This is a genomic window from Desulfolithobacter dissulfuricans, from assembly GCF_025998535.1.
GTDB lineage: Bacteria > Desulfobacterota > Desulfobulbia > Desulfobulbales > Desulfobulbaceae > Desulfolithobacter > Desulfolithobacter dissulfuricans.
On the sequence record NZ_AP024233.1, the window covers coordinates 865073 to 1095758 of the forward strand.

Genomic DNA, 230686 nt, shown 5'->3' on the forward strand with positions numbered 1-230686 from the left:
GGGTTTGTCGATGTGACCGACACCTGGCAGGAAAAGGAGCTTGAGCCCTTTGCCCGCCTGATCGATCATGGGCTGGCCGACTGCGTCATGACCGCCCATGTGGTCAACCGGCAACTTGATCCCGACGGGTTGCCGGCCACCCTGTCGCCGCCGGTCCTTACCGGCCTGCTCCGGCAGCGGCTGGGCTTTGACGGGGTCATCATCTCCGATGATCTGCAGATGGGGGCCATCAGCGGGCAGTGGAGTTATCGGGAGGCGGTGCAGCGGGCCGTGCTGGCCGGGGTGGATCTGCTCATTGTCGGCAACAATCTCATCCGTCAGCCGGACGCGGTGGCGGAGGGGATCCTGGCGATAGAGGAACTGTTTGACCGGGGCAGGCTGGACGTTGCCCGCATCAGCCGCTCCCTCGAGCGGATTGAAAAGTTAAAAAAGAACATACAGGAGAGAGTCCATGGAGGCAAAACAGGAAACCCATAACCTGGTGGTGGGGTACATACTCTGGGCCTTTGGCTTTTTAGGGGCCCATCGTTTTTACTTCGGCCGGCCCATTTCCGGGACCATCTATTTCTTCACTCTGGGCCTGTTTCTCATCGGCTGGCTGGTGGATCTTTTTCTCATTCCTAAAATGGAACGGGAGGCGGAGATCCGCTACATTCCAGGGCCGATCGATTACAATGTTGCCTGGCTGCTCCTGGTGTTTCTCGGTTTTTTCGGGATCCACCGCATGTACATGGGTAAATGGCTGACCGGCATTCTCTATCTGCTGACCGCCGGCCTGTTCGGCATCGGCTATATCTATGACATGTGGACCTTGAACGATCAGATCACCCTGATAAACGGCCGGGCAGGGGGAGGAAGTTGAGTCAGGACTTCGGGCAGAGGTGGATCTGGTCGCCGCCAAGTTCCTTGGCCAGGTTCAGGCACTGTTCGGCAGCGCGCAGCAGGCTTGCCGGATCAGGGTGGTGCTCCTGCTGGCGGGGATCGAAACCGGTGACACCAATGGTGGCCCTGAGCCGGAAGGATGGTTCGCCCTCCGGAAGTTCGAATCCGTCGAACAGGTTGCGCAACCGGTCGGCGACGACCCGTGCACCCTGGATCGGTGTCTCGGGGAGTACGATCAGGAAACAGTCCCCGTCCCAGCGGCATATCCAGTCGAGCTCCTGTCTGGTCACCTCCCGGGCCGCCTGGGCAAAGCCGGTCAGGACCCTGTCCCCGGCGCGGTGACCATACTGTTCGTTGATCTGCTGGAGATGGTCGATATCGCAGAGCAACAGACCGATATGATGGTTGTATCGCCTGGCCCGGGCCAGCTCTGAGTCAAGCTTTGTTTCGGCCACGGTATGGATATAACAGCCGGTCAGGGCGTCGACACCGGTCAGCTCTCGAATTCGCTGCCGCATCTTTTGTTCCCTGTCGAGAAGCCTGGCCTGGGCCATGGCCCGTTCAAGGACCAGCTCCAGCATGTCGGGCTGGCAGGGCAGGGGCAGCAGGGAGAAGATATCCCAGCGGTTGACCGCTTCGATTCCCCGGGCAAGTTCGTCCTTTGTCACCAGGACGATGAAAACCGGTCGGCACAGGTTGCGGGCCTGGCGGAAAAACTCTTTTGCCTCCATGTCCGCCAGCTCCAGGTCGGCCAGGATCAGGTCGAACGGTTGCGGCAGTTCGAGCAGGGAAAGGCCATCCCTGCCGGTGCGGGTGAGGGTGACATCGCACTCCCCGAGATGGGCCTGGAGCTCTTTCTGGTGGCGGCTGACGATGAGAATGCGCGGTTTCATGGCTCTTTTCCGGGCTGGCCCCGCAAGGGGCAGATTTTTTTCTGGCAGATACCGTAGTATAGCATTTGCCATCATAAAAGAGTAAGGGAATCGTCCCGGCCGACTTTTGGTCCGGGCGGGAGCGATCGCGCTGCGATGTGGCGGCTGGCTGGACCGTACCGGATTTTCCGGTTGTCATCGCGTAATGCCTGCGTTATAAGCCGGTCATGGAAAAGATACCCATGCAGAACAATTCCTGCAAACCAAAGATCGATTATCCCTGTGTCTGGCAGTATACGGTCATCGGCATGGACCGGCAAGCGGTCCGGGCCGCTGTTCTTGAGCATGTGGGCGATGTGGAGATTTCCCTGAGCGACTCCATGGTCAGCAGTGGCGGTCGCTATATCAGCATGAAGCTGGAATTGACCGTGTACAGTGATTACCAGCGGCTGCGCCTCTACGAGGTGCTGGCCGGTCATCCCGATATCAAGGTGGTGCTGTGAGCGAGTTGAGTGAGGGTGTTCGGGAAGGGGACGGCGAGCGCATCGATAACCGGATGATACCGGTCATGCGCGAGGCCATTGCCACCGTGCAGATGATGCTCTTTGCCGAGCTGAAGGACGACGTGATGGCCCGCTACCAGGACTGGCCCGAGCAGGACCGCAAACGCCTGGTCGGGGCCATTGTCAACGATGTGTTCGGCACCCCGGCGGTGGACGGCGAGGCCTGGCAGTTTGCCCGCCGCCATCTGCTGGTGCTGGAAGAGGAGTTGAAAAAGGTGGCCGGCCGCATTCCCGACCTGCTCGATATCCTTACCGATGCCCTGCGGATGCAGACCATCTGCGATAACCAGGAAGGGATTCACTCCATTGCCACCCTGCTCCGGGCCCGGGAAGTGGGCATCCTCCAGCAGGACCGTCCCCTGCCCATGCCCTCCACCTTCATGATCAATGTCCGCAACCGGGCGGTCAGGTACGGTCTGGTGGCGCCGATGCAGGCCTCTGCTCCCCCTGCCGAAGATCCACCAGCGTAGCGCCCCAGGAACCGCCATCCTCACCGGCCAGGCGGAAGCCGGCGACCTGTTCGTGATGTTCAAGAACACTGTGGACAATGCGCCGCAGAACCCCCTTGCCCTTGCCGTGGATGATCCGGACCTGGTAGATGTCCCGTCGCCGGCACTCTTCCAGGTATTCGCACACCACCTCTTTGACATCCTCGGGCCGAAAGGCGTGCAGGTCCAGGGTCCCGTCAATGACCAGGGGAACCGGAGTGGTTTCATCGTCCCGCTTCAGATCCTGTTCCTGTCGTCTGTCTTCGACACACCGTCTGTCTGCGACACACCGTCTGTCTTCGACACACTGCTCAAGCAGTTGGAGGGCGATCTCCGCCGCCCGTTCCGAGGCCCCGGGGCTGCCAAGCCTGTCCCGCACTTCGGTCAGGCCGGCAAGCATGGTTCGGCGGCGGGGGGTGTCTTCCAGCAGCGGCTTGATTTCCCGGGCAATGTTTTCCGGGGTGACCTGGTCCTGGAGCAGCTCCGGGATGATCTCGCGGCCGCCGATGAGGTTGACCAGGGAAAAATGGTCCAGCTTGATGAGCAGCCGGCCCAGCTGATAGGTGCGCGGTGAAAGGCGGTAGCAGGTTACCGTGGGCACCCCGAGGATGGCCAGTTCCAGGGTTACCGTACCCGAGGCGGCGATGGCGGCGTCACAGGCGGCCATCAGGTCATACCGGTTCTCCTCGATGATCCGGATGTCCAGCTCTCCCTGGTAGCGGGACACTCCGCACTCTTCAAGCAGTTGCCTGCTGATGGTCGGGGCCCTGGGCAGGAGAAAGGTGATGTTCCGGTGGTCAAGCATCCGGGCGGCAGCGAGAAAATCCGGCAGCAGGGAATCGATTTCCCTGTAGCGGCTGCCCGGCAGCAGGCCGACAATCTTCCGCGACTCCTCGATGCCCTGATCGGCCAGGAAACCGCTCCGCTCCATGGATGGGTGCACATTGTCCACCAGCGGATGGCCGACAAAGTCCACCTCAACCCCGCGCCTGGCATAAAATTCCTTTTCAAAGGGGAGAATGACCCCGATCCGGTCGGCAAGTCGGCCTATTTTCCTGACCCGGCCACTGCGCCAGGCCCACACCTGGGGGCTGATGTAATAAAAGATGGGAATGCCGAGCTTTCTGGCCCTGGCGGCCAGCATGAGGTTGAAGTCAGGAAAGTCAATCAGTATGAGGAGCGCCGGGTGCCTGGTTTCCATGGCCCGGATCAGGGTCCGGCGCGCCCGCAGGATATCGCCCAGGTGGCTCATAATTTCGGTGAGCCCGACCACGGAGATCCTGGCGGCGTCGTAGAGCATCTCCACCCCGGCCCGTTCCAGGGCCTCGCCGCCCATGCCGCAAAAGGACAGTTCGGGCCTGCGCTGCCTCATGGCTTCGACCAGTCGGGCGCCGTGCATGTCGCCCGAGGCCTCGCCGGTGACGATCATGACCGGCCTGGAGGTATCTGCTGTCGAGCACCCGGCCAAGGAAATCAGCTCTCCAGGCCGGAAAAATCCGTTTCGCCGCCCAGCATCTCCTCGACCCTGGCCCGGTTTTCATTGACCTGGGCCACCACCTGCAGGGCCACGGCCAGAGCCCGCCGACCCTCATGGCCGGAAACCCGGGGCCGGGAGCGATCCCGGACGTTATGGATAAAATCCCTGAGTTCCATCTCCAGGATGTCCCGGTCCTTGAAACCATACTTGCTGATATCGGGCAGGGGCAGTCCGTTCCGGACCCCTTTTTTCAGGCGGATGGCCATGACTTCCTTTTCGCTGAAGTCCACCGACAGATAGGTGCCGGGCTGGAAGATGCGCATGCGGCGGATATTGTCCATGGAGATGCGGCTTACCGTCACGTTGGCCGTGCAGCCGTTTTCAAAGATGATCCGGGCATTGGCAATGTCAGTGAGCGGGGTGATGACCGGTGCCCCGACCGTGTGGATGGTCTTGATGGGCGCCTTGATGATGGAGAGAATGATATCGATGTCATGGATCATCAGGTCCAGGATCACATCCACGTCCGTGCCCCGGTTTTTGAAGACCGAGATCCGGTGGGCTTCGATGAAAAGCGGGTTGTGGAGCAGTGGCTGCATTGCCATTACCGCAGGGTTGAACCGCTCCAGGTGCCCCACCTGCAGGACCCGGTCTTTTTTTTCGGCCAGATCGATCAGCTCGTCCGCTTCCTCGACCGTGGTGGTGATCGGTTTTTCCACCAGCACATCGAGGTTGTGCTCCAGGCATGCCATGGCCACCGCATGGTGATGCACCGTGGGTACGACAATGGAGACCGCATCGATCCTGCCGAGCAGGTCAAGATAATCGGTAAACGCCTGAGTTCCACATTCCCTGGCCACCTTTTGGGCCTGGTCCGGATTGACGTCGACCACTCCGACAAGGTCAACATCCTCCATGGCCGCGTATTTCTGGGCATGGAACCGGCCAAGATAACCGACTCCGATTACGCCAACCCTGATCTTTTCCACGCTACGTCCTCGTACTGTCACAAATGTTCACGGTTACCGGTAAACCGTTGACGGTTGGTCTGGTTCCCGCGCACCAGCCGCGTTTGCACGTGCGGCTGAACACTCACGGATTCAGGTTAAATTCCGAGATAGGCTTTTTTGACATCCTCGTTGATCAGGAGAGCGCCGGCATCATCGTGCATGGTTATCCGGCCGGTTTCAAGCACATATCCCCGGTCCGCCACCTTCAATGCCAGGTTGGCGTTCTGTTCCACCAGGAAAATGGTCGTGTTCTGTTCCTCGTTGATTTTCTTGATGATATCAAAAATCTGCCGGGTAACAAGCGGAGCAAGCCCCATGGAAGGTTCATCGAGGAGCAGCAGTTGCGGCCTGGCCATCAGGGCCCGGGAAATGGCGAGCATCTGCTGCTCGCCACCGGAAAGGTTGCCGCCAGGCTGGTTTCTCCGCTTGGCCAGGATGGGGAAGAGGGCGTAGATATACTCAAGATCCTCTTTGATGCCCTGTTTATCCCGGCGCAGAAAAGCACCCATATCCAGGTTTTCCGCCACGGTCAGGTCGGGAAAGATATGGCGACCTTCCGGTACCTGGCAGATGCCAAGGGCCACAATTTTGTCCGGTGGCAGCTCGTGGATGGGCTTGCCCTGGAAAATGATCTCGCCGGTACGGGGCGGAACAATGCCGGAGATGGACATGAGAGTGGTGGACTTGCCGGCCCCGTTGGCCCCGATCAGGGTGATGATCTCGCCCTCCTCCACCGACAGGCTGATGTCGTGCAGGGCCTGGATGTTACCGTAATAGGTGTTGATTTTTTTTAATTCAAGCATCTGTCACGTCCTCTCCAAGATACGCCTTGATCACGTCGGGATTGGTCCGGATCTCTTCCGGGTTGCCTTCTGCGATTTTCTTCCCGTAATCCATAACAAAAATATGGTCCGACAGGCTCATGACCAGCTTCATGTCGTGCTCGATGAGGAGGATGGAGAGGCCATCGTCACGTATCTCCGATATCAGGTCGTCAAGTTCCTTGGTTTCCTGGGGATTCATTCCCGCTGCAGGTTCATCGAGCAGGAGGAGAATGGGCTCCGTGGCCAGGGCCCGGGCGATCTCCAGTCGCCGCTGGGCTCCGTAGGGCAGGTTCTTGGCAAATTCGTTGACCCACGATTCAAGGCCCATCTTTTCCAGGATGGAATAGCTCAGCTCGACGATCTGGCGCTCTTCCTCCCGGGTCCTGCGGTCGCGGAAGATGGCGCCGAGCACCTTGGCCCGGGTCCGGCAATGGCGGGCGATCATGACATTTTCCAGCACGGTCATGTTGGGAAAGAGCCGGATGTTCTGGAAGGTCCGGGCCAGACCCTGCTGGGTTACCTTATTTGGCTTGAGACCGTTGAGCCGCCTGGTTTTCTGGCCGGGCGGAGTCAGGAGCAGGTCGCCGCCGGTGGGTTTGTAGATCCCGGTCAGGCAGTTGAAGAAGGTGGTCTTGCCTGCGCCGTTGGGCCCGATCAGTGCCACGATTTCTCCCTCTCTGACCTGCAGGTCCAGGCTGTCCAGGGCCCGGATACCACCAAAATCCATGGTCAGTCCGGTTACTTCTAGAATCGGTTGTGATGTTGTCATGGTTGGTTTGGTCGACTTACTTGCTGTCATTTATGACAATCCATCCCGGCGTCCACGTCGTCCGGGGGATCTCCATGGGTTGATGCGGCTGGCCAGGGTCCATACCCGGGCAGCCGGGCCGGTTATTTGTCCACAGCCGGTTCGGGTTTGCGCTCCAGGGTGTAGGTGCGCCGGATATTGGCGATGATGCCCTGGGGCCTGAAGACCATCATGATCACCAGCGTCGCACCGAAAACCAGCATCCGGTAATCGGCAAAGGCCCGCAGATACTCGGGCAGCAGGATCAGGACCAGGGCGGCGATGATTACCCCGACAATGGAACCCATGCCGCCGAGCACTACGATGCAGAGGATGATGGCTGATTCAAGAAAGGTGAAGCTGGCCGGATTGACAAAGGTGGTCTTGGCCGCAAAGATCACCCCGACCATGCCGGCCCAGGTCGCTCCCAGGGCAAAGGCGGTCAGCTTGGTGCGGGTTTTGTCGATGCCCATGGCCTGGCAGGCTATCTCGTCTTCCCGCAGGGCGAACCAGGCCCGGCCAATGCGGGAGTTCTGCAGCCGGTTGACCACGAAAATGGTGAAGATCACCATGGCGATCATCAGGTAATAGAGATAGAGAATGGCCGTGTCCAGGGACATCTCGAGGCCGAAAAATCCGGGCCGGGGTATATTTGAGATGCCGCTTGGTCCCTGGGAGAATTCGGTCCAGTTCTCCAGAATGAGGCGGATGATCTCGCCAAAACCCAGGGTGACGATGGCCAGATAGTCACCGCGCAGCCGCAGGACCGGAAAACCAAGCAGGATGCCGAAGGTGGCTGCCAGCATGGCGCCGATGGGAAGCACGGTCCAGAAACCCAGACCAAAATGCATGTTCAGAAGGGCGTAGGAATAGGCGCCCACCGCGTAGAAGGCCACGTAGCCGAGATCCAGAAGCCCGGCCACCCCGACCACGATGTTCAGGCCCAGGCCAAGGACCACGTACATGAGGGCGGTGATCATGATGTTGGTCTGGTAGGTGGAAAAGACCAGGGGAAAGGCAAGGGCGAACAGGGCCGTGCCCACCAGGATCGGCATGTAGATCCTGCGTTCCTGCATGAGCCGCTGGCTCCAGTCTATCCGCTCGGTTTCCAGCCCCTGGCGAATCCGCTGCTGCCGGGCCTTTTTCCGCTGCAGGTAGATCCGGCTGATGAGATAGAGAACAAAACTGCCGATTCCCACCCAGACAAGATTGTGCCAGCGCCAGATGATGGTTCGTTCATAGGGGTTTATCTTGATCACCATGATGGGAAAGGTGAGAAAGACGAACCACAGAGCAACCAGGAGCGCGTTTCGGAAATCTTTGACCGTAAGCATGATGTTGTTTCTGTGTTCTGTGTTTGTTTTGGTTCTTGGTTCAGACTTTTTCAATGCTGGCCTTGCCCAGCAGGCCCGAGGGCCGGAAGATCAGGATCAGAACCAGCAGTGAAAAGGCGAAGACATCCTCATAGTCACTGGAGACATATCCGGTGGCAAAGGATTCGGTGAGCCCAAGAATGAAACTGCCGAGCACCGCTCCGGGAATGGAGCCGATACCGCCGAGCACCGCGGCGGTAAAGGCCTTGATGCCGGCTATAAAGCCTATGAAGAAGTTGATCTGGCCGATATGGGAGGCGATCAGCATGCCGCCCACCGCGGCCAGGGCCGAGCCGATGATAAAGGTCATGGAGATGACGTGATCTACGTTGACGCCCACCAGCAGGGCCATTTTCCGGTCCTGGGCCGTGGCCCGCATGGCCTTGCCGATCCGGGTGAACTTGATGAGAAAGGTGAGCAGAACCATGATCACCGCCGTGGTCAGCAGGATCACCAGGTCGGATGAGCCGATGATGTGGGCATAACGCTCCATGAAAGGAAAGTCCGGGATCAGGGCCGGGAAGGGCAGAAAGTCCGGCGTCTGGGCCAGGAGTACGTAATTCTGCAGGAACATGGACATGCCGATGGCCGAGATAAGGGGCGAGAGACGGGGCGCGTTGCGCAGCGGCTTGTAGGCCAGTTTCTCCACCGTGTAGCCATAGGCGCTGGCCCATATGGCTGCTGCCAGCATGGTCAGGATAACGATGGCCAGCAGCGGGAACCCGAAAACAGACAGAACCGTGGAGACAATGAGGGCCGTGAAGGCACCGATCATGTAGATCTCCCCATGGGCAAAGTTGATCAGGCCGATGATGCCATAGACCATGGTGTACCCGAGGGCAATGAGCGCGTAGATTGAACCGCGGGTCAGACCGCCGAAAAAGAGCTCAATAAAATAATCCATTTTTTGGTTCCGGATTCTGGTTGATGTGAGCCTGTCAGTTGCGCAAAAAAAATCTGGGGCAGCCAGGCTACCCCAGATCGCTGGTTCAGGCACAACAATTATTTAACGGCAACAAATTTGCCATTTTCCACCTTGTAGACAACATAACCGACACCGATGGCATCGCCATTTTCATCAAAACGGATGGAGCCAAAAGGTGTCTCCACGTTTTCGGTGTGCAGGGCCTTGGCAATGGCTTTGGGGTCGGTGGATCCGGCCTTTTCAATGGCATTGGTCAGGGCGAGAGCCGCGGCCACCGCGTTGTCAAAGAAGGCACCCGGCTCCTCGCCGTAGGCCTTGACATGTTTTTCGCGGTACTCCCTGGTGATGGGGTTGCTGGAAACATCGGCCGGACCGGTGGCGTAGACGCCCTCGGCATACTTGCCGGCAACCTTGATGAAGGTGTCGTCCTTGACGCCGTCATCGGAGACAAAGATGGTTTTCATCCGCTTTTTGCGCATCTGGGTAACGATTTTGGATGCCTCGGGATGGTAGCCACCAAAGATCACCACATCGGCACCGCTGCGTTTAACCTTCTGGACAACCGCAGAGTAATCTACTGCACCCGGGGTGATACCCTCGAACAGGACAACCTTGGCCTTGCCTTCCTTCTCAAGGAAGTTTTTCGCATCCTGGGCAAACCCCTTGCCGTAATCGCCCTTGTCGTGAATGATGGCAACTTTCTTGGCTCCCAGTACGTTAACAACAAAGTCTACCTCGGTGCGGGCCTGGGCATTGTTTGGGGCAATGGTCCGGTAGAAGTTGGGATAGTCACCGCTCTGGGTCAGGGACGAGTCGGTGGCTGACGGGGATATGACGATCACATCGGATGCCTTGTAGATGGGCAGGGCCGCCTTGGTGGCGCCGGAACAGATATGACCGATCACCACGTTCACACCCTTGGAGACCAGTTTGGTGGCAGTGTTGGTGGCCACTTCGGGCTTGCAGACATCATCTTCCACCAGCAGGACGACCTTGCGGCCATTGATGCCGCCCCGGGCGTTGACATCCTTGGCAACCAGTTCGGCTGCCTTGACCGTGGGCAGGCCATAGGACGCCAGGTCGCCGGAATGGGCGCCGGCAACACCGATTTTGATGGGGTCGGCCGCCATGGCAGCGCTGGTCAGGCCGGCTGCCATGGCCATCGCTGAGACCAGTGTGATCATTTTGCGAGCAAGCTTCATAGAGGTTCCTCCTTGCATTAGTAATAAAACAGGGGATCGAACAAATGGGTTGCAAACATTGCATTCCTACATACCCTATTAAAAAAAATTTGCACCCAAAAATGTGCATGGTCGATGGATTCCGGAAAAACCATGTTCCACCCGCCGTGCGGGTAGGCAGGCTCTGGGGGACCGTTTCGGTTGTGTTGTTGTTATCTTGTTGAATTTTCGTTGTTGGGGCAGGGGGTGTTTTTTTGTCAGTACTTTTGGCTTGGTACCCTCTCCAGGATGCGCTACACATAAGATGTTTTGCAGGAGCGATTTTCTTTCACGCATCCTGTTGCATAACACTCATGCAGGCTCCCACGGCCTGCACAACGAAACATGAAAGCTGTTGTCCCCCTGGAGGGTGGGACGAGACTTTCATATAAATCCTTTGCATGCCATGTCCAGGAAAGAATATCTGCTGGCAGCAGGGAAACGGTATCAGTTCCGGCGTGGTTAGCTGCCTCGATGCGACTTGTGGCTACCTCTAATGATGATTCCAGACATATTTCATCAGGTACATAATAGAAACAGCCGTTTCCTGCTTTTGTAAAGGTCGCCGGGCCTCATTTTTTTTCGGGAACCGGTCGTTCCATTCTGAAATGGTTGAAAAATGCGTAATAAAAACCTCTATTTTGCTCTGGGAAGGCCGTTTTCTCCCCTGTACTCCATGCTCATGCGGGCCCGGGAGAATCTGTATCGCCTGGGTGTGTTCAAGCAGGCCCGGCTGCCGGCGGTGGTGATCAGTGTCGGCAACCTGACCATGGGCGGAACCGGCAAGACCCCGGTGGTCCAGTATCTGGCCAGGTTTCTCGAGAAAGAGGGGCTGCGCCCGGCGGTGGTCAGTCGTGGCTATGGCGGTTCGACAAAAGAGCCGGTCAATATTGTTTCCGATGGCGAGCAGGTCCTGCTCGATGCCGCCTTTGTCGGTGATGAGCCGAGGTTTCTGGCCGAGACCCTCGAAGGGGTGCCGGTGCTGACCGGGGTGGTCCGGAAACTGCCGGCCGCCAGGGCCGTGGAGATGGGGGCCGATGTGCTGCTGCTCGATGACGGGTTCCAGCACCTGGGAGTGGCCAGGGATATTGATCTGGTTCTGTTCAATGCCGATACCCTGGCTGGAAATTCCCGGGTGTTCCCCGGTGGAGATCTGCGGGAGCCGGTCAGGGCCCTGTTCCGTTGCCACGCCTTTCTGCTTACCGGTGTGAACGATGGAAACCGGGAACGGGCCGGACGTTTTGCCGATCTGCTGCGGCAACGTTTTTCCGGACGGCCGGTGTTTTTCAGCACCTATCGTCCCTCTGGTCTGGTCTGGCGTGCCGGTGACGGAAACCGGACGCAAGAGAGCCTCGACCGGCTTGCCGGTAGAAAATGTTTTGCTTTCTGCGGCATCGCCCGGCCCGAGGGATTCAGGGATATGCTGCTCTCCATGGGCCTTGATCTGACCGGCTTCATGGGCTTGCCGGATCATCACAGGTATACCGGGGCAGATATCGACCGGTTGCGAAGAGAGGCCCTGCAAAAGGGAAGCGAGCTGCTGGTGACGACGGAAAAGGACCTGGTCAAGATGGAGGGGGTGGATCCGGGCCTGGACCTGGCGGCGGTGCGCATGGAGACCAGCCCGGAAGAATCCTTCGATGCATTCATCCGCGGGGCGGTGGCCCGTGTCCGGGCTGGAGAGCGTGTCTGAACCGTGGTCCGGAACCGCTATGGCGAAAAAAGGCTGTGGCAAAAAGTCCACACCAGGACCCGGGTTGGGAAGATGTGGACTTTTTGCCACAGGAGCAGGGATGTGCGTAGCTCGTTTTGGCGAAGAAGCATTGTTTTAACTAGCTGTTTTATTGCTGTTTGAGCTGTTATTTGTTTTTGTGCGGTCTCGCTGGTCTGTAAATTGCATAAAGATCGATGGCAACCAGTTATAAACCCTGAAAAATCATCGTACATATACTAATAATGGCACCTGTTATTGAGCCGCACCAATATACCTTGAAGAAAACAGTCAGCTGCTGCGGCGTCGGGCTGCATACCGGCAGGACTGTGAACCTGACCATTCACCCGGCACCGGCCAATGTCGGAATTCGGTTTTTCCGCTCAGATCTCAAGGAAAAACCCGTCATTCCGGCGCGGATGGACCGGGTGGTGGACACCCGGCTGGCAACCACCATCGGCAGCGGCGCCACCCGCATCTCCACCACCGAGCATCTGCTCGCTGCCCTGCGCGGATCCGGGATCGATAACGCCGACATCGAGATCGACTCTCACGAGGTGCCGATCATGGACGGCAGCGCGGATCCCTTTGTCCATCTCCTCCGCCAGGGAGGCCGCAGGAAGCAGCGTGCCCTGCGCAAGGTCCTGCGCATCACAAGTCCGATTACCTACTCGGAAGGGGATAAATCCATCCGGATCGAGCCCTATGACGGTTTCAAGATCACCGGCCGGATCGCCTTTGAGGGTGAGCTCCTCAGGGAACAGAAATACTCCGTCGAGGTGACCCGGGAGCGGTTCATGAAGGAAATAGCCCGGGCCCGGACGTTTGGCTATGTGGAACAGGTGGAGCATCTCTGGGCCAATGGTCTCGCTCTTGGCGGCACCCTGGAAAACGTCATTGCCATCCACTGGGATCGCCGGTCCATTCTCAACGAGGACGGGTTGCGCTATGATGATGAATTCGTCCGGCATAAGGTTCTCGACCTGATCGGTGACCTGGCCCTGCTCGGCACCCCGGTGTTTGGCCATGTGATTGCCGATCGCTCCGGTCACGGACTGCATCTGGGGCTGATGCAGACAATTGCTGAACGTCCTGAATGCTGGGAATACGTTAAGTTTCGGAAAAACGGCAACACCGTTCTCCGTCAGGTGGTCAAGGAGACCCGCCGGGCAGGAGACCGGATCAAACCGTTTTTCACCCCACAGCAACCTGGTTCGGCAGCTCAGCCGGTCTGTGCCGCCTGAACCGTCTACCACCTCAGTACCCACCGCTGACCGTTCCGGTCAGCGGTTTTTTTTTGCAGAAGTTTTATCCGGCAGATGGTACCTTTTACGGTCCTTTTCGTTTGAAGCCTCGTTTCCGGGAGAAGCTACGGGGTGGCAGGGTCCGTGGGATCCGGCCGCACAGAATCCAAATACCTACTGAAAACTGAGATATGAAAACAATTGGTCTTGTTGGTGGAGGACAGATGGGTGAGGCCCTGATCCGGGGGATGCTCAAGGCAGAGCTGGTGACAGCGGAAAAGATCATGGTTGCCGAGCCGGACAGTTCCCGGCAGCAGTACCTGACCAGCCAGTATGGTATCGGGGTTACCGCTCTGCCGGGCGAGCTGGCCTCTTTTGCCCAGGTGGTGATTCTGGCGGTCAAACCGCAGATCATGGAACCGGTCCTGCAGCAGTATGTTGCTCACCTGGATGAGAGCCACCTCATCATCTCCATCGCTGCCGGGGTAACCATCGCGGCCATGGAAGGGGTGCTCGGCGATTCGGCCCGGATCATCCGGGTGATGCCAAATACTCCGGCCCTGGTCCTGGCCGGTGCCTCGGCCCTGAGTGGTAACCGCCGGGCGAGTGAAGAGGACATGGAGACGGCGAAGGCTCTATTCTCGGCCGTGGGAATCTGTGTGGAGGTGGCGGAAAACCTGCTCGACGCGGTGACCGGGCTCAGCGGCTCGGGGCCGGGGTACGTGTTTACCTTTATCGAGGCCATGGTCGACGGCGGGGTACTGGCCGGTCTGCCGCGGCCGGTGGCTGAGCAGCTGGTCCTGCAGACTGTCTACGGTTCGGCCAGGCTGGCCCTGGAGACTGGCGAGCCGGCCGCGGTTCTCAAGGGTCGGGTTACCTCTCCCGGCGGGACCACCATCACCGGGATCCAGGTCCTGGAGGAAGCAGGGCTCCGCGGGACAGTGATGACCGCCATCGAAGCGGCCACCCAGCGGTCTCGGGATCTCGGCTCATGAAGAAGGATTTCGTCGGCATAATCACCAAGCGTGATGCGCCGGACGTCCACCAGGTGGGCACTGAACTGGCTACCTGGCTGGAACAGTGGGGTATCAGGGCGGCGCTGGACCGGATTGATCCGGCCATGGACATGCTGGTGATCCTGGGCGGTGACGGAACGCTGCTCCATGTGGCGGCTCAGGCCAGTCATCTTGATATTCCGGTGGTGGGAATCAACCTGGGCAATCTCGGCTTTCTCACCGAGGTGGCGGCCGGGGAGATGTACCAGGCTCTGGAGACCATCCTCGCCGGTAAGGCCCGGATCGAGAAACGGATGATGCTGCGGGCAAGCCTCTTCTCCGGCCGGGACGGACAGGAAAGCGAGCCACTCTTTGCCCTCAACGAGGTGGTCATTGTCAAGGAGTCCACCGACCGGATCATGCGGCTGTCGTCCTGGGCTGATGAAGAGTTCATCACCACATATAAGGGCGACGGGCTGATCATCTCGACGCCCACCGGTTCCACGGCCTACAACCTCTCGGCCGGCGGCCCCATCGTCCATGCCGAGCTGGGCACCATCCTGGTCACACCCATCTGTCCCTTCATGCTGGAAAGCCGGCCGGTCCTGCTCTCGCCGGACGTCCGGATCACCACCCGGCTGGCAGATCCGGAAAACGATGTCAAGGTGATTGTCGATGGTCGGCCGGGCTGGGACATGAAGGCCGAAGACTGCCTGGTGGTTCAGGCGGCGGCCAAGCCCCTGCGTCTTATCAGCTCTCCCCACAAGGGCTATTTCGCCATCCTGCGCAACAAGCTCAACTGGGGCGGTCGGGACGAGGGTTTCCCGCTGCCGGACATGGTACGGAAAAACAGACGGGATAGCGGGGAATAACCCATCCCGCCAGCGGGTAACTGCTCTACTGCTTTTTCTTGCGCTGCAGCTTGTACTTTTTCATCTTGTACTGGAGCAGGCTCTTGGTGATACCCAGCTTTTCAGCGGCCCGGGCCTGGACATTGCCCGCGTCCTCCAGGGCCTGGCGTACCAGTTTCTCCTCAATGCCGGAGAGGATTTCCGACAGGCTCAGGTCCTCGGGGATAAACTGGTTCAGGTCGAGACTCGAACTCCACTCCGAGACATTGGTCAGGTCCGATGAGTCGGGCTGGACGTCCTCGGCCTCGATGCGGTCGTTGCTGCACAGGATGGCGGCCCGCTCGATGGTGTTTTCCAACTCGCGCACATTGCCTTCCCAGGGCAGGCTGACCAGGAGCCGCAGGGCTTCCGGTGAGATATCGAGCCGTTCTTTACCCAGCCGGGCCGCATTTTTCTTGAGAAAATGGCTGACCAGCTCCGGAATGTCGTCCACCCGTTCGCGCAGGGGCGGCAGGTGAATATGGATCACGTTGAGCCGGTAATAGAGATCTTCTCTGAAGTTACCCTTTTCCACCTCGTCCTTCAGGTCCTTGTTGGTCGCAGCCAGGACCCGGACATCCACTTCCAGGGTGGTGCTGCCGCCCACCCGCTCGAAACTTCGTTCCTGCAGGACCCGCAACAGCTTGGCCTGCAGGCTGGGAGGCATTTCGCCTATCTCGTCCAGGAACAGGGTACCTCCGTCGGCCAGTTCAAAGCGTCCCTTACGCATGGTGATGGCGTCGGTGAAGGCTCCCTTTTCATGACCGAACAGTTCGCTTTCCAGCAGGTTGCTGGCCAGGGCCGCACAGTTGACCGAAACAAAAGGCATGTCTTTTCGCGGGCTCAGGTTGTGGATGGCCCGGGCCACCAGTTCCTTGCCCGTGCCTGACTCGCCGGTGATCAGTACCGACGAGGGAGTGGGCGCCACCTTTTCGATCAGCTGGTAGATGGCCCGCATGGAGGGGTTTTTGCCGATCATGCCGCCGAACCCCGACTTCGGGGTGACCTCGCTGCGCAGCCTTTTGATTTCCCGTACCAGGCCGTAATGTTCGATGGCCTTGTTGACCGCGGCCAGCAGCTGTTCGTTGGAAAAGGGCTTGGCCAGATAGGTAAAGGCGCCCAGCCGCATGGCCTCCACGGCCTTTTCCACCTCGGCATAGGCCGTGATCAGGATCACCGGCAGATCCTTGTTCAGTTCCTTGATTTTGGCCAGAAACTCGATGCCGTCCATACCCGGCATCTTCATGTCGGAGATGACCAGGTCCAGGTCGGTATCCCGGATAATGGGTAATCCCTCAATGCCGGAATCGGCGGTGAAAACCTCGTGGCCTTCGTCCCGCAACAGTTCGGAGAGAACGATCTGGTAGTTGGGTTCGTCGTCGACAATCAAAATGGTGTGCATGGTATCATCCGGGCCCCAGTCTCTGTTCCGGGGTAACGCTGTGGTTTTGTTTGTTCTTTAGGCCGCCTTGGAAACTTCTGATTTTTCAAGGTACCCTTTATGGAGTTGCGGCGGCAAAGAGTCGTCTTTCCAGTTCCGCCAGCAGGCTGTAGGGTGGGCAGAAGCCGTCTTTGCCGGCCAGGTTGCTGCCCGGCCGGTTGCCGCCATGGTAATCGCTGCCACCGGTTATCAGCAGGTCAAACCGGTGGGCCAGCCGGGTCAGCTCTTTCTGGATTTTTTTTCCATGGCCGGGATAGACCACTTCGAGTCCGTCCAGGCCCCGTTCCACCAGTTCGCGAATCAGCAGCGGCTGTATGCGTATCCGGGCGTCGATCTGACCCGGGTGGGCCAGGACCGCCACCCCGCCCGCCTCGTGGATCATGGAGATGGTCTCAGCGGCCGTGTAGGCAAAGCGGGCACACCAGGCGGGCCTGCCCCGGCGCAGATACTGGCTAAAGGCCTGGTCCATGGTTCTGACCACTCCCTTTTCCATCAGCAGCCTGGCGATATGGGGCCGGCCGGTCTGGCCGCAAAAGGAGAAATGGTCCAGTTCCCGGTCTTCTATTTTCAGTCCCAGCTCCCGCAGTTTGAGGAGAATTTTCCGGTTGCGTTCGATCCGTCCCTGTTGAACCCGGTCAAGCCAGCTGTGCAGGGAATCACAGCTTGTGTCCAGGCCATATCCCAGGATATGGAGGGAGAATCCGCGGTGCTGGGCACTGATTTCGATACCGGCTATGGTCTTGACATGGTGTCTTTTTCCCGCCTCCATAAACGGTTCGATCCCGTCCACCGTGTCATGATCGGTCAGGGCAATGCCACCGAGATTGCGCTCTGCGGCCATCTGGACAAGCTCTTCGGGGGTGGCGGTGCCATCGGAGAAAGTGGAGTGGAGGTGGAGGTCAATACACATGGTATCTCAAAAAGTTACGGTTGGCAGCTTGTGCCCATGGCAGCACTGCGTATCACTGCTAATCTAATCATGACGCCAGGTTAATGCAATCAACTAATGAAAAGGGCGGGGTGTGATGACAACCTGGGAAAAATGCTTATTGTGATGCTCAAAAGAGGATTTGCAATCCATAACCGGGCACTGTCTTTGCGGCTCGAAACAGTCAGGTACCTGTCGAGCCAACTGATTTAAAGAGGATTTCGACGTCATGGATTTATGACAGGAACAGGAGGTGAAATCATGCCAGATACCATAGTGGTCTGCCCTGCGTGCGGGGCGAAAAACAGGATTCCAGCCGCCAAGGCCCATCTCAGACCCAAATGCGGCCGATGCGGCCAGCCGCTGCCGGCGGGTGCGGCTGGCACCGTGGTCGAGCTTGGCGACCATAACTTCCAGCAGGTGACCGCGGGTTCATCGCTGCCGGTTCTGGTGGATTTTTATTCCCCGACCTGCGGGCCATGCCAGATGCTGGCGCCGGTCATCGACAACATTGCCCGGAACTACGCCGGCCGGGCCATTGTCGGCAAGCTCGACACCAGCCGCCATCAGATGACCGCGTCCCGGTTCCAGATCCGCGGGGTGCCCACCCTGCTGTTCTTCAAAAACGGCCAGGTGGTGGATCAACTGGTGGGCGCTGTGCCCCAGCAGGAGATCGAACAGCGGCTCAACGTTTTGCTCTGATCCCCGTGGTCCGGTTCGGAGTTTTCCGGACCGGGCTTTTTTTACTTCTGTCGGGTCATGGAGGGGAGCAGGAGGAAAAAGTTCTTCAGTTTCACGCAATTCCTGCCGAAAGAGATAACAGTCCAGCAATCTCCATCATTTTTTAAAGCCTCTACAGGTCAGGGCGCTATGTCTGTTATGCGAATCTTTCCCCTTGTTGTTCTGTTGTTTCTTTTCGGCTGCAGCCATACTCCTCAGCCGGTCGGGTATCCTGCTACCGAGCAGCGTAAAATGCAGGCGGTCCATCACTGGGATGTCCTGGCGTTGGATGTGGCCAACGAGATCAACAACGAGTTAATCCGGCAGGGATACCTTGAAACGCCGGTTTATGTCCGCTCCCCCGGCTCCGGCGAGCGGCAAGGTGATCTCTCCGGCGCCGCACCCTTTGACGAGGCATTTCACGATCTCCTGGTAACGAGACTGGTCCAGTTCGGAGTGCCGACACTGAACAGCCCGGGACAAAACGGCCTGGTGGTGGAATACAAGGTCCAGGTGATCAATCACCGGGACAGCGGCAATATAAGTCAGAAGGTCTGGCCCGGGATGCTGACATTGCTCGGCAGCGGTATCACTGTTCTCCGGTATGTTCCGTCCGACTATCTTGCTCTGCTGGGTTCGATGTTCGCCGACGTCGCCACCTCCACCTACGAGAATACCGGCAGGTACGAAGTGGTCATTTCCACGTCCATCGTCAGCGACGACCGGTATCTCATGCACCGCTCCGATATCTACTACATCGACGACCCGGATTTCTGGCAGTATCAGGCAGCTCCGCCGGCCACTGAAATCGAGTTGATCAGCGCCCAGAGGTAAGGTATCATGGTCCCCAAGATGATATGGTTGCGGCGGATGAAACGAAAGGGATGGCTGCTCGTCGGAGTGGGCCTGCTGATGCTTGCCGGTGGCTGCAGCAAGTTGAACTGTACGCCATTTGAACAGGTTCTGGGATCTGGAATTGATCTTGTCGGCCTGGGGCGGGAGATCAGCGATGCCCTGATATCGGGTGCCTCTCCTCCTCTGCATCCACGCCAGCCCATCCTGGTCACAACCATTGTTGACAACAATAACCTGGAACAGACCTCATCCTTTGGCCGCAGTCTGCAGAATCACCTGGCCTCCGGTTTCGTCCGCCGGGGTTTCACGGTCCGGGAGCTCAAGCTCCGCAACAACCTGCTGGTCCGTTCCGGGGCCGGGGAATTCATGCTGTCGCGTGACCTGGAAACGCTTTCCCGCAAACAGCAGGCCCAGGCCGTGGTGGTGGGAACCTACACTCTGAGCAACCGGCTTCTGTACCTGTCGGTCCACCTGGTCCGCCCCACCGACCGGACCATTCTCGCCACCTGGGACAGACGGCTGTGTCTGGATGAGAATACCCTGCGGATGCTGGGCTTTGAATTCCAGGACATGGAGGAGATCACTCCGCCGTCCCGCTCCCTGCTGGACAGGATTCTCTATTTCTGACGGATGTCTCGTGTCGCTTGTTAATATTGACTCCCTGCGGACCCATGTATTGCGCCTCCTTGGCAGGATGGCACCCCCGGGTGGCATCGAACTGATGTCTTACAAGCGGAACCGTACTGTTGCCCTGATCTGTCGTGAAAACGGCCGGGTTCTTGTCCGGGAACGGGGGTATGTGGAACAGGAAATGGAAGTCGCCCCCGATGATCTGCCACGGCTGCTCAAGACGCTTATCAAGCGGGAGTTCCCGCGGAGCCGCAAGGTCCGGGTCCATAAGTTTGCCGATCCCGTGGAACTGGAACGGATCCACCAGAAGATCTGATATGCTCATTATCCGCTGCGCTGCCTGTAAGCGAAAACTCTGGCGTTATGACAAGATCGGGCCCGGTGAGGTCCTTCGCTGTCACAAGGACCGGATAAAAAAAATCTTCGGAGCCCAAATCCGTGATGGCCGGGTGTACTGCAGCTGTGGTAAGGATATCGGCATCGACAAGGGCAGCTTCTACAAGATGATTGCCAAGGCCTTCACCTACAGGGGTACCAAACGCAACAGCTGAACTGTTGCCGGGCCCGGAGAATTACCATGGGTTTTTCCTTTCGGGAAAGTCTGCGCGCCGCCCTGCGCAGTGGCTTCCTCATCCTCAAACTGATCATTCCCCTCTATATTCTCGCCGACATTCTGCTCTACTTCGACCTTCTGCGGCACATCACCTTTCTCTTTGCGCCGGTGACCTCGGTCCTGCAGCTGCCCGCCGAGGCGGCCATGGCCATAGCCGGAGGCGTGTTCCTCAACCTGTACGCGGCCATTGCCTTTGCCGCTCCCCTGGGGCTGAGTCCCTACCAGTGGACCATCCTGGCGGTTTTTCTTGGCGTCTGCCATTCCCTCCCCGTGGAATCGGCGGTGATGAGGAAACTGGGCGTGGCCTACTGGTACTCGGCCCTGCTCAGGGTCATCATGGCCTTTGTCAGTGTCGGGCCGGTGATGCTGATGCCGGATTCCTTTTTCGGGGATCAGGCAACCTCCGGCCCGGTGACCCTGGCCCGGTACGACAGTTTCCTGCAGATGCTCAGGGGATCGCTTGGCGGATCGCTGCTCCTGTCCCTTAAGATCATCGGTCTTATTACCCTGATCATCTTTGTCATGGACTGGGTGAAATCCACCCGGTTCATGCAGGAGTATACCCGAAAGGTCAATACTTCCTTTTCCATCATTGTCGGCCAGCTGCTTGGTATCACCTATGGGGCCGGTATCCTGATCCGGGAGGTCAACGATGGTCACCTGAGCCGGGAGAATGTCTTCTATATCGCCACATTTCTCATGATCTGCCACTCTATCATCGAGGATGCCCTGCTCTTTGTCCTCTTTGGCGCCAGTTACTGGGTCATTGTCACGGTCCGCCTCATCGCTGCCTTTCTCTTCAGTTTTGTCCTTCTGCGGCTCTTTGACCGCCGGCTTGTACCCCACCAGACGGTCGAGTCCATTCCCCGCTGACTTTCAGGAACGATTGTCCGGCGCATGGCCCCTTGCTCCGCACTCTCCCTCAGGTCTTGCCGGTAACCTGCTATCCATTCCGGTCGGCGGCCTTTATCATCGGAGTTCTTCAGCCTCTTGAATCCGCTACGCGCAACCATGTTGTGGCGGGTATGGTGTATCTGGTCACAGGGTACGCACCAGATCGATATTTAAAGGGAAAAAATGTAACTCGCCTCAGGTGCCCCAGATTCGCGGTCTCCCTCCGGTCGCTTCGCTGTGCAGTCGTGGCTGTCCGCTATAACAGCGTAACAGCGAAGCGGTGTCTGGTGTCACCCTCTATGCGGACAGCCGCGACCGTGCAGATAAGCGACCGGAGGGAGACTTCGAAGATGGGGTGGCTGTGATGAGTTACGGTATGGTTGCGGCGGAACTGGCTTGAGGACAATGCTTGCAGGCCAAGGCTCGGCAGGGAGAGAAAAAGAACAATTGTTGTTGGATTGGTACTCCTGTTTTGTGCTATTATCAAAGGTATGACACTGAATTGTTTCTGTGATCTCTGTCTTGTGGGACGTGATATATCGCGGTCTGGATACAGGATCGTTTTTTTTCTTTTTCTGGCCCTCTGTTTCCTGCTTGTGGCACAGCAGCGGGAGGGGTGCGCCCATGAGGGCGAGGCCGCTCCCGGTTCGTCAGCCGGGGTTCCCGTCGAAACGTCATCTGACCCCGACGGCTCCGGTCTGCTGCTTACCCCCGAAGAAAAGGACTTTATCAGACAACATCCGGTCATCCGCATATCCAACCAGATTTCCCGCCCACCCTACGACTTCTACGAGGATGGCGAGGCCCAGGGTTTTTCCATCGATTACCTTCGTCTGCTGGCCAAGATTATCGGAGTTCAGGTTCAGGTCATCAGCGGCGACTGGGACCGGCTGGTGGAGCGTCTGCAGAAACGGGAGATCGATCTGCTCCACACGTGCCACATAACCGGTGACCTGCATCAGTTCTCCTACTTCACCACCGGCTACTACTCCATACGCTACATGATCGTCACCCAGTTCACCAACAACACCATCCGTTCCCTGGATGATCTGGAGGGCAAGATTCTGGCCATGCCGGCCTCGCTTCCTCTGACCACCTTTATTCGTGAGAGCTATCCCGGGATACGGATACTGGAGATGCGGTCCACCGGTGAGGCCATGGAAGCGGTGGCCTATGGCAGGGCCGATGCCCTCATCGAGGATTTTTTCACGGTGAACTATCTTTTTGAGAAACTTCTGCTCACCAATCTCAAGATCGCGGCCCGGGCCGAGGTCAGTGGCTGGGAGTCCAGTGACCTCTACATCGCAGTCCGTGACGACTGGTCCCTGTTCCATTCGCTCCTGCAAAAGGCAATGGATGCCGTCCCGGACGAGGCCATGCAGCAGCTCAGCCGCAAGTGGCTGTCCCGGTTCATGGGCGTCGACCACCAGGCAAGTGTCAAGCTGGCCCTGACCGACGAGGATCTGGTTTTCCTCAAGGAACATCCGACCGTCCGGGTCCTGACAAGGAAAAATTTTCCGCCCTTCAGTTTTGTCAGGGGCAGCGAGGTCAGCGGCTATGTCAACGATTATCTACGGCTCCTGGCCTCCAAGCTGGGGTTGGTGCTCGACTTTGTTCCCCAGGAGGAGCCGGTGGAGTCCGAGAGGATGGCTCCCCAGCTTTCGGAGCAGGGCATCGACATGGTCGGGTTGGTGGAGCCGCTTGACGGGAGCCCGCCTGATCTGCTGCTGACGGACCGTGGCATGGTTAACACGGTGAGTTCCCTGCTCAGCCGGGGCAGCAGGGACCGTTTTTCCGACCTGGAGAGTCTGCGGGGCAAGGTCCTGGCCGTGGTCCGGGGAACTCCTTTCGTGGCCCGTCTGCGCGAGCGTTTTTCCGATATCAACCTTCTGCTTACCGACAACACCATCATGAGCATGCAGAGCGTGCTCAGTGGGCGGGCCGATGCCGCCTTTGATAACTATGCGGTTTTCAATTACTACATGGAGGAGTATTTTTTCCAGGATCTGGTCATCACCCCCCTGGTGGGGGATGCGCTTTTCCCGGAAACCACCCTGCGTATAGGGGTCAGGGAAGATCTCTCCCAGCTGAAGACGATCTTTGACCAGGCCATGGCCCAGCTCTCCAGCGAAGAGATTCTTCGTCTCCAGGACCGCTGGTTTCGGGAGACCGCGGCCAGGGAAGGGGACGTCGGCAAACAGGTCAGCCTGACCACCATCGAGTCCAGCTGGCTGAAAAACAAGGGCAGTATCTCCATGTGTATCGACCCGGATCGTATGCCGCTGGAACGCATGGAAGAGGGGCATCATATCGGAATTGCCGCCGATTACGTGGAAATTTTCCAGAAGGAACTGGGAATCCCGATCCAGCTAGTCCCCACCACCAGCTGGAGTCAGAGCATTGAATTTGCCCGGAAGAGGAAGTGCGACATTCTCACTCTGGCCCTGGAGACCCCCGAGCGACGGGAATTTCTTGATTTCACCATTCCCTATCTCAACCTGCCCCTGGTTCTGGCCACCCGGACCGAGGAGCTGTTCGTGCCCGATATTACCGCCATTCACGACAGGAAGTTCGGTGTGGTCCGGGGCTATGCCTTTGGTAAATCCCTGCGCGACCGGTACCCGGAGATGCAGATCGTCGATGTGAAGTCGGTGGCCGACGGCCTGGATCAGGTTCAGCAGGGGCAGCTTTACGGCTTTATCGATACCCTGCCGACCATCGGCTATGCGATCCAGAACCAGTATGTGGGTACCCTGAAGATTGCCGGCAAGTTCGATGAAACCCTGGAGCTCAAGCTGGGAGTGCGAAACGACGAACCGCTTCTGCTCTCTGTCCTGAACAAGGCTGTGGCAACCATTGCCCCGGAACGACAGCAGCAGATACTGAACCGATGGATCTCTGTCAAGTATGAAAAAGGTATTGATTACAAGTTGTTGTGGAAGATTCTCTCGGGTATCGGGGTGGTGGGCCTGTTCCTGCTCTACCGCTACTGGGCGCTTAACAAGTACAACCACAAACTTGAGGTTCTGTCGGTGACCGACCGGCTGACCCAGGTGTACAACCGCCTCAAGCTTGATGATATTCTCAACGCCCAGCTGGCCTTCTTCAAACGAAGCCACCAGGTTTTTTCAGTGATCCTGGTCGATATCGACTACTTCAAGAAAGTTAACGATTCTTACGGCCATCTTGCCGGTGACGAGGTTCTGGTCGGGTTTGCCCGCATCATCGGTCGAACCATCCGCACGACGGATATTCTCGGCCGGTGGGGCGGGGAGGAGTTCCTGATTATCTGCCCTGATACCGATCTCAAGGGTGCCATGACCCTGGCAGAAGTGCTGCGCCGGGAGATCAGCGAGCATGAATTCCCGGAAGTCGGCCACATGACTGCCAGCTTCGGGGTGGCCGAGTACAATGACGAGGAATGTACCGGCAAGGATCTGATCCAGCAGGTGGACCAGGCTCTGTATGCGGCCAAGGAAGGCGGGCGCAACCAGGTGCGGCAATACCGCCACAAGCGGCTGGTCCGGGTTGTGTGAGAGCAGCCATGGAGCGGGACCGGAAGAGAAAAGGAGTGGTGCTCTCCTTTCATCCCACCCTTCCCGGTGATCGTTTTATCTGGGAGCGCGGCAGCCTGGGGCCCGGGGAACTCGAGTGGGTCCGGGAAGCCCGGGCGGTTCTTTTGCCGCAGACTGTGGCACGGGAGCTTTATTATCTGGTCCGCTACCACTGCCCGGCGGTTTTTCCCAACTATGACCTGCGGTTCCGGTGGGAGGGCAAGGTGGGGGATACCATGCTGTTCTGGAGCCTGGGTGTGCCCCATCCCGAGACCCGTATCTATCCCCGGGTCGAGGCCCTGGAGCATGATCATCCGGCCATGGACTACACCGCGATCCAGCCCCTCTATCCCTGCGTGGTGAAGGCCAGTTCCGGTGGGGAAGGATCCCACACCTGGCTTGTCCGCAGCCGGGACGAACTGGCTGAAGTGGTTCACCGTCTCAAGGAACTGGAAAATGAGGGATACCACGGGTTCGTGATTCAGGAGTATGTGGGCCGGGTGGAGCGGGACCTGCGGGTGGTGATCATCGGTGACCAGGTTCTGAGCTACTGGCGGATCAATCCGGGGTTTTACAAAAACGTGGCCCGGGGCGGCGAAATCGATCCGGAGAGTGATCCGGAGCTCCAGGCCATCGGCCGGGAGCAGGTGGCCCGGTTATGCGAGCGGACCGGAATCAATCTGGCCGGTTTTGATCTTATCTTTCCCCGGGAAGCGATCAGCCCCTTTTTCTGGAGATCAACTATACCTTTGGCCGCAAGGGACTGGACGGCAGCCGGGGCTACCAGGAATTGCTGGAGACGGCGGTGAACCGCTTCCTGGAATCTTCGGGCCGGGACACCACGCCGGCAGACTCTTTGCTCTGATAGAAAAAAACGTTACGATTTTCCGAGGGAAGAGGGACTTTTTGGCTCTTGGTGCTTTTTTTGTCTGGTTACAGCTCCTGCTCTGGCTGCCTTCCTGGGCGTCGGCCGGGGAGGTCGTGGTTCTGCAGCCGGAAAATCCGGGCCTGGTGCTTGCGCCCTGCCTTTCGGGACCAGGGAGGTGCAACACCGCAATTTTCTGTTCCGAATATCCATTCCTCCGGGGACCCATACCTGGTATGCGCGCATCGAGACCGAAAGCGCCATGTTTTTTCCCATGATCCTGGGAACGAACAACCGTTCTGGACGAGAGACCATGATGCCCAGTTTGGCCTGGGAATGTACCAAGGTATCATGCTGGTCATGGCGCTCTCTAACCTGTTCATCTTCATTTCACTCCCTTGGGGCCGCCGGGAATGGCCCGGAGATCAGTCGAGCTTGATCCGTAGTTCGATTTCGCCCATTTTGTCGGTGGCCTTCAGGGTGGAGACAAAACCGGCCACGGTGGCGGCAAGGGATTCCTGGACAAAATCCTTGAGCACCACCCGGGAGCCGTTGACCAGCAGGGTAACTTTCTCCTGGTTTTTATCCCGGTCCTGCAGAAAACGCTTTTCAATGAACTCCGCGATTTCCCTGCTTTCGTCGAGCCGGAAAATATAGTCGCCGGTCACCGGCCGGTCGGTGGCAATGGCGATCACGCCGTTGACCTGGTTGCGCAGTAGCTCGCCCTCCCCGCGGGCCACCTCGATCTTGGCCACCTGTCGCTCGTGTTTGAATCCTTCGCCGATCACCATATCCACATCGGGAAAGAAGCGAAAGGCCAGGGTGGTCAGATCCATGCCGGGATTTTCCGTCCGCATGACCATCTGGTCCGGGGCGATCAGAGTAATGGAATCGGCCCCGGCCTGGAGATATGTATAGGTGTCGGTTCCCGGCTGATCAAAGACAATACCGGTTTCCTTGGTATGCTTGATCACCGCGATCCGGTATCCGCGCTCCTTGAGATGGGCAACAACCTGGCTGGCAAGGGTTGTCTTGCCTGAATCGTGCCAGCCGATGAAGGTGACGATGGGCGGCATATCCATTCTCCGTAGGAAAAAAGGCGGGCCCCCTTGGGGGTCCGCCTGGTGTTTTTTTGAAGCTGGAGGAGAATGACCTGCCGTTTCAGATCTTGTAGCGGCTGTGCAGTATCTCCACTTCCTCCCGCGGTTTGTAGCCGGTTATCATACTCTGGATTGAGCCTTTGATGGCAAAAAGCGACATGTAGAGGTGGGTGAGAAAGAAGGCCACCAGCGCCATGCCGAGAAAGTTATGGATAATGACCATGAGCCGCAGTTGGTCCACCGGGCCCTGGAAGGTGTAGAGCAGATAACCGGTGTACATCATACCACCGCTGCCCAGAGTGCACAACCAGAACCAGATCTTTTGCCCGGCATTGAACTTGCCGGCCGGAACGGGTTTTTTCTTTTTACTCAGGTAGCCCCCGAGAATGAGGAACCAGGCCAGGTCATAGGGGCGGGGCAGCATGTCGACAAACCAGATGGCAAACATGATCGGCACATCCACTGCCAGAATGGCGGCCGAGGCAATATGGACCAGCCTGGCGGTATGGACCGGGGTGCCGCCGCCGAAAAACTTGCCGAAGATAATCATCAGGCCCGTGATCACCAGCAGGGAGAAGGAGACGGCTCCGATCAGGTGAATGATCCTGGTGAACAGGCTGAAGTAGTATACCTGGTCGCCATCGTGGGCAAAGACCTTGGGGCCGATGGTGAGGTAGTGGAGCAGGAAAACCGTGGGCACGATGGTGATAATGAGCAGGAAGGCACGGTTGAAGAGAAAGGCCTGCAGGTTGGTGAACTGCTGACCATAGACCTGCCAGTCACCGGTAATGAGCTGGTTGAACTGATGCAGGGAGGCGGTGGATGGCGCTGAACCGAATCCGCTCAGCAGCTGCACGCTCCCGGCATAGACAAAGCCGGTTACCAGAACCAGTAAACCGGCGCCAATGGAAAGAGAATATGTTTTCATCCTCATCTGGATATTCCAGTTGAATAAGGGTTGGTCTGAAACTCAGGCAAAGATCAAGCCCGGTGAACCAGGAACCGGAGAAATAATCGGCTCCTGGTCCATCGGTCCGTCGCTCCATCCGGGTACCGATTCCCCTGTCGCAGGGGCACAGCCCGGAAAGTGGAATCTGGTTCAGGCAAAGGCGGCACCCTTCCCATTGGAACGGTGCCGCTGGTCTTGATGGAACGGGTTATTTTTCCTTGTACGCCTTGTCCCAGCCCCAGGCTTTGGCCCCGGAGCCACGCTTGACCACCCGTTCCCGGAAGACATCGGCCACCACATCGGCGTCACCGGCCATCAGCGCCTTGGTGGCGCACATGGCAGCGCAGAGAGGGACCTTGCCCTCGGCAATCCGGTTCTGGCCATAGAGCTTGCGCTCCTCGCGGCTGAAGGTTTCCTCCGGGCCGCCGGCGCAGAACGTGCATTTGTCCATGGCGCCCCGGGCCCCGAAGACCTGGCCACTGGGAAACTGCGGCGCTCCAAAGGGGCAGGCCATGAAACAGTAGCCACAGCCGATGCAGGTCTTCTTGTTCACCAGGACGATACCATCGTCCCGCTGGTAGATGGCATCCACCGGACAGACGGCGATGCAGGGAGCATCGGCGCAGTGCATGCACGAGACCGAGATGGACCTTTCTCCGGGTTTGCCTTCATTGATCGAGACGACCCGGCGGCGGTTGACACCCACCGGGACCTGATTGCCTTCCTTGCAGGCAATCACGCAGCCGTTACAGTCGATGCAGCGTTCCACATCGCATAGAAATTTCATTCGTGCCATTTATTCATACCTCCGAAAGGGTTTATGCACGTTTGACCCGGCAGAGTCCATCTTTGGTCGCCTGAATCTGGGTGATGATATCATAGCCGTAGTTGGTGACCGTGTTGGCCGATTCGCCGATAACATAAGGCTCATGTCCCTTGGGATATTTATCCAGCAGGGAATCACCCATGAGCATGCCGCCAAAATGGAAGGGCATGAAGATCGTGGCCTCGTCCACCCGCTGGGTAACCTTGGCCATGACCTTTACCCTGCCACCTTCCGGCGATTCGATCCAGATCATCTCACCGTTGCGGATCCCCAGATCGTTGGCGGTTTTCGGATTGATCTCCGCATACATATCCGGGGCCAGCTCGGCCAGGTACTTGTTGCTGCGTGTTTCCGCTCCGGCTCCCATGTGCTCGACCATCCGCCCGGTGGTGAGTACCAGCGGGAAGTCCTTGGACATTCCGGGTTTCTGCTCGCTCTTGTACCTGGTGAAGACCCGGTAATGGTTTGGCTTGTCCTCGTAGGTCGGATACTTGGGAATCAGATCCGGCCGCGGCGAGTGCAGCGGTTCACGGTGGACGGGTACCTGGTCAGGGAAGGTCCAGACCACACAGCGGGCCCGGGCATTACCAAAGGGGGCCATGCCACGCCTGATCGCTTCCTTGATGGTTTTCTGGGACAGGTCGGTCTTCCAGTTGGTTCCTGGAACGATATCCTTGAACTCCGGATAGCCACCCATGACCTCACTGCCCGGGTTGGCCACACCCTTGGCGGCCAGCTGGTTTTCTGTCCGGCCACTCATGGAGTAGGTGTGTTCCAGGCCGAACCGGTTACGGAACGGCAGGCCACCCTTGGCAACCGGCTTGGAGATATCGTAGAGGATCGGGGTACCCGGATGTTCCTCGGTCCAGCAGGGCCAGGGCAGGCCGTAGTATTCCCCGTTGCACGGGCCACCGTTGGCCTGCAGGGTGTCGATATCAAAGGTATGCCAGTTTTCGGTATGCTTCTTGATCCGCTCGGGTGTGGGACCGTTGTACCCGATGGTCAGAGAGCCCCGGCCCAGCTCGCGGGTGATATCTTCGGGTACCTGTTTGATGTTCTTGTAGAACTTGTCGGCAAACCCGAGGCGCTTCACCAGCTCTTCCATGATCTGGTAATCATCCTTGGAATCGTAGATCGGGTCAACCACCTTGAAACGCCACTGGAATTGACGCGAGGTCGAGGTTACCGAGCCCGAAGTTTCGTACTGGCTGGAACTGGGCAAGAGATACATGTTGTCCTTGTCGCTCAGCGCCGAGGCCATGGTGGGGAAGGGATCCACCACCACGATGAGATCGAGCTGGTCATAGGCTTTCTTGACCTTGTGGAACATGGAGTTGGAACTCACACCGCAACCCCACTGGATGAGGGCCTTGATGGGCGTGTACTGTTCAATCTTCTCTTCCTGGATGACACCCTCGAACCAGCGCGACAGGGTGAATCCTTTTTTGTTCATCCATTTCTTTTCCTTGAACCGGGACACGATCCACTCATAGTCCACGTCCCAGACCCGACACCAGTGCTTCCATGAACCGTCCTTGAGGCCGTAATAGGCCGGCAGGGAATGGGAGAGAATGCACATGTCGGTGGCACCCTGGACATTGTCGTGGCCGCGGAAGATATTGGTTCCGCCGCCGGACTTGCCCATGTTGCCGAGAACCAGCTGCAGGATGCAGAAGGTCCTGGTTATGGAGGAGCCGATATGATGCTGGGTTCCACCCATACACCAGGTAAGGCTGGTGGGCCGGTTGGTTGCCAGCAGCTTGGCGATGCGCCTGGTCTCCGATGCGGGAATACCGGTGATTTCCTCAACGACCTCGGGTGTGTAATGGGCGGCTTCAGCGGCCATTTCCGGGAAGCCGGCTACCCGGGTCCTGATGAATTCCTTGTCGTGCCAGTTGTTCTCGATGATGGTGTTGATGAGCCCCATCATGAAGGCCGCGTCCGTACCCGGACGGATGCGGACAAAATCGGTTGCCTTGGCGGCAAGCTTGGTATAGCGCGGGTCGACGACGATCAGCGGCGCGTTGTTGACCTCCTTGGCATACAGGATGTGCTGCATGGCCACCGGATGGGCCTCGGCCGCGTTGGACCCGATAAAGATCATGGATTTGGCATGCCTGATATCGTTCAGGCTGTTGGTCATTGCCCCGTAACCCCAAGTGTTGGCGACACCTGCCACCGTTGTGGAGTGTCAGATACGGGCCTGGTGGTCAATGTTATTGGACCCCCAGAAGGCGGCGAATTTCCTGTGCAGGTAGGCCATCTCGTTGGAGACCTTGGCCGAACCGTTGAAGTGCAGCGCGTCGGGACCGTCCTTTTCCCGGATGGCGAGCAGCTTTTTGCTTATCTCGTCCATGGCCTGATCCCAGGAGATCTTCTGCCATTTGCCACCGACCTTTTTCATCGGGCTCTTGAGCCGTTTTTCACTGGTGACCATGTCGATGGCGCCGGCACCTTTGCAGCAGTGCCCGCCCAGGGAGATGGGATGATCCTGGGCCACTTCCTGGCGGACCCAGACCCCGTTCTGGACTTCGGCGATGATGCCGCAGCCAACCGAGCAGTAGGTACAGATGGTTTTGACCTTCTTGGAACCCGGGTAGGCTGCTTTTTTTGTTGTGGCCGCCGAGGCTGTCGCGGTCAGTTTTGTGGTCATTGCCGCGCCGGTGAGGGCCGCTGTGGCCGCCGAGAGCTTGAGAAACGAACGGCGGGCAAGTTTCGGGTTGAGCGTGATCCGGGAAGAACTGTTCCCCGGAACCGAGGTGGAACTGGTAAAGATTTTTTTTCTGGCCATGGTACCCCTCCCTTATGACCTGAGTGTTTTGTAATAATCCTTGAAGGCGGCTGTTTCCCGGTACAGAACTTCGTCCTGTACCTGCCGGCTCCCGGAGGTCCGGGTCGCCCGGGCCGGCCGGGATGCCGTCACCACGCCGGCGGCCACGGCCGAGCCGGCAAGCAGTGATTTGAGAAACGATCGTCTGGAATCATCCTGTCTCTGTTGCATACTTGATCCTCCTGTTTCAGGTTTGGACACGTCCACTGCGTCATCAACCCGTTGATATGGTTTGTCCGTTGTCCCGGTCACCTTACTCTGAATCGACAAGTGCCTGTGCCCTGTGTCGGCGTCTTGAGAAGAGGCGGAATTTCAGAGCCATGTCTTCGGACGACAGGTGGAATGAAGGACATCGGCCCCATCCAGCTGACATCAACTATCTCTCCTCCCGGTTTTCAGCCGGGGTTTCGCCCTTGTCCAGGAGCCCTTTCTCCAGGATCAGGTATCCCCTGAGAAAATCGCCGCAGGCCGTATAGAACGGAGCCTGGCCGGTTGCCTGCAGCGCCCCGGTAAAGCCCTGGCACAGGGGATCGAGGAAGCGGTGCAGCAGGGTGGCCTGGTACAAAGCGGTATCGCGTTCTTTTTTTGTCTGTTCCTCTATAAGGGTAGCCAGGGCATCGAGCATGAGGACCAGGGAATCTTCCGGCTCCTTGACCGACTCGTCCTTGACAATACCGGCGCGTTGAAGGAAATCACGGTAATCCACCAGGCTGGGACCAAAGCTGCGCCCGTCCACGTAGTAGGACATCACTGTATTGATCTGGTCTTCACTGGTTGGATCGATGAACAGATGATAGTACTCATCCTGGATCTCCTTGAGGGTCTTCTCTTCGAGCAGTTCCCCCAGCCTCCGGACCGCCTGGTCAAAAGCCGGATTGATCACATCGCCGGCCAGGGCCGAGACGATGCCCCGCCAGCGGCTCATACGTTCGGCATCCGGTTCATCAATGAAAAAAGATTTGATCAGATCCAGGAACCGCAGCCGGATCCGCCCCAGTTCCCTGTCGGTTACGTCTGTCATTGATTTCCCTGTTCGTAGAGTTTTATCACTCGGCAGTCTTCACAGTATTCCAGCAGGTTGTTGTCTTCCAGCAGGTCCCGGGATCGGAGCACAGCCATGACCTTCATAAAGCTTTTCCGGGTGCCGAAGACCTTGCCGCAAAGGCTGCAGGTGAGTGGTTCAGCCCTGGTCAGTTCTTCGGGCTGGAAAAAGTCAGGTTTCAGGCCCAGCCCGGGTGATGCGGAAAGCGCTTTTTCCGGACAGACCTGCACGCAAGCGTTGCACTGGACACAGAGGGCTGGAAGATGATTGAGGGTAAAGCTGCCGCTGTCAGCACTCAGGGCCTCGATATGGCACTCGCCCAGGCAGGCCAGGCAATGGGTGCACCGGTCCTGGTCGCAGGCAATCCGGCCGAAGCGGGCGAAGGGAGGTCCCTCAAGGATGGTGTCCAGCCCGTGTTCCGTAACCAGGAAGTACAGCAGGTCGGTCAGCTTATGTCGACGGTTGATGAAACCAGGGTTCCTGTACAGGCTGCAGCGGGCCGGAGCCGGCAGGTCCAGTCGGGCCGGCAGTTCAGCGGGCGAGGTGCATTGGATGAAAACAGGACTCTCCGGCAACTGGGCGGCTACATGGTTGGTGAGCTCGATCTGGTCCGCCAGGGACCTGACGGGACCTGTCCCGGGTCCAAGGAGCAGGATCCGGCCGGCACCGCGGGCCATGAGATAGAGAAAATGCATGGCGGTGAGCGCCTCAACCAGCGGGTATTCCAGGAAAAAAACTCCTTCCCATCGGCGGTTTCGGTTGTGCCACCAGAAGCTGTGCAGGTCCTGTTCGGGACCGATGACAACCGTGGTACCGGGCTGCAGTTCGATGGAGCCGAAGTACTCCACGAACTCCCGGTCGGGAAACCGCTGGTACTGCAGGGCGCCGGTGGGGCAGGCCGCCAGGCAATCGCCGCATTCCACGCAGAGGAGATGGTCGATATGAATGGTGTCTTCTTGCCTGGAGATGGCGCCGTGGCCGCAGGCCGCCATGCAGGCGTCACAGCCGCCGTCATGTTTCGCGCTGTACTGGCAGATCGACCGATCGAAACCAACCACTTCCTCCACCTGGGCGGCATAGATAGAGGCAAAGAGCCGGTCCAGCTCCTGTTCGGTGAAGATAGTGGCGGCCTTTTCAGGCCGGGAGATCCCGGTGCCTTCAAGGAGGAGAACCGCCGGTACCCTAAGTTCTCTCTGTTCTACCCCGTGGAGATCGATGGCCGCCTGGGGACAGACGGTGACGCATTGCCCGCAGAACGAGCAGCGATCAAGATCCAGAAAGAGACGTTCGGAGAGGCAATGCTCCGGGCAGACGGGACCGCATTCTCCGCAGTAGGTGCATTTCTGTGGATCGATCGGGTTTCTAACCCGGAAGGAGAGGTGATTCTCCCGGCCGATGCTACGCAGCTCCAGGTCGTCCACCGTGACAAAATCCGGATCGCTGCCCCGGGTCAGCAGGGGCTCGATCTCCAGGACCCCGCCGTATCGATCAACAAAGTCGCGCAGTTTCGAGGCTTCAGGTGCGAGAACCGCCACCCTGGGATCCGGGTCCAGGGTATAGGAGCGGAAGGACTGGCTGCTTTGGCGGGTCAGTTCGGCCCGGGCCCGGGTGGTCATCTCGGCCTGGCTGTATTTTCCCAGGTCACCGTTGACCTGCAGGGTCGGCGACAGGGGAAAGGGAGAATCGGGATGGATTGCGGGAAAGCCGCCGGCCAGGAGAATGTCGCGCTCTTTGTTGCCGGGACAGGTAAAGGGGGTGCCTGGATATTGCGGCGCGGGAACCGTGGAAAAAACCGGATCTGCTCCCTTGCCATACTTCAGCAGGTATGCTGAATACTGTTTCATGTACGGTTCATCCTCTGGAAGAGACAGAAAACTGTGGAGCCCGGCCGGAAGATATCTGGCCTGCTGCCATGTTTCACGGGTTTATTATATCCTGTTACCAACAGATATATTATTAGTTAATGGCGCAAGGAAATAAATCAGGAGGAAGCTTTTTTTGCTGTAGGTTCAAGACTGATTTATTTGTAGGGTTTTTACCTACAGGGTGGAATCGTTGGGGCCGAGCGATTCCTGCTCGGCCCATAGGACGGCACGGCGGGTCAGCTCGGTACCGTTTTTCAGGCCCAGTTTTTGCTTAATGCGATCTCGATAGGTACCGATGGTCTTGATGCCCAGGTTCATCTGCAGGGCGATCTCCCTGGTGGAGAGACCGCTGCCGATGAGGCGGAATACCTCCAGTTCCCGGTCGGTGAGCAGGTCCACCGTGGACGTTCCCTGGTCCCTGGAACCCTGGTGCATCCTGTCCAGCAGAACAGAGACCATACCGGGACTGACATGGATCTGGCCCTTGCGGATATTGCGCAGGGCGCAGATAACCGATTCGGAGGCCTCCTTTTTCATGATATAGCCGCGGGCGCCGGCCCGGAGGGCCCTCTCCGCCCAGACCGTTTCGTCGTGCATGGACAGGACCAGAATCGCTATGTCGCGGCCGGAGCTGCGGATCTCCCTGATCAGCTCCAGGCCGTTGTCATCGGCCAGGGTGATGTCGATGATGGCCATGTCCACTTCCTGCTCGGCCAGCGCCCTGCGGGCCTCTTCCATGTCCGCCGCCAGTCCGCAGACCACGAAATCGTCTTCCTGGTTGAGCAGCTCGCGCATGCCCATGCGGAAAATGGGATGGTCATCGACAATGAGAACCTTTGTTTTCACTTGAACACCTTTCCCTCAAGGGTTACCATCGTGCCCCCGGTCGGGCCGGGCTCGATGTTCAGGCTGGCTCCGATGGCCTTGGCCCGGTACTGCATGGTGTGCAACCCCATGCCTTTTTTGCTGTCCTTTTCCGCAAAACCTTTCCCGTTATCGATGATGCGCACCGACAGGTGGAGATGTTCGCGTCGGACGATGATCTCGATCTTCTCCGGACGGCCATGCCGGGCGGCGTTGAACATGGCCTCGCGGATGATGTAGTATACATGGGAAGCCTGGTTGGTGGCAACTTCTTCCACCTGCGGATCAATGGAGAGGCTGCACCGGACCGGGAAGAGCTGTTCCAGCTCCACCACCAGTTCTTCGATGGCCGCCTTGAGGCCATACTCTCTGATATGGACAGGGTAGAGCCCCCGGGAGAGACGACGGGTTTTTTCGATGGCCTCCCGGATCAGCTCCCGGATGGCGCCGAGTTGTTCGGCCTCGGCCGGGACCTCTTTTTCCAGCTTCTGCTGCAGGACCTTGCTCAGAAGTTCCACCCCGCTCAGGTGGGAGCCTAGATCATCGTGCAGGTCGCGGCCGATCCTGCTCCGTTCCTCCTCGCTGATGGCGATCACCTGTCTCTCCAGGATGGCTCGCTCCTTTTCCGAACAGATCTTCAGGACATGGAGCCACATGCCCTCCAGCAGCATGGTCATCTGCCGGATGTCGGAGTTGTCGTAGTCGCGACTGCTGTCGCAGACCCCGGCCACCAGGACCACTCTGGAGTCGTTGCTGATCGGCACGTCCAGACGACGACGCACCGGTCGGCTGTAGGGATAGGCCGGGAAACGGTTGGTCTGGGCCGTGGTATTGAGAATGAATGGCTTTTTCTTCAGCACGCAGGTGCCTATCAGGTCGCCTTCTTCAACGGACCTGGGAGCGGCGTTATCATCCGGTCCCAGGCCGAACTGCCCGGTATGGATGGTGACCCGGGAGCACAGGGTCGCATGGGTCTGGGTGTTGTTGACCAGGGCGATGTAGCCGGAGGCAGAGCCGGTGATCTGGACAATGCGGTGGAGAACAAAATCATACTTGTCCCGGATATCATGGCCCTCCATCATCCCGAGCTGGAGCAGGGTGTCGAGCCGCAGTTCGTCCCTCCGGAGGATGCGTTCCTTCTGGATCCGGTCGTCCACCATGGTGTTGGCCAGCCGGGCCAGGTCTTCGAACTCGGCAAAGGCCAGATCCTGGTCCCGGATCTTGACCTGGTTGTCGGCTGCCTTGCGGAAGAAGTCGGTGAACAGGCTGATACCGTGCTTGATTTTGCTTGAATGATAGTAGGCCAGGCCCAGAAGAAAGAGGACCGCCACGGCAAAAAGGCCGATGAAGATGAAGACGTTTTTAAAGGAAATCGTCACATAGGTGCGGGTTTCCTCGGTAATGGCCTTTTCCATGGATGCCATGGACATGTCGGTGGCCAGGATCCAGTTCCAGTCCGGATAGGCCTGGACATAACTGAGCCGCTGGCCGCTCTTTCTGGAACCTCCCTGGTTCATCTGGTAGTGGATATAATGTTCCCCCTCCGGTTTCAGGGCGGCCTCCAGCATGGCCCGGCCATAGGGTGTTCCCTGGCTGCCGACCAGATCGGTGATGGATCGGCCGATGAATTTTTTCTCCGGATGACTGATAATGGTCCCGTCGAAGCGGAAGCAGAGGATGAACCCGTCTTCGTCAAAGCGTATGTCCTGGATGGTGGAGAGGATATCCTCCTGGAGGAGGTGTTCCATGGCCTCGTTGGATACGGCGGCGCCGATGTACCAGTCGAACGGAGCGAAATACTTGACAAAGAGAATGCCGGGAAAACTTCTGTCCCCCACATCTTCTTTCATGAACCGGTAGCGGTAGATCCCGGCACCCTTGTCCCGGAGAATCCTGATGATTTCCGGAGGCAGCGAGCGGCCTTGCCCGTCTGGAAGCCGCCCGATCTTTAACCCTTCAAGAAAAGGGTTGTCGGCAAAGAGGTCAATGGTACCCTCCTCGAGGCGGCCGGCGAAATAGGAGCCCCGGCCGTTGTTCCAGCGGATGGGGCGGAGGATTTCGGCCACCATGGCCCGCAGCTCGGGAGTATTCTTTTCCTCCCGGTACATGCGGTAGATGTGCGAGGCGATGGTGTAGGCGGTACGGACCTTCTCCCGGAGCTCGTTTTCAACCCGCATGTCGGCCTGGGAGCGGCGGTGCACGATGAACCCCAGCATGTTGTCCATCTCTTCCCGTACCCGGGCCTGGTACAGCTCCCGGTAGGTGTGGCGGATATTGGCGATGCTTTCCCGGTAGGTCTGATACTCGTTGATTATCCAGAAGATGCCGATAAAAAAGGCCAGGGCCAGAATGACCAGGAGCGAGGCCCGGAAGGGGGCATAGGAGAGGGAGGGACGCCGTCTCGTTGCGGGCATATCTTTCCCCTTCATCGCCTCTCTCCGTCCTGTACCTTCTGGATCGCCGGATAGATGGTGGTCAGGTAAATGGACTCCATGCCCTGGTGGTCGGTCGGGCCAAAATCCAGCACCACGCCACCGAGATCGAAGCGGCCGATCTTTTCCATGGTGTCGATGAATTTTTCCCGGGTGAGTTCACCGGGTACGGCCCTGGCAATGGCGGCAAAAAGTTTGCCGGCAATGTAGCCTTCCAGGGTAATGAAGCCGATGGGGTAGTCCCGCTGGTACTTGTGCATGGCGTTGCGGTATTGGCGGATAAGGGGAATCCGGATGTCCCAGGGGTAGGGTACCACCTGGGAGACGATCACCTGGTCGCCATGGGGTCCCAGGACCTGTTTGAGGCTTTCGGTGCCGACAAAGGAGATGTTTGCAAATATCCGCGCGCTCTTGTTCCTGGCTTTGCTCAGCTTGATGAATTCAGCGCAGGCCGCGTACGTCCCCACCAGAATCACGGCCTCGGGCTCTGCCCGGTATATTTCCCGCAGCCCGCCCATGACCGCGATGGTGTTTCTCTCGTAACTGCCCCGGGACACCAGTTCCATCCCGCGGCGCCTGAGGGCCTGTTCGATACCCTTGAGGCCGTCAAAGCCGTAGGAGTCGTTCTGGTAGAAGCAGGCGATCCGGCTGATCTTTTTCTGGTCCGTGAGGTAGGAGACCAGTTTTTCCATCTCCTGGTAGTAGCTGGCCCGGACATTGATCACGTAGCGGCGAAACGGGGTCCGCAGAAGCTCCGCTCCGGTGAAGGGGGCGAAGAAGGGGATCCGGTACTGCTCGACGATGGGGATCACCGCCTTGGAAGTGGGGGTGCCCACTTCGCCGATGAGGAGGAAGACCTGATCGCTCTGGATCAGCTCCAGGGTGTTGCGGATGGCCCGGTCCGGTTCATACCCGTCGTCGCGGCTGAGGAGGACGATATTCCGGCCCCTGATACCGCCTTCGTCGTTGATCTCGGCCAGGGCGGCCTGGAGCCCGGCCCGCATCTCCAGGCCCAGGTTCTTGGCCGGTCCACTGAGCGCGCAGGACTGGCCAAGAACCAGCGGCGGAAGGGAGTCGCCGGTCCGGGCCATGGCCATGGTGGCAAGGCTTAGAAAAAGGAGGCCCGCTAGCAGCCAGGCGCGGTAGTGGCGCGCCCTTTTTCCCGGTGCCTTTTTCTGGTTCAAAACGGTATGCCACATGGTTTCAGGATGTCCTGTTCCGTTGCCCATTGTCAGCTGGCCGAGGATGGGGTGCTGTGCTTTCCAGACTGGAATGCAAAATTTCGCATGGCAAACTTGTACCAGATTTGTTTTCCTCCCACTACCCAAAATACCCGGACGGTGGACTGATTCATGATACTCCGGATGGGCCCGGCAAAAGCGTAGCCTTCCGGCTTGTTATTTGGCCCGATTTGTTGTTGATTGGAGCCGGGACCCATGGAGCCGCACAGGGACAGGGAGGATGTTTTGGTGTATGTGCAGTCAGATATCAGCTGTCGGGATGGAGATCGGTGTCTGATCGGTCTGGAGCAGGCCCGCAGCATGATTTTGGAGATCCCCTTTCTGGAGCAGGAGAAGGTGGCCCTTGACCGGGCCTGTGGCCGTATAGCGGCCCGGGACATCCGGGCGACGTCGGATTGCCCTTCTCTTGATGCCTCACTCAAGGACGGGTATGCTGTCTTTTCTCCGGACCTGGAAGGTGCGTCTAAGTCCAGCCCGGTGGCCCTTGAGATCTCCGGGACGGTCACGGCCGGCCAGGGAGATGGGGATGTTTTGCTGCATCCGGGGCATGCCGTGCGGATCATGACCGGTTCGGTCCTGCCCCGGGGAGCCACCGCGGTCCTGGCCGCGGAATTTGCCCGGGAAGAAGAAAATGGGCGCCGGGTGATCGCTCTGCGTGATGCCGGACCCGGGCGCAATATCCTGGCCCGGGGCAGCGATGTCCGGGCCGGCACAGTGCTTGCCCGGGCCGGTACCCGTCTTTCTCCGGCCGGGGTCGGCCTGCTGGCCGCCGGTGGGGTTGCCTGCCTTGATGTGGTCAGGAGACCGCGGGTGGTGATCGTGGCCACCGGCAGTGAGCTGGTTGCGCCCGGTCAGCCCATCGGTCCGGGCCAGGTGGCGGCCAGCAACATGGTAACACTGGCGGCGGAACTGGAGAGGATCGGGATCCAGGCCGAAACCGTCATCATCCGGGACAACCTGGAGCAGCTCGCCCGGGAACTCCATCCCTTGATGGAACGTTTTGACGTGGTTTTGACCTGCGGCGGGGTCCTGGACGGGGATAAGGATTTTACTCTGGAGGCCATGGACCGCCTGGGGGTAGAGATGCGGTTTCGCCGGGTCCGGGTGGGGCCCGGCAAGGGAGTGTGCATGGGTTGGCGCCGGGAGACCCTGGTCTTCAACCTGCCCGGCGGCCCGCCATCCAACCATGTGGCCTTTCTGCTCCTGGCCCTGCCGGGGATTCTGCGGCGGGGCGGTGTGCAGGATCCTTTTGCCAGTCGGATCCATGCCGCTGCCAGTGGTTGGTTGCGCGGCCAGGAGGGGTGGACCCAGGTCATTTACGGCCGGTTGCGGGAAAAAAATGGACAGCTTGTGGCCAGTCCCCTTTTGGGAATGAGCCGGTTGCAGGCCATGGCAGTGGCGAATTGCCTTATTGAAATACCTGAACAGAAAGCGGCCCTGGAGGCCGGAGAGATAACAACAGTATGGAAGATCGTGTAACGCTTGTTCAGAACACAACAGTGGTGACCCCGGATGGCCGGGAAGACCGTGAAGAATGCCTGGCCATTGAGGTGCCGTACAAGGTGGCGCTCAATGATCGGGAAATCGGGGCCTCCATGGTGCTGGAGACAGGGCTTGAGGAATTCGGAGCCGGATTTCTTTTCGGGCAGGGCTATATTACCGCGCCAGGCCAGGTGCGGGAGGTGCTGGTCTGTCCCGAGGGACGTATCTCCGTGTATGCGGACGTGGATGATGATGCTGAGCCAAAGGAGGTTATTGTGACATCCGGTTGTGGGGGTACCGGCAAGATTTCCCGGGAAATGCTGGAGGGCGCTTTTGATCCGCTTCAGGAGTACTCGATTACCTTTGACGAGATCCGCCGGTTTATCCGCCAGGTGCTTCACGCTTCACCACTGGGTCAGGCCACCCATTGTGTGCATGGGTGCGGGTTCTGGGCCGATGGGAAACTGCAGGGTTTTTACGAGGATGTGGGGCGCCATAATGCCGTAGACAAGGTGATTGGCGCCATTTTGCTGGGGAAATTCAGTGCCCGGGGTGCCATCTACACCACCGGTCGGCTGACCTCGGACATGGTGCTCAAATGCGCCCGGATAGGGATTCCCATCATCATGTCACGCACGGCCCCCTCTTCCCTGGGTCTTGCCATTGCCCGGCGGGCCGGGGTGACCCTTGCCGCCTATGCCCGTCCGGAACGGGTCAATATCTTCAACGAATCCTTCCGAATCATAACCGACTGACCCCCGCCTTTTCCGGTTTCGCCCGGTAGCTTTCAGCCCGCTTTTTTCCTCTTCGTTCCTTCGTGTCTTGGCCGGAGGACCTTCCTCGCGGCTCATGCTGTCATTTTAAGTTAATACTGGTTAATTAAAGATTGAAAAAGAGATAGTGCTCTTGTATATGGAGAAAATGTTATCCCTGGATGACCTGTGGTCCAGGGCCGTTGGTTTTGAAGCATCATACATTCGTTTACGGGGGAGAAGCATGGTAGCGGAAGGGGAAAAGGTCTTTCTCAGTACCAGAGAGGTGGCTGAGTTGCTCGATGTCAACGAAAAGGTCGTCTACACCCTGATCGCGGAAAAGGGGCTGCCGGCCACCAAGGTGACCGGTAAGTGGCTTTTTCCCCGGCATCTGGTCACCGCCTGGATAGAAACCAGTGTCCAGAACCGTCCCCTGGAGGGAGCCGGGGTCCTGGACGAGAACCTCCTGGTTATCGCCGGCAGTAACGACCCCCTGCTGGAGCGTCTTGTCAGCCAGTACAACGCTCAGTTCCAGGAAACTCTGGCTGTCTTTGGTTCGGTGGGCAGCCTTGGAGGGTTGCGGGCCCTGGATCAGGGACTGTGCCGGATCGGTTGCGCCCATCTCATGCACAGTGACGAGTCGGGCTACAACTTCGCCTACCTGGACCGGCAGATGACCGGTCCCCGGCCGGTGGTGGTTAACTTCTGCTACCGGGAACAGGGACTTCTGGTGGCCCCCGGAAATCCGAAAAAGATTACCGGGATCCCCTCCCTGGCCGGGGGAGAACTGGTCATGGTCAACCGCGGCCCGAGCACCGGAACCCGGGTGCTTTTCGATCATGAGCTTAAAAAACATGGTCTCAGGGGCGAGCAGATACCTGGTTACGGAGTCGAACTGGGGACCCACCTGGCCGTGGGCCTCGAGGTCCTGGCCGGGCGGGCGGATGTGGGCCCGGGTATCCGTACGGTGGCTACCCTGCTCGGGCTGGATTTCGTTTCCCTGCGCTGGGAACGGTTTGATCTGCTCATTTCCAAGAAGCGGTTTTTTGACCGGCCGGTGCAGCGGTTTCTCGGCTTGCTGCAGGAGGAATCTTTTCACGAGATTGCCCGCACCCTGGATGGCTATGACCTGAAATCCAGCGGCAAGATGGTCTATCCCGACTCAGACTGAGACGGTTCGAGCCCCTGTACCATCACCTGCCGGGGGCGCTGGAGACCCCGGGTTACTATCACATGTGAGGAGTGAAAAAATGTTTTGGCAGAAACTGTTGTTCCCTGTTGTGCTGGCTCTGGTTCTGATTTCTTCGCCCGTTCAGGCCGGAGAAATCCTGATGATGGCCACGACCACCAGTACCGACAATACCGGGCTGCTTGATTATCTTGCGCCGGTGTTTGAAAAGGACACGGGTATCACCCTTCGCTGGGTGGCCGTGGGAACCGGCAAGGCCCTGCAGCTTGGGCGGAACTGCGATGTGGATATTTTGTTTGTCCATGCACCGGCCGCGGAAAAAAAGTTTGTAAAAAACGGTTTTGGTACAAATCGCCAGCAGGTAATGTATAATGATTTCGTGATTATCGGGCCTGTCGAGGATCCGGCTGGAATCAAGGGGCTGACACCGAACGCTGCCTTGAAGAAAATAGAGAAAAAGCAGGCCCTGTTTCTGAGCCGGGGTGACAATTCAGGAACCAACAAGAAAGAACGTGCTCTCTGGAAGCAGGCCCTGGGATGGGTTCCGGAAAAGCAGCAGTGGTACCTCCAGACCGGTCAGGGAATGCTGTCCACGATCAATATGGCGGCTGAAAAGAAGGGGTACACACTGACCGACAGGGGAACCTGGATAAAATACATGGCCCAGAAGGGCGAAGCGAATCAGCTCATGATCGTGGTTGAGGGTGATTCCGGCCTGTTCAATCAGTACAGCGTGATTACGATCAACAAGGACTGTCCCAAGGTGCAGACTGCACTTGCAGACCGTTTCACCCGGTGGGTTACGAGTGAGAAAATACAGCAATTGATCAAGGACTTCAGGCTGTTGGGGCAACCTCTGTTTATTCCCAGCGCAAAATAATGCTGCTTCCCCGGCCTGGGTGACAGCACATGGATTCATGAGGAAAATCCCGTTTTCCGCCCTGGCGGGAAACGGGATTTTCATGAAAACCCATTATGCTGCCAACCGATAACCGATAACCGATAACCGATAACCGATAACCGATAACTGATAATCGTCAACTGATAACGTGACACTCTTTACAGAAGGTTTTGTTCGGGCACTCCAGCTCCTTGCATCCGGTGATCCGGGAGTGTACTCGGCCATCGGTGCCACGGTTACGGTTTCTACCTGGTCACTGGCGGCAAGCCTGGTCATTGGCGTGCCGGCTGGTTTCATGCTGGGGTACTGCCGGTTTCCGGGCAAGCGTATTGTCCGAACCATTGTGGATACCCTGCTTGCCCTGCCCACGGTGTTCATAGGCCTTGTGGTGTATACCCTGCTCTCCAGAAGCGGCCCCCTTGGGGAGCTGAACCTGCTTTTCAGTCTGAGCGGTATTGCCATTGGCCAGACCGTGCTCGGCCTTCCCATAATTATTGCCCTGACTGCTTCCCAGGTGGAAACACTGGATCAGCGGTTGTACAGTACGCTGATCGGCCTGGGAGCCCGGCCCGCTCAGGTGCTGCTGGCCACCGTGCTCGAGGCCCGGTTTGGACTGCTCGCAGCAGCAGTTACAGCCTATGGCCGTATTCTGACCGAGGTCGGCATCTCCATGATGGTGGGCGGTAATATCAAGTACCATACCCGCACCATTACCACTGCCATTGCCCTGGAGACCGGCAAGGGCGAATTTATAACCGGTATTGCCCTGGGGCTGGTTCTGCTGGCCATTGCCCTGGTGGTGAACGGTTCGCTTTCGGTGTTGAAAAAACGGTGGCCTGTATGAGCGCGCTGTATCGTTTACAGAATGTTCGCCAGTCCTATGATGGCCGCACAGTCCTGGCGATTGACGATCTTGAATTACCGGAAAATGGTATTATCGGCTTTTTCGGTCCCAACGGCAGCGGCAAGTCAACCCTGTTCAGCCTGCTGTCGCTTGTTTCCCGGCCATGTTCCGGAAAAATACTTTTCAGGGGACTGGATACGGAAAAGCTGCAACCGGAGCAGAGGCGCTGCATAACTATTCTGCCCCAGGAGCCGTACCTTCTTAAACGAACAGTGTTTGACAATGTGGCGTATGGTCTGAAGATACGCGATATTCGGGATGGGCTGGAAAAGAAGGTGCACGAAGCCCTTTCCTGGGTCGGTCTTCCCGCGTCATTTGCCGGTCGAAAATGGTACCAGCTTTCCGGAGGGGAGGTGCAGCGGGTGGCGCTTGCCGGCAGGTTGATCCTGCGTCCCGAAGTGCTGATTCTTGATGAACCCACTGCCAGCGTGGATATCGGTTCTGCGCAACGGATCCGGGAGGCTGTTTTTCTGGCCAGAAAACAGTGGCAGACCACCCTGCTGATCGCCAGTCATGATCAGGGGTGGCTTGATCAGGTCAGTAATTACCGGGTCGGCCTTTTCCAGGGAAGGGTGGTCAACCACGGTGCGGTAAATTTCCTGTTCGGGCCGTGGCAGGAAAACGGCGCGGATCAGATGGTAAAAAAATTTCCTGACGGCCAGATACTCGTGCTTCCCGGGCCGGCGGACAAAAACAGAAATGTTTCCGTTGCCATGCTGGATCCGGCAAAGATCAGCATCTGTTGCAGCGGTATGAATTCTCCAGCCGGAAAGCTCGGTCTTTCCGGCATGGTCAGTACGGTGCGCCGGCAGCGTCACCGGGAGGAACTGCTCGTGGATGTGATGGTGAGCGGATTCCTTTTTCAGGTATGTCTGCCGGCCCATGATGTGAAAACGCGGCAGCTGTGGCCGGGCACCGCAGTCATGCTCGATTTTTCCCCGGATGGAGTCCGCTGGCTCTAGAATCTGTCTCAGGAGAGGCCGGGCATTTTGCGGAATCTTTCCAGCAGGGCAAGAGCGTCTTTTTCCGTCGGAGGATCCGGGATCGGCTCCATCATGCCAAGACCCTCACTTTTTTCATGCCACTCCTCCGCGTCCATGGATGTGATCATGGTCGTGTTCATCATGGCACTTATGCCAAGGAGTTCCATGACCAGTTCAAGGGGTTTTTTGTTTTTGTCCCGGATTTCCTGGTCAATGATGACAAGATGCGGGGTATGCTCCCGGACCGTGTGCAACGCGTCGTCCCCGGAATCGATCTGTTTCAGTGTGATGTCCGGAGCCGATGCAAGGGCGGCGGTAAAGTCGCCGAGTTCTTCTTTTCGTGGTGAGACAAGTAAAAGAGTATACATACTGATTTCCTGTTGTGATTCCCGTAAATCAAGGTGATGAGGCACTGGGGCACGTTGAGAGGAGGAATTGCGCGCCTTTTGTGCCTCGAACCTTGAATTTCTTGATTACTCCAGCTCTGGCGCAACTTCAAACTAAGCTGCGTGATTGACGTTGTGCGAGCAGCAGCGGCCTATGCGGGGCTGTCCGGTGTCGATGACTGGCACAGTAATCAACCGGCAGAAAAAGGAATGGAGGAATGGTGGAGGTTGATTTTAAGATTACCATTCTGATCTTTAAAATAACCGAATGTATATTCGACCTTCACCTCATTTCCGCTGGTTTCGGTAAAGTAATAATTCTCCATGGCTACAGCATAGCCGTCATGAATGTAAATCCCTTTGTTATCAAACCGTACCTTGATCCATGGATGAAGAGCAAAGCCGTTGTCTTCCTGATACTTGTCATTGCCGCCAACAAAGTAGGAAAGAGCACCTTCTTTTGTCAGACGAAATTGCTCCACGCCAGCCTTGGTGGGCTTGAAGAGAACCGGGCCATCTTCAAAAGCATATAACGTGTCGAGATGGTTTTCTGCGGCTTCAATGTAGTCGCCGCCATCGGTAAATATCTTGCCAATGGCTACAATGCCTGCCCCCCATTTCTCTTGTGCCAATTGTATTTCATCAGTTGTAATTGTCATATTTTTTACCATGATTAACACTCCTGTGACACCTGTGAATCTTGTGCCATCTTTTTGCGCATGGCCTCGGCTATGGCCTCGCCCAGGGTGTTGACGGCAAGGCGGGCACAATGCATGTGGTCATCGGGCAGGGTCCAGAGGACATTTTTAATATCTTCAGGCTCAATCTGCAGAGCCTGGTCCAGGGTTTTGTGTTTTGCCAGTTCTCCAGCCACGCTGGCGCAGGCCCTGGTAAAGACACATCCTTCCGGGAGGACACGAATATCATCAATGGTGTTGTCGCTCACCTTCAGGTCGATGCGCATGGCATCGCCGCATGATCCGACCAGGCGGCTGGAACCGTCCGGATCGTCAAGAGTGCCAAGGTTTCGTGGTTTGTTGGCATGCGTTAAAAACGCCTGGCCAAGTTCTTCTATTGCTGTTTCATCGTGGTTTGACATGGTACGGCAGTTTATTTCCAAATGAATAGTATGCCGGAAACACACAGTGAACCTTGATTGAATGGTCTGGATGTTTCCGGCGCGCTGCAGATAGAGACCGGTAATTACCGACCGCCGCCACCGCAGGTGAACTCCTGGGTAAACTGCTGCAACTGGCCGGCAATAAATGCTTCAACCGCGGCGCCGACCGTAGGCGCGTTGCCGGCATAGTACACATCAATACCTACCTGGTTAAAACCCATGAGCGGGCGCATGCCCATGCCACTGGCAAGCAGTATCTTGACGCCGTTGTCGGCAAGATACTGAACCGGTGCCATGCAGCCGCCCTGCTGATGCGGTACGCTGGGCAGGGTGCGGACTTCCTTTACCTGCCCGTCGGCGACCTCCACGACAGTGTACAGGTCGCAGTGGCCAAAGTGGGCGCCAAAAGCGGCTTCCAGGCCGCCGGGATGGGTTGAGGGGATGCCAATAAGCATTGTCGTGTTCTCCTTGTCTGGTTGTAATGGGGTTTGTTTATCCGGCAAGCTCCTCTATTCTGGTCCATGCCTGTCGGATCTCTCTGCCGATTTCTGTTTCGCCAAGTTCGGTGACCGCGCGTTCCTGGACCATGGCCTCAGTGATCACCGGATCGTGCGGCAGCCTGGCCAGGAGGGGATAGTTTCTCTCTCGGCAATACTGTTCTATCATGGCCGCCTCATCCGGGTTGAGGTCTGCCTTGTTGATAATGACGCCTGACCGGATGCGGAAATGATCGCAGAGCGAGGCCACTCGCTCCAGATCGTGGCGGCCGGATGGCGTCGGTTCGGTAACAAGGACCGCAAAATTCGCTCCGGACAGGGAGCTGATGACCGGGCAGCCGATTCCCGGGGCTCCGTCACTGAGGATGAGGTCAATATTGTTTTCCCGGGCCAGTTTTTTGGCTTCATTTTTAAGAAGAGCCACCAGGCGGCCGGAATTTTCTTCACCGGGAAAAAGCTGTGCATGCACCATGGTGCCGAACCGTGTGGTGGAGACGTACCATGTGCCGCAATGTTTTTCCGGGAATTCAATGGTTTGTTCCGGGCAGAAGGAGACACAGACCTTGCAGCCTTCGCACCGGATCGGATCGACGGTAAACCTGTCGTTCTCCTGCCGGATCGCATTGTAACGACACATTTGCGCGCAGGTTCCGCACCCGGTGCATCCATCCTGATTTATCCGCGCCTCGTTACCGGCGTAAAAAGCGACCTCCTGTTCGTGACAAGGCTGCAGAAGAAGATGCAGGTCAGGCGCATCAACGTCCAGGTCGCAGATGATCTTGTTGTCTGCAAGGTGGGAAAACGCCGCAGTAAGAGAGGTTTTTCCTGTGCCCCCCTTGCCGCTGATGATCAGTATTTCACGCATGGGACACCTCCTTTCCGGAGTCAGCGGCCAGGTCGCGGATTTTTTCACGGAGCGAGACAAAAACAGTGCCAAGTTCGTCCGAAACTCCGGCTATTACCCGGCCACGCGAATACGCCTCGGCAATGGAGCGGTCAAAGGGAATTTCAGCCAGTATCGGAATGTTTTTTTTCTTGCAGAAATCATAGATGTCGCGGGTCCCGAGTCCGGCCCGGTTGATGACAACTCCCATGGGTTTTCCCAATGGTGAAAAGGATTCCCAGGCCAGCTTGAAATCGTGAAAGCCAAACGGTGTGGCATCGGTGACCAACACAATGACATCGCTGTCTATGACCGAGCAGATAGCAGGGCAGCTCACCCCTGGAGGCGCATCAATGATGACATCCTGATTTGTCTCCAGCAGGGTTTGCTGCATCTGTTTTTTAACCTGCTCCATAAAGGGCGGGCTCATTGCCTCACCTATGCGCAGGGTGCCCATGAGAAAATCAATTTTTCCAGCCCGGCCCTGACGGATTTCACCCAGTTCCCGTCTGCCTGCCTGCAATGCATTCTCCCTGCATACAGCAATACAGCCACCGCAACCGTGGCACATGTCCGGGTACAGGGTCAGCGTGGAAAGCATCATGGAGATGGCCTTGAACTGACACAACTCCACGCAGTTTCCGCACCCGGTGCATTTTTCCGCGTCCAGTTCCGGAACCTCCATCCAAGCCTTGGCCGGCGAACCCAGTTCGGGCCACAGAAAAAGATGCAGATTCGGCTCCTCGACATCAAGATCCACCACCTGCAGCGGAGCATCCCATACGGTGGCAAGGGAGGCGGTGACCGTGGTTTTGCCGGTGCCGCCCTTGCCGCTGGCAACAGTAATAATCATGATTTTACCCCCGCTGTAACACAGCGGTTACGTGTTTCACTCAATTGTGGGTTTCAGGTTTGTTGCTACCGGTTCGGTTTGTCTGCAAAGGGAATTTCCCCTTTTTGAAATTTCTCGATCGCCTCGCGTACGGTCATGTTGTCGCAATCCTGCCCCACCTTGATGCCCGCTGTCGCAAGGGCCTGGAAGGCCTTGGGGCCGACATAGCCGCTGAGCACAACTTCTGCACCAGCTTTGGCCACGTTTTCAGCGGTCTGGATGCCAGCACCCTGACTCATGGTCTGGCTTGCGCCGTTGTCAATGTACCGGGCCTCCATGGTTTCCAGGTCCATAACGAGAAATCCCCCGGCGCGGCCAAACCGGGGATCAACCTGGTCGTCAAGGGTAGGGTCTTCACTGGTTACGGCTATCTTTTTCACTGTATTTTCTCCCGTGTGTACAGATATAGGTTTGTTTTTCTGGTATCGGCCTGGATATCAGGCTCGCATTTCATCATGAAATTACCGCCCTCGATACGAATGGCCATGCCTTCGGTAATCGCCTGCGAAACAACCCGGCTGGCCTCTGCCAGGATCCGGCCAAAGGTGTGAGGGGACACATTCATCTGGCGGGCAGCGGTATTGAGATCCAGTCCTTCCGTGTCGGCCAGGCGCAGGGCTTCTACCCCTTCAATGGGCAGATAGACCTCGGTCAGCTCCCTGAGCGGGATACCGCGCGGTTTGAAATAACGGACCCTTGGCATCCGGGCCACCAGTCGGCATTTTTTAGGGCGTGGCATGTCAATTCCCCTATATTTTGCTCATGCGAGCAAAACAATATGGCGTGGGCCTGTTTCTGTCAACCGGAAAATGAACCAGGGCCGCAGGAAAAAATCCGCGGCCCTGGTGGAAGATCAGATTACCTTCTGCCCATCATGCGGCCCCTGTTACCACCACCGCTGCCTCTTCCCTTTTTCCGGCCGCCTCTTCCCATGCCGCAGCCACGGTTGTTGCCCTGGCCAATGCTGCCGGCTTCAGGCATGTCGTTCCTTCCGGTTCCGGCAGCGCATTGGCCGGCTCCTCTTCCAGTTCCGGGTCCCTGTCCCTGTGGGCCTGTTCCATTCATTCCAGGCATGATACACCTCCTGTGCTGTTGGTTGTGCCTCTGAGAGGCATGGTAAATTATCCGTGTCGTTTCTGTTTCCCGCATCTCTGCCTGCCATGGCCGCAGAAGTCGTCATTTTCAGAGCCAACAAGATGATAGTTGCCTCCTTCAATGCGGATCGCCCAGCCGTTTGCCAGCGCCCTTGCCACAATGCTTCTTGCTTCGGCGAGGATTCGGCACAGCGTTGGTGTGGAGACGTCCATCATCCGCGCTGCTTCCTCGCGGCTTACGCCTTCGGCGTCAACCAGCCGCAATGCCTCAAATCCTTCCAGCGGAAGCGTAACTCCCTTTAAACTGTGCAGGGCAACGCCCCTGGGTTTGTAGAATGTGGATACCGGCATGTGCCGGATACGGCGATGTTTTCTCGGTCGAATCATTCTGTCTCCTTGTTATGAAACATATTTCATAATTGACAATAGGTATCCAATCGGCACAAGTCAAGAAAAAGGGGTGGAGAGTATGATTTTATCGCCAGCTGAGAAAAAGAGGAGCCGGCCAGTACATCCCTCTGGCAGGCCGTAGGTATATTTACCTATGCCATTTCCGGTATTTTTTCCTATTTATTTCCATAACTCAGCGAGATAATATGAAATTGATTGACGAAAAGTTACTTGTCAAAAAAGTGTTTCAGCATTGGAGGTGGCATTATGGCATTAATAAAATGGAGAGATTCGTATTCTGTCGGTGTTGAGCAGTTTGACCGGCAGCATGTTAAGCTTGTCGAGTTAATCAATGAGATATTTATGATGGTGCTCCACAAAAAGAGTGTTGCCTCTCTTCATGATTCCATCGAAACACTCATTGAATATACCCAGGTCCATTTTGCAGATGAAGAGGCAGCCATGGAAAAAGCCGGTTACCCTTTATTAGGCGCACATAAACAGGAACATGCCCAGTTGGAACAGGAGGTTCTCATGTTTTATGACCGGGTAAAAAATGGGGAGGAGGTTGTCACCGAGTTCTATCAATTTTTAAGGGAATGGTTGCTCAACCACATCGTTGAGTCCGATATGAAGTATGCTGAATATCTTGCCCACTAATAAATGTTGGTATAAACAGTCAGAAAGAAGGTGGATCAAGAAAGCGGGATGATAGTGGGGCGACAGGCATATGCATGCCGTGTGCCATGAAATGGGTGTAATGAAATATCATGATGCACGGTTCTACCGGTTTCCGGGACAGAAATGAACCGGGCCTGTCGGCGCCCGATGCATGGAATTGATTGACATGGCAGTATGATTTCTGTTTTCATGTCTGGCTGTCATGCAAAACCGTTCCTTATCTTTAATCAAACCATTTTCAGAGTGATAATCCATGGGCGCAACCCCGTCTAAAAATTTCTTTGAACGTTTTCTCCACTCGCAGAGTGCAAGTTCTGTTGTCCTCATTTTTGCTACCCTGACCGCGGTCATCTGGGCCAATTCTCCCTGGGCCGATATCTACCAGAAGTTGAGCCATCTCGATATCGGCACCTATTTCAACGGCAAACAGTACCATCTTTCCCTGGATCACTGGGTCAAGGACGGGCTGATGGCCATCTTCTTCTTTGTAGTCGGTCTGGAAATCAAGCGGGAGATTCTGACCGGCGAACTTTCCTGCCTGAAAAAAGCCATGCTGCCGGTGATGGCAGCCTTTGGCGGCGCCGTGGTTCCGGCCCTGGTCTATTTTGCCTTTAATCCCGGCGGACCCGAGGCCAGCGGCTGGGGTGTGCCCATGGCCACCGATATCGCCTTTGCCCTGGGGCTGCTGGCCCTGTTTGGCAGACGGGTACCCATTACCCTGAAGGTCTTCCTCACAGCCTTGGCCATTGTCGACGATCTGATGGCGGTCCTGGTCATTGCCCTGTTTTACACCGAGCAGATCAACTTCCTGCCGCTGGTCATCGCCCTTTTTCTGCTGGCCATCCTGGCCCCCATTGTCCGAAACCGGATTCGCCGACCGGTCTGCACTTTCCTGATCATCGTCGGGGTCTGGCTCTGTGTCTTTCTCTCGGGAATCCATGCCACCATTGCCGGCGTTATCCTGGCCATGGTGGTGCCGGTGAAGGCGACCATCGAGCCGAAAAAGTTTTTCCAGACCCTGAAAAAGTACAACGGCCTGCTCAAAGAGAGCAAGATGACCAGGCACTCCATGATCACGGACCGGGAACAGCGTAAGGCCATTGAGCAGATCTATCTGGCTGCCGAGGGGATGATCCCGGTCGGGATCCGCCTGGAGGAAATGCTCCATCCCATCCAGGCCTTTCTCATTCTGCCGATCTTTGCCCTGTTTGCCGCCGGGGTCACCGTTGATGCCGGTATGCTGGCCGCCTTTCCCAGCAGCGTCAGCCTGGGGATCATGACCGGGCTGATTCTCGGTAAGCCGCTCGGCATCATGGGTTTCAGCTTCCTGGTCGTCAAGATGAACATGAGCTCTCTTCCTTCGCGGGTGACCTGGGGGCAGCTCTGGGGCGTTTCCCTGCTTGGCGGTATCGGTTTTACCATGGCCATTTTCATCAGCGAGCTTGCCTTTGCCGATGCGGCCATGGTCGCCGATGCAAAAATCGCCATCTTCCTGGCCTCGATTCTGGCCGCCATTCTTGGTTTTCTTGTCCTGAGCAGGACGCTGCCCAAAAAATAACCCCGCAAGGAACGTAAACCAGCATGACTGGACCAGGTAAGCGACCGAAGGGAGACTCCGGGTAAGCGACCGAAGGGAGACTCCGGGTTCCGGCACTGTCCACCCACAACAGACCATGAAAATCATCCTGTAATTACAAAATGTTGTGGTGACCTTCGGGCAAAGAGTCAACCGGCGAGCTCTTCTATTTTTTTCCATGCCAGCCTGATCTGGTCCCCGATTTCCGAGTCGCCGGGTTCGGTGATTGCCCGTGCCCTGACCATGGCCTCGGTAATCACCGGATCATGGGGCAATTTTGCCAGAAGCGGATAGCTTTTCTCCCGGTAATACAGTTCTATGCCTTTCGTCTCATCAGGATTGAGACCAGCCTTGTTGATGATGACTCAGGCCCGGATTCGGAAATGATCGCAGAGGGTAGCCACCCGTTCCAGGTCATGGCGCGCGGCCCGACGGAGTAGGTTCTATGACCAGGACAGCAAAATGCGCCCCGGAAAGGGAACTGATTACAGGGCAGCCGATTTCCGGTGCCGCCCTTGCCGCTGACGACAGTAATAAGCATAATTATTCTCCCGCCGTACATCAGGGTGTTCTGATTGTATGTATTTCCGCGGAATACGAAGACTCCCGTTCTCAGTTACCTGTTCGGCCTGTCGGCAATGGGGATTTCGCCTTTTTTAAATTTCTCGATCGCCTCGCGAACGGTCATGTTGTCGCAATCCTGTCCCACCTTGATACCCGCCGCGGTCAGTGCCTGGAAGGCCTTGGGGCCGATATAGCCACTGAGCACAACACCAGCCCCGGCCCGGGCCACGTTTTCGGCAGCCTGGATACCCGCACCCTGGCCCAGGGACTGGCTTGCGCCATTGTCAATGTAGTGGGTTTCCATGGTGTCCGGATCGACAAGGAGAAATCCCCCGGCGCGGCCAAATCGGGGATCAACCTGATCGTCAAGGGAAGGTCCTTCGCTGGATACGGCTATCTTTTGCATTGCTTTCTCTCCTTTCTGTGCAGATAATGTTTTTTTCCTGCTGTTGTCAGGCCGGCTGTCTGGCACGGTACTTTCGGTTTTCTGTTCATCTGCGGATTCGCCTTTTACTATGAAATCACCACCTTCGATACGAATGGCCATGCCTTCGGTAATCGCCTGGGAAACAACCCGGCGGGCCTGGGCCAGGATACGGCCAAGGGTGTGACGGGAGACATTCATCTGGCGGGCAGCGGTATTGAGATCCAGTCCTTCGGTGTCCACCAACCGCAGGGCCTCTGCCCCTTCAACGGGCAGATAGACCTCGGTCAGCTCCCTTAAGGGGATACCGCGCGGTTTGAAGTAGCGAACCCGGGGCATCCGGGCCACCTGTCTGCATTTTTTGGGGCGTGGCATTGTGTCTTCCTTTTATTTTGCTCAAATGCGCAAAAAAAAATATGGTGCGAAACTGGTCCTGTCAACCTGAAAAACAAAGGGGCCGCAGGAAGAAGTCATGCGGCCCCGGGGAGAGTTGCGCTGCTCTCCCTGTTTGGGTTGTTGAGGATGGTTATTTATCTGTTGCCTGAGCGGTTTCTGCTGCCACAGCCACAGTTCCTTCCTCTTTTCTGTCCGCGCCCTTTCATGCCGTGGCCGCATCTGTTATCCTGGCCTGTGCCGCCGGTTTCAGTCATGTTGTTTCTTCTGGCTCCGGCCGCGCACCGCCCGGCGCCTCTGCCGGTCTTTGGCCCTTGTCCTTCCGGGCCTGTCCCGTTCATTCCAGGCATGATACACCTCCTGTGTGTATATCTTTGCGGTTTTGCAGGTACCATTGTTTCCGGCAATGGAGCTGCTGTCTGTTATGTTTATGTGATGCTGTTTTTATCGTCTCTTTCTTCTGCGACAGTGAAATGGAGATTCGCAGGGTTCCTGGTGCTCCTGGTCAACTAACGTGTAGTCGCCGCCTTCGATGCGAAGGGCCCAGCCGTTGGCCAGTGCCCTTGCCACGATACTTCTGGCCTCGGCAAGGATCCTGCACAGGGTAGGAGTGGAGACATCCATCATCCGTGCTGCTTCCTCGCGGCTCACCCCTTCGGCGTCAACCAGCCGTAGCGCCTCAAATCCTTCCAGCGGCAGTGTAACCCCTTTCATGTCATGCAGGGCAATTCCCCGGGGTTTGTAAAATGTCGACGCCGGCATGCGCCGGATACATCGATTTTTTCTCGGGCGAGCCATCGTTGCCTCCTGTTATGAAATATATTTCATATTTAACAATAGGTAGTCTTCGGGCGGGAGTCAATGAAAAAAATGATAGGTTGTGGAAAAATAGTATCTGGTTACCACTGAACCTCAGCCTGAAGAGAAGATACCAACGCTTGGCGCCACGGAGCCGGGCAGCAATAAAAACCGCCCGAACTTCTCGTTCCTCCGCTCCTGCGGTGAACGTTCCATCACCCCTGGTATCGCTCCAGCGGTACCCTGATGTACCTGGCAGGGATGGCCCATGGTTCGCAAGGTCCGCAGACAACCCTTGCCAAGACCAGTAGCTCCGACACCTGTTTCCGGCATCACCCCGCAGAGCGGGGCATTGCCTGCTGGGGGAGCAGGTATTTCTCGCCGGAAGAGAAGAGAAAAACTCAGGGTTGATTGGAAGAGGGGGATGACTCTTCCTGTGCAACCTGGTTGTTACTGGTCGGCAGTCTCAGAACAATAAAAACAGGAATGGAAAGCATGCCGATGACCAGGAGCTTAAAACAGGTCGACGTGAGCAGGATGGTGGAGATGGCGCCACTGCAGATAATGGCACCAAGCGCCAGGTGTTTCGATTTTTTCGGGATGGACCGCGAGATGTGCCACTGGCGAATCATTGGTCCGAATATGCGGTTAGTACATAACCAGGCATGGGCACGATCAGAGGACTTGGCAAAGCAGGCGGCCGCCAGGAGAACAAACGGCACTGTGGGCAACAAGGGCAGTACGACCCCTAAGACCCCAGGCCCAGTGAAACAAAACCGGTGGTCAGAAACAGTGGCTTGATAATCTTTCTGTCCCCCTGGCAGATGTTTTTGGCTCAGTGCCAGTTAGCACCTGTCCAGAAATGGTCTTTCCGAGTCTCGCAGGCTCGCTTACCTCGCCCGATCTCTGCGTCATCCTCAAAAAATAATGCTCGGAATATTACGCATATGCCTGCGCCTATTTTTTTTGAATTCCTTGATCTCGAACGAAAATCCTCATTTCTGGACAGACACCAGTTAGGTACTTTTCAGGGTAACCCTGTTCCCGGTTTCCTTGGTCGAATATCCGCCCATGGCTTCCACGGCCTGTTTGAACTCGCTCGTCGTGATGATCTCCAGTACCCGCCGGATCATTTCCAGGTTCAAAAATTCCTCGGGAATGATCAGGTCGTAGCGCTCTTCGGTGACCGGGATGAAATCAAGCCCTAATGCCCGGGCTGCCGCCAGAATGCCGAGCCCGGCATCGGCCTTGCCGGACAGCACGGCCACGGCCACGGCCATGTGGGTGTATTCCTCGGCGTCGTAGCCGGATATCACGTCCGGATCCAGATCCGCCTTTTCCAGTTCATGGTCCAGGAGCACCCTGGTGCCGGAGCCGGCCTGGCGGTTGATGAAGGTGATGTCTTCCCTGGTCAGGTCGTGAACCGACTCGATACCTTTGGGATTGCCTGGTCGGACCATGAAACCCTGCTGCCGGTGCACCAGAGTGATGAGCGCAACCTCGCGGTTTTTCAGGTACCGCTTGATATAGCTTACGTTGTACTCGCCGGTTTCCGGATCGAGCAGGTGGGATCCGGCCATGTGGGTCATGTTGTCGCGGATTGCCATGATTCCGCCCAGGGAACCGACATGGGTAGATGCCAGGGGATAGGCCGGGGTGGATTTTTTCAGGAAATCATGGAGCAGGTCGAGGCAGAGGTCATGGCTGCCGGTGCAGAGGATGGTTTTTTCGATCTGTTCCAGTGGTCTCAGCAGCTCAATATTGACCACGCTGCCACGGGTTTCGCCTTCCGACGAGGCGGGAATACGCAACATGGCATTGGCCCGGGTCAGGGTGGTGATGGCTCCGGCCCCTTTCTTGAGCGGCAGGGCCACCAGCTGTGCGCCGATCTTGCCGGCAATCATCCGCCGAAACTCCTCGATACCGCCCCTGGATGGCAGGTCTCTTGCCAGCACTGCCCTGGCCGTGATCGGATCCGGCAGGCTCAGGCCCTGCATCATGGCCAGCAGGGGCACAACAAACTGTTCAAAGGAAATGATGGCCGAGACCGGATACCCGGGATTGCCCACCACCGGCTTGCCGTCAATGACGCCCAGGATCGTGGGTTTGCCGGGCATGATGGTGACTCCGTGCACCAGCACCTCACCAAGCTCGTCGATAACCTGAACCGTGTAGTCGGCGCTGCCGGCCGATGAGCCTGCATTGATGATCACCACGTCAGCGTCGGATTCCACAGCAGAGCGAAGATGGTTTTTTATATTCTCGTAATCATCGGCAATGATTTTTGTCACTGTCACTTCGCTGCCAGCCTGTCTGGCCAGCGCGGCCAGGACCGCTGAATTGGATTCAATGGTTTTCCCTGGCGGCGGGGTATCCGTACAGTACTCGAGATCAACCAGCTCGGTGCCGGTGGGGATAATGGTGAGCCTGGGCCGTTTTCTAACCGTTACCTGCGGACAGCCCGCGGTGAGCAGGGCGGCAACGTCCGGCGGGGTAATGAGGTGGTTGCTGGGAAAGAGCAGCTCAGTGGCGACAATGTCTTCACCGACCTTGCGTACGTTCTGCCAGGGATACACCGGGGCCCGGATAACCCCCTGCTTCTGGTCATCGGTGAGCAGGACATGTTCGATCATGACCACCGCGTCCTTACCCTCGGGCATGGGATGTCCGGTATTGATGAAAACCGCCTGGCCAGACTCGATGTCCAGAGTGATCGGGTTGTCGTCCGCGGCGCCAAAGGTGTCCTCGGCCTTGACGGCCAGCCCGTCCATGGCTGCGGAATGGAAGGAAGGTGAGGAGAGCCGGGCGCTTACCGCCGCCGCAGTCACCCGTCCGGCAGCCTCCCGGCTGGGTATGGTTTCCTCTCCGGTAGCATAGTCTTTGAATCGTGACCAAAAGAGACGCTGCGCCTCTTCAAGGGGCTGCATGTTGAGATATATTTTTCGTTTCATGGCGTTTTCTATGAAAGTCGCGTCCCGCCTTTCTGGGGGCGACACTTTTCATGTTTCGTTGTGCAGGCCGTGCGAGCCTGCATGGATGTTATTGTAAAAGTTCGTTTCACCGAGCGGTTCATTGGTGCAACTGATTCAAGACAGTCTCAGGTGTCGTGTCAGGGAAAAAGCAGCACCCTGGCTGACGCTCCCTGATCCAGCCCTTCGCTGTCCCTGTGGATCACAAGGAGTCCATCCGCCCTTACCAGCGGGGAGAGCAGGCCGGATTTACCGTAAATCGGGGTGGCCAGGGGTGGCTGACCCGGTTCCTGCCAGCTGAGCTGGACCCGGACATATTCTTCCCGGCCAATGGCAGAGGGAATCTGCTGGGTGGTTGTTGCCTGGATCTGCTGCAGGCCATGGTCGGCGGGCAGGCCGGAAAAAAGGCGCAGCAGAGGCCGGACAAAGAGATGAAAGACCACTATGGCCGATGCCACATGGCCGGGCAGGCCGAACAGGGCCTTGTTGTCGACCGACGCTAAAATGGTGGGTTTGCCTGGCCGGATGGCCACCCCGTGTGCCAGCAGTTCGGAGGAGGGCAGTTCTTCCAGGACCTGCAGGGTGAAGTCGCGGCGGCCAACGGAACTGCCGCCGGAGAGCAGCACCATATCAGCATCTGCAACTGCTTGTCTGCATGCTGCAAGCATGTCGTCAAAACTGTCTTCAATAATGCCAAGTTGTTTCGGGATTCCGCCAGCCTCCCGGACAAGGGCGGCAAGCGTGGTGGAGTTGATGTCCCGGATCTGGCCCGGGGCAGGGGTCTGGTCCGGAGGGACCAGTTCGTCTCCGGTGGAGAGGATGGCAACTTGAGGCTGGCGGTACACGGGCACGGTGGTGATACCAAGTCCGGCCAGGACTCCGAGATCCTGGGGCCGCAGTTTTCTGCCCCTTTCCAGGATAACTTGCCCCGTTTCAAAATCTTCACCTGCCCGGATCACGTTCTCGCCCGGTGCCACCGGACGGAAGATTTCCACGGTGTCGTCATCCAGCAGGTGGGTGTATTCCACCATCACCACCCCGTCGGCCTTGGCGGGCAGGGCGCCTCCAGTCCAGATCCTGGCGGTTTGTCCAGGTTTCAGAGTGATATCCTGGCCCGGGCTGCCCATGGCGATTTCGCCGACAATGGTGAGGAGCGCCGGTTCAGATTCGCTGCAGCCGAAGGTGTCCCTGGCCCGGACCGCAAAACCGTCCATGGTGGAACGGGAAAAGGGCGGGAGTTGTTCCGGGGCTGTGACGTTTTCTGCCAGTATCCTGCCGTCGGCTTCGGCAAGCGGAATCTGCACGCCGGCCAGCGGCTGGAATCTGGAGAAAAGCTGGAGGAACTCTGTGGAACTGATGAGCTGGAAAAAACCTTTCATACGGCAATGTTCCTTAATTTTTCAGGCTGTTGATCGGGGCCGGTATTTTGCCGCCAAAGCCGATGAACCGGCTTGATTTGCCACTGTTTCGTACCTCCAGGATGGCGGATTCTCCGAACAGGCCGCCAAAGGAGACAAAATCACCCGCTTCCTTGCCCGGTACCGGGATGATCCGTACCGCTGTGGTCTTGTGGTTGATCATGCCGATCGCCATCTCGTCGGCCATGATGGCGGAAATGGTGGCCGCATCCACCGAGCCGGGAATGGCGACCATGTCCAGGCCTACCGAGCAGACCGAGGTCATGGCTTCCAGTTTTTCCAGGGACAGGCTGCCATTTGCCACCGCCGCTGCCAGCTCGGCATCCTCGCACACCGGGATAAAGGCCCCGCTCAGGCCGCCGGCGCTCTGGCTGGCAAAGGTGCCACCCTTTTTCACCGCGTCGTTGAGCATGGCGACAATGGCTGTGGAGCCAGGGGCGCCGATGTCGTCCACCCCGAGAATTCTGAGAATCTCGCCCACCGAGTCGCCGATCCTCGGGGTGGGCGCCAGGGACACATCGACAATGCCGAAAGGTACGCCGAGTCGCTGGGCAACCCGACGGCCGATCAGCTCGCCGCACCTGGTGACCCGGAAAGCGGTCTGCTTGATTTCATCGGCCAGGTCGTGCAGCCCGGGGCTGTCGCCCTGCTCGAGTCGCCGCTCCAGGGCCCGGGCAATGACCCCGGGACCGGAGACCCCGACATTGATCACCACCTCATGCTGGCCAGTGCCGTGGATGGCCCCGGCCATGAACGGGTTGGCCTCGGGCTGGTTGGCAAAGATGACCAGCTTGGCGGCCCCGAAGCCACCGGTGTCAGCCGAACGCTCGGCCACATCTTTTATCGTGTGGCCCAGCATGGCCACCGCATCCATGTTGATCCCATATTTGCTCGATCCGGCATTGATCGAGGCGCAGACCTTGGAGGTGCAGCTCAGAGCCTCGGGAATGGCAAGAATCAGCTCGCGTGCTCCTCCACTCATGCCGTTTTCCACATTGGCCGAGAACCCGCCGAGAAAGTCAATGCCAACCTCGCTGGCCGCCTCGTCCAGTGCCTTGGCCAGCAGGACGAACTCCTCCCGGGTATAACCGGCGCCAATGGAACCGATGGGGGTGACGGCAATCCGCTTGTTCACCACAGGGATTCCGTATTTACGGGCAATTTTTTCACAGGTCGGTACCAGGTTGCCGGCATAACGGCATATCTTTTCCCGGATGCGCTGGCAGGTGGTGCCGGCATCGCGGCTGCGGCAGTCATGGAGGTCAATGCCCATGGTCACGGCGCGGACATCGAGGTTTTCCTTCTGGATCATGTCCACGGTGGAGAGTATCTGGTCGGATCGAATCATGGCATTCTGTCTGTGTTAATTTTTCAAGGTGCCCTTAGAATATCTTGATCTCATTGGTGGCCTTGAAGATATCGTAATGCTGCAGCACCATGTTGAGGTCGGTCTCCCGGGCAAAGTGGTCCAGTCTGCGGCGCAGCTCGTCCATGGACGCACAGCGGCTGAGATCGACAAAGAGGATCATGATATAGCGGTCCTCGGCCACGGTGGTGGAGAGGTCCAGGATGTTGATCTCGTTGTCGGCACAGAACTTTGACACCGTGGCCACGAAACCGATCCGGTCCTCGCCCTCGGCCGTGAGTACATAGCTGTTTTCAAGGCTGGGAGCGGTCTCGTCGACAAGGTCGGTCCTGATCTCCCGAACCTGGACCGCCAGTCTGCCAAGCTCCGGGTCAGGCAGGCGGCTGAGCTTGTCGAGGATGGTTGCCTCATCGGTGTCTGCGGGAAAGGAGGCGTGCAGAATCATGGTGAAGTAGCCGCGCAGCACCTGCTGGCGCATGTCGGCCAGATCACCGCCCATATAGGAGATGGCCCCGGAAACATCGGCGATGATGCCGACCCGGTCCCGGGCCATAATGGAGATTACGTATTCTTTTCGTGTCTGTTTCATGGAGGGGCTGTTTGCCGTTTTTTAAAGTATGGGTCTCTTGGCAGAGACCCTGGATGCTATCCGATCAGCTCAAAGCTGAGGCTGCGTAAATCCACGCTCATCCAGGTGTCGTGCAGGGGCGAATCCTGGTCCAGGATCAGCTTGCAGGTTTCCATGGCCTGCAGGGACGCGATCACCCCCACGGTACACGACAGCACCGAGGGCGGCCTGGCTTCAGGGTCTGCCGTTGTGTTCCGGTACAGATCAGCCACCAGCGTGGAGCCCGGCATCTGTACCCCGACCTGGCCATACCACCGCTCCACCGCGCCATGGACCAGGGGGATGTGCTTCCCTTGACAGAGAAGGGAGAGCGCTCTTCTCGCCGGGCCATTATCCAGGCAGTCCACCACCACGTCGGTGGCGGAAAAAAGCTCATTCACGGCCTCCTGGAAGGGTGCAACGACCGGGATAGCTTCGGTGAGGCCGTGCACTTCCCGGACCCGCCTGGCTGCCACCTCGGCCTTGGGATATCCCAGGGTATGCCTGGTTGCATAGAGCTGGCGGTTGCAGTTGGAGGGCTCGAACCGGTCCGGATCACAGAGCAGCAACCGGCCAACCCCCAGTCTGAGCAGCTCTTCGATGACCAGTCCCCCGAGCCCGCCGCAGCCGATGACGGTCACTGTTGCCTGGCCAAGTCGCTGCTGTTCCCCGGCATTCAGGGTTCCGAGGTTGCGACTGAACAGCTGGAGGGAATCGTCTGTAAGCACTGTCTGTACCAGTGGTTGAGATTCTTGTGGTATCCTGGCTCCACAGTCGGGCCCTACTCGGATATAATGGCGCCTATATTACAGATATTATGAAGGCCCATCCAGCTATTTTGTATCCCGGGGCAAGAAAGATGTTCCCGCAGGCCGGTGGCGGCAGGAGACGCTTGACAATGTGTGCGAAGCTAATTATCAAAAATATGTGATAATTTTTATTATGTTGGTGCGGATCGGTATATTTGCCAGGAGGCCGGTCCATCTGCAAACCGTGTACAACAAAGAGGAGGTGCGTATGTCAGATGAAGGAGCCATTGGCTGTGCCAGACCCACTGGAGGTCCGGTGGGAGAGGAAGGGCAACAGGAGAATGTCAGCGCAAAAGAAACGAACCAGGAGGAGCAGGTGATGATCAAGGTTGGTCAGAAGGCGCCGGATTTTACGGCGCCGGGATACCATAAGGGTGAGTTTGTTCAGGTAAAACTTTCTGATTATCTTGGCAAGTGGGTGTTACTCTGTTTTTATCCGGGTGATTTCACTTTTGTCTGAGCGACGGAGATCTCGGCAGTTGCCGAGAAATATCCCGAACTGCAGAAGCTGGGTGTCGAGGTTCTGTCCATGTCCATCGATTCCATGTTTGTCCACAAGGTCTGGAACGATGAGGAACTGGCAAAGATGGTCGACGGCGGAATACCTTTTCCCATGCTCTCCGACGCCGGCGGCCGGGTTGGCAAGGTGTACGGTGTCTATGACGAGGAGGCCGGGGTGGAAACCCGGGGTCGCTTTATCATCGATCCTGACGGGGTGATCCAGGGCTACGAGGTCCTGACCCCGCCGGTGGGACGCAATGTCAATGAAACCCTGCGTCAGATCCAGGCCTTCCAGCTTGTCCGCGAAACCGGTGGCGGCGAGGCGACCCCGTCCGGCTGGCGGCCGGGCAAGAAGACCCTGAAGCCGGGCATCAACCTGGTGGGCAGGGTCTGGGAGGAGTGGAAGACCGACCAGGCCTTTGATTGATATTGTCGCAATCTCTGTCTGAAAGTACGAATCGGCGGTCCAGTGATGGGCCGCCTTTTTTTGTTCCACGATACCTGGTGGTGTGGTGTCCTATCTGGCCACCAGCCGGGCCAGCCACATGGTCAGGGGCGGGTAGAGGGTGATCAGGAGCAGGTCCAGGATCAGGATGGCCAGGAACGGCAGGATCCGGCGACTCACCGCCCCGAGCCGATCCCCGGAGATGGCGCAGGAGACGATCAGGCAGATGCCCATGGGCGGAGTGAGCATACCGATGGCCAGGTTGGTGACCACGATCACGCCCAGGTGCACCAGGTCAATCTGCAGGGCCGGGAGCATGGTGACGATCATGGGCACCAGGAGGATCAGCGAGGCCGTGGTCTCGATAAAGGTACCGGCCAGCAGCAAAATCAGGTTGATCAGCAGCAGCAGGAGGACCGGGTTGTCGGTCAATCCCAGCAGAGAGCCGGCCATCTTTGCCGGGATATCTTCAATGGCCGCGATCCAGCTGAAGATCGAGGCCATGGCGATGATGAACATGACGATGGCCGAGGTGATGGCACCGTCCCGGAAAAGACCGGGCAGGTCCTTGATGTCTATCTTCCGGTAGACAAACATGCCGAGCACCAGGGCATAGACCACGGCCACGGCTGCGGACTCGGTGGCAGTGAAGATTCCAAACAGGATACCGCCCAGGATAATCGCCGGTGCACCCAGGGCCAGCAGGGCCCGTCTGCCCGTCCGCCAGACTTCGGTCAGGGAAAAGGACGTGGTGGCTGAATAATCATATTTCAGGGAAAGAATGGCGGAGACCGCGATCAGGGACAAGCCGATCAGGAGGCCCGGGAAGATGCCGGCGGCAAAGAGTTGACCGATGGAGGCCCCGGTGAGATAACCGAAGATGATCATGGGGATGGAGGGGGGAATGATCACCCCGATGGAGCCACCCGAGGCCTGGACCGCAGCGGCGAAATCCGAGTCATAACCACACCGTTTCATGGCCGGGATCAGGACCGCGCCCACGGCGGCGGCATCGGCGGCCGCAGAGCCGGAGATGCCGGCGAAAAACATGGCCGAAACAATGGCCACCGCCGCCATGCCACCGGGCAGCCAGCCCACCAGAGCGGCGGCAAAATCAATGATCCTTCGACTGATACCGCCGGCCTCCATCAGGACCCCGGCAAACATGAACAATGGCACGGCCATGAGATGGAACGAGTCGGTGCCGGCAAACATCCGCTGGGCCACCATCATGAGGGGGAAATCACCCTTGGCCACCAAGGCCAGTACCGAGGCGGTGCCGATGGCCAGGGCAATGGGCATGTTGATCAGAAACAGGACCAGGAGACCAAGAAGGAGAATGGTGCCGGTCATCTGCGCAGTTCCTCCAGTTCGCGTAACAGGAAGATCAGGCCGTAGAGGAAAAAGATCAGGCCGCTGGCCGGGATGATGGCCAGAATGAGCCACTTGGGTATGCCCAGTGCCGGAGAGATCTGCAAGCGGACAAACCAGGCAAAGCGGGTGCCGCTGATGATCAGGACCATGAAAAAAAACAGGGCCAGCAGGTGGCCCAGCAGCCGCAGCTTCCTGGCCATTGGCCCGGGAAGCCTGGCGGTAAGCAGGTCCACCCCGGGATGCAGGCCGCGGTGATAGGCAGCTGTGGCGCCCAGAAAGCTCAGGTAGACGAGCATGTAGCGGGCCAGCTCCTCGGACCAGAAAAGGGACTGGTTGAGGACATAGCGGCAGAAGACCTGCACACCGATGATGAGTGCCATGGACATCCCGAGGGTGGCCAGCAGGTATTCAACCAGACGGTTGAGGAGTGATCCGAGCCGGTCGAGCCGGGCAATGACGCCAGAGAGCATGCTCATAAAAAAAGGACAGGCTCCATGCCTGTCCCCCTCGAACAACGGATCCGCTGCTTCCTTACTGTGTCGCTTCCAGCATTTTGAGCAGCAGGGAGTGGACTTTGGGTTCCCGGTAGAGTTTCATCTCCTTGAGACCGGCGACCTTGGCCCGGAACGAGGCCAGGTCCGGATGTTCCTCGACGATCATGCCCTTTTCCTTGAGCAGGGCCAGGCGGGCGGCGTTCCTGGCCCGGTTATCCCTGCGGCCGAATCGGGCTGCTTCGCGCATGGCCTCCTGAATCATGGCCTGATCGTCGGGCGACAGCGTGTTCCACCACATCAGCGAGGCCACATCGATATGGGCCGAGTAGACATGGCGGGTCAGGGTCATGTACTTCTGGATCTCGTAGAACTTGTAGACCACCATGACCCAGAGGGGATTCTCCTGGCCATCGATCACGCCCTGCTCCAACTCGGTGTAGATGGGCCAGGGCATGGGGGTCGGGTTGGCGCCCAGGGCCTGCCAGATGGCCTTGTGCAGCGGCGAGGCCATAACCCGGATCTTGAGTCCTCGGACATCGTCGGCCGTGCGGACTGGACGCTTGTTGTTGGTCAGGTTGCGAAAACCGTTTTCAGAGAAACACAGACCCTTGAACCCCACGCTTTCCAGGTCATCGAGGATGATCCTGCCCAGCGGTCCGTCAAGGATCTCGTCGGCCTGGGCATTGTCCCTGAACAGAAAGGGATAGTTGATCACCCGGACAATGGGATCAAAGGTATCAAAGGGACCCACGGTGACCACACCCATCTGGATGGTGTTCATCTGGATCTGCTGCAGAATTTCGGTTTCATTGCCAATGGACTTGGAATGAAAGATCTGGACCGTGTATCTGCCGCCGGAACGTGACTCCAGCAGCTCCTTGAACTTCTCGGCCACAATGTTCTGGGCCGAACCAGGCTTGGTGACCACGCCCAGCTTGATGACCCGGGCCGCCAGGACCGGCGTGCCGGCCATACAGGAAAACAGCAGGACGAGTAGGGAAAAGATGATTTTTTTCATGGGAAGATCCGTGGAATCCATCAGCCGTGATCGGACATCGCTCTCCGGCCGCACAGGATGGCTTGGCAGCGGGTCAAGCGGTTCAGCCGCCGCCTATCAGCCGCCGCCTATTTTCGGAAAAATTGCAACCGTGTCGCCGTCGGCAAGCACCGTGTCCATGCCGGCCTGGCGGTTGTTGACCATAATAACGCCCACATCATCGGGATCAATGCCAAGCGCTGTGACAATGGCGCCGGGCGTGGTTCCCTCGTCATACCGGAAGGCCGCCTCCTTGAAGCGGCCTTCACGGAAATAGGCAAACAGTTTGACCTTGATGTCCACCACGTCTAGAAGTCCCAGAATTTGGCGATCTCTTCTTCGGTATAGTCCCAGACCACGTTATGGGGGGCAATGGGCTCTTCCATGAAGAATTCAGGCAGCTGGTCGTCCTTGGAGGTGAATCCTGCCGCCTGGTTGAAGGCTCGCTCGGTCTTGAGGATGGTGGCCCCGAGATTTGTGACATCGTCCCCGGTCAGGTTGATGCCGAACCGGGCGTTGATCATGTCGATGAGGGCCGGCAGGCAGCTTTCGTCGTCCAGGGCGGCAAAGGCGATGAACAGGCACATGCCGGTGGAGTCGATGGCAGCGGTGGCAATCTGCAGATTACGCGACAGCTCGATCTGTCCCTCCTTGGAGAGCGGATCCAGTGATCCGCCCACGCCCAGGATGTTGGTGGCAATGGTGTAGCCCATGGTGTGATCGGCACCCTGGGTGGAGGTGGCGTAGGTGATGCCGATACCCTTGACCGCCCGCGGATCATAGGCCGGAATGGCCTGGTTCTTGACCACCGGCACCCGGGTGACGCCAAAGGCCCGGCCCACCGAGGCAGCGCCGTTGCCGATGATCCGGCCAAGCGGGGTGCCCTTGGCGATCTCTTCTTTCAGGATCCGGCAGATACCCTCTCCGTCACCGAACTCGAGCACTCCGGCTTCCATGGCCACACCCATGGCCACCGAGGTTTCAATGGTGTCGATACCGATATCATCCATCAGGTGGTCTGCCTCGGCGATATGGTCGAGGTTGTCCACGCAGCAGTCGGCGCCCATGGCCCAGATGGACTCGTATTCGAAACCGGAAGTCTTGTAGTTGCCGTTCTTGTCGTTGAAGATCTGCGAACACTGGATGACACAGCCCTTGTGGCAGTTATGCCGCGGTTTGCCGCTCCGCTCGACGATCATGTCGTGCATGGTCTCACCGGAGATCGCTTCGTGGCCCTCGAACTGGCCGGAGGTGAAGTTCCGTGTGGGCAGGGCGCCGGCCTCGTTGATGATGTTGACCAGGACGTTGGTGCCGTACTGGGCCAGGGCCTGGCTGATGGGATTGTCCACCAGAGCCTTGGCAAAGGTCTTGTTGGCAGCGGCGAATTTTTCCGGATCCGCCAGCTCGATTTTGGCATCGGTCGGGTCAATGGCGATGAATTTGATCCGCTTGGAGCCCATGACCGCACCCAGGCCGCCACGGCCGTTGGAGCGCAGTTTGCCATCAGGATCCTTGACCGAGATATTGGCTGCCGAGAGACGCATCTCGCCGGCAGGACCGATGGTGATGACGCCGTTTGTCTCACCCATCCGCTGGTGTACCGCGTCCACCACGGCAAAGTTACCCTTGCCGATCAGCTCGCTCTCCTCGTTGATGGTGATGCCGTCCTTGGTAAAGTGCAGGCTGTACCAGATGTCATCCTTGGGCTGTCCTTCGATGATCAGGGCCTTGCAGCCAAGTTTTGCCAGCATCTGCGCGGCCGTGCCGCCGGCATTGGCTTCCTTGATGGTCCCGGTGAGCGGACTCTTGGCGCCGATGGACAGCCGGCCGGAATTGGCAGCCGGGGTACCCGAAAGCAGTCCCGGAGCAATGACCAGCTTGTTTTTCGGTCCCAGGGGGTGGCAGGTGGGTTCAACTTCGGCCGCGACGATGGTCGAAGTGAGACCCCGGCCGCCAAGGCCCATCCATTCCGAAGGAACGTCTTCTATGCTGGTGGTAAGGTCGGTCATGTTGACACGATAGATTCTGTCTGCCATTGTCAGTTCTCCTTGAGTAATACCTAAGGTTCCTGGATCAGGTTATTCAATGTCCTTGATTGGACAGTAAAGCTGTCATGTCGTCAAAACAGAGCAGCGTGTCTTTAATGGGTCGTGTTTTCCTGGACACCCAGAACTTTGGCCAGGATCATCTTCTTGCGCGCCTCATCGGGTTCCGGCTTGACCCAGCTGATGAACTGATGGGTAACCCGCATGAAGGCACCATCGTCTTTCTTGCACTGGTCGCAGATGGATTCGGCCTGGTCACGGTACATGATGATTTCGCTGGCCGGGTCTCCATCCCTGTTTACGGCGGCCATTTTCCGGCAGCCGCAGTCCAGGCGGATAACCGCGACCCCGACAGCATCCGGACTACCCTCGAGGATACCCTCCACCATGGCCCGTTCGCCCTTTTCCGGAGACCAGTTCCGGCGGCCCTTGTTTTTCTTTTTTTGTGTCATGGAATGAGAACTCACAGTAAGAGATTTATGATCTGGCAATCTATTCTGGATACCAGCCCATGGTCAACATAATTTTTCCCGGCCGGAGGTCTTCGGGGCGGTGGCCGGAATTTGTTTATCATATCGAATCAACATGTTGTTGCTTGGTCACTGTGGCACGGTGCTCTCCATCTTTTATCTTGACAAACCCGAGCGCGGTGGATTAGAGGAAGGGCAACTTGCCTCCCGCCTTTTAGTTGTGGAAGGAGGTCTGATAAAGGTTGTCAAAATACCCATAAGTTTAATTCATTGAAACGGAGGTAGAATCATGTGGGAAATCGTCGTTGATAAAGACAAGTGTGCTGGTTGTGAAGAGTGCGTAAACGCCTGCCCTGCACAGGTTTACGAGATGGTTGACGGCAAGTCCGAGCCTGTTGAGCCGGATGAGTGCCTGGGCTGCGAGACCTGTGTTGAGGTCTGCCCTGAAGGTGCAATCACCGTTACCGAAGTCTGATTTCACCAGCTCACACGGTGTATCGGTAAGCCCATTCCCCGGCCGGGGGATGGGCTTATCTCGTTTTCAGGGATATGAGAAAAAAAACGTTTAGACTGGCACGACTGAAACCGGGGGTGAACCGTTCGGTTCATCTTTTTGTTGCCTCTCTGCTCTGGACATCCATCGGAATCATGCTCATCGTACGGGGGTGGGGCTGGATGGGCCCGGGATCCGGTCGCTGGCTGGTGCTTCCTGCCGTGGCCCTGGGGATAGCGAAATCTTTCCTGGTTCTGGACAGGGCAACCCGGCGCAGCGTGGCGCGAATCATCGAACTCCGGGATGGAACCTGTCTGGGGGCCGTCTACTCCTGGAAAACCTGGGCCCTGGTGGGACTTATGATGGCCTCCGGGATTACCATGCGGGCCCTGACCGAGCCGGGGCGGGTCGTGGGCACGGTCTATGTGGCCATCGGATGCGGTCTGCTCTTCTCCAGTCGCCATGGCTGGCTTGCCTGGTTCAAATGGATGCACCATGATTGAATCGCTCAACAGGGTGGAAATATCGCGCCCTGCTCTGCGGCACAATATGCAGCTGCTTCGGCGGATGGCTCGAAAGGCCGGAGTCATGGCCATGGTCAAGGCCGATGGCTATGGTCATGGTATGCTGGAATGCGCCAGGGTCTTTGCCGGGGCCGGAGCGGCCGCCTTCGGGGTGGCCGAGGTGGTCGAGGGGGTTACCCTGCGGCAGGCCGGTATTTCCCAGCCCGTGTTTGTTCTCGCCGGTCTCCTGCCCGAGCTTGTTCCTCCCCTTTTTGACTTTGATCTGACCCCGGTCCTGGTGGACGATACTCTGCTGCCATCACTGTCCCGGGAGGCCACCAGGAAGGGCCGCAGCATAGACGTCCATCTCAAGGTGGATGCCGGGATGGGCCGCCAGGGGTGCACCCTGGACCAGGCTCCCCTGGTGATTCGCCGGATCATGGACACTCCGGGGGTGCAGCTCAAAGGCATTCTGGCCCATTTTCCCATGGCCGATGACCGTGACTCACCCAGCACCATGGAAGTGCTGACCGGGTTTACCGCCCTGGTGGAGTCGCTTGGCGACCAACTGCCCGATGGACTCTGTCTGCATATTGCCAACTCGGGCGGCCTGCTGTATTTTGCCGGTACCCGTTTTGACATGGTCCGTCCGGGCATTTCCCTCTACGGCTGTTATCCCGATGGGCTCACCGGCCGGGAACTGGCGGTCGGGGAAAGGCTGCAGCCGGCCATGCGGTTCGTGAGCCGGGTCATCCAGGTGAAAGATGTTCCCGCTGGAAGCGGACTCGGCTACGGTCATATCTACACCACCGGCCGGCAGACCCGACTTGCCCTGTTGCCGGTGGGCTATGAAGACGGTTATCTCCGGATCCTCTCCAACCGGGCCGAGGTCCTGGTTCATGGCTGCCGGGCCCCGGTGGTCGGACGCATATCCATGAATCTGACCATGGTGGATGTCACTGACCTCCAGGAGGTCAGGCCCGGCGACGAAGTGGTGCTGCTTGGCCGCCAGGGAGCAGAGGAGATCAGTTGTGACGAGATCGCCGCCTGGATGGGGACCATCAACTACGAGGTACTCTGTCTGTTTGGTAATCTGAACCGGCGGGTCTATATGGATGACTGACTTTTTACGAGTTTATCAATCTGGATATTTATTAAAAACTGATGATTAAATCACAGCTGAAACAACTTGTTGACGACTGCTTTGACCAGGGGGTCGCAAAAGGCCTCTGGACCGACGCTGCGGCGGGAAAGTATACCGTGGAGGTTCCCCGGCACGAGGGACAGGGGGATTTTTCCACCAACATGGCCCTGGTGGTGGCGGGCAGGGAAAAACGCAACCCGCGGGAAGTGGCGGGCCAGCTGGCCGACATGCTGGCCGCTCACAGCCATATCATAGACAAGGTGGAGATCGCCGGGCCGGGCTTTGTCAATCTCTTCCTCTGTGACTCCATCTGGAGTTCGGTTCTCACGCCCATCCATGAGCAGGGTGAGCGGTTCGGGCTCAGCAGCCTGGGTGAGGGGACCAGGGTCCTGGTGGAGTTTGTCTCCGCCAATCCCACCGGCCCGCTCTCCATCGGGCATGGCCGTAACGGGATCCTGGGCGACACCATAGCCCGGCTCCTGGAGGCGGTGGGCTATGACGTGAGCCGGGAGTATTATTTCAACGATGCCGGCCGGCAGATGCGGGTGCTGGGCGAATCGCTCAAGGCCCGTTACCTGGAGCTGCTGGGAGAGGAATATGAGTTTCCCGAGGACGGCTACCAGGGCGGTTACCTCTATGATATCGCCCGCTCCATCATCGATGAACAGGGGAGCGCCCTGAAAGACAGCGAGGTGACGGTCTTCAAGGAGATCGCCCAGAAGGCCATCTTTGCTGACATCGACCAGACACTCAAGCGGATCGGTATCCATTTTGATTCCTATTTCAACGAGCATACCCTGTATGAAAAGGGACTGATCGACGACGTGGTGGCCCGGCTGCGGGAAAAGGGCCTGGTATATGAAAAGGACGGGGCCACCTGGTTCAAGACCTCCGAGTTCGGTCAGGAGCAGGACCGGGTCATCATCAAGAAGAGTGGCGAGCCCACCTACCGGCTGCCCGATATTGCCTATCACCGGGAAAAGTTCCGCCGTGGTTTCGACTGGATGATCGATATCTTCGGTGCCGACCATATCGCCACCGTGCCCGATGTCCTGGCCGGGGTCCGGGCGCTGGGCTATGATGATTCAAAAATCCAGGTAGTGCTGCACCAGTTCGTTACCCTGACCCGGGAGGGGAAACAGGTCAAGATGTCCACCCGCAAGGCCACCTTTGTCACCGTCGACGAACTGGTGGACGAGGTCGGGGTGGATGCTCTGCGCTTTTTCTTTCTCATGCGCAAGCCCGATTCGCAGCTGGAATTCGACCTGGACCTGGCCACCAGGGAAAGCCAGGAAAATCCGGTCTACTATGTTCAGTATGCCCATGCCCGGCTCTGCAGTATCGAGCGCCAGGCAGCTGAGAAAGGGGTGATCATCCCCTCGCCGGACGAGGCGGACCTGGGCCGGCTGCAGGAGGTGGAAGAGTACAACCTGCTGAAAACCATGGCCGAGTATCCAACGCTTGTGGCCGGGGCGGCCCGCGATCTGGCCCCCCACCGGATTATTTTCTATCTCATGGATCTGGCCGGCCAGTTTCACAGCTTCTACAACAAGCACAAGGTCCTGGGCGAGGATCCTGAACTCACAGGGGCCCGGCTGGCCCTTTGCGCCGGTCTCAAGACCGTGATCGGTAACGGTCTGCGTCTGGTGGGTCTGAGTACCCCGGAAAAAATGTAACCAGTAACCAGTAACACCTCCATGGCCCGGAAGAAAACAACCCGATCCCGGAAAAAGAGCCGAACCGGAAAACGGTTCCGGTTCCAGCTCAGCCTGAGCGGTCTGCTGGGTATCGGGGTGGTCTGTTTCTGTCTCTTTCTCTGGATGTTTCTCCTGGGGATCTGGGCCGGGCAGACGATTCTGCTGCCGCCGGCGGAGAAAGAGCGGCGCAGCGCCACTGTTGAACAGAAACCTGGCCGGGAGACACAACTGCCCGTTATCCGGCCAGAGAGCAGAAAACGGGCCGTGACCCCTGGGAAAACCGGTTGAGCCAGGGTTCGGCCTGGGCCAGCGGTATCGGATCGCCGGGGAATGCACCCTGTTGATGGCTTGACCGGATCGACCGGGCTGAGTACTATACAATATTTTTATGGTTACCTGCAGAGATACACAGATGCCGGGCCGTATCCGGCCGGCCCGGATGGGTGATGTGCCGGATATTCACGGACTGCTGCGTCAGTTTGCCAGCCAGGGGCTGCTTCTTGGCCGTTCCATCAGTTCCCTTTACGACAGTCTGCGTGATTTCATCGTTTTTGAGGCCGATGGCGCGATTCAGGGTGTATGCGCCCTGCATATCTGCTGGGAAGATCTGGCGGAAATCCGTTCCCTGGCCGTTCCCGAGCAGCAGCAGGGGCGCGGCATCGGCACCAAGCTGGTGAATTCCTGCCTGGACGAAGCCAGAAGCCTGGAGATCGGCCAGGTCTTCACCCTGACCTACCAGCCCGGTTTTTTTCGGAAACTGGGTTTTACCGATATCGATAAGCGGGACCTGCCCCACAAGATCTGGAGCGATTGTCTCAACTGTCCACAGTTCCCCGATTGTGACGAGGAGGCGCTTATCTGGACGTCACCCGATTTTTCCGCCGCCGGTACCGGGTAACGTTTAGCTGGCGCCTGCAGCCACGTCCAGGCAGGGGCCAGAGTTCACCAAGAGAAGAGTTACGGAGCGACTCCGTACGGAGATACAGATGATTGGAAAAGCATTAACGAAAGTTTTCGGTTCAAAAAACGATCGAGAGATCAAGAAGCTGCGTCAGGTGGTGGCCAGGATCAATGATCTGGAACCGTCGGTTGAGCCCCTGTCCGACGAGGAGCTGGCCGCCAAGACCGTGGAATTCAAAGAACGGATCGCCAAGGGGGAATCCCTGGATGATCTCCTGCCCGAGGCCTTTGCCGTGGTCCGTGAGGCCGCCAAAAGGGTGCTGGGCGAGCGCCATTACGATGTCCAGCTCATCGGCGGTATCGTCCTCCACCAGGGCAAGATCGCCGAGATGAAGACCGGTGAGGGCAAGACCCTGACTTCAACGGCTCCGGTCTATCTCAATGCCCTGACCGGCAAGGGTGTGCACGTGGTGACGGTCAACGATTACCTGGCCAGCCGCGACGTGGAGTGGATGGGCCAGGTCTACCGGTTTCTCGGCCTGACCACCGGCTCCATTGTCCATGACATGGACGACGCCGCCCGTCGGGAAGCCTATGCGGCGGACGTGACCTACGGGACCAACAATGAGTTCGGTTTCGATTACCTGCGCGACAACATGAAGTTCGATATCAAGGACTTCTGCCAGCGCGGCTTCAACTACGCCATTGTCGACGAAGTGGACTCCATCCTCATCGACGAGGCCCGGACGCCGCTGATCATCTCCGGTCCGGCGGACATGAGCACGGATCTCTACCTCAAGGTGGACCGGATCATGCGCCATTTCAAGGAGGAGGAACATTACACCAAGGACGAGAAGGCACGTCAGGTCATGCTCACCGACGAGGGCGTGGCTCTGGCCGAAGAACTTCTCGGGGTGGACAACCTGTATGATCCCCGCAACATCAACTTCCTCCATCATGTCAACCAGGCCCTGAAGGCGCATGTGCTCTTCCAGCGGGACGTTGACTACATCGTCAAGAACGGTCAGGTGGTCATCGTCGATGAGTTCACCGGTCGGACCATGGAGGGACGGCGCTATTCCGACGGGCTGCACCAGGCCCTGGAGGCCAAGGAAGGGGTCAAGATCGAGCGCGAGAACCAGACCCTGGCCTCGATCACCTTTCAGAACTACTTCCGCATGTACGACAAGCTCGCCGGCATGACCGGTACCGCCGATACCGAGGCAGCGGAGTTCAAGAAGATCTACAACCTGGACGTGGTGGTCATCCCCACCCACCAGGAGATGATCCGCAAGGATTATCCCGACGTCATCTACAAGAACAAGAATGCCAAGTACCGGGCCATTGTCCGGGAGATCAAGGAACTGCACGCCAAGGGGCAGCCGGTCCTGGTGGGCACCATTTCCATCGACGTGTCGGAAAAGATATCCAACATGCTCAAAAAAGAGGGCATACCCCATGAGGTCCTCAATGCCAAGCACCATGAGCGCGAGGCCGAGATCGTGGCCCAGGCCGGACAGAAGGGCAGGGTGACCATTGCCACCAACATGGCTGGCCGGGGAACCGATATCAAGCTCGGCGAGGGAGTACGCGAGCTGGGCGGCCTGCATATTCTCGGTACCAGCCGCCATGAATCGCGCCGGATCGACAACCAGCTCCGTGGTCGTTCCGGCCGTCAGGGCGATCCCGGTTCATCCCGGTTCTTTCTCTCGCTCGAAGATGACCTGCTGCGGATTTTCGGCTCCGGCCGCCTGAGCTCGATCATGGACAAGCTGGGCATGGAAGAGGATGAGCCCATCGAGCACTCGATGATCTCCAAGGCCATTGAAAATGCCCAGCGCAAGGTGGAAGGTCACAACTTCGATATCCGGAAGCACCTGCTGGAATATGACGATGTCATGAACAAGCAGCGGGAGGTGATTTACCGTCAGCGCCGGGAAGTGCTTGAGAGTGACAATGTCAAGCAGATCATCGACGACATGATAGCTGACCTGGTCGACGGCCTGGTGGAGGAATACGCCATCGAACGGACCCCGTCCGAGGATTGGGACTGGCAGGGACTTGGGGAACGGATGGCCGAGCTCTTCAACCTGGAGCTCAATGTTCCTGAAGAGGAACGGGAGGGTCTCGATGCCCAGCGTCTGTCCGAACTGCTCCTTGACCAGGTCAATCAGGCTTATGCCCGGCAGGAAGAGCACAACGGTGAAGAGCAGATGCGCCATCTCGAGCGCATCATCCTGTTGCAGATGGTGGATACCCACTGGAAAGAGCATCTGCTCAATATGGACCACCTCAAGGAAGGTATCGGCCTGCGGGGTTATGGGCAGAAAAATCCCCTGGATGAGTACAAGAAGGAAGGGTTCAACCTGTTCATGTCCATGATCCAGACGGTCAAGGAACAGACCGTCGGGACCCTGCTGCGGGTGCAGATCGTCCAGGAGGACGAGGTCGCCCGGTTGGAAGAAGAGCGGCGCCAGGAGCGTGAACGGGAACTGGAGATGGCCCGCCTTGCCTCGGCGGCCAGCGAGCAGGAGAACAAGCCGGTCCAGCGCAAGGAGCAGAAGGTGGGCCGCAATGCCCCCTGTCCCTGTGGTTCGGGCAGGAAATACAAAAAATGCTGCGGCAAGATCGGCTGACAGGGAGCAGAGCCTGCCTGCATCCGATAGCCTGAAAATGAAACAAAAAAACCCGCCCGGGGATTCCCGGAGCGGGTTTTTTTAACCTGTCTGGATTGAGAGCAGGGTTAACCGATGGTTACGCTGGTATCTTCATCCTGTGCATCGGGATACCATTCCAGTTCGATTTCCAGGCTCCGCTTGGTACCCTTTCTCTTCTTGGTTTCATCCTCCACCTTGATCTCCAGGACCATGGAGCGGGGGAAATCGAGAACGATCTCGTTGCCCCCCTGGCTGAGGGTCATATGGCCCTGCTCGATCTTATCCGCCATCTGGCGCAGCATGGCGCATACTTCGGTTACGCTCTTTTTCTCTTCACTCTTGAACAGAACTTTTTCGCGTCCCATAAAGACCTCCTGTTTATTTGTTGTATGGGGCGTGGGGCATGATTGCCCATGAGTTCCATATATATTATGGGATCGAAAATAGGTGGTGTCAAGGTGTCCACGTGATAGCTTTTGTTTTTTATCTCGTTGTTTTTGTTTCGATTTTTTATGATCTATCTTTCGGAATAATCGACGGTTCGCGGGCCGGATCGACCGGATACCCCCTGGCTTGCAACACCGCTCTACCCACGCAGTTTGTCCGGGGCAAAGAGGTTCTTTTCCATGTGCTTGATCTCGTCGATGCCGGAGATGACGATTTCAGGATCGGTCTGCAGGAGTTCCGGGGCCAGCTTACCCTCGTACTCCACGTTGGAGAGAATATGTTTGATGCAGTTGAGCCGGGCCTTTTTCTTGACGTCCGAGCGGATGATGGTCCACGGGGTGAGGGTCCGGTTGGTTTCGTTGAGCATCTGGAATTTCTTCACCGAGTACTTGTCCCAGTATTTCTGGGCCAGGTTGTCCACCGGTGAGAGTTTATATTGCTTGAGCGGATCGGTCTTGCGGGCCTCGAACCGTTTGGCCTGCTCCTCCCTGGAGACGGAAAAATAGAACTTGAACAGTTTGATGCCATCCTTGACCAGCATCTCCTCAAAGAGGGGAACGTCTTTTAAAAACCGTTTGTGCTGCTGGTCGGTGCAGAACCCCATGACCGGCTCGACCATGGCCCGGTTGTACCAGGAGCGGTCAAAAAGTACCAGTTCCCCGGCAGCGGGCAGGTGCGGGACGTAACGCTGGAAATACCACTGGGTCAGTTCGGTGTCGCTGGGCTTGGAGAGCGCCACCACCCTGGTGTTTCTGGGATTGAGAAAGGCGGTGATCCGTTTGATGGTTCCGCCCTTTCCGGCCGCATCCCGGCCCTCGAAAATGGCCAGGATACGCATGCCGGTGGCCTTCATGTGGGTCTGGAGTTTCATCAGTTCGATCTGCAGCTGCTTGAGCTCGATCTCATACTCGAGCTGGGCCTTTTTGACCCAGATAGGGCAGTGGTTTGGGCTCTCTTTCCGGTCCTTGAACTTATAGGCTGTTCCTTCGAGCAGCCTGAAATCGGCCCGCATATCCTTTTTATTTTTTTTGTTTTTATGTTTCTTGTTCTTTCCGTGTTTGGCCTGGCCCATGGCTACCTCCGGGATATGTCCATTCCTTGGATGGCTACGAGAGAAATTTTCCGTGTTTTTTGCGCTGTTTTTCCATGATTTTCAGCTCTTTGTTCCCCGGGACGATGATCGCGGGATCCGGAAGAAAATCCAGCGTCCGGCTTCGGCCCGTGTACTTGGTGGAGCTGAGAATGAGCTTCATGGTGTTGAGCCGGGCCTGATGCTTGTCGTCGGAGCGGACAATGAACCAGGGGCATTTTTTGGTGTGGGTCTTTTTCAGCAGCCGGTACTTCATCTCGGTGAACTCGTCCCAGAGTTCCTGGGCCTGGAGGTCCACCTCGCTCAGCTTCCACTGACGCAGGGGATCGTTTTTGCGGCGCTCGAAACGGCGGGCCTGCTCTTCCTTGGAAACCGAAAAATAGAGTTTGAGCAGGGTGGTCTTGCCGTCATCGATGAAGTTTTCCTCGTAGATGGTGACTTTTTTCATGAACCGCCGATACTGTTCCTTTGTACAGAACCCCATGACCGGTTCCACCATGGCCCGGTTATACCAGGACCGGTCAAAAAGGACGATTTCTCCGGCCTGGGGAAACTGCTCGATGTAGCGCTTCATGTGCAGCTGGGTGCGCTGGATGGAGTTGGGCTTGCCCAGGGCCACAACCCGGTAGTGCTTCTCGTTCATGTAGCGGGTGACCCTCCGGATGGTGCCGCCTTTGCCCGAGGCGTCGCGGCCGTCAAAGAGAATGATCATCTTCTTGCCGGTTCGCTCAAGGTGGTGCTGGAGCTTGATCAGCTCGGCCTGGTAGGGCTTGAGTTCCTCGGCGTTGTAATATTTTTCAAGTGCTCGTTCGAGGATCTTGTCCTTGTCTCGCTTGCGCAGGATCTTGCGTATTTTTTTCCATTTTTCATCGGTTGACTCAAAGGCGTCGAGTTTTTCGTCGATCCGTTCCAGGGCCTCCCTGATGATTTCCGACATCCGGAAATTCTGGGTTCCCTCTGAGTCTGCGGTGATCGCGGCCTGCTCTTCTGGTGTTTTCCGCGGGGCTTTGCCTGCCATTGTTCTTTTCCTCCCGTTGTCATGGCAGCGTGCAGGCGTATTGCTCGCTGCAGCCACGGACAGAAATCGCATGGTGTCGTTTTTGACCGCTCAGGCGGCCGGTGAAACGCTTAACCTTTAAAAGTATCACATATTTCTCCACAGGGACAGTTTTTCCTGGATGGGGCACCACAGGGCCGGCTTCAGGAGGAAAGAAGCTCGGTCAGCCGGTGAAGCGGGGTGCGGATCTCACAGCGCACGTCATGGATGTGGATACTCTCGAAACTGAGCGAGGTGATGACAAGAAAGGCATCGCCGGGAAGCCTGTTACCCAGGATGGTTCCGGCCGCCCTGGCGGTCTCCCGTACGGTATCTTCGGCAAACTGCGGCTGACCATGCGACCGATAGACGATTTCTGCCTCATCCGGTCGTTTCAGGAGGTCCTGGGTGGTGTGCAGGGCCTTGGACAGACAGAGAAACAGATCATCGTAGGAGAGCGCATTGTCCCGGCTGGTGACCCGGATAGTGGTCAGGGAACGCTGGGAATGGGTGGGAAGCAGAGACGAGTCAGCGGGAAAGCCCGGTAGTTCCCGGTTATAGAGCTGGGTACAGGGACAGGCCGTGATATGGTGCAGCGACAGGCCCATGGTCACCAGGGGCGCGCTGTCCTTTTCCAGGATGATTTCCGCAGAGATTTCCGCACTGTCCACCGATACCTTGTCGCTGATCACGGTCCTGCTGAGATGGGGAATTTTGCCCCGGAGTTCTATCCGGACCCTGGTGCCGTGCTGGCGCTCAAGAACACGATCGGCGAGTGCGCAGCCATATTGCCTGAGATCGGAAAAATCTGTCTCGTAGAGCTCAGAGACCACCTCCTCCATGCGCGACATGTGGATGCCCTTGACCGCTGGAGGCAGGTTGACCGCAATATCTGCTGAAAAGGGTATTCTGCCCTGGGGTAACCGGACCCATACCGTTTTGTTGCTGATCCCCGCTTCGGTGACCGCAAGATCAAAGGCCGGCTGCTGTTCCGGCACGTCGGTGCAGTGCTGCAGGGCCCGTATGTGGGCGGTATCGTCAAAGCTGCTTTTCAGAGAAGAGCGTGCCTCTGCAGGCTTGTGAACCAGTCCTGGACCGTGTTCCATGTGTGATGCTCCTTGGAGACAATATGTAAATGGGTGGTGAGAAAATCAGCCAGGTCCCGGTCATCCGGGCAATGGCTGGCCGCGTAGAGCTGGACCCGCCGGACCAGGGCCGGTATCTCTTTCGATCTGGTGCCGTCCAGGCAGCATATGGAGTCCCGGTGCAGGTAGCGATCAGTGATGATCTGCGGGCAGAAACCAAAGGGGAGCCGGGTGGCAAGGCGGAGAAAGAAACACCAGTCCTCTCCCAGCGGTTCATCACCGAATCCACCGGCTGCCCCGTAGGCCTGCCTGGTGACAGCCACGGACGAGGGGACCAGGAAACACCAGCGGGCCAGGCGGGAAAAACAAAAACACTCCCCCGGAGCGATCGACCACTGATCCGGGATGAGGAAATTACAGCCACCGATCTCGTCCACGGTCCGGGTCCGGCCAAAGGCCACCTGGAAACCATCTTCAATCTTCCGGCGCAACAGCGCGGCATGATCCGGGTGCCAGCGATCATCGGAATCCAGAAAAAGAAAGAGATCCGCCCCGGAGGCCCGGACCCCGGCGTCCCTGGCCAGCCCCGCTCCCAGGCCATCGGTCCGCAGGACGATGATTGCGGGATAACGCTCCCTGATCAAGGCCCCGGTGCCATCGGTGGAGCCATCGTCCACCACGATGATTTCATCCACCGGCTCTGTCTGGCAAAGGACACTGTCGATGGCCCGGGTGATCATCGTTTTTCGGTTACGGGTGGGAATGACAGCTGCGGTCTGCATGTAAAATATCCCTGTGATACTGCCTGATCAGGATTGGTTACTGATCTCCATTGTAGCAGGGGAAAAGAAAAAGACAACCTCGTCAATCCGCTTCGATACCACATCGTGTACATGGTAACGGACTGGATTTCCAGGATATATGCTTGGGCCACAGAGATTGTCCGTTGCCTTTATCTTCGGGCTTTACAGGGAAAAATTCCGGGTGTCGTTTGCAATTTTTTGATCTTCCTGCCTATACTGGGTTGAAGAATAGAGGACCTGAAAAGGCAACAACGAATCAATATTGGAGGTAGTAATGACCGCAGGAAGAGTCAAACTGGCCGTCGTATTCTGGCTGCTTATGTGTGTCACGGCCTTTGCGGCCATGGATTATAACTTTGTCGAACCCGATCAGCTCACCAGCTGGCTGGACAGCAGGGAGCCGCTGCTCCTGGTCGATATCCAGAAACCAAACGATTTCAAGAAGCATCATTTCTTCGGCGCCGTGGAGACCGATGCCTATCCGGTGAAAACCGGTGGCGAGAGGCGCAGGCTCAAGAAAGCCGTTGATATGTTTGAGGAAAGTGGAGGCACGGTGGTCATTATCGGCCCCCGCGGAACCAGGGCGGAAAAGCGGGCCTTTGAATATCTGCGCAATCACGGCGTCCCGGCTGACAAGATCTATATCCTCAAGGGCGGGATAAAGAAATGGCCGGACAAGGAGATGCTTCTCGATACCGCCGGAGGCTGTGCCTGAGCGGCCCGGTCCTGCGATCCATCAATCTATAACTGCTGGTTGCCGGGCGGGAAGCAGAGAGCCGCTTCCCGGATACGCCCGGCCAGCGTGTGCTCCACGAAGGCAGCGGTCCGGGGAAACATCAGGTCAAGGTACTGGCCGATTTCTTTCTCCGTGGCCGTTGTTTTTGTTTGGCAGAACAAACATTTTCTTTCCCCGCCACCGGTGGATGGCAGACCGTGTTCCTCCAGCAGGTGCCTGGCGATGTGCTTGTCGGAAAAGGGCTCGTAGAGCGGGTAGGCGGTGGTGATACCGAACTGGCTGGAAAAATCGGCCAGTTTCTCCATGAACACCTGGGTCTGCTCCGGGTAATAGCCCTGTTTGGAGGTGTAGCCCACCAGAATCAGGGGCACATGGTTGCGGATGCAGTAGATAATACCCTTGGTATGCATGGCCAGCTTGCAGGCCACGCAGACCAGGTTTTTCCCGCCGCAGCGCGGCATCAGGTCTTCGTAGTGGTCCAGCCACAGTCCCTGGAACAGCCTGCCGCTGTCCAGCTCTATGTACTCTGTATCCGGTTCCGGTCTTCCTGTCGGACTCTGGGCCTTCAGTATCTCCCGGGCCACCTGGTAGCGTTGCTGCGGGAAGCTGTGAAAGCGGCTCATGCCGTTTTTCATGTGCAGCAGGTGGATGGCCTGCGGTCGGGGATTTCAGGATGACTTCCCTGCATGGCAAGGGCGTAGAGGGCCAGGGAGTCCTTGCCCCCGGAGAAGAGAATGGCCAGATCGTGTGGTTGTTCCATGGCTGCAGTACCTGGTTCTGGTTATGATCGGTTTTTTCGGGGTATCCGGTAGCGGAGAAACAGCTCTCCTGTGGGGGCGGCCCGCCACTGTGCAAGCATAAGCTCCAGCATGGGAGCACCGAGATGATCGGGTCCGTCTGCCAGGCAGGCGGTGTCAACCCTGCCCGATATCTTCGGAGCCAGGGTCAGCAGCAGTTCATCGACAATGCCCGCCCTGAGCGCCTCGTGGTTGAGGCGTCCCCCGCCTTCGATCAACAGCCGTTTAACGCCCCGCCCGGCCAGTTCCTCCAGGACCGCCTCCAGAGGGACCATGCCCCGGGAATCCACGTCCGTGCCGATGATTTCCGCGGTTTCGCCCATGGATTCCCGCAGGGCTGACATCCGTTGCCCGGGGCAGAAGACCAGCGGCCGACAGTCCGGATCGGAAAAAATCTTTCTGGTCCGGGGCAGGGCGGTGGAGGATGTGATCAGGCAGCGCAGCCGGGCCGGATCCAGGATCCCGTCCGGGCCGCGCATCTCAGGGTCCGACTCCCTGAGCGAGCCGGCCCCCAGCAGGCTGGCGTCGGTTTCCGCGCGCATCTGCTCGAGAAATCTCCGGTCCTCCCGGCTGCCGAATCCGGCCGGGGCAATCCTGCCATCCAGGGTGGCGATGCAGATGATACTGACTTGCATGGGGTTCTCAGTTGAGTTTGCGTCCCTGGCGGTACATGACACCATATATGGGCGGGAGCAGGTTTTCGGCCAGGGTGCGGACCACCCTGTCCACGTCGTAGGGGGTACGGAAATGACGGACCCGGACCTGGTCCCCATTCAGCTCGAGCACCGCCCATGAGGCCGCCGGATTACCGTCGAACATGCGGCCCACCGAGCCGGGGTTGATGAAATGGCGGCCCAGAACCTTCTTGTGATAGGGGGTATGCGAGTGGCCGGTGATGATGATGGAGCAGTCGGTCTTCCTGGCCAGCTCCTGAAAGCGAAGGGTCGGGGTATCGCTGAAGAGAAACTCATCCGGGCTCGCCGGGCTGCCGTGGAAAACGCCGATCCGCCATCCCTCCATCTCCAGTATCGCCTGCTGTTTCATCCCGCCTAGATAGGCAGCGTTTTCCGGGCTCAGGTGGTCCGCGGTCCAGGTGTACATGATGCGTTTTTCAGCCTTGCGCGGTTTTTTGAAATTTTTGCCCCGCAGCAGTCGCCGGACTTTGTGGTCGGTGTTGCCAAGGATGGAGATCACCTCGTGATCCCGCAGCCAGGCAAGGGTTTCGTTGGGAAAGGGGCATAGACCGTGGCGTCACCGGCGTGGATGATTGCGTCAAACTCGTCCGGGCTCCAGTGGGTGGCCACTGCCTCAAGTGCTGGAAAATTTCCATGAATATCGGCAAGCAGGAGGAATTTCATGTTCTGTCGGCACTGTCAGGCACTTTGAAAAATGGCGATTGTTGCGCAGTGGTGCAGCTTACCAGGTCAAGATACAGGGGAATGAAAAAATAAACATACCTGACCTGTGAAAAATTTTCAAAGTGGCCTTAAAAATCCAACGGACTCTTCGCCTCTTCCAGGGTAACGATTCTTACTCCCTGGCCGACATTCGGCATTGTTGTCGCGTAGTGGGTTCGTTCAACTACAGTTTGAACGTTGATGCAAGTTCACGCAATGCTTCCGACAGTTTTGACAGCTCCAACACACTTTCCATCATCTGTTTGCTTGCATTAGCCATTTCCAAGGTTGACTGATTGACCTCAGCGATTTCCTTTGAAATATCTGTAGAGACCATGGAACCCTGGGAGACATTTTCATTGACCTCCTGAAGCCCTTGGGCTGCCTGGGTCATGTTGTCTGCTATCTCCCTGGTCGTCGCTGTCTGCTGTTCCACCGCTGCGGCGATGGCTGCCACCGTATTGTTGACCTCGTCGATAACCGAGGATATCTGGGTGATGCTGGTGACCGTGTCCTTGGTCGAATTCTGAATACCTTCGATCTGTGCTTTAATCTCTCCTGTGGCTTCAGCCGTCTGCTTGGCGAGTTCCTTGATTTCATTGGCCACCACCGCAAATCCCTTGCCCGCCTCACCAGCCCTTGCCGCCTCGATGGTGGCGTTGAGCGCCAGCAGGTTGGTCTGGTCCGAGATATCGGTAATGGTCTCTGTAACCTTGCCGATTTCCACGGCAGCCCGTCCCAACTCATTGACCTTTTGCGAAGCTGTTTTTACGTCAGAGACGGCTTCACTGGAAATGGCACTTGCCCTTGAAGTATTTTCGGCGATTTCATTAATTGCTGAAGTCATGTCGTCGGTAGCCGAAACAACGAGGCTGATATTGGTCGTTGCCTCCTCGGCAGCAGACGCCACAGAATCCATATTCACGCTCATCTCCTCGGCGGCCGCCGCCACGGTGGAAGCTTTTGCACTGTTCAACTCGGAGATACCCGTCACCTGTTCAGAAATACTCGAAAGTTCAGTTGCCGCAGAAGACGTGGTGTGTACGTTGCCAACCAATTCCCCAATGAGTTTGCGTAAACTCAGGTTCATGGCATGCAGTGATGTCGTCAGGCTTCCTACCTCGTCTTTTCGCTTTCGCAACCTTTCCGGTACATCATTTGAGAGATCTCCACGGGAAATTTTTTCAAGAAGATCCACCGTTTCCTCTATGGGACGACTGATTCCGCGGGCGACCACAAGTCCGGAGCTGAAGCCGAGGAACAGGCCGAGTAATATAGTGATCAGAATCGCTCTTCTCGCCATAGCGACAACCTTGGCCGCTGCATCGTCCGACATGTCGCTCACCCTGTCGGCATCCTCAACGATGGAATCTATAACCGATGCTGCATTGTCTGCGTCCTGCTCCAGTTGCACTGTCAACTGCGCTGCCCTGTTCTTTGCCTGGATATAGTTACCGTGTTTGGCGAACAGACCATCGGGACCAATTGCCGTCTCCACCCATTGGTCAAAAGAATTTTTCAAATCCTCGACGGCCCGTTTCTCAGCTGTTGTTTCCGAAAACTGCAACAAGGTGTCAAAATGTGGCTTCATCAGTTCGACCAAGGCCGCAAATTCACGTTCGCTGGACGCTATTTCCTCCTCTGTTTCCCCAGCCAGGTATTCGCCGCTGGTATCTCGAAGGTCTGCCTGCAGGTACCGAAGGCGAAGAGCCGCCTCCACCATGGGATAATCGTGATCGAAAAGATTTCCGAGAATTCTGTTGAGTTCAGCCACAGAACCGTTTCCCCGGGCTTCCATGCTGTCACCCAACTCCTCGGCCACTGCCATTTCATCCCGATTTCTTTTTATGACTTTTTCAAGCTTTTCTGCCAGAGTTGTCCCCACGGTATCGAACTGTTCAAGTAACTGTTCTGCTTCCTTCTTGCTGACCAATTCGTCCCGGTGGGCGACATACATCTGCCCAACCCTTCTTACAAGAGATTGTTGCTTCTTCCTTGCCTCTTCAATTCTTTTGAGAATATCCGGGTCGGTGACCAGGTTTTTCAGCTCGTTATAGGCAACGTCATATTCGCCGGCAAGTTGGTCAAACTCGATCCGAAGTTGCTTGAGGGCTGCAACATCGTCTTCGGCCAATATTTCTTCGGCTACCTTGTTTGCTTCCCACAAATTGGCAATCAGATCGTCTGATGTTTCAACCATGGGAGCAGCAACGTCCACAACGCGGTTCAGAATTTTGTTGATCTTTCCGATGTAAATGAGACCGACTATGCCTCCAATACTGGCAACCACTGTCACCAGCGTGAACATCACGACCAGTTTTTTGCCTATACTCCACGAGTTCACTTTGCTCATACAGCTCTCCTATATAAAACTGTTTCTTGCTGCATGGGAGTCTATGTAGCAGCTTCCATCTATTAAGGCGCTTTATTCAGATTGTTTTTTCAAAAAAGACTGCGCAAAAATGATTATCAATAATAATTGGATACAAGACTGAAATGCACAAGTCAACTATTTTCAAATATTACTGGATATTATATCATGGTTATTACCGTTCAACGGAAGTGGATCATATTTCACTGGTGTCCGGTTATATCTAGCTGAAATCAAATAACATTTTTTGTGGATTGTCGATTTTGTGTTTAGCAGGCGGTCGTTCAAACAGCGCCCATAAACTCTGCCTTTTGAACAGGTTCAGCTGCAGTAACCGCTGGATTTGAGTAATTGACTGACCGAGATTTGTCAGGAACTTCATATAAGCGAGAACCAGCATGGTGATCAAGGCCACCCAGATCTGCGTCATGACAGCGTTGCGACTGGTGCCCAGAAAGGTCTTGATCTTCAGGTTCTGCTTGATCCACTTGAAAAACAGCTCGATCTTCCAACGAGCCTTGTAGATATCGGCAATGGTTTTGGCGGCAAGGTGAAAATTATTGGTCAGAAAAAAGTACTGCTTGCCAGTCTCTGGATCCCTGTAACCGATCCTACGTAACGGAATGGGGCAGTCACCGGCCCTGGGCCGGTCAGGATAATGGTCTGATCAGAGGTGAGTCCTTTGTTTTTGAGGACAGAGCGCCGTTCGACGACACGGTACTTGATGTTGCTTTTGAGACGGGTGACGAGGTAATTCTTTCTCTCATTGAGTTGGTAGAGCCAGGCAAAATCGATATAGGCTCTGTCTGCAGCCACAATGGAACCGGCAGACAGTGTCAGTGTTCTCGCAAAGGCAAGATCTGAAGTCTTGGCATCGGTGATACTGGCGAATTGCGGAATATGGCCATCCGCTGATAGGTTTTCTCGAAAAAGGCCTGGAAGAATTCAGCAGTCCGGTTGTTGTTTGCATCGGCAAGGGTGGATTTCTTCACCGGTTTTAATCCAAGGTGGTACAACCTGCCCGCCTGGGCCTGCAGGGACGCACTGATATCCCGAAGGCTTGCTCTACCGGTGATTTGCGCAAACATCATGGCTGTAAATTGTCCCCAGCGGCTCAACGCGCGGTATGTACGCTGGGGCCGAAACTGACCATTTTCCAGCGTTTGAAAATCATGTCTGTCAATAAGTTGGAGCAATTGAGCGAGTACCGTGTTGCCATGAGCCATGGCCTGAATCTCCTTTTATGTTAAGCTGTTAGCGGTAACAACAATATACACGAAAGGAGCTCTTCAGGCCGTATCTATTTCCTTAACCGGACAGCAGTGATTCATCGTAGATTTTGTGCAGTTTTCTGAGCATCAAATACTTTTCTCCGATCATGCGGAACCTGATGACCTTATTCAGTTTTCCCAGGGTATTGATAACTCGCGGATCCTTTTTGTCGGTTTTGTTGTTATCATTGGTCTCCACTACTCGGAATTTTGCTACGCACTCGGCATTGACATAGTTGGTGAAAAATCCAAGTCTCCTGGCAGTTCTCATGAGTTTATTCTGAAACTGTCCGGTCGGTTCGCAGATGATCCGCAACCCCTTTCTGCCATGCTCAAGGGCTATATCACGATAAGTGATCAGCCTTTTTTCAATAATTGTCGTACGGTTGCTGCAGGTGTCGGAAAATTCAGCCCCGTCGATTTCAAAGAAAAAGCACAGGGTATCTTTGTGAACATCCACCGAAATATCGACAATATTATCCAGGTTGATTTTCTGAGCAGTTCGCGTAACTTTCATTGTGGCTTCTCCTTTTGTGTTGATAGTATCCGTTGTGATCGAAACACTCACATTATACATCAGCTCTTGAAGGAGAAGCCTTTTTGCCTGGCTGCCAAATAGTATGTCCAGCGGACGGCAAAAAGCGCCGCCGCTGATGTGAGGCGTTATGCTTCAAGAAATTTTATCATAAAATAGAAATACCATGAAAGTATGCTACTGTGATGAAAGTGGAACAGGAGATGAGCCAATTGCTGTATTAGTAGGGGTTGTTGTCGATTCTCAAAGAATGCATGTTACAAAAGAGCATTGGGGAAGCTTGTTGGAAAGCTTATCAACAGCAATCGACAGAGAGTTAAGCGAGATACACACTCGTAACTTTTATGCTGGTAGTGGTATTTGGCATGGAATGGACGGAAATAAACGGTCTGAAGTGATTAGCCTTATATTTAATTGGATAAAGGAAAGGAAACATCATTTTGTATACTCAAGTGTTATAAAAGAAAAATATTATGCAAACCTAGAGGCAGGAAATATCCCCATTGAACTTAATACGTTATGGAGATTTCTTGGTTTTCATTTGGTTCTTTCTATGCAAAAAAAATTTCAGACCGAAAACAAAAATAAAGGGAATACTATCTTCGTTTTTGACAACGAGGAAAGAGAGCAAATGAGGTTTACAGACCTCATCAACAACCCGCCAGCCTGGAGTGAATCATATTACAGAAAAGAGAAGAAAAAGCCCCCTCTTAACCAAATAGTAGATGTCCCATATTTTGGTGACTCAAAACAAGTTCCCCTCATTCAAGTTGCTGATGTTATGGCTTTTTTTCTCAGTAAGCGCAAAAAGAACCGCATCTTCAATAACACGGTAAGTTCTGCCATACTGTCAAGCAACCATGATACCTAATCACAGGAGGTTGCGTATGAGCAGAAAGAACGAGCAGGTAAATGATGCACTTGGCCAGCACCACTGGCAGGCCCATGTAAAAGCTCTTGAACGGAGCGGTCTGAGTCGGGCCGAGTACTGTCGCCGGAGGGGATTATCCTACCATGCTCTGACCTACTGGTGCCGGAAGCTGGCCCGCTCCGATGGCAATCAGGAGAGAAGACTGGTTCCCGCCGGTGTTTTACATGGTGCCTGCCGGACTCGTGTCCAGAGAGGATCTGCTCCATTACGGATTACCTGCCTGCCCGGCAACCTGACCGTGGAAGTGGAGAACGACTTTTCGCCTTCTGCCCTTTCCAGGTTGCTGGCGGTCCTGGAGCAGCGATAATGTTTTTTCCCGCAAGTTCTGTCCGGGTCTATATCGCCCCGGGTCCAACAGACATGCGCAAGTCGATCAACGGGTTGTCCATTCTGGTTGCCGAGGAGCTGGAACTGGACCCTTTGTCCGGTCATCTGTTCGGATTCTGCAACCGGAAGCGGGATATGGTCAAGGTGCTCTACTGGGACAGCAACGGATTTTGCCTGTGGCACAAACGGCTGGAAAAGGATCGGTTCAGCTGGCCGCAGACTGAGGCAGAGGTCCTTGCCATCAGGGGTCGGGAGCTGGCCTGGCTGTTGGATGGCCTGTCCCTGGACCGATGCTGTGGGCACGAGGAACTGCGCTATGAATTGGTGGTGTAAAGCACACTTTTTTGCAGAAAAACCTTGAAAAAACAAGATGATATGTTACATATACGTCTATGAAAATAGACGTATCCACATTGCCCGAAGACAGCGAACAGCTCAAGCAGATCCTGCTTGAGATCCTTGAGCGCCATGACCGGGAAACCAGCATCCTGCACGAGCAGGTCCGCCATCTGAGGGCCTTGCTGTTCAGTCGCACGAGCGAAAAAACTCCTGTTGTTAACAACAAGGTCCAACTGCCCCTGTTCGATATGCCCGAGCCTTCGGATGTGGAGCCTGCCGACCCTGGGGTTGAGGTCACTGGTCATACCCGCAGGAAGCGCGGCCGGAAACCTCTGCCCGAGGACCTGCCCAGGATCGAGGTCGTTCATGATATCGACGACAAGGACAAGGTCTGCCGTTGCGGCTGCGAGCTGACCCGCATAGGGGAGGAGGTGTCCGAGCAGCTCGATATCGTTCCGGCCCGGGTGCAGGTGATTCGTCATATCCGTCCCAAGTATGCCTGCAGGAACTGTGAAGGCGTGCAGGACGAGGGGCCGACAGTAAAGGTTGCTCCGCCGCCGGCACAGATTATCCCGAAGTCCATTGCCACGGCTGGGTTGCTGTCTCATATCCTGGTGGCAAAGTTTGTTGACCACCTGCCGTTTTATCGGCAGGAAAAGCTGTTTGCCCGCATTGGGCTGGAACTGTCGCGTGCATCCATGTGCAACTGGGCCATGCAGGCGGCCAAAGCCTGCCAGCCCCTGCTCAACCTGCTCCAGGAGGAAGTTCTTGCCGGGTCTTATATCCATGCCGATGAGACCACGGTCCAGGTCCTGAAGGAGCCGGGCCGGAAGCCGACGTCAAAATCCTACATGTGGATCTTTCAAAGGGGAGATCCCGACAGGCAGGTGTTGATCTATCAGTACCATCCGACCCGGAGCGGAGATGTGGCCAGGAACTTCCTCGATGGTTTCAGGGGATACGTGCAGACAGACGGCTATTCCGGTTATGATTTTCTTGACCAGGTTGATGGGATCCGACATGTCGGCTGCTGGGCACACGCACGACGTAAGTTCAAGGATGTGGTCAGGGCCCAGGGCAAAAACAGAAAACGCGGCAGTGCGGACAAGGCACTGGGTTATATCTCCAGGCTCTACAGCCTGGAAAAGAAATGGAAGAAAACAGGGCTTGTCCGGGAGGAGATCCATCGGCTGCGCCAGGAACAGTCCAGGCCGATCCTGGATGACTTTTACAGATGGCTGGTGAAAAGATCCTCCCAGACACCGCCCAAGGGGTTACTCGGCCAGGCCATTTCCTACTCCCTGCGCCAGTGGGATCGTCTTGTGGGCTACCTGGAAGATGGGAGGCTGTCCATGGACAACAACAGAGCGGAAAACAGTATCCGTCCCTTTGTCGTCGGCCGCAAGAACTGGCTCTTTTCAGGCACTCCGGAAGGAGCTAAGGCCAGCGCCCTGATCTACAGCCTGGTCGAGACAGCCAGGGCCAATAGACAGGAGCCTTACAACTACCTGCGCTACATCTTCGAGAAGATACCCCTGGCTGCCACCCTGGAGGATTACGAGGCCATGCTGCCGTGGAATATTGATCCCAGGCAGTTGATCGGCCAGTTAGGTGGGGATTAATTTGCGGTTACTTTTCTCAGAAAATACGCAGAATTAAAAGAAGGTTATTCAGCGCCGAAGTACAAAGGGGAAATCGAGAAAGTCACTGACTGGGTAAGAACAATAGGTAATAGGTCTATAGGCCGGTCAATTATTTATCCTAGCAGAGGACGATGTGAGTGTTCAGATTTATTTTACCAACATGCCCCAGTGGCAATAACTTCCCTGTAACTAACTGTAATTAAAACAAAAACAGCATAACCCTTAGAAGGCCCCTGGTTGTCAAGAGACAAAAATAATTTTGAAGCGAAAATTAATCGCCCTTCAGCCGAAGGCTGACTGATCTTTGAAAACGCCCTATCTTGGGTTTCATATTCGGTGACAGCAATTCTGCACCAAACACCTATCGAGGATCAACCATCCCGCCAGCAGGAAAGGAGTTGGTTTTCACTCGAAGCGGATAACCTGTCCGGTCGAGAATGGGCCCAACAACTGCTCGTCGGAGACCGGACAGGTTATCCGCGAACTTGCAAGCAGTTCCTGCCGGGGACAGCTGCTGCAAGCAGGGCTTGCAGCGTCCTAGAAACGATCACGTACCCTCATGCCGTCCCAGTCAAAGAAGCGTGGTCATGCAAAAAAACAAAACATGCCGGAGTTAGTGTCGGGTTCGGGGAGGAGCAGAACCATATCAAAGAATCAGTATGTAAACGGAGCAGGACGGACGGCCAATCAAAGCAACTGGCTGCCGAGATGCGGCATAGCACCGATCAGTGTGATTTCCGCAGTTCCGGGGACAGTATATATAATACATATGGAGGTGTCATGAATGTATATACTGTCCCCGGAACTTCTGCCCGGTAATGAAACATCTCGAACCTCCTGTTGGCCATTGGTACACCTCCATGGAAACGTTTTCCTGGTTTCGCGAAGGTATACCAGATCATCTGGAAGTCCGAGAACCGATTATGATCTATGATCCGAGGAAGTGGCTCGATTACCATGATCCTCCAGTGGCTCCATTAGATGATCACAGGGTGGCTCGATTAGCCTGATCATCGGGTGGCTCCATTACGGCGATCATGAGGTGGCCCGATTAGGGTGATCATGAAATGGCTCTATATGGAGTGTCATTAACAGCTCCCTTTCGGGTCAGGACCATCCTGACGGATAATGGTAAGGAGTTCACGGACCGGTTCTGTGCCCACGGTGAAAGGAAACCCACAGGACAGCATCCTTTTGATCAGGTATGTACAGAGCACCAGATAGATCATCGTCTCATCAGGCCAAAACACCCCCAGACCAACGGCATGGTCGAGAGGTTCAATGCTAGAATAGCCGAGGTCGTCGGCCAGACAAAGTTCCGGTCTGCCCGACATCTCAAGGAAACCTTGACTGATTACTGTCGAATATATAATCATCACATTCCGCAGAAAAACCTTGGCCACATAACACCAATACAGGCCCTGAAACAATGGAAGGAAACAAACCCGGAACTCTTTAAAAAATCAGTTTACAATCTCTCGGGACCCGACAGGTGATGAGGCTGGCTTGGTTGTAGCCTTGGTCGGTCACTACGCAAAGAAGTTCCGGCGATTCATCTCCAAGAGTCTCAAGGTTATCTTTGACTGTTGCCAGAGTTTCGGTGATACAGGCAGTATCGCCCTGATCGGCCGGAAAAATGGCTCCTCGACGTTTCGTGTGGCTTTGAGTAAAAAGTGTCAAATCCACACGAAAACGAGAGTCAGTGATTCCCGAATGGCGCCGATAACATCCGCACAATTTATGCCTTACGCCAAGAGTTGGAGCGGCATGGAGGGAGGGAAAATTCGCTACCGTGTTAAATCTCCTGGTGAAAACATTAACAAGGCATGTTAATGTTTTTCTTGACCCAATGACATAATGGATATATATTTCAAGACAAGGAAGCTGCAAAAGCTGTGCTGTCTGAGTAGGGAGGCGCAAAAGCAGCTGGGAGCAAAAATGGCACGTAAGCTTCAGCAGCGATTGATGGAGCTGAAAGCCGCATCCACTCTTGATGACATCTCACGACTCCCACCAGCCCGTTGTCACGAACTGACAGGAAACCGTAAAGGGCAATTATCAGTGGATCTGGAACATCCTTACCGTTTGCTGTTTGTCCCCGCTCACAACCCGCTTCCCACGAAAGAGGACGGTGGTGTGGACTGGGCCAGTATAACAGAAATCGAGATCATCGGGATTGTCGACACCCATTGAAGGAGGATGTGATGGCTGGTGCTACCAAAAAATACGGCTTTGAACCGGACTACGCCATCCCTCCCGGAGAAACCCTGCGGGAAGTGATGGAGTCCCTCGGCATGAGCCAGAAAGAACTGGCCCGGCGTACTGATCTTACCGTGCAGTCCGTAAACCGCATTTTCAAAGGAACGCAGCCTATCACTTATGAAACCGCCAACCGGCTGGAACTTGCCACCGGAGTGCCTGCGGCCATGTGGAACAATCTCGAAGCTCAGTACCGCGAACAGCTCGCCAGAATTCACGAGCGGGAGAAGTTGCAGGCCGATCTGGACTGGCTGAAGGATATCCCTGTGGCGGAACTGGCGAAAAGAGGAGTTTTGCTCCGCGCCAAAGACAAGATTGAGCAATTGCGCGAAGTGCTGAAATTTTACGGTGTCAGCAGTGTGGAGGCATGGCGCCGGATATGGGAAACGCCGGCAGTGGCTGCCCGCCGCTCGCCGTGTTTCGAGAGCGAGGCCGGGCCCGCTTCAGCCTGGATACGACTTGGCGAACTGCAGGCCAGGGCGATAGACTGCCAGCCGTTTGATAAAACGAGTTTCAGGAACGCCTTGCGCCAGATACGAAACCTGACCCGAGAACCCGCTCATATCTTTGCTCCGGAAATGCAACGGCTCTGCGCTGAATCAGGAGTGGCCCTTGCCCTGGTTAAAGAAATGAAAAAGGTCCCATGGAATGGGGCCACCAAATGGTTGACGCCGCAAAAGGCCATGATCCTGCTTTGTCTGCGCGGCAGAGGAGAAGACAAGTTCTGGTTCTCTTTCTTTCACGAAGCCGGTCACATCTTGTACGACAGTAAGAAGGATCTGTTGATCAACGACGGCAGCCAGGACGACCCGCGGGAGAAACGCGCCAACGATTTTGCCGCAGAATTTCTGATTCCCTCAAAATATGACGATACCATTCGCCGGATTCGCTCAAAAGCCGAAATCGTGAGACTTGCGGACCAGTTAGACATCGCGCCGGGAATCGTTGCCGGCCGTTATCAGTTTCTTACAGGGAATTGGCATTATTTCAAAGAGTTGATCCGAAGTCTGGAATGGGCCGACTCATGAGCCATTCCAAATTTCTCCCTTCCTCCTCCCAAATGGAAAATGATGCATCTGGCTTCGTCATGGCTGTGAAGCTGTGAAGTAAAGAAGAAATGGACAGGAAAAAGCACAAATGGACCTTTCGCGCCCGTTTCAGGCGTCACGCCTTTGGCTGGCGTTCGCAGTCGGCCATAACGCGCATCAAGGAGGCGGTGGCGGAAATCAGGAAGACGGCCCGCAAGGACCCGGTGCTGGGTGCCGAGGGCGCAGTGTTGCTTCTGGAGAAACTGTCGCCCGCCCTGGAACATGTGGACAGTTCGTCGGGCGCCATCGGCACGGCGGTCAACAACGCCATCGAAACACTGGTGCCGATCATCGCCGGGGCACCGGCGGATGACAGTCTGCGCGATACATGGTTGGACCGTCTCTGGGCCGCGGTGGAGGAAGACGTAATGCCCTACATCGAGTTGCTTCCCGAGTATTGGGGCGAGCTTTGCGTGACCCGGCAGCGGGCATCATACTGGGCGGATGGGTTTATCGACACGGTAAGGCTGGTCTGGTCTCGGGAAAGAAAAGCGGGCGAGGGCTACTTCAAGGGCACTTCTGCCTGCCTGAGCGCTTTGTTCTCCGCCGGGCGGCATGAGGAAATCCTGGAGCTGCTCGACCTTGCGCCGCATACATTCTGGCATTACCGGCAGTGGGGCGTCAAAGCCCTGGCGGCCATGGGCAGAAAGGCCGATGCGATCCGCTACGCGGAGGACTCCCGTGACGACTATTCAAGCCCGGTCGCCATCTCCCGGGCCTGCGAAGAAATCCTGCTGTCAAGCGGCATGGTTGAAGAGGCCTACCGCCGTTACGCCATTGAAGCCAATCAGAAAACGACCTATCTGGCGACCTTTCGCGCCATCGCCAGAAAATACCCGGACAAGTCCGCAAGCGATATCCTCCATGATCTCGTGGCCAGTACTCCTGGCAATGAAGGCAAGTGGTTTGCGGCCGCCAAATCAGCAGGGCTTTACAAGGAGGCCATTGAACTGGCCAACCGGGCGCCCTGTGATCCCAGGACACTGACCCGGGCGGCGCGGGACATGGCCGCCGAAGAACCGCGTTTTGCCGTCGAGGCCGGCATGGCGGCGCTCCGGTGGCTTACCAGGGGATATGGCTACGAAATAACCGGTCTCGATGTGCTGGCGGCCTACGACCACACCATGAAGGCTGCCCAGAATGCGGGATGCGAAGCCGAAACCCTTGGCCGTATCCGCAAACTGGTCGCGGGCGAGGACCACGGTGAACGGTTCGTTGCCAAAATTCTCGGGCCGGAACGTGGCTTACGTTAACATGCAAGCACCGATTGCAGCTTATCCAAGCCGCAAATTTTGCCGTCCGCATGAATGGCAAGCTTTAGCCAAGTCTGAACCACCACCGTGCCCCGCGGCCAGTTTTTCAGGAGCCGGTTTGTAACTACGCCAATTTGACAAGCTCAAATTTACTTTCAGCCAGAACCGGCGTTTTCGGCCAATAATTGACACCTCGGCGCAATCCCGCATCTGGCGCGGGTTTCGGCTGGCACGATTTTTTCGTGTGTGCCTACGTCATTGCACCTGTTGAATCCCGAAAACCCGCTTGGGGCGCCAGTTCCCAGTTCCGGGGACAGTATATATAATACATATGGAGGTGTCATGAATGTATATACTGTCCTCGGAACTGGGCCACTCTGTCTCGATGCGCACAAAATAATACTCGCAAAATGGCACCATAATGGTGTACGATATGGCATCGTATAGGATTCATGCAGCCATCGCGAGGTGAAAATATGCCAATCAGTATTACCGAAGATATCCGGTCCATAACTGACCTGAAACGAAACACGAATTCCGTTCTGGATCAAATTCACAAAACAAAGCGTCCCGTTATTTTAACAGTTAATGGAAAGGCTGAGGCAGTCTTGGTCGACGCCAAAGAATATGAAAAAATATTAAATGCATTTAATCTGTTAAAGCTTCTCGCACCCGCAGAAGAAGATATCAAGGAAGGGAGGGTCGCCGAAGTGAAAGAATTTTTCCAGGAGTTCAAGTGTGGCAAAGAAATATAGAGTCTATATTACGTTCAAAGCCAAAACAGACCTGGAGCACATCTTCTACTACATTGCTGAAGACAGCATTAATAATGCAAAAAAATTCATTCTCGAATTAGAAGAAAAAATCTACAGCCTTGAGACTATGCCGGAAAGATTTGCGCTGATCCCGGAAAACATCTTTTTTGGCACAAATTATCGGCAAATTACACACAAGAAATATCGCGCCATATACAAGATAAGAGGTAATTCAGTTTTTATCATGAGGGTTATTCATGGTGCGAAACTGTTGGATCTATAAAGGAAACAAGTGGTAACGAATGAGGTTTGAGAGCGAGAAAAACGAGCGAATCACAATCTGAACCGTTCGCCGTTTCTATTTTTCACTGCTCCCTGCTGTTTCGCACCTGCCTGACTGATTTTATGACCAGGTGCGAAAGAGCAGGGGGCTTTTTTTGTTTTTGAGCGTCAGGAATATTTCACGTCTTTCCAGCTAATTACAGAAGCGGGCCCAGGATCAGGGCTGTGTTTTCCAGAAAACGTTGTCTGAGGGGGCGGGCCTGCAGGTGGTCCAGGGTAAGTTCCCGGGCCGCGTCGCAGTACTCCATCTGCAGCTTTCGCATCCGGGAGGTGAACTTTTTATTATAGACAAACAGCGTCAGTTCAAAGTTGAGCCAGAAGGAGCGCATGTCCATGTTGACTGAACCGATCAGGCAGAAATCATTGTCAACGCTGATGGTCTTGGAGTGCAGCAGGCCGCCGGTGAACGCCATGATTCGCACTCCGGCACGGATCAGCTCTCCGTACCGGGCCTGGCTGGCATAATGGACCAGGCGGGAATCATTTTTTTCCGGCACGATCAGGGTGACCTCCACCCCGCGCATGGCCGCTGATTTGAGAGCGATGAGCAGGGCATTGTCAGGTACGAAATAGGGCGTGGTGATAATCAGCTCCCGGCGGGCGGCATAGATGGTGGTCAGCAACAGGTTGTGGATGGCGCCCTCGGTGATGCCGGGCCCGGATGGCACCAGCTGGACCGGGGCATCCCCGGCCGGGGCCACGGCATGGTTGTCGGAAGAGGCGGCGATATCCTGGTAGCTCTCCCCGCTTTCCATCATCCAGTCGTGGAGAAAGGAGGATGACATTACCTCGACAACGGGGCCCCGGATACGGACCATGGTGTCGATCCACTGGCCAACCCCCTGTTCCTGCTTGAAGTAGCGTGGATCCACCAGGTTCTGGCTGCCGGTGTAGCCGATCTCGCCGTCGATGACCACGATCTTGCGGTGGTTGCGCAGGTCGATGCGGACAAAGAGTGCCCGCAGGAGCCCGGCCGGCAGGGCCTCGACCACCTGGATTCCGTGATGTCGCATTTTGCGCACCATGGAGGATTTGAGAAAGGGTTTGCTGCCGATGGAATCGAGCAGAACCCGGCAGGTCACACCCCGCCGGGCGGCCCGGATAAGGGCGTTTACGACCTCGTCGGCAAAGCCGCCCCGATGCCAGATGTAGAATTCGAGAAAACAGCTTGATCGGGCCTGGTTGATATCCCGGAGCAGACTGTGAAAAAAGTCTTCCGAGCTGTCCAGCAGAGTCAGGTCATTGCTTGGCAGGGCCGGGATGCCGAGGATGGCATCGGCCTGGCGGTGGATGGGGTCGCATTCCGGATTGATGGAGAGCCAGTCCACCTGGGGGCGCCGGCTCAGCTTCCGGGCCCACTTGGAGAGGCGCTGCAGGTCGGCGGCGGCTCTCCGGGCTCTTCGCTCTCCAAGCCTGTTTTCACCGAACAAAAGGTAGATGATCGCCCCGGCAAAAGGCAGCAGGAGAATGACCACCAGCCAGGCCATGGTCACGCTGGGCTCGCGTTTGCGCATGATAACCCGCAGGGACAGGCCGATGCGGATTCCCAGGTCAGCGAGAAAAATAATCGTGGTGACGATCCAGGAAAGTTGATTCATGGGACAGGCTGGTAGAGGTTGGGCGCTGGATTGGAGAAAATATCCTCCTGCGATACAAGATGTCCGTGAACAATTGCACATGAAATGCGCATCAGTCAAGTTTTACGTTTTAAGTTTTACCGTATAAGTGGTAAGTTTAGGTCTTAATGTCTGCCTGTGGAGACGGCAGAAAACCAACCTGGAACCATGCAGGAAGGAGTAGAAAAAGGTGATTAAGGGATTTTCCGCAGCCGCGGTCGCAGCGGGCATCCGCTATGAGGGACGGCTGGATCTGGGTTTGATATATTCAGACACTCCGGCGGTGGCGGCCGGCGTCTTTACCACCAATCGGGTCAAGGCGGCCCCGGTGCTGCTGGATATGGAACGGCTGCGCCACGGTCGGGCCCAGGCGATTCTGGTCAACTCCGGCAATGCCAATGCCTGTACCGGTGATGCCGGTATGCAGGCGGCCCTGGCCACCAGCGCCATGGTGGCCGATCGACTGGGTATCGATGCGGATCTGGTCCAGGTGGCCTCCACCGGCGTGATCGGCGAACCCATGTCCGAGGAACCCTTTGCCCGGGCCATGGATACCCTGGTGGGCAAGTTGTCGTCTGACGGATTCGACGATCTTGCCCGGGCGATCATGACCACCGATACAGTGCCCAAGACAGCCCGGACGACCATCGAGGTGGATGGCCACGAGGTCAATATCTTCGGGGTGGCCAAGGGGGCCGGCATGATCATGCCGGACATGGCCACCATGCTCTGCTTTGTCCTGACCGATGCCCAGATCGTCTTTCCGGAACTGCGGCGCATGCTGGTTGCCGGAGTGGAGCAGTCGTTCAACCGGATAACCGTTGACGGGGACACAAGCACCAACGACTCCGTCCTGATCCTGGCCAACGGCGCAGCCGGAAATCCCTGGATAGATGAAGAGAACCGGGCCGCCGGCGAGCTTTTTGCCGGCGCTCTTGACACCGTGCTCAAGGACCTGGCCCTGCAGATAGTGGCCGACGGCGAGGGTGCCACCAAGCTGGTGACCATCCGTATTGTCGGGGCCAGAGATTTTGAAGGGGCCATGAGCGCGGCCCAGACCATCGCCAACTCCGCCCTGGTGAAGACCGCTTTTTTCGGCGAGGACGCCAACTGGGGGCGGATAATCGCCGCGCTTGGCCGTTCCGACTGTCCTTTCAGTCCCGATCGGGTAGGTATCTGGTTTGATGAGGTGCAGATGGTGGAAAACGGCCAGGGATGCGGCCCTGAGGCCGAGGCCGCAGCCACCCGGGTACTGAAGAAAGATCGGTTCACAGTGACCGTGGATCTCTATGACGGCAGTGAGAGTGCAGAGGTTTATACCTGTGATTTTTCACTTGATTATGTGAAAATTAACGCTGATTACCGTACCTGAGGACCGTTATTGATGTCTAAGAACATTCCTGATACCTGGTATCTGCCCGAGGAACTCGAGATCGAGCCCTTTGTTGCGGATCTGGCCGAGGCCTTCGGGGTGGCGGTGGAACAGGCCGGGCAGCACCGGCGGATCTTTTACGACAGCTTCGACTGGCGGCTCTACCGGAAGAAATGGCTCCTGGAATGCACTGAGGAGGGTTGGCGGCTTTGCGAATACGGGTCTGGCCGAACCCGGGCCGCGCTGGCCGATATCTCCTGTCAGGGGCCTCGTTTTGCCTGGGATTTTCCTGACTCGTCCCTGCAGCGCCTTCTGCACACCGCTCTGGATGTCCGCTGCCTGCTGCCCCTGGTTACCCTGGATGAGAGGCGTACCCGGGTGCGGATTCTCAACCGGGACGAAAAAACCGTGGCCTTTCTCTACCTGGAAGAGCTGCATGTCCAGGAAGGGGAACGGGTGCTGCGCACGGTCCGACTGCAGGGTGTGCGGGGCTACGTCAAGAAATACAGAGCCGTGCGCCGTTTTCTTGAGCAGTACGGTATCAATGAGTCGGCCTCGCCCCATTTCGAGTTCGAGGAAGGGCTCAAGGCCGTGGGCCGGACGCCCGGTGATTACAGTTCAAAATTCACCATCAGGCTGGACCCCGCCATGACAGCCGGCCAGGCGGCAAGGACCATTTTCCTGCAGCTGCTTGGCGTAATGGAGCGTAACCTGCCGGGAATTTTCGACGATCTTGATTCCGAGTTTCTCCATGATTTCCGGGTGGCAATCCGCCGCACCCGCACCGGTCTTGCCCAGTTCAAAAAAGTCCTGCCCGCCGAGACCACGGCCCTTTTTAAAAACGAGTTCGCATGGCTGGGGCGGGTCACCGGGCCCACCCGGGATCTTGATGTTTACCTGCTTTACCGGGATGATTACCTGGCCAGGCTGCCCGAGGTACTCCAGCCCGGACTTGACGAATTTTTTCAGGATCTCGCCCGGCGCAGGCAGGAAGAGTTCAAGCGGCTGGTGCGGGCCCTGCAAGCACCGCGGTACCGGGAAATTGTCAGCAGCTGGCGGGAGTACCTGCAGTCGGACCGGGAAGAGGAACCTGCGGCGGCGGGTATGCCTGTGACGGATTTTGCCCGGCAGATCATCTACCGGCGCTATCGGCGGGTCATGAAGGACGGGCGCGCCATCACCGACCGTTCGCCGGACGAGAGTCTGCACAGGCTGCGCATTCAATGCAAGAAACTGCGCTATGCCCTGGAATTCTTCACCTCCCTCTTTCCCGAAGAAGATATGACCCGGGTTATCAAGCAGCTCAAGAAGCTGCAGAATAATCTTGGTGATTTCAATGATCTGTCCGTGCAGCAGGATATGCTGCGCCGCCATCTCGCCGAGCTCCGGACCGGAAGCAGGAAAAATCTCCAGCTGGCAGCGGCGCTGGGCGGCCTGCTCACCAACCTGTACCATGAACAGGAGCGGGTACGAAAGCGGTTCGCCACCACCTTTCAACGATTCGGTGACAGTGACAACACAGCGCTGTTCAAGCGGTTATTCGCTGACTCCAGGGCACGAGGTCGTCAGAAATGAGTGTTATAGCGGTATATAATATCAAGGGTGGAGTGGGTAAGACCGCAACCGCGGTCAATCTGTCCTACCTCTCGTCGAACCATGGGGTCAATACCCTGCTCTGTGACATGGATTCCCAGGGGTCAGCCACCTATTATTTTCGCATCCGGCCGGCCAGGAAGTTCAATACCAGAAAACTGCTCAAGGGCGGTAAACACGTGGATCGCAACATCCGGGGGACCGATTACCCCGGGCTTGACCTGCTGCCGGCCGATTTTTCCTATAGAAACATCGATATCGCCCTGGATGATCTGAAAAAATCGCGCCAGCGGATATCCAGGGTGCTCAAGCCGCTCAAAAAGGAATATGGCCACATATTCCTCGACTGCCCCCCCAATGTGACGCTCCTGTCCGAAAACATCTTCCATGCCGCCGACTGGATCCTGGTTCCCCTCATTCCCACAACCCTGTCCCACCTGGCCATGCAGCAGCTGCTGAACTTTCTGGAGGAAATCGGCCAGGATCGGTCCAAAGTACTGGTGTTCTTTTCCATGGTGGAAAAACGCAAGAACATGCACGGGGAGATGATGCGGCAGCTCGAGGGCCAGCCTGGAATCCTGCGCAGTCATATTCCCTTTCTTGCCGATGTGGAAAAGATGGGGCTCTACCGACAGCCGGTGACCGCGGCCCTGCCTTCATCCGCGGCGTCTGCAGCCTACCGGGAACTGTGGGATGAAATCTGTGCCCATATTGGAGCAGACCGGTAGACCGGTGACAGAGGTACCAGATGGTGGGGGATGGCTGTGTCCGGTTCTGGCAGGGGCTGCGCCGGCCGTATTCTTGCCTGGAAGATTCACTGTTCCGTTTTCCGACCGTCTGAATGTTGTCAACCATGCCAAAATGATGCGAGATCGATGAAACAGATACTGCTGTGCCGCCATGCCAAATCAAGCTGGAAAGATCCTGGTCTGGTCGACCGGGACCGGCCGCTTGCCAGACGCGGCAGGCGTGATGCGCCGCGCATGGGCCGCGAGCTCGCCCGTCGCTGTATACGTGTGGACAGAATTCTCTGCAGTCCGGCAAAAAGAACCCGCAAGACCGCCCGCAAGATAGCCCGGGAAATCGACTTTCCCCGCAGGGGTATAGTTCTGGTGGAAGAGATCTATGGTGCCGACTCCGGTATGCTGCTTAAGCTGATCCGGGCCCAGAAGAAAAAATACCATCACCTGATGCTGGTGGGGCACAACTCAGCCATAACGGAGCTGGCAAACACCCTGGGTGATCTGGATATCGCCAACGTACCTACCTGTGGGGTGGTTGGTTTTTCCTTTGCTGTGGAGCGGTGGGAAGATGTGCGGCAAGGCTGCGGGACTCCCCTGTTCTTCCTCTATCCCAAACTGCTTGCCCGGCAGTCTGACTGACCATGGCCGACAAGATAAGCAGATCCGGGCGTCTGCTCGACAGGACAACCCTGCCCGAGGGACTTCTGCCGCTGATTCTGGCCACGGTGATCGGGGCCCTGACCGGCCTGGCCGCCGTGTTTTTCATTCATCTCATCGCCTGGATCCAGCACGGCTCCTATACGGCGGCTTATTATCTGTTTCCCCGCCTGGGCATGTGGACCTATGTTCTGGTGCCGGTTGGTGGAGCCCTGCTTGGCGGCCCGCTGATCGCATGGTTTGCCAGCGAGGCCAAGGGACATGGAGTCCCTGAGGTTATGCAGGCCCTGGTCATGCGCGGTGGCCGGATCCGACCGCGGGTGGCCATTGTCAAGATCCTGGCCTCGGCGCTCTGTATCGGCACCGGTGGGTCGGCCGGCCGGGAAGGACCCATCGTCCAGGTCGGCTCGGCACTCGGTTCGGTGACAGGCCAGCTCCTTCACCTGTCTGACGAGCGAATCAAGAACCTTGTTTCCTGCGGGGCTGCTGCCGGTATCGCCGCCACTTTCAACGCTCCCATCGCCGGGGTGGCCTTTGCCATCGAGGTCCTGATGGGTGAGCTGCAGGTCCGGATGTTTGGCAACGTGGTGATCTCGGCGGTGGCGGCCTCCATTGTCAGCCAGAAGTTTCTCGGTGACCGGCCCGCCTTCACCGTCCCTACCTATACCTTTGATTCCCCGGTGGCCATCCTGCTCTACCTGGCTCTGGGTCTGGTGGCGGCCCTGGTGGGGGTGATGTTCATACGCATGCTGAGCTGGTTCGAGGATCTGTTCGATAACTGGCGCTTTCCCGATGTCCTCAAGCCGGCGGTCGGTGCCCTGCTCCTTGGCCTGCTCGGATTCGGCTACCTGCACCTGCCGGGGATCAGTTTCTCCGGACCGACCGAGTTCCAGCTCGGCATGCCGCTGATTGAGAACATCCCCCATGTCTACGGTTCCGGGTTCACTTTCATCGAGGAGGCTCTGCATGGGCAGGTGAGTTTCTGGCTCCTTTTCCTGCTCATCTTTTTGAAACCGCTGGCCACCTCGTTTACCCTGGGTTCGGGTAACTCGGGCGGTGTTTTTGCGCCATCTCTTTTTATCGGCGCCATGCTCGGCGGTGCTATGGGCATGCTCTTCCAGTATATTCTGCCCCAGTACGCCGGCTCTCCCGGGGCCTATGCCCTGGTCGGCATGAGTGCGGTTTTTGCCGCTGCGGCCCAAGCGCCGCTGACCGCCATGCTCATCGTCTTTGAAATGAGCAATGATTATTCCCTGATTCTGCCCCTGATGGTCACGGCGGTGACCGCGACCTTTTTTGCCCAGTGGCTTTATCCGGAATCCATTTACACCATCAAGCTCACCCGGCGGGGGATCCGATTTTCCCAGGGGCGCGACATGGATATCATGCAGGGGGTTCAGGTTCGTGAGGTCATGAATCCCGATCCGGTCACTGTTCATGCCTCGCAGCCCCTGGCCGAGCTCTACCAGAAGTTCCAGGAAACCAATTACCTGGGGTTCCCGGTCCTCGATGATCAGGACCGTCTCTGGGGGATAGTCACCCTGCAGGACATGCGGCGGGCTCTCTCCCAGGACAGCGTCAAACTCCGGGGGCTCACCGTCTCCGACGTGGCTGTTCCGGATCCGATCACGGTTTATCCCGATGAACCGATCTGGACCGCTATCCAGAAGATGGCGCCCCGCGACCTGGCGCGGTTGCCGGTGATCAGCCGCGAGGAAAAGAATAAACTCGTCGGTCTGATAAGCCGCTCGGACATCCTCCGGGCCTATGATGTGGGGCTGGTCCGCAAACAGCGGGGTCAGATGCTGGAGAAAAACACCTCCCTGCGCCGGCAGAATCAAAACGAGTTCATCGAATTCTGCCTCATGCCCGGACATCAGGCAGTGGGCAGGCAGCTTGGCGATCTCAACCTGCCAGGACAGGTCAACGTGGTCTCCATCGAGCGGGCAGGGGAGATTATCATACCCCAGCAGGACACCCGTTTTGAGGCCGGAGATATCGTGACCGTCTTTGGTCGCAAGGACGTGCTGGATCAGGTCCAGCGTATCTTTTCCTCGGCCGGGGAGGAGGATTCGTGACTTCCCGGGTACCCATGTCTCCGGACTGCCTGGGCTGCCGCCATTTTTTCATCACCTACCAGCCCCGTCAGCCGCGGGGATGCCGGGCCTATGGCTTCAAGAGCCAGCAGATGCCTTCCCGGGTGGTTCTGGCCAGTTCCGGCAAGCCGTGTCAGTTGTTTGCTCCGAAGTCGGCAGGGAAAGGGAAATAAAGGAAAAATTATTTTTAAAATGACCGGCCGCATGATAACATGGATCTGTGGACATGAAGAAATGTCGAACCTGTTGATTTTCCCACAGGATTAACCGGACTGGCAAGAGACAGATGGTGCAAGAGAGCGGTTCCCCCGGTACAGGGTCCATAGGCGGCGTATCCCTGGCTTCCTTTCTGCAGATGCTTGAGCAGGAACGGCGCAGCTGCACCCTGATTGTCCACTGTGGCGAGGGAGAAGGACAGTTCTTCTTCGACGAGGGAGATCTCGTAGATGCCCAGTGCGGGGACAAGGCAGGGGAAGAAGCGGTCTACGCCCTGCTGACGGCAAAAGATCCGGTCTTTCGGGTTGAAGAGGCCCAGGACCGGCTGCGGCGAATCAGCCTGCCCCTGGCACACCTGCTGCTCAACGCCGCAACCAGGCAGGATGAGGCTACGAGTGAACAGGCAGGGAAGGGTGATACCATGCATGCTTCAAAACGGGCCATGAGTGCGGCCGTGCAGGGGAATCCGGCTCTGCGACGGCTGGTGGAGGCCATTGTCTCCATTGCGGGGGTGAAACATTATTATCTCCTGAACCGCCAGGGAAAGGTTATTGTCCAGTCCTCGAAAAATCGCAAAGTCGGCGATTTTATCACCTACTGCATTGTCAGCGGCATCCAGATCCGTAAGGCGCTTGAGGCCCGGGGCCCCCATCAGATCCGCCTGGAGCTGCAGGGCGGAGACGTGCTGCTGATTCTTCCCGGGGCGGGAATGATTATCGGTCTGCTTCTTGATCAGGATGTCTCGACGGCTGAGGTTGCAGCCCGGCTGCGGCCGGCTCTTACGGCGAGATAACCGGCAGGGGATACAGTGAGGTTATGAGAAAACTGCTCAAGGAGATATCGGTTATTCCCGGAGTCACCGGATCCTGTATCTTTGATAAATCCGAGGGGCCGTTGTGCGAGGAGCTCCATCCAAGCCTGTCGGCGGATCTGTCGGAAACCGTTGGAACCTACCTGGTACGGCTCTTCCAGATGGGTGGCATGATCGGCCTGGATACCCGGTCGGTCTACTTTCGTTTTGACAAGTACACCGTGCTGGGCATGCCCCTTGATACCGGAGCGGTCCTCCTTACCATCTGCGAGTCCCAGGCCAACTGTTCCCTGGTTGCCACCACTGCTGCCATGCTGGTGGCCGATATGCGTGATGAACTCAACGCGCCTGTCTATCCCCCTGAAGAAGAGGTGCTCGAAGAGGTGGAGGCGGTGGCCATCGAGGAGGATGACGGCGATGATGCCGAGCTGGAGCCGCTCTTCAAGGAGATGGAGCAGGCCCTGGCCGCAGCTATCGGCCCGGTGGCCGGGGTGGTGATGCAGGATTACATCCAGAGATGGAAAGAGTCAGGACCGGCTGTGCCGGCCCGGATTTCCGAGCTGGCCAAAATGCTGGTCGAAGAGATCGGCGACGAGCATCTGGCCCGGGAGTTCACCTCCCATATTCACACCATCCTGTGACAACACCCGCTGGAAGCTGAAAAAGCCTGCTGACAAGCCATGGCTTGTCAGCAGGCTTTTTTGTCTTGAAGGAAAGTGCCCTCTCTGATCCCGCCCGGACCTGCAGGGCGGGATCAGAGAGTTTGTCCATGCCTGTTACCTGTTACTGACGGCTCACTTGAAACGTTTGAGCATTTTGTCCACACTGATCCGCAGCCGGTCCACGGCCCGGGCCAGGGTGCCTATCTCATCCCGGGATGGGGTGACGATGGGTTCGCTCAGGTTTTTGCCCAGGCTGATTTCCGTAGCCCGTTTTTCCAGCATGGTCACCGGTTTGACCACGTAGCGGCTGAAAAAGAACCAGATGATCAGCATGAGCAGCAGAACTCCGCTGCTGCCGATGAGAACCAGGTTGATGGCTGATTGTCTGGCCTTGGTCAGGGCTTTTGCCAGCGGCACGTAAACCACGTAGGCCGAGGCGATACTGCCGGCTTCCCAGTTGTAGCCATGCTCGGTCCCGTAGCGCTCGATCTGCTCTTTTGGGGCATCGGCCGGGTCGCCGTGACAGCGCAGGCATCCCCGGGAGATCCGGATGGGCTGGGCAAAGTAATAGAACTGACTGCCTTCCTTGGTGATGGTGCCTTCGGCCAGCTTCTTTTTGGGATCCTGCTGGAAGATTTCGATGATCTGCAGGTCATACTTGTCGGCCTTGTTGTCGGAATGGAGCGGGTCGATGGTGGCCTGCTTGAACTGATAGTCCTGGTTGCGCTTCTGGAACTCGTTCCAGACCCCGCGGGTCAGGGTAAAGCCGGAGATGAGTTCGGGGATGAACTGGTTCCTGTCCATCATCTCCATTATTCTTGGCCGCTGGTGGTCTTTGAAATAGAGCCGGGACGCCTGCAGGGCGTCAAAGACCAGGTGTCCCTTGGCCTTGGCTTCTTCAACGGCATTGCTGACACTGAAACGATAACTGGCCACTGCGATGCCAACAGTGGCGATCAGGCTGAGTATGCCGATAAGGATAATGAATCGTGTACGAATACTCATGCAGTTCTCCGGGTTAAGGGGTTAACGGAAGAGTGGCTTCGAATCTTGTTGTAGTGAATCACAACCTCACCGGCAAAATCAAGGAAAGTATTCTTTCCGACATGGACAGGGGTGGGGCCAGCGGGGTTGCACGATGGAGGGAAATGGTTTAATGGCTCTATTGAAAATCCCTTTTCCTCCGCAAAGAGAGGTCCTGTTCGGTTTTTGCTTTACCGGGCGGTTCGCACAGGGCCACAGAGTGGTTGGCGGTGGCCCGGATATTTTTTCACCAGGAGTGGTAACGAGATCATGAAACTGTCTTCATTTGGCAAACGCTTTTCCACCGGTTCGGGTATCTTGTCCCTGATGGATGATCTGGGCAATGCCCTGGCCGGCGGTGATATGATCATGATGGGCGGAGGAAATCCCGGCCATGTCCCGGAAGTGCAGGAAATGCTTCGCCGCCGGTTGCGGGAGCTCGCCGAGGATCCGGCCGAATTTCGTAAACTGATCGGCATCTATGATCCTCCCCGGGGTGAAAAGGATTTCCTCCAGGCTCTGGCAGCCCTTTTGCGAAGCGAGTATGGCTGGGACCTGGGGCCGGAAAACATCTGCCTGACCAACGGCAGTCAGGGCTCGTTTTTTCTGCTGTTCAACATGTTTGCCGGCCGGTTTGACGATGGCAGTCACAAGAAGGTCCTGCTGCCCCTGGCTCCGGAATATATCGGCTATGCCGACCTGGGGCTCAGCGATGATTTCTTCACCGCGGTCCGGCCGCGGATCGATTTTCTGGAAGACAACCTGTTCAAGTACCGGGTCGATTTTGACCATATCGAAGTGAACACGGACATCGGTGTCATCTGCGCCTCGCGGCCCACCAACCCCACCGGCAACGTGCTGACCGATGACGAGATCCAGGGACTGGCCCGGCTGGCGGCGGAAAATGATATCCCCTTTATCATCGACAACGCCTACGGGGTACCCTTTCCCGGGATCATCTATACCGAGGCCACCCCGGTCTGGAACGAGAATCTCATCGTCTGCATGAGCCTGTCCAAGTTCGGCCTGCCGGCGGCCCGGACCGGGATCGTCATTGCCCGTACCGAGATCATCGAGGTCCTCTCCGGCATCAACTCCATCCTGAATCTGGCTCCGGGCAGCTTCGGCGCCATGCTGACCACCGATATCGTCCGGTCCGGGGAGATCATCCGTCTCAGCCGTGAGGTGATCATGCCTTTTTATCGCCGCAAGATGGAAAAGGCCATGCACTGGATCAACACCTATTTCACCGGGTTTGATTACCGGGTCCATACCCCGGAGGGGGCGATGTTCCTCTGGCTCTGGTTTCCGGAGCTGCCCATCTCCAGCCGCACCCTTTATGAGCGGCTCAAGGAGCGCGGGGTGCTGGTGGTATCCGGTGACTATTTCTTCCCGGGCCTGGAGCCGGGCTGGAGCCATACCGGAGAGTGCATCCGCATAACCTATTCTCAGGATGAAGAGGATGTCCACCAGGGCCTGCGGATCATCGGCGAAGAGGTTCGCCGGGCCTGCGGCGACAGCGGTTGAGCTTTTTCACCTGAAGTTTTTGTCACTGGTGAGATGTTCTGAGAAAAAAACAGGAGAGAGAAATGAGACGCTTTGTTTATCGAACCATCCTGTTTGAATATCAGAAAGACAGGTTGCTGGGCGACAGGTACATCAATGACGAGGAAGTGGAAAAGACCCTCAACGAGCAGGGAGCTCTGGGCTGGGAACTGGTGGGCGTGACCACCACTCAGGAAGGGCTGCTGGCCATCTGCAAGCGTCCTGACGGGTCGGAAGCGTGTGTGGATCGTCCCCCGGTCACTGTTTCAGAAAGTGGTTGCGACTCCATGGAGGAGGAAGAGGTTGTCTCTGCCAGAGCTCTCCAGGAGCGGGAACGGGCCCACATCATGGAGCTTGAGGCCCGGCGCCGTCAGGCCATGCAGCAGCAGGAAGAGGAGCAGGACCAGGATCTGGTCGGCAAGATACGGATCTTCTGACCGGTTACGGTTAGACGGAGTTGCTGGCTGACCAGGGTCCCCGTGGTATCCATAAGCTGAACAAAGGGTCACCACAGCGGGTGTCGCCCGCAACCTGATTAATCGTAGCGACTTGGTAATTTTCTTGTTTTTACGACAGGAGCCAAGAAGTAAGGTACTAAAAGTGAAATCGCGGCTGGCTTGTACAGATAGGAAAAAAAAGAATCCGGCAGGGGCGATCGATCAGGAATTGTTTGCCTGGATGAGGGAGATCCGTCGCAGTCTGCACCGGTACCCGGAGCTTGCCTACCAGGAAGAACGTACCGGTCGTCGTATCGTTGAGGAACTGGACCGGCTGGGGGTCAAATGGCGGGGTGGTTTCGCCTCCACCGGCATCGTGGCCGAGATCGGCCAGGGAGGCGACACTCCATGCGTCGCCCTGCGGGCCGACATGGACGCGCTGCCTATCACTGAAGAGACCGGGGTTTCCTTTGCCTCGACCCGTCCCGGGGTCATGCATGCCTGCGGCCACGACGGTCATGTGGCCATGCTGCTCGGGACTGCGGCCCTGCTGCGGGACCAGGAACTGCCAGGTCGCGTCCGGCTGCTTTTTCAGCCGGCCGAGGAGTCCGGTAACGGGGCGGCCAGGATGATCGACGATGGGGCTCTGGACGGGGTGGATATGATATTTGGCGGCCATATCGACACCCATTATCCCGTGGGGCGGTTTACTGTGGACCAGGGGTTGGTCTGTTCCTATACCGATCCCTTTGTCATCCGGATCCACGGTCAGGGCGGTCATGCTGCCCGTCCCCATGAGGCCATCGATTCGGTGGTGGTGGCCTCGAACCTGGTCATGAGTCTGCAGACCCTTATTTCCCGGCAGATCGATCCGGCCCAGGCGGCCGTGATCACGGTGGGCCGATTCGTGGCCGGAACCGTTCACAATGTTATTGCCGAACACGCCCTGCTCGAGGGGACGATTCGCAGTGCCCATCCCGGAACCAGGGAGCGCATTTTAAGCGGTATCCGACGGGTGATACAGGGTTTTGGCGAGATGTGCAACGCCAGTATCGAGCTTGAATTCTTTGGTCACCTGCCGGCGGTGATCAATGATGAAACCGCCACCGCCATCGCCCGCCATGCCGCCGATCGGGTGGTGGGGACGGACAATGTTATCAGCCAGGGCCACCCCAGTCTCGGCGGCGAGGATTTCGCCTTTTACCAGCAGCGCATTCCCGGCTGTCTTGTTCGGTTCGGGGGTGCATGCACCACCAGGGAGACCGGCCCTGCCCATTCCAGCCGGTTTGACTTTGATGAAGCCGTTCTGGGCCTTGGTGCGGCCTGGCTGGCCGAGGTTGCCCGGGCCGGGCTCCATTCCCTGGGGTCGTAGCCGGGGAGCAGGGAGGAACTGGTGGATTCGATACCCTTTGCACAGAGCAGGCTCGCCACCCTGGGCGTGGAGCTGGAGTTTCAGATCCTTGATCGGGAAACCCTGGCCCTGGTACCGGGAGCGCGACAGATCCTCGCCGCCGCGCCAGCGGAATTTGCCTCCCGGCTGGCACCGGAATTCATCCAGTCCATGCTTGAGGTCCTCACCGGGGTCTGCAGCGATGTGGACGAGGTGGCCGAGGATCTGCGCCACACCATCCATATGCTCGCCGACGTGGCCGGAGACCAGGGCATGGTACTCCACGCGGCCAGTCTCCATCCCTTTGCCGAACCCCTGGATCAGGTCCTGACTCCGGATCCGCGTTACGAACGGATCATGGACGAACTGCAGTTCGTTGGCCGCCAGTTCATCACCCAGGGGCTCCATGTCCACGTGGGCATGGATGATCGGGAGATGGCGGTGCGGGTCTGCGATGTTCTCCAGGGCTATCTGCCCGTGTTCCTGGCCCTCACCGGTTCGTCCCCCTGGTTCCGCGGTCTCGATACCGGTCTGGCCTCCTACCGGACCAAGTTGTTCGAGGCCTTGCCGCTGGCCGGTCTTTCCGGTTATTTCGGTTCCTGGCAGGCCTACGAAGACGAGTTGCACATGCTCATGGAGCAGGGGATCATCCACCAGGTGCGGGATCTCTGGTCGGATGTGCGGATCAATCCCTTTTTCGGGACAGTGGAGGTCCGGTCCTGTGACCTGCCTGCCCGCTTTGCGGAAATTGTCGGCATGGCCGGTCTCATTCAGGCCTTTGCCGTCGCCATTGTCGAGGGTGTGGTGGCCCCGGCCCGGATCAATCAGCGGATTCTTGGTTATAACAAGTGGCAGGCGGCCCGGTATGGCCTGGAGGGCCGGTTTCTCGATCCGCTGGGACTTTTTGATTACCGGGTCCTGACCCTGCACCAGGCTGCCGAACAACTTTTTTCCCTGCTTGGCCCCTGGATGGACCGGTTTGGCTCCAGGCAGTGGTGCCACCAGCTGGAAGGGATCCTTGAACGTGGTACCAGTGCCCGGCAGCAGCGGGAGCTGATGCAACAGGAAAACAGCTTTGCAAAAATGATACAGAGCATGCGGGCTCAATTCTGGGAATAATGACTGATAAAGAAATTCGATACACCAGGTCCGTGGTCGCCACCGGGCACGAACTGGTGAGCCAGGCGGCGGCCGATATCCTCGGTGCCGGCGGCAATGCTTTTGACGCCGCCGTGGCTGCCGGTTTTGCCGGTGCGGTTGCCGAACAGACCCTGACCAGTCTGGGCGGCGGTGGATTTCTCCTGGCCCGGACCAGCGGCAAGGATGGGCCGGTGGAGGAAATCGTCTTTGATTTTTTTGTCGATACGCCGGGCAGGGGGCTGGCCGAGATGCCCCGGCCGCATTTTTTTCCGGTTACGGTACAGTTCGGCGGTTCGGATCAGGAATTCAACATCGGCCTTGGTTCGGTGGCCGTGCCCGGGACACTCAAGGGCCTTCTCCATGTCCATGAGCGGCTTGGCCGACTGCCCCTTGCAGATATCCTGTCTCCGGCCATTGACCTGGCCCGGGGGCACCGGCTCAACGATTTTCAGGCCGGTTTTCTCCGGTTGCTCCACCCCATCGTCACCCTGACCCCGGAAGGTCGGGCGCTTTATGAGCCTGGGGACCAGTTTCTCCGGCCGGGCGATGTTCTGCAGAATCCAGCCCTGGCGGCTTTTCTCCAGGACCTGGTCAAAGACCGGGGTGCGAGTTTTTATCGCGGGGACATAGCCCGGGTCATGGCCAGGGACATGCGTGAGGGTGGCGGCCTGCTGACCCTGGAAGACCTGGCCGGCTACCAGGTGGTGGAACGAAAACCCCTGCGTGCCCGATACAGGGACCATACCCTGCTCACCGTGGGGCCGCCGTCCCTTGGCGGCAGCCTTATTGCCCTGTCCCTGGCGATCCAGGAACAGCTGGAACCGGTGGATACCTGGGGCTCGGCCGAGTACCTGCTCCGGACCACCGGGCTGATGCAGACCGTGGAGCAGCTCCGGGAACAGGGCGTGACCTCGCCGGAGGCCCTGGAAAAATTGCGGACCGACGGGGCTCTTGAACAGGCTGCCGAAAAGGTCCGGCTTTTCAGCCGCGGTACCACCCATCTCTCCATTGCCGACCGGGAGGGTAATATCGCCTCCATGACCTGTTCCAATGGCGAGGGATCCGGCTACTTCGCTCCGGGCACCGGCATCATGCTCAACAACATGATGGGTGAGGATGATCTTCATCCGCAGGGTTTTCATTCCAGCCCTCCGGGGATCCGGGTGAGTTCGATGATGTCGCCTTCCGCCCTGCTGCGTGACGGAGAGGTGGAGCTGGTACTTGGCAGCGGCGGTTCCAAGAGGATCCGCACCGCCATCACCCAGGTCCTGGTCCAGGTCATCGATTATGGCCGCGATATTGAGACAGCGGTCCAGGCGCCCCGGCTGCACTGGGACGGCAGCGTGGTCCAGGTGGAGCCGGGATTTGCCGACCAGGATCTGCAGGTGCTGGAGCAGCGGGTGGCCATCAATGTGTGGCAGGAAAAAAACGTCTACTTCGGCGGGGTGCACACGGTGGTGCCTGGCAGCCATGGTGTGGGTGATCCCCGGCGGGGCGGGGCCGTACGGGTGGTGGAAGAATGAGCTGGTATATCCTCAAACGGTTGCTCCTGATGATCCCGACCATCTTCGGGGTCATGCTGATCACCTTTGTCATCACCCAGTTCGTCCCGGGTGGGCCGGTGGAGCGGATGATGGCCCAGATCGAGGGCCGTACCGGTGGCGGTGAGGCCACCTCCGGCAGTACCGGGCTCTACCAGGGCAATAAGGGGCTTGATCAGCAGCGTATCGAACAGCTGCGCAAACTCTATGGCTTTGACAAACCGCCCCTGGTCCGGTTTCTTTCCATGATGCGCGACTACCTGACCTTTGATTTCGGCGAATCCTATTACCACCACATGAAGGTGGTGGACCTGGTCATCTCCAAGCTGCCGGTTTCCATGTCGCTGGGGTTGTGGTCTTTTCTGATTGTCTATTCGGTCTGCATACCGCTGGGCATCGCCAAGGCGGTCCGGGACGGATCCCGGTTTGACGTCATTACCTCCACCATCATCCTGGTCGGATACGCGATTCCGGGTTTTGTGCTCGGTATCGTTTTGATTGTCCTCTTCGGCGGTGGCAGTTTTTTCAATATCTTTCCCCTGCGCGGCCTGGTCTCGGACAACTGGAGTGAGCTGAGCCTGATCGGCAAGATACTTGACTACCTCTGGCACATGGTCCTGCCGATCATTTCATCCACTGTGGGCAGTCTGGCGGTGATGACACTTCTGACCAAGAACTCCTTTCTGGAGGAGATCCGCAAGCAGTACGTGATGACCGCCCGGGCCAAGGGGCTCAATGAACGTCAGGTCCTCTACAAGCACGTGTTCCGCAACGCCATCATTCCTATCATCACCGGGTTTCCGGGCTCGTTCATCACCGCCTTCTTCACAGGCAGCCTGCTCATCGAGACCATCTTCTCCCTGGACGGCATGGGGCTGCTGGCCTATGAATCGGTGATGAACCGCGATTACCCGGTGGTCCTCGGCACCCTGTACTTTTTCACCATTATCGGCCTGGTGTCCCGGCTGCTGTCCGACCTGAGCTATGTGATGGTGGATCCGCGGATCAGCTTTGAGCGGGTTCGGTAGGAAATGAAAACAGGAAAAAGAAAAAACAGCCTGGCCGCCCGGCGCTGGCGCAACTTTAAAAACAATAAACGGGGCTATTACAGCCTGATCCTGTTCTCCATTCTTTTTTTTCTGAGCCTGTTTGCCGAGGTGCTCAGCAACGACAAGCCGTTCCTGGTCTACTACAACGGCCACTATTATTTTCCGCTTTTCCGGGAGTACCCGGAGACCACCTTTGGTGGTGATTTCGAAACCGAGACCGACTACCGCGATCCCTATATCCTCGAAAAGCTGCAGACGAACGGCAACAGGGTCTGGTTTCCCCCCAATCCCCACTCCTATAATTCCATCAACCTGGATCTGGACGTGCCGGTGCCTTCACCCCCGACCAGGGAGAACCTGCTCGGAACCGATGACCGGGGCCGTGATGTCCTGGCCCGGCTTATCTACGGCTTTCGTCTTTCGGTACTGTTCGGCTTTGCCCTGACAGCGGTGGGAACCCTGCTCGGCATTGTGGCCGGGGCGGTGCAGGGCTATTTCGGGGGCAAGGTGGATCTGTTCTTTCAGCGTTTTATCGAGATATGGAGTGCCATGCCCGAGCTCTACCTGCTCATTATCTTTGCCTCCATCTTCAAACCATCCATCCTGCTCTTGCTGATCCTGCTTTCCATGTTCGGCTGGATGGGGCTGTCCGACTATGTCCGGGCCGAGTTCCTGCGCGGCCGGAATATGGAATACGTCAAGGCGGCCAAGGCGCTGGGTGTCTCCCATTTCACCATCATGTACCGCCACCTGCTGCCAAACGGCATGACCCCGGTAATCACCTTCCTGCCCTTTCGCATGTCCGGGGCGATCCTGGCCCTGACCAGCCTGGATTTTCTCGGCCTGGGCGTGCCGCCCTCCACGCCAAGCCTCGGCGAACTGCTGGCCCAGGGTAAGGCCAATATCGATGCCTGGTGGCTCTCCCTCTCCACCTTTGTCGTCCTGGTGGGAACCCTGGTACTGCTGATTTTCATCGGCGAGGCGTTGCGCGAGGCCTTTGATCCCAGAAAACAGTGAAGTCTGCTCAACAGGCTCTGTTTTGGAGCGTCACAGTTGCTCAACAGGATGTTTAGAGATCTTTTTCCGGGGAATGATGGCCTGAATATCAGGACGTTCAAGGCCCACCATGCCCACCATGTCCACCCCCGCCGCCACCGCCGCTGGTCGCGGGATTCACCGCGATGGAGAGAGTGGACCGGGCGGTCCTGCCGATGCCATCGGTCACCCGGACCTCAAAGGCATAGGTGCCCGCACTGGTGGGCGTGCCCGATATAACGCCATCGGAGGACAGGCTGAGGCCGGGCGGCAGGGTGCCACCGGTCTGGTCCCAGACATAGTTGCCGCCACCGGTGGCCGCGAGTTGGGCCGTGGGATAGACTTCGCCGACCGTGCCGTAATGGAGGAAGGTGGTGGAAATCCACAGCTGGCCGCAGGCCGAGTTGACCAGGCTGACGATGTCAAGATAGCGAACCTCGTCATCATACTCCAGGCTGCCCTGGGGACAGCCTGTGGTCACGGTGCCAGCCTGGAGAACCTGGTAGGGTGAACTGGTTCCGGTCTGGTTGCAGAGGTTTTTGCCCTTGCTGAGAAGTATGAAGGCAATGTTGTTTTTCAGGGTGCCCCGGTCATTGACCTGGAGATAGGTGCCCGGCGTCGTGCACACATTGGCCCCGGCAGGGGCGTAGGTGGCGTAGTACAGATCCTGGGTATAGGCATCGGTGGTCTTGACCCCGAGTGTCGTCAGGGAGGTGGGCAGGGCCTTGTAACGGTCCACATAGGCGAGAATGGACTCGTAGGCCTGGTCAACGCTGTTCCTCGTTTCAGAGAGTTTCTGCCTCTCCACGGCAATTTTCATGATCCCGCCGCCCATTCCGGCCAGCAGGCCGATGATGACCAGGACAATGGCCATCTCCACCAGGCTGAATCCCCTGCTGTCACCGGTCCACTCGGCCGGTAGTCCTTTGGCTGCTGATTTTTTTTTCAGAGGAGATGCCAGATGATCATGTGTTGGCCGGGGGAAGGAAACCATGGTTATTTCTCCACTTGTCCGCTGACGAGCGTCCGGGCGGCTTCAAAATTATACTCCAGGTCCGCATCGCCGGGATGTCTTTCAAGGGCCTGCTGGAGAATGGCGAGGGCCTCCCGGTTCTTGCCAAGCATCATCAGGGAGGCAGCCAGATTGTTCGCCACCAGGGGATCGCCGGATTTCTCCCACACCTTGCGGTACAGTCTGGCCGCCTCGGCAAAGTCTCCCCGGTTCCTGCACTCCTCCGCCGTCTGGACCAGCTGCTTGTGGCGGCGATCCATCAACATACCTGATACAGCCAGGCTGGTGTCCGGGGGTGGGGCGATTTCCCTGGCGTTTTTGACCGTTTTTTCCGTAACAGGCCGGGGGGGCGGATTTTCTGCTGTCCTGGCGAGTTGCTCCTGACTGGTGGCAGCTGGCCCTGGCTCACGGATCTTTGTTCCCTCATCCGTTCGTGCAGCGTCGTGGGGTCCAGGCGCCGGCAATGATTCCGGCCTGGCCTGACTGTCCGGTGATGGCGCAGCGGCCATTCGGGCCGGACCAGCCGGCTTGCTGTCGTCCTGGGCGGTAATCCCCGGAAGGGCCGGGTTTGTCCGGGCTTTGGATGCCCGGGTGGCAGAGGTTGACTGACCGCCTGCCGGACTGGCGACAGAGGTGGCCATGGTTTTCGTGCTACTGGTCAGGAACCGGGGCAGGAAGACCACGGTCGCTGCCCCGCTGAGGATAAAGAAGAGCAGGATCGCGATGATCTTTTTTCTGCTTCCCGTCCTTTCCGGAGTGGAACTGCGGGCAGGGGGCGGCGCCTGCTCCGGAAGGGAGCCGCTCTCTTTCTGCCGCTGTTCGAGATGTTTGAGCGTCGTGAAGAGTTTGCTCATCTACAGTACCTGCAACCTCAGGATGATGACCAGTTCCACCCGCTGGCGGCGGTCGGCACTGTATTTGAACATGGAGCCGATAAGCGGGATATCCTGAAAACCAGGCAGGCCGGAGTCGTCGTCCTGTTTCTTGTCCTGGATAAGGCCGCCCAGAATGACCAGTTCACCGGATCTGGCCCGGACCACGGTGGAGGCCTCCCGCAGGTTCACCACCGGAAAGGCGTAGCGGTTGCCGCCCTGGTATTCTTTCTCGGCCAGGGAGATGATCTCGCTCTTGATGGGCACCAGGTGCAGGCTGACATTGCCCGACTCTTCGATTTCCGGGGTCACCCCCAGGAGCACGCCGTCAAACAGGGAGCCGATTTCCACGGTCGGTGACTGGGTGGTGCCCACGTCGGTGCCGGTGGTCTCGAGCTCGAAACTTCGCAGGTAGGAGACCGACTGGCCTACGCTGATCATGGCCGACTGGCCGTTGAGCACCTTGAGACGTGGATTGGACAGGGTGTTCACCGAGCCATATTCCTCCAGGGCATGGAGGATGGTGCTGACATTGTAATACTGATCCGATAACTGCAGGCCGTACCAGACCGAATTTTCATTGAGCGCTTCGCTGATCACATTCAGGGTGGTACCGGTGGTCCGCAGGGCGTTCTGGCTTATGGTTGCCTCGAATTTTTTCCAGTCAATGCCCAGCTCATGGGAGCTATTGAGGTTCACCTCGAGAATCTTGGCCTCGATCAGCACCTGGCGGCGGTATTTTTCCTTTATGGTCTCCATATAGGAGTTGATTTCCTGGACGATATGGGGCCGGGCGATGACCATGAGGGTGCCGGTAGCCCGGTTGAGGGAGTAGGTGCCACCGCTTCCTACATGCTCGGCGACAAAAGACTGGATTTCCCCGTAGATATCCCGACTTTCGCCGGCCTGTCCGCCCGAGAGCTCGAAGTTGCCCTTGAGCGGGGTCAGCATATCGGTATCGCTGCTCCCGGAAGAACCCCCTCCCAGAACGTCCCCACCGACATTGAACCGGGACTCCTGCACCGAGGAGAGAAAGTCGAGATCAAGGATCAGCCTCTGGAGCCCACGGACATATATGGTGCCGTTTTCTTCCGTCCAGGTCACGTCCAGGGCGCGGCACACATGGTCCAGCACGGTTCGGACCGGTCGTTCGCTGAAATCGGCGGTCAGGGCCCGGCCGCTGCCCAGGATCTGTTCGGCCTCGTCGTCGATGACCAGGTTGAAACCGGCCGCCCGGGCCAGGACCTGGAGAACGGCCCGGTAATCCTCCTGGTAAAAGGAAATCGAGACCTTCTGCAGATCAAGGGGGGAGAGATTTTTGAACCTGGGTTTGGGAGGTTCCTTGTCGGCCGGCGGGGTCGGAGGCCGGCTTACCTGGGTCTCGGGTGGAACCAGGGTGCTTTCGCCCCACTGCGGCATCTTATCCCTGGCCGGCGAGGTGGTGTGCGCACATCCACTGAGGAACAGGGAGGCCATCAACAGCCAGGTGAGGAGCGTCTTGTTACTGTACATCGGTGGTCATCCCCGGGGTATTGAGGTACAGGACAGCGGGCTGCTGGTCGGCATCGAAGATGATTTCCACATGGGTATCGTCAATCCTCGTTACCTGGAATCCGTCGCCCGGCTGGCCTTCTGAAAAAAGTTGTCCATTTATTCTGCATATTTTTTTTGCTCCGGCCACGGCAATGAGGGTCAGCTTCAGGGGTGGCAACTCTTTTTCCTCGCTGACCTCGGTGGCGGAATTGTTCTCGTAGGCAAAGGGGCTGACGCGAACAGTCTGGTTCGACGGGTCGGTCTTCCCGGTCCCCGGGCGGTTCCGTACACCGGGGACGGGTGGTTGGCTGAAATGCCACTGGGGCATGGAGATCACCGGATACCTGGTCGAATCTCCGGTGGCCGTGGTCATCATGACCAGAAAAACGCCCAGGGCCAGGCTCCACAGCGGCATGAGAACCAGGGTCCAGTCTTTCATGGCTCCTCACCTCCGCATACCGAGAGGAGATATCCTCTGATGAGGAACCGGACCGGCCCGGTGGTGGCACCGGCTCTGTCTTGCTGCGCCATCTGCATGGTCTCCATGACAAACATGCCATCCCTGCCATACTGGTTTTGGATATCCTGGTGGAGAAACCTGAGGTGATGGAGGAGGTCAAAAAATCCCAGCTCCTCCAGGTGGATTTCTATCTGTTCCCAGACAAGGGGGGTGCGGATGTCCCGGCAGGCCATGATCTTTTCCCGCAGCGAGATATAGCTCTCCACACTGCTTTTGATACGGTCATATTTCGTTTTTTCATATCGCAGGGTCTGGATGGCCCGGTTCAGTTCAAGTTTCTCTGTCCTGGTCTGCATGAAGAACCAGAGACTGAAGCAGAACAGGCAGACAACCGCTGTCTGAAACACGATCTGCCAGGCAGAGGGACGGGGTATACGGTTCATCGACGATCCTCCCCGTCCGGTTTTGTCAGGACAAGATCACATTCAAGTAATCCTGCCCCGGCTTCCTGGCCATAGTTCCACTCTACATTTTCCAGGGTGTACTTTTTCGCCAGTCCGGATATGGCCTCCTCAAAACTGCTCCTGGCCTCCAGCAGGTCACCTCGGGTGGTGAACACGATGTGAAGCCGGCCGGTGCCACCAAGAAGACCGTTCACCCGCATGGCCCTGTTTCCGCTGTCCGTTCCCTGACCGGGACTTTGCTGGCCGGGCGCAGGTGGGTAGCCGGGTCCGGGGGATGAGGTGCCCGGTGGCATTGTCCCTGCTGCGCCTGCACGGTAGGTAAAGGAGACTATCTTTACAGAATCGGGAATGGTTGCGGCAATGGTGGCCAGAATATTCTCGAGACGGGGCTGAACCCTGATTCTGGCCTGCAGGGAGGCCACCTGTTCCACCAGCTGTCTTTCTTCGTCCGATGGGAGCATAATACCAAGTTCCCGCTGCCTGGCAGAGGTCTCCTGGAATAACCGCTGATACTGTTGCCGCATTTCTCCGAGCCCGGCGCGACCAGTGTACCCCATGGCGCCCAGGCCGGCAGCTGCCAGGAGCAGGCCTGCCGTCACCCAGCCAGTGGCCTGTTGGAGGGCATAGGAGGCCCTCCAGGATCGGGGCAGGCAATCATAGTCCGGGTCGGCAAACCAGGTTCCGTACAGCTCCGGGTACCGGTATACATCTTCCAGAGACTCGGCCTCAAGGATCAGGTTCCAGTCCGGTTGCCACGAGTCCTCGCCACCGATCCTGTCCGGGCAGGTTTCATGACCCTGGCCAAGGCAGATGAACTTGTCGACCTCGAGGGAGAAGAGCCGGCGGATATTCTGTCGGACCGTCTCGAAGGTCTGGGCCAGCATCGCTTCTTCAAAAAGACCTGATATGTCCGGCGGAACCATCTGGGAGTACAGGGGCTGGCTGTCCCTGACCAGGAGAACCTGGAGTCCTTCCTCGGAGAAGATCGCGGCCAGGACCGGTTCGATGGTGAACTGTCCGAGGAGACCGGCTATGGCAACCGGTGCCGGGACGATGCGTCGGATCCTGAGACCATGGTCGGCCAGCTCGGGATCGAGCAGCGGGTTCAGGTCTGTGGAAGGGATGGAGACGACCGACAGCTTCTGGCTATCTCCCCGCCGGTCAAGCTTTTTTATTTTCTGGATAAAATGAATATCTTCGCCGTACAGTCCCTCCTGGCGGATCCGTTCATTGATCTGCAGGGTGAGAAGCTCTTTTTTCAGCTTGGGAAATTCGGCCAGAAGCAGGTGGGTTCTGGGCGTGGCGAGGCTGCAGTAGAGATCGGCGCCACTGTTTCCTGTCGGCTCCCAGTCGGCTACGGCGCCGGAAAAGACCGGTTTTCTGCCCGATCTTCTGACTTCAGCCATGGACCAGCGCATCCTCACGGGATCGAAACAGGCGAGGAATTTTTTCTTGTTGGAGCCCAGTGCCATATATCTCGCTTTGATCACGACGCTGTTTTCCTAAACAGCGTCTATTGGTCCTGGTGTCTGGCCGGTCCACGGGCCGACCACGGATTTTCTTATCTATCGCTTCTCTGTCCGGGTCACCAGCTCACCCTTGATCCAGCCAGTGGTCTGATGGCCGGCCGGATCAAAGACACGGATGGCAAACCAACCGTCTTTTTCACCGACGAGCTCGAATTCCTGGCCACGTACACCGGTGGTTATCCGGGGATGGCTTGTGCCCGGGGCCTGACGGATCAGGGCCTTGTCCACCGTGATCCGCACTCTTTCTATCGGTGCAGTGGCCGGTACGGTCGCTGTTTTCTGCTGTGGCACCATCTCTGTGGATGCTTTCTGGACGCCCTGGGACAGGGCTGAAATCACATCCTGGACCATGATACCAGAAAAATTGGAAAATTTATAGAGTCCGAGGATAAGAAGTATGAGGGCGGCGATGGTAAAGAGAGCCGGACCAGGGAGTGGCAGCCTGACCCTTGTGCGGTCCCTGGTGAAATCGGGCAGGGTCTTGTCCGCCCGGGTGATGTGCCTGCCTGTTATGGTGTGCGATCCTTCGGAGGCTGCGATGAGCAGGGCCCGGTCCATGATCCTGTTGATAAGCCGGGGGATGCCCGAGGTCCTGGCGTGGATTCGCCCCAGGGCGGATCGGCCAAGGGTGATATCGGTCCGGCCGGCCCGGCTGAGCCTGAACGTTATATACTGGCCGGTTTCTTTCCGGGTCAGGGGACGAAGTTCTTCTGTGATGGAGATTCGCTGGGAGAGTTGAAACAGCCTTGGAGAACCAAGCAGTTCCTTGAGTTCAGGCTGTCCGGCCAGCAGGATCTGCACGAGTTTCCTGGAGCTGGTTTCGATGTTTGAAAGCAGCCTGAGCTGTTCCAGGGTCTCCAGGGGCAGGTTCTGGGCTTCATCGATTATTATCAGGAGTTCACAACCCTGCTCTGCCAGCAGAAGCAGGGCCTTTTCAAATTCTTTGACCAGGACACCCAGGTCCTGCTTACCATCGGCCACCACCACCTCGAGTTCGTCGAGCACCATCCTGAGCAGGCTCTGTGGGTCAAGGGCCGGGGTGACGATAATCGCTGTCTTTTTACCGGGAGGCAGGTTCTGGATCAGGATGCGTAGCAGGAGGGATTTGCCGGTTCCGGCTGTCCCCATCAGGACCATGAACCCGTCCCCACGCCGGATGCCATATTCCAGTACTTCCTTGGCGGCCAGGTGCGGTCGGGTGTGAAAGAAAAAATCCGGATCGGGCGACAGCCTGAACGGCGGTTCGTCAAAACCGAAAAAGTCGAGATAATCCAGGGAGTGATGAGATGCCATCATGTTGGATACGAAAGAGAGTGCAGCTCCCGGGGCTGCTTTGTCAGGCCCGGGTACGCAGTACCGCTCCGAGAGATGACGGTGCTCTGTTTCTTGAATACAGGGTTCATTTGATCTGGGTCATCAGGTCGTATATGGGGCCAAGCAGGCCAACTGCTATGACCATGAAGATGAGGCCGGAAAAGGTGATGAGCAGCGGCTCCAGGGTCTTGGCCATGGTATCAACCAGCTTGTTGACCCTGGCAAGATAGAAATCAGCCAGGATTTTCAGCTGGCTCGGCATGGTGCCTGTCTGTTCTCCCACACTGATCATGCGGATGATGAAGGGCTCGAACATGTGGACCTGGGTGAAGGATTCAGCCAGTCCCCGACCCTCCATGACACTGGTCTCGATCTGCTTCACCCCTTTTTGGAGGACCTGGTGATTGATGGATTCTTCCATGATCTGCAGGCTGCGAACGATGTGGATGCCTGCCTCGGAGAGCAGGGAGAGGTATTCGAACAGAAAGGCAAGCTGGGAGGCTTTGAGGATCCTGCCCACCAGGGGCATGCTGGACCAGCAGAGATCCCAGGCATACTTGATCCTGGTATTTTTGCGGGCCAGGAAACCTGCCAGGCTGACAAACAGGACAATACCGGGAACAAGGGGCCACCAGGTCCTGCAGATGTCGACGCTGACGATCAGTACCCGGGTGGCCAGCGGCAGGTCGGTCATGCCCATGCTTTTAAAAAGGGTCAGTAGCTGGGGCAGGACATAGAGCATCCAGAAGGCCAGGGCCGCGGTCATGGCCACGGCGATGAAAGCAGGGTAGGTAACGGCCCGCCTGGTGTTGGAGATTATCTCTTCGGTCCGTTCCAGGTGACGGGCCGCGTCGTTGAGGGTGCGGTCAAGGGTGCCGGTTTCCTCGCCGATGGTCACCAGAACCACCAGGATCTTGCCAAAGACACGCGGCTGGGCCTTCATTGCTTCTGAAAGCAACTCGCCGCCCTCGATCTTGTGGCTTATCTCTTTCAGGGCCGCTTTCAGGGCTGGATCGCCGGGATTCAAGTAAAGGTCCTGAATGGCCTGGCGCAGCGGTACTCCTCCCTGGACCAGCAGGCTCAGGTTACGGAAGAACTCGGCCAGGACCAGTCGCCTGACTTTCCGCTGCCCGATGGAAAGATTGAGCTGCAGTTTTTTCCGGTAGTCAAGGAGAGTGAGGCCTTGGCCCCTGAGATCGGTATACAGGGCGGCGACAGACGGGTACTCCCCCTCGTCCCGTATTTTCTGACCGGAGGTATCGGCGGCTTCATAGATAAAGAACGGCATTATCCAATCACCCTCCTGAGTTCCTCTATGCTCGTCTCGCCCTGGACGACTTTCCTGATCGCTGCTTCCCTGATGTCATAAAAGCCTTCTTTTCTGGCCTGTTCCTCGATGGCGCCAAGCGGAGCTTCCTGGGAGATGAGCTTGAGCAATTCCCTGGACAGACCAAGAATCTCGCCCACCACCACCCGACCCAGGTAACCGGTGTTCTGGCATTCGGGACAGCTTCCCGCCTTGAAATACCTGCCGTCGGGGGCAGGCCGAGGGCTTCGAGCTCTTCCGGCTCCGGGGTGTATTCGATCCGGCATTTCCAGCACAGGCGGCGGACCAGCCGCTGGGAGATAATACCGATAAGCGAGGTCGAGAGCAGGTAGGGGGAGACCCCCAGGTCGATGAGCCGGGCCAGTGCGCCGATGGCGGTGTTGGTGTGGAGGGTTGAGAGGACCAGGTGACCGGTGAGCGCGGCTCGGGTGGCCAGCAGGGCGGTTTCCTCGTCCCGGATCTCGCCCACAAGGATGACGTCCGGATCCTGGCGCAGAAAGGTTCTGATGGCGGAAGAAAAGGTATATCCGGCCCGTTCATTGACCTGGGTCTGGCGGATCATGAGAAATTCATACTCGATGGGATCTTCGACGGTCATGATGTTCTTGCCGATGGCATCCTGTTCCCGCAGGGCAGAGTAGAGGGTCGTGGTCTTGCCGCTGCCGGTGGGTCCGGTGACCAGCACCATGCCGTAAGGCTTGGCAAAGAGCTGCCTGACCGTGCGCAGCTGGTCCTTTTCAAAACCGAGCTCAGCGATGGACAGGGTGGAGCCGCCCCGGGATGGCAGCAGGCGCAGGACCATGTTCTCGCCAAAATTGGACCGGATGGACGAAACCCGCACATCAAAGGTGTCACCGAGAAATTCGAAGCTCATCCGTCCGTCCTGGGGTTTGCGCTGTTCCGAGATGTCCATCCCCGAGCGGACCTTGATGTTGGTGACCAGCCGGTTGTGGATGGTGGAGGGGAAGACATGGGCCGGCCGCAGCACCCCGTCGATTCGGAACATGACCCGGGTGGAGAGATCGCTTGGCGAAAAATGGATATCTGTGGTCCTGTGGCTGACCGCCGAAGTCAGGATAAGGTCGACAAGCTGGGTGATGTCGACGCTGGCGCCCGGTGTTGCCCGCAGCCGCTCAGTGATGGCGGTAATGGCCTCATCGGCCGGATGTTCGAGCAGGTGGTAGAACCACTCGATGAGCTTTTCGAGCTGATTTTTGGCCCCCACGTGGAGCCTGGGGGCGAGACCGGTCAGCCGATAGACGGTCTCGGCTATGGTCTGATCAAAGGGATCAGCGACGGCCACGTGGATTTCGTTGTTCTCGAGCCAGAGAGGGAGAATCTTTTTCTGTCGGGCCGCCTGGACCGGCAATTTCTGCAGGGTTGTTTTTTCCGGGGTAAAGGCCCGTAGATCAATATAACTGTAACCGCTCTGCCGGGCCAGGGCCCGGGCCAGTTCCGTGTCTGTGACCAGGCCCAGGCGGGTCAGGCTTTCGCCGAGACGCTCTCCGGTTGCCTTCTGCTCGTGTAGGGCATAGCGGATCTGTTCCTCGGTTACAAGGCCATGCTCCTTGAGGAGCTGGCCTAAGGGAAGCTGGGTTGGCGGCATGGATGCGTGGCAGCGAAGAGGGGCCTGGGAGCCATTTCCCGTTCCCGAAGGTTTTTTTCTTTTTCGGGAACGGGAAATATCCGGAGCCAACAGGACTAAAATTTGATGTAGGTGTTGCCTATGTTGTTGCTCGCCGGGACATAGTCCTCATTGGCAACGACACTGCCGGTGTTGTAGACACCGTCATCGAGCTTGAGGTCGATCTCCAGGGCCACGTCCCAGGGCAGGTTGTCCAGCCGGAACCAGTGATTGGTGGTTCCACCAGAAGGGGTAACCCAGTAGAAAAGCAGGCTATCGCCATAGGCGTGCCGGGGAAGGTCCGTGGTGCCGTCGTAATTACCGGAGATGATACCGGCGAGCTGCAGGTCGCGGAAGAGGTTGTACATCTCGCCGGCGTATTCCACCTGGCCATCGCCGTCGCCAACGGTATCGTCGTCCCCGTTGGGAATGTTGCTCAGTGTCTCATCGCCGGGGTACTGGCCGTAGCGGTCATAAAATGTCAGGATAGCGGCTCGAAAGCTGTCGATCTGGTCGATGACGTTTTTGACCTTTGCCTGCTGGATCAGGGACTGTCCTTTCATCACCGCGCCAAGCAGCAGACCGATGATGACCAGCACAATGGCCATCTCAACCAGAGTAAAACCTTTGTTGTCAAGTTTTCGTTGCATCGTCGTATCTCCTCAGTTTGTGTTTTTAATGAACAGTCCATGTGGTCCTGCAATAATCTTTACCGGAGGTCCAGGTGGTCCCGGGCTCTGGTATATACACTGGTCTGCCTCTTCGTGGCAAGGCCAGAGACGGCAGGTGTCCAGGATTTATTTCTCCCTGAGTTCCCTGCGCAGGGCGTCGATTTCCTCTTTCATAATCCGGCGCAGCCCGGCCAGTTCCTCTCGCAGTTCGCCGACAACATCCTGCAGAACCTCGGGGTGCCTGGTGACACTCTCCGCGGTTTCTAGGACAGTGGTTGAGGTCATCAGTCTCACCAGGCTCTTCTGCCAGTCGGTGAACCGGTTGACCGCTTCCAGGAGAAAATCGGGCGTATCGTGCTGCTTCCTGGCACCCTGGAGAAGAAAAAGGCAGACGTCGGAGGTTTCTCCGGGGACCAGTCGGTCGTCTTCAGGCAGCATGGTCAGCAGGGACGAGAGAAGTTGCAGCAGAACCACATTGTTGCTTCCTGCCTGTTTCTCCTGTAACCTGCTTATCCGGGCGAGAAACTCGCCACGCTGAGGCTCAGCCATGGACTCCGGAAGGCTGGACAGCCACTCCTCAAGTTGCACCAGCTCATCGTCGCTGTCGGCAGAGGATTCAATTACCGGTAGTTTCCGGGCCAGCGGTTCCAACACCTCGTCCTGGTTCAACGGTTCACTGCTGCCGAAAAAGGCATCCTGTCTTTTTCCCAGATCTTCTGCAGTGGTGGTCTCGTCCTGATCTTCGGCAAGGGCTGGCAGCTCTTCCCCGTCATGCTCCGTGGAGGCCAGCGCCGGTTCCACGGGTTCCAGCTCTTCTGCCGGACCAACCGGGGCACCACTTGTGGCCCCGGTCGCCTCCGCCTGGGCGGGCGACTGTTCTTCGGCAAAAAAGAGATCCAGGTTCTTCTCCAGTTCCGTGTCTAGTGGTTCGTCCGTATCTTCCAGATCGAAGATATCCTCCCCTTCAGTTCCGGCAAGTGCTGGTTCAGGTTCTGAGCTCTCCTCTTCTTCTACAGTACCAGGGAATTCAGAGTCATGCTGAGCTTTGGATGATGTCTCGGTTTTGTCATGAACCTTTTCGCCGGCAACCATTTTTTCTCCCGGTACAGGGGCTGATACCTCCTCTTCCTCTGTGAAAAAGAAATCGAGTTTTTCCTCTATCTCCCTGGCAACGATTTCTTCGTCGCTGGCGATAACCTCGCCCTCGCCAGGCTTTTCTTCTACCACATCGGCCAGGGCCGGGGCCAGTTCGTTTTCCAACTCATCGTCAAACAGATCCCCCATGTCTGTACCGGTCTTCTGCCTGTCGCCTTCCAGGACGAGATCGTCGCCGTCTTCTCCAAAGAGGAGGTCGAGTTTTTTCTCAATGTCTGACTGGATATCCCGTTCATCATCCCCGGTGGTCGCTTCGGGTTCGGAAGACAGTGGAGCGGCAGCCAGAGCCGGCTCCACCGCGGGTTCTTCCTTCAGGCTGGCCGGTTCCTCGTCGCTGAAAAACAAATCAAACTGTTCTTCAATGCTTTCAGACAACTCCGAGTCCACGGGCAGGGGATGCTCTTCCCGCAAGGAGATGTCGGAATCGGCCAGGGCCGAGGTGAGCTCGGAGGATATTTTCAGCTCTTCTTCGATGAAGTCATCGGCCAGCCTGTCCTCCAGCGGTTGGATGGCCTCGGCATCCAGTTCGTCCTCGGGATACGGGGCAGGTTCCAAAGTGGGGCTGGCTGTGGACACCGGTTCTTCGCCACCAATCGGTCCGCCTGCCGTCTGATCCAGGTCGCCCGGTCCCGCCGCTTCCGAGGCTTTGGCGGTCGGAAGCGGCGCTCCGGCCACCATGGCTTTCAGAGTGTTGAGGCGACCGACCCGGTCTATGAGGATTTTCTCCTGCTCTACCTCGTCCAGGTCCGGGTGTTCAACCAGCCTGGTCAGTCCTTCGTGGAAGTTGTCCAGGAGCGAAAAGGCCTCTGGTCTGGCCCTGGCCCGTTTCTCGCCGATGTACCGGCCCAGGGCATGCAGTCCCTGGAGCAGGATTGTCGCCGGCTTGTTCTCCTGGTATTCGCCCAGGCATCTCTGGACCTGGGTTTCAAATCGTTCGAGATTTTCGTCGGTGACCTCCCAGTCCAGCCCGAGGATCGCGGCCTTAAGTCCATGGAGGGGCGGCGCCACTGGAACATCGGCGACAACTTCGTCATCGCTGCCTCCGGGAGGTGTGAGAACCTCCTCGATTACGTCTTCCCGGGAAACGGGCATCTTTGCCTGCTCCTGGGCCTGGGTGATCTGATACTGGAGAATTTTGAATTTCCGGACATCGGTCTTCAGCAGCGTGGTAATTTCATCGCCGGTGATGCTTTCCGACGAGATGATCTTTTCAAAGTCATAGTAAAAGGTCAAAAGCAGTTTGATGGCATTAGGATGGGCATAGGCCCCCTCCTCCCGGAGATAACGGCCCAGCTTGTCCAGTCCCTGGAGATACACCCGGGCAATCTTGTCACCCTGCCAGAGCTGTTGCAGGCTGGCGGTTTCATCGGAAAGCTCCTGGAGAATCTCGTCGTTGATTTCCCAGTCCAGCGAAAGGATGATCGATTTGAGACGGGTCAACGGGGAGTCGTCAATACCCGTGAACTCAAAGAGGTCAACTTCGTCGGTGTCGAACTCTTCATCGGCGAACAGGGTGAGATCTTCGACTTCATCCAGCGAATGGGTGGGGGTTTCTGAGCTTTTCATGTGCTGGTTAATCTCAAGGTACAGGTTACACAGGCCGTTGAAAAACTACTGCGCTTGATGATACTGCGTCAAAATTCGGCTCCAAAGGCTCATGTGCTCGATGTACACTGCGCTTTTCGCCTCATTTTTTCTTGTCTCATCTTCGCTCACTACGTTTTTCAACAGCCTGTTACAGGTGCAACTGCCAGGACTGCCGGAGTGTCATAATGGCTGCAGAGGTTGGGGTTCCGGCGGGATCAGGAAGATACCGTGAACCTTGCCCTGTGGTCCGGTGAAGCGAATTGCTCTTATACATGCAGGACACCAGATTTCCTAAAGCAGCTTCCTCTGGATGGACACAACCGTGGAAGATATTATCTTTTTTAGTGTTTCAGGTACGTTATATCCTGTCAGGGCGCTGGCCTCAAAGGAGGGGACCCTGAGTTTGCTGTTGAGATCCTTCTCCAGGACACTGATGGGGAGAATGGGGACACCCTGGTTGCGCAGGTCGACCTTGTTGTACTGCATGACAAGGGGAATTTTGAAAATGGACTCCTTGTAGGCCAGCAGGTTCTCGTGCAACTGGTTGAGGGACCTGATGTTTTTCTGCCGCATCTGTTCCTGGGCATCGGCAACAAAGACGATGCCGTCCACCCCTTTCAGGACAAGTTTTCTGGTGGCATTGTATTTGACCTGCCCGGGCACGGTATACAGCTGTATTTTCAGATCATAACCCTTGATCTGGCCCATGTTGAAGGGCAGGAAGTCGAAAAACAGGGTGCGGTCGCCGTGGGTTTTGAGGCTGACCATCTCGGACTGGATCTGCTTTCTGAATCTTCGGTTAATGTACTCGAGATTGGTGGTTTTTCCTCCCCGACCGGGCCCGTAATAAACGATCTTTACCTGAACAATTTTGTCTTTGAGGTTGATGAAGCTCAAGATGCTCTCCTGTTCTTCGAAGCCTGCTCTGGGGCTGAAAAGAGGATAAGGCTTCGGACGCAGCCTGGTTACTCGTTACGAGGCCAGAGTTTTTTGATCTGGTCGATGGCCTCAACCACGTTGAGACGTAGAAAGCCCAGGGAAATGTCTTTGCCGAACATGGAAATCAGCAGGAGCTCATCGTCGATTTTGGAGAAATGGATGTTGCTGTCATTTCCCTTGTGGAACAGGAGGGAGAATTCTTCTTCGCCAACCAGCTTGGCCATTGCATCCACAGTGGCAAAGTTTCCCGCTGCCAGGGCGGCAAAGGAATAGACATCATATTTTGATCTGCCATTGTCCCTGGCCGTGATGATGTTGCCGGCCATATCAATGATAATGACACAGTCTACACCGATCTTGATCAGTTTTTCAGTCAGTATCTCGTCGATTTGTTCCAGTTGCTCCTGACTGACTACCCCATAATTCATAGTGTTACCTCTCAAACAGTTCGATCCAAGCCCCACAGCGGGAAAAGTACGTAAGCAATCTTGTTTGTGATCCAGTATACGTCAGAAAGATTTTTATATGAAATTGTTTTTGCACGGAATCCTTATTTTTGCGGGTCTTTCTCTGCCTTGTATTTTTCATTGACCAGATAGACAAAGGCCAGGATATCGGCGATGCTGCGATAGAGTTCCTCGGGGATCTCCTCGCCCACCGGCACCTTGGCCAGCAGCTCGACGAGGTCCGGATCTTCCTGGATGAACACGCCTGCATCCCGGGCCGTCTGGAGGATCTTCTGCGCCACAAGGCCCGATCCGCTGGCAACGACCTGGGGCGCTGCTGATTTTTCCTGGTCGTACAGCAGGGCCACGGCCTTTTCCGATATTTTCCCTGTGGGTTTATCCATGGTGTCCTATGTCCTTATATCCTTGTGTCCAGTATTCCCGAGCCCCGGGGCGCGAGTCTCTCGAGGATGTTTCTAAGCGGCTCGTCTGCCCCGGTCAGGAACTGGACAGAGTGCAGCCTGGCAGGGGCGATGCAGCGGTGCAGCTCATCCCTGAAGCCGGAGAAGAACGCGGCCTGCTCAGGACCTTCGGTACGAAAGCAAAGGGTCAGCTCATCTTCCTGCTGGCGAATTTCTATGTTCAGGTTTCCCAGTCCCTGAAGCTTGAGATACAGGGAGAAGATTCTAGGGGCATCGGTGTTTTTTTCCTGCTTGTTCCGATGGTTCCGGTCCTTTTCAAGAAGCAGGTAACCCTGTTCGAGAAAGGGAAGGGGCAGGGGGATGAAGAACAGTCCCTCGGAAGAAAGTTTTGCCTGCAGCAGGCCAAAAAGGTCCAGGGTCTTGAGCAGTTGGCTGGTCTGGCCGGGTAGTTTTCCCCCTTCCTGCAGCTGTTGCAGCTCATGCAGGGCGCCCTTGAGGGTCCCGGCGGCCTCTTTACCCTGTCCCCGGGCCAACAGTTGTTCGAAATTCAGTCCCAGGCGGTTGAGGAACTCTCTGAGCGCCGGTGCCTCGAGTTCGACAGGGGGACGATCCCGGGAAAGCTGGTGCACCAGGCCGGCCAGCAGCTCGGTGAGCTGTTTTTTTTCCAGCCCATGGCCGGGCAGCAATTCCTGGTCCAGCATGGTATGCAGGGTTCCCGCAAGTTGCTCCGGTACCAGGGTGGAGCGGGAACCTGGAGTTTCTCGCGAGGCAAATTGGCCAAGAAAGTTTTGCAGGATCTGTCGTACAGCCTGGGTGGACTGCAGGGTCGGTTGGCCCCGGTCGGCGGAGGACTGAAAAAGGAGCTGGCTGAGTTTTTCTTCCAGGTGCGCGGTTTCAGCCTGGGAGAGGATGAGTAAAGGTTTGGGAGTCAGACGGTCGAGCAGTTGGGAAATCTGGCCAAGGGCCTCTCTGGTTGCTTTGGAAAGGGCCGGGTTCTCGCTGAATTGGCGTGCCAGGTCCGCGAGGGGAGCCAGAGTCCTGGCCTGCCTGTCAAAGAGGTGGAGATTCTGGCCTATCCTGCGGCTGAGTGGATCATGTATGATCTGCAGTTCCACCTGGGGGGTTGTGGAGACAACCTGGAGGTCAAGGCGGCTGCCAATGGTCAGGGGAGCTCTGGCCTCGGCGGTTACCTGTCTGCTGCCGATGTCGAGGATGAACTGGCCGTCACCGGTCTTGCCGCTGACTGTTGCCTGAAGCATCTGGCCCTGGGTGAAGGGGGTACGCTGATCCTGCCTGTTCCCCTGGAATCCCGTCAGTCTCTGTACTCGGAGTACCGGTGGCAGGGGAGTGGTCGGCTTCATGGAGGATCATTATTATTCGACGCGTATTTTTTCCCGGAGCTGGCGGCGCTGTTCCTGAAGACAGCAGGAGATGATCTGGTCCCTGGTCTTTTGCTCGATATCCGTGAAATGGAAGGCGGCCTGATACTTTTTTTTGCGCATTCTATAGGTCCGCACCACCTCGGCTATGCAGACCACCGGTTCGGACTGGGTCGGCAATTCTATTTCAAGGCGGATGTTCCGTCGGTTTTCCGGTTTGCCGGGAAAGAGGGCGAGTACGCCTCCCCCGCTGAGATCGATGGTCTCTCCGGTCATGGTCCAGGGTTTGCTGCGGGTTTCCCTTGGGCCGGGCTGGTAAGAGGCGACAATCTTGGAACGCAGGGAGACACGGAAGTATTCCCTGAGCAACTCGGGCCTGATGGGTTCCTGCCCGGTGAGATGGAGGATGCGGTCGTCTTCCAGGGCGTCGATCTTGGCGATCAGGGTGACAGGATCGTTGGACTGGTTGATCGACAGTCGGCAGGTGGAATCTGTGTCGATATCTTCCAGGGGCAGGGTGTTGGGCGGAAAAACAAGTTGGAATTCCGGGGATTCTTTCCGCTTGAAGACACAGGTCAACCGCTTCCGTTTTCCCCCGTTCAGGGGCAGATCAATGATCACGGTGGAGCTGTCTCTTATTTCGTCTATTATTTCAGATATCTCTGGCACGGTTGCGGTTCCGGGAAAAAATCCTGTTTTTTCGACTCAGTGTGCATGTATACATCTAACGCCTTTATACCATAAAAAAAATCTTTTACAACGCAGGATGTTGCAAATATTGCCGAATTTCAGGTCGGGAAATACCTGACAGGATGCTTTTTACTCGCTGTCGCGCACCCGGACTTTGAGACGCAGGTTCCGGCGCTGGATGCCGAAACAGGTGGCCACTATCTTGTCCTGGTCTTCGGTGGACAGCTCGTCAAAATGAAAGGCAATGTGGTAGGTATCGTCGTTGACCTTGGTGGTCCGGACGATGTGGGCAAGGGCGTGAACTATTTCCGGCTTGGCCTGGGGCAGCACGAGCTCTATCCGGACAGGGCCCTTGTCTTCGATGGGTTTGTTGAAGACGGCCAGCAGTCCGTTGCCACTGACATCGATGGTCTCGCCGGTTATACGCCAGGCCGAGTCGTCGTCGGCCAGCTCCTCGGGAATAATCGAGGCGGCGGCGACCGGAGTGGTGACATCGACTCGGAAATACTCTCGGGTCTGGTCCGGGACGACCACCTCCCGGCCGATGAGCCGCATGGTGCGTTTGTCCTTTATTTCCAGGATGTCTGCCAGGAGCAGGTAGGTCTGGCCCTCGACATTGACGTTGATGGCGCATTTCCTGTTCTTGTCAATGCGTTCCACCGGCAGGGTATCCAGGGGAAAGACGATGGTGAACCGCTCTTCCTCTTCGGGATGATAGACCCCGGTCAACCGCAGTTTTTCACCGCTGTCAACGACGGGCAGAGCCACCCGAACCGTGGTATCCGGAGCGAGTTTTTCAATGAGTTGCGGCAGGGTAAGCATGGTTGTCTGTCCTGGGATATCCGAAAGCCACTGAAGGCTACTAATAAGACTATCGGTGAGTATTCACAATTTCTTCAGTAATCTTGCCATATCTAAGGGGGGAAAAAAAGTTTTTTCTGATTACCATCAATCTTCAGCATTGAAACCGGTGTCGAGCTCCCGTGTTTCACGGGATGCCATAAACCCGTCCCTGGGGACTTGACTGTGGCCATCCAGGCCACAGACACCCGTGAAACGGGTGAGGTCGACACCTTCAGGTATCGGTGGCTGAATTTCAGTGGTAATCACAAAGTTTTTTCTCTTTTGCGGGATAAATGGGCTGTGCCGGGCAAACCACGGTTTGCTGATCTGCCCGAGTATGCCCGCCGATATCTGAGGAAGTTATGAGTGGGAGCATATTGTGTTTTCGCCCTGTTTCTGCTATTTCATCAAGGATGAAATGATGCTTCCTTCCGTCATCAGACAAGGACAGATTAAATGAATCAGTCAATGATAGACAGGCTCCGATGCCTTTCTCCAGAGGAGCGCCCGCTTCTTCTCCAGAAGACATATGAGAGCAATATGGAATTTTTCCGTCAACGGCATCCAGTCCTGTTGTCGCTTGTCCGGAAACAGAAATGTCCTTACCAGTTGAATATCACGCCGGAATTTCTGTCAATAACGCATGAAGAGAGCGGTCAGCTGGCCCACCCGGAAGCCGGGTTGGATATGTTTGCCGCCATGATGGGAGACTGGGTCCATGACACCTGGATCGATCTCTGCAATTTCAAGATACCTGCCATGGACAGGTACCCACTGCATGGGAAGCCGTTGCGAACAATTTACCAGCAGCTCCTGACAGAGTTCCCGGAATCCCTGTTCCGTTTTTCCCTCAAACAGATCAACCTCAAGGAGCTTTCTGATGGCCGCCGTTTTTCTCCTCCAGTTGTTTTTCTCGGTATTTTCCATGGGTTACATGTAGATTACTATCTTTCGCGTACCGAAGTGAGTCACATTCTTCTGGTGGAACCGGATCTGGAACGGTTTGAGGTCTCCTGTTATTTTCTTGATTACCGGAAGATAAGCGACCAGGCTGAGGTGGTGTTTTCCCTCGGGACCGATCCTCAGAGCGAGGCAATAAGGTATTTTTTCAGCAATTATTCGGTGAGCCGTCAGCTCTGGACCCGTGTCCTGCCGGGGTACGAATGCCCGGAAAATCCGCATCTGATCGAATCATTTCGCATGCACCAGGCCACCATGTCCAACGTGGTCTTTCCGCTTGATTACGAGTATGATGCCATTTGTCAGATTATGGCCAATCTCAGGCAACAGCGTCCTTTGCTGACAAGCCGTCCCCGTCTGTCCAAAAAATCCAGGATTGCTGTTGTGGCATCAGGGCCTTCCCTTGATCATGATCTTGAGTGGCTAAGAGCAAACCAGGATAATCTGATTATTTTCGCAGTGTTCAGTGCGGTTAAGCCTTTGTTGCGTCATGGAATCAGGCCTGATTTCCAAGTTACAATCGAGACGATGTTACATCAGGAAGGTTTGCGTGAACCTCTTGGTCTTGATCCGGACATACCTGTGATTGCGGGCTGTAATGCTCCGGTATCGATAGTGCGATATTTCAATGAAATCCTGCTCTGTGGCATGGGAGACAAGGTCGCGCCGGTTCATTTCACGATGCCCATGCACAGGGTTCTGCCCTCCAGTACCAACATGGCGTTTTCCTTTGCCTGTCTGTGTCAACCCGGTGAGATATATCTACTTGGCTGCGATTTCGGTTATTATTCTATCGATAAAAGTCATGCCGGAGCCACCATATATGAAAAGCCGGAGCATGGCTCGGATGAACAGTCGGTTGATGATTACCTGGACAAAATGCAGCAGATTATTGTTGAGGCAAATTTTTCATCTAAAGACCGGGAGGTTGTCACCAGTACGCCATTTTTGACCCATGTACGGATCGTTGTCGAGCAGGCCATCGAGGCGGCAGGTAAAAAGACGAAAGTGTACAACCTCTCCGACGGTGCCAGGGTCAGGGGCGCACGGGCCAGGCGGTCCCGGGCCATCAGCCTGCGGAATTACCCACGCAGGCAGGATGATATCGACCGGATAAGAAAGGCCTTTTTGCCGGCTCAAGAGGGAAAAAACTGGAAATCATATACCAAAGATTCGAGTCAGGTGGCAGAAGGATTGAAAAGAGATGTGATCCGCGGGCTGGAACTCGAAACTTTTACCTGGAAGAAATTTAACCAGGTTGTCGACCGGGCGGTTCTGGATGCGGTTATGGCGAACAGGGAGAATGAAAGGGACAGGCGACCAGAGGTCTTTGTCCTGTTTATTCTTCACCTGTTGACCGCCTGGTACAAGGTATTGCTGTTTGCCGATCAACAGGAGATGGCGGAGGAAATTTATCGCTCCGGCCTGGAAAAGATCAGGGCCGTGGTCGAAAAACTCGAATGGCCGGTGAAGGAGTTGAATTAGTTGGCTGTGTTGACATGGCGACCCCTGCCATCTGTATGCTGCTGGTAACCCTGCATTGTGACTATGCCGTTCTTGATCTTCAGGATCTCGGTGCGATAGCCGGTGAGTCTGGTCTTCAACTTGGGTAAAAGTTTTCTGTTCTGTTCGAGGATATCGGTTACCAGCTCTTTGCGCCTGGCAAAAGAGTCGGTCATGCGTTTCATGTTTTCAGCCGTATCGGATTGTACAGCCTCGAGGAGTTCCTCGTCCGCAGCCACAATCCGCTTGTGCAGCTGCTCGAGTCCGTCGGCGGACTGAAGGGTTGTTTCCAGGTCGAGAACCGGGAGTTTTTCCTCGATCTGGTCCATGGTCACCTTGAGCTCCCGATAGAGATCCATGGATTTTTCCATGCTTTTTTCTGTTGATGTCATGGCTACAGGGCGGCTGCTATTTTGGTGTGCCCCGGAGCAGGGTCACTGTCCAGGTTCTGGGAAGCCGGTTCCACCTGCTCGTTTTTGGCAAGAGCTATGGCCTCGGCCCAGGTTTCGCGCAACTCCTTGAGCATCTTGATGATAGCCTTGAGAGGTTCCGGATCATTGTCCTTGTTGGCATTCATGAACTCTTTGAGCATGTAATGATACAGGGCATCGAGGTTCTCGGCCAGGTTGGCATCCTGGTCGTGATCCAGGGTTGCATCGAGCTCGGATATGATAGCCGAGGCCTTGTTTATGTAATAGGCCCGCTTGGGGATATCATTGCTTTCAATGGCCTTGACTGCCAGGGTCGTGAAGCGGATGGCGCCGTCATAAAGCATGAGCAGGAGCTGTTCCGGAGTGGCACTGGCGATCTGGTTGGTGAGGTACTGGTTGGTGTATCCGTTCATGATCAATCCCTATTTCTTGGACAGGCTGGAAATGGAATCCAGCTGCTGCATCAGGTAATCCCCGGTTGAGTTCCACTGGCTGACCAGCTGTTCCATGGCCAGGTACTGGGCCCGCAGGGTCTCTTCCCGCTTGGCGAGACGGGCCTCGGTCCGCTCTATTTGTGCATCAATCTGTTCAATATTATTGTTGATCGCCTCCTTGCGTCCCGCCAGCATGCCGTTGCTGGAATCGGTCATGGATTCAAGATAATCCTGAAACTCACTGGCCAGGCCACTTTGGCCGTCGTCCCCTGCCAGAAGGCTGGTAACGGAATCCAGGTTGGTGTCGATGGCGTCGCTGAGCTTCTCGCTGTTGACCACAAGGGTACCGTCTTTCTGGGTTTCGAAGCCCAGTTCCGAAAGGGTTGAGAAGACACCACTGTTTGAATAGGGATCGGTGAGCATGTTCTGAAGATGCCGCTTGATGGAGTTGATACCCGCGTCGCCGGCCAGCACGCCCGCTTCGGTGTCGCCCATGGTGGACTGGCCGGTGATGAACTGGATAACCTCGTTGTACCCTTTGGCAAACTCCTCGATGGTGGACTGGATGCTTGTCTTGTTCAGTTCTACATCGACCCTGGTTGTGGTGCCTGTGGATGTCTGGGTGAGATCCAGGGTGACGCCGGGGATAGCCTCACTGATCGTATTGTTGTCACTGTATATATCTATCCCGTCCACCTGGATGTGGGCCTGGGTTGCGGTCTGGGTGTCCGTGAAGGTGCCCAGGGTGTCTGTGCCACCGGTGAGACCTGTGGTGTCCAGTGAAAAGGAGGTACCGACATCCTCGCCGGTGAGCATGAGCCGGTAGGGGCTGGCGGTACCGTCGTTGATGATGGAGGCGGTCACTCCGAGGCCGGCATCGTTGATGGCCTGCATGATTCCTTCCAGGGAGTTGTTCTCCGCCGTGATCTCGATACCTGTCGTGGTGGTTCCCACGGTCAGGTTCAGGGTGCCGGTGCCAAAGGTGTTGGAGGTCTTGTCAGCAAATCCCGCGTCCGAGACAGTTTTCTGAACCTGAGCGATGGAAAGGACTTCCACCTGGTAGCTGGTTCCAGCCAGCGCTTCGCTGGAAACAGTGGCAGAAAAATAATCGCTGCTGCTCAGGCTGACAGACCGTTTGGCCAGCACATCCGGGTCGCCGAGATTGGCGATGGAGTCCAGGAAGGTATTGAGCTTGGAGTCAAGCTCGGTGAAGGCGGAAAGACGGTTGTTGAGCCAGGTTTTGTCGGTTTCCAGACGGGCAAGTGGCTGGCGTTCGACGTTCATGATGGCGTCGATAATGCCATTGGTGTCGAGTCCTGTGGCCAGTCCGCCAAATGAGATAGTCATGACTGCTCCCCGGAGTTTTTTTTCAGCTAACGGTATCGACGATATTGCCGCGCAGTTCCTGGAGATGCTTGCTCAGGTTGACCATCTCCTCCGGTGGAATCTGCCGGATGATCTCGTTGGTTTCCTGATCGACAACCTTGACGATCAGTGCGTTGATGTCATTGTCTTTCTCGAAGCGAACGCTGTATGCACCACCTTCGGTGATGGACTTGATCTGATCCAGCAGTTCTTCGGGCTGGATCATGTTCTGTTTCTGATTGCCAGGTTCAGCGGGTTTGTTGACTTTTTCCTGTTGCCGCTGCCTGGTGATTTGCTCCGCGGGTTCCTGGGTGCGGGGCGGTGACGCGCTGGTCATGGTGATGGAATCAATATTCATTTCAGTTCCCTCCCTGTGGAATTCGCCGGTTATTTCCCCGGGCCGGCAAGGGCCCGGGGAAGCAGAGTTGAGGTTACTGTTCTTACTGGAGCAGGGACAGTGCCATCTGCGGGGCCTGGTTGGCCTGGGCCAGGATGGAGATACCGGCCTGCTGCAGGATGTTCTGCTTGGTCATCTCCGAGGTCTCCTGGGCGATGTCCGCGTCGAGAATTCGGGAGCGTGCCGCAGAGATATTTTCGGAAATATTCTGCAGATTGGCGATCGTGGACTCGAACCGGTTCTGAACCGCACCAAGGTTACCACGCTGGGAGTCGATCTTGCCAAGCGCCTTGTCGATGACGTCAATGGCCGACTGGGCACCGGTCTGGGTAGATATGTCGATTGCGCTGACATAGTCGGTGGACGAGTTGACAAAGGTATCTGCCGCCACGTCCAGGACACTGCCGGCCGTGTTGGCGATGCTGGAGCGGACCGAGAAGGACTCAGTGGAGCTGAACTCGATCCGGCCGGCGATGGTGGTGGAATCGGTATCGGCATCGGTCAGGGTTTCCGTGTTGCCGTCCAGGGACTCAACAGAGAGGGTGGCATTGGAAACCGAATGGGTGAAATCCCCAATATCGATGTCCTTGCCTTCCGACTGGATCAGTTTGACGTTCCCGCCGTCGAGCTCGGCCGAGATCCCGGTGGTGCCAGCGACCTTGTTGATGGCATCAACCAGGTTGCTGAGATCACTGGTGGTCACCGAAGCCGAGATGGTGGCCGTGCTGCCGCCGGAACCCAGGGTCATCTGCACCGTTCCGTCACTGCTGACCGCGGTGATCGACGCCTCGTTGTAGGCCGATGCTTCAACACCGGTGCTTGAGGTGACGTTGTTGATGTTGCTGGCAATGGTGTACGCCGAATCTCCGGCGGTGACAGATACGGTATCTGTTCCTTCGGAACCGGCGATGGTCAGGGTCTGGGCCGCGATGGAGTTGTTGGTGGGCAGAGAGGTGGCCGCCGTGGTGGCGGAACCGGTGCCCTGGTTAGCTGTGGTATTGGTGACGGTTTTCGCTGCCCGCCCCAGGTCGTCTGCTGCCATGGAGTCAATGGAGACACTGATGGTCTGGTTGGCATTGGCACCGATCTGGAATTTCTGGGAAGAGAAGGAGCCGTCAAGGATCTTCAGACCGTTGAACGTCGTCGTGTTGGCGATCCGGTTCATCTCGCTCTGCAGCTGGTTGACCTCGTCCTGAAGCGCGGCGCGGTCAGCGGCGGAGTTGGAGGCGTTGGCCGACTGAACAGCCAGCTCGCGCATCCGCTGCAGGATATTGGTGGACTCCTGCATGGCTCCTTCCGCGGTCTGGGCCAGGGAGATGCCGTCGTTGGCATTCCGGACGGCCTGGTTGAGACCACGGATCTGAGCGGTCATCCGGTCGGAGATGGCCAGCCCTGCCGCATCGTCCTTGGCAGAGTTGATCCGCAGACCTGAAGAGAGGCGCTGCATGGAGCGGGAGAGAGCACTCTGGGTTTTACCCAGGTTACGTTGAGCATTGAGAGACGCTACGTTTGTGTTGATTACAAGACCCATGATATTCCTCCTTGAATATGTGTTGGGTAGATTTCGGTTGGCATCCTTGCCGGTGAAACGTACAACTTAAAAAAATGTGTTGCGGATGTGTTTTTTGTTGGCCGTCACCTCCTTGGTTCACAGAATCACTTTTTTGGAGAATCCTCGTTTTCAGAAAGAAAATGAAGAATATTTACCCTTGCTATTCGTATCGAAACCTTGGTGGATAATCTTTAGAGAAAAAATCCAGTTGTTCGTTTTTTTTGTCAAGGGCGGCAGAAAGTCCGGGGGAAAACTTCACGGAGACCCGGATCCAGCGCCTGCGTTTTCGTTCGGATCACCGTGAAGTTTTGTTGTGAATTTATGGCCACAGGGTTGTTCGAACTGATTAGCCCTGGAGCAACTGGAGGGCCAGCTGCGGCGTCTGGTTAGCCTGGGTAAGAATGGATACACCTGCCTGCTGCAGAATATTGGCCTTGGTCATCTCCGAGGTCTCCTGGGCAATATCGGCATCCCGGATCCGCGACCGGGCAGCGGTGAGGTTTTCAGCCACGTTCTGCAGGTTGGCGATGGTGGATTCGAACCGGTTCTGCAGCGCACCCAGGTCACCCCGCTGGGCGTCTATCTTGTCGAGGGCCGCGTCAATGATCTTGATGGCGTCATTGGCGCTTGTCACAGTGCTGATATCCACCTGGGTAACTTCCTCCATGGGAGGTATTTCCGTTGTGTCGGCCGCCTGGTTGAGGATAGATCCGCTTGACGCTGCAATGTTTGAAGAAACCGTGTAAGCGTCCGGAGACGAAAATTCAATGGTACCTGAGACCCTGGTCGAGTCGTCTCCACCTGTCGTCAGGTCCGTGGTGTTCCCGGATGCACCCGTCACTGTGATGGTGGCACTGGAGGTGGTATGGGTGAAATCCTCCAGGACGATGTCTTTTCCTTCGGCCTGGACCAGAGTGATGGTGCCTCCGCTTACGGTTGCCGTGACACCGGTGGTGCCGCTCTGGGCATTGATGACCGTTGCCAGCTCGCTCAAATCTCCGGTGGTTACCGAAGCATTGACCGTGGCTGTGTTGCCTCCACTGCCAATGGTCAGACTCACCTGGCCGGCATCACTGAGGCCGGACAGTGTCGCCTCGGTCCGGGCTGTTGCCGTGACCCCGGTTTCCGCTGCCGCGTCGGTTATCTTGTTGGCAATTGTGTAGGCCGTGTCTCCATCCAGGATGCTTACCGTGCTGTTTCCTTTGCTCCCGTTGATGGTCAGTGTCTGAGCTGCGATGGTGTTGTTGGATGGTGCTGCAGTAGCTGCTGTTGAGGGTGTTCCCGTTCCTTCATTGGCTGTGGTATTGTTGGCATCGAAGGCGTACCTGCCAAGGTCGTCGGCGGCCATGCTCTGGATGGAAACCCCGATGGTTTCATTGGCGTTGGGGCCGACCTGGAACTGCTGGGAAACAAAGGTTCCGTCCAGGATATTCAACCCGTTAAAGGTGGTTGAATTGGCAATCCGGTTCATTTCGGTTTTGAGTTGGTTGACCTCAGCCTGGAGGGCAGCGCGGTCGGCGGCGGAGTTGGTGGCATTGGCAGCCTGGACTGCAAGCTCACGCATCCGCTGCAGGATGTTGGTGGATTCCTGCATGGCACCTTCCGCGGTCTGGGCCAGGGAAATACCATCGTTTGCGTTTCGTGCAGCCTGGTTGAGGCCGCGGATCTGGGCCGTCATCCGGTCGGAAATGGCAAGACCGGCGGCATCGTCCTTGGCGGAGTTTATGCGGAGTCCGGAAGAGAGTCTCTCCATGGACCTGGAGAGATCGAGTTGGGTTTTAGAGAGATTGCGCTGGGCATTCAGGGACGCTACGTTTGTATTGATCGTCAAAGCCATGGTTCATCCTCCATGAAACTGTGTTCTGCCTGGTCGTCAATGATCCGACCGCTGGCTCGCGATACAAACGTAACATCTCTCAAACTATACTTTTTTTGTCTCTCGGTTACCTTTTCGGAGCAGGAGGTGCTTTCCTTTAGCTCTTTTTGGCTCACCTGGTTGTGCTTTTGACGGTAAGAGGGGCGGGAGTTTTCATTTGACTAATGTTTTATTGCGCAATAACATTAATATTATTTATATTTTTTGCCGTCAAGGGGGCCGGGGTATGATGAATTTTTTCAGACGCATGGTTTGGAGCGGGCATGTTTGAGGACAAAGCGGTGTTGATTACCGGGGGGACCGGGTCGTTTGGCAAAAAATTTGCCCGGATTCTTCTGGAAGAGCACAAGCCAAGGAAAATCATCGTGTTTTCCCGTGACGAGCTGAAGCAGTTTGACATGCAGCAGGAAATGAATGCTCCCTGCATGCGGTATTTCATTGGCGATGTCCGGGATCGGGAGCGATTGATCCAGGCCATGCGCGGGGTGGATTATGTGGTGCATGCCGCTGCCCTGAAGCAGGTCCCTGCGGCGGAATACAACCCGACCGAGTGCATAAAGACCAACATCTACGGAGCTGAAAACGTGATTCATGCGGCCCTGCACAATGGAGTATCCCGGGTGATCGCCCTCTCGACGGACAAGGCGGTCAATCCCATCAACCTCTATGGGGCCACCAAGCTGGCCTCGGACAAGCTGTTCGTGGCGGCCAACAATTTTTCTGGAGGGCTGAAAACGGTTTTTTCCGTGGTCCGTTACGGCAACGTGGTCGGTTCTCGTGGCTCGGTGGTTCCCTTTTTCCAAAAGCTCATCGATAACGGCAGTGACCACCTGCCCATAACCGACGAGCGGATGACCCGTTTCTGGATAACCCTGCGTCAGGGAGTTGATTTTGTGATGAAAAGTTTTTCCCGCATGCATGGCGGGGAGATCTTTGTGCCCAAGATCCCCTCGATCCGGATTACGGACCTGGCCCGGGCCATGGCGCCGGAACTGCCAACGAAGATCGTTGGCATCCGTCCCGGAGAAAAACTCCATGAGATCATGTGTCCTGCCGATGATTCCCATCTCACCCTGGAGTTCAGCGACCACTACGTCATTCGTCCCACCATCACGTTTACCGGCAGGAGTAATAATTTTATCTGCAACAGGCTTGGTGAAAACGGAGAACCGGTGGACCAGGGATTTGAATACAACTCGGGCTCCAACGAGCGGTTCCTGTCCATCGACGAGATTCGTGAATTCAATACCCATACCGATTCGTGACGATTCCATACGGCAGGCAGGATGTCACCGCCGAGGATATCGCGGCGGTTGTGGAGGTGCTGGGCTCCGACTGGCTGACCCAGGGACCAAGGGTCCCGGAGTTTGAAAAGAGCGTGGCGCGATACTGCGGGTCCCGTCATGCCGTCGCCGTAAACAGTGCCACTTCAGCCCTCCATCTTGCCTGCCTGGCCCTGGGGGTCGGCCCTGGAGATGTGGTCTGGACAACGCCGATCACCTTTGTGGCTTCGGCGAACTGCGCCCTGTACTGTGGGGCCGGGATTGATTTTGTCGATATCGATCCACGGACGGGCAACCTCTGCCCTGAAGCCTTGGCCAGAAAGCTTGCACATGCTGAAAACGCCGGTACGCTTCCCAAGGTAGTCATACCCGTACACCTCTGCGGACAGTCCTGTGAGATGAAAGCCATTCATGCATTATCAAAACGTTATGGTTTCCATATCATCGAGGATGCGTCCCATGCCATCGGCGGGCGATACAGGGGAGGGCCGATTGGCTGTTGTCTCTACAGTGACATAACGGTGTTCAGTTTCCATCCGGTCAAAATCATCACAACCGGTGAGGGCGGCATGGCGGTCGCCAATGATACCGGGCTTGCCCGGAAAATGGCCAGGATGCGAAGTCATGGTATTACAAGGGACCCCGCGGAGATGAGAGGCCCATCCGATGGACCGTGGTACTATGAGCAGCTTGATCTCGGATTCAACTACCGCATGACGGACCTCCAGGCCGCACTGGGGATCAGCCAACTGGGCCGGTTGGACCGCTATGTTGCGCGCCGACAGGAGCTTGCCCGCCGGTACGACAGGCTGCTGGCGGACCTGCCCGTGCAACCCCTGTGGCAGCATCCGGACTGCCAATCAAGCTGGCACCTATATGTGATCCGGCTGCGGATTGATGATGTCGGGAGCAGCCATCGAGAGGTCTTTACATTCCTGAGAAACCATGGAATCGGGGTTCAACTTCATTATATCCCCCTCTATCGCCAGCCGTATTATCAGGGGATGGGGTTTGCCGGGGAGCAGTATCCAGGGGCCGAACGGTATTACGCCGAGGCCATAACCCTGCCTCTGTTCCCAACCTTGACAGAGGCGGAGCAGAATGAGATTGTGGACACATTGTACCGAATTATAATGTAATGCCCGGCTATTTTTCCTGCCGTGAGTGCCTTCCGCAGGTATCTTACGCCTTCAGAATTTTTTCCTGTGGTATGGCAATCAATATCTTTTCACCCAGGGACGGCGAGTAGGACTCCATGAAAAAGAGATATTCTTTACACATGGAAAAGATCCAGAGAGGGATCTGAAAGTAGTCTTCCGGGGAATGGTATATGGATACTGCCAGCTGGGGCCGGTGCCTCTTTATAGTTTGTGCTGCCCCCTGCAACACCGCCATTTCCGCACCTTCCACGTCCAGCTTTATATAGTCAACTTGTTGTCCCCTGAGATAGCTGTCCAGGTCCACGGCACGTACCGGTTCCGCGTTGTTGACCTGGAATCGGGAAACAGTGGAATCAGGTCCTTTGGCGACCAGATAAAGGGTGGTTGTTTCGTTCCACAGGGCCATGTTTTCCACCTGTACCTGTGGCGGCAAATCCGGGATGCGGGCAGGTAACGGGTCAAAGGCGATGATCTTGCCCTCCGGTCCCACAATTTCGGCGAATTGCCTGGTGTTGGTGCCGTCAAACATGCCACCTTCGATAACCGTGTACTTTTTTTTCAGTATCACGTGATCAAGATACTGTTGGCCCTGCCTTGTCAGGAACAGCTGCAGCAGGCAGGACAGGTCGCCCCTCATCCCCTGGATGACCGCCTGCCAGACCATTTTTGAACGGGTTCCGGTCAACTGTTTTTCTATGATTCGAATATTCTGCAGGTGTTTGTCCAGAACCTGGGAGTACTCCAAGGTTTCTTCCGGGATTATCGCAGAAATGATGATGTTGACAAGGCCATGATCCTGCAGCAGTGCCAGTACCTCCCTGAGCCAGAAATGGGTTGCAACGACCACGAGATGATCTTTTTCCGTACGTTTGAAAAATATCTCGGGATTCAGGACAGGGATGTTGTTCAGGCTACCGGTTTTGTTTTTGTCCACAAACGACCGGATGGTGATGTCTTTCCTGTCGCGCTGCAGGGCCTCGGCCAGGGATTCCCCCAGCCTGCCGGCCCCGAAAATTGAAAGTTCTATATTTCCGGGAAGATCGAAAACACTGGTGAGAAAGGGAACTTGCGCAGGCATGGCAGGAGGGCCTCAGGTCGGAATTGTTCAGTAGGTATCGCCATCATTCCGGGTCACTTTGTGGGTTGGCGTACCCTGGCTGTGGGCCGTTATTTTGAAGCTCAGGCTCATTTCACCTTTCCAGAATACATTGGCCACATCGTCGCGTTCACAGATCGAATGGTATACCCGCAGGTAATAATCAGGTGTTGTCGTGTTGGTGGCGACTTCTTCATAGTGGACCAGGGGAACCGAATAGAGCTCAACCGGATTCGAGACAATGGTCAACCATTTTGTCGCGTCGCCCACGACCAGGCGCCCATCGGTGTTGCCCAGGCAGTGCCTGCAGGTAACGATATGGTTTGCCGGTGAGCCCTGAACGACTTTCCTGCCCTTGAGGTAAAATCGTTCAGTTCTGTCGCCACCGTTTGCTGTTTCGTAAAACAGTGTTTCCCTGTGGAATGATCGGGGCGGGAAGGTGCAGATCCCAAGGCGCAGCGAGGTGGGCCTGAGATCTCTGGCATACATGTCGTAGCGGATTGTCAGACTGTTTTCGCCCAGGTACAGTGATTTGAAGACTGTGAGGCCCGGCAGTTCCATTGGTAGCTTGTTTCTCACCAGGACGAAATTTTCCTGGTCGGTTATCTCAAGTTTCGGGACCTTTACCGAGAGATCGGTGTACTGCCGCCCGTCCTGGGTAAGCAGCATGATGTGGCCAGTATAGAAATCTGATGCCAGCGATATATCGGGGAAGTACCCATGGGGGATGGTTCCAAGAAGTGGGTGGGGCCCGCATTGACGACAGGTGAACGTTTCTATGGCCATGCCCCGGTTTTTCAGGATGGTCAGCGACGTTCCGCCCTTTTCAAGAGAGATCTTGCGCCCGCTCTTTCCCGAGATACAGGTCAACAAGGGTGGGGAGGACGACCCCTCGATACGGCAATTTCTTCCTGAATCCTCCCTGGCACCGGCCAGAAAAAGCGCTGCTCCCATTCTGTTTCTGAAGTTCTCTATCTTTTCATCGGTCGTGTGGGTCCGGAAATCGCTGCCCCAGAGGCTGACCAGTTCTTTTTGCAGGAAATCAAGCCGCCCGGGCGGGCAGGTGGTGGCGGACTCATGCTTGCTGATGGCGGCAAAAAGTCTGTAACACTGAGTATTCATTCTCGCGGAAGCCCGTCCGGTTACCGCCCATCGGGTGACGTTGTATTTATCCTGTTTCTTGGTCCGGACAGGGTAGGAGGGGGTGCATACCCGTTCAATTTCAGGCAGGGAAGCGGTTCTGGCCCTGGCGAGGGCCTGGGACGGCAACAGGATGGATGCTTTCCCCTTTGTTGTCAGCCCGGCAAGCAGGTTGTGGAGTTTTTTGAAATGTCCCCTGTCGGCCGTCCATGTTTCCAGGGTCCCGGGATGGTAATCGAAAACCTCGGCATCGGATGCATAGAGAGAAAAGAGAGGGTTGGCCACGGATGAGCTGTTCGCTCTGCCCTGACAGGCATTGATGAAATCTTCCCATTCCTCTTCATCCAGCTCTCCCCAGACCGTTCTCTGCAGTTTTTGAAAGGAGATGCAGTCACTCCACAGGAAAATCAGCCCGGTCCCGGCGTGGATTACGGGCTGGTAACGCCAGCTTTCCGGCCAGGAGTGCTCTTTCCTGGCATTCATCCAGTCAAAGATGATGGCTTCGTAGCCGGCCTCCCGGTACAGGCCGGCCAGGCTGTCCGAATAACACTGTTCATTGACAAGGGCTGTTTTTGGTCTGGTCCCGAGTATTTTTTCGTATGTTTCGATGCCGTATTTCAGATTCCAGCGATTGACCCTGGCTGGGATCAACGGGAAGATGGCCTGTGAGTAACTCGAACCGATCAGCTCGGCCCGCCCGCTTGCAAGCAGCGTCCCAAGCCTGGTGATGTACGATGGCTGCAGGTCGGCGATGAGTTCAAGGGTCTCCCCGGTGTATTCCAGACCCAGCGGGATGCCGTTTTCCGCAATATCCAGCAGTCGACCGTACACATTATCTACCAAGTACCGGTAGTGTTTTGTGGGAATCGACGAAAAGGCGAGATTGTGATGGAAGATAAGGAAAAAGTTCATGGAGTGCTGGTGACTATTTTGATCGTCCGGTACACCCAGTCGGCATGGTCTTCCGCTTCTTCTCTTGTATTTGCGCATATAACAAAGACCCCGAACCTGTCGGCATGGCTCTGTACCGGTGGAACCCGGTCTCCGGGCTGATACCAGAATTCCAGTTTATGCAGCCATGGCTGTCGTCGGACATTCTCCGCTCCCTCTATGCGGATCAGAGTCCCGGGCTCGGGGAAAAAATACCTATTGACCACCCCTTTCTGGAACCGGGGCCTAAGTAAATCCAGGTCCGGTTCGCGTCCGATAGCGATATTGATGGCTGCCACAACGATATTGACGCCGCAGCCCAGCGGGATGAGGCTTTCGGAAAAATCACCGCCTGAGAGGCGGGTGGCCATTTCTATCATTCTGGGACCTTCCGGGGTGAGGACCACATCACCTTTGACCACGCCGTTTTCGACCCCGAGAGCTAAAGCCGCCTGCTCCACCAGCCGTTCAACAGCCTGTCGTTGTCCGGAGGTGACACGGCTGGGAACCCAGCCGCCGTTTTCAATGATATTGGGCGCATAACGGTGCAGCATTTCATAGTTACGGTCAGCAAAGCCAGGTGTATGGGCCCTGCCCTGCCACATAACTGTTTCCGTGCTGATCTGCAGGCCGGGCAGAAACTCCTCTACCATGACCTGTCCCGTGAAAGAGAGGGCCCGGGACTGCTCGTACAGTACCTTGAGATCGCAGCCCCGGTTCAGATAGAATACCCCCCGGGCTCCGGAACGATCCACCGGTTTGAGAACCAGCGGATATCCCTGCTGCTCGACCGTCTGGATCAACTCATCGAGGCTGTGGATGGCCCGAAACCAGGGAACGGGTACGCCGTGATCGGCGAAACAGCGCTTCATCAGGTACTTGTTGGTCGACAGCTTTGCCGACCTCATGGGGATGTGCGGGGTGCCGAGATACGATGCAAGTTCACAGACAACCTGCGGAATATCGCTTCCCATGACAAGCACTCCGGCGATGGGACCCTTATCCCGCTGATATCGATCGATCAGTCTTTTCAGTGCCGGAATGTCCGTGGTGCTGATCTGCGCATGGTCGTCAGCGAGCTTGAAACCGGGAGACGTTGCCTGTCTGTCCACCACCAGCACCCGTAACCCCATGCTTCGGGCCGTTCGGATAGCAAAGATCTGGTCCGCACTGGCTCCCAGCAGAAGAATGGTCTGCCGGGCCTGTTGTTCCTTCTCAGCCAAGGTAGGCCCCTCCGCTGACGCTGATCACCTGACCGGTGATATAGTTCTGTTCGTCAGAGGCCAGCAGGATGCAGGTGCTGGACACGTCCTGCAGCTGACCGGGCCTTTTCACCAGGGTCATGTCGATTATCTTCTGTCCGGCGGGGCTGGCCAGCTCGTCCGCTGTCTGATCGGTCCACATGATGCCCGGGGCCACTGCATTCACCAGAATATTATGTTCGGCACCATAACGGGCGATCACCTTGGTGAGGCTGTTGAGTCCGGCCTTGGAAACGGCATAATGAACGGTCTTGGGCCCGTGGTATTGGCCGGCAACAGAGGAAATGTTGATGATTCGGCCGCTTTGTTGCCTCTTCATGTAGGGAAAAACTTCCTGGCTGCAGATGAAAGGCCCCTTGAGGTTGACTTCCATGATCCGGTCCCAGTCTTCATCGGTCGCCTCTTCAAACCAGCCCCGCCTGTTGATCCCGGCATTGTTGACCAGTATATCTATCCGGCCAAACTCATCTATCGCCCTGCAAAACATCTCTCTGACTTCCGGCCGTCGGGATATGTCGGCCCGGATAGCCATGGCCCGGCTTCCGGCTGCCTCTATTGTCTTTACGGTCTCGTCGGCGAGATCGACCCGGGATATATAGTTGACGACTATGCGACATCCTTCCCTGGCAAAGGCCAGAGCGATCTCCCTGCCGATTCCGCGGGATCCACCTGTAATGACGGCGACCTTGTCTTTCAGGCGCATATTTTCCTCCACCTGGTTTATCCTTGAAAGAATTCGAATTCCTTTCTGAATGTCTCGAAATAATGTTTCAGGGTGGTCCGTGAAACATTTTCCTCGTTGAGATAAATGGCCTTCTCAAGATCAAAGGACTCCTTCTTCAGGTAATCGATATTGAGTCGGCTCCAGTCCATATCTTCGCTGACCAGTCCTTTCTGCATGGCCAGATCCCAGTAAGGCGTGCCGGGGATGGGCATGGTGAGATAAAACCCGTGGATCTTTAGCACCCCCTTGTTCCTTTTCAGGAACTGGTAGGTCAGCTCCAGGTCCTCTTCCGTCTCCCCCGGGCTGCCGAAAATAAAGGAAGCGCGTACGTCCAGACCCAGTTCCCGGCACAGATTTATACAGCGCTGATGATGGGCAACCGAGGCATGCGGGCCCTTGATCTCCTTGAGTAATCGGTCTGATCCTGTTTCTCCTCCGAATTTTATGGAAGTGAAACCCATCTCCCTGGCCATGAGGAGGATGTCTCTGGAGGCAAGGTTGGAGGAGATGAAGCTGTCGAACCGAAACTGATCGGAGAGTCCTTCGGTTCGCATCATCGTCACGATCTCGCGAACCCTTTTAGGATCGGCAAAAAACAGGTCATCGAGGAGATGGATGCTTGTGGCATCATAGGTTTTCTGCAGATATTTCAATTCCTGGACAAAGTAGGCTGCACTGTGTGGCCGGAATTTTCTCCAGTGTCGGGACGATGCACAGAACTTGCATCGATAGATACAGCCCCGGGAAGAGAACTGAAAGATATTTTTCGCTCCGGGCGAGATATTCCGCTTGGGATATGGCAACAGGTCTATGGAAGATAACGGTTCAACGGGCTCGGTGATTTTGACGGTTCCTGATTCGTCATGATAACAGATTCCCGGAATGTGGCGGAGACTGGATGGGGAAAATGCGCCCTCGTCTTGCAGGAGCCTCACAAGGTTGAGGAACGTCGTTTCTCCCTCGCCGATGACGCCTGCATCAAAGCAGCTTTGGAGTTGCTGCGGTAGCGAGGTCACATGGTATCCACCAAGCAGGACAGGGATTGCGAGGTGTTTTTTTATCTTTCTGGCATGTTCCAGAGCTGCGTTGAAGCATTGGGAAACAGAGCTGATCCCGACCAGATCCGGTTTCTGGAGGAAGATGTCATTGATGTCGGCCGTGATGTCTACCGTGACATCGGGTAGATGTTTTTCCACGTAGGAGGCAAGATAGCCGATCCCGAGCGGAAGTTGCCTTTTGTGTAGCTCGTCCTCTTTGAGCGATGTAACAAGGAGTGTGATCTTCATGTGGTGTGTCGGCCCCCGGTTTCCCATGTTGTTATAGCTTTCAGGTCTGAGGGAACAGTACAGTAAAATACATATGTTGTTTCTTCGACATGGTATAGGGCAATGTCGCGGGAGAGCCGGTCAAGGAATCCGGTGATTTCATACCGGGGATTTTTGTAGTCATGCCACACGATAAACCCTCTCTTGCCACCTCTGAGCATTTTGAAGGCTTGCTCTGTGTCCGAGGCAACCACATCGATATGGTGTCCGCCGTCGATGAGGATGAAGTCGATCTGTCCGGTGAACCGCGAAAGATCCATTGTGGTGGAATCCCCATGGAGTTCCTTGATACGTCCGGCCTCTGCCAGCCCGTGGAACATTTTCTCTCCTTGCCTGCCGGTGGCGAAGTTCTTTTTTTCAAAGTCATCAAGAGGTGTCTTGGCGGTTATTTCGTCGAGGTCGACAGTGAAAACTGTGGCCTTGCTGTTGAGCGCAAGAAGGGTGGTCGTTTCCCCGATATAGGTGCCGAACTCAAAAATGGTTTCCGGCCGACCAAGTTTCACGAGCGCCGTCAGAATAGCCCGCTCCAGCATGGAGGTGAGAGAGTGTTTGCCCGGCAGGGGAATGGTGGCCAATTTTTCGTTCTCGTCAAGAAGGTCGAAGATGGTGTGTGGTCGTAAGCAATGCATCGCTGTCCTGGGTGGTTGTCTGGTCGTCCATGAAGGTAGTCGATTCTGGTCCGGGGCGTTGGAAGACCCCTGGCTCCGGCAAGACGCTGTTACCGCATCAGGTCACAGGCCAGATCAGCATACCGGTTGATTTCTGTTCTGGCCCGGTCGATCTTGTTTCGGACCGCCGCGGATACGGAAATTTTGTTTCGCATCAGGTCCTCTGTTTTATGGATAATGGTTTCCGGAAGAAGGTGATCCAGAGAAATGCAGTAGTTGTCACAGCCGATGAAATCCATGAAGCTTGTTACCTTGGGATGGTAGCTAATGGCCACCGATGGTACCCCTTGGATCGCCGCATAGACATTGGCATGCAGCCGGGTACAAATGGCGAGGTTGCAGTTTCTGTAGAGCGCCAGGGATTCGTCAACAGACAGGTGGTCGTCGACTCTGAGTACAGAATCATGGTGCTGCATTCGCCCGGAAATGGCCCGGGCCACGGTCCGGTCGTCCTGTTCAGGGGCGCCATGCTCGTAGGTGCAATGCGGAATGAAGAGCATGTTGACGTTGAAATGTTCGATCAGTTGATCAAGGGATGAGGCCATCGTGTCAATATATCGTTGGTAATCCATCCCCATCTGTCTGGTTACCGCCCGAACAGAAACCGCGAAGACCTGTCTTTCGCCCCCGCTGCAGCCGGTTGGGAACGGGTGGCGAGGCCGGGAGCCGGGATCAAGGCCCAGAACAGGATCCGGCAGCAGGTGTATTTCACCCTTATGATCAAGTGATCGGAGGTATTGCAGGCTCCCTTGGTCCCGTACCGTGATGATATCTGCCAGTTTCGCGGCCAGCCGTGTCATTCTGCAACCGAGATCCGTTGTCAGGGGACCGATGGAGATGCCGAACCAGAGTACAGGGGTGTCTGTCATCTGGGCCATGAGGGTGAGAATAACAAAATAGGGTATGGGGCCTTTGAGCAGGTCTATCGTGTAGTCGACAAAGGCATTGCCTGCACCAAGAATCAGGAGATCGGCGCGTTCAATCTGCCGGAGCAGGGAGTGCAGGTGGCGCCGGTCGTCGTCGTGGTTAAAGCCCTGAAACCATTTTCCCAGACCAGCCGCTCTGCTCTCGTATTCAAAATTGGGCAGAACCTCGAGTCCATAGGGCGCATACAGTTTTTCCGAGGCGTGGCGGCAAAGCACCACCCCTTCCAGGTGCTGGTGGCGACGCTGAAGCTCCCGGTACAGGACCAGGAGGGCGGCATCGTCGCCCTGGCTGCGAATACCGTACGCTCCGGCAAACAGAACTCTTTTGGCCATTGGTCACTCCGCTTGATGTATGTCGGAATCCTGAGCAGGTTGTTGAAAAACCGCTGCGCTCGATGATACTGCGCCAAAATCCAAGGTCTAGTGCTTCACAACACGCTCATACGCAAGAACCTTTCGCTTGCGTCCGTAGAGGTTGATGAAATATTTTCTGTCCTGCTTCCGGTACTTGCCGGCCAGGGGTGAAGAAGTCCTGGTTCCATCTGATCCCGGGAAACGAAAATGTGAGCCTGTTTGTGATCTGTTGCATAAAACATTGCGTCGTCTCTTGGATTGCTGACATGGCATTGCCAAGTATTAGTAAGGTTGGTCCTGGTTTGCAATTTAAATATGCATATTTATTCTGTGAAATTAATAAGTTGCCACTTAGTTTCTTTTTGCGGGTCCAACATGCATGGCGTCTCCTTGAGCCGGAACAGACAGCGGAAAGGTACTCCGGGAAAGCGTACCGCTGCCGCGTCGCGGATGTCCTCAAGCAAGGTCCGGTTACCCACGCCCGCCAGAATCAGCCGGGGGGCGAGATTCTCAAGGGCGTGGTCGTCCAGGATGGAGGCCGCCAACAGCTTGTGGTTCTGCTTGGCGGGGTTGGCGTCATACACGCACAGCCGGGCCTGCAACTCCACAGGCAGGTACTGTAGAACGCCAAGCAGGTCAACTCCTGCACCCCAGACGAGCACGCCGTCAGCCGCGGGCGCATCGTTTTCCAACAGGGCGGCCAGTTCGGCAGCAGCCCGGCGAGAGGATCGTTCCTGGCGGTCAAGCTGGCGGGCGAACAGCTTTCCGGCATCCAGACCCCTGTGGCGACCAGGCATAGGCAGGGATAGCGGCCTACGTCCCGGTCCGACAGATGCACGACGGCCAGTCCTCGTTCGGTGATAGCCGAGGCCAGGCCCGGACCCGTAAAGTGGTGGAGGTGGGTGGTGTGGATGTTCTGGCCGATATGGTAGCCGCCGTCTGATGCCAGCAGCAGGGAGGAGGGCACCTCCAGTAGCAGCCATCCGCTGTCGGCGACGAATCCCGCCAACTGGTCCAGGAACAAGGCGGGGTCGTGCACGTGTTCCAGGACGTGGCGGCAGATCACCAGGTCGCAGGAGGCCGGTTCCAGCTCTCCTGATGCCACCAGGTCGGCAAGGGTGCCGTGGATAATGCGGTGGGACGAGTATCTGTCGTTGGCGCTCGGCGCCGGCTCCAGGCCAACGGTCTCCAGTCCCCAGCGAGCAGCAACCAGGTCCAGGAGTGCTCCGTCGGCGCAGCCGACTTCCAGGCAACGGCCGCTGGTGAGCCCCGTTGTCTTCTGCAGCAGATCCAGGCGATCCTCCAGTACCGGGGTTTTGTAAGCCGTAGTTTCGGCCACTGTCCGAGGCGGCGGGGTGTTCGCGTAATAGCGGTCCAGCGCAGATGCCGTCGGCAGGGGATGCTGAGATACAGTGCCACAGTGGTCGCAGACCAGATAGGTCGCGGTAAGATGTTGCAGGGCCCGGGCCAGCTGCCGGTCGTCCATGACCGGCAGAACCTGGGTCCCTGCTTCGGTGCGTCCGCGAGCTCCGCACAGGGGGCAGAGTGAGGATCCAGGCATCAGAAGCCCTCCTCCCGTGGTGTATGGCCGGTTCCGATTTTCAGCTCCAGTTCCCTGGTCACCGCCAACAGGAGATATATGGCGGAATCTGTCAGTGAAGATAAAACACTGTTTTTCATAACTTATGAATAGCCCTGATTGGCTCTGGTGGGCAACAGTTGAATTCACATCTGGAAAACCCTTTCACCCTTTGTGCCGATAAAATGTGGTCCTTGATACAGACATGGCTTGGCAAGCTGTTTTCGTGCCAGCTGTGCTGTTCAGGGAGGTGAAGCGTCCACCATCTCATTTCTCCGTTGTTTCCTTGACTCGTACTCTTGCAGGGTTCGCAAGTTATAGGCGCCTGTAAAGCGCTTTCTGGGCTTTTTCCATCATCTCTGGATCGGGGATGGGACGACGGATTTTGCTGATGGTTGACCATCGTCCACAGAAGGAATTCTAGTCGCCCTACGGGCTCCTTTCGCTCTTCCCATGGGTGACGTTGTTTGATTTTGCATGGACTCGGGGTGTAATGGTACAGTTTTCATGGTGATTACTCCTGCCCGCCCTCCACTAATTTCTCAAGGGGCAGGTGACACTTTCTCATTGGCACAGAGGGTTCTGATCCATCGTAGAGGGTGGTTTCACAGATGGTCGCGGGTGGAGGCAAGGGGACGCAGTCCGTCATCGGGATCCCGGCGCCAGGCGCGATCAGGCTCTTCCGAGGGCATAACCTTTTTTCCGGGGGCACCATCAGCCTCCATGCCGAGCCGGATCGTTTCGATCACCTCTGTGGCTTTTTGCGGAAGCCAGCAATGGCCCAGGGGTATTCGGCACCCTGACCATCGATATCGAGATGGAATTCTATCATGGATGCCTTCCATCTGTGCACGGCCCGGTACATCACGGCTGGCGATACACTGTGATCAGACCATCCGACCCGGCAACCGAAATGTTGCCGGAGTGTTTCGATGACCGCCAGGTTGCACTGGTCCACGGGCGTCGGGTAGGCGGAGACGCAGTGAAGGAGTGTGAGGTCCCGACAGTCCGCCGCCTGCAATGTCGTGACCGCCTCGTCTATTTCCTCCATGGTCGCCATGCCGGTGGAGAGAACAACGGGTTTGCCGGTCTTGGCGCAGGCGATCAGGAGATCTTTCCAGAGCAGCTCGTAGGAGGCGATCTTGTAGAAGCTGACAAACGGGGCGAGTTCGTTCACCGCTTCCAGGTAGAAGGGCGTACATGAAAATGCAATATCATGTTCCGCGCATTTTTCATGGAGAAGGGGAAGAAATTCGGTGGGTAATTCCCACTGTTTTCTTTTTCTGTGTTCCGCGCTTAGCTGCAGCACAGAGGGGGCAAAGAGCTTGTCGATCCGGAACAGCTGAAATTTAACCGCCGCACATCCTATTTGGGCAGCTGTCTCGATAAAGCGATAACAGCGCCCGAGATTCTGATTGTGGTTGCTGGATACCTCGGCGATAAATGTGACAGTCATGCGCAGGGTTGCTTCAGGAGAGAGTTTATCTTACGGACAATGTTGGAGGTGCCGTCCTCAATGACCTGTCCTGTTTTCTCGACCAGGGCCTGATTGATGACCCTGGAAAGTTCGTCCTGCTTTGCATCGGTGGGTACCACGATCTCCCTGAGACCGGTCTGCCTGTAAAAGCATCGGGCATCGCGGCAATGGGCAGCGGAAAACGCCCAGGTTACCGGGTAGGTGCCCAGGGCAAGGGCCTCGTAAAAAGAAACGCCAAATCCGCTTAAAAACACACGGCTTCTCGCCATAAGATAATGGAAATCAGGACGTTGCCCCTCAATGATGTGAACAGTAAGATCAGTTGCTGCAGAAAATTTCTTGATGATATCTCTTTGCCACTCGTGATGCAGGTACGTCAGGAGATCAATGTTTTTGGGAATCTTCCGGTCCGTCAGTCTGCTGATTTCCCTGCGAAGAATCACATAGTCGCGTCCTGCAAGAATTTCAGGTTTCCCATCAGCGGACTGACTGTCGGGAACTTGTCCTGTAACACCAGGAATAATGACAAGGTCCGCTTCCCTGGTCCAGTCATCAAGCCGGTCGATGATTACGACCCTTGAACTTTCGGGAAGCCTCTGCCTCCACCCCGGTGGCAGGTTGTTCTGGCAGTTCAGATCCAGAATAACCAGGTCATAGGAGGCAAGCCAGGCGGTATTCCCGGGGGCGGAGAGACCAAGGAGTTCGACGGGATTTTTTCCATTGTACATTGGCAGGGATGCGGAGCGGTCTGTCGCGTCTTTATCCTTTGGCAGTACCCGGAGTCCGACCGCCTCCAGGGAGTTTGTCGCCTCCAGGTCGGTTACCAGGAAGGTGACCGACCATCCAAGCCGTTCCGTGATCTGCAACGCCAATTCACGGCTCCGCATGAGATGCCCGTATCCGTATTTTTCACCGGCATCTACCACCATGAGGACCTTCCTGTCGATTTCTCCCACACCTTTCTGGTGGACATGGCTGTTGATGCTTACAAGGGATTGATCCTGCCGCAGGAGGTTGACGACCGCAGGGAGGCTGTAGGTGGAGCCGCTGGCTGCAAGGGTGTTGTGCACTACATTATGAAATTCAAGATCTGCCCAGGTATCTATGGAATAACGATGATGAAACGGGGCATAGAGGTCCTTTTGAAGCGCGATTCTGTGACAGGTAAAAAGGTCAGGACGTTGGTGGAGGATCGGAAAATGGTGTTCCTTCAGAGCCGGCCGGTCCGACAGGTCATCGGCACGCTGCCAGGTCTTGATCCGGGCAACCGAGATACCCTGCAAGGCCGGCGGGTGCCCCTGGCTGTCTGGTTTGGCTGCGACAAAGTCTGCCTCCGGGTGGCATTTGAGTGACGAGACCAGTTGATCGATGGCAGGGGCATGGATCAATGGGCAGTCGCCACTGACAAGCACGCATATCTCCGCGGAGAATTTTTCAGCTGCCCGCCGCAACCGGGTAGTTACATGGTTGACGCCTCCAGGATAACTGTAGGTGGATATGCCCTGCTTGTCGCTCCAGGAGAGAAGGGGGCCGTTTTCTGGCTCCGCAGAGGTGGCCAGGACTATTTTGTCGACTTGCCGACATCTCCTGAGTTCCTCCAAAAGCCACTCGAGGAGCATTTTGCGCCCGATTTTTCTAAACTGCTTTCCAGGAAGCCTGGACGATCCGAGACGGGCCACAATAAAGGCCACTGTTCGTTCCTGCTTAAACGTGTCCCTGCTGCTCTCCTGCATCCCTGCTCAGCTCAAGTTTTGATGTTGGATTGTTAGTGGAAAGTTGAAGCCGGGACTACATCACGCACCGTCAATTGTCTTCCGCGAATTTTTGCCTGACCCGCTGCCCGGTACTTCATTCCATCGCGTTCTTTTTTTATTTCCTGGATGCCTCCACCTTGGGCAGCGGAGTCCGGACATCATAGGGTGAATTTTCCAGTATCACCTGCACTGCCCGGTTGCTTTCAGGGGCAAAGAAGAGAGGGGCTGCCAGGTTCAGAGTGATCTCCTGGTTCGGATGCACGGTGACGATGGCCAGGATAAAGAGCTTGTCGTCCTTGCCCGCTTTCAGCCTTTTCAGGATCTCTTCTCCAGGTTCGGGTACCCCATAGTCGAGGAAGAAATTGGTCGGGTCGGTCACCACAAAGGCGAACTCCGGATTGTCCACGCACTGGATCCAGAACAGGGGACCTTCCTTCTTGTTGGGCATGACTATGAAGTGGTGGAGGTCTTCGAGTCCCACCAGGCCTTCTGGGAAATAAATAGTGTTTTCCGGGTCGTATTCCACCTCGCCAAAGCGGGTCATTATTTTCTTGAGCGTCATTTTTTTACCGTCCTGGTTGCAAGAGAATCACTGAGGATGTTGAGGTCCGTAATATCCCAGCGGGCAGCTTCAATGTTTTCCTGGCAGATACGGTCATAGACTTCCTGCCGGTAAATCTTGGTTTCCCGGGGCGCTTCTATGCCGATCCGGATGCCGCCTCCCTTGGCTTCTATGATCTTAACAACGATATTGTCGCCGATGACGATACCTTCACCGGGTTTTCTGGTCAGAACCAGCATAATTAGGTTACTCCTGTGTCACCTCAGTTCCAGGTGTTGGTCTTGTATTTCTGGTACGAGCAGCAGCGGGGTTGTGTATGGTCGGCAGGGTCGTTGATGATTCCCGAAACCAGAACGATGGAGTCTGAAAGTCTGCCTGCTCCACGAAATCGTTGTTCCCAGGTGGTAACATACCGGTGGAGAGGTTCTGCCGGGGCCTGCGTGTCTGTGGCCGGTTGCGCGATGCGGCCGTTTACCGTCTGCTTTGATATTGTCCGTTTTTTCATGTCCTTGCAGTATGGGATAGATTAATCATAATTACAACCGTAATTGTACCAGAAAATCAGAAGCCGGAAACCGGAATCAGACCCTCGCCGGCCGGGGGATACCATGCGATAACCCTGTAATTACCTGTTGTTGGGTAGTTTACATGTAATCCAGGATAGAGAGCTTGGAAACCTTGGACGTGATACTGAGTGCGGCCTCGTAGGCGGTTTCCTGCTCCATGATGGCGTTGAAGGCCTCGATGGCATCGGCATCCTCGTAGCGGGAGAGGATCTGCTTGAGATCGATCTTTACCTGCTGCTGGTGGTAGATGGCTTCTTCTATCCGGGCTGCCCGGTTGCCCATCTGGCTGCGGAGCCTTCTGTTCTGGTCGGCGGCCACATCGAGCTGGACAAGTTGCGTATCCAGGGCCGCCGTGTCACCGGTGCGGATGGCATCCTCGGTCAGGGCCAGGACCGCGAAGAGATCAACTTTGCCATCATCGACAACACCGTCCATGTCGGCATCGCCGAGGAAAAGTTCGGTCCCGGTCAGGTTGGTCTGCAGCTTCTCGCCCGGCGATATTTCCAGGTATACATGGTTTTCGTCGCCCTGATAGGTATAGGGCCAGGTGGTGGGATCGGCCGGGTCGTAGGTGGCAGCGTCAAAGGAGTCGTTCTTGACAAAGGGAATGGTCTTGTCTTCAAAACCGGCAAAGATGTAGCGGTCGTTGATCATCCCGTTGGCCGTGTCGGCAAGTTCGGCCTGGAGATTGGCCAGTTCGTCGGCCAGGACCGCCCGGTCTTCGGCGTTCAGGGTCGCGTTGCCGGCGTTGATAGCGATCTCCTTGGCCCGCTGCATGATTCTTTCAACGTGCTCGAGAAATCCGTCAGTGGCCTGCATGGTATCGGACGAAATCCCCATGGTTTCCAGGTAGCGGTCCACGTTACTGATCTGTTTGCGCATGGACAGAACCGGGCGGATGGCGGCCGGATCGTCGGACGGTTTAATGAGCCGTTTGCCGGTGGCGCCGATGTTACGCAGCTCCTCGAGCCGGGTTGTTATATCATCCAGCCGCGAGCCAAGCATCCTGTAGGTGGTTCCCTGGGTTGCCTTCATGGTTTACCTCTTGAGCTGGAGTAGGGAGTCCATCATCTCATCGATAGTACTTAAGAATTTTGCCGATGATTCAAAACCGCGCTGGTACTGCACCAAGTCGATCATTTCTTCATCCAGGGACACGCCTGAGTAACCGTCCCGCAGGTTCTGCAGCTGAACGAGCGCATCTTCGGCGCCTCCCAGAGCCAGATCGTTGCGGCTGGCCTCGATACCGACGCTGGACACCATCTTGCTGAAATAGGCATCATAGGTGTCACCGTTCAGACCGGCAAGTCCTTCGCGCTCGAGGGCGGCCATGGCCAGAGCATTGGTGTTGTCGCCGGGTGCTGCCGGTGTGCCTGGCGGATCTGTCGGGCCGCCGGCGGCGAGTTGGTTGGCATCGGTGAGGACCACGGTCAGGTTCCGGCTTGGGTGCTCGATACTGGACAGGGTTGCCGGATCAAGAAAAAAGTTCAGTCCTGTAGATCCGTCCAGGCCGGTACCTGACTGGTGGACCTGGTTGACCGAATTGGCAATCTCGGTGGCCAGCGTGTCAAGATCGTCACGTAAGCCGGCGATGAACTCGTCGCGCATATAAAAAAGACCTTTCATCTCTCCGCCAAGCTGATCAAGGCCAATGTCCTGGGTCGAGCCGGCAATGTTGACCTGCAGGTTGACATCGCTTCCGTTCATCACCGCCTCAAGCTGCATTGCCTGGCCTCCCTGGACCAGCGGCAGACCGCCGGGCAGCTGGACGGCGAGCATGCCCTGGCTGTCGGTGTAGGTCTGGACCCCAAGCGTCTGGGACAGGTCCTGGATCAGCAGGTCCCGCTGGTCCCGGGCCGCATTGGCGGTCTGGCCCGAGGTTTCGACCTGGCGGATACGGTCGTTGAGCTCGGCGATCTGCTGCAGTTGTTCGTTAATGGTATCAACCTTGGAGAGGACCGATGTGTTGATGTTCTGGCGGACGTTTTCCAGTTCGTCGTAGGTGTTCTTGAAGGCATCTCCCAGCAGCTGGCCCCGCTGGATAACCGTGTCCCGTTCCACCAGCCCGCTCGGGTTGGCTGCGAGCTGCTGCCAGGCATCGAAGAACCGGTCTATTTCCGAGGCCAGGTTGTCTTCCGAAATGCTGAATATACGCTCCAACTCGGCCAGGGAATTGGATTTTCCCAGTTCCTCGCCATAGTCAATGTTTTTTTCCTGCAATTGCCGGTTGATGAACACGTCGTAGTCTCGCTGCACATCGGTGACCGTCACTCCCTGGCCGATGAAGAAATCCCCCCAGTTGACCGCCGGGATCTGCGTCAGCTCGGCCCGTTGCCGGGAATAGCCCGGCGTGTTGACGTTGGCAATGTTGTTGCCGACAATCTCGATGGATTTCTGGTTGGCCGACAGGCTTGTCTTGCCGGCATTCAATGCTGTGAGGAGTCCGCCCATGGTTCTCTGTCCGTGTTAAGGAAATCGAGGCTTTTTGTGTATCCGTGCGTCAGGCACGGGCCAGGTTCTGCCTGTCTATCGTATCGGCAGAAAGGGCGCAGATGTTTAGCCCGCATATTTCACAAGCGATCTACTGCAAGGCCTGAAAACACCCCGCCTGCTACGTCACAGCTTCAAAAAGAGTCCTCGAAATATTTCAATATGTCTGCGGCTCTTTTTGAAGCTGTTCCTTACATCCACGGCGTTTTCAGGCCTTTCGCAACGATCATTGTGAAATATGCGGGCTAGGGCCGCTTTGATCTGCAGCGGGATTGGAAAAATGAAAGGGGACGGACGGAGAAGGAGATTGCTGCGGTCGAGACAGCACAGCAGGAGCCGGAGATTGCAAATGTCGAAGTCTCCTGGGTGCTGCGGTTGGCAGCGATGGCTCATGGGAACGGAGCAGTGTCTGTCCCATGGCCCGGTCAAGGGAGATAAGGGGAGCCGACTTGTTTCTCGGCCCGTGTCGGCAAGGAGTGGCCGAGGCCGGCAGGGAGGATGGGCCCGGGTCGCTTCAGATCCTGCCGGAGAGCAGGCGTCCGTTCACCGGTGCGGCAAGGGTGTGGCCCGTCTGGCCGTAGGTGGTCGGTGCGGTTCTACGGCCAAAAAATTCCATGGTCTCCTGGATCCAGTTCAGGGTCGATTTGAAGAGATAGGCATTGCGACGGTTTTCCTGCCGTATCTGGCGGGCATACTCGTAGTCACTGGGATGCAGTTCTTTGACACTGTCCAATATCTGGATGAGGGCCTCTTTTTCTTCCCTGATCCTGGCCATGGCCTCCAGGTCCATCTGCTTGGCATATTCGCGTTCCTCACGGATGAGGTCCCGCAGCCTTATGAGTTGCTGACGAACGGTTTCCCTGGTCATGGACTCAACCCTCTTCTACCAGGAACTTGAGCAGGCTCGATGCTACCCGGTCAAGGTCCGGCTGGTAGGAGCCGTTGGCAACCTGCTCTTTGAGAGCCTGTACCCGGGCGGCCCGTTCGGTATCCTGTGTGCTGGTTGTTGCCTGCATTTCAGTTGCACCCTGCAGTGCGGAAGCAAAGGAGGTGGATTTCCCGGCTTCACTTTTCTCTGTCTTTTGCGGGCCACCGGTCTGGTCAGTTTTGCGGACGCCGCCGACCTGGCCAAATCCCTGTACACCGAAGAAGTTAACTGTCATGATACTCACCTATATGTAAATAAAATCAGGCTGTTTTCTGTGCCTGGTCTACCCAGGTGCCTGGTAGCCTCCCTGCATACGATCCAGTCATATGGATCCGGGTATTCAAGCTGTTTTTCTACTTTCTGTTATATCTTTATCGGCAGGGAGAAAAAATAACTTTATACGAAAAGAGATTTTTTTTGTGCAATTCGCTCTGTTGGATCGGCCACGGTCCAGGATAGGGCAACGGTTGACGTCCAGGGGGAGCCTTTCCGGATCAGGGTGTCTCCGGATTGTCGCCCAGAAGTTTTTGCATCTGGCGGTACATGGTGTCTGCCATGCCTGTACTCTGGGTCCGGGCCATGTCAGAGGCCAGTTGGGCATCGAGCATGTCCTGGTAGATATCGTGACCGTTGTCCTTCTCGAACAGGCCGCCATCGGGCACGGTTTTTCGCATGGATTTCAGCATGTACTGGATAAAGACCGCTTCGAAGTCCTGGCAGAGCTTCTTCATGGTCTCCGGATCATCCTTTGTGCCCTTTGCGGATGGATTGGTGGTAGGGCTGATAACTGTACGGGGGTCGATCTGCAGGTTCATGGTCTTTGCCCTTAGAGGATAACCAGTTCGCCCTGGAGGGCGCCGGCGGCCTTGATGGCCTGGAAAATAGCGATCAGATCGCGGGGCGTGGCGCCGATGGCATTGAGGGCCTTGGCGATGTCACCGATGGAGACACCCATTTCCAGAACAACCATGTTGCCCTGGTCTTCGTTCATGTTGATCGTGGTCCGGGGTGCGGCCACGGTCTCCCCGGTACCCAGGGGGTTGGGTTGAGTGACTTCGATGGGCTCGGTGATCACCAGGTTCAGGTTGCCATGGGATACGGCCACCGTGGAGATGCGCACGTCCTTGCCCATGACGATGGTGCCGGTGCGTTCGTTGACCACGATCCGGGCCGGAGCATCTGTCTGGACCTCTATCTTTTCCAGGTCGGCGACAAAGGCCACCACGTCACCCTGGTATGTGGGAGGCATTTGTACCCTGACCGAGCTGGAATCCATGGAATGGGCTGTATCCTGACCGAAACGGGAATTAATCGCCTCGGTCATCCGGGCGGCAGTAGTAAAGTCCGGTTGGCGCAGCTGGTAAAGCAGGTTACCAGTGGCAGGAAGTTGGTAGTCGATCGGCCGTTCGATGACCGCGCCGCCGGGGATACGGCCCACGGTGGGATGGTTCTTCTGGACCTTGGCGGTCTTGCCGCCGTACGAGATGGCGCCCACGTTGAGCGGCCCCTGGGCCACGGCATAGACCTTGCCATCCGGTCCTTTGAGAGTGGTCATTAACAGCGAGCCGCCGGCCAGGCTGGTGGCATCGCCCATGGAGGAAACGGTGACGTCGATGGCTGTGCCCGGGCGGGCAAACGGGGGCAGGGAAGCGGTGACCATGACCGAGGCCACGTTCTTGGTCTTCATCTGGTCAAAGGTGGCCGGGGTCAGGGCCATGCCCAGTCGTTTGACCATGTTGATCATGGCCTGCTTGGTGAACACGGATTTCTTGATGTCATCGCCGGTACCGTTGAGACCGATGACCAGACCGTAGCCGATCAGCTGGTTTTCGCGTACCCCCTGGATGTCGGCGATATCCTTGATCCGTGCCGCCTGACTCCAGGAGCCGGCAAGCAGCGAAAAGATGATCGCCATGACTGCCACATGCAATCGGAATGTTGTCTGTTTCTGTTTCATTGCCATGTCTGTCTCGCGTCTGCCCGGAAAAAGGCCCGCTTAAAAGGGCCAGACGTTGTCCACGATCCGCATCAGCCAGCCCGGTTTCTGTTTGTCGGACAACGCCCCTTTACCGGTATAGGCGATCTGGGCATTGAGAATATGGCTGGAGTCGATGGTGTTGTCGGCGGTGATATCCTCGGGCCGGACAATGCCGGTCAGGTAGATGATCTGTTCCTCGTTGTTGACAATGATGGATTTGCCGCCCCGGATTTTCATGGTGCCGTTGGGATAGACCTTGATCACCTGGGTGGTCAGGGTGGCGACCAGGTCCTCCTTGCGCATGGTCTTGCCGGAACCCTTGAACTGGTTGCTGAAGCTGGCATCGAGCAGGGAGGTCATATCCACTTTCTGGTTTTTGGCCATGATGGATTTCTCCAGGCCAAAGAGTGCGGGGATCCCGGCTGTCATCGTGGTGTCGCGGCCGCTTTCGGTGGAGGCCTCCTTGCTGGCACTGGCCTCTTCCTTGATGGTGATGGTGACGATGTCGCCAACCCGGCGCGCTTTCATATCCGCGTACAGGCCCTCCCGTTCACCGGCCCACAGCGAGCCCGGCGACTGGGGTCTGGGCGCCTCGGTCATGACCGGTTCCAGGGGTTCCGGGATGCGGACAATCTGAGGTTCCCGGCCTGCACAGCCACTGAGCAGCAGGGCAGAGAAAATGAGAATTTTTAAAGGTCTCATGATTAAAACTCCACGGAAACAAGGCCCGGGGCATCCACCCGGCAGTAGATAAGTTTACCTGAATTCATGTTCTGTACCCGGATCACATCACCGGGACGGCCATCCATCCTGGACATGCCGGTGGCCGTGAGCTGGAGGCCGCCGCGACTGGCCAGGATCTTGACCAGGTCGCCCTTACGGATGACCGGGGGTGGTTCCACGTACCGCCGCTCGATGGCCTTGCCCGCATGCAGGGTTCGTTTGACCTGCATGCCGATCACGCTCCGGGGGCTGAAAAAAGGATCCTGCAGGGCGGCGATATTCTGCCTGGTCATGCGGATTCGGTCCGGGGTGATGATCTGTCCCCGGCGCAGGGTGGTGGCGGCGGTCGCGACCTCGGCCAGGGCCTCTATCCTGCAGCGTACAGTACAGTTGCGCACCGTGGTTCCATCGATCCTGAAGATGATGGAAAAACTCGAGCTGCCGAGGATCTCTGGTCGCGACGGAACCACCTCGTATTGCAGCTCTCCCCGGGGCAGGGTAAAGGTCTCGGGTACGCGCAGGGAAGACAGCCTGATCTGGGCCCTGGGCAGCTTGTCCAGGTTCTGCTGCAGATAGCTGACAAGGATCTGTTCTATCCGCTGCCTGTCGATGACGATACCGTCCCGCGCTACGGTGATCTTGTCTGAGCCCTGCCAGTAAACGTCCTGGAAGCGTTCGTCGTGTACCAAACGGCGGATTACATCCGTGGCCCGCAGCTCTTTGCTCTGTCCGGGCAGGGGGGCGCGGCCGACCGTGAGAGCGGCCAGAGTACGGGCCAGGTCATTTTCCGGGCTCAGGCTGGCGATGTCCCCCAGTGTGATCTGCTCCGCGCTCACTTGGGCGTTTGCCCGGAAGGTCACCTCCAGGGTGGTCGCCCACGGTGTGGCCGGCAGCAGAAACAGCAGCGCCAGCAATATCAGCTTAACCCGAAACATGACCATTTACACCATGTTGACCGTGGTCCGCATCATTTCGTCCGAGGTGGTCACGGATTTGGAGTTGATCTCAAAGGCCCGCTGAACCGTGATCATGTTGGCCATCTCCTCCACCATGTTGACATTGGAGCTCTCAAGGTAGGTCTGCAGCAGGATACCGACCCCGTCGGAACCCGGGGTGCCGACGGTGGCGGTACCGGAGGCATCGGTCTCGCGAAAGAGATTCTGGCCGATGGCCAGCAGGCCGGAGTTGTTGGTGAAGGTGGCCAGGTCGATGTTGCCAAGCTGGGTGGCGGTGGTGTCGTCGCCCAGCAGGGCACTGACGATACCGGTTTCGCTGATGGTGATCTGCCGGGCATTATCCGGGATGACGATTTCCGGATCCAGGGGATAGCCATCCGAGGTGGTCAGCCGGCCGTCACCGTCGCGCTTGAGCGCCCCGGCCCTGGTGTAGCCGGTGTTGCCGTTGGGCAGGACGACCTGGAAAAAGCCCTCCCCCTCGATGGCCACATCCAGATCATTGCCGGTCTGGATAAGTTCGCCCTGGCTGAAGATTTTCTGAACCGCAGCGGTACGCACCCCGAGACCGACCTGGATCCCGGTGGGCGATTTGGTGTCCTCGGAGGTCGGGCTGCCCGGCACCTTGATAGCCTGGTAGAGCAGGTCCTGGAAGTCGGCCCGGCTTTTTTTGAAACCCGTGGTGCCGACGTTGGCCAGGTTGTTGGCAATAACGTCCATATTGAGGTTCTGGGCGCCCATGCCCGTGGTTGCTGTCCACAGCGATCGTATCATGTCTGTCTCCTGAATGGTTCGAGCAGTCGGGTGTTCCCTTTTCTCTTTTCTGTATTTCTATCAGGCCACGGTGCCCAGCTCGCTCTGCTTTTCGCCGATGGTCGAGTAGCTTTTCATGGCCTTGTGGTAGGCCTCGTACTTGCGCAGGGTGTTCATCATCAGGACCATCTCCTCCATCATGTTGACATTGGAGAGCTCAAGATGTCCCTGGACAACCCGGCTTTCGGTGGCCGGAACCGGGGTGGTCCCATCGAAAGTGAACAGGGAATGCCCCGCCTTTTTCAGCTGGTCGGGATCGTCCACCATGTAGACCTGGGCCCGGCTTTCAACCACCCCATCCACCGAGATATTGCCTTCGTTGTCGATGATGACGCTCTTGCCTGAATAATCACTTATCTGCACCGGTCCGCCACCACCATCGAGCAGGTTGTGACCGGCCGGGGTCTTGATGAAACCTTGCTGGTCGACAATGAAATGCCCCTGGCGGGTGAGGTAGGTGGTATTCCGGTCGCGGACCATGAAAAATCCCTCTCCGTCAATGGCCAGGTCCAGGGAGTTGCCGGTCTGGCGCATGGCACCGGGACTGAAATCCGTGCCGATCCGACGAATCCTGCTGAAGTTGACGCCCCTGGCGTCCCCGACCTGCTGGCGTCCCCGGAGGATGGCCTCGAATGAGACCCGGTCTTTCTTGAACCCGGAGGTGGAGATGTTGGCCAGGTTGTTGCTGATGGTGGCCATGGCCTGTTCCCGGGCAACCGCCCCGGAAAGGGCACTGTATTTTCCTGAAACCATATGTTTTCGGTTCTCTTTCTGGTTGTTTTGTTCGGTGGCCTGAACCGGGCGACCGTCCTGTAACTCTTTCGTCAGAATCAGTGATAATCTTTAGCTGCGTGCGGCCATACGGGCCAGGGTGACCAGTTGCCGGGCCTCGGCCGGGGCAATGGCCAGAATGGAGGCTATCTCCTCCATGGTCATGCCGTTTTCCACCATGCTGACCACGTAGCGGTATTTTTCCGGGGGCTCCACGCTGCCGCTCTGGTACAGCTCAAGGCGCGGCTTCTGCAGCCTGGTGGTGATCTCGGCGCTGGCCAGGGTGTCAAGGAACTCTTCCTGCTCCCGCCGGCTGGTCTCGAGCTGGCGGATTTTCTCCCGGGCCTCTTTGAGTGTGGCTTCCAGGCTGGTGATCTTTTTCTGCTGTCTGCGCGTGGTCTGCCGAAGAGAGAAAATCACCCCGGCCAGGAGCAGAAAAAGAACCAGGGCCCAGCCCATGGTCCACAGGCCGGGATCAGTTGCGATGAATCTGGTCATGGCATCCTGCTGACATCAGTTATTCATCATAGAGCTCGGCATTGAGCAGCTTGACCCGCAATTTCAGCAGGGCCTGGCTGTGGAGCTGGGATACCCGTCCCTCGGAGACCTGGATGACCTCGGCGATCTCTTTCTGGGTCAGTTCCTCGTAATAGTAGAGGGCGATCACCAACCGCTCCTTTTCGGTCAGTTCTTCGAGCAGGTCAGCGATCAGCTGGGTCAGTTCCTGGTTTTCGATGAGTTCCAGCGGGGTGGGGCCGCCGTGGTCCTCCAGGTTGTCGAGAAAGTTGCGTCCCTCTTCGGTGTGATCCAGGGTCTGGTGCAGGCTGACGCAGCCGAGATGACTGACCTGGCCGAGCAGGTCATGGTATTCGTCCAGGGTCATGTCCATGGCTTCGGCCATCTCGTCCTCTTCCGGCGAGCGTCCCAGCTGCCGCTCCAGGCGGAGCATGGTCTGAGTGAGTCGGTTCTGTTTTTCGCGCAGTGAGCGGGAGAACCAGTCCAGCTTGCGCATCTCGTCGAGAATGGCCCCGCGGATCCGGTACTCGGCAAAGGTTCTGAACTTTACTCCCTTGGCTTCGTCAAACCGGTTGGCCGCGTCGATGAGTCCCACCATGGCCGCACTGGTCATGTCATCGCGGGACATAAACGAGGGAACCTGCGGCACCATGCGTTCCACCAGCAACTCCACCAGGGGCATATGCTCGCGGATCAGCTGTGAACGGTCATCCAGTGGCGGGACTTGAGGGATCATCTGTGTCAAAGTTTCTTTTGTAAATCAAATTGGTTATGTGGGTGTTTACTTGCCGAAATCGAGCAGCCTCTTCCAGAAGAACTGGATGGAGCCCTTGGGCTCCAGGTGCTGCGGCTCCTCTATCATGGTCCGGGCCAGCTTTTCAAAGGCCGCGCTGGTCTTGCCGGCCGGGTGGAGCTCGACAATCACCTTCTGCTTGCGGATGGCGTCGATCATCTGCCGGTCCTGGGGTATCGAGCCCAGGTAGTCGATGGATATATCCAGGTAGCGGTTGGCGACCATGGTCAGCTTGCGGAACACGTCCAGGGCCTCGTCCTCGCTGCGGATACAGTTGACGATCAGGTTGAAGTGCTTTTCATGGTACTGGGTGGAGAGCAGCTTCATCAGCGCGTAGGCGTCGGTGATGGCGGTGGGTTCCGGGGTGGTGACCACCAGGATCTCCTGGGCCGCAGTGTTGAAATAGGTGACATTTTCCGAGATCCCGGCCTCGGTGTCGATGAGAACGATATCGAACTGGCTGTGCATGGCGTCCAGGGCTTCCAGCAACCGCATCTTCTGCCGGGTGTCCAGTCTGGTAAAGCGCTGGACTCCGGAACCGGCCGGGAGAATCATAATGCCCTCGGGTCCACGGACCAGGATCGATTCCAGGTCGATGTTGCCGGAAAAGAAATGGTTGAGGTTGTAGCGCGGGGCCAGACCGAAGACCACGTCGATGTTGGCCAGGCCCAGGTCCGCGTCCAGGATAAGGACCCGCTTGCCCATGCGGGCCAGCAGCACGGCCGTGTTGGCCACCACCGCTGTCTTGCCGACCCCGCCCTTGCCGCTGGTCACGGAAAAGACCCGGGTTGTGTGGCCGGCCTGGTCGGAGATGCCGGGATCGTCAAAGTTGCGGGCCCGAAGCGTCCGGGCCTGGTCATTGTATTCTACTGCGTTGTCAGCCATGATGCAGAGTCCTGTTGGTATCCATGATCAGCCCGGCAATGGTCTGTGGATCCGGGGTGATGATGTCTTCTGGTACACGCTGTCCGTTGGTAAGAAAGGAAATCGGAGTGCCTTTCTTGATGTGCATGTTGAGGAGCACGCCCAGCAGGGCGCACTCGTCTATCTTGGTGAAGATCAGGTTATCGATGGCCAGGCAGCCAAAGCGGAGGATGATCTCGTCGAGCTCCTCCTCCCGGGTGGTCGCAGAAAGAACCAGGTGGTTCTCGATCTCCAGGTGCGGTCGGAGAAACCCGGTCATCTCCTCGATATCCAGGTTGTTGCGGGGACTGCGGCCGGCGGTGTCGATTAGGATGAGTTCCTTGTCCCTGTGCCTCTCAAGGGCTCTGTCCATGTCTTCGGGCCGAATGACCACCTCCACCGGCAGTTTCATTATTTCGCCGTATACCTTGAGCTGTTCCACGGCCGCGATACGGTAGGTATCGATGGTGATGAGGGCGATGCTCGCCGAGTGACGGCTCAGGTAGTTGGCCGCGATCTTGGCAATGGTGGTGGTCTTGCCCACTCCGGTGGGCCCTATGAGAGCGATACGCTTCTGCCCGGGATCCTTGGTGGAGAGGGGCTGGCTGGTACGGAACAGTCCGGTGATGGTGGTGGTCAGAAAGTCGTCCAGAGTAGCGGTATCGGGCAGCTTGTCGCCAAAATTCTGGCGGGTGAACTGGGCAATGGTGCTGGCGGCTTCGCTGTTGATCCCGAGCCGGGCCAGTCGGTTCATGATAGGGTGGTCCGCCACGGACTGGTCGCCGGGAGGCTGGAGGTATTCCGGTTCCACGTAGGGCCTGGCAACATTTTGGTTGTTTATCCCGGCCAGCCGTTCGCTCAGGCCGTGTATCAGGTTGCGCAGTTCACTTAGTTCCTCTCGTATGGCCGGGTCCGGCCTGTCCGCAGTCGAGGCTGCCTCGTTTCCGGGCGCGGACGATGTGGATTCGGTCTTTTTCCACAGGGCTTCATAGGTGAGTTCGTTGTCCTCGGGCCCGACCACTGCCTGGCCAAGCAGGGACTGGCGTTCCGGATCCGGCAGCCCGGTCTCGCTTGCAGGCCAGGGTTTGTCAATGGCCGCGGTTATCTCGAGGATAGGTTTGCCAAGCATGCCCATCTTGCCGCGGCGCACGGTCCGGGTCGAGAGGATGAGGGCGTCCGGCCCCAGGGCCTCCTTGACCTTTTTCAGGCCGCTTGCCATGTCCTGGGCTTCAAAAACTTTAACCTGCATCGATGGTCACCGTACCGAGGGATTGGATTTTCATGTTGCTGGCTATCTCGTTGTGGGAGAGCACTGCCAGGTTTGGATAATAGCGTTCGGTGAGGCGCCGGACATGGGGCCGGATCTGTGGAATGACCAACAGGACAGGCTGCTGTCCGGGCGGAAAATTGTTGAGCATGTTGCCCAGGGAATCGAGGATCTTCTGGGCGATCTGCGGATCCAGGGCCAGGAAGCTGCCATGTTCCCGGTGCTGGATGGATTTCTGGATGGTTTCTTCCACGCCGCGGTCCATGGTGATCACCGGCAGGGTGCCGTCGGGCTGGACATACTGCGAGGAGATGGAACGGGCAAGAGCATGGCGAACATACTCGGTCAGAACGTCGGTGTCCTGGGTCATGGGTGCGTAATCGGCCATGGTCTCCAGGATGGTGCGCAGGTCACGGATGGAAACACCTTCACGGAGCAGGTTCTGCAGGACCCGCATGATGGTGCCCAGGCTGAGCACACCCGGGATCAGGTCCTCGACCAGCTTGGGATAGGTCTTGGCCAGGTTGTCGATCAGGTCCTGGGTCTCCTGGCGGCCGAGCAGCTCATGGGCATGCTGCTTGATGATCTCGCTTATATGGGTGGCCATGACCGTGGTGCAGTCCACCACCGTATATCCGGCGATCTGGGCCTGCTCCCGCTTGTCCTCGGTGATCCAGATGGCCGGCAGGCCAAAAGCCGGCTCCTGGGTCGGGATACCCTTTATGGTCTCTGTCACCGTGCCCGGATCCATGGCCATATAATAGCCGGGCATCATCTCGGCGGTGGCGATCTGGACGCCCTTGAGGCTGATCACGTACTGGTTGGGGCTGAGCTGCAGGTTATCCTTGATATGGACCGGTGGGACGATGAAGCCCGAGGTCATGGCAAACTGTTTGCGGATGGCCTGGATTCGCTGGAGCAGCTCACCGTCCTGGGAGGCATCGACAAAGGGGATCAGCCCGTAGCCCACTTCCAGTTCGATGAGATCCACGGTGAGCATGGCCTCGTAGTTTTCTTCCTTGGCAACCACCGGTTCGGGACGTTCGACCATGGCCTCTTCCAGTTTCTTCTTTTCCGCCTGGTCGATCCGCCAGGCCAGAAAGGCCATGGTGGAGGCGATGATCAGGAAGGGGAAAAAGGGCAGGCCCGGGATCAGGGCAAAGAGGAGCAGAATACAGGAGACCACCCACAGCGCTTTGGAGTAGCGGGTGAACTGTTCCTTGAGCTCGGTACCGAAATCATCCTGGCCCGCGGCCCGGGTGACCAGCATACCGGCGGCGGTGGAGATGATCAGGGCCGGAACCTGACCCACCAGGCCATCACCGATGGTGAGGATGGTGTAGTTCTGGGCCGCTTCGGCCATAGGCATGCCCTTCTGCATCACGCCGATGATAAAGCCGGCCCCGATATTGATGATGGTGATAATGATGCCGGCAATGGCATCGCCCCGGACAAACTTGGAGGCACCGTCCATGGCCCCGTGGAAGTTGGCCTCGTTGGAGATCTCCTCGCGGCGGCGGCGGGCCTCGGTCTCGTCGATGAGCCCGGCGTTCAGGTCGGCGTCGATGGCCATCTGTTTGCCGGGCATGGCATCGAGCGTGAATCGTGCCGCGACCTCGGCAATCCGGCCGGCACCCTTGGTGATGACGATGAAGTTGATGATCACCAGGATGACAAAGATAACCAGACCGACCACGTACGATCCACCGACCACGAACTGGCCAAAGGCCTTGATCACCGATCCGGCCGCTCCCAACCCTTCATTCCCGTGGAGAAGGATCAATCGGGTGGAGGCGACGTTGAGGGAGAGACGGAACAGGGTGGTGGCCAGCAGGATGGAGGGAAAGATGGAAAACTCCACCGCTTTTTTCGTGTAGAGACTGATGATCAGAATCAGGATGGCCAGGGTGATGTTCAGCGACAGGCACAGGTCCAGTACCAGGGGCGGCAGCGGAATGATCATCAGCATCAGGATGCCGATCAGGGCCAGGGAGGCCCAGATGTCACTGCGTCCCATCAGCTCGCCAAACCGCTCCTGGCTGAAAAATGTCTGTTGTCCGACCGATTCCATTACTTGGTTTTATGTCCTTTCAGGGAGTATACATGGGCCAGTATCTCGGCCACTGCCCGGAAAAGTTCCTCGGGTATGGCCTGGCCTATCTCCACCTTGGAATGCAATAATCTTGCCACTGGCGGATTTTCTACGATGGGAATATCGTGTTCCCGGGCCAGTTCGCGGATTTTTCCGGCCACCAGTTCCTGCCCTTTTGCCAGTACTACCGGCGCTTCCATCTCACCCATGCGGTACTGGACGGCCACGGCTATCCGGGTCGGATTAGTGATAACCACGTCGGCATCCGGGACTGATGCCATCATCCGGCTGCGGGCCATCTGCTGCTGGATGGAACGGATTTTTGACTTGATGTGCGGATCACCCTCGGTATCCTTCATCTCCTCTTTCTGTTCCTGCTTGGTCATCTTCATCTTTTCTTCCATCTCCCAGCGGACAAAGCCGTAGTCGAGGATGGCCAGCACAATCATGATGCCGCTGGTCTTGAGCAGGACCTTCCAGGCCACCATGCCAAGATAGCGCACCGATTCAAACATGGCTGTATCTCCCAGGACAAGGGCCTTGCCAAATTCGCCCTCGATGGTCTTGAAGGCAACGTAGCCGATCAGCAGGACCTTGAGGGTTGATTTGATGATCTCCACCATGGATCGCTTGGAGAAAAAGCGGCCCATGCCCTTGATGGGGTCGAGTTTGCTGAAATCGGGCACTAGAGGCTTGGTGGTGAACAGCCAGCCGATCTGGAGAAAGGTGGCGAAAAAACCGATGATCATGGCCACCAGGAACAGGGGTGCCATGAGCAGGGCCAGCTGCTTGAAGAGAAAGCCGGTGAACCGGTACATGGAGGACGGGGTGATGGTGAATTCGCCGGCATTGCCCCAGATGGCGGCAATCAGCCGGGAAAGGTGATCCCAGAATACAGGGGCATAGATCCACCAGAAGAGCAGCATGGCTGTGAAGAGCGCCGCCGTGGCCACTTCGCGACTTTGGGCCACCTGTCCTTTCTCGCGAAAATCCTGCCGTCGTTTCGCGGATGGGGATTCTGTACGTTCACCTGAAGGGGTATCTTCCGCCATGGGTCACTGGACAAAAAAACTGGAGAAAACAGCGGAACCTTTCCGCCGGCATCGACATCATCTACAATTTATGCAAACCTCGCACCGGAAGGGAGATGGTGGCCAGGTTCTGCTGCTACGGTGAAGAGAATGGGAGGAACAGGGGGAAAACCGGTCCACCGGGCCGTCCGCGACCGGAGCGCGGGAACGTTGCCTCTGCTGGATTATCTGAGGAGTTCAAAGATACGGAGAAAGTTTTCACCCATCGTGTCAAATTCCCGACGCAGGATCAGAATGACCGAGTTCAGTGTCAAACCTATGACAATGAAGGCGATGCCGATGTTGATCGGAAAGGAGAGCATGAAGACGTTGAGCTGGGGAAAGACCCGGGCCAGGATGCCCAGCACCATGTTGGACAGCAGGAGGATGACGAGAATCGGGGCCGAGAACTTTACCCCGAGGAGAAACATTTTGGATCCCAGGTCCATGAGCAGTTCCACCGCCCCACCGGAAAAATCGAGATATCCCGGCGGCAGTAGCTGGTATGATTCTACAATGACCCGGAAAAACATGTGGTGGACATTGAGGGCCAGGAAGATGAGGATGGCCAGGACGTTCTGGAACTGGCTCATCAGGGAAAGCTGCTGGGTGGTCTGAGGATCGAAAATATTGGCGGCGGCAAAACCCATCTGGTAGCCGATGATGGTGCCGCCGAAGTTCACAGCCGTGAAGATGAGGTTGGCCGTAAGTCCGATCATGAGACCGATGAGGATCTCGTTGGCCATGAGCAGGCCCAGTTCCATGGGCCGATAGGCGATATCCGGGGTGTAGGGGGCCATGAGGGGAAAGAGCAGCAGGGCGGTGCCGAAGATGAGTCCCAGCTTGACCTGGGGCGGGATCTGCCGGCTGCTGAAGACCGGGATGGCCCCGATCAGGGCCCCGACACGGGAGGCGCAGATCAGGAAATTTTCGAACTGCTGGAGGGGAACGAGCTGAATATCCATCCCGTCTACTGGCCAACAGTGGCAATACCGCTTATCAGGCCGGTGGTGAAGGTAATGACCAGGTTCATGATCCAGGGGCCGAAGATGAGCAGGGTGATGAACACGGCGACGATTTTCGGAATAAAGGTCATGGTCTGCTCGTTGATCTGGGTCGCCGCCTGAAAAACACTGATGAGGAGCCCCACCAGCAGGGCTGCGATCAGCATGGGGCCGGAGGCAAGCAGGACGGTCTCAACGGCTTTTCTGCCTATGGATACAACAGTTTCAGGGCTCATGGGATCACCGGCTCAGATATTTTTTCATGCCTTGTTCGTTCCACAGGACAAGCTTTTTACCCCTGTAGAGCTGCTGGAAAAAGATCTCGTCCTGGTTGATGGCTCTGTCCACGGGTTCATAGGTGATGAGAAGGGATTTCTCATGGTTTTCAACATAGTTACGGAGGTCATTTATCCGGTGGGCAACGAGTACCGGTCTGGTCAGGCGACCGGTGAACTGAAACTGGCCGTAGTACTTGCCCTTGTTTATCAGGGTGTACCCCTGCTCTTCCCTGGCCTTGAGGATCCTGGCAACGTCCCGGATATCATAGCGCTGAAAAAAACGGTCCCCGCTTACCAGGAGCAGGCAGATGAGCGCAGCCGATGAAAGCCCGGTCCAGGTGACCAGGGGTTCGATTTCCCTGTTCCTGAGAACAAGAAAGACAAGACCCGTGGTGATCAGGCCCAGGGCCAGGAGGCCGGTCCGGAAGAGGAGGATATCAGCGGAGCTGCCCTCCAATGGAAGGTAACGCAATAAATATACCAGAATGCCAAGCAGGATGTACAGGGTCGCCGGCGGATAGTACCAGCGGCTCGAACTGGTGTCGGCAGGGAAGGTGGTGATGTTGCGGGCCAGTAGCAGGCTGAAGGCGGGAATGAGCGGTACCAGGTAATAGATCTGCTTGCCGCTGATCAGCGAGAGAACAGCCAGGGAGGACAGGGCCCAGACAGTGGGAAAACACCGGCCTGGATCTTTTCTGACCATGGCAAAGCCGCTCCACACCGGCCTGAGAAGAATCCAGGGCAGGAGCAGGACCGGGACCAGGGGCAGGTACCACCACCAGGGGTGTCGATGGGCAAAGGAGGAGACCACCCGGTTCACTGTCTGGCCCCAGAGGATGTCCTGACGGTAGCCCTCTCCACCCGTCATGACCGCAGGAATGAGCCAGAGGGAAACCAACCCCAGGCCGATGCCAAGGGCCAGCAGGAGCCCACCGTACCATCTTTTGATCTGCACGGATCGCGGCAGCCATAGAAAGCCCAGCAGGGCGACGGGCAGCACATGGACCAGGATAACCGGTCCCTTGGTCAACAGGCCGCCGCCCAGTCCCAGACCGACAAGGAGCCATGGTTTCATGTTCTTCGCCTGTCCGGCCTTCAGCAGGCCGTAGATCCCCAGCAGGACCCAGAAGGTCAGGACGATATCGAACATGATCAGCGAGGACCAGATCAGGTAGAGCAGGCAGGACGCGGTGATGATGGCCGCGTACCTGGCTGTACGGCTGTCCCGCCACAGTTGCAGGCCGATGCGGTAGATCAGGAGGATATTGAGCAGACTAAAGAGCAGCGGGATAGCCCGAAGAGTCCGTTCGTTTACCCCGAAAAGCCACCAGTCCAGGTTAATGAGCCAGAACAGCAGTGGTGGCTTGTGGGAATAGGGAAGACCGTTCAGGTGGGGAACGATGTAGGAGTTGTTCAGGTGCATCTCCCAGGCCACCGCCAGGTATCGTGTCTCATCGATGGGCATGGGCGGCATGCAGAGGATGAACAGCAGCCCTGGCAGGAGGAGGATAAGGCAAGGAAGCCATAGTTCCCTACATGGTTTCACGGTGTTTTTCCTTGTAGATGAAATAGAGGTTTCTCAGGTAGATGAACGAGCCCATGGACTGCCCGAGTATGAACACCGGATCCCGACGATGGATCGCGTAGGAGAGCAGAACCAGGGAACCGGCTATGCTGAAGTACCAGAACAGTTCCGGAACCACGCTCTTTTTACTTTTTTCGGTGGCGATCCACTGGATGATGAATCGCATGGTGAAGAAAAACTGGCCGGTGAGCCCGATACCGATCCAGACGGTTTCATTTGCTGTCATTAATCTTCTATCCTGAGTTCCATAACTTTGGATCTCCTCTGGAGCCAGGAGACGCCCATTATGTCGATGATACCGGCAAACAGCCTGTTCATGGTGCCGTAGTGCGAGGTGCCGTGTTTCCTTTCCCGGTGGGAGACTTCCACCGAGACCACCTGCCCACCCCGCATCTGCACCAGGGCCGGGAGAAAACGGTGCATGTGATCGAAAAAAGGAAGACGCTCAAAGGTGGCCTTGTAAAACACCTTCAGGCCACAGCCCGTATCCGGGGTCCCGTCCTTGAGCAGATACCCCCGCACCGCATTGGCCAGTCTGGACGAGACGATACGCCACCAGGAATCGTTTCTCTTTCTGCGAAATCCTGCCACCATCTGGAGTCCTGGGGGGCTCTGCTCCAGGAGCCGGTCCAGAAGTCGGGGGATATCGGCAGGGTTGTTCTGTCCGTCCCCGTCCATGGTGACGATGATATCGCCCCGGGCACGGTAGACACCGGTGGCCAGGGCGGCACTCTGGCCATAATTCTCCTTGTGCTGCAGGATTCTGAGTTCGGGTGTGTCCTGCTTGAGACGCTGGAGAATGGCTAGGGTGTTGTCACTGCTGGCGTCGTCAACGGTTATTATTTCATAAGGATACTCCAGGCGGGCCGCCTGGATCTCCCTGATGAGTCCTTCAATATTTTCCGCCTCGTTATGGACGGGTAGTACCACAGATATAAATGTCATGTTCAGTCGTTGTCCTGTCGGGATTCGAAAAAAAAACGAGAGGATAAGAAATCCGTGATCTTTTCCGGGCACAGAAATGACCACGGATGCTGGTGCGATCTGTGCCCGGAAAAAAGCTGTTGGTCCCATCCCGGGAGAAGCATAGTACCAGAAAATATTTGTTCCAGAAAGAGTTGAGCCAGAACCAGGCCAAAACAGACAGCGATGTCCGGAACGGTCTGAGGGATGAAACGCCAGGACAAAGCAGGAGCCATGTTCTCTCCAGGCCTCCTGGCCGGACTTTGCCAGGGATCGTTGTCGTTGGCCAGGTTAAGAATGATTGATAAAAAAGAATGGCTATCCGAAAAAATGTGGTACCATGGGCTGGGTAGGGGTCGGAAATCTGAAATCCGTGACAGGAGGAGTGCTATGTCAGTTGTGAAGTGGCTACTATACGGTCTCGTCGGCGCCATTGTCCTGATGGTTCTTGCCATTATCGTTCTACCCCTGGTGATGGACAACGAAGCCTTGAAAAAACAGCTTGCCAGTCGGATCGAGCAGAAAACCGGGCACAGTTTCCAGATCGAAGGACCTCTCCAGTGGTCGGTCTTTCCCTGGATAGGCCTGGAGATCGGCCGGGTCACGGTGGGGAACGCGCCGGGCTTTGGCGACGAGCCCCTGGCCACAGTGGAAGAACTTGATGTGAAGGTGGCGCTCAAGCCTCTTTTTCTCAAACAGGTGGTGGCCGATACCGTTTTTCTACGGGGAGTACGCCTCAATCTGGTCCGAAACAGCGCTGGCCGGGGAAACTGGGAAATTTTCGTTTCGGATGAGAAGGAGCAGGGAAAGAAGGTTCAGAAAAAGAAAACTCCTGAAAAAAGCGGCGAGCCGGCAGGTGGTGGCCTGGTCCTGGAACTCAACGGCCTGGCCATGGAGGATGTCACCCTTCGCTTTGAGGATCAGCAGAAAGATTCCACCATTGAGATACGTGATCTTGCCCTCGATATCGGCAAGCTGGTCCCGGATAGTCCTGTACCGGTTCAGCTCTGGTTCGGGCTGGCCAGCACCGAGCCGGACCTGAATCTCAAGGTGGGGTTGACCTCCAGCTTTTCAATGTCCCGGGACTGGCAACGTCTTGATCTCCTGGACCTGGGGGTGGATCTGAAGGTTTTTGGAGCCGGATTGCCGGACCAGGGGCTGCATTTTGAACTGACCGGTGACCTGGGGTTGGACCGGGCACAGGAGGAATTGAGAGTCTCCGAACTGTTCCTCTCCGGTCCGGGCACGGAGATCTCCACCAGCCTGAAGGTGACCGGGCTGGATGGGCAACCCCGGGTGAGCGGGAAGCTGGATCTGAAACAGGTCAATCCAAGAGAGCTTATGCAGCAGCTTGGCCTGGCCCTGAAGACCAGGGATCGCGAGGCCCTGACCAGGCTTTCAGGAACCGTGGCCGTCATCCAGGAGGGTGATACTCTGGCACTGAAGCCGGTTTCCCTGCAACTCGATGACACTGCCGTGGCAGGAGATATACGGGTGCTCTCGTTTGCCGGCCCTGTGGTCCGGGCCAGGATTACGATGGATGATATCGACCTGGACCGCTATCTTCCGCCTGGATCGGAAAAGGAAAAAATATCTCCGCCCGGATCTGCTTCAGACAGGGAGCCGACGATTGCCGCCACGAGTCAGGACCAGGAGAAGGGAGAGCCCCCTTCTTTTGACGCCCTTCGCCGCCTTGACATGGAAGCGGAACTCCGGGTGGGAGGTCTCAAGGTGCGCAACCTGCGGCTGCAAAAGATTGTCGTGGATATGTCGGCCAGGGACGGCATGATCAGGCTGCAGCCTGTACAGGCTGAACTCTATGATGGACATTTTTCTGGAGACTTCCTGGTAGATCTGCGGCAGGATACCCCGAAATTTCAGGTCAGCAAGAATCTTGTCGGAATCAGCATCGGGTCGCTTCTTAAGGATCTTTCCGGCAAGGAGCAGCTGATCGGTACCGGTGACGTCCATGTCGATGTGGCCACAGAGGGTCTGGCCGAGTCCATGATGACCAGGCATATGAACGGAACCATGTCGTTTGTCCTCAAAGACGGGTCCTACAAAGGGTTCAACCTGGCCCAGGCCATCCGTCGGGCCCAGGCCGCGCTTGCCGGCCAGGAGGTGGCGGCTGACCAGGCCCAGAAGACCGACTTCACCGAACTGCGGGGCAGCGCGGTTATCCGTCAGGGCGTGGTTGAGAACAGGGATCTCTACATGGCCTCACCGGTCCTCCGGGTCACTGGCAAGGGGAAGATAGATCTGGTGCGGAAAATGCTCGACTACCAGGTCACGGCCAAGGTGGTTGGCTCCCTGGCCGGCCAGGGCGGCAAGAGTGGGGACGAACTCAGAGGTCTTGCTGTACCGGTGCGGATAAAGGGGCCGCTGGACAAACCATCGTACGGGGTGGATATGGAGGCAGCCCTGAAGGCCGGTGCTGAGCAGCAACTGGAGAAAAAGAAACAGGAGCTCCTGGACAAGGCAACCGAGAAGATACAGGACCGGATGGGTGGCCAGCTGCTGAAGGGGCTCCTGGGGCAGTAGGCCGGCCGGCCCGCTTAACCGAAGCTCTGCATGAGCGAGCCCACCACCAGGGCCCAGCCGTCCACGAGGACAAAGAGCAGCAGTTTGAAGGGCAGGGAGATAATGATCGGCGGCAGCATCATCATGCCCATGGACATCAGGACCGAGGCAACGATCATGTCGATGACCAGAAACGGTACATAGATCATGAATCCCATCTGGAAGGCCAGCTTGAGTTCGGACAGCATGAAGGCCGGGATCAGGATCATGGTGGAGAGCTCGTTTCTGTCCGCCGGTTGTTCCTTCTTCGTGATGTCGATAAGCAGCTGCAGTTCCTCTTCCTGAACCTGGGAGAACATGAAGTCCCGCATGGCCTCCACGGTCAGGTTCAGGGCCTGTTCCTGGGGGATTTTTTCCTGGAGATAGGGTTGCAGAGCCTGGTCGTTGATGCGGCTGATCACCGGCGACATGATAAATAAGGTCAGGAACAGGGCCAGGCCGATGATGATCTGGTTGGGCGGCATGTTCTGGGTACCCATGGCCTGGCGGACAAAGCCAAGGACGATGACAATGCGGGTAAAGGCCGTGGTCATCAGGAGGATGGCTGGAGCAATGGAGAGTACCGTGAGAACAAAGAGAACCTGGAGGGCGGTGGAGACCTCCTGCGGTCCGGTGGCTTCCTTGAGCCCCAGAGAAATGGTGGGCAGGCTGAGCGCCAGGGCCGATGCCGGGATCCCGAGTGCCAGGATGATGAGAAAGGGCAGAAGTCGTCGTTTCACGGCTGGCTGTCCATAATTTTGTCGAAATCCGTCTGGTTCTGTCGTCCCAGGTCGGCAAGAAGCTCGATCCGGCCACCGCCGATGCCGAGCAGCAGTTCCCGTCCCCGCACTTCCACCAGGGCCAGGCTGGTCTTAGGTTGCAGGTGTTTGATCTCCTTGACCCTGATGGTTCCCTGGCTGGTCGTGCCAAAGCCCATCCTTTTCCGGGCAATGGCGTAGATGACCAGGATAAGACCGATAACTACGAGCAGGGCCCAGGTCATCTGCAGGGCGGCCGAACCCATGGATCTGGCCTGGGCGGCCAGCAGTGTCGAGGGGGTCACCAGCAGGGTTGTCAGGGACAGGAGGAGGCAGCGCATGGCCTATCCGAGTTTCTCGATCCGGTCCGACTGGCTGACCACTTCGGTCAGTTTTATGCCGAACTTGTCGCCCACCTTGACCGCCTCGCCCCTGGCGATGAGACGGGAATTGACATAGAGGTCCAGGGGCTCGCCGGCCAGTTTGTCCAGTTCCACCACGTAGCCCTCACCCATCTGCAGAAGATCCTTGATCAGGATTCTGGCCCGTCCCACCTCCACGGAAACCTGGAGCGGAACATCGAAGAGAAATTCAAGATCTCGGGGCAGATCCGCCTGCTCGCCAGGGACCTGGCCGGCGGCCTCTGCAGCAGTCTCTTCAAGGAGTTCTGCCGTTTCTTCGGGATTCAAGGTCTTGCCTGTGTCGTCTGGTTCCATATGATCAGTTGTTTCCATGGAATTCTCCTAATCGGTTACTGTAGAGCCCTGTGATATGAAAGGCCTTTTTACCGTTCCGCTCTCCGGGGATGGCGAAAAATTTTGCCTTGTCTTCCACCAGGATGGTCAGAGGTATGTCCGGATCATAGCCAAGATCAATGATATCCCCCTCCTGAAGCTGAAGGATCTGGCGGATGGTCATGTTCAGCCGTCCGGAGCGGGCGATGACCGTCGAGCTCATCTCCTTGACCTCATCTTCAAAGACATTGGCCCAGGTGGAGACCGAATGGGTGACCGTGACGATCTCCTTTATCTTCTCGCGGATGGGTTCCAGGGTCAGGTAAGGGATGATAAGCCGCATTTCGCCCTTCTGCTTCCCTACCTTGAGCTGGAAACGGGTGACCAGGACCTCGGTTTCCGAGTCCACGATGTTGACCAGCCGGAAGTTGTTCTCCACCTTGATTATCTGCGGCTCGATGACCACTACCTGCCTGAAGGCCCGCTGCAGGTCCGAGCCGATACTGGCCATGATGCTTTTAAGGACATTGATCTCGATGGTTGTCAGGTTACGGTTGAGAGCAATGGAGTCCACGCTGCTGGAGGAACCGAGCATGATTTCAAGCAGGGTAAAGGAGAGCATGGTGTCGAAGTGGAACAGGCACCCGTACTTGAGCGGATCAATTGAGTAGATACCGATGGCGCCCTGATCCTTCAGTTCCAGCAGACTGTCCTGGAAGGTGGAACTGGTGATTTCCAGTCGGTTGATCGTGAAGGTCCGCTGCAGCTGGTTGGTCAGGGCGATGCTGAAGTTCTTGGCAAAGACATCCAGGAGGATGTCCAGGTTGGGGATCCGCAGCTCATCCTTCTCGTCCCGGACATAGATCTGGAGCAGATCCAGTTCCCTGGCCGGTTTGGGCACCGGGGTATAGCGGCCCTCTCCGTCGATGGAGTCCGGTGAGATCCGCCCCTCCCTGACCGCGGCCAGCAGATCGGCGATTTCCTCTTTGCTTAGAATCGGTTCCACGGGCTATTGCACCACAAAATCGGTGAGATATATGTTTTTCACCTTGCCTGATTTAAGAAAGGAGTTGATCTTGCTCTTGAGTTCGGCCTTGAGCTGCTTTTTGCCCTGCAGATCCTGCAATTCCTCAAAGGTCTTGTTGCTGATCAACAGGATGATCGCATCCCTGATCTGGGGGAGCCGCTTGTTGGCCTCTTCCAGGGCCACTTCGTTGTTGAGTTCCAGGGTCAGGGCCGCCTTGACATAATGGGTTCCCTCTTCGCTGATGATGTTGACGATAAACTCCTTGATGTCAAGCATCGGGCCGATATCGGCCTCCTCGGTAGCTGCCGGCACGGCAAGTTCCACCTTCTGCTCCGGAGTTTTCTCTTCCGGCGGTGGTTTTTTGAGGACAAGAAAGTAGAAAGCCGCCCCCCCGCCGAGCAGCAGGACAACCAGGGCGGCGGCGATGATAATGATCAGCTTTTTTTTGGAGCCGGATTCTTCCTGACCTTCAGAATTTTCTTTTTTTTCTTTATCTGCCATGGATGGTCTCCATCAACCAGTCTTAAGTTACAGGGGAATCGGTGGTGCTGCCTTGGCATTGGCGGACATGATGTCAGGATGGAGGACAAAGTCCACACGCCGGTTTTTCTCCTTGTTTTCCGGGGAGTCGTTGGGGGCGATCGGTCGGGTATCCCCATAGCCGACCGCCGACATGCGATCCAGGGAAAAGAGTTTTCCGCGGTTGTAAAAACGCATGACCGAGATGGCCCGGGCCACGGAGAGATCCCAGTTGGTGATTTTTTTGCCGGCAATGGGCGTATTGTCCGTGTGGCCCTCGATGCGCATGGTCATGGGCAGAGGTCGGACAATGTCGGCTATCTTGCGGAGCAGGGGATAGGAAGCCGGATTCAGGGTAGCCTTGCCCGGTTCGAACAGGACCGCGTCATTGATGCGCAGAACGATGGTGTTATCGTCCCGTTTGATGACCTCGACCTTGTCGCTGATCTTGGTCATCTCGATGTCGGTTTTGATCCGTTTGTAATACTTGGCCGCCGACGGCTGGGGTATGGGGGCGAACTTCGATTTGGGGGCCGAGGGCATCACCGGTACGGTGTAGCGGCTGGTGGTGGAAAAGGAGTGAAACCCGAACGCCTGTTCCAGCGACTGCTTGGCCTCGTCGAACTTGACCTTGTCCATGGTGGCCATTGAGAGGAGAAGGACGAAGAAGGTAAGCAGCAGGGTTACCAGGTCACTGAAGGTGACCATCCACAAGGGGGCGCCCGCAGGACATTCTTCCTGTTTCTTAGCCATGATCTACCGCCTCAGTTAAAGGAGGATTCCCGTTCGCTGGGGGCAACGAATGCGTGCAGTTTCTGCTCCATGATCCGCGGGTTTTCTCCGGAGAGGATGGAGCCCATGCCTTCAACGATGATGGTCTTCTGCAGTAATTCGGACTTGGACCGGGTTTTGAGCTTGCCGGCCATGGGGTTGCAGAGAATGTTGGCGATAACTGCGCCGTAGAAGGTGGTCAGGAGGGCGACCGCCATGGCAGGACCGATGGAGGATGGATCGCTCATGTTCTGGAGCATCTGTACCAGGCCGATCAGGGTACCGACCATGCCCATGGCCGGGGAGATGGTTCCCAGGGAGAGAAAGATTTCCGCGCCCTTGCTGTGCCGATCCTGAATGTATTCGATCTCGGTGTTGAGCATGGTCTTGAGGTCTTCGGGCTCCTGGCCATCCACCGCCATCTGCAGGGCCTTGACCAGAAACTGGTCATCCACGGAATCGATAAGGGCCTGGAGGGAAAGTATGCCTTCTTTGCGGGCCTTGTTGGCAAATTCGATGAGCTGGGTGATCAGGTCGTTGGTGCTCGTTTCCTGGTAGAGGAATGTCTTCTTGGCAACTTTGACCGCACCCAGGATGTCGGCCAGTGGATAGTTGATCAGGGCAACCCCGATAGTACCGCCAAAGACGATGAGCATGGAGGGCACGTCGATGAACATGCCAAGCCCGCCACCCTGGAGGATGGCCATCAGCATGAGGCCAAAGGCGGCAACGATTCCTATTATAGTCGCTATGTCCACGTTGTCATCCTTTTGACAGGAAGGAAAAGTCGTTCAAGGCCTCTGGTCTTCAGGGAACAGGCCAAGAATATCAATACGGTGATTGTATCTGAATCGGATATCGATGACAAGGATGCAAGTAAAATGCCAGCATATTTTCCTCTCCCGCTAGTCTGGGTTCGGTGAAACTGGAGAGTGGTGCCGGGAATCCGGACCGGAGGACCGGGAGACCCGGGCTCCGCCTGCCGGTCGGGCAGGCGACCAGGGATGTTGGCAATCATCATGGAGGGTTTTGACGCGTTCTGGAGCATCCTCCGGGACCGGGCAGTGTCCCGCGGCAACGAAAAAAGCCATCCAGCGCTTTTGGCTCTGGATGGCTTTCGGGTCATTTTTTTGACACTACAGGTTACCGTTTGAGATTGACCAGCTCGCCAAGCAGCTCGTCTACAGTGGAGATGATTTTTGAGTTGGCCTGAAAGCCGCGCTGGATGGTGATCATCTTGACAAATTCCTGCCCCATGTCCACGTTGGACTGCTCCAGGGAGTTGGTGAAGATATTGCCAAGCTCGGGACCGGGCAAGCCTACCCTGGGGGTGCCCGAATCTGTATTGGCGACATAGAGGTTGGCCCCGGCCAGTTCCAGTCCATTGGGATTTTTGAACTTTCCCAGCACCAGCTGGGCGACATTGACCTGCTTGCCGTTGGAATAGCTGGCGACGATGATTCCCTCGCCGTTAATGGCCACATTGGTCAGGTTGCCGGTTGCGTAGCCGTCCTGTTCCTGACCGATAACCACGGATTCGGAGTCATACTGAGTGCAGTCGAACACGATGTCGATGGTCTGGCTGGGGTTCGAACCGTTGCCGAAGTCCAGGGCCGCGGTGGTGACGGCAAAGGTATCGTTGGTCCCGTCTCCGTTCCGGTCGTAGGTCAGGTAGGTGGCGTCGAGATTGCCGTTCTCGTCAAAGGCAAAGGTTCCCAGGTCCTCGGAATAACCTGCATCCGGTATTTCCGCATAAGCGTGCCAGGTATTTGTGGAGGGGTCATCCACCCGCCAGTAGACGGTTAGCAGGTGGGTCTCGCCCAGGGAATCATAGACCTGACCCGTGCTTGTGTAATTATAGGAGGTGGTATCGGCCGGGTCGAATGTGGTGGACGGTGTCTGCGAGGCGGCGTCCAGGTTGGTGTTGTAAACCATGTAAGTGGTGGGATTGGCCTCCACCAGACCCGAGTTGATGACCTGGATATCGGTCGGGTCACCGGGGACGAGTTCGTTGTTTTCGTCGAATTGCCGACCCTGGACCCGGAACCCTTCCGGATTCACCAGGTAACCGTCGGCGTCGAAGCGAAAAGCACCGGCCCGGGAGTAATAGATCGTATCTTCGGCCGGGTTTCTGAGCAGGAAAAACCCTTCCCCCTCGATGGCGACGTCCGTGTCCGATGAGGTGGCCTCAAAGGTTCCCTGGCTGAAGATGTTGTCCACACTGGAAACGCCGACCCCCGGCCAACCTGGGAAAAACCGCCGGAACCGGCGATGGTGCTGGAAAGCAGGTCGGAGAAGACAGTTCGGGAGCCTTTGAAGCCGATGGTGTTTGTGTTGGCGAGGTTGTTGCCGATCACACTCATGGCCTGGGAGTTGGTGTTGAGCCCGCTTATCCCGCTGTACATAGCACTCTGAATGCCCATTATTACCTCCTGCTGGTTATTTCGTACATAAAATGAGTCATTGAAAAAAAACAAAACAGGCATCCTTGCCAGGTACTGTCCTTGTCCGTCACTGATTCAGGGTTTATTGTTCGGGTTCGTAGACCCCGTGGATCGATGAGAGATTGAATTCGCCCACGGTGGTGATCAGCGTGGCCTCATCGTTGACCAGATCAACCCCGGTCACTTCGGTGCGAACCAGGGGGTATACCCCCACGGTTTCGTCTTCGCCGGCGGCCCGGGCCTGGAGCACTATCTGGTAACTTCCCCGGGCAGCCGCTCTCCATTTTCATCCAGGCCATCCCAGGTTATGAAGTGATTTCCCGATGAAAGTTCGACTGGCTGGATGGTTTTCACCGTTGCCCCTCCACTGTTGAGGATCGACAGGGTGATATCGGATGCCTGACCGTCAACCATATAACCTATCTCCACTTCACCCGTCGATGGCAGGTAGAAATCACCGCTTTCAACCATGGCCTCTTTACCGATGAGTGACAGGGCCGCCAGACGGTCCGAATTTTTCTGGGCATCGAGAAGCTCTTCCATGGTGTCGTTGAGGTTCATGGATTGCTCCAGCTGGCTGTACTGAGCCAGCTGCGCGGTCCACTCGGTGGAGTCGGTGGGATTGAGCGGGTCCTGGTTCTGGAGCTGGGCCACCAGCAGGGTCAGGAACTCATCCTTGCCGAGGGTGTCGTTGCTTTCCGTGGTGCTGGGGAGTTGGGACGAGCCTACCGGTCCCTGGTATATACCGGAAACATAGGTCATGATCTTTTTCCTCCTGAACTACGCATGAACGCTCAGGCTCCGGGCATCGGACGCATAGACAACGTCCGCCTCATCATCCAGCAGGGTGGCGAAGTCGGTGGTGGAGCCACGGGAACGGGCCAGGTTGCCGGAATGGTCGTGATCGGCGGGATTTTCCTGGAATGGCATGGAATCGTTCTGGTCACTGGCCGCAACACTGACCTCCATCTGCTCCAGGTTCATACCCTGCTGTTCCAGGGCCTCGCGCAGCCTGGGCATGTTTTTTTCCAGAATTTCCTGCACCTGTGGATTCTGGGTGGTGATATGGGCCTTTATGTTGTCCTGTTCCACCTTGATCTCCATATGCAGTTCGCCAAGCTCCTGGGGGTGGAGACGCAGGGTGACGGTCCCTGTTTCCAGTCGCTGGTTCATGGAAAAGCGTTCCACCACCTGGCCGACAATATGATTTTCCGGGACCATGATCCCGGAGGGCAGCTTCACTCCACTGGCCGGTGCCGGGTCTGTTGTCTGGGAGCTGGAGACGGGCTCGCCGTTGCTCTGACTCAGGGTGAAGATCAGCCCGGGATCCTTTTCCTGGCCATTGATGCGGTTATGGAGCTGGTCCGCAGCCAATGCATCCCGCCCTCCGGGCTGGCCGTTGTTGTTCTGGAGACTCTGCTCGCCGGTCGCCAGCTGTCTGGCAGACTGTTCCATGCCGGTGGGCAGGTTGGACTGCAGATAATGGCCGGTGATATCCTGACGGCGGCTCATGCCATGGCCGGCGCCGGAGTTGTCTCCGGACAGGGGAATCCGGCTCTGGGCTTTGCCAGAGAGAAGCGCGCCCTCTTGCAGGAAAGCTTCCTCCCCGGGCAGAACCTGATCAGTCGGCAGCTGGCTGGCAGCGGCTTGGCCGGTCTTGTTATGCTGGCCGATGCGGCTGCTGAAGGTCGCCGACCAGTGTTCCACGGTCACGTCCTGAGAAAGACGGTTTCCCGGCCTGTCTGCGGAGCCGGCCTCTTTCTGTTCAGGCAAAGTGAGATCGAGACCAGGAGAGGCCGGCTTCTCTTCACCGGTAATGGCGGCTAGAAGCGTGGTGACGCTTGAACCAGTGGCGGGGACCAGGGTGTTTCCGGTCTGGGCAGCCGTCGGCTGAGCGCTGTCCTGCGGGAGGAGGATGGCGCTGCCTGGTCCGGCTGCCAGTGCCAGCTGGCCGTTGTCAATTTCCACTGTCGCCCCGTTTTGTTCGCTCCCGGATCCGTTTTTTCCCGCCATTTTGTCCGGGGCTCCTTTGGGCGTTTTTGCCGTGGCGGCAGGCTGTTGCTCGCCAGCCTGGGCATGGGCGGCGCTGAGATGGGTCTGGAAGTTTTTTCCCGATGATCCGGGTTCAGATGTTGACACACCGGTGGCCTGGACAGGAGCAGGTGTCATCTCTGCTGGCAGGGTCGGGATCGCTTGCATACAACCTCCTACATGGCTCCCAGGTTTGGAAAGGCGGACGTGAGGCTGGCGGCCTTGTCCCGGTCCATGTTGCTCAGGATCTTGGCCGCGGATTTGGGTTTCATGCGAAAAAGAATAGCGATGGCCAGGTCCTGATCAACTGTCGCGAGAATGGTTGCCGCTTTTCTCGGGTCCATTTTTTCGTACATCTTGCTCAGGTTCGGCGACACCCTCTCGTACATCTTGTTCAGGTTGTCTATCCGGCGCTGTTCTTCAGCCTTTTTTTCCGCCAGAAGTTTCTCGATGTTCTCTTTCAGCTTCTGGAGCTGGTCTAACTTCTTATCGACCTCTGCTTCCAGAGTCTTTAGTTCCTTTTTGCGCTCCTCAAGCGCTTCCTGTTCCCTGGCAAGTTTTTTCCGCTCCTTTTCCAGGGAAAGCAGCAGCCGCCGCTCCTCCACCGAACTGTATTTCGGTTCGTCATCGGTTGCAGTCACCGGCTCAGGCTCTGTCGCGGCCACCGCGACGGAGTGCAACAGGAGGACGAGTATAAAAAACAAAGGGATCCGCCAGCGCAACCGTTCCCTCGTGTCCAGTGCCTCCACCCCGAACCGGTTGGAGGCTTTATCTTTTTTCAAAACAGCTTTATTATTCATCCCTGCTCCCTGTCATGAAACAACACTGCGATTTCGTCCAGCATGGCGGATTCCTTTTTTTCCAGATAGGCACGATAGGCCCGGTTCCGGTGCTCCTTGAGCTTTTCCAGCACCTTTCGCTCCTGCCTGGCCTTGACCAGTCGTTTCCGCTCCTTGTTCACTCTCTCTGTCGCTGCCCTGACCTTCTGCTCCAGTTTCTTTATCTCTTCCTGGACCAGGTGAATACGGTTCTCGAAAAGGGTCAGCATATCCGGGGTGGTGCCTCGCTGGCGCTCCTTTTCCAGGCCGTCAAACAGGGACTGCAGCATCTCCTCGACCCGGTCCAGTTCACGGCGCAGGGCGGCTTCCTCCTTCTGGACGGCCATGAACCGCTGTCTGGCCCTGTCTTCCCGCTGCTGCCGGTACTTGAGGACCGGTTCCAAGGAAAAAGGTTTCATGCGCTGCTACCGGGTGTGGAGTCAGTCGGCCTTCTTCTGTCCTTACCCCGTCTTCCAGGCCGTCTGCGGTCGCTGCCCCGCCGGTCACTGACCAGCTCCCCCATGTAGGCGATGGTCTCTTCCAGGGTCACGGACTCGTCGAACCCCTGGACAAGAAACTGATTGATGGCTTCGATGCGGGAGATGGCATAGTCTATTTTCGGATTGGAACCGGCGGTATAGGCCCCTATGTTGATGAGATCTTCGGATTCCCGGTAGATCGCCAGCACGGAGCGGATTTTGCCGGCCAACTCCAGGTGCCGCCGGGACACGATGTCCCGCATCACCCGGCTGGTGGACATCATGACGTCGATGGCCGGGTAGTGATTTTTCGCCGCCAGGTCCCGTGACAGGACGATGTGGCCATCGAGGATGGAGCGAACTGCGTCGGCCACCGGCTCGGTCAGATCGTCGCCGTCCACCAGTACAGTGTAGAGGCCGGTGATGGATCCTCTGTTCTGAAAACTTCCGGCCCGTTCCAGCAGTTTGGGCAGGGTGGCAAACACCGATGGGGTGTAGCCCTTGGTCGTCGGCGGTTCACCGATGGCCAATCCGATTTCCCGCATGGCCATGGCAAAGCGGGTCACCGAATCCATCATCAAGAGGACATTTTTTCCCTGGTTGCAGAAGAATTCGGCAATGGCGGTTGCCACAAAGGCGCCGCGCATCCGCAGTAGGGGGGACTGGTCCGAAGTGACCACCACGATGACGGAACGCTTCAGCCCCTCTACGCCCAGGTCCCGTTCGATGAATTCGCGTACCTCGCGGCCCCGTTCGCCGATAAGCGCGATCACGTTGACATCCGCGGTGGCGTACTTGGCCATCATGCCGAGCAGTACGCTCTTGCCCACCCCGGAACCGGCCATGATGCCCATACGCTGACCCAGGCCGCAGGTGATGAGACCGTTGATCGCCCGGATGCCAAGGTCCATGGGCGCATTGATGTTCTTGCGCTGCATGGGCCCGGGAGGCAGGCTGTAGAGTTGTTTTTCGCCGTCAAGAAGCAGGGGCGGGCCGTCATCAAGAGGTTGTTCCATGGCATCGATGACCCGGCCCAGGAGCTTTTCGCCCACCCTGATGGTGGCGCTTTCCTTGATGACCCGGATTCTGCTTCCCGGGCCCAGGCCACGCAGTTCTCCAAGGGGCATGAGCAGGGCCTGGTTGTTGTTGTAACCGACGATTTCCGCCGGGACCGGTGGGCCGTCCTCCAGGGGGTGAATTTCGCACAGCGATCCCACCGAGGAGCGGGGACAGTGTCCTTCGACCACCAAGCCGACGATCCGGCGTACCTTGCCGTACACCCGGATAGGTGAGAATCGCTTTATGAGTTCTGGTCTGAATTGCATGATAGGCCCTGTTCTCTCCCGGAGCCGGGGCTCAGGAGTGTTCGTCTGTCTCGTCTGGCCCTGCTTCTTCGTCGTCGGTTGCGGCCTGTTCTTCGAGGAATTCACGGGCCGCTTCCAGCTGGCTTTCGATGGTGGCGTCCACTGAGCAGAGATTGGATTCTACCAGGCAGCCGCCACGGGTGATATCAGGGTCGGTCTTGAAGACAATATGGTTGAGCCCGCGAATGGAGGCGACCAGGGAGGGCTGCATTTCCTCGGCAAGGGCCAGGTCATCGGGGTGGAGGGTGACAAGATACTCGTCACTGGCAATGGCCGCCTCCAGGGCCGCTTCCAGGGTGGAGGCAATGACGTCACGACGGGTGGAAAGTTCCCGGCCGAGAATCTTGCGGGTCAGGGCGATGACCACGTTGATCACCTCGCCACGGCTGCCGTTGAGCAGGTTGCCGTGGAGGTCGTCCAGTTGCCGGCAGGTCTCGGCCAGAGCCTTGAGGCTGCTTTCAAGGCGGAGTTGCATTTCCTGCCTGGCATCGTCTTGCCCCTGCTGATAGGCTTCCTGGCGGATTTTTTCCACATCAACGGGCTCCGGCGGCGCAGCAGGGGCTGAAGGGGGCGGTTCCGGAGCGTCTTCCCTGTCGCCAGCCAGGTCTTCCCGGGCCTGGGATTCCTCTTCCGGTGCGTCTGGTTCCGTTGCCTGGTGAACCACGGTGGCGTTGTCCGGGATAATCTCTTCCGAGATCAGGGTGATGGGTGTGAAGGCTGGGTCGTCCTTGAAAATTTTAGACGAGCTCATCACCGCCTCCCTTGCCCAGCACCAGCTTGCCTTCCTCTTCGAGCTTCATGGCGATCTTGACGATGGCCTGCTGCATAGCCTCAACCTCGGAGAGACGGACCGGGCCCATGGCCTCCAGGTCATCGCGGATCATGTCAGCCGCCCGGGCCGACATGTTGGCAAAGATCTTCTCCTTGAGTTCCTCGGAGGCAGTCTTGAGCGCCATGGTCAGGGTGTCGTTGTTGACCTCGCGCAGGATCATCTGCAGCGAGCGGCCATCCAGGTTGGAGAGATCCTCGAAGGTGAACATCTGTTTGCGGATCTCCTCCACCATTTCCGGATCCATCTCCTCGATATTTTCCAGGATGTCGGCATCCAGGTTGTTCTCCATGTGGTCCAGAATCTCCACAACCTTGTCAATGCCGCCCACCTGGCGCTGCTCGTGCTCGGCCACGATGCCCAGCTCCTTGTTGAGGGCGTCCTCGATCCGGTTGATCACGTCAGGTGAAACCATCTCCAGGGTGGCGATCCGGTAGATGACATCGGCCTGTTTGTCTTCGGGCAGATTAGCTATGATTGCAGAAGCATGTTCCGAAGTCTGGGTGGAAAGCACCAGGGCCACGGTCTGGGGGTGCTCCCGTTCCAGCAGACCGGCGACCATGGCCGGCTGCATCTTGGATATGGTTTCCAGGGGTTTGCCCTCCGTACCCGAGGCAAAGCGTTTGAGCAGGGTTTCCACCCGTTCCTTGTCCCCGGCTCTGGAGATGGCCTTCTTGGCAAATTCGTTACCGCGTACCACCATGCCGGCATAGGATTCCCTGGAGAGTTCGAAATCCTCCAGGACCCGCTGGCGTATATCCTCCGGAATGTGCTCGATCTTGGCCATTGCCCTGGTAATCTTGAAGATTTCCTCGTCGGTCATCTCCTTGAGCACCTCGGCGGCAATATCTTCGCCAAGACAGATGAGCAGGATGGCAGCGCGTTCAACGCCGCTTAGTTTATCTAGAGACATTATCAGGTTGTCTGGTCACTGGTTTACGGCTTACGGGCCATGGGGGCTATTTACCCAGCCACAGGCCTCTGCTTTACGATTGTTTCTGGTGGATCCAGTGTTTGAGGATATGAGCGGCAAAGACCGGGTTGTTCATGATCTCCTCGCGAATGCGCAGCACGGGATCGCGCTGGATCTCGGCCAGTTCCTGCTCTTCCTGCTCCCGAGCCGCCTTTTCGGCTTCCTTCTCCCGGGCGAGCTGTTCCGCTTCCAGCTCCTCCACGGTCTTGAAGTGGGCGGTCACGTCCTGGCGCAGGGTTTTTATCAGCGGGCGGACCATGAGCAGGTACACCAGCAGGGCGCCGAGGAGAACCAGGCCGTAACGGATAAGGGGCATGTACTGGTAGATCATGTTGGCAGCAACGGACGGCGGCTCGGCTTCCTCCTTTTTCTCGGTAAACGGCATGGAAACGATCTCGATCTTGTCGCCCCGTTTCGGGTCCAGGCCCAGGGCCGAAGAGATCATGTTCTCGATCCGGAGCAGCTCCTGCTCGGAGCGCGGTTCGAAGCGGGCCGGCTCCTTGTCGGTGGCCGGAATCACCTTGTCGGCCACCAGAACCCCCACGGAGATCTTTTTGATGGTCCCGGTGGGCTGGACAGTCTTGGAGACTGTTTTGGAGATTTCGTAGTTGGTGGTCCGCTGGGAACGGCTGGACGACGGGGCCGCCCCGGCTGCCCGGTTGATGTTACCCTGCAGGTTCGATTCCACCCCCGGGATCCCGCCGGCGATCTGGGTGGTTGATTTTTCTTCGGACACCTGTTCGCTGCGGATGACCGGCTCCTCGGGATCAAAAATCTCCTCTGTTTTCTCGGTGCGGGAAAAATCGAGAACCGCGGTGACCCGGGCCATGGACTTACCAGGACCAAGCGCCTTGTCGAGCAGGGCCTGGGCCCGCTGTTCAAAGCTCTGCTCCACACTGAGCTGATACTCTATCATGTCCGGCGACATGGCGCCAAACAATCCGCTCTCTTCCTTGCGGGTCAGGACTCTGCCGGTCTGGTCAATGATGGTCACGTTATCAGGAGATAACCCCTCAACTGAGCTGGACACCAGGTGAACAATACCCTGGACCTGGACCTCGGCCAGGCTCCGGCCCGGACGAATTTTGAGAATGACCGAGGCCGTGGCCGGTTTCTGCTGGTTCTTGAACAGCCGTTTCTGGGGCAGGGCCAGGTGCACCCGGGCGCTTTCCACCGGCCCCAGTGAGGCGATGGTTCGGGCAAGCTCTCCCTGCAGCGCCCTGGTATAGTTGACTTTCTGAACAAAATCTGTCAGGGCAAAAGATTGTTTGTCAAAGATTTCAAATCCCACGCCCGTTCCCTGGGGCAGTCCTGCGGCGGCAAGGCTGAGTCGTGCCTCGTGTACCTTATCCATGGGCACCCAGATACTCTTGCCGCCATTTTTGAGCTTATAGGGCACGTTGTTGCTCTTGAGCCATTCCACCACCGAGGCGGCATCGGTTTCGTTGAGATTGGCAAAGAGTAGCTGGTAGTCTGCGGTCCGGGCCTGGATGATGATGACCGTGAAAAGGGCAATGGAGATAAGCGCCACCGCGACAAGGGCGAGCTTGCGCGGCATGGGCCACTGTTTGATGCGCTGGGCCAGAACCTGCCAGCCGGTCTGTGGTGCGGTACCGTTTTGAGCCTGGGGAGGAGTGCCGGTGTCTTCTGCCATGGGTTTCTCTTTGCGGGTTCAGGGTTAAACAGATGGGGCGCCTGTGGTGAGATAACCGGTCTCCCGGCGGGAGAGCGGTTACCTGGGGCCCGGATCTTTTTCCTTTGTTTTCAGGTGGACCGGTGGGGGATCAGACCTGCATCCGCATGATCTCCTGGTAGGCCTCGAGCATCTTGTTGCGGACCTGGACCAGGTACCGGACCGAGATATCGGCCTGTTCGAGGGCGATCATGGCTTCATGGAGGTTTTTTTCGCCACCGGCGTGGACCTCCTGTACCGCCTGGTCCGCGGCTATCTGCTGGGCATTGACCTGCTCGACCGTGTCCTTGAGCATGTCCATGAAGGACTGCTCCACCCTGGTGACCGCAGAGGGGCTTTCTTCCGTCGTGGATGGCGGGTTACTGAGTCCGGTAATGGATTGTATCATTTATTTTACCTCCCTATTTCAAGGGCTTTCAGGGCCATGCGCTTGGCCGATTTGACCACCGTTGTGTTGGCCTCGTAGGAACGGGTGGCGGACATCATGTCGGTCATCTCCTTGAGGACCGATATGTTTGGCATCTCCACGTATCCGTCCTCGCCGGCATCGGGATGGGTTGGATTGTATATCCGCTGGGGTGGATCCTGATCCTCAAGTATCCTGGCCACCCGGACGCCCTGGACCGCCTTGTCCGCCTCAGAGCCCATGTTCGATTTCAGGTGTTCGCTGAAAGGTATATTCTGGGTTTCAAAATAGACCGACTTCTTCTTGTAGGGCCCTCCTTCCGGGGTGGAGGTGGTCTCCACGTTGGCCAGGTTGGAGCTGATGGTGTTGAGGCGGATGCGCTGGGCCTTGAGCGCCGATCCCGCAATTTTGAATGTGGTGAAAATATCCATGTCAGGTTTCTCCTTCTTGTCGTAACCCCTCTGTTGGCGATGGTATGGGCTGAGTGCGATATGGGCCTGGCCAGTGGTGGCCGCGGACCGTCACCGCATGGGATTATGCAAGTTATTTGCCATCGTTCGCAGTATACTTGAGGAGGGCCAGTTTCTTGTTGAGCATGGTAACGGCCGCTTCATAAAGCAGCTGGTTTTCCGACAGTTTCATCATCTCCTCTTCCACGCTGACCCCGTTTTCATCGCCAATGCCTGTCCGGTCCGGATGCCGGGTTATACTGCCCTGGATCTCGTCCAGGCTGGCCGGAGAAACTGTGAGATGGCCGGGCCTGGTCGTCACCGGGCGGAGGGTAGGTCCATGCATGACATCGCGGAGCTGGGACTCAAAGGACATGCTGGCCGGCGCGTATCCAGGGGTCTCGGCGTTGGCGATGTTGGAGCTGATCACCCGCTGATTTTTCGAGCGCAGATCGAGTACCTTCTGCAGCAGTTTCATGGTCGTATCGAAGTGTGTCAGTTCCATATCTTTTCGGTCCTGTGTAGATTGGAGGGTGGCGTTACTTTATGGCCGGCATCTGCAGGAGATCCATTCCTTCCCGGGCTGCTTTGCGCCACAGGGGGTCTTTAGTCTCTTCGGCCAGTCTCCGGTACTCGTTTAGGGCCTTGTCCCTGTGGCCATTTCTTTCATAGATCTGCGCCAGTCGGAAGAGGGCCTGTTCCCGGTGACGGTCGCCTTCGGCCAGGATGGTGAACATCTCCCTGGCCTGGTCGAAACGGTCCAGCTGGTAGAGCGATTCCGCCAGCTGGTACATCAGCTCCGGCTCCTGCCGGTCTTTTTCCAGGAGAGGATCCTCCAGCAGTTCGACAACTTTGTTCCAGCGCTTGAGGTCAAAGTAGATCGAGGCTGCGGTCCGAAGTGTCCGGCTGCTTCTCGGCCAGTTGTTGCGATCCAGGATCTCAGTCGCTTTTTCCAGCTTGTCCCGCTGCCTGAGGGCCTTGAGGCGGAGGAGGAACACCTCTTCAAGTTTCGGGCTCTCGGGGTAACGCAGGATGTACTGGTCAGCGTAGTCTTCAAGCAGATCATAGCGGCCGCTGGCATACAGGGATTGCAGTAGCGGCAGATATACCTCTTCGCGCCGGGATTCCGGCGACACGTCGAGAATGTAGAGATAGACCCGGGCGGCCCGTTCAAAAATGCCAAGCTCCTTGTAGGCGCGGCCAAGTTTGAACAGAATCTCCGTGCCCAGCCAGCCGCGGGTGAACAGCTCCCGGTTTTCCCGGGCCCGTACCAGGGCTTTGATATATTCTCCCCGCTTGAGAAGGTCGTCGATGACCAGGGGGATCCGCTGGATCAGTAGCGCGCGGGCCTCCAGGTTCAGGTCGCCGCTGCGGAATTCCCGCAGTTTTTGCATGGCAAGCTCCACCGCTTTTTCGTTGTCGCCTGCCAGGGCATGCACCAGGGCCTCTTTAAACAGGGCCTCTTCCCGGAGCTTCTTGACAGGAGCCTCTTTTGCAAGGATGCCATAGGTCTGGGCGGCCAGGGCGCTGTCTTTTCTGTGGTTCAGGTACTCCAGATCCGTCTGCTTGAGCCAGGCCCGGTACTTTCCTTCGGCGTTCGGAAAGGCCTCCCGAATCTCCTGGAGGGCGGGCAGGATCCGCCGGGGTGGCTCACCGCTGTGCAGCCGGCTCATGGCCAGGCGGAACATGGCCAGGTCCTGACCTTTCTTGTCGCTGAGCAGTGCGGTCAGCTGCCGGTACCACCTGGCCGCGTCCCGGTAGCGGTAGTGGGCATAGAGAGTGTCACAGAACTGGGCCAGGGACAGGGGTTTGGTGGCGATAAGCTCTGAACGGTCCAGGAGCTGCAGGTAGGAGACCAGGGCGCTGATTTTTTTTCCGAGCAGATAGCGGGTGTCGGCCTGGCGAAGCAGGCGGAGGAGCTCCGCCTCACCGGTGAAGGCCATGTCATCCCGGGCCAGAATCTTGCCCGCCTGGTCGGCCCGGCCGGTGACCAGGGCGAGCTCAGCCTGGAAAATGATAAAAAAGGGGCGCAGGCCTGGTTCTTCCAGCAGTTTTTCCTCCAGTTTTTTCAGTTCAAACCAGGCCAGGTGCGGATCTTCCTGCCTCGCCTGGAGGTAGACAAAGAGATACCTGGCCAGTAGGGCGGTTTGCGTATCGGGCCAGGTGTACATGATCTGCTGCAGGAGCTGGTGGGGCTCGGTATAGTCGTTGCTGCGCACCAGGAGTTCGGCGTAGGTCAGGAGCAGGCGTTCACGGATTGCCGAATCTGTCAATTGGTCCAGGGCCTCGCGGACCACGCCCACGGCCTGGTCCCATTTCCTCTCGGCGGCGTACGTCCCTGCCTCCGCCGGAAGCCAGTGTTCGGGGCTCATGGCAGGGAGGAGAAACCTGGCCAGAGGGAAGGAGGGCAGGGTGTAGTCCGGGTCTGGGCTGATGGTCACCGGGCTTTCGTATTCCTCGAAAAACAGCCGCCAGTCGGTGGCATACTGGGACAGGTTGAGGGGGTTGGTGTAATCGGTGGTCCGGGACATAACCATGGTAAGCCCTGGAATTCTGGCGGCCAGATTCCGGTAGCGGGTGGTCAAGGGGCTGCCCAGCAGGATGTCCAGCATCAGGGATGAAGAGTCCTCCAGGGTGTTGATCTTCGCATTCTGTGGTGGGTAGCGGAAATAGAAGGAAAGGGCGGTGCCTTTTTCCTGTCTCCTGATCAGCATTTTGATGAGCCGGTCATCCTCACTGAGTGGCTGGACATTTTTGGCCGCAATGGTGTCCAGCAGCAGGAGTTCGATCCGTTTGCCCGTGGTCGTCAGGCGGTATTTTGGTATGGCATTGAGGCGGAGAAAAATATGCAGCCTCCCCTGCTCATCGGTTCTGCTGATTTTCTGCAGAATCGACGTTGCCAGGGCCGGGACAGCCCAGAGCAGGAAGAAGAGGACAAACAGTGATGTTTTTCTGACAGATATCATGGGCTCTATAGGGTATCGGTTGTGTATGGGAAAAGGTAAGCAATAAATATTCCACCTGGCTCTTTCGCTCATATGTCTTTGATTTTCAATTGGTTGCGTGTATAATGGCAAGGGAAGAGGAAAGGTTTTCTGGTTGTTCTCGCGTGCCATTTTTTTGACACGGGACAGGGTGCTGCTGCCTGAAAAAAGGGGGGGAAGATTCAATTGCCCCGCAGCATGGTTTTGTCGTATAGTTGAAATCAGTGCAGGATCTTGTCTTGATTTTGGTGATCCTGGTCCGCTGATTCGGCAGAACCAGGGAAAACAGATGCGGGGGATAGAGTGGCGGTTCTACCTGAACACATGGATATTCTACAGGAGTTCGTCCAGGAGTCATCCAGGATGCTGGCTGAGCTGGACATCTCCTGCCAGCAAACCGGGGACAGGGATCCCCAGGCAGAGAGTTATGCTTTTTTCCGGTTCTTTCACTCCATGCGGGGAACAGCTTCCTTTCTGGAGCTTGAGCAGCTTTCCGAACTGGCTGCAAGCGCTGAGAATCTTGCCAGGGCCATGTACGAGAGCCGGAACCGATCTCTTGAGTACTATTTTGATCTCCTCTGTACAGCGTGCCGGGTAATCCAGGAAACCCTGCCCCTGGTCCTGGAGCGCCGCAGTGATGAGTTCCTGGAAACAGCAGTCCTGGTGCTCAGTCTGAACCAGACCCTTGATGATTTTCATGCCATAGGTCCGGGAGGGGATGGCTTCCGGCAGACAACTATCCGGGCCAGGGAAATCCTGACCTTTCTGAAACAGGAGTTTCGATTCTGGGGCGAAGTCGCCGATAACCGTTCCCAGGTCCCGGAGCTTGTGCGCCGGTTCGACAAGTTGCAGCAGTTGGCCGGGGCGGCGGAGCTTGCCGACATCGCCGAGATCAGTGGCGTCTTCATTACCATTTTGCAGCGCTACCTGGAAGGAGATCCTCTTCAGGGAGAGTGCCCTGAAGCTGTTTTCCTTCGAGCCACCGATGCCATGCTGAAGGCCCTTGGCCCCACTGGAGCCTCCAGTGGCGGCCGGGTGGAGGATCTGGAAGAGCTGATCGGTGATCTGGAGGCGATGATCCGGCAGCCCATTGGCGCGCTGCTGATCAAGGCGGGACTGGTTGCGCCGGACAGTGTCGAGGATGCTCTGAGGATCCAGGAAAAGGCACGGCAGCAGAACGCACCGGTGCGCCGCCTTGGCGAAGTGCTGGTGGAAATGGGTGAGGTTACCGAGGAAGAGGTGGATCAGGTCCTGGCCCGTCAACAGGTACTGGGACGGCCTGTTTCTCCTGCCGGTTCGGTGCTGACGTCCGGAAACCGTACAGGTACCGGTCGCCGCGACATCACCGTGGACAGCCGACAGCTGCAGCAGCTGCTGCAGCTTGTCGACGAACTGGAGGAAACACGGGACAGGCTCGTGGAGGTGGTTTTCCGTGAGGGGCGCCATCAGCTGCCCGGCGAGATTAACCGGTTGGACGGACAGGTGCGTTCCATCCGCAATCTCAGCAACACTATCTACCGCGAACCTGTGACCCTGCTGCAAAAACGTCTTGAGCGGCTTGTCCGTGACCTGGAAGAAAGGACCGGCAGGCCGCTGCGTCTGAATGTTTCGCGGGACACCATTTCCCTGGAAAAAGATTTTCTCGACGCCCTTTCCGATCCACTGGTGCATTTGGTACAAAATGTTGTCGACCATGGAGTGGAGGCACCGGAGGTCCGCAGAGCCGCTGGAAAACCAGAGGTCGCTGCCATTGAGGTCCGGTTCAGGCAACGGGACTCGGGTGTGGAGATCGTGGTGGAGGATGACGGCCAGGGAATTGATCCGGAACAGATTGGGCGCTGTGGTCTGCGCTGTGGACTGTTGCCGGCAGATAGTGGTCCGCTGACCCCGGAAAAGGCGGCCGAACTGGTCGTAAGGCTCGGTTTTTCCACGGCCGAGACCGTCACCGATTCTACTGGCCGCGGGGTCGGACTCGAGGTGGCCCACCGTTTTGCCCGCCAGTGGAAGGGTGAGTTGAAGGTCCATTCCACCCCCGGTCAGGGCACCCGCGTGACCCTCTTTTTTCCGCAGGGACCCATGCTTGCCGGAGTGTAGAATCGTGGAGGGAACGAGGTGGAAAATTTCCCGGGGATCGGGAAGAGTGCTTGCTTTTAGCCCTTGGGAATTGATACTATGCACTCATGAATAAGAACATCTACCTGTTGATTACATAGGAGGATTACACGATGGGGAAAAACGTACTGCTCGTTGACGATTCAAGTACCATGCGCAAGATTGTCGGACGTTCTTTGCGCCAGGCCGGGCTTGATTTCGGCACTATTTTTGAGGCCGGTGATGGTCTCGAGGCCCTGGAGGTGCTTGAAAAGGAATCGATTGATATTGTCTTAAGCGACATCAACATGCCCAATATGAACGGCATTGAGTTTCTGCGCGAGAAGGCAAACCGGGACGGGATCAAGGATATTCCCGTGGTCATGATCTCCACCGAGACCGGTGAGGATATCATCGGCGAGGCCAAAAGTCTCGGTGCGGTGGACGCCCTGAAAAAACCATTTACTCCGGACAAGGTTAACGAGGTGCTTGGCCCGTTGATGTAGGTTCAAGACAGAGGAGCAGGAAGGGCTTGCCCCTTGAGTTTGCCTGATCCAGGACGCCGGGGCGGGCCACAGGCCTGCCTGCATCGCAACGCCGGAGGAGAGTGTGGAAAATTTTGCCGAAATAGCGGACAAAATGATCGAGGCCACGGTTGAAATTTTTACGACCATGGTCATGATGGATGTATCGGTTGCCGGAGAGCCGAAACAAGAACTCGGCCAGCTCAAGAACACCATCACCGGAATGGTGGGCCTTGCCGGCACCTACAAGGGGGTGCTGGCGGTCCATATACCAAGCCACGTCGCCCTTGCCATTACCTCCAGTTTTCTGGGCATGGATGTGGATGAAATGAACGAGGATGTGCAGGACGCCATCGGTGAAATTGCCAACATGCTTGGCGGCAATGTCAAGACGACACTCTCCGATAGCGGCAAGGACATCCAGCTGTCTCTGCCCTCCACTATTTCCGGAGAGGAGTACTCCTTCATCTCCCAGAATCAGGGAGAGAAGGTGATCATTCCCTTTCAGGCCCCGGATGGGGTCTTTCACGTGGAGTTGGAACTGGAACAATAGAAGCGTTCTGCCGGGGTCGGCAGAGGTCAGGGGCCGTAGGTTGCGGGATGGCGAATCATCCCCCTTTGGGTCGGCCGAGGATATATCCCCTCTTTCCCCCTGGTCGGGCGAGAGGGGATTTTGTTATTTTCTGTTATCCAGCCTCCCTCCCGGCTCGCACGGCCTGCATAACGAAACATGAAGGATGCTGTCCCCCTGGAGGGTGGGACGAGATTTTCATATAAACTGGAGAAGAGGCGTGAAACTGGCAAAATATATACAGGAGGCAACCAGTGATGTGTTTGCCAGTATGATTTTTCTGGATATCGAACCGGGTGAGGTCCTGGAGAACGAGGATACGGTCCTTGAGTCCAATATAACCAGTATGATAGGCCTCGCCGGGGATCTCAAGGGATTGCTGGCTGTGCACTGTCCGGGCGAGGTAGCCATGGAAATCACCGGTTCCATGCTGGGAATGGAGGTGAAGGAGCTTGACGAGGATGTCAAGGATGCCATCGGTGAGATCGCCAACATGGTGGCCGGAGGCCTCAAGACCGCCCTGGCCGGTGAGGGCAGGGATATTCAGCTGGCCATTCCCACCGCCATTGTCGGCTCCTCGGTCCGGACATCCGGTCTGTCCGGCGCCCAGCGCATTGTGGTGCCGTTTCGTACCCCATCGGGGGATTTTTCCATTGAACTGAAATATATTTTTGCCTGAAATTGTGGTAAAGTTTTCGTGCTGATCTGCCGAAAAATATGAGAGGTTGGTCGGTGAATTTCCCCGGTGCCGTCCGGGATATACCCCTTCCGCTGACCCAACCGGGCACAGTCCGCTCAAAGCAGCCTGCCGCGAATCATTTCGCTGTGCCAGAAGCACAGGTCTTAAGTAGAGAGTATCGCACATGAAAGCCAGGGACCGGTTGGACCGCATAATAGAAGCCTGTCGGGAACGAATCCAGACAGAAGTGTCTGTCCTGCTCGGCAAGCAGCTGACCCTGGCCAAGGCTGAAACCGATATCCTCACAAAAGAGGATTTCTTCTCCATGCCGGCGGGGAAGATGGTCCTGGCCCACATTCAGATGGAGGGGGATATCGAAGGCCAGGGAGCCCTCCTGGTCCTGCTCAAGGACGCCATCCGGATCGGTGGCACTCTTATCATGCTTCCTGAGTCGGAGCTTGAAACCGTTATTGCGGAAGAAAGTTATACCGAGGAACTCGAAGATTCCTATGGCGAAATCGCCAACATCATCGCCGGAGCCCTGACCTCTACCTTCGAGGAGCTCTATCCCAAGAATTTCCGCCTTGTCCGGACCGAGCAGGAGATTATCATCCCGGTAAAGGTGGATGTGGAATCGGACAAGCCCATCCCCGACGACACCTACTATCTGATGACCAGTGCCCTGCGTCTTGACGAGGTGGAGATGGGGGACATGCACCTCCTGCTGCCGGCAGCTCCCTTTGGCCTGGTTGAGTCTGAGACAGAGGCCGAACCGGCTGAGCAGCAGGCAGCCCCGGCAGCCCAGGCTGGTTCCGCTACCGCCACTGAGACTGAAGCTGGCGAGGACATCGAAGTCATCAGAAACCAGGATGCGTCCACCGAAGAAGAGTCGGTGGAGGTGATCCGGCAGGAATCCTCAGACGATGGGGAGGCTGGAACATCTCCGGCTGCGCCACCGCCCAAAAAGACGGATCCCCGAAAGCAGAAAAAGTTGATTGACCGGCTTCTCGACGGATGCAGGCAGCAGATGGAAGTCGAGGTTGGAGCCCTGCTCGACGGGAAGCTCAAGCTCACCCCGGAAGGCAATGCCCTGGTGACCAAGGAAGATTTCCTCGATCAGCTCGGCAGTAATCAGGTCATGGCCCGGCTGGCTGTTCGGGGTGAGAAAGAGGGGGAGGCCTATATTTTTGCCTCACTCAAGGACGCTGTCTTTCTGGGCGGCACCCTGATCATGCTGCCGGAGGGTGAGCTTGGCGAAGCGGTTCTGCGGGAAGAATTCGGTCCGGACGTCGAAGATGCCTACGGTGAAATAGCCAACATCATAGCCGGAGTCTATACCTCGGTCTTTGAGGAGCAATACCGGAAAAAAATCGGTTTCGTCAAAACCAGCCTGGACAAGATAGTACCGGTCAAGATTGATCCTGATTCCGACGACACCTTCCCCAATACCCTGTACTATCTTTCGGTTTTGTCCTTGAGTTTCGATGATCGGGAGCTGGGCCAGCTGCAGGTGCTGTTTCCCGCCGACCTTCTTGACCTGCAGGACCTGGGGCAAACTGAAAAGGAACAGCAGGCTACAGGGACGACCTCTCAAGGTTCCCGGGCTGTCTCAGCGGACGGTGGTGATGCCGGCGCTCCGTTCTCGGCCGCGGCCTCTCGAACCGCGGAGACCGACGGTGGTGCCGGTGGACCGGCCCGGGGCCAGGCCGTCGATCAGGCCGCGGATGTTCCGGATATCCTTATATGTACCGACCATGAAGAGGAGGGCGAGCGGATAGCCGGGGTCCTCAGGAATATGGGCCATCAACCCCGTATTCTTCACTTCAAGGATCCGGTGGCCAACTATCTGCCCGGGGCCATAGGCTGTGTCTTTCTGGTGATGCGCAGTGTGAGTGAGCAGGGATTCGGAGTGGCTATCAAGATCCACACCACGGCTCCGTCCATCCCGCTGATTGCCGCGGGTCCGGCCTGGACACGAACCACGGTGCTCAAGGCGGTCAAGTACGGAGCAGTCGATATCCTGATAACCCCGGCCTCGGAAGAGGATATTCGGGAAAAGATCGAGGCCAATCTCGGCCAGAAGGCCGCCTGAAATTGCCGCACCCAGGCCGCGTCGGCCCCGCCCTCCCCGCAGGGGCAGGCCCCTGTACCTGGCCTATGCCTCCTGCCAGCAGTCCTGAATTCCCTTCTTCTTTATCTTTTCCAGCAGGGTCGTCCGTTTCAGGTTGAGAATGCGGGCGGCTTCCTTTTTGTTTCCCTGGGTCATTTTCAGGGCCTGGATGATGAGCTGGGTCTCGTAATCATTGACCAGGGCGTTGAAATCCACGCCTTGGTCGCTCCAGGACACCTCTTCCGCGGGTGACGTTCCGGAAAAAAGCAGCAGCTGTTCAGGTGCTGATACGTCAGGGTTTTCCGGTTCCATGCCGGCCGGCATGGATTCCAGCTGGCCGGCCTGCGGCCTGCGGTACTTGTCGGGCAGGTCAGCGAGGCTGACGACCTCTCCGGCGTGGAGGATGGTCATGTGCTGGACCAGATTCTCCAGTTCCCGGACATTACCGCGCCAGTGGTAGGCCATCAACGCCTCCAGGGCGGACCGGTCAAAGCCCTTGAGAGGTTGTTTTCTGTTCTTGCCGATGGTCCTGATGAAGTGTTCCAGCAGCACAGGAATATCCTCACGCCGTTCACGCAGCGGCGGGATGGAGACGGGAATGACACAGAGGCGGTAGTAAAGATCCTCCCGGAACTGTCCTTCATTGACAAGCTGCTCAAGGTTTCGGTGGGTGGCGGCAACGATCCGCACATCCACCGGGATCGGTTTCAGGCCACCAACCGGTTCGAATTCCCTTTCCTGGAGCACCCGGAGCAGTTTGGCCTGGAGCACCGGTTTCATGTCGCCGATTTCGTCAAGGAAGAGGGTGCCACCGTCGGCATATTCGATGCGACCGGTCTTGGCGGTGTTGGCGCCGGTAAAGGCACCCTTGGTGTAGCCAAAGAGTTCACTCTCCAGGAGATCGTCGGGAATGGCGGCGCAGTTTACCGGTACAAAATTCTTTTTGCTTCGCGGGCTGTGGGCATGAATGGCCTTGGCCACCAGTTCCTTGCCTGTCCCGGATTCACCCTGGATAAGGACAGTGCTCTGGTCGTCTTCGGCCAGTTTGCCGATCAGGTCAAAGAGACGCTGCATTTTTTCGCAGCGGCCTATGATGCCGTGGAATGAATGATTCACGTGAGTTCTCAGGAGGGCAGCTTGTCAGCCAGCCGGCTGGAGGTGCGGCGCATGTTAAGGCTGAGCAGGCGCATTATTTTCTTGAGCAGGGTGATACCGATGGATGGGTAGCGCTGGGTGAGGATCTCAAAGCCTTTCTTGGTGAGAATGAGCACCACCGAAGGTTGCCGGGCAATGACGGATGCCGAGCGGGGAGCCTTGTCGATGATGGACATCTCCCCGATGGTGTTGCCCTTGCCCAGCCTGGCAATAACACGGTAATCACCATCGATTGATTTCTTCAGAACGTCCAGCAGTCCACGGACGACAAAACACATATAGTCTCCCTTTTCACCCTCAGTGAAGAGGTACTCGCCCCGTTTTATCTCAGCGTAATTCATGTGGCGGGCCAGGATATCGAGCTCGTCTATTTTGAAGGCGTCAAAGAGCGGCAGCGAGAGAATGAAATCCCTGGTCCGCTCTTCGGTTTCGGTGAGCTCGGCATGGTAGCCGCGCAGGTCTTCTGCTTCCATGGGCGTCTCTTGTACCTGCCTGGGAGAATATTCACTATGATTTTTTCCGGCCTTTGCTACACTTAGGAGAAGAATATCACACCTGCCATGGAAATGACAAGAATCTTCGGGTTCGCATGTCATGTTTTTGACAACCCGAGCTGGCAGAATTTGGAGGAAAGGATGGCCTGGACACCCTGGAACAGTTTTACAAGCAGACATCCACTCCTGATGAGGGTGGGCGCCGGCGGGCTCGTTTTGCTGTATCTGCTGGCAGCTCCGCTGTCTCCGGCGCTGGCCTGGCACGCCTACGTGGTCAAGGTCCTGGACGGCGATTCTCTCCGGGTGAAAAAAGGTAACAGGATTCTGGAAATCCGTCTCTACGGTATTGATGCGCCGGAATATGGACAGTCCTATGGCGAGCAGGCCAAACGATTCACCAGGCGGCTTACCTATAAAAAGACTGTTTCTCTTACATCTAAGGATATGGATCGCTACGGTCGTATTGTGGCTCTGGTCAAGAGTGACGGCCGGCTGGTGAGCCGGGAACTGGTCCGTGAGGGGCTTGCCTGGGTCTATCCCAAGTACTGTCTGGAGCAGCCCCTGTGTTCCAGTCTGAAGCGGCTGGAGTACAAGGCGCGCAGGGCCCGCCGAGGCCTGTGGAAGGCAAAGAATCCCGTGTCACCCTGGAAATGGAAACAGCGGGAGAGATCCAGGGGGCAAAATGGCCGACGATGAGTATCCTGTGGGGCTGATGTCTGCGGAGCAAAAGGAAATCTGGTCCCGGAGCCAGAGCATCGAAAATCGGCTCCGCTGACATGATGGTATATGTCTCTGTTCATTTTTGTCGCGGGCCCTGGAAGGGACACGGGCCCGGCCATAAGAGAACATGCTCGTCCACGTGTCCGTTCACGGGCATGGGAGGCATGCCCAGGTTTATCACGCCCGGGGCTTGAACCCATAGCGGACCCTTTCGGATGCCGGATAGTTGTTTTCCGATCGGCCTACCGGTCACCGAGTTCTTCGTTCGGTGGTTCCTGCTCCACGGTGTCGCTCCAGGGATCCTGATCATATCCCAGTCGCTGCCAGTCCATGCGGCCGCGCTGGCCGTGGCAGTCCAGGCAGTCCAGGGCCTGCTCAATGGCGCTGACTCCGTGGTTGACGGTCCGGTAGGTGACGGTCGTGGTGAAGCCAAAGGCGCCGGAGTAGGGCAAACGGATGGAGTTCATCCCCTCGCGGGCCGTGTCATTCCACGGCTTTTCCGAAAAAAGACGCGTCGAGGTGTCGGCCAGTTGCGGAGAAATAAGATAACGATACCTGGCATCGTAGAGCTGGGTGGCATAGACCGCGGAAAAAGGTGTTATCTTTGCCTGCGGGCTGCGCGGGGCAGGCTGCTGGATAGCGGTCAGCTGATCGGGTCTGATCCGGGTGCCACGGCGGTAGAGAAGCTCTGAACCATCACTCCAGAGATACTGCGGCTCGATATTCCGGGCCAGCGTAAAACCGTTGCGGTCCAGAATGATATCCCTCCGGCCATCGGCCAGCAGTCGCGAGATGGTGCCGGTCTGGTTGCCCATGACCCAGTTCCAGGTGACCGGGGCCGGGGCCGTGCGGCCAAATCGGGGAATATGACAGGTCTGGCAGCTGATTTTGCGGCCATGCTCGTTGAGTCGGGCCAGCTGATGGGGGCCTGGCCATGGCAAGCCTGACAGCCCCTGGCCGTGGCACTCCCGTCGTCGGTCGGGACCCGCTGGATCCGGTGATGTTCCCCGGCCTGGTGGCAGCTCTGACAGGTGAAACCGATCCGTCCGGAGGCAAGGTGAATGTCATCGTTTATCCGGGAGGGTCCCTGGCTGGTACTGCCGGTCAGTCCGCAGTCCCTTCCATGGCAGGTGGTACAGTTGCGTGGCTCTGGCCGGCCGGCGTTACGGGCCAGAAAGAGATAATCGTTGTCCTGTCCGCGCCGGTAGCGGCCCGTGGTGTCATGGCAGACCAGGCAGTCGATGCTTTCCATGTCATTTTCCCTGACACCGGCAGGGTCCTGGCTGATATGGCAACCGAGACAGTGGGTCGGGTTACCGGATGCGGAAATGGCGAACGTGGTCAGGCCTTCAAGCTTGGAGTACGCTTCTTTCTGTCCATCGACAACCCGTGGCCGGCTCCAGGTCCAGTGGCTGGAGTGGAGCAGATCCTGGCCGGCCGAAGGATGACATGCCAGGCAGGTCCTGGTCACCTCGCGGCCACTGTTCAGGGTCTGGGTCAGGTTCCGGTGCGCCTCGGCAGCCGTGGCCGGGCGGCCAGTCAGCCACAGGCCAAGCGCTGCCAGCAGCAGAAGCCGCCTTGCTCCGTGATGTGTTCCCATCATGCTGTCTCTTTTTTTCCGTGTCGGTTGACGATGTTCTCGATGTCTTCTCTGGTGATGGTCTCTCTCTCCAGCAGTGTCTGGGTCATCTCTTCGAGGATGGCTCTGTGGTCGGTGAGGATCTGCCGGGCCCGGTCATAGGCCGACTGGATGATTTTCTTGACCTCCTTGTCTATGAGCACGGCGGTCTCTTCGCTCATGATCTGGTTTTTCCCGCTCAGCGGGTCCGAGGCCCGGAAGGTGATGGGGCCGATGGCCTCACTCATTCCCCATTCACAGACCATGCGGCGGGCAATATCAGAGACCCGCTCGATATCGTTGCCGGCCCCGGTGGTGATCTCGTTGAAGATCATTTCTTCGGCCACCCGCCCACCGAGCAGGGTGCACAGGGTGTTTAGCAGGTAGGTGCGGTCATGGGAGTGTTTTTCCTCTTCCGGCAGCTGCATGGTCAGGCCCAGGGCCTTGCCCCGGGGAATGATGGTGACCTTGTGGACGGGATCAGCTCCGGGCAGCATCCAGGCGACCAGGGCGTGACCGGCCTCGTGGTAGGCCGTGACGGTCTTTTCCTTTTCCGTGATGATCAGCGAGCGCCGTTCCGCACCCATCATGACCTTGTCCTTGGCCTCTTCAAGCATGGCCATGGTCACTGCGTTTTTCCTGGTCCGGGCCATGAGCAGGGCGGCCTCGTTGATCATGTTGGCCAGCTGCGCCCCGGAGAAACCCGGCGTTCCCTTGGCAATGGTTTTCCAGTCCACATCCTCGGCGACCTTGATCTTTCTGGCGTGTACACGGAGGATCTGTTCCCGGCCACGGACATCGGGCAGCGGGACAAGGACCTGGCGGTCAAAACGTCCGGGCCGCAGCAGGGCGGGGTCCAGGATGTCCTGACGATTGGTGGCGGCGATGACAATGACATGATCATTGGCCTCAAAGCCGTCCATCTCCACCAGCAGCTGGTTCAGTGTCTGTTCCCGTTCATCGTTGCCGCCGGCGGCTCCGGAGCTTCGGTGCCGGCCCACGGCATCGATTTCATCGATAAAGATAATACAGGGAGCCTTCTTCTTGCCTTCCTGGAACAGGTCCCGGACCCGCGAAGCGCCAACCCCCACATACATCTCGACAAAGTTGGAGCCGGAGATGGAATAGAAAGGAACCCCGGCCTCGCCGGCAATGGCCTTGGCCAGAAGCGTCTTGCCCGTACCCGGTTCACCGTAGAGAAGAACGCCGGTGGGTATCCTGGCGCCGGCCTCGGTGAATTTGTCTGGACTTTTCAGAAATTCGACGATCTCGATGACCTCTTCCTTGGCCTCCTCGATGCCGGCCACGTCCTTGAAGGTGACCTGGGGGTGCTGGGTGTCAATGAGCTGGGCCCGGCTCTTGCCAAAGGCCATGGCCTTTGGCCCGCCACCCTGACCTTTGCCCCGCTGCATGAAGACAAGCCAGATGATGATGATCAAGAGGAAGGGAACCCAGGAGAGAAACATCTGGAGGAACCAGTGCGGTTTTTTCTCCTTGCGTACTTCGATGTTGATCCCCTTTTTCAGCAGATGGGGCAGGGCGTCGTTGGTGGGCGGGACAATGGTTTTGTACAGGGTGCCGTCGGATGTCCGCCAGGTGATACTGTCTTCCTTGATTGTCACCGTGGAGAGCATGCCCTTGTCCACCTTTTCGAGAAACTCATTGTAGCGGACCAGGTGATAGGGTTCCGGTGCCCCTTTGAGCATGTTGAAAAGGAGCATGCCTCCCAGGGCGACGATGAGCCAGATGGCCAGATTTTTGTAAAAATATTTCAATGAAATCTCCTGAGTATGTTTTGAGCTTGACCGCAGGTTCACTGCGCGGGCTGAGCCAGGTCTGGCAGGAGGGCGCAGAGTGCGTCCTGGTCAGCGGTTTCTTCAAGGGAAAAGAAGAGGCATTTCCCGGTGATGCCCGGGACTTGATGATCAGGTACCACAATTCCCGATAAAGGTAAAGTGTCTATACGGAGATTCGCAGGATTGGCTGGGACGCACCGGGGAGGGAAAGAAAAAGAACCCTGGAGCCGCCACTCCAGGGTCTGTATCAGGGCTGTCTCGTCTTTTGGCTTTTTCTCTTGAGCAGCTGCCTTATTAGGAGCATTTTCAATGCCAGAAAATTTCACAATAGGTGTTCTTTTCAGGGGATATCGCCAACCTGCTGAAGATAAAAGTTTTGTTTATTGATTGGCTACCACAGGGTGTCTTCCGGGCCTGAAAAAACACTTGACCCTTAAGACGCAAAATACGTCTATCTTCATTTTATTTTGGCTTTTTTTGCTTCTTTGTGGAAATAATGAATCGCCATTCATTGGGCAGAAATTGCCCGTCTGTTCATTTGTGGAAACTGCCAGATTCGGTAGATGTAACCAGTCGTATTCACAAAATATACCTTGGGAAATAGTAATTTCCGCTTTTCGCAATATAGTTATAAGGGATTAGTATGAGTCCTGCGGTTACAAATTATCTTAAAAAAAAATGTCAATAAATGTTGACAACCGGCTGGCGCTTTCGCTATAAGGGAATCATAAAGGGTTCAGGTTCGCTCCGGTCTATGTCCCGGAGTGTAGGATATTATACAGAGACTTTAGCAAAGGAGGTGGTACGGAAGAAAAAATGAAATGACTGTTTTTTCATCCGCCAGTGAAAACCAGTCAAACATGTTGTTCTTTCCAGTTGAACTGGAAGCAAGGAGGAACCAATGGAAGCTGTTATTTTTCTCGTTTTTTGGCTAGGTGGTGCTGCACTCCATACCCTGTTTGACGTCAAGATCAAACCGGTCCTTCAGGCCGTCAGGGAAGAAGGAGATTTTTCCTAGCCGTCCGGCATGGGTATTGTCGCCATGCCTGCTGTACCGGTCGGCTGACGGCCGGATGTACCTGGATGCCCGGCGTCCAGTTTAAAACCAGACAAGCACTCCCGAGGGTAGAGGACCCGCCGGTCTCTGCCTGTCTGGCTGCCAAGAAGGAATTATGGAGGAATGCTATCATGAATAATGTACTGACCAGGGTACTGCCCCAGGAGGGTGGCCTTGAAGCAAGCTCATCAGGTGCTTACAACGCAGCGATTGGAATTTTCGGTCTGCTGACGCTTGTTGGTGTAGCTTTTGGTGTTCATGCCTTTTTTGCCGGCCACGAGCATGTCTACGGCATCTCCAGGGAGATTCCCTGGGGCCTCATGCTTGCTGCCTATGTATTTTTTGTTGTCACCTCAACCGGTCTGTGTCTCGTGTCCTCCATTGGACATGTCTTTGGCGTCGAAGCCTTCAAGCCGATTGCCAAGCGGTCGGTTTTTCTGGCCATCGCCACCATCATTTCCGGTTTTGTCGTCATCGCCTTTGAAATCGAAAATCCCTGGCGTATGGCCCTTTATAACGTCATCTCCCCCAATCTCACCTCCAACATCTGGTGGATGGGTACACTGTATGGTGCCTATCTCTTTTTCATGCTCATTGAGTTCGCCCTGCTCCAGGCCGGTCAGCACAAGACCGCCGGTATGTTCGGGCTTGCCGGTGTAATCGCCGGTGTGGCTGCGCACTCCAATCTGGGTGCGGTTTTCGGCCTTCTCAACGGCCGTGAGTTCTGGCATGGTCCCTACATGCCCATCTACTTCATTACCTCGGCCATGATGTCCGGTTGTGCCGCGGTTATCTTCTTTCACTGGGCAGGCTACAAGATCAACGGCTGGCAGATGAGCGACAAGCTGCAGAAATCTCTGAGCTCGGTTGCCAAACTCGGTGCCCTGCTCTATGTCACCATCATGTTCTTCACCACCTGGAAGATTCTCTCCGGGATCGCCGGTCATCCGCCGGGAAAATATGAAGCCATCATGGCCCTGCTGACCGGTCCCTATGCCAAGAATTTCTGGATCGCTGAAATCGGCATGGGTATGGTACTGCCGTTCGTCATCATCCTGGCTGTGCGGGCCAAGAACATCAGCGCCATGGCGCTCGGTTCGCTGGCTTCCATCATCGGTATCTTCTTCATGCGCTATGATCTGGTGGTCGTCGGCCAGATCGTCCCGGGGCTGCACGAGTACAACATCGTGAGCCTGCCGCATCTGTTCTCGTACTCTCCTACTCTCCACGAGTACATGATCACCATGGCCGGGTTCACGTTCTGCGCCATGCTTTTCATGATTGGTGAGCGTATGTTCCGCGGGCATCTGTCCGAGGATCACTGAGGTGAACTGATCCGGAACGGGAGGCGGTCCTCCGCCATCCCGTTCCGATTTCCCAGGAACGAAGGAGAACTACAGCATGGCCAGAAAGAGGTCTGAAATCAAGTCGATGCGCCCCGATGTGCCAGTCTACCCGATTGGCGTGGCGGCCAGGCTGCTCAATGTGCATCCGCGAACCCTGAGGATTTACGAGGCCGAAGGGCTGATTTCTCCGGCCCACGTGGGGTCCAGGAGGATGTTTTCGGATCATGATATCCAGTGGATAACCTGTCTGCGCACCTTGATCCACAAGGAGGGAATCAGCATACCCGGTCTGAAGAAACTGCTTGGATTTGCTCCCTGCTGGGAAATTGCCGGGTGTCCGCCCGATGTTTTCGAACAGTGCGGCGCCCGGGTGGACCGGGCTGTTCCCCGGACACTCCATCCGGTGGGCGATGAGGTCGCAGCGCAGGAAGCCAAGAAAGCGGACCAGGAAAAGCGCAAGACCGTGGTGCAAAAAAAAAAGCGCAGCTCATCCGGTTAGACACGGTGCGTGCCTGTCGGGCCCGTGCCGCCGGGGCGGCCAGGGGGCAGCGATTTTTTGCCTGAATCTGTTTCGCGAAAAGGCATCGGTCACCCCTTGTCTTGCCGATACCGGCAGTTGAGAGCCTGCCGGGCCGGGTTCAGGACTGTTTGATCCTGGCAGGGGAACCAGGCATAATGAAAAAAAAGCCACTCCGAAGCCCCTGGACTTCGGAGTGGCTTTTTTTTATGTGATTATCACTGAAATTCAGCCACCGACACCGGTTTCAATGCTGAAGATTGACGGTAATCAGATTTTTTTATCAGCACTGCGGCATGCCCGGGGTTGCAATGGCCGGAGGGACAGGGCCGACATGCAGATGGCTGTCTGTTGGGCGGAACTCCGGCTGGAATGTGATTTTTTCTGTGCAGATGCGGGGTCAACACGGCTGATCACGGACCAGATCAGACTGGCCACTCTGTGGTGCTGTTTTTTGCAGGGGCGGGAAAGCCCGCTGGATACAGGATAGGTGCGCGGGAAAAGTTTTGTCAAGGTCCAGGGTGAAAAGAGCACGGTCGCGGTAACTCAGGACGCCTTGCGCAGCTCTCTGTCCAGGGGCCGCTCCAGGCCATATTTTTTGATTTTGCGCCGCAGGGTGTCCTTGGAGACCCCCAGTTCCCGACAAGTGGCCATCTTGCGCCAATTATTGCGCTCCAGCGCCAGGTAGATGGCCTGCTTCTCCACCTCCTCCAGTGTCTGGGGGCCGGCCCCGGTGGAGCCGGGCAGGGACGAGTCCGGTCCACTGGTGCCGGTGAAGGTGTCGGGCAGGTGTTCGGGCTGGATGTAGCCGCCTTCGCAGAGGATAAACGAGTATTCTATTATGTTCTCCAGTTCCCTGATATTGCCGGGGTAATCATAGTGCATGAGAATGTTCAGGGCACTGCTGGAAATACCGACAATATCCTTTCCCTGCTGGGCACTGTATTTTTTGATGAAATGCTCGATGAGCAGGGGGATATCTTCCTTCCTTTCGCGCAGGGGAGGGAGCTGGATCTTGACCACGTTGAGCCGGTAGAAGAGGTCCTCGCGGAAGAGTCCCTGTTGGACCAGTTCCTCCAGGTTGCGGTTGGTGGCGGTGATGATCCGCACATCTGCCTTGACCGGCGTATTGGAGCCCAGGGGCTCATAAACTTTTTCCTGGAGTACCCGCAGCAGCTTGACCTGGATCGAGTGGGGGATGTCACCTATCTCGTCCAGGAAAAGGGTTCCCCCCTCGGCGGCGGCGAATCGGCCTTTTTTGTCCTTGCGGGCGTCGGTGAACGCCCCGGCCTTGTAGCCGAAAAGTTCGGATTCCAGCAGGGTTTCGGGCAGGGCGCCGCAGTTCACCGTGATAAAGGGTTTGTCCCGCCGTTCACTGGCGTTGTAGAGGGCCCGGGCGATCAGTTCCTTGCCCGTGCCGCTTTCGCCCAGGACCAGAACGGTGCTTGGACTTCTGGCGATTTCCGGCATGATCTTGAACAACCGCTGCATGGCCACCGATTTGGAAATGATTTCGTCAAAGGTGTACCTGCGGGAGAGTTCCCGGCGCAGCTGGGTAATGGTTGAGAGGTCGCGAAAGGTTTCGACCCCGCCGATGATGTTGCCCTCGTGATCGACCAGAGGAGCGGCCGAGATGGAAATGGGCACCTTTTCACCACTTTTGTTGCGGATGGTGATGGAGCGGTTGGCAACCGGAGTGCCGCTGTACAGGCTTTCGGCAATGGCGCAGTTCTTTCCGCAGATGGAAGAGTGAAAGACCTCGCTGCAGGATTTTCCCAGGGCATCCTCGGCACTCCAGCCGGTAATGGCTTCCGCTGCCGGGTTAAATGAGGTGATGCGCCAGTTCTTGTCCACGGTGAAGACCCCGTCGGCAATGGATTCCAGGATCATGCTCTTCCGGATGGAGAGGGTGTTGTCACGGAAGGTCTCGATACCGCCGATGATATTGCCCTGATCATCCACCAGGGGCGAGGCGCTGATGGAGACCGGAATGGAGGTGCCTTCCCTGGTCTTGATGAAAATCGGTCGGTTGATGGTGGTCTTGCCATTTTTTATGGCCTGGCGTAGCAGGCAGCCATCGCCGCAGATATTGGACTGGAAGATGGTGCTGCACGGCTTGCCCAGGACCTCCTCGCTGGACCAGCCGGTCAGCTTTTCCGCCGCCCGGTTGAACGAAGTGATATTCCAGTTTGCATCCACGGTGAAGACCCCGTCGGCCACCGAGTAAAGGATGAGATCGTTGCGGACGTTGACCGTGTTGTCGCGAAAGGTCTGCACCCCGCCGATAATCCTGCCGTCCGGGGTGGTGATCGGGCGGCGCTGATGGAGACCGGAATGGAGTTGCCGTGCCGGTTCCGCATGAAGATAGCCTTGTCGATGATGGGGTGGCCATCCTTGAGGGAATCCTTGAGCAGGCACATCTTCTTTTGCGCCTTGCTGTGAAAGATGTCGCCGCAGGCGGAACCGATGACCTCTTTCCTGGTCCAGCCGGTGATTTTTTCCGCCGCCTTGTTGAAGGAGGTGATCTTCCAGTTCTCGTCCACCGTGAAGACCCCATCAGCGATGAAGTCCAGGGTAATCTGGTGAAGCAGGGTATGCTCGGTGGCGTCCTGCATGCTGATGATGGCCCCGCCGGAGCCTTTTGCTTCAGGCAGCGGAATGATGGAGACGAGCATCGCCTTTCCCGTGTCGTTACTACTGGTGCACACTAGGACAGGATGGTTGACAATCACATGGCCCTTGGCTATCGGCTCGCACAGCTCCGCCAGGGAGGAGAACTGAACCTTGGAGCAGAAGATCTCCTCGATGGTGAGCCCGACGAGTTCTTCGGCTGGGACGCCGATCATCTGCCCGGCCTTGTCGTTGACCGATGTTATGCGCCAGTCGCGGTCTACCTGAAATATCGCCGCCTTTACCGAGGGTTTTGGTGTGTTTTCCGGGGAGCTCATGATGTCTGTATACGTGGTTGCTGCCGAATTTTTTTGATATGGTTGCCTGACGATTCAGATATAACCGGCAATATCGATCAGGGCAAGGTATCTATGGGCGCACGGGATCGCGAACATGGCTTATTTATTCCGAATTTTGCCGGGCCCATTTCAAACGAGACAGGATAATGTTTAGAAACATCGGAAATTATACTTTACAGGAAGCAATGTCTCAAAGAGAATCTACCCGGAGCGGGTGAAAATGATCCGGAGATTTCATGGAAAATTGATCAATATTATGCGCTACATTGATGAGTAAAGCTTGCAATTTGACAATGCGGAAGTTATAAAATAACCTATTTTCTGAATGAATTGTCATTCAGGGAAAGGGGCAACGGCATGTGGTATACAGGTACAAAGGTTTATACCTTATTCACCATATTAAGGGAGAAGTAGAATGAACATCAAAGAACTGGAAAAGCTTCGGAATGAGGGTGTGGACAGCCTCCCCTCTGAAGAGCGGCGAACGTTCCTCAAGGCCGGACTGGCAATTACCGGCGTATTTCTTGGCGGAAAGGTTCTGTCGCTGACAGCAGCAAAGGATGCGCACGCAGCCATCGGTCTTCCGCCAAAGACCAGCGGCTTTCCGTACAAGCCGCATTATTCCATGGTCATCCGCCAGAATCGGTGTGTTGACTGTGAACGCTGCAAGGAAGCCTGCGCCAAGACCAACGACGTACCCTCCTACGGGTACCGGACCACGATTCTGGAACAGCTGCGTATTGTCGGCCCGGCAGAAACAGAGACCATTTTCATGCCTGTGCTCTGTAATCACTGCAACCGGCCACCCTGTGTCCGGGTCTGTCCCACCAGGGCTACCTACAAGGACAAGAAAACCGGCATTGTCATGATGGACTACAAAAAATGTATCGGCTGTAAGACCTGTATGGCCGCCTGTCCCTACAATGCCAGGTATTTCAAGGAAGAAAACCGCGCCATCGATAAATGTAACTTCTGTTATGATACCCGCCTCTCCAAGGGCATGAAGGATACCGCCTGTGTGGCTGCCTGTCCGGCAGATGTCCGCGTGTTTGGCGATCTCAGTGATCCGGAAAGTGAAGTGTACAAACTGGTTCACAAGCCGGACCGGCTGGTATGGGTTCTGCGCCCCGAAACAGGCGCCCTGCCCAATGTCTATTACATGAATGACTGATATCTGTCCGGGATGGTTGATTCTGTACAATGAATTTTGAAGTCCGGTTCTCTGTCAAGGGCAGAACCGGACCTTCATGAAAAATCTGGGAGAGGATAACAATGAAGTTGCAAAAAAAGATTCTATATACCTTTGCGGTGGCTGCCTGTACCGGCCTGATCTACGCTGCCGGCAGTCAGGCCAGCTCCGAAGCCGAGAGTCAGACTGCGGACAGCTACGGTCCCACTGTCATCGTGTCGAAAAAGCCTGTGAAGATGATGTTCAGTCACAAGTACCATGCGATCAGCCTGGGACTGGACTGCAACACCTGTCACCCTGACATCTTCGAGAAAAAGAAGGGCTGGGCCGAAAGCCAGGAAGATTATAACATGGAAGGCCTCGACGAAGGTAAGTACTGCGGGACCTGCCATAACGGTGACGATGCGTTTGCCACCAACGACGAGGCATCCTGCACCCAGTGTCATGGTGAAATGAATCCGCCCAAGACCATTATCTTCGACAAGCCTGTGAAGGCAGTGGTTTTTGACCATCAGATGCATGTCGACATGGACCTGGGCTGTTCATCCTGCCATAACAAGGTGTTCAAGATGCAGCTCGGTGCGGCCGAGGAACATCCTGAAAAGTTCGTTATGCAGGCCCTCTATGAAGGCAAGTACTGTGGAGCCTGCCACAACGGCGATGATGCCTTTGCCTCGGATACCAAGTGCACCACCTGCCATATCGGCGTCATCGGTTTTGAACGCCTGATGAGCGGTGGCAAGGGAGAGAAGAAGGAACATGGAGGCGGACACTGAGCCATCCTGTTCCCTGGTCGCTTTGAAAGGCCGGTGGATCTGCTTTAAAGCATAGCACACAGTACCTGCCACTCGCCTCATCTTTCGGGGCAGGACCGTTCCGGTCCTGCCCCGATTTGTAGTTTGCCCGGCATGGCGGGCAAACCCAGCCTGCGGAACGCAGGCGTCACCCTGACCAGGGGGAAGACAATCCGAGTCGTAAGGGCGTTGCTGGTAACGGCAGGGTCTGAAGGAAGCGATAGGAGGTGAGCGGCACATAGCGCAAGCGAACCTGATTCGGCGTATCAGGAGGGTAAGCGTCCTAAATAGCGCGAAGCCCGATACCTGGTCAGTCCTGATACGTGATTGAGGATGCGGTCGCTCACAGGGAGTTCGCCTTAACCGGGGAAGCCTTGCACTGTTTCCGCATTAAGCGGAAAAAGAGAAGCACAAGGAGAAATCCAAGGCGGATCGAAGCGGTGTGAGGTGGCAGATGATTCCGTAGTAGTGATGAAATTCCGGCCTGTGAAGCCTGGTAACAGTGTGGAGGATAAAACCGGGATGACCCAACGGCCTGGTTCGTTGGGGGCAGTTATGAGCCAAAAGCCATATCTGTTGCGAAGGGATGAAGTTTATTTGAAGGTTTTCCGGAATCTATGGACACCTGGCAGTCTGAACACAAGCCGTCCGACGGGACGGGGCACGCTATCGGCGGTATGCCGTGACAGGTCCTCTGCCGATTTTGGCCGTTCACCGGAGTAGATGGGAGTGTTGATCGTATATTGCCCATGAGGATAGAAAGCGGTCGCGCCCATTGAAGAACCGAAGTCTCCAGGTGGAAATAGAGGAAGGGAAACGCAGGACAGGAGCATGGTTGACGTCTGGTACAGCCTATATGATCGAATGCTGAGCCGGGAGAACCTGGTCAAAGCATTCTACAAGGTGAAATCCTCGAAAGGAGCTGCCGGAATAGACGGCCAGTCCATCGATGATTTTGCCGGATCACTTGCGACCAATATCGATCATCTCCTGACGGAACTGCAGGACAAGAGCTACCAGCCGCTGGCCGCGCGACGGGTGGAGATCCCGAAGCCGAACGGCGGGAAACGGCTACTCGGCATACCTGCAGTCCGTGACCGTGTGGTACAGCAGGCCCTGCTGGATATACTTCAACCAATATTTGACCGCGATTTCCATCCGTCGAGCTACGGCTACCGTCCTGGTCGGAGTTGTCACCAGGCAATCAGCAAAGCCACGATGTTCATCCGGACGTACGAGCGGAAATGGGTAGTGGACATGGATCTGTCGAAATGCTTCGACACGTTGAACCATGACCTGATCCTTGCCTCGTTCCGTCGCCGGGTCAGCGATGGAAGTATTCTTGGTCTGCTGGAGAAGTTTTTGAAAAGCGGTGTTCTGACAGGAGATGGTTGGCAGGCCAGCGAGGTCGGCAGTCCGCAGGGCGGAGTTATCAGCCCGTTGATTGCCAACGTATACCTTGATTCCTTCGATCAGTTTATGAAGAATCGTGGCCACCGCATCGTCCGCTATGCGGACGACATCCTGATCCTGTGCCAGTCAAAGAGCGCAGCCGAAAATGCACTGAACCAGGCCAGTCGTTATCTTGAAGAAGAACTGCTGTTGACCGTCAACCAGGAAAAGACCCATATAAGCCACAGCCTCAAAGGGATTAAATTTCTTGGAGTTTGTATCCACTCCGTGATGACCCGAATACAGCGAGGCAAGGTGAGGGCCTTCAAGGCGAAGGTCAAGGCGATGACCCGGCGTAACTCCCCGGTGAATCTTGAGAAGGTGATAGCCGACCTCAACCGGTTGCTGAGGGGTTTTGCCAACTACTTTCGGATAGCGAACTGCAAGGGTGAGTTTTCTCGGCTGATGGGGTGGATCAGAAGGCGGCTGCGTGCTGTTCAGTTGAAGCTGTGGAAAAAGCCGCGCAGGCTACACCGCAGACTGAGACAGCTGGGCTATAGAGGAGAGTTCAAAAGTATCAAGATGAACTCCTGGGCCAATGCAGCAAGTCCACTGAGCCATTATGCCCTTCCCAACAGCTGCCTGCATGGGGAAATGGGGCTCTTTGACCTCGCATCTGTACAGACCGGAATTTCTGTTTCAGTATGAAGGAAAATAAACAGGAGCCGTATACGAGGCCCGTACGTACGGTTCTGTGAGAGGGATGAGGCAAGCTTAATTACCTTGCCTCACCCTACTCGATTTGTACCTGTCACCCCCTCTTGTACCTTTTCTTCCCCTCCCAACCTTCAGCTTATTGCCATTTTCCCTTGACCTCCATCGCACTGCCACCACCTCCCGACTCCAGGGCTCATTGTGCGTCCCCAGTAATCACTGGCTGCAATATTTAATTGGAAAAGGAATTTTTTCCTCACCATTATCATGGGTTAGGGCATCGGTGATTCCAGGATTCACTATGCTTGAAGTTGCTGTAAACAGCTCTCTTCACCCGTTCAGTGATTTGTTCCGGATTAATTTTTTTCCAATGGGCGCATTTTGCGCCACCAGTTCGGTGTGGTTTTTTAACTGTATGAAATAACGATATTATTAATCCTGGTTGCAGGGTGGGGCCTGGCGGCTTCCTGGAACTGCCTCGTTCAGAGACTTGGACCTGGATCACGGACGGACAGGATGGTATCTCTCTGAAAACATAGTTATTACAGGATGTTGCCGGTTTGCGTCCCGGTTGAAGCCTGATTGGGCTATGGGCGCATTTTGCGCCATGCTTCTGTGGGCGGCAGGGCGTAAAACGCGCCATGAGAGAAGGTTATTTGTATGGTTTTGCTTCCTCTGATCCCGGGAAGTTTCTTTTTGTATGTCATTTTACTCCTTTTATATTCGATAGTTATCCTTGGTGTCCCCTGTTTGTCAACCACTTTGTCCCGGGGTGGCACATCCCTTGCGATAGAAGGGGCAAACGAGAAAAGTACCACCTGGCTGAAAGACGAGAAAGGAGATCATCATGAGTATCCTGAGCAACTTCCTGACAGAGCATAAGACACACCGGGCAAACCTGTTCATCGGTAAGCGGATGTCCAGGGTGGTTTCCAGAGTGAGCGAGATATTCTGGTTCAGCCTGTCCTTCTTCCTGTTCCTTATCCTGGGACCGTTTTCGGCCATAGCCGTTATCGCCGGTCTCTGGAACCTGGCGGGGGAACATCGGGACAAGATGGTTGAGCCGGCAAGTGTTTAGAGGGTTTTAGGGATTCGAAGGAAATCTTCGGGGTAACAAACAAATCAAGGAGGAAAAAATGGCAAACAACTTTTCAATCACTGCGACAATGGAGCCGGAGGTAGCGCGGCCTGGTATCAACGTGCTTGCTGCCCTGTTCGGACTGATGCTGTTCACCGGCATAGGCGTTGGCGTGTACGGGTTCTTTGTCGGCCACGAGCATGTGTACAACAACACCCGTGAAGTCCCATGGGGGTTGCTGATCTCCACCTACGCGTTCTTCGCCATCACCTCAACCGGCCTGTGCCTGCTGGCGGCGATCAGCCACATCTTTGGCGGCAACCGGATCGCACCGCTGGCCAACAGGATGGTCTGGCTGTCGCTGGTGACCATCATCAGCGGCTTCACGGTCATCGGCATGGAGATCGAGAATCCCTGGCGGATGGCGATCTGGAACGTTATCTCGCCCAACCCGACATCGAATATCTGGTGGATGGGAACCCTGTACGGCATGGCGGTGGGCTTTGTCCTGATCGAGTTCTGGCTGATTCTGACCAGGAATTTCAAGACTGCCATTGCCGTTGGTATCCTGGGGGCCTTTGCTGAGATGGCTGCAAACAGCTGCCTGGGCGGTGTCTTCGCCACTTTGCCCAACCATCCGTTCTGGTACGGTGCCCAGCTGCCCGTCTACTTCCTGAGCTGCGCTTTCCTCTCCGGTGCTGCAGCAACGGTTATCTTCACCCATTACGCCTATGTCATCCGCCGCAAAGAAATCGACGAGACGGCCTTTTTCGGGATCCAGGCTGCGGCCAAGGTCCTGCTGCTCATGCTTGTCCTGGTCAGCGTCGCCACCTTCTGGAAGATGGTTTCCTTCTATGTCGGTGGCCAGGAACTGGGTCGGGCCTCGGCCGATGCCCTGATGTCTGGTCCGCTGTCCACCAACTTCTGGCTCTTTGAGCTCGGCATTGGCCTGGTTGCTCCGGCCCTGCTGCTGGCCCTGACCCGGCTTCGGAGCGTGGCTGCCATGTCCACCGCCGCGCTGATGGCCCTGGTCGGCATGTTCGTCTCCCGTATGGACATGGTCATCGCCGGACAGATCGTGCCCCAGTTTGCCGGTATCGATGCCAACCTGCCGCAGTACATGAATTACTCACCTTCCGGCTACGAGTGGCTGGTGGCCTTCGCCGGCATCGGACTCACCGGCATGGCCTTCCTGATGGGCGAGCGCTACTTCGGCAAGATCTTTGCGGCAGCCAAGCATTAAGCAAACGGGAATCAACGCGAACTCGCAGGGAAGGAGGCAGGACTCCTTCCCTGTAACTCCTGCCAGAAGAGGATTGAGATGGTTGACGAAAAGAAAGCAATTTTCACCATAGGCGTGGCTGCTCAGATGCTCGATGTCCATCCCAGGACACTTCGAATCTACGAGCAGGAAGGACTGGTTAAGCCCATGCGCAAGGGAAAATGGCGCTACTATACCTTAAACGACATCAAGTGGATCGAATGCCTGCGGGAAATGATTCACGAACATGGCATATCCATCGCGGCTATCAAAAAACTGCTCCAGTATACACCCTGCTGGAACATAGCCGAGTGTTCCTTTGAAAAACGCAAGCAGTGCACCGCGTTCATGGCCAACGGCCTGGTGCCGCGCAAGATCGAGCATGCCAAACCGCGCAAGGTGGAGCGGCTCGACCGCAACGTCGCCTGACCGGGCAATCCTCTTTTACTTCCCTTCCTTCCTGCCAGGACAGCTTTCCTGGGCCCCGGCCCCGGAAAGCTGTCTTTTTTTGTTGTCCCGTTTCCAACAGCCGATTGAATGATTCGCCGGACTGCAGTATATAAGATCATCTGGTGCCTGCTGCATTACCAGGGAATCAGCCAGGCCGGCCGTGATTGCCGGGCTGGCTGCATGGTGGTTGTCGTCGTGGCCTGAGTATCCGTTTGTCGCAGGCTGATTTTTTTTAACATCACATGCCGCTCTTTCGGCCTGGAAATAAAAAATATCCCATGAAAGTACCAGTTCGCCCGTTGCTGTTCTGTGTGGCCCTCTCTCTGCTGTCCGCCGGCAGTGGTCTATCCGCCGACCCATCCCCTGCACCCGCTGTGGAACACAATGTCAAGCAGCTCATGGAAACTGACAGTTGCCCGGGCTGTGACCTGCAGGGTGCCAGGCTCAACCGGCTGGACCTGTCCGGAGCCAACCTGGAGGGTGCCAATCTCCAGGGGGCGCAGCTCTATCTCGCCAATCTCTCGGGGGCTAACCTGCGGGGCGCCAATCTCCGTGATGCCGGCCTTGGCGGTGCCGATCTTGCCGGTGCCGACCTGACCGATGCCGATCTGACCGGGGCGGTTCTTGAAGGCGCATATCTCAAGGGCGCCCGGCTGGACGAGGCGGTTGTCGATCGTCCGGCAACCGATATGCCGAAGGTGGCGAAGACAGGTGGGGATGCCGGTGGTACCAGCGTTGTCAGCAGCCAGCCGGCCAGGGAGGCATCCTTCCGGAAACCGGCTCAGCAGGCGCCCGTGCACAGGTCCGCCAGGGTGACCGAGTCTGCCCCGACGTCGGCATCTGCCGAGTCGCCACAGGCGCAGATGACCGGCAGCGGCCCGGATTCAGGGGAAATGGTGTACACTGTGGAAACTCCTGACGAGGCGGCGGTCAAGCGCCAGGAGATGGTGCGCAAACTGCTCGATACCAATCGTTGCCTGGAATGCGACCTGGCCGGGGCTGATCTTGAGGGTAAGGACCTGGAAGGCGCCGATCTGGAGCGGGCCAACCTGGCCGGGGCCAATCTTTCCGGCGCCGATCTGAGCGAGGCCATCCTCCGCGGTGCCGATTTGAGCGGGGCCAATCTCAGAAACGCCGATCTGCGTGAGGCTGATCTGTATATGGCCGATCTTCGCGGGGCTGATCTGACCGGGGCCAGACTCAAAAAGGCACTGGTGGATTCGGCCGAGTTTTCCGGTGCCATCGGCGTGAACCTGGATGGGGCGATCCAGGCGGACTGAGGGTAACTCGTCACAACCACCCCATCTTTACGCGGTCGCGTCTGCCCGCATAGAGGGTGACACCGCTACGCTGTTATAGCGGTCAGCCACGACTGCACAGCGAAGCGACCGGAGGGAGACCGCGAATCTGGGGCGCCTGAGACGAGTTACATTTTTTTCCTTGAAATGTCGGCCTAGTGCGTACCCTGTGACCAGATACGACTGAGGGTGGTGTTTCAGGCCTGTTGTTGAAATATCCTTGACAAAAAGGCGTATATTCGATATACGATAGAATTCCTTGCATAAAAATAGATATTCCGTTTGATATACGAAGGAGCTTTCCATGGCTAATCACAAGTCTGCAGAAAAAAGAAACAGACAGTCCCAGGTCCGCCGGATGCGGAACCGCATGAACAAATCCAAGATGAAGACCGTGGTCCGCAGGGTTGAAGAGGCGCTGATGGCCGGTTCTGAAGAGCAGGCCCGCGAGGCCCTGCAGAAGGCCATTCCCGTGATTCAGAAGACCGCCGTAAAGGGCTCTATCCACAAGAAGACGGCTTCCCGCAAAATTTCCCGTCTGACCCGGCGGGTCAATCGGATGCAGCCGCTTGCCTGAACCAGGCTGCGTTATCGCCTTGATTGATCATTAGGGAAAAAGCCATGGAAGACTCCTCTTCCATGGCTTTTTCTGTTTCCAGGGTTCTCTTGAGCCGCAATGTACCTGAGAATGTCCATGTATTTTCCTGACCAGGAAACCTTTGCAGGGATGATCGGTTCGTCCGGTCTCATTCCCATCTACCGCACCATAATCACCGATCTGGATACGCCTCTGACCATCTTTGCCAAGGTGGCCGGCCAGCGGCGCCATGCCTTTCTCTTCGAGTCCATGGAAGGCGGTGAGAAGTGGGGGCGGTATTCCTTTATCGGTCTGGATCCGTTGGTTGTTTTCGAAAGCACAGGGGATACGGTCACCCTGACCCGTCCGGACCGGGGCCAGGAGTGTGAAGTCCGCACAGGGTGCAATCCCCTGGCCGAACTGCGGAACCTGCTGACATCCTTTCGGCCCAGCAACGCCCCGGGATTGCCGCGTTTTTACGGTGGCGCGGTGGGCTTCCTCGGCTACGACATGGTCCGCTTCATCGAGGAGCTGCCCGATTCCCACCCCCGTCTCGATCTGCCCGATTCCTCGTTCATGGTCCCGCGGCTGGTGCTGATTCACGACAGTGTGGAACAAACTCTGACCGTGGTCTGCAACGTGGAAGCGGACGAAGCGTCCTCCCCGGAAGAACTCCATGCCCGGGGCTGTGCCCGCATCGACGAGATCATCTCGCTCATCCGTCAGCCCCTGCCCGAGTCGATCTGTGACTTCAGCCCGGCCACCACCAGACACGAGTTCACTTCCAATATGGAGCAGGCGGATTTCGAGGCCATGGTGGAGCGGGCCCGGGAGTACATCCTGGCCGGGGATATCATCCAGGTGGTACTGTCCCAGCGTTTCCACACCACCACCAGCCTGGACCCCTTTCTTCTCTATCGCTCCCTGCGGCACATCAACCCGAGCCCCTATCTCTTTTTTGTCCGCCAGGGCGACGTGGTTCTGATCGGCTCCTCTCCGGAGATCCTGGTTCGGCTGGAGGATGGCGACATCGAACTGCGGCCCATCGCCGGGACCAGGAAACGGGGCCGGACCGAGGAGGAAGACCGGGCCCTGGAAAAGGAACTGCTGGCCGATCCGAAGGAACGGGCCGAGCACCTGATGCTTGTGGATCTCGGCCGCAACGACGTGGGCCGGGTGGCCAGGTCCGGCTCGGTGACCGTGCGGGATCTCCTGGTCATCGAGCGGTACAGCCACGTGATGCATATCGTCTCCGGGGTCCACGGCGAGTTGGCCGAGGACAAAGATCAGTTCGATGTCCTGGAAGCCTGCTTCCCGGCCGGCACGGTGAGCGGCGCTCCCAAGATCCGGGCCATGGAAATCATCGACGAGCTGGAGGTGGAACGGCGCGGACCCTATGCCGGTGCGGTCGGCTATTTCGGTTTTTCGGGCAACATGGATTTCTGCATCACCATCCGCACCTTTGTCATGCACGGCCAGGACCTCTGGATCCAGGCCGGGGCCGGTATCGTGGCCGACTCCGATCCTACCAGTGAATACGAAGAGACCATCAACAAGGCCAAGGGCCTTCGCCGGGCCGTGGAACTGGCTGAAAAGGGCTGGTAGGATAGTGGGGGATCGTCCGGGCATCCCGCCGTCTGGCGCCGGTCCGGTCGGTCATGCCGGGTATCCACAGACCAAGCGCCCTGTCTCCACATCCGGTTTCCGGTCCGTGGGCAGGGAAACCATTGCGCACACAGGTAGATCACATGTCCTGTAAGATCGTTATCATCGATAACTACGATTCATTCACCTTCAATATCGTCCAGACCCTGGCTACCAGACCTCCCCACGGGGACGGCTCCTGGCAGCCACCCGAGATCCAGGTTTTTCGCAACGACAAGATCGACCTGGCGGGCATCGAGGCCCTGGGGCCCGACCGGCTGCTGATCTCCCCGGGCCCCTGTACGCCGGCCGAAGCGGGTATCTCCATCGAGGCCATCAAACATTTTGCCGGCCGGATACCGATTCTCGGCGTCTGCCTGGGACACCAGTCCATCGGCGAGGCCTTCGGTGGCCGCGTGATCCGGGCCGGCCGGGTCATGCACGGGAAAACCAGTCCGATCAGCCATGACGGGCGTGGAGTCTTCACCGGGCTGGACAACCCCTTTGACGGCATGCGCTACCACTCCCTGGTGGTGGAGGAGGAATCGCTGCCCGACTGCCTGGAGGCCACCGCTCACACCGACCAGGGCGAGCTCATGGGGATTCGTCACCGGGATTTGCCCATCGAGGGGGTGCAGTTCCATCCCGAGTCGATCATGACCGGGGTCGGTATTATCTTGCTGCACAATTTCCTCCGTCCCGATTACGAGTCTTTGCTGCGGAGCTGATCCGCAGGGAGAGGAGTGGCTCGTACCGCATCTGTCCGGCACCGGATGGAACGAAGATAAGGAACTGACAGAACAGGATACAGAGAAAGATGATCAGAGAAGCCATAGCACAGGTTGTCACCGGAAAGGATCTCGACGAACAGCAGATGGTCGAGGTCATGAACGAGATTATGGGCGGCGAGGCCACCGAGGCCCAGATCGGTGCCTTTATCACCGCTCTGCGGATGAAGGGTGAGACCATCGATGAGATCGTCGGTGCGGTCAGGGTCATGCGGGAAAAGGCCACCTTTGTTGATACCGGGATCGATACCACCACCCAGACCCTGATGGATATTGTCGGTACCGGCGGTGATGGGTCCGGCACCTTCAATGTCTCCACCACCACGGCTTTTGTGGTCGCGGCCGCCGGTATTCCGGTGGCCAAGCACGGCAACCGCGCCATTTCATCCAGCTGCGGCAGCGCGGACGTGCTCGAGGCCCTGGGGGTGGACCTGAGCATGCCGGCCGAGCGGGTGGGACAGTGCGTCCGCGAGGTGGGGATCGGTTTCCTGTTCGCTCCCATGCTGCACGGGGCCATGAAATATGCCATCGGCCCGCGGCGGGAGATCGGTATCCGGACGATTTTCAATATCCTCGGACCGATGACCAACCCGGCCGGGGCCAACGTTCAGCTCACCGGGGTCTTTGACCGCGAACTTACCGAGGTCCTGGCCCGGGTCTTGGCCCGGCTGGGCATGAAACGGACCCTGGTGGTCTGGGGCGAGGGCAACATGGACGAGATGACGGTCACCGGCACCTCTTACGTGGCCGATGCCCGTGACGGCGAGGTGACCACCTATACGGTGGAGCCCGAGGATGTGGGGCTTGACCGCCACTCCGTGGACGATATCCGCGGCGGGGCGACCGTGGAGGAATCCGCCGACCAGGTGCGCCTGGTCCTGGACGGAACCCCCGGGGCCCGGCTGGACATGGTCCTGCTGAACTCCGGGGCCGCGCTCATGGCCGCCGGGCGGGCGGATGACCTGGAGGCCGGGGTCCGGCTGGCAAGAGAGGTCATCTCCTCGGGAGCTGCCCGGGAAAAACTGGACCGACTGGTCGCCTTCTGTCAGGATCAGGTGAAACGATGATTCTTGATACCATTACCGAGAGAAAGCGGGAGGAAGTGGCCAAGCTTCGCCGCACCGGTATCCGGGGGCCGGAGAGCGAGATCGATCCGCCCCGTGGCTTCATGCGGGCCCTGGTGGAATTTGACGGGGTGGCGGTGATTGCCGAGGCCAAGAAGGCCTCGCCCTCCAAGGGGGTGATCCAGCCTGATTTTGATCCGGTACGCATTGCCCGCAACTACCAGGCCGGCGGGGCCCAGGCCATGTCGGTGCTCACCGACCGGGATTTTTTCCAGGGCGATATCAGCTATATCCCCCTGGTCCGGGAAACCGTGGACCTGCCTGTTCTGCGCAAGGAATTCATCATCGATCCCCTGCAGATCGAGGAGGCTGTCGCCTATGGCGCCGATGCGATCCTCCTCATCGCCGCCATTCTCGATGTTACCCAGCTGCGGGATTTCCGGCAGATGGCCGAAGAATACGGTATGGACGTCCTGGTGGAGGTCCATGACGAGAAGGAACTGGAGGCGGCCCTGCAAGCAGGGAGTCGGCTTGTCGGTATCAACAACCGCAATCTCAACGATTTTTCCGTGGACCTGCAGACCACCTTCCGTCTCCAGCGGTTGATCCCCGACCATATTCCCGTGGTCAGCGAGTCGGGGATTTCCACCCTCGAGGACATGATGCTCCTGCGCGAGGCAGGTATAACCGCCGCCCTGATCGGCGAGAGCCTCATGCGCAGTGCGGACCAGACCCTCCTGCGACAGTTTCTGGAGTCATCAGTCTCATGAATGCGCGAATCAGAGTGAAGATGTGCGGTATCACCCGGATTGAAGATGCCACCGCCGCGGTGGAGGCCGGGGTGGATGCCCTGGGCTTTATCTTTTTTGAGAAAAGTCCCCGGTTCATCGATCCGGAGGAGGCCCGGCTCATCATCGAAGCCCTGCCACCCTTTGTCGATGTGGTCGGCGTTTTTGTGGACAAGAAGCGTAACGAAGTCGAGGAGATCATCGATTACTGCCGCCTCAACTACGCCCAGCTCCACGGCACGGAATCACCCAAGTACTGTGAGCGGTTGGCCCGTTTTGCCGCCCCGTGCCAGATCCTCAAGGTGCTTCGGGTGGGGCCCGGCGACGGACTGAGCGTGGCCGACATCACTCCGTACAACCCGCATGTGCGCGGTTTTCTGCTCGATACCTTTCATAAATCCCAGCTGGGCGGAACCGGTAAAAGTTTTGACTGGTCCCGGATCAACCAGCTCAAGCTCCAGCGGCCCTTCATCCTCGCCGGTGGCCTGACGCTTGATAACATCGCCGCCGCCATTTCCGCTGTTCAGCCCTACGGGGTGGATATCAATTCAGGGGTGGAGGAGCGTCCGGGGTGCAAGGACCACGAACTGGTCCGCAAGATGATGCAGGCCATCCGCACACTGGAAGTAAACGCCGGAAAGTGAGCAGGGGGGCTGATGTTCCTGCCTCTTATTTGGCAACCACAAAGGCGTCCGGATAACCGTTTTGCTCCAGCAGCTTTTCTTCCTTCCTGGCCCTGGCCAGCGAGGTACCGCTGTAGAGCAGCACCCTGTACAGCCTGGTCCCCGCGGCTGGAAACTCCTGGATAACCACCCGCCATCCCTCCCCGGCAAAAAGACGGGCAATCTCCCGGGCCCGATTTTTCTGTTCAAACGACCCGATCTGAATATAGAACGTGCCGCTGTCAAACTTGCGGAGATTGGCCTTGGTGGCAGCCGCTGAGCGGGTATGGACCGTGGCCGGCGACATCTCGCCCATAGCGATGACCTCCACCCTGGCTATCCCGTTGCGCAACAGGCCGATCTCCTTTGCCGCCCGGTAGCTCAGGTCGATTATCCGGTTGCGGATGAACGGGCCCCGGTCGTTGATGCGGACCACGGTCTGTTTGCCGTTTTCCAGGTTTTTCACCAGGACGACGGTGTTCATGGGCAGGGTTTTGTGAGCGGCCGTGCGCTCATACATGTTGTACCGTTCGCCGTTGGCCGTGCTGCGGCCGTGGAATTTGCGCCCATACCAGGAGGCAATACCCACTTCCCGGTAGCCTTCGG

The 230686-nt window shown here is 57.0% G+C and carries 227 protein-coding genes and 9 pseudogenes (2 of these 236 cut by a window edge); 84 read left to right on the top strand and 152 right to left on the bottom strand.

Translation table 11 applies throughout. The features are described 5' to 3' along the window. A protein-coding gene (gene nagZ, locus GF1_RS03635) for a beta-N-acetylhexosaminidase (RefSeq protein WP_267928255.1) crosses the window boundary here: on the top strand, positions 1-477 show its 3' end. 591 nt of this gene lie to the left of the window's left edge; only the last 477 of its 1068 coding nucleotides appear in the window; its start codon lies beyond the left edge, outside the window; its stop codon occupies positions 475-477. Next, a complete protein-coding gene (locus GF1_RS03640; RefSeq protein WP_267928256.1) occupies positions 452-862 on the top strand; it encodes an NINE protein in 411 nt (136 codons plus the stop codon). Before nagZ ends, GF1_RS03640 begins: the two co-directional genes overlap by 26 nt. 1 nt (position 863) lies before the next feature. Here GF1_RS03640 and GF1_RS03645 read toward each other — a convergent pair whose 3' ends face one another. Continuing rightward, positions 864-1775, bottom strand: coding sequence for a GGDEF domain-containing protein (locus GF1_RS03645; protein ID WP_267928257.1), 912 nt, complete (start codon positions 1773-1775; stop codon positions 864-866). A gap of 221 nt (positions 1776-1996) precedes the next feature. Here GF1_RS03645 and GF1_RS03650 point away from each other — a divergent pair, with 221 nt between their 5' ends. Then, entirely contained in the window at positions 1997-2257 is a 261-nt protein-coding gene (locus GF1_RS03650) for an HP0495 family protein (protein ID WP_267928258.1), read from the top strand. Beyond that, positions 2254-2787: a hypothetical protein gene (locus GF1_RS03655; protein WP_267928259.1), complete on the top strand. Its 534-nt coding sequence runs from the start codon at positions 2254-2256 to the stop codon at positions 2785-2787. The genes GF1_RS03650 and GF1_RS03655 overlap by 4 nt, the downstream gene beginning before the upstream one ends. On the opposite strand, the gene lpxB is transcribed toward GF1_RS03655, so the two are convergent. The 7 genes from lpxB to GF1_RS03690 all read right to left on the bottom strand — a co-directional run bounded on the left by lpxB (position 2723) and on the right by GF1_RS03690 (position 10403). Further along, positions 2723-4273 carry a lipid-A-disaccharide synthase gene (gene lpxB / locus GF1_RS03660; RefSeq protein ID WP_267928260.1) on the bottom strand — a complete coding sequence of 517 codons (1551 nt, stop codon included), beginning with the start codon at positions 4271-4273 and terminating at the stop codon, positions 2723-2725. The genes GF1_RS03655 and lpxB overlap by 65 nt on opposite strands. Positions 4274-4278: 5 nt before the next feature. Beyond that, complete coding sequence (locus tag GF1_RS03665) at positions 4279-5271, bottom strand: Gfo/Idh/MocA family protein (protein ID WP_267928261.1); 993 nt, start codon at positions 5269-5271, stop codon at positions 4279-4281. 116 nt (positions 5272-5387) lie between these two features. Further along, positions 5388-6095, bottom strand: coding sequence for an ABC transporter ATP-binding protein (locus GF1_RS03670; protein ID WP_267928262.1), 708 nt, complete (start codon positions 6093-6095; stop codon positions 5388-5390). Then, on the bottom strand, positions 6088-6885 hold the full coding sequence (locus GF1_RS03675; protein ID WP_267928263.1) for an ABC transporter ATP-binding protein: 798 nt from the start codon (positions 6883-6885) through the stop codon (positions 6088-6090). The genes GF1_RS03670 and GF1_RS03675 overlap by 8 nt, the downstream gene beginning before the upstream one ends. 122 nt (positions 6886-7007) lie before the next feature. Beyond that, positions 7008-8237 (bottom strand): ABC transporter permease subunit, encoded by a 1230-nt coding sequence (locus tag GF1_RS03680; RefSeq protein ID WP_267928264.1) that lies wholly within the window; start codon positions 8235-8237, stop codon positions 7008-7010. A gap of 40 nt (positions 8238-8277) precedes the next feature. Beyond that, positions 8278-9180, bottom strand: coding sequence for a branched-chain amino acid ABC transporter permease (locus GF1_RS03685; RefSeq protein ID WP_267928265.1), 903 nt, complete (start codon positions 9178-9180; stop codon positions 8278-8280). A gap of 98 nt (positions 9181-9278) precedes the next feature. Further along, on the bottom strand, positions 9279-10403 hold the full coding sequence (locus tag GF1_RS03690) for a branched-chain amino acid ABC transporter substrate-binding protein (protein WP_267928266.1): 1125 nt from the start codon (positions 10401-10403) through the stop codon (positions 9279-9281). Between the two features lie 637 nt (positions 10404-11040). On the opposite strand from GF1_RS03690, the gene lpxK reads away from it, so the two are divergent. From lpxK to GF1_RS03710, 4 genes are all read left to right on the top strand, one after another. Next, positions 11041-12114 (top strand): tetraacyldisaccharide 4'-kinase, encoded by a 1074-nt coding sequence (gene lpxK, locus GF1_RS03695; RefSeq protein WP_267928267.1) that lies wholly within the window; start codon positions 11041-11043, stop codon positions 12112-12114. Positions 12115-12377: 263 nt separating this feature from the next. Beyond that, positions 12378-13376 carry a UDP-3-O-acyl-N-acetylglucosamine deacetylase gene (lpxC, locus tag GF1_RS03700; RefSeq protein WP_353740422.1) on the top strand — a complete coding sequence of 333 codons (999 nt, stop codon included), beginning with the start codon at positions 12378-12380 and terminating at the stop codon, positions 13374-13376. Positions 13377-13567: 191 nt separating this feature from the next. After that, positions 13568-14371, top strand: coding sequence for a pyrroline-5-carboxylate reductase (gene proC, locus GF1_RS03705; RefSeq protein WP_267928269.1), 804 nt, complete (start codon positions 13568-13570; stop codon positions 14369-14371). Next, the gene (locus GF1_RS03710) at positions 14368-15243 is read left to right on the top strand and encodes an NAD(+)/NADH kinase (protein WP_267928270.1); all 876 of its coding nucleotides are present in this window, start codon (positions 14368-14370) and stop codon (positions 15241-15243) included. The genes proC and GF1_RS03710 overlap by 4 nt, the downstream gene beginning before the upstream one ends. Positions 15244-15268: 25 nt before the next feature. Here GF1_RS03710 and GF1_RS03715 read toward each other — a convergent pair whose 3' ends face one another. Then, positions 15269-16663 (bottom strand): sigma-54-dependent transcriptional regulator, encoded by a 1395-nt coding sequence (locus GF1_RS03715; protein ID WP_267928271.1) that lies wholly within the window; start codon positions 16661-16663, stop codon positions 15269-15271. A 97-nt stretch (positions 16664-16760) separates the two neighbouring features. Further along, positions 16761-17612: a PHP domain-containing protein gene (locus GF1_RS03720; RefSeq protein ID WP_267928272.1), complete on the bottom strand. Its 852-nt coding sequence runs from the start codon at positions 17610-17612 to the stop codon at positions 16761-16763. Between the two features lie 279 nt (positions 17613-17891). On the opposite strand from GF1_RS03720, the gene trxA reads away from it, so the two are divergent. From trxA to GF1_RS16370, 9 genes are all read left to right on the top strand, one after another. Further along, positions 17892-18332 (top strand): thioredoxin, encoded by a 441-nt coding sequence (gene trxA, locus GF1_RS03725; protein ID WP_267928273.1) that lies wholly within the window; start codon positions 17892-17894, stop codon positions 18330-18332. A gap of 270 nt (positions 18333-18602) precedes the next feature. Next, complete coding sequence (locus tag GF1_RS03730) at positions 18603-19184, top strand: hypothetical protein (RefSeq protein WP_267928274.1); 582 nt, start codon at positions 18603-18605, stop codon at positions 19182-19184. Between the two features lie 36 nt (positions 19185-19220). Further along, positions 19221-19832 carry a FlgO family outer membrane protein gene (locus GF1_RS03735; protein ID WP_267928275.1) on the top strand — a complete coding sequence of 204 codons (612 nt, stop codon included), beginning with the start codon at positions 19221-19223 and terminating at the stop codon, positions 19830-19832. Positions 19833-19842: 10 nt separating this feature from the next. Continuing rightward, positions 19843-20151: a hypothetical protein gene (locus GF1_RS03740; protein WP_267928276.1), complete on the top strand. Its 309-nt coding sequence runs from the start codon at positions 19843-19845 to the stop codon at positions 20149-20151. A gap of 1 nt (position 20152) precedes the next feature. Next, the gene (locus tag GF1_RS03745) at positions 20153-20386 is read left to right on the top strand and encodes a hypothetical protein (RefSeq protein ID WP_267928277.1); all 234 of its coding nucleotides are present in this window, start codon (positions 20153-20155) and stop codon (positions 20384-20386) included. A gap of 26 nt (positions 20387-20412) precedes the next feature. Beyond that, complete coding sequence (locus GF1_RS03750; RefSeq protein WP_267928278.1) at positions 20413-21321, top strand: nucleoside recognition protein; 909 nt, start codon at positions 20413-20415, stop codon at positions 21319-21321. A 617-nt stretch (positions 21322-21938) separates the two neighbouring features. After that, complete coding sequence (locus GF1_RS03755; RefSeq protein WP_267928279.1) at positions 21939-24878, top strand: transporter substrate-binding domain-containing diguanylate cyclase; 2940 nt, start codon at positions 21939-21941, stop codon at positions 24876-24878. A gap of 8 nt (positions 24879-24886) precedes the next feature. After that, the gene (locus GF1_RS03760; RefSeq protein WP_267928280.1) at positions 24887-25705 is read left to right on the top strand and encodes an ATP-grasp domain-containing protein; all 819 of its coding nucleotides are present in this window, start codon (positions 24887-24889) and stop codon (positions 25703-25705) included. A 213-nt stretch (positions 25706-25918) separates the two neighbouring features. After that, positions 25919-26200, top strand: a complete 282-nt coding sequence (locus tag GF1_RS16370) for a 7TMR-DISMED2 domain-containing protein (RefSeq protein ID WP_353740447.1) — start codon at positions 25919-25921, stop codon at positions 26198-26200. Here the strand turns inward: GF1_RS16370 and mobB are convergent. The 10 genes from mobB to GF1_RS03810 all read right to left on the bottom strand — a co-directional run bounded on the left by mobB (position 26187) and on the right by GF1_RS03810 (position 38868). After that, complete coding sequence (gene mobB, locus GF1_RS03765) at positions 26187-26837, bottom strand: molybdopterin-guanine dinucleotide biosynthesis protein B (protein WP_267928281.1); 651 nt, start codon at positions 26835-26837, stop codon at positions 26187-26189. The genes GF1_RS16370 and mobB overlap by 14 nt on opposite strands. 85 nt (positions 26838-26922) lie before the next feature. Further along, on the bottom strand, positions 26923-27795 hold the full coding sequence (locus GF1_RS03770; protein WP_267928282.1) for a formate dehydrogenase subunit gamma: 873 nt from the start codon (positions 27793-27795) through the stop codon (positions 26923-26925). 223 nt (positions 27796-28018) lie between these two features. Next, positions 28019-28606: a formate dehydrogenase FDH3 subunit beta gene (gene fdh3B / locus GF1_RS03775; RefSeq protein WP_267928283.1), complete on the bottom strand. Its 588-nt coding sequence runs from the start codon at positions 28604-28606 to the stop codon at positions 28019-28021. Between the two features lie 22 nt (positions 28607-28628). Beyond that, positions 28629-31427 (bottom strand): formate dehydrogenase subunit alpha, encoded by a 2799-nt coding sequence (locus GF1_RS03780; RefSeq protein ID WP_267928284.1) that lies wholly within the window; start codon positions 31425-31427, stop codon positions 28629-28631. A gap of 12 nt (positions 31428-31439) precedes the next feature. Beyond that, the gene (locus tag GF1_RS03785) at positions 31440-31637 is read right to left on the bottom strand and encodes a hypothetical protein (protein ID WP_267928285.1); all 198 of its coding nucleotides are present in this window, start codon (positions 31635-31637) and stop codon (positions 31440-31442) included. Between the two features lie 205 nt (positions 31638-31842). Beyond that, on the bottom strand, positions 31843-32487 hold the full coding sequence (locus GF1_RS03790) for a TorD/DmsD family molecular chaperone (RefSeq protein WP_267928286.1): 645 nt from the start codon (positions 32485-32487) through the stop codon (positions 31843-31845). Next, positions 32484-34352: a 4Fe-4S binding protein gene (locus GF1_RS03795; protein ID WP_267928287.1), complete on the bottom strand. Its 1869-nt coding sequence runs from the start codon at positions 34350-34352 to the stop codon at positions 32484-32486. Before GF1_RS03795 ends, GF1_RS03790 begins: the two co-directional genes overlap by 4 nt. 195 nt (positions 34353-34547) lie before the next feature. Beyond that, a complete protein-coding gene (locus GF1_RS03800; RefSeq protein ID WP_267928288.1) occupies positions 34548-35219 on the bottom strand; it encodes a response regulator transcription factor in 672 nt (223 codons plus the stop codon). After that, the gene (locus tag GF1_RS03805; RefSeq protein WP_267928289.1) at positions 35216-37666 is read right to left on the bottom strand and encodes a cache domain-containing protein; all 2451 of its coding nucleotides are present in this window, start codon (positions 37664-37666) and stop codon (positions 35216-35218) included. Before GF1_RS03805 ends, GF1_RS03800 begins: the two co-directional genes overlap by 4 nt. Continuing rightward, complete coding sequence (locus tag GF1_RS03810) at positions 37663-38868, bottom strand: ABC transporter substrate-binding protein (RefSeq protein ID WP_267928290.1); 1206 nt, start codon at positions 38866-38868, stop codon at positions 37663-37665. Before GF1_RS03810 ends, GF1_RS03805 begins: the two co-directional genes overlap by 4 nt. A gap of 237 nt (positions 38869-39105) precedes the next feature. On the opposite strand from GF1_RS03810, the gene GF1_RS03815 reads away from it, so the two are divergent. The 6 genes from GF1_RS03815 to GF1_RS03840 all read left to right on the top strand — a co-directional run bounded on the left by GF1_RS03815 (position 39106) and on the right by GF1_RS03840 (position 45100). Beyond that, positions 39106-40389 (top strand): molybdopterin molybdotransferase MoeA, encoded by a 1284-nt coding sequence (locus GF1_RS03815; protein WP_267928291.1) that lies wholly within the window; start codon positions 39106-39108, stop codon positions 40387-40389. After that, a complete protein-coding gene (fdhD, locus tag GF1_RS03820) occupies positions 40374-41147 on the top strand; it encodes a formate dehydrogenase accessory sulfurtransferase FdhD (RefSeq protein WP_267928292.1) in 774 nt (257 codons plus the stop codon). Before GF1_RS03815 ends, fdhD begins: the two co-directional genes overlap by 16 nt. A gap of 157 nt (positions 41148-41304) precedes the next feature. Continuing rightward, entirely contained in the window at positions 41305-42315 is a 1011-nt protein-coding gene (locus GF1_RS03825) for a substrate-binding domain-containing protein (RefSeq protein ID WP_267928293.1), read from the top strand. Positions 42316-42394: 79 nt separating this feature from the next. Continuing rightward, the gene (locus GF1_RS03830; RefSeq protein WP_267928294.1) at positions 42395-43213 is read left to right on the top strand and encodes an ABC transporter substrate-binding protein; all 819 of its coding nucleotides are present in this window, start codon (positions 42395-42397) and stop codon (positions 43211-43213) included. Between the two features lie 169 nt (positions 43214-43382). Next, on the top strand, positions 43383-44078 hold the full coding sequence (locus GF1_RS03835) for an ABC transporter permease (protein WP_267928296.1): 696 nt from the start codon (positions 43383-43385) through the stop codon (positions 44076-44078). After that, positions 44075-45100 (top strand): energy-coupling factor ABC transporter ATP-binding protein, encoded by a 1026-nt coding sequence (locus GF1_RS03840; protein ID WP_267928297.1) that lies wholly within the window; start codon positions 44075-44077, stop codon positions 45098-45100. The genes GF1_RS03835 and GF1_RS03840 overlap by 4 nt, the downstream gene beginning before the upstream one ends. Before the next feature lie 8 nt (positions 45101-45108). Here the strand turns inward: GF1_RS03840 and GF1_RS03845 are convergent, their stop codons facing one another. From GF1_RS03845 to GF1_RS03890, 10 genes are all read right to left on the bottom strand, one after another. After that, positions 45109-45489, bottom strand: coding sequence for a hypothetical protein (locus tag GF1_RS03845; RefSeq protein ID WP_267928298.1), 381 nt, complete (start codon positions 45487-45489; stop codon positions 45109-45111). Between the two features lie 209 nt (positions 45490-45698). Next, positions 45699-46178, bottom strand: coding sequence for a metal-independent carbonic anhydrase family protein (locus GF1_RS03850; RefSeq protein ID WP_267928299.1), 480 nt, complete (start codon positions 46176-46178; stop codon positions 45699-45701). A 2-nt stretch (positions 46179-46180) separates the two neighbouring features. Continuing rightward, positions 46181-46606, bottom strand: coding sequence for an iron-sulfur cluster assembly scaffold protein (locus tag GF1_RS03855; RefSeq protein WP_267928300.1), 426 nt, complete (start codon positions 46604-46606; stop codon positions 46181-46183). Between the two features lie 104 nt (positions 46607-46710). Continuing rightward, a complete protein-coding gene (locus GF1_RS03860) occupies positions 46711-47082 on the bottom strand; it encodes a NifB/NifX family molybdenum-iron cluster-binding protein (protein WP_267928301.1) in 372 nt (123 codons plus the stop codon). 37 nt (positions 47083-47119) lie between these two features. After that, positions 47120-47989 carry an ATP-binding protein gene (locus GF1_RS03865; RefSeq protein WP_267928304.1) on the bottom strand — a complete coding sequence of 290 codons (870 nt, stop codon included), beginning with the start codon at positions 47987-47989 and terminating at the stop codon, positions 47120-47122. Then, positions 47982-48860 (bottom strand): ATP-binding protein, encoded by an 879-nt coding sequence (locus GF1_RS03870; protein ID WP_267928305.1) that lies wholly within the window; start codon positions 48858-48860, stop codon positions 47982-47984. Before GF1_RS03870 ends, GF1_RS03865 begins: the two co-directional genes overlap by 8 nt. Positions 48861-48925: 65 nt before the next feature. After that, complete coding sequence (locus tag GF1_RS03875; protein WP_267928306.1) at positions 48926-49279, bottom strand: NifB/NifX family molybdenum-iron cluster-binding protein; 354 nt, start codon at positions 49277-49279, stop codon at positions 48926-48928. Beyond that, complete coding sequence (locus tag GF1_RS03880) at positions 49276-49638, bottom strand: DUF134 domain-containing protein (RefSeq protein ID WP_267928307.1); 363 nt, start codon at positions 49636-49638, stop codon at positions 49276-49278. The genes GF1_RS03875 and GF1_RS03880 overlap by 4 nt, the downstream gene beginning before the upstream one ends. Positions 49639-49771: 133 nt before the next feature. Then, positions 49772-49960, bottom strand: coding sequence for a hypothetical protein (locus tag GF1_RS03885; RefSeq protein WP_326491592.1), 189 nt, complete (start codon positions 49958-49960; stop codon positions 49772-49774). Positions 49961-50020: 60 nt separating this feature from the next. After that, positions 50021-50380, bottom strand: a complete 360-nt coding sequence (locus tag GF1_RS03890; protein WP_267928308.1) for a DUF134 domain-containing protein — start codon at positions 50378-50380, stop codon at positions 50021-50023. 270 nt (positions 50381-50650) lie between these two features. Between GF1_RS03890 and GF1_RS03895 the strand changes: the two genes are divergently transcribed. Both GF1_RS03895 and nhaA read left to right on the top strand, forming a co-directional pair. Further along, positions 50651-51043, top strand: a complete 393-nt coding sequence (locus GF1_RS03895; protein WP_267928309.1) for a bacteriohemerythrin — start codon at positions 50651-50653, stop codon at positions 51041-51043. A 274-nt stretch (positions 51044-51317) separates the two neighbouring features. Then, positions 51318-52622, top strand: a complete 1305-nt coding sequence (nhaA, locus tag GF1_RS03900) for a Na+/H+ antiporter NhaA (RefSeq protein ID WP_267928310.1) — start codon at positions 51318-51320, stop codon at positions 52620-52622. A 167-nt stretch (positions 52623-52789) separates the two neighbouring features. Here the strand turns inward: nhaA and GF1_RS03905 are convergent, their stop codons facing one another. The 10 genes from GF1_RS03905 to GF1_RS03945 form a co-directional block, all read right to left on the bottom strand. Beyond that, positions 52790-52915 (bottom strand): hypothetical protein, encoded by a 126-nt coding sequence (locus tag GF1_RS03905; protein WP_267928311.1) that lies wholly within the window; start codon positions 52913-52915, stop codon positions 52790-52792. Between the two features lie 341 nt (positions 52916-53256). Continuing rightward, complete coding sequence (locus GF1_RS03910) at positions 53257-54003, bottom strand: NifB/NifX family molybdenum-iron cluster-binding protein (RefSeq protein WP_267928312.1); 747 nt, start codon at positions 54001-54003, stop codon at positions 53257-53259. A 155-nt stretch (positions 54004-54158) separates the two neighbouring features. Further along, complete coding sequence (locus GF1_RS16375) at positions 54159-54416, bottom strand: DUF5320 domain-containing protein (RefSeq protein WP_353740423.1); 258 nt, start codon at positions 54414-54416, stop codon at positions 54159-54161. A 49-nt stretch (positions 54417-54465) separates the two neighbouring features. Beyond that, positions 54466-54819 carry a DUF134 domain-containing protein gene (locus GF1_RS03915; protein ID WP_267928313.1) on the bottom strand — a complete coding sequence of 118 codons (354 nt, stop codon included), beginning with the start codon at positions 54817-54819 and terminating at the stop codon, positions 54466-54468. A gap of 401 nt (positions 54820-55220) precedes the next feature. After that, positions 55221-55664, bottom strand: a complete 444-nt coding sequence (locus GF1_RS03920) for a YbaN family protein (protein WP_326491616.1) — start codon at positions 55662-55664, stop codon at positions 55221-55223. 171 nt (positions 55665-55835) lie between these two features. Further along, positions 55836-57770 (bottom strand): molybdopterin biosynthesis protein, encoded by a 1935-nt coding sequence (locus GF1_RS03925; protein ID WP_267928314.1) that lies wholly within the window; start codon positions 57768-57770, stop codon positions 55836-55838. Positions 57771-57928: 158 nt separating this feature from the next. Next, complete coding sequence (locus tag GF1_RS03930; RefSeq protein ID WP_267928315.1) at positions 57929-59167, bottom strand: molybdopterin molybdotransferase MoeA; 1239 nt, start codon at positions 59165-59167, stop codon at positions 57929-57931. Positions 59168-59180: 13 nt separating this feature from the next. Next, positions 59181-60554 (bottom strand): PFL family protein, encoded by a 1374-nt coding sequence (locus GF1_RS03935; protein ID WP_267928316.1) that lies wholly within the window; start codon positions 60552-60554, stop codon positions 59181-59183. Between the two features lie 34 nt (positions 60555-60588). Beyond that, positions 60589-61161, bottom strand: coding sequence for a glycine cleavage system transcriptional repressor (locus GF1_RS03940; protein WP_267928317.1), 573 nt, complete (start codon positions 61159-61161; stop codon positions 60589-60591). Positions 61162-61217: 56 nt separating this feature from the next. Beyond that, the gene (locus GF1_RS03945) at positions 61218-61907 is read right to left on the bottom strand and encodes a HesA/MoeB/ThiF family protein (protein WP_267928318.1); all 690 of its coding nucleotides are present in this window, start codon (positions 61905-61907) and stop codon (positions 61218-61220) included. Positions 61908-62196: 289 nt separating this feature from the next. Here GF1_RS03945 and prxU point away from each other — a divergent pair, with 289 nt between their 5' ends. After that, entirely contained in the window at positions 62197-62916 is a 720-nt protein-coding gene (gene prxU / locus GF1_RS03950; protein ID WP_267928319.1) for a thioredoxin-dependent peroxiredoxin, read from the top strand. 90 nt (positions 62917-63006) lie between these two features. On the opposite strand, the gene GF1_RS03955 is transcribed toward prxU, so the two are convergent. From GF1_RS03955 to GF1_RS03980, 6 genes are all read right to left on the bottom strand, one after another. Further along, complete coding sequence (locus tag GF1_RS03955) at positions 63007-64287, bottom strand: TRAP transporter large permease (RefSeq protein WP_267928320.1); 1281 nt, start codon at positions 64285-64287, stop codon at positions 63007-63009. Beyond that, entirely contained in the window at positions 64284-64784 is a 501-nt protein-coding gene (locus tag GF1_RS03960; RefSeq protein WP_267928321.1) for a TRAP transporter small permease, read from the bottom strand. The genes GF1_RS03955 and GF1_RS03960 overlap by 4 nt, the downstream gene beginning before the upstream one ends. Before the next feature lie 55 nt (positions 64785-64839). Further along, the gene (locus tag GF1_RS03965; protein WP_267928322.1) at positions 64840-65820 is read right to left on the bottom strand and encodes a TRAP transporter substrate-binding protein; all 981 of its coding nucleotides are present in this window, start codon (positions 65818-65820) and stop codon (positions 64840-64842) included. Positions 65821-65916: 96 nt separating this feature from the next. Further along, positions 65917-66144 carry a MoaD/ThiS family protein gene (locus GF1_RS03970; protein ID WP_267928323.1) on the bottom strand — a complete coding sequence of 76 codons (228 nt, stop codon included), beginning with the start codon at positions 66142-66144 and terminating at the stop codon, positions 65917-65919. A gap of 2 nt (positions 66145-66146) precedes the next feature. After that, positions 66147-67874 carry an aldehyde ferredoxin oxidoreductase family protein gene (locus tag GF1_RS03975; RefSeq protein ID WP_267928324.1) on the bottom strand — a complete coding sequence of 576 codons (1728 nt, stop codon included), beginning with the start codon at positions 67872-67874 and terminating at the stop codon, positions 66147-66149. A 104-nt stretch (positions 67875-67978) separates the two neighbouring features. Beyond that, complete coding sequence (locus GF1_RS03980; protein ID WP_267928325.1) at positions 67979-68335, bottom strand: hypothetical protein; 357 nt, start codon at positions 68333-68335, stop codon at positions 67979-67981. Between the two features lie 307 nt (positions 68336-68642). Here GF1_RS03980 and GF1_RS03985 point away from each other — a divergent pair, with 307 nt between their 5' ends. The 7 genes from GF1_RS03985 to secA all read left to right on the top strand — a co-directional run bounded on the left by GF1_RS03985 (position 68643) and on the right by secA (position 75726). Then, positions 68643-68828, top strand: a complete 186-nt coding sequence (locus GF1_RS03985) for an ATP-binding protein (RefSeq protein ID WP_267928326.1) — start codon at positions 68643-68645, stop codon at positions 68826-68828. Positions 68829-68944: 116 nt separating this feature from the next. Beyond that, entirely contained in the window at positions 68945-69349 is a 405-nt protein-coding gene (locus tag GF1_RS03990; protein ID WP_267928327.1) for a hypothetical protein, read from the top strand. Then, positions 69342-70472 (top strand): alanine racemase, encoded by a 1131-nt coding sequence (gene alr, locus GF1_RS03995; RefSeq protein WP_267928328.1) that lies wholly within the window; start codon positions 69342-69344, stop codon positions 70470-70472. Before GF1_RS03990 ends, alr begins: the two co-directional genes overlap by 8 nt. 41 nt (positions 70473-70513) lie before the next feature. After that, positions 70514-72169, top strand: coding sequence for an arginine--tRNA ligase (argS, locus tag GF1_RS04000; protein ID WP_267928329.1), 1656 nt, complete (start codon positions 70514-70516; stop codon positions 72167-72169). Between the two features lie 21 nt (positions 72170-72190). After that, complete coding sequence (locus GF1_RS04005; protein ID WP_267928330.1) at positions 72191-72478, top strand: hypothetical protein; 288 nt, start codon at positions 72191-72193, stop codon at positions 72476-72478. Between the two features lie 124 nt (positions 72479-72602). Beyond that, positions 72603-73088, top strand: a complete 486-nt coding sequence (locus tag GF1_RS04010; RefSeq protein WP_267928331.1) for an N-acetyltransferase — start codon at positions 72603-72605, stop codon at positions 73086-73088. Positions 73089-73176: 88 nt separating this feature from the next. Beyond that, positions 73177-75726, top strand: coding sequence for a preprotein translocase subunit SecA (gene secA, locus GF1_RS04015; protein ID WP_267928332.1), 2550 nt, complete (start codon positions 73177-73179; stop codon positions 75724-75726). 107 nt (positions 75727-75833) lie between these two features. On the opposite strand, the gene GF1_RS04020 is transcribed toward secA, so the two are convergent. From GF1_RS04020 to GF1_RS04040, 5 genes are all read right to left on the bottom strand, one after another. Next, positions 75834-76112 carry an amphi-Trp domain-containing protein gene (locus GF1_RS04020; protein WP_267928333.1) on the bottom strand — a complete coding sequence of 93 codons (279 nt, stop codon included), beginning with the start codon at positions 76110-76112 and terminating at the stop codon, positions 75834-75836. A gap of 221 nt (positions 76113-76333) precedes the next feature. Further along, on the bottom strand, positions 76334-77266 hold the full coding sequence (gene ppk2 / locus GF1_RS04025) for a polyphosphate kinase 2 (protein ID WP_267928334.1): 933 nt from the start codon (positions 77264-77266) through the stop codon (positions 76334-76336). A 34-nt stretch (positions 77267-77300) separates the two neighbouring features. Then, positions 77301-78302, bottom strand: coding sequence for a polyphosphate kinase 2 (gene ppk2 / locus GF1_RS04030; protein ID WP_267928335.1), 1002 nt, complete (start codon positions 78300-78302; stop codon positions 77301-77303). A 182-nt stretch (positions 78303-78484) separates the two neighbouring features. Next, positions 78485-79426: a GTP cyclohydrolase, FolE2/MptA family gene (locus GF1_RS04035; protein WP_267928336.1), complete on the bottom strand. Its 942-nt coding sequence runs from the start codon at positions 79424-79426 to the stop codon at positions 78485-78487. Beyond that, on the bottom strand, positions 79372-80187 hold the full coding sequence (locus GF1_RS04040; RefSeq protein WP_267928337.1) for a glycosyltransferase family 2 protein: 816 nt from the start codon (positions 80185-80187) through the stop codon (positions 79372-79374). The genes GF1_RS04035 and GF1_RS04040 overlap by 55 nt, the downstream gene beginning before the upstream one ends. 295 nt (positions 80188-80482) lie before the next feature. Between GF1_RS04040 and GF1_RS04045 the strand changes: the two genes are divergently transcribed. Continuing rightward, positions 80483-80923 carry a rhodanese-like domain-containing protein gene (locus GF1_RS04045; protein ID WP_267928338.1) on the top strand — a complete coding sequence of 147 codons (441 nt, stop codon included), beginning with the start codon at positions 80483-80485 and terminating at the stop codon, positions 80921-80923. A 26-nt stretch (positions 80924-80949) separates the two neighbouring features. Here the strand turns inward: GF1_RS04045 and GF1_RS04050 are convergent, their stop codons facing one another. The 10 genes and pseudogenes from GF1_RS04050 to GF1_RS04090 form a co-directional block, all read right to left on the bottom strand. Then, complete coding sequence (locus GF1_RS04050) at positions 80950-81567, bottom strand: hypothetical protein (RefSeq protein WP_267928339.1); 618 nt, start codon at positions 81565-81567, stop codon at positions 80950-80952. Positions 81568-81575: 8 nt separating this feature from the next. After that, entirely contained in the window at positions 81576-81704 is a 129-nt protein-coding gene (locus GF1_RS04055; protein ID WP_267928340.1) for a hypothetical protein, read from the bottom strand. 21 nt (positions 81705-81725) lie between these two features. Continuing rightward, the gene (locus GF1_RS04060; RefSeq protein WP_267928341.1) at positions 81726-82376 is read right to left on the bottom strand and encodes a RibD family protein; all 651 of its coding nucleotides are present in this window, start codon (positions 82374-82376) and stop codon (positions 81726-81728) included. A 7-nt stretch (positions 82377-82383) separates the two neighbouring features. Beyond that, on the bottom strand, positions 82384-82935 hold the full coding sequence (locus GF1_RS04065; protein WP_267928342.1) for a metallophosphoesterase family protein: 552 nt from the start codon (positions 82933-82935) through the stop codon (positions 82384-82386). After that, positions 82932-83099, bottom strand: a complete 168-nt coding sequence (locus GF1_RS04070; RefSeq protein WP_267928343.1) for a metallophosphoesterase family protein — start codon at positions 83097-83099, stop codon at positions 82932-82934. The genes GF1_RS04065 and GF1_RS04070 overlap by 4 nt, the downstream gene beginning before the upstream one ends. A gap of 223 nt (positions 83100-83322) precedes the next feature. Continuing rightward, positions 83323-85491 carry a HAMP domain-containing methyl-accepting chemotaxis protein gene (locus GF1_RS04075; RefSeq protein ID WP_267928344.1) on the bottom strand — a complete coding sequence of 723 codons (2169 nt, stop codon included), beginning with the start codon at positions 85489-85491 and terminating at the stop codon, positions 83323-83325. A gap of 241 nt (positions 85492-85732) precedes the next feature. Beyond that, positions 85733-86101 (bottom strand): annotated as a pseudogene (locus tag GF1_RS04080) (transposase); the annotation flags it as partial. Beyond that, positions 86074-86454 carry a transposase gene (locus tag GF1_RS16380; RefSeq protein WP_353740448.1) on the bottom strand — a complete coding sequence of 127 codons (381 nt, stop codon included), beginning with the start codon at positions 86452-86454 and terminating at the stop codon, positions 86074-86076. The pseudogene GF1_RS04080 and the gene GF1_RS16380, both read right to left, overlap by 28 nt. Then, a complete protein-coding gene (locus GF1_RS04085) occupies positions 86346-86735 on the bottom strand; it encodes a DUF4372 domain-containing protein (RefSeq protein ID WP_267928345.1) in 390 nt (129 codons plus the stop codon). Before GF1_RS04085 ends, GF1_RS16380 begins: the two co-directional genes overlap by 109 nt. Before the next feature lie 82 nt (positions 86736-86817). Next, positions 86818-87297, bottom strand: a complete 480-nt coding sequence (locus GF1_RS04090) for an IS110 family transposase (RefSeq protein ID WP_267928346.1) — start codon at positions 87295-87297, stop codon at positions 86818-86820. A gap of 184 nt (positions 87298-87481) precedes the next feature. Here GF1_RS04090 and GF1_RS04095 point away from each other — a divergent pair, with 184 nt between their 5' ends. The 10 genes and pseudogenes from GF1_RS04095 (at position 87482) to GF1_RS04140 (ending at position 96193) form a co-directional block, all read left to right on the top strand. Then, positions 87482-88186, top strand: a complete 705-nt coding sequence (locus tag GF1_RS04095; RefSeq protein ID WP_267928348.1) for a DUF3800 domain-containing protein — start codon at positions 87482-87484, stop codon at positions 88184-88186. A 16-nt stretch (positions 88187-88202) separates the two neighbouring features. Beyond that, positions 88203-88553 (top strand): IS66 family insertion sequence element accessory protein TnpA, encoded by a 351-nt coding sequence (gene tnpA / locus GF1_RS04100; RefSeq protein ID WP_267928349.1) that lies wholly within the window; start codon positions 88203-88205, stop codon positions 88551-88553. After that, complete coding sequence (gene tnpB / locus GF1_RS04105; RefSeq protein WP_267928074.1) at positions 88553-88906, top strand: IS66 family insertion sequence element accessory protein TnpB; 354 nt, start codon at positions 88553-88555, stop codon at positions 88904-88906. The genes tnpA and tnpB overlap by 1 nt, the downstream gene beginning before the upstream one ends. Before the next feature lie 59 nt (positions 88907-88965). Continuing rightward, entirely contained in the window at positions 88966-90534 is a 1569-nt protein-coding gene (gene tnpC, locus GF1_RS04110) for an IS66 family transposase (RefSeq protein ID WP_267928350.1), read from the top strand. A gap of 1115 nt (positions 90535-91649) precedes the next feature. Next, positions 91650-92051 (top strand): annotated as a pseudogene (locus GF1_RS04115) (integrase core domain-containing protein); the annotation flags it as partial. A 442-nt stretch (positions 92052-92493) separates the two neighbouring features. Beyond that, the gene (locus tag GF1_RS04120; RefSeq protein WP_435051706.1) at positions 92494-92748 is read left to right on the top strand and encodes a type II toxin-antitoxin system RelE/ParE family toxin; all 255 of its coding nucleotides are present in this window, start codon (positions 92494-92496) and stop codon (positions 92746-92748) included. Further along, positions 92745-93842, top strand: a complete 1098-nt coding sequence (locus GF1_RS04125; protein ID WP_267928354.1) for a helix-turn-helix domain-containing protein — start codon at positions 92745-92747, stop codon at positions 93840-93842. The genes GF1_RS04120 and GF1_RS04125 overlap by 4 nt, the downstream gene beginning before the upstream one ends. Positions 93843-93931: 89 nt before the next feature. Continuing rightward, positions 93932-95155 carry a hypothetical protein gene (locus GF1_RS04130; protein WP_267928356.1) on the top strand — a complete coding sequence of 408 codons (1224 nt, stop codon included), beginning with the start codon at positions 93932-93934 and terminating at the stop codon, positions 95153-95155. A gap of 476 nt (positions 95156-95631) precedes the next feature. Further along, positions 95632-95910, top strand: a complete 279-nt coding sequence (locus GF1_RS04135; protein WP_267928358.1) for a type II toxin-antitoxin system Phd/YefM family antitoxin — start codon at positions 95632-95634, stop codon at positions 95908-95910. After that, positions 95894-96193, top strand: a complete 300-nt coding sequence (locus tag GF1_RS04140; RefSeq protein WP_267928359.1) for a type II toxin-antitoxin system RelE/ParE family toxin — start codon at positions 95894-95896, stop codon at positions 96191-96193. The genes GF1_RS04135 and GF1_RS04140 overlap by 17 nt, the downstream gene beginning before the upstream one ends. A 196-nt stretch (positions 96194-96389) precedes the next feature. On the opposite strand, the gene cls is transcribed toward GF1_RS04140, so the two are convergent. After that, positions 96390-97850, bottom strand: coding sequence for a cardiolipin synthase (gene cls, locus GF1_RS04145; protein ID WP_267928361.1), 1461 nt, complete (start codon positions 97848-97850; stop codon positions 96390-96392). 208 nt (positions 97851-98058) lie between these two features. Here cls and argJ point away from each other — a divergent pair, with 208 nt between their 5' ends. The 8 genes from argJ to GF1_RS04185 all read left to right on the top strand — a co-directional run bounded on the left by argJ (position 98059) and on the right by GF1_RS04185 (position 105997). Then, on the top strand, positions 98059-99240 hold the full coding sequence (gene argJ / locus GF1_RS04150) for a bifunctional glutamate N-acetyltransferase/amino-acid acetyltransferase ArgJ (protein WP_267928362.1): 1182 nt from the start codon (positions 98059-98061) through the stop codon (positions 99238-99240). A gap of 12 nt (positions 99241-99252) precedes the next feature. Continuing rightward, positions 99253-100815 (top strand): CYTH and CHAD domain-containing protein, encoded by a 1563-nt coding sequence (locus GF1_RS04155; protein ID WP_267928363.1) that lies wholly within the window; start codon positions 99253-99255, stop codon positions 100813-100815. After that, positions 100812-101561 (top strand): ParA family protein, encoded by a 750-nt coding sequence (locus tag GF1_RS04160; RefSeq protein WP_267928364.1) that lies wholly within the window; start codon positions 100812-100814, stop codon positions 101559-101561. Before GF1_RS04155 ends, GF1_RS04160 begins: the two co-directional genes overlap by 4 nt. A gap of 147 nt (positions 101562-101708) precedes the next feature. Next, positions 101709-102215: a SixA phosphatase family protein gene (locus GF1_RS04165; RefSeq protein WP_267928365.1), complete on the top strand. Its 507-nt coding sequence runs from the start codon at positions 101709-101711 to the stop codon at positions 102213-102215. A 2-nt stretch (positions 102216-102217) separates the two neighbouring features. Beyond that, a complete protein-coding gene (locus GF1_RS04170) occupies positions 102218-104311 on the top strand; it encodes a chloride channel protein (RefSeq protein ID WP_267928366.1) in 2094 nt (697 codons plus the stop codon). Beyond that, positions 104308-104502, top strand: a complete 195-nt coding sequence (locus GF1_RS04175) for a hypothetical protein (RefSeq protein WP_267928367.1) — start codon at positions 104308-104310, stop codon at positions 104500-104502. The genes GF1_RS04170 and GF1_RS04175 overlap by 4 nt, the downstream gene beginning before the upstream one ends. Before the next feature lie 113 nt (positions 104503-104615). Next, positions 104616-105338 carry a DUF4388 domain-containing protein gene (locus GF1_RS04180; protein WP_267928368.1) on the top strand — a complete coding sequence of 241 codons (723 nt, stop codon included), beginning with the start codon at positions 104616-104618 and terminating at the stop codon, positions 105336-105338. Between the two features lie 23 nt (positions 105339-105361). Then, positions 105362-105997 (top strand): DUF8082 domain-containing protein, encoded by a 636-nt coding sequence (locus GF1_RS04185; protein ID WP_267928370.1) that lies wholly within the window; start codon positions 105362-105364, stop codon positions 105995-105997. 153 nt (positions 105998-106150) lie between these two features. On the opposite strand, the gene GF1_RS04190 is transcribed toward GF1_RS04185, so the two are convergent. After that, entirely contained in the window at positions 106151-107023 is an 873-nt protein-coding gene (locus GF1_RS04190; protein WP_267928371.1) for a Tll0287-like domain-containing protein, read from the bottom strand. 288 nt (positions 107024-107311) lie between these two features. On the opposite strand from GF1_RS04190, the gene GF1_RS04195 reads away from it, so the two are divergent. The 7 genes from GF1_RS04195 to GF1_RS04225 all read left to right on the top strand — a co-directional run bounded on the left by GF1_RS04195 (position 107312) and on the right by GF1_RS04225 (position 115160). Next, the gene (locus tag GF1_RS04195) at positions 107312-108568 is read left to right on the top strand and encodes a valine--pyruvate transaminase (RefSeq protein ID WP_267928372.1); all 1257 of its coding nucleotides are present in this window, start codon (positions 107312-107314) and stop codon (positions 108566-108568) included. 62 nt (positions 108569-108630) lie between these two features. Further along, positions 108631-109023 (top strand): DUF4177 domain-containing protein, encoded by a 393-nt coding sequence (locus GF1_RS04200; protein ID WP_267928373.1) that lies wholly within the window; start codon positions 108631-108633, stop codon positions 109021-109023. A gap of 163 nt (positions 109024-109186) precedes the next feature. Further along, entirely contained in the window at positions 109187-110395 is a 1209-nt protein-coding gene (locus tag GF1_RS04205) for a M20 metallopeptidase family protein (protein ID WP_267928374.1), read from the top strand. Between the two features lie 21 nt (positions 110396-110416). After that, the gene (locus tag GF1_RS04210; protein WP_267928375.1) at positions 110417-111532 is read left to right on the top strand and encodes a carboxylate-amine ligase; all 1116 of its coding nucleotides are present in this window, start codon (positions 110417-110419) and stop codon (positions 111530-111532) included. Beyond that, positions 111532-113076, top strand: coding sequence for a gamma-glutamyltransferase family protein (locus GF1_RS04215; RefSeq protein ID WP_267928376.1), 1545 nt, complete (start codon positions 111532-111534; stop codon positions 113074-113076). Before GF1_RS04210 ends, GF1_RS04215 begins: the two co-directional genes overlap by 1 nt. Then, positions 113073-114122 (top strand): microcin C ABC transporter permease YejB, encoded by a 1050-nt coding sequence (locus tag GF1_RS04220; protein ID WP_267928377.1) that lies wholly within the window; start codon positions 113073-113075, stop codon positions 114120-114122. Before GF1_RS04215 ends, GF1_RS04220 begins: the two co-directional genes overlap by 4 nt. 3 nt (positions 114123-114125) lie before the next feature. Continuing rightward, positions 114126-115160, top strand: coding sequence for an ABC transporter permease (locus tag GF1_RS04225; RefSeq protein ID WP_267928378.1), 1035 nt, complete (start codon positions 114126-114128; stop codon positions 115158-115160). Positions 115161-115257: 97 nt separating this feature from the next. On the opposite strand, the gene GF1_RS04230 is transcribed toward GF1_RS04225, so the two are convergent. The 18 genes and pseudogenes from GF1_RS04230 to GF1_RS04310 form a co-directional block, all read right to left on the bottom strand. After that, positions 115258-116172, bottom strand: a complete 915-nt coding sequence (locus GF1_RS04230) for a putative Ig domain-containing protein (RefSeq protein WP_267928379.1) — start codon at positions 116170-116172, stop codon at positions 115258-115260. A 2-nt stretch (positions 116173-116174) separates the two neighbouring features. Beyond that, a complete protein-coding gene (locus tag GF1_RS04235; protein ID WP_267928380.1) occupies positions 116175-117044 on the bottom strand; it encodes a tetratricopeptide repeat protein in 870 nt (289 codons plus the stop codon). Further along, the gene (gene mshL / locus GF1_RS04240; protein WP_267928381.1) at positions 117045-118574 is read right to left on the bottom strand and encodes a pilus (MSHA type) biogenesis protein MshL; all 1530 of its coding nucleotides are present in this window, start codon (positions 118572-118574) and stop codon (positions 117045-117047) included. Beyond that, positions 118564-119034, bottom strand: a complete 471-nt coding sequence (locus tag GF1_RS04245; protein WP_267928382.1) for a hypothetical protein — start codon at positions 119032-119034, stop codon at positions 118564-118566. The genes mshL and GF1_RS04245 overlap by 11 nt, the downstream gene beginning before the upstream one ends. Continuing rightward, positions 119031-119498 carry a hypothetical protein gene (locus tag GF1_RS04250; RefSeq protein WP_267928383.1) on the bottom strand — a complete coding sequence of 156 codons (468 nt, stop codon included), beginning with the start codon at positions 119496-119498 and terminating at the stop codon, positions 119031-119033. The genes GF1_RS04245 and GF1_RS04250 overlap by 4 nt, the downstream gene beginning before the upstream one ends. Further along, complete coding sequence (locus tag GF1_RS04255) at positions 119495-121009, bottom strand: hypothetical protein (protein ID WP_267928384.1); 1515 nt, start codon at positions 121007-121009, stop codon at positions 119495-119497. The genes GF1_RS04250 and GF1_RS04255 overlap by 4 nt, the downstream gene beginning before the upstream one ends. Positions 121010-121084: 75 nt before the next feature. After that, positions 121085-122344 carry an AAA family ATPase gene (locus GF1_RS04260; RefSeq protein WP_267928385.1) on the bottom strand — a complete coding sequence of 420 codons (1260 nt, stop codon included), beginning with the start codon at positions 122342-122344 and terminating at the stop codon, positions 121085-121087. Positions 122345-122447: 103 nt separating this feature from the next. Further along, positions 122448-123650, bottom strand: coding sequence for a type II secretion system F family protein (locus GF1_RS04265; RefSeq protein WP_267928386.1), 1203 nt, complete (start codon positions 123648-123650; stop codon positions 122448-122450). Then, positions 123650-123955: an ATPase, T2SS/T4P/T4SS family gene (locus GF1_RS16555; protein ID WP_435051707.1), complete on the bottom strand. Its 306-nt coding sequence runs from the start codon at positions 123953-123955 to the stop codon at positions 123650-123652. The genes GF1_RS04265 and GF1_RS16555 overlap by 1 nt, the downstream gene beginning before the upstream one ends. Positions 123956-123999: 44 nt before the next feature. Next, positions 124000-125295, bottom strand: a pseudogene (locus tag GF1_RS04270) (GspE/PulE family protein); the annotation flags it as partial. A 95-nt stretch (positions 125296-125390) separates the two neighbouring features. Further along, entirely contained in the window at positions 125391-125963 is a 573-nt protein-coding gene (locus tag GF1_RS04275) for a type II secretion system protein (RefSeq protein ID WP_267928388.1), read from the bottom strand. Positions 125964-126110: 147 nt separating this feature from the next. Beyond that, positions 126111-128705, bottom strand: coding sequence for a hypothetical protein (locus GF1_RS04280; RefSeq protein WP_267928389.1), 2595 nt, complete (start codon positions 128703-128705; stop codon positions 126111-126113). Positions 128706-129017: 312 nt separating this feature from the next. Further along, positions 129018-129623 (bottom strand): GTP-binding protein, encoded by a 606-nt coding sequence (locus GF1_RS04285; protein ID WP_267928390.1) that lies wholly within the window; start codon positions 129621-129623, stop codon positions 129018-129020. Positions 129624-129691: 68 nt separating this feature from the next. Then, the gene (locus tag GF1_RS04290; RefSeq protein WP_267928391.1) at positions 129692-130093 is read right to left on the bottom strand and encodes a roadblock/LC7 domain-containing protein; all 402 of its coding nucleotides are present in this window, start codon (positions 130091-130093) and stop codon (positions 129692-129694) included. A 122-nt stretch (positions 130094-130215) separates the two neighbouring features. Next, entirely contained in the window at positions 130216-130515 is a 300-nt protein-coding gene (locus GF1_RS04295) for an EscU/YscU/HrcU family type III secretion system export apparatus switch protein (protein WP_267928392.1), read from the bottom strand. A 14-nt stretch (positions 130516-130529) separates the two neighbouring features. Beyond that, positions 130530-131894, bottom strand: coding sequence for a hypothetical protein (locus GF1_RS04300; RefSeq protein WP_267928393.1), 1365 nt, complete (start codon positions 131892-131894; stop codon positions 130530-130532). A gap of 12 nt (positions 131895-131906) precedes the next feature. Beyond that, positions 131907-132581, bottom strand: coding sequence for a PilZ domain-containing protein (locus tag GF1_RS04305; RefSeq protein WP_267928394.1), 675 nt, complete (start codon positions 132579-132581; stop codon positions 131907-131909). 150 nt (positions 132582-132731) lie between these two features. After that, complete coding sequence (locus tag GF1_RS04310) at positions 132732-133424, bottom strand: PilZ domain-containing protein (RefSeq protein ID WP_267928395.1); 693 nt, start codon at positions 133422-133424, stop codon at positions 132732-132734. A gap of 561 nt (positions 133425-133985) precedes the next feature. Here GF1_RS04310 and GF1_RS04315 point away from each other — a divergent pair. Then, positions 133986-135890 carry a motility associated factor glycosyltransferase family protein gene (locus GF1_RS04315; protein ID WP_267928396.1) on the top strand — a complete coding sequence of 635 codons (1905 nt, stop codon included), beginning with the start codon at positions 133986-133988 and terminating at the stop codon, positions 135888-135890. Here the strand turns inward: GF1_RS04315 and GF1_RS04320 are convergent. From GF1_RS04320 to GF1_RS04350, 7 genes and pseudogenes are all read right to left on the bottom strand, one after another. Next, positions 135887-136300 (bottom strand): hypothetical protein, encoded by a 414-nt coding sequence (locus GF1_RS04320; protein WP_267928397.1) that lies wholly within the window; start codon positions 136298-136300, stop codon positions 135887-135889. The two genes, GF1_RS04315 and GF1_RS04320, sit on opposite strands and share 4 nt — an antisense overlap. A gap of 2 nt (positions 136301-136302) precedes the next feature. Beyond that, entirely contained in the window at positions 136303-136752 is a 450-nt protein-coding gene (fliS, locus tag GF1_RS04325; RefSeq protein ID WP_267928398.1) for a flagellar export chaperone FliS, read from the bottom strand. A gap of 9 nt (positions 136753-136761) precedes the next feature. Then, on the bottom strand, positions 136762-138120 hold the full coding sequence (gene fliD / locus GF1_RS04330) for a flagellar filament capping protein FliD (RefSeq protein WP_267928399.1): 1359 nt from the start codon (positions 138118-138120) through the stop codon (positions 136762-136764). A gap of 22 nt (positions 138121-138142) precedes the next feature. Beyond that, complete coding sequence (locus tag GF1_RS04335) at positions 138143-138496, bottom strand: flagellar protein FlaG (protein WP_267928400.1); 354 nt, start codon at positions 138494-138496, stop codon at positions 138143-138145. 82 nt (positions 138497-138578) lie between these two features. Continuing rightward, positions 138579-138926: a flagellin gene (locus GF1_RS16560; protein WP_435051708.1), complete on the bottom strand. Its 348-nt coding sequence runs from the start codon at positions 138924-138926 to the stop codon at positions 138579-138581. Between the two features lie 234 nt (positions 138927-139160). Continuing rightward, positions 139161-140066 (bottom strand): annotated as a pseudogene (locus GF1_RS16565) (flagellin N-terminal helical domain-containing protein); the annotation flags it as partial. A gap of 367 nt (positions 140067-140433) precedes the next feature. Beyond that, positions 140434-141924: a flagellin gene (locus tag GF1_RS04350; protein WP_267928401.1), complete on the bottom strand. Its 1491-nt coding sequence runs from the start codon at positions 141922-141924 to the stop codon at positions 140434-140436. 302 nt (positions 141925-142226) lie between these two features. Between GF1_RS04350 and pseB the strand changes: the two genes are divergently transcribed. Together pseB and pseC are read left to right on the top strand one after the other, a co-directional pair. Next, positions 142227-143228, top strand: coding sequence for a UDP-N-acetylglucosamine 4,6-dehydratase (inverting) (gene pseB / locus GF1_RS04355; RefSeq protein WP_267928402.1), 1002 nt, complete (start codon positions 142227-142229; stop codon positions 143226-143228). Further along, a complete protein-coding gene (pseC, locus tag GF1_RS04360; RefSeq protein ID WP_267928403.1) occupies positions 143225-144385 on the top strand; it encodes a UDP-4-amino-4,6-dideoxy-N-acetyl-beta-L-altrosamine transaminase in 1161 nt (386 codons plus the stop codon). The genes pseB and pseC overlap by 4 nt, the downstream gene beginning before the upstream one ends. A 43-nt stretch (positions 144386-144428) precedes the next feature. Here pseC and GF1_RS04365 read toward each other — a convergent pair whose 3' ends face one another. The 34 genes and pseudogenes from GF1_RS04365 to GF1_RS04530 form a co-directional block, all read right to left on the bottom strand. Continuing rightward, positions 144429-145484, bottom strand: coding sequence for an FkbM family methyltransferase (locus tag GF1_RS04365; protein ID WP_267928404.1), 1056 nt, complete (start codon positions 145482-145484; stop codon positions 144429-144431). Between the two features lie 27 nt (positions 145485-145511). Then, complete coding sequence (locus GF1_RS04370) at positions 145512-147554, bottom strand: polysaccharide deacetylase family protein (protein WP_267928405.1); 2043 nt, start codon at positions 147552-147554, stop codon at positions 145512-145514. Beyond that, on the bottom strand, positions 147551-148795 hold the full coding sequence (locus tag GF1_RS04375) for an ATP-grasp domain-containing protein (protein WP_267928406.1): 1245 nt from the start codon (positions 148793-148795) through the stop codon (positions 147551-147553). Before GF1_RS04375 ends, GF1_RS04370 begins: the two co-directional genes overlap by 4 nt. Then, a complete protein-coding gene (locus tag GF1_RS04380; RefSeq protein WP_267928407.1) occupies positions 148788-149537 on the bottom strand; it encodes an SDR family NAD(P)-dependent oxidoreductase in 750 nt (249 codons plus the stop codon). The genes GF1_RS04375 and GF1_RS04380 overlap by 8 nt, the downstream gene beginning before the upstream one ends. Before the next feature lie 17 nt (positions 149538-149554). Beyond that, positions 149555-150844, bottom strand: a complete 1290-nt coding sequence (locus GF1_RS04385) for a B12-binding domain-containing radical SAM protein (RefSeq protein WP_267928408.1) — start codon at positions 150842-150844, stop codon at positions 149555-149557. Beyond that, complete coding sequence (locus tag GF1_RS04390) at positions 150841-151512, bottom strand: class I SAM-dependent methyltransferase (protein WP_267928409.1); 672 nt, start codon at positions 151510-151512, stop codon at positions 150841-150843. Before GF1_RS04390 ends, GF1_RS04385 begins: the two co-directional genes overlap by 4 nt. An 89-nt stretch (positions 151513-151601) precedes the next feature. After that, positions 151602-152810 carry a polysaccharide pyruvyl transferase family protein gene (locus GF1_RS04395; RefSeq protein ID WP_267928410.1) on the bottom strand — a complete coding sequence of 403 codons (1209 nt, stop codon included), beginning with the start codon at positions 152808-152810 and terminating at the stop codon, positions 151602-151604. Positions 152811-153154: 344 nt separating this feature from the next. After that, complete coding sequence (locus GF1_RS04400; RefSeq protein WP_267928411.1) at positions 153155-153628, bottom strand: hypothetical protein; 474 nt, start codon at positions 153626-153628, stop codon at positions 153155-153157. Positions 153629-153720: 92 nt separating this feature from the next. Further along, a pseudogene (locus GF1_RS16385) lies at positions 153721-154392 on the bottom strand (class I SAM-dependent methyltransferase); the annotation flags it as partial. Positions 154393-155015: 623 nt separating this feature from the next. Then, positions 155016-155866, bottom strand: a pseudogene (locus GF1_RS04410) (N-acetylneuraminate synthase family protein). Continuing rightward, positions 155863-157620 carry a cytidylyltransferase domain-containing protein gene (locus GF1_RS04415; protein WP_267928414.1) on the bottom strand — a complete coding sequence of 586 codons (1758 nt, stop codon included), beginning with the start codon at positions 157618-157620 and terminating at the stop codon, positions 155863-155865. Before GF1_RS04415 ends, GF1_RS04410 begins: the two are co-directional and overlap by 4 nt. Positions 157621-157756: 136 nt before the next feature. Next, the gene (locus GF1_RS04420; RefSeq protein WP_267928416.1) at positions 157757-158203 is read right to left on the bottom strand and encodes a flagellar assembly protein FliW; all 447 of its coding nucleotides are present in this window, start codon (positions 158201-158203) and stop codon (positions 157757-157759) included. Further along, a complete protein-coding gene (csrA, locus tag GF1_RS04425) occupies positions 158200-158442 on the bottom strand; it encodes a carbon storage regulator CsrA (protein ID WP_267928417.1) in 243 nt (80 codons plus the stop codon). Before csrA ends, GF1_RS04420 begins: the two co-directional genes overlap by 4 nt. A gap of 405 nt (positions 158443-158847) precedes the next feature. Further along, positions 158848-159804: a flagellar hook-associated protein FlgL gene (gene flgL / locus GF1_RS04430; RefSeq protein WP_267928418.1), complete on the bottom strand. Its 957-nt coding sequence runs from the start codon at positions 159802-159804 to the stop codon at positions 158848-158850. Between the two features lie 3 nt (positions 159805-159807). Continuing rightward, the gene (gene flgK / locus GF1_RS04435) at positions 159808-161220 is read right to left on the bottom strand and encodes a flagellar hook-associated protein FlgK (RefSeq protein ID WP_267928419.1); all 1413 of its coding nucleotides are present in this window, start codon (positions 161218-161220) and stop codon (positions 159808-159810) included. A 553-nt stretch (positions 161221-161773) separates the two neighbouring features. Next, positions 161774-162127 (bottom strand): flagellar protein FlgN, encoded by a 354-nt coding sequence (locus GF1_RS04440; RefSeq protein ID WP_267928420.1) that lies wholly within the window; start codon positions 162125-162127, stop codon positions 161774-161776. A gap of 4 nt (positions 162128-162131) precedes the next feature. Next, positions 162132-162422 (bottom strand): flagellar biosynthesis anti-sigma factor FlgM, encoded by a 291-nt coding sequence (gene flgM / locus GF1_RS04445; protein ID WP_267928421.1) that lies wholly within the window; start codon positions 162420-162422, stop codon positions 162132-162134. Positions 162423-162681: 259 nt separating this feature from the next. Beyond that, positions 162682-163002, bottom strand: a complete 321-nt coding sequence (locus GF1_RS04450; RefSeq protein WP_267928422.1) for a rod-binding protein — start codon at positions 163000-163002, stop codon at positions 162682-162684. An 11-nt stretch (positions 163003-163013) separates the two neighbouring features. Further along, a complete protein-coding gene (locus GF1_RS04455; RefSeq protein WP_267928423.1) occupies positions 163014-164102 on the bottom strand; it encodes a flagellar basal body P-ring protein FlgI in 1089 nt (362 codons plus the stop codon). An 81-nt stretch (positions 164103-164183) separates the two neighbouring features. After that, positions 164184-164867: a flagellar basal body L-ring protein FlgH gene (locus GF1_RS04460; RefSeq protein WP_267928424.1), complete on the bottom strand. Its 684-nt coding sequence runs from the start codon at positions 164865-164867 to the stop codon at positions 164184-164186. 2 nt (positions 164868-164869) lie between these two features. After that, complete coding sequence (flgA, locus tag GF1_RS04465) at positions 164870-165823, bottom strand: flagellar basal body P-ring formation chaperone FlgA (protein WP_267928425.1); 954 nt, start codon at positions 165821-165823, stop codon at positions 164870-164872. Between the two features lie 6 nt (positions 165824-165829). Continuing rightward, positions 165830-166615 carry a flagellar basal-body rod protein FlgG gene (gene flgG, locus GF1_RS04470; protein ID WP_267928426.1) on the bottom strand — a complete coding sequence of 262 codons (786 nt, stop codon included), beginning with the start codon at positions 166613-166615 and terminating at the stop codon, positions 165830-165832. Between the two features lie 60 nt (positions 166616-166675). After that, a complete protein-coding gene (flgF, locus tag GF1_RS04475; protein ID WP_267928427.1) occupies positions 166676-167407 on the bottom strand; it encodes a flagellar basal-body rod protein FlgF in 732 nt (243 codons plus the stop codon). A gap of 90 nt (positions 167408-167497) precedes the next feature. Further along, complete coding sequence (locus GF1_RS04480; protein WP_267928428.1) at positions 167498-167923, bottom strand: hypothetical protein; 426 nt, start codon at positions 167921-167923, stop codon at positions 167498-167500. 19 nt (positions 167924-167942) lie between these two features. After that, entirely contained in the window at positions 167943-168677 is a 735-nt protein-coding gene (locus GF1_RS04485; RefSeq protein WP_267928429.1) for a FliA/WhiG family RNA polymerase sigma factor, read from the bottom strand. 45 nt (positions 168678-168722) lie between these two features. Next, complete coding sequence (locus GF1_RS04490; protein WP_267928430.1) at positions 168723-169619, bottom strand: MinD/ParA family protein; 897 nt, start codon at positions 169617-169619, stop codon at positions 168723-168725. After that, positions 169612-170886 carry a flagellar biosynthesis GTPase FlhF gene (gene flhF, locus GF1_RS04495; RefSeq protein ID WP_267928431.1) on the bottom strand — a complete coding sequence of 425 codons (1275 nt, stop codon included), beginning with the start codon at positions 170884-170886 and terminating at the stop codon, positions 169612-169614. Before flhF ends, GF1_RS04490 begins: the two co-directional genes overlap by 8 nt. After that, positions 170876-172975: a flagellar biosynthesis protein FlhA gene (gene flhA, locus GF1_RS04500; protein WP_267928432.1), complete on the bottom strand. Its 2100-nt coding sequence runs from the start codon at positions 172973-172975 to the stop codon at positions 170876-170878. The genes flhF and flhA overlap by 11 nt, the downstream gene beginning before the upstream one ends. Further along, positions 172975-174048 (bottom strand): flagellar biosynthesis protein FlhB, encoded by a 1074-nt coding sequence (gene flhB, locus GF1_RS04505; RefSeq protein ID WP_267928433.1) that lies wholly within the window; start codon positions 174046-174048, stop codon positions 172975-172977. The genes flhA and flhB overlap by 1 nt, the downstream gene beginning before the upstream one ends. A 203-nt stretch (positions 174049-174251) precedes the next feature. Beyond that, on the bottom strand, positions 174252-175031 hold the full coding sequence (gene fliR, locus GF1_RS04510; protein WP_267928434.1) for a flagellar biosynthetic protein FliR: 780 nt from the start codon (positions 175029-175031) through the stop codon (positions 174252-174254). 5 nt (positions 175032-175036) lie between these two features. After that, positions 175037-175306 carry a flagellar biosynthesis protein FliQ gene (gene fliQ / locus GF1_RS04515; RefSeq protein WP_267928435.1) on the bottom strand — a complete coding sequence of 90 codons (270 nt, stop codon included), beginning with the start codon at positions 175304-175306 and terminating at the stop codon, positions 175037-175039. A gap of 4 nt (positions 175307-175310) precedes the next feature. Further along, positions 175311-176894, bottom strand: a complete 1584-nt coding sequence (locus GF1_RS04520) for an ArnT family glycosyltransferase (protein WP_267928436.1) — start codon at positions 176892-176894, stop codon at positions 175311-175313. Continuing rightward, the gene (locus GF1_RS04525) at positions 176881-177159 is read right to left on the bottom strand and encodes a lipid-A-disaccharide synthase N-terminal domain-containing protein (RefSeq protein ID WP_267928437.1); all 279 of its coding nucleotides are present in this window, start codon (positions 177157-177159) and stop codon (positions 176881-176883) included. The genes GF1_RS04520 and GF1_RS04525 overlap by 14 nt, the downstream gene beginning before the upstream one ends. After that, positions 177159-177878, bottom strand: a complete 720-nt coding sequence (locus tag GF1_RS04530) for a glycosyltransferase family 2 protein (RefSeq protein ID WP_267928438.1) — start codon at positions 177876-177878, stop codon at positions 177159-177161. The genes GF1_RS04525 and GF1_RS04530 overlap by 1 nt, the downstream gene beginning before the upstream one ends. A 417-nt stretch (positions 177879-178295) precedes the next feature. Between GF1_RS04530 and GF1_RS04535 the strand changes: the two genes are divergently transcribed. After that, positions 178296-180437, top strand: a complete 2142-nt coding sequence (locus tag GF1_RS04535; protein ID WP_267928439.1) for an AsmA family protein — start codon at positions 178296-178298, stop codon at positions 180435-180437. Positions 180438-180451: 14 nt separating this feature from the next. Here the strand turns inward: GF1_RS04535 and fliP are convergent, their stop codons facing one another. The 22 genes and pseudogenes from fliP to GF1_RS04640 form a co-directional block, all read right to left on the bottom strand. After that, positions 180452-181195 (bottom strand): flagellar type III secretion system pore protein FliP, encoded by a 744-nt coding sequence (gene fliP / locus GF1_RS04540; protein WP_267928440.1) that lies wholly within the window; start codon positions 181193-181195, stop codon positions 180452-180454. Continuing rightward, positions 181192-181554, bottom strand: coding sequence for a FliO/MopB family protein (locus tag GF1_RS04545; protein WP_267928441.1), 363 nt, complete (start codon positions 181552-181554; stop codon positions 181192-181194). Before GF1_RS04545 ends, fliP begins: the two co-directional genes overlap by 4 nt. 3 nt (positions 181555-181557) lie before the next feature. Continuing rightward, a complete protein-coding gene (fliN, locus tag GF1_RS04550; RefSeq protein WP_267928442.1) occupies positions 181558-181947 on the bottom strand; it encodes a flagellar motor switch protein FliN in 390 nt (129 codons plus the stop codon). After that, positions 181934-182953, bottom strand: a complete 1020-nt coding sequence (locus GF1_RS04555; RefSeq protein ID WP_267928443.1) for a flagellar motor switch protein FliM — start codon at positions 182951-182953, stop codon at positions 181934-181936. Before GF1_RS04555 ends, fliN begins: the two co-directional genes overlap by 14 nt. A gap of 3 nt (positions 182954-182956) precedes the next feature. Then, on the bottom strand, positions 182957-183475 hold the full coding sequence (locus GF1_RS04560; RefSeq protein ID WP_267928444.1) for a flagellar basal body-associated FliL family protein: 519 nt from the start codon (positions 183473-183475) through the stop codon (positions 182957-182959). Between the two features lie 27 nt (positions 183476-183502). Further along, positions 183503-184246, bottom strand: a complete 744-nt coding sequence (locus tag GF1_RS04565; RefSeq protein ID WP_267928445.1) for an OmpA/MotB family protein — start codon at positions 184244-184246, stop codon at positions 183503-183505. A gap of 11 nt (positions 184247-184257) precedes the next feature. Then, positions 184258-185022: a motility protein A gene (locus GF1_RS04570; protein ID WP_267928446.1), complete on the bottom strand. Its 765-nt coding sequence runs from the start codon at positions 185020-185022 to the stop codon at positions 184258-184260. Between the two features lie 385 nt (positions 185023-185407). Continuing rightward, complete coding sequence (locus GF1_RS04575; RefSeq protein ID WP_267928447.1) at positions 185408-186484, bottom strand: flagellar hook protein FlgE; 1077 nt, start codon at positions 186482-186484, stop codon at positions 185408-185410. Positions 186485-186618: 134 nt separating this feature from the next. Beyond that, positions 186619-186750, bottom strand: a pseudogene (locus GF1_RS16390) (hypothetical protein); the annotation flags it as partial. Positions 186751-186790: 40 nt separating this feature from the next. Further along, positions 186791-186958 (bottom strand): hypothetical protein, encoded by a 168-nt coding sequence (locus tag GF1_RS04580; RefSeq protein WP_267928448.1) that lies wholly within the window; start codon positions 186956-186958, stop codon positions 186791-186793. Continuing rightward, the gene (locus GF1_RS04585) at positions 186958-187470 is read right to left on the bottom strand and encodes a flagellar hook assembly protein FlgD (RefSeq protein ID WP_267928449.1); all 513 of its coding nucleotides are present in this window, start codon (positions 187468-187470) and stop codon (positions 186958-186960) included. Before GF1_RS04585 ends, GF1_RS04580 begins: the two co-directional genes overlap by 1 nt. 18 nt (positions 187471-187488) lie before the next feature. Then, a complete protein-coding gene (locus GF1_RS04590; RefSeq protein WP_267928450.1) occupies positions 187489-188907 on the bottom strand; it encodes a flagellar hook-length control protein FliK in 1419 nt (472 codons plus the stop codon). Between the two features lie 8 nt (positions 188908-188915). Then, the gene (locus GF1_RS04595) at positions 188916-189539 is read right to left on the bottom strand and encodes a MotE family protein (RefSeq protein ID WP_267928451.1); all 624 of its coding nucleotides are present in this window, start codon (positions 189537-189539) and stop codon (positions 188916-188918) included. After that, entirely contained in the window at positions 189536-189976 is a 441-nt protein-coding gene (gene fliJ / locus GF1_RS04600; protein ID WP_267928452.1) for a flagellar export protein FliJ, read from the bottom strand. Before fliJ ends, GF1_RS04595 begins: the two co-directional genes overlap by 4 nt. Next, complete coding sequence (locus tag GF1_RS04605) at positions 189973-191361, bottom strand: FliI/YscN family ATPase (RefSeq protein ID WP_267928453.1); 1389 nt, start codon at positions 191359-191361, stop codon at positions 189973-189975. The genes fliJ and GF1_RS04605 overlap by 4 nt, the downstream gene beginning before the upstream one ends. Positions 191362-191392: 31 nt before the next feature. Further along, positions 191393-192151 carry a FliH/SctL family protein gene (locus GF1_RS04610; protein ID WP_267928454.1) on the bottom strand — a complete coding sequence of 253 codons (759 nt, stop codon included), beginning with the start codon at positions 192149-192151 and terminating at the stop codon, positions 191393-191395. Beyond that, positions 192138-193142, bottom strand: coding sequence for a flagellar motor switch protein FliG (fliG, locus tag GF1_RS04615; protein WP_267928455.1), 1005 nt, complete (start codon positions 193140-193142; stop codon positions 192138-192140). The genes GF1_RS04610 and fliG overlap by 14 nt, the downstream gene beginning before the upstream one ends. A gap of 73 nt (positions 193143-193215) precedes the next feature. After that, the gene (gene fliF / locus GF1_RS04620; protein WP_267928456.1) at positions 193216-194856 is read right to left on the bottom strand and encodes a flagellar basal-body MS-ring/collar protein FliF; all 1641 of its coding nucleotides are present in this window, start codon (positions 194854-194856) and stop codon (positions 193216-193218) included. Between the two features lie 130 nt (positions 194857-194986). Beyond that, positions 194987-195283 (bottom strand): flagellar hook-basal body complex protein FliE, encoded by a 297-nt coding sequence (gene fliE, locus GF1_RS04625; RefSeq protein WP_267928457.1) that lies wholly within the window; start codon positions 195281-195283, stop codon positions 194987-194989. A gap of 5 nt (positions 195284-195288) precedes the next feature. After that, positions 195289-195732, bottom strand: a complete 444-nt coding sequence (gene flgC, locus GF1_RS04630; protein WP_267928458.1) for a flagellar basal body rod protein FlgC — start codon at positions 195730-195732, stop codon at positions 195289-195291. A gap of 112 nt (positions 195733-195844) precedes the next feature. Then, positions 195845-196255, bottom strand: coding sequence for a flagellar basal body rod protein FlgB (gene flgB / locus GF1_RS04635; protein ID WP_267928459.1), 411 nt, complete (start codon positions 196253-196255; stop codon positions 195845-195847). A gap of 34 nt (positions 196256-196289) precedes the next feature. Then, complete coding sequence (locus GF1_RS04640; protein WP_267928460.1) at positions 196290-198716, bottom strand: tetratricopeptide repeat protein; 2427 nt, start codon at positions 198714-198716, stop codon at positions 196290-196292. Positions 198717-199058: 342 nt separating this feature from the next. On the opposite strand from GF1_RS04640, the gene GF1_RS04645 reads away from it, so the two are divergent. The 5 genes from GF1_RS04645 to GF1_RS04665 all read left to right on the top strand — a co-directional run bounded on the left by GF1_RS04645 (position 199059) and on the right by GF1_RS04665 (position 204691). After that, positions 199059-200828: an ATP-binding protein gene (locus tag GF1_RS04645; RefSeq protein ID WP_267928461.1), complete on the top strand. Its 1770-nt coding sequence runs from the start codon at positions 199059-199061 to the stop codon at positions 200826-200828. 131 nt (positions 200829-200959) lie between these two features. Continuing rightward, a complete protein-coding gene (locus tag GF1_RS04650; protein WP_267928462.1) occupies positions 200960-201331 on the top strand; it encodes a response regulator in 372 nt (123 codons plus the stop codon). Positions 201332-201434: 103 nt separating this feature from the next. After that, positions 201435-201902 carry a chemotaxis protein CheX gene (locus tag GF1_RS04655; protein ID WP_267928463.1) on the top strand — a complete coding sequence of 156 codons (468 nt, stop codon included), beginning with the start codon at positions 201435-201437 and terminating at the stop codon, positions 201900-201902. Between the two features lie 238 nt (positions 201903-202140). After that, positions 202141-202599: a chemotaxis protein CheX gene (locus GF1_RS04660; protein WP_267928464.1), complete on the top strand. Its 459-nt coding sequence runs from the start codon at positions 202141-202143 to the stop codon at positions 202597-202599. A gap of 184 nt (positions 202600-202783) precedes the next feature. Continuing rightward, the gene (locus GF1_RS04665) at positions 202784-204691 is read left to right on the top strand and encodes a hypothetical protein (protein WP_267928465.1); all 1908 of its coding nucleotides are present in this window, start codon (positions 202784-202786) and stop codon (positions 204689-204691) included. Between the two features lie 63 nt (positions 204692-204754). Here GF1_RS04665 and GF1_RS04670 read toward each other — a convergent pair. Together GF1_RS04670 and GF1_RS04675 are read right to left on the bottom strand one after the other, a co-directional pair. Continuing rightward, positions 204755-205813 (bottom strand): annotated as a pseudogene (locus GF1_RS04670) (sigma-54 interaction domain-containing protein); the annotation flags it as partial. Between the two features lie 20 nt (positions 205814-205833). Then, positions 205834-206337 carry a cyclic nucleotide-binding domain-containing protein gene (locus GF1_RS04675; protein ID WP_267928467.1) on the bottom strand — a complete coding sequence of 168 codons (504 nt, stop codon included), beginning with the start codon at positions 206335-206337 and terminating at the stop codon, positions 205834-205836. Between the two features lie 162 nt (positions 206338-206499). Between GF1_RS04675 and GF1_RS04680 the strand changes: the two genes are divergently transcribed. Beyond that, positions 206500-207054 carry a thermonuclease family protein gene (locus GF1_RS04680; RefSeq protein WP_267928468.1) on the top strand — a complete coding sequence of 185 codons (555 nt, stop codon included), beginning with the start codon at positions 206500-206502 and terminating at the stop codon, positions 207052-207054. 266 nt (positions 207055-207320) lie between these two features. Here the strand turns inward: GF1_RS04680 and GF1_RS04685 are convergent, their stop codons facing one another. Further along, positions 207321-208019, bottom strand: a complete 699-nt coding sequence (locus GF1_RS04685; RefSeq protein ID WP_267928469.1) for a hypothetical protein — start codon at positions 208017-208019, stop codon at positions 207321-207323. 658 nt (positions 208020-208677) lie between these two features. After that, the gene (gene ftsH / locus GF1_RS04690; protein ID WP_267928470.1) at positions 208678-210471 is read right to left on the bottom strand and encodes an ATP-dependent zinc metalloprotease FtsH; all 1794 of its coding nucleotides are present in this window, start codon (positions 210469-210471) and stop codon (positions 208678-208680) included. Between the two features lie 1209 nt (positions 210472-211680). Here ftsH and nrfD (GF1_RS04695) point away from each other — a divergent pair. Both nrfD (GF1_RS04695) and GF1_RS04700 read left to right on the top strand, forming a co-directional pair. After that, positions 211681-212874, top strand: a complete 1194-nt coding sequence (nrfD, locus tag GF1_RS04695) for an NrfD/PsrC family molybdoenzyme membrane anchor subunit (RefSeq protein WP_267928471.1) — start codon at positions 211681-211683, stop codon at positions 212872-212874. A 76-nt stretch (positions 212875-212950) separates the two neighbouring features. Then, entirely contained in the window at positions 212951-213394 is a 444-nt protein-coding gene (locus GF1_RS04700) for a MerR family transcriptional regulator (RefSeq protein WP_267928472.1), read from the top strand. Positions 213395-213958: 564 nt separating this feature from the next. Here GF1_RS04700 and GF1_RS04705 read toward each other — a convergent pair. The 3 genes and pseudogenes from GF1_RS04705 to GF1_RS04715 all read right to left on the bottom strand — a co-directional run bounded on the left by GF1_RS04705 (position 213959) and on the right by GF1_RS04715 (position 216360). Then, entirely contained in the window at positions 213959-215302 is a 1344-nt protein-coding gene (locus GF1_RS04705; RefSeq protein ID WP_267929106.1) for a sigma-54 interaction domain-containing protein, read from the bottom strand. 78 nt (positions 215303-215380) lie between these two features. After that, positions 215381-215632 (bottom strand): annotated as a pseudogene (locus GF1_RS16570) (PAS domain-containing protein); the annotation flags it as partial. Then, positions 215560-216360, bottom strand: coding sequence for a PAS domain-containing protein (locus tag GF1_RS04715; RefSeq protein WP_267928473.1), 801 nt, complete (start codon positions 216358-216360; stop codon positions 215560-215562). The pseudogene GF1_RS16570 and the gene GF1_RS04715, both read right to left, overlap by 73 nt. A 436-nt stretch (positions 216361-216796) precedes the next feature. Here GF1_RS04715 and GF1_RS04720 point away from each other — a divergent pair, with 436 nt between their 5' ends. The 13 genes from GF1_RS04720 to GF1_RS04780 all read left to right on the top strand — a co-directional run bounded on the left by GF1_RS04720 (position 216797) and on the right by GF1_RS04780 (position 230062). After that, a complete protein-coding gene (locus GF1_RS04720) occupies positions 216797-217552 on the top strand; it encodes a 4Fe-4S dicluster domain-containing protein (protein WP_267928474.1) in 756 nt (251 codons plus the stop codon). A gap of 101 nt (positions 217553-217653) precedes the next feature. Continuing rightward, positions 217654-218346 (top strand): c(7)-type cytochrome triheme domain-containing protein, encoded by a 693-nt coding sequence (locus GF1_RS04725; protein WP_267928475.1) that lies wholly within the window; start codon positions 217654-217656, stop codon positions 218344-218346. Positions 218347-219195: 849 nt separating this feature from the next. Further along, entirely contained in the window at positions 219196-220464 is a 1269-nt protein-coding gene (gene ltrA / locus GF1_RS04730) for a group II intron reverse transcriptase/maturase (protein WP_267928476.1), read from the top strand. Positions 220465-221317: 853 nt separating this feature from the next. Continuing rightward, positions 221318-221548, top strand: a complete 231-nt coding sequence (locus GF1_RS04735) for a hypothetical protein (RefSeq protein ID WP_267928477.1) — start codon at positions 221318-221320, stop codon at positions 221546-221548. Between the two features lie 58 nt (positions 221549-221606). After that, entirely contained in the window at positions 221607-222791 is a 1185-nt protein-coding gene (nrfD, locus tag GF1_RS04740) for an NrfD/PsrC family molybdoenzyme membrane anchor subunit (RefSeq protein WP_267928478.1), read from the top strand. A gap of 78 nt (positions 222792-222869) precedes the next feature. Further along, the gene (locus tag GF1_RS04745; RefSeq protein ID WP_267928479.1) at positions 222870-223238 is read left to right on the top strand and encodes a MerR family transcriptional regulator; all 369 of its coding nucleotides are present in this window, start codon (positions 222870-222872) and stop codon (positions 223236-223238) included. A gap of 299 nt (positions 223239-223537) precedes the next feature. Continuing rightward, on the top strand, positions 223538-224539 hold the full coding sequence (locus GF1_RS04750; protein ID WP_267928480.1) for a pentapeptide repeat-containing protein: 1002 nt from the start codon (positions 223538-223540) through the stop codon (positions 224537-224539). Positions 224540-224861: 322 nt separating this feature from the next. Continuing rightward, a complete protein-coding gene (rpsT, locus tag GF1_RS04755) occupies positions 224862-225134 on the top strand; it encodes a 30S ribosomal protein S20 (protein ID WP_267928481.1) in 273 nt (90 codons plus the stop codon). Positions 225135-225251: 117 nt separating this feature from the next. Next, positions 225252-226739, top strand: a complete 1488-nt coding sequence (gene trpE, locus GF1_RS04760) for an anthranilate synthase component I (protein WP_267928482.1) — start codon at positions 225252-225254, stop codon at positions 226737-226739. A 143-nt stretch (positions 226740-226882) separates the two neighbouring features. Next, positions 226883-227506 carry an anthranilate synthase component II gene (locus tag GF1_RS04765; protein WP_267928484.1) on the top strand — a complete coding sequence of 208 codons (624 nt, stop codon included), beginning with the start codon at positions 226883-226885 and terminating at the stop codon, positions 227504-227506. A gap of 89 nt (positions 227507-227595) precedes the next feature. Then, complete coding sequence (gene trpD / locus GF1_RS04770; protein ID WP_267928485.1) at positions 227596-228633, top strand: anthranilate phosphoribosyltransferase; 1038 nt, start codon at positions 227596-227598, stop codon at positions 228631-228633. Beyond that, positions 228630-229400 (top strand): indole-3-glycerol phosphate synthase TrpC, encoded by a 771-nt coding sequence (trpC, locus tag GF1_RS04775; protein ID WP_267928486.1) that lies wholly within the window; start codon positions 228630-228632, stop codon positions 229398-229400. The genes trpD and trpC overlap by 4 nt, the downstream gene beginning before the upstream one ends. Next, the gene (locus GF1_RS04780) at positions 229397-230062 is read left to right on the top strand and encodes a phosphoribosylanthranilate isomerase (protein ID WP_267928487.1); all 666 of its coding nucleotides are present in this window, start codon (positions 229397-229399) and stop codon (positions 230060-230062) included. The genes trpC and GF1_RS04780 overlap by 4 nt, the downstream gene beginning before the upstream one ends. A 25-nt stretch (positions 230063-230087) precedes the next feature. Here the strand turns inward: GF1_RS04780 and GF1_RS04785 are convergent, their stop codons facing one another. Beyond that, positions 230088-230686 carry the 3' portion of a septal ring lytic transglycosylase RlpA family protein gene (locus tag GF1_RS04785; RefSeq protein WP_267928488.1) on the bottom strand. The gene runs 166 nt beyond the window's last position, so 599 of the gene's 765 nt are visible here — the last part of the coding sequence; its start codon lies beyond the right edge, outside the window; its stop codon occupies positions 230088-230090.

Bases quoted from the DNA above. Each gene is read 5' to 3' on its own strand.
- trpD (WP_267928485.1), top strand. From the start codon at position 227,596: ATGATCAGAGAAGCCATAGCACAGGTTGTCACCGGAAAGGATCTCGAC.
- GF1_RS04320 (WP_267928397.1), bottom strand. From the start codon at position 136,300: ATGACATCAACAGAAAAAAGCATGGAAAAATCCATGGATCTCTATCGG.
- ltrA (WP_267928476.1), top strand. From the start codon at position 219,196: ATGGTTGACGTCTGGTACAGCCTATATGATCGAATGCTGAGCCGGGAG.
- GF1_RS03865 (WP_267928304.1), bottom strand. From the start codon at position 47,989: ATGCGTGAAATACTGATCATCAGCGGCAAGGGGGGCACAGGAAAAACC.
- GF1_RS03675 (WP_267928263.1), bottom strand. From the start codon at position 6,885: ATGACAACATCACAACCGATTCTAGAAGTAACCGGACTGACCATGGAT.
- fliQ (WP_267928435.1), bottom strand. From the start codon at position 175,306: ATGAGCCCTGAAACTGTTGTATCCATAGGCAGAAAAGCCGTTGAGACC.
- rpsT (WP_267928481.1), top strand. From the start codon at position 224,862: ATGGCTAATCACAAGTCTGCAGAAAAAAGAAACAGACAGTCCCAGGTC.
- GF1_RS04395 (WP_267928410.1), bottom strand. From the start codon at position 152,810: ATGGCCAAAAGAGTTCTGTTTGCCGGAGCGTACGGTATTCGCAGCCAG.
- GF1_RS04450 (WP_267928422.1), bottom strand. From the start codon at position 163,002: ATGAACCTGCAGATCGACCCCCGTACAGTTATCAGCCCTACCACCAAT.
- GF1_RS04155 (WP_267928363.1), top strand. From the start codon at position 99,253: ATGTCTAAGAACATTCCTGATACCTGGTATCTGCCCGAGGAACTCGAG.
- GF1_RS04090 (WP_267928346.1), bottom strand. From the start codon at position 87,297: ATGAAAGTTACGCGAACTGCTCAGAAAATCAACCTGGATAATATTGTC.
- GF1_RS16375 (WP_353740423.1), bottom strand. From the start codon at position 54,416: ATGGTACCTGCAAAACCGCAAAGATATACACACAGGAGGTGTATCATG.
- GF1_RS04020 (WP_267928333.1), bottom strand. From the start codon at position 76,112: ATGGGACGCGAAAAAGTTCTGTTCAAGAGTGAAGAGAAAAAGAGCGTA.
- GF1_RS04350 (WP_267928401.1), bottom strand. From the start codon at position 141,924: ATGGCTTTGACGATCAATACAAACGTAGCGTCCCTGAATGCCCAGCGC.
- alr (WP_267928328.1), top strand. From the start codon at position 69,342: ATGATTGAATCGCTCAACAGGGTGGAAATATCGCGCCCTGCTCTGCGG.
- GF1_RS03960 (WP_267928321.1), bottom strand. From the start codon at position 64,784: ATGAGCATGCTCTCTGGCGTCATTGCCCGGCTCGACCGGCTCGGATCA.
- GF1_RS04640 (WP_267928460.1), bottom strand. From the start codon at position 198,716: ATGATATCTGTCAGAAAAACATCACTGTTTGTCCTCTTCTTCCTGCTC.
- tnpB (WP_267928074.1), top strand. From the start codon at position 88,553: ATGTTTTTTCCCGCAAGTTCTGTCCGGGTCTATATCGCCCCGGGTCCA.
- GF1_RS03915 (WP_267928313.1), bottom strand. From the start codon at position 54,819: ATGGCTCGCCCGAGAAAAAATCGATGTATCCGGCGCATGCCGGCGTCG.
- GF1_RS03715 (WP_267928271.1), bottom strand. From the start codon at position 16,663: ATGCACACCATTTTGATTGTCGACGACGAACCCAACTACCAGATCGTT.
- GF1_RS04010 (WP_267928331.1), top strand. From the start codon at position 72,603: ATGCCGGGCCGTATCCGGCCGGCCCGGATGGGTGATGTGCCGGATATT.
- GF1_RS04665 (WP_267928465.1), top strand. From the start codon at position 202,784: ATGAAAGCCAGGGACCGGTTGGACCGCATAATAGAAGCCTGTCGGGAA.
- GF1_RS04135 (WP_267928358.1), top strand. From the start codon at position 95,632: ATGCCAATCAGTATTACCGAAGATATCCGGTCCATAACTGACCTGAAA.
- GF1_RS03650 (WP_267928258.1), top strand. From the start codon at position 1,997: ATGCAGAACAATTCCTGCAAACCAAAGATCGATTATCCCTGTGTCTGG.
- mobB (WP_267928281.1), bottom strand. From the start codon at position 26,837: ATGCCGCCCATCGTCACCTTCATCGGCTGGCACGATTCAGGCAAGACA.
- flhA (WP_267928432.1), bottom strand. From the start codon at position 172,975: ATGGAATCGGTCGGACAACAGACATTTTTCAGCCAGGAGCGGTTTGGC.
- nrfD (WP_267928478.1), top strand. From the start codon at position 221,607: ATGGCAAACAACTTTTCAATCACTGCGACAATGGAGCCGGAGGTAGCG.
- GF1_RS03940 (WP_267928317.1), bottom strand. From the start codon at position 61,161: ATGAAACAGACACGAAAAGAATACGTAATCTCCATTATGGCCCGGGAC.
- flgK (WP_267928419.1), bottom strand. From the start codon at position 161,220: ATGGGCGGACTCCTCACAGCATTGAATGCCGGCAAGACAAGCCTGTCG.
- GF1_RS03840 (WP_267928297.1), top strand. From the start codon at position 44,075: ATGAGCGCGCTGTATCGTTTACAGAATGTTCGCCAGTCCTATGATGGC.
- GF1_RS03790 (WP_267928286.1), bottom strand. From the start codon at position 32,487: ATGACAGACGTAACCGACAGGGAACTGGGGCGGATCCGGCTGCGGTTC.
- nrfD (WP_267928471.1), top strand. From the start codon at position 211,681: ATGAATAATGTACTGACCAGGGTACTGCCCCAGGAGGGTGGCCTTGAA.
- GF1_RS03680 (WP_267928264.1), bottom strand. From the start codon at position 8,237: ATGCTTACGGTCAAAGATTTCCGAAACGCGCTCCTGGTTGCTCTGTGG.
- GF1_RS04720 (WP_267928474.1), top strand. From the start codon at position 216,797: ATGAACATCAAAGAACTGGAAAAGCTTCGGAATGAGGGTGTGGACAGC.
- GF1_RS04295 (WP_267928392.1), bottom strand. From the start codon at position 130,515: ATGGATAAACCCACAGGGAAAATATCGGAAAAGGCCGTGGCCCTGCTG.
- cls (WP_267928361.1), bottom strand. From the start codon at position 97,850: ATGAATCAACTTTCCTGGATCGTCACCACGATTATTTTTCTCGCTGAC.
- tnpA (WP_267928349.1), top strand. From the start codon at position 88,203: ATGAGCAGAAAGAACGAGCAGGTAAATGATGCACTTGGCCAGCACCAC.
- GF1_RS03750 (WP_267928278.1), top strand. From the start codon at position 20,413: ATGGGTTTTTCCTTTCGGGAAAGTCTGCGCGCCGCCCTGCGCAGTGGC.
- lpxC (WP_353740422.1), top strand. From the start codon at position 12,378: ATGGCACCTGTTATTGAGCCGCACCAATATACCTTGAAGAAAACAGTC.
- GF1_RS03910 (WP_267928312.1), bottom strand. From the start codon at position 54,003: ATGCCACGCCCCAAAAAATGCAGACAGGTGGCCCGGATGCCCCGGGTT.
- GF1_RS04705 (WP_267929106.1), bottom strand. From the start codon at position 215,302: ATGATCCTGGAATCCATTGCCGACGGGGTCTTCACCGTGGACAAGAAC.
- GF1_RS04565 (WP_267928445.1), bottom strand. From the start codon at position 184,246: ATGGCTAAGAAACAGGAAGAATGTCCTGCGGGCGCCCCCTTGTGGATG.
- GF1_RS03825 (WP_267928293.1), top strand. From the start codon at position 41,305: ATGGAGAAAATGTTATCCCTGGATGACCTGTGGTCCAGGGCCGTTGGT.
- GF1_RS03670 (WP_267928262.1), bottom strand. From the start codon at position 6,095: ATGCTTGAATTAAAAAAAATCAACACCTATTACGGTAACATCCAGGCC.
- GF1_RS04725 (WP_267928475.1), top strand. From the start codon at position 217,654: ATGAAGTTGCAAAAAAAGATTCTATATACCTTTGCGGTGGCTGCCTGT.
- pseB (WP_267928402.1), top strand. From the start codon at position 142,227: ATGTTTGAGGACAAAGCGGTGTTGATTACCGGGGGGACCGGGTCGTTT.
- GF1_RS04275 (WP_267928388.1), bottom strand. From the start codon at position 125,963: ATGCAACGAAAACTTGACAACAAAGGTTTTACTCTGGTTGAGATGGCC.
- GF1_RS04260 (WP_267928385.1), bottom strand. From the start codon at position 122,344: ATGATGGCATCTCATCACTCCCTGGATTATCTCGACTTTTTCGGTTTT.
- GF1_RS03810 (WP_267928290.1), bottom strand. From the start codon at position 38,868: ATGTGGCATACCGTTTTGAACCAGAAAAAGGCACCGGGAAAAAGGGCG.
- fliG (WP_267928455.1), bottom strand. From the start codon at position 193,142: ATGTCTCTAGATAAACTAAGCGGCGTTGAACGCGCTGCCATCCTGCTC.
- GF1_RS04415 (WP_267928414.1), bottom strand. From the start codon at position 157,620: ATGCAGGAGAGCAGCAGGGACACGTTTAAGCAGGAACGAACAGTGGCC.
- GF1_RS04390 (WP_267928409.1), bottom strand. From the start codon at position 151,512: ATGCATTGCTTACGACCACACACCATCTTCGACCTTCTTGACGAGAAC.
- GF1_RS03985 (WP_267928326.1), top strand. From the start codon at position 68,643: ATGTGGGAAATCGTCGTTGATAAAGACAAGTGTGCTGGTTGTGAAGAG.
- GF1_RS03645 (WP_267928257.1), bottom strand. From the start codon at position 1,775: ATGAAACCGCGCATTCTCATCGTCAGCCGCCACCAGAAAGAGCTCCAG.
- lpxK (WP_267928267.1), top strand. From the start codon at position 11,041: ATGCGTAATAAAAACCTCTATTTTGCTCTGGGAAGGCCGTTTTCTCCC.
- GF1_RS04300 (WP_267928393.1), bottom strand. From the start codon at position 131,894: ATGAAGCCGACCACTCCCCTGCCACCGGTACTCCGAGTACAGAGACTG.
- GF1_RS04250 (WP_267928383.1), bottom strand. From the start codon at position 119,498: ATGAACCGTATACCCCGTCCCTCTGCCTGGCAGATCGTGTTTCAGACA.
- fdhD (WP_267928292.1), top strand. From the start codon at position 40,374: ATGGAAGATCGTGTAACGCTTGTTCAGAACACAACAGTGGTGACCCCG.
- fliJ (WP_267928452.1), bottom strand. From the start codon at position 189,976: ATGAAACCTTTTTCCTTGGAACCGGTCCTCAAGTACCGGCAGCAGCGG.
- GF1_RS03955 (WP_267928320.1), bottom strand. From the start codon at position 64,287: ATGACCGGCACCATTCTCCTTCTTGGTCTCCTGGTCCTGTTTCTGATC.
- GF1_RS04280 (WP_267928389.1), bottom strand. From the start codon at position 128,705: ATGAAAAGCTCAGAAACCCCCACCCATTCGCTGGATGAAGTCGAAGAT.
- GF1_RS03870 (WP_267928305.1), bottom strand. From the start codon at position 48,860: ATGATTATTACTGTTGCCAGCGGCAAGGGCGGCACCGGCAAAACCACG.
- GF1_RS04385 (WP_267928408.1), bottom strand. From the start codon at position 150,844: ATGAAGATCACACTCCTTGTTACATCGCTCAAAGAGGACGAGCTACAC.
- GF1_RS03895 (WP_267928309.1), top strand. From the start codon at position 50,651: ATGGCATTAATAAAATGGAGAGATTCGTATTCTGTCGGTGTTGAGCAG.
- GF1_RS04045 (WP_267928338.1), top strand. From the start codon at position 80,483: ATGACCGCAGGAAGAGTCAAACTGGCCGTCGTATTCTGGCTGCTTATG.
- GF1_RS04050 (WP_267928339.1), bottom strand. From the start codon at position 81,567: ATGAGCCGCTTTCACAGCTTCCCGCAGCAACGCTACCAGGTGGCCCGG.
- GF1_RS03855 (WP_267928300.1), bottom strand. From the start codon at position 46,606: ATGTCAAACCACGATGAAACAGCAATAGAAGAACTTGGCCAGGCGTTT.
- fdh3B (WP_267928283.1), bottom strand. From the start codon at position 28,606: ATGGCACGAATGAAATTTCTATGCGATGTGGAACGCTGCATCGACTGT.
- GF1_RS03720 (WP_267928272.1), bottom strand. From the start codon at position 17,612: ATGTGTATTGACCTCCACCTCCACTCCACTTTCTCCGATGGCACCGCC.
- GF1_RS04400 (WP_267928411.1), bottom strand. From the start codon at position 153,628: ATGCCTGGTCGCCACAGGGGTCTGGATGCCGGAAAGCTGTTCGCCCGC.
- GF1_RS04095 (WP_267928348.1), top strand. From the start codon at position 87,482: ATGAAAGTATGCTACTGTGATGAAAGTGGAACAGGAGATGAGCCAATT.
- GF1_RS04055 (WP_267928340.1), bottom strand. From the start codon at position 81,704: ATGGAACAACCACACGATCTGGCCATTCTCTTCTCCGGGGGCAAGGAC.
- trpE (WP_267928482.1), top strand. From the start codon at position 225,252: ATGTATTTTCCTGACCAGGAAACCTTTGCAGGGATGATCGGTTCGTCC.
- GF1_RS04225 (WP_267928378.1), top strand. From the start codon at position 114,126: ATGAAAACAGGAAAAAGAAAAAACAGCCTGGCCGCCCGGCGCTGGCGC.
- GF1_RS03795 (WP_267928287.1), bottom strand. From the start codon at position 34,352: ATGAAACAGTATTCAGCATACCTGCTGAAGTATGGCAAGGGAGCAGAT.
- GF1_RS04765 (WP_267928484.1), top strand. From the start codon at position 226,883: ATGTCCTGTAAGATCGTTATCATCGATAACTACGATTCATTCACCTTC.
- GF1_RS16555 (WP_435051707.1), bottom strand. From the start codon at position 123,955: ATGCCGGATCGAATACACCCCGGAGCCGGAAGAGCTCGAAGCCCTCGG.
- GF1_RS04040 (WP_267928337.1), bottom strand. From the start codon at position 80,187: ATGCAGACCGCAGCTGTCATTCCCACCCGTAACCGAAAAACGATGATC.
- ppk2 (WP_267928334.1), bottom strand. From the start codon at position 77,266: ATGGGCCAGGCCAAACACGGAAAGAACAAGAAACATAAAAACAAAAAA.
- GF1_RS04195 (WP_267928372.1), top strand. From the start codon at position 107,312: ATGAAACTGTCTTCATTTGGCAAACGCTTTTCCACCGGTTCGGGTATC.
- GF1_RS04165 (WP_267928365.1), top strand. From the start codon at position 101,709: ATGAAACAGATACTGCTGTGCCGCCATGCCAAATCAAGCTGGAAAGAT.
- GF1_RS03745 (WP_267928277.1), top strand. From the start codon at position 20,153: ATGCTCATTATCCGCTGCGCTGCCTGTAAGCGAAAACTCTGGCGTTAT.
- GF1_RS03685 (WP_267928265.1), bottom strand. From the start codon at position 9,180: ATGGATTATTTTATTGAGCTCTTTTTCGGCGGTCTGACCCGCGGTTCA.
- GF1_RS04650 (WP_267928462.1), top strand. From the start codon at position 200,960: ATGGGGAAAAACGTACTGCTCGTTGACGATTCAAGTACCATGCGCAAG.
- GF1_RS03935 (WP_267928316.1), bottom strand. From the start codon at position 60,554: ATGATTCGATCCGACCAGATACTCTCCACCGTGGACATGATCCAGAAG.
- GF1_RS03730 (WP_267928274.1), top strand. From the start codon at position 18,603: ATGCAGGCGGTCCATCACTGGGATGTCCTGGCGTTGGATGTGGCCAAC.
- GF1_RS04680 (WP_267928468.1), top strand. From the start codon at position 206,500: ATGGCCTGGACACCCTGGAACAGTTTTACAAGCAGACATCCACTCCTG.
- GF1_RS04595 (WP_267928451.1), bottom strand. From the start codon at position 189,539: ATGAATAATAAAGCTGTTTTGAAAAAAGATAAAGCCTCCAACCGGTTC.
- csrA (WP_267928417.1), bottom strand. From the start codon at position 158,442: ATGCTGGTTCTGACCAGAAAACCCGGTGAAGGTATCGTCATCGGCGAC.
- GF1_RS04365 (WP_267928404.1), bottom strand. From the start codon at position 145,484: ATGCCTGCGCAAGTTCCCTTTCTCACCAGTGTTTTCGATCTTCCCGGA.
- GF1_RS04735 (WP_267928477.1), top strand. From the start codon at position 221,318: ATGAGTATCCTGAGCAACTTCCTGACAGAGCATAAGACACACCGGGCA.
- GF1_RS03885 (WP_326491592.1), bottom strand. From the start codon at position 49,960: ATGGAACAGGCCCACAGGGACAGGGACCCGGAACTGGAAGAGGAGCCG.
- GF1_RS04675 (WP_267928467.1), bottom strand. From the start codon at position 206,337: ATGGAAGCAGAAGACCTGCGCGGCTACCATGCCGAGCTCACCGAAACC.
- flgG (WP_267928426.1), bottom strand. From the start codon at position 166,615: ATGATACGATCGCTGTGGACAGCAACCACGGGCATGGGCGCCCAGAAC.
- GF1_RS04005 (WP_267928330.1), top strand. From the start codon at position 72,191: ATGGCCCGGAAGAAAACAACCCGATCCCGGAAAAAGAGCCGAACCGGA.
- flgC (WP_267928458.1), bottom strand. From the start codon at position 195,732: ATGGATATTTTCACCACATTCAAAATTGCGGGATCGGCGCTCAAGGCC.
- GF1_RS04220 (WP_267928377.1), top strand. From the start codon at position 113,073: ATGAGCTGGTATATCCTCAAACGGTTGCTCCTGATGATCCCGACCATC.
- flgM (WP_267928421.1), bottom strand. From the start codon at position 162,422: ATGACAGTTAACTTCTTCGGTGTACAGGGATTTGGCCAGGTCGGCGGC.
- GF1_RS03815 (WP_267928291.1), top strand. From the start codon at position 39,106: ATGGAGCCGCACAGGGACAGGGAGGATGTTTTGGTGTATGTGCAGTCA.
- GF1_RS03640 (WP_267928256.1), top strand. From the start codon at position 452: ATGGAGGCAAAACAGGAAACCCATAACCTGGTGGTGGGGTACATACTC.
- GF1_RS04235 (WP_267928380.1), bottom strand. From the start codon at position 117,044: ATGAGCAAACTCTTCACGACGCTCAAACATCTCGAACAGCGGCAGAAA.
- GF1_RS04075 (WP_267928344.1), bottom strand. From the start codon at position 85,491: ATGAGCAAAGTGAACTCGTGGAGTATAGGCAAAAAACTGGTCGTGATG.
- GF1_RS04420 (WP_267928416.1), bottom strand. From the start codon at position 158,203: ATGACGCTCAAGAAAATAATGACCCGCTTTGGCGAGGTGGAATACGAC.
- GF1_RS03965 (WP_267928322.1), bottom strand. From the start codon at position 65,820: ATGAAAAAAATCATCTTTTCCCTACTCGTCCTGCTGTTTTCCTGTATG.
- GF1_RS04780 (WP_267928487.1), top strand. From the start codon at position 229,397: ATGAATGCGCGAATCAGAGTGAAGATGTGCGGTATCACCCGGATTGAA.
- GF1_RS03980 (WP_267928325.1), bottom strand. From the start codon at position 68,335: ATGACACAAAAAAAGAAAAACAAGGGCCGCCGGAACTGGTCTCCGGAA.
- fliE (WP_267928457.1), bottom strand. From the start codon at position 195,283: ATGATACAATCCATTACCGGACTCAGTAACCCGCCATCCACGACGGAA.
- GF1_RS04380 (WP_267928407.1), bottom strand. From the start codon at position 149,537: ATGCGCCTGAAAGACAAGGTCGCCGTCATTACAGGTGGATCCCGCGGA.
- fliR (WP_267928434.1), bottom strand. From the start codon at position 175,031: ATGGATATTCAGCTCGTTCCCCTCCAGCAGTTCGAAAATTTCCTGATC.
- GF1_RS04160 (WP_267928364.1), top strand. From the start codon at position 100,812: ATGAGTGTTATAGCGGTATATAATATCAAGGGTGGAGTGGGTAAGACC.
- GF1_RS04290 (WP_267928391.1), bottom strand. From the start codon at position 130,093: ATGAATTATGGGGTAGTCAGTCAGGAGCAACTGGAACAAATCGACGAG.
- GF1_RS04130 (WP_267928356.1), top strand. From the start codon at position 93,932: ATGGACAGGAAAAAGCACAAATGGACCTTTCGCGCCCGTTTCAGGCGT.
- GF1_RS03760 (WP_267928280.1), top strand. From the start codon at position 24,887: ATGGAGCGGGACCGGAAGAGAAAAGGAGTGGTGCTCTCCTTTCATCCC.
- proC (WP_267928269.1), top strand. From the start codon at position 13,568: ATGAAAACAATTGGTCTTGTTGGTGGAGGACAGATGGGTGAGGCCCTG.
- GF1_RS04245 (WP_267928382.1), bottom strand. From the start codon at position 119,034: ATGAAAGACTGGACCCTGGTTCTCATGCCGCTGTGGAGCCTGGCCCTG.
- trpC (WP_267928486.1), top strand. From the start codon at position 228,630: ATGATTCTTGATACCATTACCGAGAGAAAGCGGGAGGAAGTGGCCAAG.
- tnpC (WP_267928350.1), top strand. From the start codon at position 88,966: ATGAAAATAGACGTATCCACATTGCCCGAAGACAGCGAACAGCTCAAG.
- GF1_RS04700 (WP_267928472.1), top strand. From the start codon at position 212,951: ATGGCCAGAAAGAGGTCTGAAATCAAGTCGATGCGCCCCGATGTGCCA.
- flgF (WP_267928427.1), bottom strand. From the start codon at position 167,407: ATGGTTTCAGGAAAATACAGTGCCCTTTCCGGGGCGGTTGCCCGGGAA.
- GF1_RS03710 (WP_267928270.1), top strand. From the start codon at position 14,368: ATGAAGAAGGATTTCGTCGGCATAATCACCAAGCGTGATGCGCCGGAC.
- GF1_RS04585 (WP_267928449.1), bottom strand. From the start codon at position 187,470: ATGACCTATGTTTCCGGTATATACCAGGGACCGGTAGGCTCGTCCCAA.
- GF1_RS04530 (WP_267928438.1), bottom strand. From the start codon at position 177,878: ATGACATTTATATCTGTGGTACTACCCGTCCATAACGAGGCGGAAAAT.
- argS (WP_267928329.1), top strand. From the start codon at position 70,514: ATGATTAAATCACAGCTGAAACAACTTGTTGACGACTGCTTTGACCAG.
- GF1_RS04715 (WP_267928473.1), bottom strand. From the start codon at position 216,360: ATGAGCTCCCCGGAAAACACACCAAAACCCTCGGTAAAGGCGGCGATA.
- trxA (WP_267928273.1), top strand. From the start codon at position 17,892: ATGCCAGATACCATAGTGGTCTGCCCTGCGTGCGGGGCGAAAAACAGG.
- GF1_RS04315 (WP_267928396.1), top strand. From the start codon at position 133,986: ATGGAATTTTTCCGTCAACGGCATCCAGTCCTGTTGTCGCTTGTCCGG.
- GF1_RS04085 (WP_267928345.1), bottom strand. From the start codon at position 86,735: ATGGCTCATGGCAACACGGTACTCGCTCAATTGCTCCAACTTATTGAC.
- GF1_RS04480 (WP_267928428.1), bottom strand. From the start codon at position 167,923: ATGACCAGATTCATCGCAACTGATCCCGGCCTGTGGACCATGGGCTGG.
- GF1_RS04190 (WP_267928371.1), bottom strand. From the start codon at position 107,023: ATGAGTATTCGTACACGATTCATTATCCTTATCGGCATACTCAGCCTG.
- GF1_RS04440 (WP_267928420.1), bottom strand. From the start codon at position 162,127: ATGACCAGGGAAACCGTTCGTCAGCAACTCATAAGGCTGCGGGACCTC.
- GF1_RS03850 (WP_267928299.1), bottom strand. From the start codon at position 46,178: ATGGTAAAAAATATGACAATTACAACTGATGAAATACAATTGGCACAA.
- GF1_RS03930 (WP_267928315.1), bottom strand. From the start codon at position 59,167: ATGAAAGGTTTTTTCCAGCTCATCAGTTCCACAGAGTTCCTCCAGCTT.
- GF1_RS04265 (WP_267928386.1), bottom strand. From the start codon at position 123,650: ATGCCGTTCTTTATCTATGAAGCCGCCGATACCTCCGGTCAGAAAATA.
- GF1_RS04170 (WP_267928366.1), top strand. From the start codon at position 102,218: ATGGCCGACAAGATAAGCAGATCCGGGCGTCTGCTCGACAGGACAACC.
- GF1_RS04560 (WP_267928444.1), bottom strand. From the start codon at position 183,475: ATGGCAGATAAAGAAAAAAAAGAAAATTCTGAAGGTCAGGAAGAATCC.
- fliN (WP_267928442.1), bottom strand. From the start codon at position 181,947: ATGGAAACAACTGATCATATGGAACCAGACGACACAGGCAAGACCTTG.
- GF1_RS03770 (WP_267928282.1), bottom strand. From the start codon at position 27,795: ATGAGGATGAAAACATATTCTCTTTCCATTGGCGCCGGTTTACTGGTT.
- GF1_RS04060 (WP_267928341.1), bottom strand. From the start codon at position 82,376: ATGCAAGTCAGTATCATCTGCATCGCCACCCTGGATGGCAGGATTGCC.
- GF1_RS04070 (WP_267928343.1), bottom strand. From the start codon at position 83,099: ATGAAATTCCTCCTGCTTGCCGATATTCATGGAAATTTTCCAGCACTT.
- ppk2 (WP_267928335.1), bottom strand. From the start codon at position 78,302: ATGGCAGGCAAAGCCCCGCGGAAAACACCAGAAGAGCAGGCCGCGATC.
- mshL (WP_267928381.1), bottom strand. From the start codon at position 118,574: ATGTACAGTAACAAGACGCTCCTCACCTGGCTGTTGATGGCCTCCCTG.
- fliF (WP_267928456.1), bottom strand. From the start codon at position 194,856: ATGGCAGAAGACACCGGCACTCCTCCCCAGGCTCAAAACGGTACCGCA.
- GF1_RS04745 (WP_267928479.1), top strand. From the start codon at position 222,870: ATGGTTGACGAAAAGAAAGCAATTTTCACCATAGGCGTGGCTGCTCAG.
- GF1_RS03925 (WP_267928314.1), bottom strand. From the start codon at position 57,770: ATGAAACGAAAAATATATCTCAACATGCAGCCCCTTGAAGAGGCGCAG.
- flgA (WP_267928425.1), bottom strand. From the start codon at position 165,823: ATGTTTCGGGTTAAGCTGATATTGCTGGCGCTGCTGTTTCTGCTGCCG.
- GF1_RS03830 (WP_267928294.1), top strand. From the start codon at position 42,395: ATGTTTTGGCAGAAACTGTTGTTCCCTGTTGTGCTGGCTCTGGTTCTG.
- GF1_RS04460 (WP_267928424.1), bottom strand. From the start codon at position 164,867: ATGAGACCTTTAAAAATTCTCATTTTCTCTGCCCTGCTGCTCAGTGGC.
- GF1_RS03860 (WP_267928301.1), bottom strand. From the start codon at position 47,082: ATGCTTATTGGCATCCCCTCAACCCATCCCGGCGGCCTGGAAGCCGCT.
- flgL (WP_267928418.1), bottom strand. From the start codon at position 159,804: ATGAAGGCAACCCAGGGAACCACCTACAGGATGCTTGGCTCGCGGCTG.
- GF1_RS04485 (WP_267928429.1), bottom strand. From the start codon at position 168,677: ATGATCCCTCAAGTCCCGCCACTGGATGACCGTTCACAGCTGATCCGC.
- fliS (WP_267928398.1), bottom strand. From the start codon at position 136,752: ATGAACGGATACACCAACCAGTACCTCACCAACCAGATCGCCAGTGCC.
- GF1_RS04525 (WP_267928437.1), bottom strand. From the start codon at position 177,159: ATGACAGCAAATGAAACCGTCTGGATCGGTATCGGGCTCACCGGCCAG.
- GF1_RS04035 (WP_267928336.1), bottom strand. From the start codon at position 79,426: ATGGAACACGGTCCAGGACTGGTTCACAAGCCTGCAGAGGCACGCTCT.
- GF1_RS04490 (WP_267928430.1), bottom strand. From the start codon at position 169,619: ATGGCTGACAACGCAGTAGAATACAATGACCAGGCCCGGACGCTTCGG.
- GF1_RS04180 (WP_267928368.1), top strand. From the start codon at position 104,616: ATGGTGCAAGAGAGCGGTTCCCCCGGTACAGGGTCCATAGGCGGCGTA.
- fliD (WP_267928399.1), bottom strand. From the start codon at position 138,120: ATGACTATCTCATTTGGCGGACTGGCCACAGGACTCGACACCAATGGC.
- nhaA (WP_267928310.1), top strand. From the start codon at position 51,318: ATGGGCGCAACCCCGTCTAAAAATTTCTTTGAACGTTTTCTCCACTCG.
- GF1_RS04200 (WP_267928373.1), top strand. From the start codon at position 108,631: ATGAGACGCTTTGTTTATCGAACCATCCTGTTTGAATATCAGAAAGAC.
- GF1_RS04605 (WP_267928453.1), bottom strand. From the start codon at position 191,361: ATGCAATTCAGACCAGAACTCATAAAGCGATTCTCACCTATCCGGGTG.
- GF1_RS03785 (WP_267928285.1), bottom strand. From the start codon at position 31,637: ATGCAACAGAGACAGGATGATTCCAGACGATCGTTTCTCAAATCACTG.
- GF1_RS04310 (WP_267928395.1), bottom strand. From the start codon at position 133,424: ATGCTTACCCTGCCGCAACTCATTGAAAAACTCGCTCCGGATACCACG.
- flhF (WP_267928431.1), bottom strand. From the start codon at position 170,886: ATGCAGGTTAAAGTTTTTGAAGCCCAGGACATGGCAAGCGGCCTGAAA.
- GF1_RS04645 (WP_267928461.1), top strand. From the start codon at position 199,059: ATGGATATTCTACAGGAGTTCGTCCAGGAGTCATCCAGGATGCTGGCT.
- flgB (WP_267928459.1), bottom strand. From the start codon at position 196,255: ATGGAACTGACACACTTCGATACGACCATGAAACTGCTGCAGAAGGTA.
- GF1_RS04120 (WP_435051706.1), top strand. From the start codon at position 92,494: ATGGCACGTAAGCTTCAGCAGCGATTGATGGAGCTGAAAGCCGCATCC.
- GF1_RS04590 (WP_267928450.1), bottom strand. From the start codon at position 188,907: ATGCAAGCGATCCCGACCCTGCCAGCAGAGATGACACCTGCTCCTGTC.
- GF1_RS04610 (WP_267928454.1), bottom strand. From the start codon at position 192,151: ATGAGCTCGTCTAAAATTTTCAAGGACGACCCAGCCTTCACACCCATC.
- GF1_RS04335 (WP_267928400.1), bottom strand. From the start codon at position 138,496: ATGAATATTGATTCCATCACCATGACCAGCGCGTCACCGCCCCGCACC.
- GF1_RS03805 (WP_267928289.1), bottom strand. From the start codon at position 37,666: ATGAAGGGGAAAGATATGCCCGCAACGAGACGGCGTCCCTCCCTCTCC.
- GF1_RS03690 (WP_267928266.1), bottom strand. From the start codon at position 10,403: ATGAAGCTTGCTCGCAAAATGATCACACTGGTCTCAGCGATGGCCATG.
- GF1_RS04215 (WP_267928376.1), top strand. From the start codon at position 111,532: ATGACTGATAAAGAAATTCGATACACCAGGTCCGTGGTCGCCACCGGG.
- GF1_RS04455 (WP_267928423.1), bottom strand. From the start codon at position 164,102: ATGGCGATCATCTTTTCGCTGCTTGCCGGCTCCTGGAGTCAGGCGGCA.
- GF1_RS03735 (WP_267928275.1), top strand. From the start codon at position 19,221: ATGAAACGAAAGGGATGGCTGCTCGTCGGAGTGGGCCTGCTGATGCTT.
- secA (WP_267928332.1), top strand. From the start codon at position 73,177: ATGATTGGAAAAGCATTAACGAAAGTTTTCGGTTCAAAAAACGATCGA.
- GF1_RS04545 (WP_267928441.1), bottom strand. From the start codon at position 181,554: ATGCGCTGCCTCCTCCTGTCCCTGACAACCCTGCTGGTGACCCCCTCG.
- flhB (WP_267928433.1), bottom strand. From the start codon at position 174,048: ATGGCGGAAGATACCCCTTCAGGTGAACGTACAGAATCCCCATCCGCG.
- GF1_RS03890 (WP_267928308.1), bottom strand. From the start codon at position 50,380: ATGATTCGACCGAGAAAACATCGCCGTATCCGGCACATGCCGGTATCC.
- GF1_RS04750 (WP_267928480.1), top strand. From the start codon at position 223,538: ATGAAAGTACCAGTTCGCCCGTTGCTGTTCTGTGTGGCCCTCTCTCTG.
- GF1_RS03975 (WP_267928324.1), bottom strand. From the start codon at position 67,874: ATGGCAGACAGAATCTATCGTGTCAACATGACCGACCTTACCACCAGC.
- GF1_RS03845 (WP_267928298.1), bottom strand. From the start codon at position 45,489: ATGTATACTCTTTTACTTGTCTCACCACGAAAAGAAGAACTCGGCGAC.
- GF1_RS03880 (WP_267928307.1), bottom strand. From the start codon at position 49,638: ATGCCACGCCCTAAAAAATGCCGACTGGTGGCCCGGATGCCAAGGGTC.
- GF1_RS04185 (WP_267928370.1), top strand. From the start codon at position 105,362: ATGAGAAAACTGCTCAAGGAGATATCGGTTATTCCCGGAGTCACCGGA.
- GF1_RS04370 (WP_267928405.1), bottom strand. From the start codon at position 147,554: ATGAACTTTTTCCTTATCTTCCATCACAATCTCGCCTTTTCGTCGATT.
- GF1_RS04230 (WP_267928379.1), bottom strand. From the start codon at position 116,172: ATGGTTTCCTTCCCCCGGCCAACACATGATCATCTGGCATCTCCTCTG.